This is a genomic window from Vibrio sp. NH-7, assembly GCF_053643215.1.
Genome location: NZ_CM132188.1, coordinates 1,321,443 through 1,550,937, shown reverse-complemented (window position 1 = coordinate 1,550,937; position 229,495 = coordinate 1,321,443). Strand labels below are relative to the sequence as shown.

Below are 229,495 nucleotides of genomic sequence, written 5' to 3'. Positions count from 1 at the left end.
TCTAAGCAGGTATTTGATGGCGCCCTGGAAGGCAACGTTGAGCCCTTTGCATTTGGCGATTATGGCACAGCATGGATGACTCCGATTAATGAAGCATTGAACTCTGTTTTACTTGGCCAGATGACGCAAAAAGAAGCGCTCAAAATGGCACAAGAAAAATACGATGCGTTGATGGCTAAGTAACGGAGCGAGTGATGAACTCTTTACGTTTACGCCAACAAGTCTACGGATGGCTCCTTGCTGGGCCATTTGTACTCACTTTGGTGGTGTTTTTCCTTTATGCATTAGTGCGAACGGTTTACTTCAGTTTTACTGAGTACGACCTGTTCAGTGATGCCATCTGGGTTGGTTTGGCTAACTTTAAAGCGCTATTAACTGACGATCTCTTTCTTCTTTCGTTGGCTAACACCGTCTGGTTTTCTCTGATTGTGACCTGTGTACAAACCGTGTTAGCGCTTGGCTTAGCGATTTTGGTGAACTCTAAAATTCGTGCGAAAAGCTTTTTTAGAACGGCGTTTTACTTGCCAAGTATCTTATCGAGTGCGGCTGTCACTTTGATCTTCATTTGGTTCTACCAAAAGAACGGTTATCTGAACGGCTTTGTCACCGATGTCGTGAACCACTACCCACACTTGAGCTGCTTTGTTCTTGTCGCTGTCGCAACTCAGTTTGTATTGGTAACGAAAGACCGTTTGAAAGGCTTACCGGTTGGCTGGTTGGATCCTGCGTGGGGCATTCTTTCTTTCATCGTTGCGGGTGTGGCGACATTTGTGGCTAGCGCTATGGGCTGGGTTGAAGTCACTAATCAAGTTGTAGAAGTGAACTGGCTAAACACCCGTGATCATGTCGGGCCAATGCCTCTAACGCTTTGGGCAATCGTGATTCAGAACATTTACACCACCATCCCGACTTTCATGTTGCTATTCCTAGCAGGCTTGCAAGGCATTCCTGGAGAGCTTTACGAAGCGGCGCACATTGATGGTGCGAACAAGTGGCAACAGCACTGGAACATTACGATTCCTCAGTTAGCACCAGTGACGTTCGTCGTCGTGACTTTCTCCATCATCGGTACGCTACAAATGTTTGACCAAGTGGCACTGCTTGGCTCAGCAGCACCGCTTGAATCACGCATTACGCTGGCTTACTACGTTTACCACAATGCGTTCCCACCAGGTGGCACGCCACAAATCGGCATGGCAAGCGCAGCAGCACTGGTATTGGCGTTCATTACTTTGGCAGTGGTGTATCTGCAGAAAATCTTTGGTGTAAAGGAGAAAGCAGATGGCTAACCCGATGTCAGCAATGAATCACCAAGATGCTAAACCAATGGCATCAATGGAAGAGATTTCCAAGTTTCAAGCGCGTCGCCGTTGGGCGAAAGTGGCTTGGGTTTACAGTGCTTTGCTACTGGTTGCGACTGTCATGCTAGGTACTTTCGTGGTGGCTTTCTTAGCGAGTTTGAAAGATGACCCATTAGAGCAGCCATTTAAGTTCAATTTTGCTCAGGTTCAACCCAGTAACTGGGGCGCGGCTTACCAACTCGGTAAAGAAGGTAACGATGCGCCAATGTTCGGTGGATTTGCACCGGGTGCAGAAGTGAACTTCACCGTCACTTACGCGGTGGAAGATGGTAAAGAGCTGACAGTCCCTGAGATTGAAGTGCCACGCCGTCGTCCAGGTACAGGCATGGCTGCGGCTATCGTGACCGACTTTGCTGCCGATTACGCGCAAGTCAGCGAGCCAGTGCTGGTAGACACTAACGACAAGGTGACGTTTGTAGAAAAGCGTGGTCGTCGCGAGCTGACCAAACAAGGCCACAGCCAAACGTGGGCATTTTCCATTAAGTATCAAGGGCAAGGTCCTGAGATTGCAACGCTGCCACTAACGGTAGAAGCGCCGCGCGGCCAAGTGCTGATTGATAGCACGCTAGCACCAAGCAAGATGGAGCGTCGTGGTCGTGTCGCGGCATGGGATAACGCCGCGCCGGGTGTGATTGGCTACGTGTTTAAGTCTTACGTTCGCGTGTACACCGAGTCGGTGAGCCTAGATACAGGTAAGAGCTTGTTCATGAGCTGGACCATCAACTCGTTCTTCATCGCGATTGGTAAGGTGCTGCTGACCCTGTTCTTTGCATGTACAGCGGGTTATGCCTTAGCTCGATTGAAGTTCACTGGTGCGCGTGCTGTGTTCGCTTTCATGTTGTTCAGCATGATGATTCCGGGCCAAGTAACGTTCATCTCTAACTACTTAATTTATAAAGATATCGGCTTATTGAATACACCATGGGCGGTCATCACCGCGGTCGTTGCTTCGGGTCAGGTTCTGATTATGAAACAGTTCTTCGAGAACATTCCGAAAGAACTGGAAGAAGCCGCAATTGTAGATGGCGCAAGCCCGGCTGTGATTCTTTGGAAGGTATTTATGCCACTGGCTAAGCCAGCCATCTTGTCGGTCACCATCCTTGGTTTCCAAGGTGCTTGGAACGACTTCTTCTGGCCGCTTGTGGTCATTAACAGCCCAGCTGATGCGTTCACGCTTCCTGTTGGTCTATTGAGTTTACGTAACGCTTATGGCGTAGCAGGTGACTGGAACCTGATCTTGGCGGGGGCTTTCCTGTCAACAATCCCAGTACTGATTGTATTTATGGTTTTCCAACGTTACTTCGTGGGTAACGACATTTCTTCCGCTGTTAAAGGTTAAATTTCGGGGATATTTAAGATGTTTATGAACTACAACGCTGGTCAAGGCGAACTTAAAAACTGGATCGTTGAAGAGACGGCGTTTGACTCAGCTTTCCAAGGTAAATGTGAAGTAGTAATGAGCCAAGGAAATGGCTACATGGGCGCGCGTAGTGCAACGGAAGAAAAATACGTGGGACAGGTTCGCAACCTTTTCGTTGCGGGAACTTACAATAAGTTTGATGCAGACGAAGTCACCGAGCTGCCAAACTCTGCAGACATGAGCGCGATTGAAATCTTCATCGATGGTCGCCGTTTCCACCTAGAAACCGGTGAAGTGAGCAACTACTCTCGTCGCCTAAACGTGAAAAACGGTGAGCTAATCCGTGAATTCACATGGACAAATAACGAAGGTAAGAGCTTTGAGATGCGTTTCCGTCGCTTCTTCTCGCAAGCCAACCTTCACCTAATGGCATTTGACGTTCAAGTAAAAGCGCTGAACAGCGATGCGAAAATCGAAATCCGCTCTGGTGTGGATGCGCAGCTTTCTAACTCAGGTGCCCAGCATTTCCACGAAGGCGAAAAGCGTATCTACGACAAGCGTTTTATCGAGCTTCTACAACACACAACAGAGAGCAAAGTAGACTTTGTATTCCTAACGTCTCACCGCTACCTTGTGGATGGTCAGGAAACTGAAATTGACCCAGGTCTGCAAATGGACCGTCGTAAAGTATGGCTAAACATTAACTACGACTTGAAAGCGGGTGAAACGTTCGGCACAGAAAAAGTCGGTGTGGTGCATACCTCTCGCGACAAGCAATTCGATGTGGAAGGTTACGAGCTTCAGGCGCTGCGTGACCACGCTCTGACGAACCTAAAAACTAATGCTGACCGCAGCTTTGATGAGCTCCTAGAAGAGAGCGCTGCAGAGTGGGACAAGCGTTGGGCTGGCATGAACATCACCATCGGTGGTAGCGACTTCGACCAACTTGCGATTCGTTTTGCTCAATACCAACTGAACATCTTTACGCCAATGCATGACTCTCGTTTCGGTATCGGCGCGAAAGGTCTCTCTGGCGAAGGCTACAAAGGCCACTCGTTCTGGGATACAGAAGTCTTCATGCTTCCGTTCTTCATCTACACGATGCCTGAGGTCGCTCGCAGCCTACTTGAATACCGCTTCAAGACACTAGACGGCGCTCGTAAGAAAGCGAAAGACAACGGCTACATTGGTGCACAGTTCCCATGGGAGTCGGCTTTAACGGGTGAAGAGGTCACGCCTGTATGGGGTGCAGTAGACATCATCACGGGTAAGTCGACCAAGATTTGGTCTGGCTTTATAGAGCAGCACATCACGTGTGACATCACTTACGCATTGTGGCAGTACTACCAAATCACTGGCGATCAGAAGTTCATGGACGACATGGGCTACGAGATCATGTTCGACACAGCAACGTTCTGGACAAGTCGTTTAGAGTGGCTTGAAGACCGCAACATGTGGGGTATCTGCAACGTAATCGGCCCTGATGAGTACAAAGAGCACATCGACAACAACGCCTTCACCAACTACATGGCGGTAGAGAACATCAAACTGGCGATTCGCTACTTTGAAGATCTAGAAACGTCGAACCCAGAGCTACTGGCTAAGCTGTCTGACAAGCTAAATCTAGTGGAAGCGCGCAAGATGTGGCTAGAGCGAGTAGACAACATCTACCTACCTCAGCCACGCGCGGAAGATAAGGTTATCCCACAGGATGACACTTACCTACAGAAAGAAATCATCGACTTGACTAAGTACAAAGAGCAGCCATTCGTTGGTGGTCTGTTCCAAGACTACAACCTAGAACAGGTTAACGAGATGCAGGTGTCTAAGCAGGCCGACATCATGGTGTTGTTCCTTCAGCAAGAAGATAAGTTCGACCTAGAAACCAAGCTAGCAAACTGGAACTACTACGAGCCGAAGACGCTGCACGATTCATCGCTAAGCTTGTCTACGCACTCGGTATTGGCGTCAGATGTGGGTAACCCAGAGCTGTCTTACGACCTGTTCCAACAAGCGGCGTCTATCGACATTGGTCAGAACATGAAGAGTTCGGATCACGGTATTCATGCGGCGTCTATCGGCGGCATGTGGCAGTGTGTGGTTTACGGTTTCGGCGGTGTTCGTATGCTTGGTGGCAACCTGCGTATCAACCCTAACCTTCCTAAAGAGTGGGATAGCCTGAACTTCCCAATCTACTGGAAAGGTGAGCGCCTCGAAGTGACCGTTGACCAAGAGCAAGTTCGCATCGAGCGTCCGGAGTTCAACGGCCAAGCGTTAAACATCGAAGTGGCGGGTGAGCCACGTGTTATCGATTCAACAGAGGTGACGTTCAATGTGTAAGGCATTCATTTTCGACCTAGATGGCGTTATCACGGATACGGCTGAGCTGCACTACCAAGCGTGGCAGCGTATGGCGAACGAAGAAGGTTACTACTTCGACCGTGAAATCAATGAGCAGCTACGTGGCGTGTCTCGTCAAGCGTCTCTGAATATTATCTTGAACGGTAAAGAGATCAGCGAAGAGAAGTTTGCTGAGCTGATGGAGCGCAAGAACGATTACTACGTGGATTTGTTGAATACGATTTCTGCGAAAGACGTTCTACCGGGTATTGAGCAGTTCCTACTTGAGCTAAACGCACGTGGCATCAAAGTAGCACTGGCATCAGCAAGTAAGAATGCTCGTCCTATCTTGCATCGTCTTGGCTTAACGCCGCTGTTTGATGCCATTGGCGACGGTTGGTCAGTCAACCGCTCTAAACCTGCGCCAGACGTGTTCATTCATGCGGCAGGTCAAGTGGGCGTAAACGCTGACGAGTGCATCGTGGTTGAAGATGCCGAAGCAGGTGTGGACGCAGCAAAAGAAGCGGGTATGCGTGTAATCGGTATTGGGCCTAACGACCGTGTTGGTCATGCAACATGGCGTTTCGAAGATACCGCGCATATGAAGTTGGCAGAGATACTGTAATTTGCACTGAGAGTAACCAAAGGGGCAGCTTGCCTGCCCCAATTGCGCCCCAACCGGCGATTGAAATTAAATGTAGGTAGCACAATGGCACGCTTAGAACTGAAGAATATCAATAAAATTTACCCAGACGGTGCGCACATCATCAAAGACGCCAATCTTGTTATCGAAGATGGTGAGTTCACCGTTTTCGTTGGTCCATCTGGTTGTGGTAAGTCGACCATGTTGCGGATGGTTGCGGGATTAGAAGAGATTTCTTCAGGCGAAATGTGCTTAGACGGCGAAGTCGTCAACAACCTGTCACCTACCGATCGTGGGATTGGCATGGTTTTCCAATCCTACGCACTCTACCCACACATGACGGTAGAAGAGAACATCGCATTTGGTCTAAAACTCGCTAAAAAACTGAGTGCCGATGAGATCAAAAAAGCCGTAAAAGATGTCGGCGACATGCTTGAACTGACAAGCCTGATGAAGCAAAAGCCAAGTCAGCTTTCAGGTGGTCAGCGTCAGCGTGTGGCGATCGGGCGGGCGATTGTTCGCAATCCCAAGCTGTTCTTACTGGATGAACCGCTCTCAAACTTAGACGCATCTTTACGTGTTCGTATGCGCTTGCAGTTGGCGGAGTATCATCAAAAACTCAAATCCACCGTGATTTACGTGACGCACGACCAAGTTGAAGCGATGACTTTGGCAGACAAAATTGTCGTGTTACGAGATGGTGCGATTGAGCAGGTTGGCTCTCCGCTTGATCTGTACTACTTCCCGAAAACGCTTTTTGTCGCTGGTTTTATAGGCTCGCCAAAAATGAACTTGTTACCAGCGACCTTAGTTTCTGCCACGGAAGACAAAGCCCAAGTTGAAGTGGGTGATTACACCTTCGAAGCTGAAGTGAATGCGCAAGGCGCTACACAAGGCGCATTGATGACATTGGGTATTCGACCAGAAGACATTCACCTTGATGAAAAAGGGGTCGGTGTCATTGTTGAAGGGTTAGAGCGCCTAGGCACGGAATCGCTACTTTACACAACGCTTGTGCGCGGCGGTCAAGAGGTGTTGGTACGCGTACCAGGTACCGTGCATGTCGAAGTCGGTCAGCGTTTGAACATCCGTATCCCCGCTGAAAAATGTCACCTATTTAACAGCAAAGGTAAAGCCTACGAGCGCGGCCATACCCTTGATGACTTAATTACGCTGCCACCTCAGGTGCAGCAAGCGAGTTAACCGCTCTCACTCTTAATACTAACAATAATAAAAAAGCCCACCATGAGGCGGGCTTAAGGATTACTGCGCTCAAAATTCGGGTTGCAGCCCGTTTGAGCGTGACATTAACGCCTGTTGCAGCAGGCATCAAATTGCTCCCCAGAGGGGCGACAGTAACAATGTGATAATAAGGTAATAATCATGAAAAAAACAGTAGTGGCATCTTCTGTACTTTTAACCCTTGCTTTTTCAGGTGTTTCATTTGCTGAAGACTTAACAGAACCTCAAGCAGAGAAAGATGCAAAACTTGCAGCGGCCGTAGAGCAATTGAAGTCGGAATACTCTAATGCTGAGTTATTAACTGCTCTAAGTGTTCCTCAACAAGAAGAAAGTAAGTTCCATGGTACGCTAGGTTCTAACGTTGAAGTAGAGCGTTTGATCCGCGATGACGGTGTTAACGAAGGTAAAGTTAAATACACCATAGCGCAAGGTAGCTTCCGACACGACGACTTACCAGGTTGGGATTTTGGCTTCTACTCAGGTCGTGAAGAGTTGTTTACTGGTAACCTAAAGCATGCCGACTACAACCGAGGCGTAAACTCAATCCAAGAAATCTATGTTAACCGTAGTTACAACCATGAAAAAGGTAATATTGGTTGGGGTTTGAAGTTAGCCGGTGAGAGTATTGACCAACGCACTACTCCGGGCGGTAAAGTGTTTGGTTCTTACCAACTGACAGATCGTTTAGGTATGCATGGTTACGCGCTTTACCACGTGGAATACAAGCGTGGCACGGGGGAGTTCCCGTACTGGGAAGTTGAGCCAGGCTTTAGCTACAAAATTAATGACAACACGGGCGCATGGTTGAATTTCCGTTACCAAGAAGGTCAGTGGAAGGCAAAAGATGGTTACTCTGAAACAGAGACTGAGTGGATCATTAAACCAGGTATTTGGCATAACTTCGGTAAACTTTCTGCGTCATTGTGGGGGGAGTTTGGTTCATTCGAAAAGAGTGTTGATGCAACAGGCGCTCATGCGTGGACGGAAGACTACTCTAAGCTAGGCGTATCTGCCAACTACCCACTTTCAAAGAGCTGGCGCATGTTTGGTGAGGCAAGCTATAAGAAAATTGACTTCGCTAGCGGCCCGCAACGTGATGAGTTCGATGGTTACATTCCTCTATTTATCTTAGGTGTGAACTACAGCTTCTAACCGCGCAAGAAATCCCTCCTTCGTCGCAAGGAGGGAACCCCACTCTTTTTCAATATTTCTAGTTTTGGATCAGCATTGGCAGCGTAGCGTCCGTTTTGGGAGCCTGTTCCAGCTCCATTTTTCGTCGCGTCCAAACCTAGAAATATTCACTACAACATTGGATTGGCTTATGAGCGAACAGTATCGCCCTTTATTGCATATGACGCCTAACTCAGGTTGGATGAACGATCCAAACGGATTGGTGTTCTTCAATGGTGATTATCACCAGTTCTACCAGTATTACCCAAGTGATACGGTTTGGGGACCAATGCACTGGGGACACAAAATCAGCACCAACTTGATAGATTGGCAAGAGCTTGAGCCTGCACTGTATCCAGATGAATCTGGCATGTGCTTCTCCGGTAGTGCAATTGTCGATTGGCACAACACCTCAGGTTTATTTGAGGTTGGCAAACCAGGCTTATTAGCGTTCTACACCTCGTTCATTCAACCTAAAGCGACGTTGGCTGATGGCACTGAAATTGAAGATCCAATTCAGCAGCAGTCTCTCGCTTATAGCCAAGATGGCATTATGTGGAAGAAGTTCGCCAATGGCGCACCGATCATTACTGCACGGGGTAATCCGGATTTCCGTGACCCTAAGGTGATTTGGCATGAGCAAAGCCAAGCGTGGGTGATGGTGGTGTCTTGTGGTCAACATATCGAGTTCTACCGTTCGACCAACCTATTGGATTGGCGTTTAGTGAGCGAGTTTGGCTACCGTCATGGTGCGCACAGTAAAGGTCCGTGGGAATGCCCAGACTTGTTTGAACTGTCTATCGAAGGCTCGCAAGAAACACGTTGGGTATTGGTGGTTGGCATCGGTGAAGGCGCTCACTGTGGCGGAGCAGGTACACAGTATTTTATCGGCGACTTTGATGGCGAAACCTTCATCAATCACAATCATCCAGAGACCGTATTGTGGCTCGATTTCGGTCGTGATTACTACGCGACTCAGTCATTTTCTGACATCCCTGCTGAAGATGGTCGACGTATCGTCAGTACATGGATGAGTAATCATCAGTACTCGCTTGAATTGCCAACCCAAGAGTTTCGCAGTTCGATGGCTATGCCTCGTGAGCTTTTCCTGTTTGAAGGTAAAGCAGGGTTACGTGTTGGACAACGCTTTGTTAGAGAGCTTAATCAGGCGTTAAGTCTTGATGTGCAAACGCCAGAGCCAAGTGACGAACAAGCAATTAGCCTTTACAGCTTGCAAGAAGTCATGAAGTTTAGCGCTGATGTGACGCTACAAGACACACAAAAGTTGCACCTGAATGTGTACCAAGACAATCCGGCTTACTTTGAGTTTGTTTGTGTCGAACAAGGCATAGAAGTGCGCTCTGTACGTCGTGGTCAGTTCGGCTCGGAACGCATTGATGAACACTTCCCACACGACTATCGCGTGACCTTACCGATTGAGAATGAATTCCAAGTCGAAGTGTTGATCGACAAAGGCTCAGTCGAGTTGCTGATCAATGCTGGCCAATTCAGCTTTACCAACCTTGTTTACGCCAAAGAAACGCAAGCAAGTGTCGCCCTAAACGTGGATAGTGGCTCGCTGGCATTGCGCAACGTTCAAGTATCTAGCTTGGCAGGAGAGAAAATATGTTAAACGAACGACAAACCCAACAAGCACTGCAGCAAGTTCTTGATTCGGTTGAATTGCCAAAGCTAACCAAGAAAGATGAGAAGGTGTTTCTTGAACGTCTGGCGCAGCACTTTCCATCTTTAGTTGGGCAACTGCACACGCTTTATGGTGAGCGTTATGACTTCTTCTTGCACCTACAAAAGCTGGTGGTTGTGCTTGCCAAAGCCTTTGCCGGTCGCAAACGTAAATGGAAGAACTTGGATGAAAAGCGTCTCGGTAATCCAAGTTGGTACCGCAGTGAAAAAATGCTCGGTATGGCGGTGTATGTGGACCTGTTTGCGGGTGATTTGAAAAAGCTACAAATGAAGATCCCATACCTCAAGTCTCTGGGGATCAACTATCTGCATCTGATGCCGATTTATAAAGCACCAGAAGGAGACAGCGATGGCGGCTATGCCGTGTCGGATTACCGCAAGGTCGATCCAAAGCTAGGCACAGAGAAAGATCTAGTGCAACTGGCAGAAGCACTATCAGACGAGGGCATCAGCCTAGTGCTGGACTTCGTGTTCAACCACACCTCAGATGAACACCACTGGGCAGAGCAAGCGCGTAAGGGCAACCCTGAGTTTGAAGACTTTTACTACTTCTTCACCGATAAGCAAGAAGTGAACGAATACAACCAAACCTGTCGCGAGATCTTCCCAACCGTTCGTCGTGGCAGCTTCACTTTCTTAGAAGATGTAGAGAAGTACGTTTGGACGACATTCAACAGCTTCCAATGGGATCTCAATTACTCAAATCCTGCAGTATTTAACGCGATTACTGATGAGATGCTGTTTCTAGCTAACATCGGTTGTGAAGGTCTGCGTTTGGACGCCTTGGCGTTTATTTGGAAAGAGAAATGGACCCAATGTGAAAGCTTGCCGAAGGCGCATACTCTGATTCAGTGTTTCAACACCTGTTTGCAGATTGCAGCGCCTGCTGTGTTATTTAAATCTGAAGCGATTGTGCACCCAGATGAGGTGGCACAGTACATCGACAAAGAAGAGTGTCAATTGTCCTACAACCCACTGATGATGGCGCTGATGTGGGAAAGCTTGGCAACACGTGAAACCAAGCTACTGACAGCATCATTAAAGAAAAGCTTTGAGATTTCAGACCAGTGTTCATGGGTAAACTACATTCGTTGTCACGACGATATTGGCTGGACGTTTGATGATGCAGTCGCTGAGCAGCTTGGCATTAATGGCTATGAGCATCGCCGCTTCCTAAACCAGTTCTACACTGGCAAATTCGACGGTTCATTCTCTCAAGGTGTGCCATTCCAAGAAAACCCAACCACGGGCGATTGCCGAGTATGTGGCTCTTTGGCCTCTCTTGCTGGGCTAGAAAAAGCGATAGAAGCGGATGATTCACAAGCGATTGAGCACGCATTGATGCGTATTCGTCTGCTTAATAGCATCAACTTGAGCATCGGTGGTATTCCGCTGATTTATCAAGGTGATGAGCTAGGTATCTTGAACGATCACAGCTACTTGAATGATGAGTTTAAACGCGAAGATGCGCGCTGGGTGAACCGACCTCAAATTAGCGCAGAAGCGGTCGCATTGGCAGAAACCAAAGGCAGTTATCAGCATCGCATCAACCAAGATCTTAAACAGATGATTGCACTGCGTAGAAATCACCCTGAGTTTGGTAATGCAAAGACTGAGATTTTAGAAACTTATCGTTCGCAACTTTTTGCCTACTGCCGAACTAACGCAAAGGGTGAGCAACTTCTCGCTCTCTGTAATTTCGCCGAATCCTCGCAATCAATTCCGGCGTCGATATGCGATATTTTGGGGGCAAGGCGAACCCGAGACTTACTATCTGGTAAGGAACTGGTCGGTGAAGATATTTTGCTGGCAGCCTATGATGTGCTGTGGTTAAAGGTAACTGAGTGATGAGAAGCGAAAAAGAGAAAATGCTCGCAGGTGAGCCTTATGAAGCGTGGGACGAAGAACTGTTCAACGAACGTATTGAGTGCCGTAAGGTGTTGCAAACACTAAACAATAGCATTCCAAATACCCCAGAGTGGCGAAGCGCTGTTGACCGTTTGATTCCGGATTCCGAGGGGGCGTATCTCGAACCGCCATTTCGTTGTGATTACGGCTCGAACATAAAACTCGGCAAAAACTTCTACGCTAATTTCAACTGCGTGGTGCTCGATGTGGCAGAGGTGCACATTGGTGATAATGTGCTGTTCGCGCCGAATGTACAAATTTACACGGCAGGCCACCCATTAGATGTAAAAGGGCGCGTAGAAGAGGGCGTTGAGTTTGGTACACCGATTACGATTGGTGATAACGTGTGGCTCGGCGGTGGTGTGATCGTTTGTCCGGGCGTTACCATTGGTGCTAACAGTGTCATTGGTGCCGGTAGCGTAGTGACGAAAGATATTCCTTCCAATGTTGTCGCGGCAGGCAACCCGTGCCGTATTATCCGTTCGATCGATCAAGGTGATGCTTAGCATTTAACCCGCTTGACTGGCGTTTTGATATCTGGACTGCCGTATAGGGTCGGCAGTCTTCTTCCCCTTTTTACTCGCCTTTGTGTCTGTCTGGCTAAGTTGACCGTTTAGTTCTACTACACTTTAGTGTAATCCTCCCTGCCCAAGCTACGCCAATTTAAAAATGCCCCATCCTAATTATCCTGCTAACAGGAGTAATAGCACTGAGCATGGCACTGTTTTAATCACTTGGCGCATAGCGATTCATCGAAGTATTACTACCTCCGTTTACATCTTTAAACCTATTGTCACTGGACAACGGATAGAGTAAATGTGTTCTAAATATACACTTAACATTATTTTGTTTGTGGATATAAGGTTGTGATTTTATTGATAAAGTCAAATTTTTATCTTTGTTGTAACGTTTTCGCGGCAAATTTATCGTTAAGTTTCTATAAGTTGGGGTTATTGGTTTTGTTTATGCAATTTAGTGTTTATATTTCTGGCCCCAATTTTTGGGCGAGAAAACTTATCGTTTAATCGGTGCATTCATAGTGCAGGCTTGACGACAGAGCTATGAATGTGGCGAAAAACTTAAACCTAAAATAAAAAATTATAAGGTTAAGCATGAAAAAGCTCTTCTTAGTGACCGCGATTGTATCGGCACTTTCTCTACCAGCGACAGCGGCAAATCTTGGCTCGGATACCGTCAAGACGAGTAAACAATTTGGCAATGATAATGTTGAAGGCTGGTTTTACACAAACCCAGATGCAACTCAAGAATACGAAAAAGGCCATGCCAGTATGACGGTAAAAAATGGCAATCAGAACGTAGAGTTGATGTTTTATCGCAATTCTCTTCAGTTTCGTTCCACACGTCTGGATGAAAATGGCGACCCAGTGAAAGAAAATGGCAGAACGGTTGAAGATGTTATTTACGTTCCTACTTTGTCGTACGACTTTGCTAAGTCTATTGCAGAGTCTGCAGCTGCATCAGCTTCCTCATCTAAAGCTGATAAGTCTACAGTAACATCGTTGCAGAACCAGCTAGTGACCAGTTCCAACGCTGTTTCGAATGAGTCAACCGCTCGCCAAGTCGCTGATTCTCAACTAGATAGCCGTATTACTGCAAACACTTCAACCATTGCTGACGTTAATACGAAAGTAAATACTCACATTGCAACACAAGCGACCAAAGAGTCGGCGCAAGACTCGGCAATTGCTAGCGTTGATACAAAAGTGGATACTCATATCGCAGCGCAAGCAACGAGGAACTCGGCTCAAGACTCTGCAATTGTTAGTGTTGATACAAAAGTAGACAATCACATTGCAGCGCAAGCAACAAGGGATTCGGCTCAAGACTCGGCGATTGCTAGCGTTGATACAAAAGTGGACACTCACATTGCAGCGCAAGCAACAAGGGATTCGGCGCAAGACTCGGCGATTGCAGATGTTGCTACAAAAGTGAACAATCACATTGCAGCGCAAGCAACGAGGGACTCGGCTCAAGACTCTGCAATTGTTAGTGTTGATACAAAAGTAGACAATCACATTGCAGCGCAAGCAACAAGGGATTCGGCTCAAGACTCGGCGATTGCTAGTGTTGATACAAAAGTAGACAACCACATCGCGACTCAAGCGACCAAAGACTCCGCACAAGATTCAGCCATTGCAAATGTCGACACCAAAGTAAGCGATCACATCACAGCTCAACAAACGAAAGATACGACACAAGATGAGGAGATTGTTGCAGCGAAACAAGCCACTTCTCATGTTGGAGCCAAGCTAGATGATCATATTGTCGCTCAAGAACAGATCAACACCTTGCGTAACAACCGTATGACAGCGGCAGAGCAAGAGCTTTACTCTACGACATCTCGCTCTATTTCAAACAGCCAGCGTTTGGACAAAGTGGAGAGCCGAGTAAGTTCGCTAGAGTCAGACTTAGAAGGTGTTAAACGTTCTGTGGCAACAATGGCAGCTATCGCTGGTTTGGTACAGCCTAGGTATGTCGGTGACACTATGGTGTCGGTTGGCGTTGGTCATGCGCAAGGCTATGAGGCAGTTGCAATCGGTGTCACCCATAACATGTCAGATCATGTGAGTACTCGTTTTGCGGCCGCGACAGACACCCAGTTGGAACAGGTCACCGCTTCAGCGAGCGTCGGCTTTAGTTTTTAACTTCTTGTACACTCTTTTTTGCTAAGCCTGTCGAATTGCTCGATAGGCTTTTTTGTGCCTCCTGAATTTTGTCTGCCGTGTAAAATCAAACCAACTTGTGTTAGTTTGTGCCCGTCTTTTAGGAATGGGCCCCATGATGGTAAAACGCAAAAAAAGTCGCTCAATCTTCACCTATCTCTACCTGACGGGAGTGGTCAGTATTCTGGGTACTATTACCTTGTTTACCAAACTTACTGACGGCTACATGCTACAAGGAGACATTGATTCGTTTGTTGAGAGCTCTGCCATTCATGTAAAGCGTTATCTCGAAACTAAGGGCGAACCAGATGGGCTATACGAAAGGCTAAACAGTCAAGACGAGTTAGTGTTCTATAACTACACGCTCTCATTGGTGGATAACAGTGAGGTGGCGGGCGAGCGGTGTAAAGAGTGCGTAATGCTTGTCAGTGATACAGGGCCCAAGGTGTACGTTCGTGACGATGACTATTTCTCTTCCGCGTTACCCATTCCCAACAGCGACAAGTTTTTACTACTGACTGAAATTGAAGAGCCCTCTCACACTCACGAAGAGTGGTATGAGGATGAAGATACACAGTTTTTTACCGCCCTGTTTACTCTGATTGGTTTGGTGATCGGGCTTCTGATATACACGCCGCTTGTGATGATTAATCGACGTGTTAAAAAGCTACTCCACACGCAGCGCGTCTTTGGTCAGGGAGATCTGAGCGTGCGCGCTGAGCCGAGTGCTCTGTCACCGATGAAAGAGATCGCCGAGAGTTTCAATTACATGGCGGACGATATTGAAGCTCGCGTCAAACAGGCGCAAATCTTCTCTTATGCCATTCCTCATGAGATTCGAACGCCGTTGACGCGTATTCAGATGGCCAGTGATCTGCTAAGGCGAGAGGATACCGTCAATAAAAACGACCTATTTGATCAAATAGACCGTTATATTGGCGATATTTCACAGTTAACGTCAGACATCCTCAAGTTGGCAAAGCTGACAAACCAGCATAGAGAAATGCAGCTAGAGCCGACCCGTTTTTCGTTGGTAGAGCTCTGCCAAGATCGCATCCAAAGTATCGCAGAGCCGGGCAGCGCGACACTTGCTATTCAACAAGCGTTGGATGACCCTAAGGTCTATGGCTGCGATTGTTACGCTAAGTTGGTGCTCGATAATTTGATCAAGAACGCGAACAAATATGGTAAGGGTAAAGTTGAAGTGTCGATCGAGCAGGACCAAACCTGTTATCTGATCCATGTTGAAGACAACGGTGAAGGTATACCTGAAGAGAAACAAGAAGAAATCTTCATTGCTTTCTCGCGTTTAGATGCGAGCCGAAACTTAAATCAAGGCGGCTTTGGTTTAGGTTTGGCGATCGCCAATCAAGCAGCGAAGAATCTTGGCTGGCGATTGGCCGTCAGCCAAAGCCCTCTCGGCGGTGCAAAGTTTTCCATCACTATCCCGAAAGTGATAGAAAACCGCGCTGTATCCACTTGCACGCCTTGTTGATGAGGCTTACCACTCTAATTTATTTCTGCATGCCTTTGTGCTTTGGCTTGGGAGCGCAAGCTGTCTACCACTTGGGGTAACAGCGACATCGCGATCATGCCTACCATTAAGCTGTATTGCACGGGGGTAAAAGACTCTCCGAGCAGCAGTAGCCCAGATACGATCCCCGCCACAGGGTTAGCAATACCGCCAAAGGTAAAATCGACCACAGACATGCGTTGCAATAACCACACATACAGACCGTAGCCCAGCGCAGTATTGAGTAGAACAACCCAAAGTAGCCCTAGCACGTTGGTCATCGAGAGTTGCTCAATCGCCGCGGCGTATTGGGCGGGTTGAATCATGCTATGGATGATGGCAGCAAGCGTTAGGATTGCGCCGCCCAGAATCAGTTGCCAGCTCAATACTGTCCACCAGTGAATACGCTCACCCAGTGATTTGGTTAATGAACTGCCGACAATAATGCAGCTGATTGCGCCAAGCATCGCCGCCAAACCAACGGGGTTTAAGCTGATGGAGCGTGGATCAAACAGCATCCAAGCTAGAGCAATCAGTGCCGCCCCACTGACCGCCTGCAGTCGACCCGGGCGTTTTTTGTATCGCAACCAAGTGTAGAGCATCGCGAATACTGGCACTGAAATCATTCCCACCCCAGAAATGGCTGATGGCAGCGTGAGCGCCATAACAAAGATCAGAACAAAGAAGGTGGCAATGTTGATAAAGCCCAAGCGAACAAGAACGCCCCAATCTTGCGCCTTAGGTAAACTGGGTTTGAATGCCAGCAGCAGCAGACCAGCAGGGAGCGCTCTTATCGCCCCTAACAACAAAGGCGGCCAATCCGCGAGTGTGTATTGGGTAACGGCATAAGTGGTTCCCCAAAAGAAGGCGGGGATCATCGCAAGCAATATGTTCATCATTTATCTTCATATTAAGATACTTTAAGTTAAACTTACTCCTCACATTGCTGTTTGTAAAGTACCTTTATGTTAAGATACTTCGAGTTTGCTATGGGAGTAAGAGAGAGATTCATGGATGCGATAGATAAAGTGGTGAGCCAGTGGGCCGATGAGAAGCCAGATTTGGATACTCAGCCTATGGCGATCATGGGTCGCTTAATGCGAATTGCAAAGTACATGGAGTCTGAGGTTGCAGAGCTGCACAAGCGGTATGACTTAAAGCTTGGTGAGTTTGATGTGCTCGCGACTTTGCGTCGAAGTGGCGCGCCGTTTCGTTTAACGCCTTCAGAGTTGATTAATTCCATGATGCTGACGTCGGGCGCCATGACCAATCGTCTCGACAAGTTAGAAGCCAAAAGTTTGATCAGCCGTCAGCACAGCAAAGAAGACCGTCGCAGTGTGACCGTTGAGCTGACTCAAGAGGGATTGAACTTGATTGACCAAATCATTGAGGAGCACGTGGGTGTGCAGACTCACTTAGTCGCCGGACTGAGTCATGAACAGCAGACTGAGCTCAATGTGCTGTTAAAACACTGGCTAGCCCAGTATGAATAACCTGAACTAAATTGTGCCTGAGGGAGAGCCTCGGGCATTTTTTTATTCTCTCTGTGAGCGAGTCGAATTTGCCCTGCGTGATTCGAGGTGCCCTTGTGATATGTTAAGCAAAATACCGAGAGTGGGTGATCACAAGGCACACCTATGCAGTTAAACACGCTAATTGCTCGCCAAATCGTAGAGCGAGCGACAAAAATTATTCAATTTCCCGTTAACGTGATGGATGAAAACGGACAGATCATCGGCTCTAGTGACCCTTCCCGTTTGCACCGTACGCATGAAGGCGCGCTGTTAGCGATCCACGATAATCGTACGGTTGAAATCAACAAGACCGTAGCCAGCACCTTAAATGGCGTCAAAGAGGGGATCAACCTCCCTATTCTTCACCAAGAGTTGGTCATTGGTGTGGTGGGCATATCAGGTCAACCCGATGAAGTCAGGCGCTATGGTGAGCTTGTCAAAATGACCGCTGAATTGATTGTCGAACAAGAAGCCATGATGGCGCAGATTCAGTGGAACAAACGTCATCGTGAAGAGTTACTTCTCCAGCTTATTCAAGGCTCTACATTAAATGAAAACCAACTGTTATCGATCGCTGAGCGTTTGGATCTCAATCTTTCTCAACCCCGAATTGCCGCCGCAGTGAAAGTGATCCCCAAAAAAGGGCAGCCTTTAACACTGGAGCACCTTCAGAAATTGGTCCACTTGCTCGAGTATCCAGAGCGAAACAATATCGTTGGTATCGTCTCGGTATCGATGAATGAAGTGGTGGTACTCAAACCCGTGACATTGGTTGATGGTATCTGGAATCACTTGGAAGAGCGGCGCCGTGTGAAAAAGCTTCTTAAGCGCGTAGAGCAAGAATCGGACTTTTCGATCCAGATTGCGATGGGGCAGTATTTCCCGGGGCTGGCAGGTTTAGCGCGTTCTTACGATACCGCCAAAGCAACGCTAGATGGCGCAAAGCAGAGCAAAGACGCCATTCTTTTCTACCAAGATCATAAGCTATCGGTGTTAGTGGGTGGCTTAAAACAAGACGAGTGGAGGCAAGCACAGCTACTAGAACCACTGGTCAAGCTCCAACAACAAGACAGCAAGGGCGCATTGCTTAAAACACTTCGCGTATTTTTTGACCAAGATTGCGATCTGGCTCAAACTTGTGCAGCGCTACATATTCACCGAAATACACTCCGTTACCGATTGGAAAAGATAGAAGAGGTGACTAATCTAAAAATCAACAAGTTAGATCATAAGGTGCAGTTATATCTAGCCTTAAAATGCTTGTGATTACCATTGGGTTTTTGTGCAAGTTGACAGTTTATGTTGCCTTTTGAATTGATAAATTTGTCACTTTGCATAAAGGAATGTGGCTCGAATCGCTCAATAATAGCCCCGTCCCTACAGACACCCTGAGTGTGTGAAACGACTTCACATACCCTGAGTAAACCAATAATAAACGGAGTTATCATGAGTCTTATCCTAATCTTGCTGGGGGTGATAGCCTTTATCGTCCTCGCAACCACCAAATTTAAGTTACACCCCTTTTTAGCACTCATCGTTGCCGCCTTTTTAGCTGCATTTGCCTATGGATTACCGGCAGATAGCATCGCAAAAACCATCGCTTCCGGCTTTGGCGGTATTTTGGGCTATATCGGCTTAGTCATTGTTTTGGGCACCATCATTGGTGTCATCTTAGAAAAAAGTGGCGCAGCCATTACCATGGCCGATACAGTCATTAAAGTGCTTGGCGAACGCTCACCAACACTCACCATGAGCATTATTGGCTACATCGTTTCGGTGCCTGTATTTTGTGATTCGGGATACGTGATTTTGAACTCGTTGAAAGAGTCGCTCGCGAACCGTTTAAAAACTTCCAGCGTGGCGATGAGTGTGGCATTGGCAACCGGTCTCTATGCGACGCACACCTTCGTTCCGCCAACACCGGGTCCAATTGCGGCAGCGGGCAACCTTGGCCTTGAATCTAATCTGGGTTTGGTGATTGGTGTCGGTATCTTTGTGGCGGCGACCGCAGCGATTGCAGGTATGTTGTGGGCAAATCGATTCAAAGATGTGGAGCCTGATGGCGGTGATCAGTTAGCTGAAGCAAAACAAGATTGGAAAGAGCTCAAGGCTTCGTATGGTGAACTGCCGACAGCGGGCCAAGCATTCGTACCCATTTTCGTCCCTATTCTTCTGATCTGTTTAGGCTCTATCGCTAGGTTCCCAAGCCTGCCGTTAGGCGATGGCACTGTGTTTGATGTGCTTTCTTTCTTAGGCCAACCGCTAACGGCGCTGATTATTGGCCTGTTCTTATCGGTTCGCTTGCTAAAAAGTGACAACAAGGTGGAAGAGTTTGGCGAGCGTATTAGCCAAGGAATTACGTCAGCAGCGCCAATTCTACTCATTACTGGTGCGGGTGGTGCATTTGGCGCCGTGCTGAAAGCGACGCCGCTCGGTGAGTATTTGGGTACGACGTTATCGGCGTTGGGCGTTGGTATCTTCATGCCGTTTATTGTGGCGGCGGCATTGAAGTCAGCGCAGGGCTCATCAACGGTTGCGCTGGTTACGACTTCCGCATTGGTGGCTCCAATGTTGGCACAACTCGGGCTAGACTCTGAAATGGGACGAGTGCTAACGGTGATGGCGATTGGTGCCGGCGCGATGACGGTATCGCATGCCAATGACAGCTTCTTCTGGGTGGTATCGCAGTTTAGCCGTATGTCGGTTGGCTTGGCGTATCGCGCGCAAACCATGGCCACTTTGGTACAAGGCGTGACAGCCATGACGCTAGTTTACATTCTCAGTCTTGTTCTGCTGTAGCAAGCCAATATAGGAAACCAATATGAAAGTAGTTATCGCTCCAGATTCTTACAAAGAAAGTTTAACCGCTATGGAAGTGGCAACTGCGATTGAAAATGGCTTTAAAGAAATCATGCCTGACGCAGAATACATCAAACTGCCGATGGCTGATGGAGGAGAAGGTACCGTACAGTCCCTAGTGGATGCCACGGGCGGCGATATCGTGACGGTGGAAGTCACCGGTCCGTTAGGCCAACCTGTGGAAGGGTTTTATGGTTTGTTGGGTGATGGCTCTACTGCGGTGATTGAAATGGCCGCAGCGTCAGGGCTGCACTTAGTGGATCCAAGTGAGCGAAACCCGCTCCTTACCACAACCTACGGTACTGGCCAGCTTATCAAAGCGGCACTCGATAAAGGTGTGAACCACATTATCATCGGCATTGGCGGTAGCTCGACCAATGATGGTGGGGTGGGAATGGCACAAGCTCTTGGCGCGAAACTGGTCGACGCTGAGGGAGCCGACTTGCCTTTTGGTGGTGGCGCAATAGCGCGTTTAGCTAAGATTGATTTGTCTGGTTTGGATCCTCGTTTAGCAAAGATTCAACTCGAAGTCGCTTGTGATGTTGATAATCCTTTGTGTGGCCCCAAAGGCGCCTCTCATGTGTTTGGCCCGCAAAAGGGCGCAACCCCTGAAATGGTTGAACAGCTTGACCAAAACCTCGCGCACTACGCTGCTATGATCCATCAAACCAATGGTAAGGATGTGATCAGTCAAGCGGGTGCAGGAGCTGCTGGTGGACTGGGCGCGGCGCTTTTGGGCTTATTTGATGCAACACTTCGCCCCGGCATTAACATAGTGATGGATGCGGTTAACCTTGCTCAAGTTGTGAAAGATGCCGACCTAGTGATTACGGGCGAAGGGCGCATTGATAGCCAAACCATTCATGGTAAAACACCAATTGGCGTAGCACGTACCGCGAAGCTCTATCAGTTACCTGTGATTGGTATTGCGGGCAGTATTGCGCAAGATTGTCGCGTGGTCCATGATCACGGCATTGATGCGGTGTTCAGTGTGGTGTTGGGGGCAACAGACCTACCCACCGCGCTGAAAGAGGCGGCATTTAACGTGGAGATGACGGCACGCAATGTGGCCGCTACGCTCGCGATGCGTTTTCGTTAACCGTCTTCAATTAAACAAAGTAAAAAATGACCGCATAGTGCGGTCATTTTTTCATTCATAGTTTTCTATTCGCATTAGTTTAACAGTAAACGCTAATCTCAATCAGATTAGAGTCTGGATCTAGAAAGTAGACTGACTGAATAGGGCCTTGGGCTCCAGATTTCTCAACTGGCCCTTCGATGATGTCTACCTGCTCTTTAGTTAAGTGAGTAATCACTTCCTCGAGTGGCCAACGTGTTATCAAACAAAGATCTCCTGAGCCAACTTGCGCTCGGTTTCTCGGCTCCTGACCTAACAGTTGTAAATTAATCTTCTGGTTTCCAAACTTTAGCGCTTTGCGACCGTTGGCGAAGGTGACCTCTTCCATCAACAGAACCCGTTGGTAAAACGCTATAGAATGGGCAATGTCCGAGACGGTGAGAACAATATGGTCGATATGGCTAATCATGCTCTCTCCTTTTGAAGCGGTTTTTCCATCACGACGCAATCTAAGCTCACTCCTCGTGGAGAGTGATAGGTCGAGATTTCCTCCCCATGAAATCCGCAAGAGCGGTAGAAAGGGGCGGCATTGAGGGTTGCCTCTAAGACCATTTTTTCCAGTTTGTGCTCTTTAGCCATTTGCTCAAGAAAAGCCAGCATCTTTTTTGCTGCGCCCAAACCAAAATAAGGCGGATCGACAAATATGGCATCGACCATGCCTGTCTCGGTGTTAAGTTTGCCACACCCCACTACGTTGCCGTCTACCTCAGAAACGTAGAAGGTCGCGACAATGTCCTCTTTCAGCTTTTCAGACACGCCACCTTGGGTCCAAAGGGCGAGTTGCTCTGGTTGATAGTGGTCAGCACATTTGGCAAGAATGGATCGCTTGCGCAAATCGTAGATAGGCTGAACATCAGACGCATTGGCTTTGCGGATCTTTATCATGCGTTCTTCCTTGAATAGCGATTGAATAGGGCAACGAATTGCTTTGAATGCATAATGACACAGAGGCGCATTTTTCTACAAATCTATTTTATAAATCATTGGTTTACTGCGGGCATCTGCTGTTTGGTGGGGCGCTCAGTAAAGCTCTTGATCAAAAAGGCCGCGAATCGTCGCGGCCTTGGGGAGTTGAGTCGTGAGCTGGTTAACAGCCGTAAGTCTCTTTGATGTAGGCTTCAAATTGATCGCACATCGCCTCATCAGACTCTTGGTTGCTTGCCAACTCTTTGCTGCCATCGACGACTTTAATGGTCGCGTTTAATGACGCAACTTCCGCTTGTTGGCGCGTCGCTAAGCTGGCAATTTTTTCTTGCTGCGCTGCCCAAGCCTCTTCTGAAGAGAGGTTACATGCATCCGCCAAATACTTAGCGTTAAACCCTTCACCCGTTAAGCTCACAATGGTTTCGTTATGAGAAAGCTGGTTGCCTGAATGCCAATAGCGCTGAGCAAGCAGAGGGCCGATTTCAGGGTTGTCGGTTAGGTAGCCAAACTTATCGAGGAAGTAAGCACGCGTCTGGTACACCGCCATATGTGCTAGCAGGTAGCCGTGATAGGCACAAGCAGCTTCATCTGACACTAGGTGAGGGATTGCCATAAGCGGGCGCGGGCTGCACTCTAGACCAAGAATCTGTTTTTCACACTGGCGCGCAAGAGCGGTAATGCGCTCAGGAGTAAGCTCTTCATCGCTCAGTTGATACAGCGCGCGTTCAAAGTAAGGCACAACCAAGATGCTACGTTCTGAGAAAGCAGCAAACGGCTGACGACTGTTGATCATTGCCTTAATCACGTCGTCAGGGACAGGGTTGCCTTGTGCGTCCAGTGCGTACTGTTTTAACCAGTCTGCATCGTTGAGCAAGCTATCACAGAACATTGATTGTGTTTCTGCGTAGGCCATAGAGGTAGGCGCAAATTCTTGAGAGAAACACGGCGCGTTCATTTTGACGTTTGCAAAGTGCGCAGCGTGACCGCCTTCATGGAACAAGGTGTTAATACCAGAATAACCGCTGCCAACTTGGTCTGGCTTGGCGTTGCTGGTGAAGTTAACCTTGGCTGCAACCCACTCGTTTTGGTTATAGAACGAAGGAATAGGACCGTGACAGAAGCCGTTCGGGTATTTGCCTTTTCTGTCGAGCAGATCCAGCGTGAGCTCTGCGCCTGAATAGTCAATGTTCAAACGACCAAACGATTCAACCCAGCGGCGAAGGGACTTGGAGAAGGGCACATACGGGTCCAGATCACGCATTGCGTCACCTGAGTACGAGTACACGAAGTTATGGCCCGTCACCGCGTTGTCACCTTTTTCTTTAGCAAGATTGGCGAGGCTAGCAAGGTTAGTATCACGAGTGCGAGCTTCAAAATCGTCAAGAATGGCAAACAGCTCATCTGAGGTCATCTTCTCCGTTTTAACGACGGAGTAATCGAAGAATGTGTCGTAACCTAAAGAACGCGCAAATTGATTGCGCAGTTTGATCAGCTCAATGAAGCCATTTTGTAGCAACCACTGCTCTAGTCCAAGTAGCGCTTGGTGCGCCGATTGACGGACGTCTTCATGGTTGTTGGTACGAATGGTTGAGGCCAACACAGGCAGTGAGCCTTCAACTTGTTTGCCATGCTCATCGGTAAAAGTGAGTACATGGTTCTGCTTTCGTTCAAACAGTCCTGCTTCGAACTCAATCAACTGATTTTTTAGAGCTTGCGCTTCATTCCCTTCAATCGCGTGTGCTTGGAATGTGTTTAACCAGCCATTTAGTCCGATTTGGGTCGCCTTTTTCTCGGCATCATCGGTAATGGATTCGGCTGCTTCCAACTGGTGTTTGATCTCAGCGATTTGATCGGCATTGCTAAGAAAGTTGGTCCACTCGGTTTGTGCTTTGGTCGACCCGTCATGATCATCACTGATGCCCATGTAAGTCTCCCAGAAAAAGTCTTCTTTAGTACGGTGGATGGTGAGGTAACGTTGATTCAGATCGTTGAGATATTCTGTAGCGGTCATTTGGTTCCTTCAAATGTGTACGATAAAAAACAGGCCATTATCGCACGCTTTAGAGAGCGTTAGGAGTGATAGGCGAGATCCATATTGTCTTGAGTTGTAAATCCCACTCTACGAACATCGTATGTTTTATGTCGAGAATAAGACGTATTATAACCCCATGTTCTGCGGCTCCTCAGACCAAGGTGCACCCACATAGAACACGCTATGTGGGGCAAAATGTTTACACTTTCTGCAGGGCTACTTTTATTAACCCGCCTTTTGGATGACGCCTAAAGTGACGCCTTGCTCAAAGTTGACTTTCCCCTGAACGAGCGCGTTAAGAGCTGCTTCACTGAGGAGAAGGACACGACTTGATGAAGACTCATCACTTGGAGCCGAGTGAACGGTAATGGATTGACCATATTCAACCTTGCTCCATAAATGACTGTCGACAAGATAAATGTAACTAACTGACTGCAACTCACTGGCGTATTTGTCCGCCATAAGTTTCAGCCACCAACTGGCTCTTCGTAAACCAGAAGGCCCGTTGAGAGATGAAATCGTATCAATTGTCTGGCTGTCTAGTGCGTCGTACGTTGACATCGCGACATCTAGAGAACCCGGGTAACTTTCGGTAAATGGATTGCTAAATTGACCATCGTAGGTACATGCCTGAGCAGCGAGGCTGACACTGCTCAGGCAAATCGCAACCAGCATATTGAGTTGCTTCATTATTGCTTCCTATGGCGTGACGATGTTAAACCAGAAGTTGAAGGTATCTAGCATGCCCACAAAGTCTTTGAACACTTGTTTGTCGCCTTTCAGTTTTAAATCACCGCTCGAAATGGCTTGCTCAAGCGTCATCTCGCCAAGCTGTACCTTGTCCAACGCTTCTTTTGTTAGGGTTAAAGAGACGTCCGGATCGTCCGACTGTTTGGTGGTGTGGTTTAACACCGAGTTTTCGATGTAAAGCGTGTACTGCTCATCAAGGTCAGTGAAGTTTATGTTGATGGTGTAGTCTTTGCCCGCTGCTTTTTCTGGAAGCAGACGTACTGCTAAGTAGTCAAACAGCATTTCTGGTGGCATGTTTTTGATGATGTCTGGAGACGCGGTATTTGTCCCACCAGAAGAAGGTGTACCGTTGCGTAGCTCATAGGCTCCTTGGAGGTAGACCGAGCGCCAAGGTCCAGACTCTGCTTGGTAACCTAGCTGTTCATAGGTATCAGCGAGCAGCAGTTTGCCTTTTTTGCTTTGTGGATTGGCAAAGACGACGTGTTTAAGCGCTTCAGCCACCCAGCGGTAGTTGCCTTTGTCGAAATCTTGTTGCGCTTTATCGATGACCGCATTTTCACCTCCCATGTATTCGACGTATTTGACGGCGGCGTTGGTTGGTGGAAGATTGTTCAGATCAGATGGGTTGCCGCTATACCAACCCATGTAACGTTGATAGACCGCGCGACTATTGTGTCGGAGCGTGCCGTAGTAACCACGAGTGTTCCAGTTCTGATCGATCTCTTTCGGGAACTGAATAATCTCGGAAATTTCGGAACCGATGTAGCCTTGGTTCATGAGTCGAACCGTTTGATCGTGAGTGTATTTGTACATATCACGTTGAAGTTTGAAGTAATCGACAATCTCTTCTTGCCCCCACATCGGCCAATGGTGACTTTGGAATTTGACCTCGACTTCGTCGCCCCACATTTCGATAGTTTCATTCAAATACGATGACCACTTCAGCGCATCGCGCACCTGAGCACCGCGTAGAGTCAGGATATTGTGCATGGTATTGGTGCTGTTTTCTGCCATCCAGAGTGCTTTCTTCTCTGGTAGCCAGGTATTGATTTCAGTAGGTGCTTCCGACCCTGGTGTGTATTGGAATACCATTTTGACGCCATCAACAATGTGCTCTTCGCCCGTTTTTTCGATGACGAGTGTGGGTCTAATGAGCGTTGCTAGCCCCGTCGACGTGGTTTGTCCTAAGCCACCATTGACACCTCCCTGCGCATTTCTAGGCAATAAGGCTCCGTACATATAGATGGCGCGTCGACCCATTGCGTTACCTGCAATCACGTTTTCAGATACGGCGTGTTCTGTGAATCCGTGGGAAGCAATGATTTGTACTTTACCGGCGGTCACGTCTGCTTCGTCGACAATGCCACGCACGCCGCCAAAGTGGTCGATATGGCTATGGCTGTAGATCACAGCGGTGACTGGTCTTTCCCCTAACTCCGAGTTGATAAAATCGAGCGCCGCTTTGGCGGTTTCTTGCGAGATCAGTGGGTCAAACACAATCCATCCAGTTTTACCCTCTACGAAAGTGATATTGGTTAAGTCGTAACCGCGAACTTGGTAGATTCCATCCGTGACTTTGAAAAGACCATTGATCACGTTGAGCTGAGCATTTCGCCAAAGACTCGGGTTAACGCTATCAGGTGCTTTTGCGTCAAGAGTTATGAACTTCTTGTACTCTTCGAGATCCCAAACGACATCGCCTTTGTCATTAGTGATGGTCACGACATCTTGCTTGGCAATAAAGCCTTTCTGTGCGCGTTCAAAATCTTTTGTGTCGTTAAACGGCAAGGCTTTATAGAGAGCTTGGTTGGCTTTGATGGTTGCCTGAGTCGCCGGTTTAGAGTCGACAGCGGCATAACTATTGACTGACATTGCAATGGTTAGAAGGGAGAGGGTGAAACGTTTCATACCTAGTCCTTGTTATATGAACAAACTTTTATATCTAAACATAGACTAGGTTTTAACCATTTCAATTTATTGGCAATTTAGTTTTATATTTCTGAGTGAATGCTCTGACTTCTTCCTATTGTTGGGAAATGAATCTCGTTTTTTCAGCCCGCTACTGGAGAAATTACAGTGTAAATCGCGCTAGATGGAAACGCCTTTTTGATGCGATTTTAGCCGCCGATCTTCTGCACTACATTCTTTAACGGCTTTTGGGGCGTGCTCAATGATATACTCCCCAAGTCGACTCACTTCGGCATTTGGTTATGTGGTCAAGTCACCGCGTCCGTTAGCCTGTTAACTCTTATTTGGGAATCCACTCGATGTCTTTTTCTTCCTTATCTCTTATACCAAAACTTGTTCAGGCGCTGCCTCAAAACGTGGTCAAACCGACTGATATACAAGCTTTGGTGATTCCACAAATGTTGGCAGAGAAAGACGTGCTCGCGCAGGCGAATACGGGCAGTGGTAAAACACTTGCTTACCTACTGCCACTGTTACAGCGCCTGTTGCCAAACCCTGATCACCAAGCTTTAGTCTTAGTCCCAACTCGCGAACTGGCGTTTCAAGTCAATGATTCGGTGGGTGAAATCACTCAGCCGCTTGGTTTGAGTTCGGTCGTATTGTGTGGCGGTGTCGATAAAGCGCAGCAGCAAGCTAAGTTAGCGAAGAGACCAAATATACTGATAGCCACGACAGGGCGACTGTTAGATTTGCTAAGCGCTGAAGAGCTGTCGCTAAAGCAGGTGAAGACGTTAATCTTGGATGAGGCGGACCGTCTGTTGGATATGGGCTTTTGGCCAGATGTCCAAGCGATTGCGGAAAAACTACCTGCACAACGACAAACGGCGATGTTCTCTGCCACCTTCTCTGACGCATTAAAACAAAAAGCGATGGCTTTGATGAGTGCGCCTGTTGCGTTGACGGCTCACCAAGAAAACAGCACCAACAAAGACATTGCGGAGACGCTTTATTTGGTCAACAAAGGCAGTAAAGCGAAAGCGCTGATTGAGCTGATTAAACAGAACCATTGGTCTCAAGCGATTGTATTTATTGGCGCAAAAGAGAATGCCGATAGCTTGGCGAAAAAGCTCAATAAAGCCGCCATTACCACCAGTGTTTTGCATGGCAATAAGAGTCAATCTGAGCGTGAAGAGACGCTAGCACAATTCAAATCTGGTCAGACTCAAGTGTTGATTGCTACAGACTTGCTCGCCCGTGGAATTCACATCGAACAGCTTCCGGTTGTCATCAATTTTGAGTTGCCAATGCATGCAGAGACTTACGTTCACCGAGTTGGGCGAACCGCACGCGCCGGGGAGCAAGGGGTGGCAATGTCGCTGGTCTGTCATGGCGAAACAGAGGCATTAAACGCCATTCGTAGCCTGACTCAGCGTGAGTTACCAGTTCAAGAGTTAGATGGTTTTCCTGTTACCGATAAACCCTCCACAGGCGAGAGCAAACGCGCCCCACGTGATAAAAAAGCCAACCGCCGTACTAACAGTAAAAAGAGTATTAAGCAGTTTCAGGGGAAGCGCCCAAATCCCAGTGCAAAGAGATAGACTACTGAGTGACATCCAAAAAATCAGCCTCAATTAAACCACCGTTTTGGTGGTTTAATTTTACCTCCTTATCAGCGATTGGACACGTTCACTTGCACTTACTCACACTTTGGTAATCTAGTTATTTCAACGACCCCCTGTCTACATAGAGAGAATCCAAATAGGTTATATTTTCAATCCAGTACATTGATTTAATGGAATTTAGAATGACTAATATGGACAAAACGGTTGCAGCCCTAGTTGGGTGTTTATTGTTGGTTGGGGGGATCTCGCAGGGTAGTGCGAGAAACATTGAAGATAAAATTGTGCTTTCAGAGCAAGACCGCCAAGCCCTAGAGAGCGCATCAACCACCAAGGCGCAATTAGCGTATCTTCTTCAGCATTTTGAGCCCATCCTTAATCGCGATGACACGTTGAAAGGTGTCGATGCCGATGAAAATGGCATCCGAGATGATGTTGATGAGTTTATTAATGCTTTGATGATCCCAGAAAATGAGCGAGGCTTCTATCGGCAAAGTTCAAGGCATTTACAAACGGTATTTGACTACGACTACTCAGGGGGAACGGAAATAGATACGGAGATTGCATACGCACATGCTGTGAAATATGACGTTGTAATTAACTGTATGATACAACTGAATCTTGATTGGGATGATGGTACTGGCTCTCGGCGAATGGTGGATGCACTGATATTAAATACAAAACGAAGAAGCCAGCATTATACCCACTATAACAGAGCATTGGATGGAACCGCTTTTGAAATAACAGAGCCTACAGGAGATGACTGCAAGTGACGATATCTTATGAATCTTCTTATCATGTGTTGCAGAATATCTCCCTTCAATCTCTTTTCGTCATTAGCTCTTTAGTCAATAGCTAATGGATTTAGTGCCCTTCCTAGACTACTCCAATGGCAATTGAAAAGTGCTTTTGATCTCTTTGACGGATACGTTGGATTGAATTGCGCTAACGCCTTTTACCCGTCTCATCGAGCTTATGCGTTCAAAATATTCGTCGAGATCATGCGCGACGACTTGGACAATGTAGTCAGCCCCTCCCGCGATACAATGACACATGAGAATCCAGTTTGCATCGGCGACAAAGTCTTCAAAAGGCTCGGTGTTTTCTACTTCATGGCTGCCAAGGGTCACGAGCGTAAAACCAGAGACTTGGAAGCCGAGCTTTTTACGGTTCAGCTTTGCGGCGTAACCCTCAATGTAGCCTTCCTCTTCCATCTTTTTCCAGCGTCGCCAGCAGGGCGTTTCACTTAGGTTAACCGTCTCGGCGAGTTTGGAATTACTCATGCGACCATCTTTCTGAATATGGTCGAGAATGGCGAAATCAGTACTATCTAATTCAAAATTGGTGGATTCTTTCCTTTTCATAATTGTTCTGGAAATATTTTGCTCAAATTGGCTTTTATCGTAGCGCAGATAGCAATTTTCTTTCTACCCAAATCGTTAGACTGTTGCCATATTCGTTGATTAGTTTTTGGGAGAGAGTGCATGAGTGCTCAATTGTTGGCGGCATTTTTGTTGTTTGCTGTTTCTATTTCTTTAACGCCGGGAGCAGGTAACGTCGCGCTGTTAGGTATTTCGAGCCGATATGGGTTTTCTGCGACGGTTCCATTTGTGTTGGGTAATGCCGTTGGGGTGATCATCATGTTGGTTGGTGCAAGTGTGGGGCTTGTCAGTTTGTTTACCCTTTACCCAGATTTGTACACGGCGTTGAAGTGGATTGGTGCGGCGTACCTTTTGTATCTCGCATGGTCGATTGCCACAATGGAAGTCGACAATGATTCGAATGCGAAAAAGTCCGGTTTTTTATCTGGCGTTTGGGTGCAAATTCTTAATCCGAAAAGTTGGGTTGCCTCGCTGACGGTGTTTGCTCAATTTATCTCACCAAACAATGATTACCTGACTCAGGTGGTGATCATTATTAGCGTGATGGTGGGAACGGGTGTGCTGGGGATGTTTGCATGGGCGTACTTTGGCACCGTATTGAACCGCTTTATACAGTCACCACAAAAGGTGGTATGGGTGAACCGATGCATGGGCAGCAGCCTCGCGTTAGTGGTGGTGTTTATGCTGAGCCAGCCGGTTTAAGCGTGAGTCTTGTAAAGGGATGGCATCCACCATCCCTTTTTCGTTAGGACTAACGGAACTGTGGCATGTAGTCGAGGTTGGCTTCAATTGTCTCTTCTAGAGCCTTTTCTAGAATCGTCCCGGTGGTAACGAGCGGGTTCAAAATTAAGGCTCGATGCGCGGCATTGCGATCGCCTGTGACTGCCGCTTCTACCGTGAGTGATTCAAAGTCTTTCATCAATTGAATCAAGCGCAGCGTATCGCTTGGGAATGGCGCGACGTTCAACGCCACAGGTCCCGATTTTGTGATCATGCAGCTGACTTCCACCGCGCAATCATCTGGTAAGCCTGCAATGGCACCGTTGTTACGGGTGTTTACGTGCATAATGGTGCGCTTATCGTTGTAGATAGAGCTCATTAGCTCGCAGGCCGCTTCGGAATAGTATTGACCACCACGCTTTTCGAGCTCTTTTGGTTTCTCGCTGAGCTCTGGATTGCGGTAGATATCGAACAGTCGTTTCTCCATAGCTTTGACCACTTCACCGCGTGTGCCTTCGCCGTTCGCTTCTTCAATCTCTTGGCTCATGATGTCTTCGCTGGTGTAGTAATAGCGCAGGTAAGCACACGGGATCATCCCCATATTACGCAGTAGCTCTTGTGGCCAGTCGAATGGAGGAATGTTTTGCGGTACTAAAGGATCGTTGCCAGATAGGATCTCTTCGACCACTTCTTGCAGTTTGTCTCGACCTTCGTGCAAGATCTGGCGTGCCCAGATAAAGTGGTTCAACCCCGCAACTTGCAGTACAAACTCTTGCTCGTTGGCACCTAACATTTGGGCGATGCCTTTTTGCATGATCACGGGCACGTTACATAAACCGACCGCTTTCACTTTGGTGTGTTTGAGAATCGCTTCTGTCACCATGCCTGATGGGTTGGTAAAGTTTAGCAACCAAGCATCTGGACATAACACTTCCATCTCTTTACAGATTTCCAGCGCGATAGGAATGGTGCGACAGGCATTGGCAAAACCGCCTAGCCCATTGGTCTCCTGACCGATCATGCCGTATTTCAGCGAGATGCGTTCATCACGGATTCGACCTTCCAAGCAGCCAGCACGAAATTGAGAACAGACAAAGTCTGCGCCTTTCAAAGCAGGTTTGCGATCCAAGGTGACGTGCACATCAATATGCGACATGTCGTTTTTAGCCAACATACGACGTGTTAAATCGCCAATGATGCTGACTTTCTCTGCACCATCTTCAATATCAACCAACCACAACTCACCAATTGGCAGTTCATGATTGCGTTTGATCAGACCTTCGATTAGCTCTGGTGTGTAGCTAGAGCCTGCGCCAATGATGGTAATTTTAAGATTCTTTTTCATCGTGATGTTCTCGTTATGGATAAGACAGTTTGATTAAAATGCATCCTGATTAGCTTCACAAACCAAACAAATCTTGCTATGGATTAGTACAACTAATTTATGGAAGGTCGAGTGATGGACAGAAAGCAGCAGATGCTCTCCAATATGTACACGTTTGCGATTGCAGGTAAGTTTCTTAGCTTTACCAAAGCTGCGGAAGAGCTCTTCATTACCCAAGGGGCGGTGAGCCAGAGAATCAAATCGTTAGAAGAGCAACTGGGTTTCAGCTTGTTTGTACGCATGACGAGACGGCTAGAACTGACCAAAGAGGGTGAGCGATTACTCCATGCATTAAACCAATCGTTCGAGGTTATTTTCTCTGAGCTTGAAGACATCAAGTTCAATGAACTGCGCGGTGAGTTATATATTGGAGCAGCGCCGACGTTCGCCCAGAGTTGGCTTTTGCCAAGGTTGCCAGATTTCCAACGTTTGTATCCGCATCTCAATATAAAACTGAGGGTGAAAGCGAGCCGTTTGGACTTTCAGCATGAGCCCGTCGATATCGCGATTTACTACAGCGATAGCGAACATCCGGGTTTTTACCATCAGCGTTTATTTGATGAAGTGCTGTTGCCGGTTTGTAGTCCCAAATACTTTAACGACCATTTTACTGAGCCAGCGCCATTGCTTGAGCAGTTGGCCAGTGTGACTTTTATTCATTGCTCTGAATCATTAGAGGCGAGTGAACCCAATCAAGAGTGGGCGATGTGGCTGGACAAACAATCTAACCCGCTACTCAACACACTTAATGTGATGGACAGAACGTACTTGTTTAATCACGCTGATATGGCAATGACAGCGGCTAAGAACGGAATGGGGTTGGGGATCGCTCGTGAATCTTTAGTGAAAAGCAGCCTAGAAAACGGTGAACTCGTCGCCCCTTTTGAGCGTGTAAGTGCAGAGCGAGGTTACGATTTGATCTGTCTAAACGGGCAGCAACACAGACCAAAGAATGCGGCATTTATTGAATGGCTTGAGACGCAATTGCCGACGCCCCAATAGGGGACAATCAAAAATGCCCGCGGCGACACTGTTGAGTGAATCTATTGCTATTTCTTTGGTGGATGGATTGTTGGTCACTGTTTCATACAATTTATCAGAGAGTCGAAGACGTTAAAAAATGGTAAAATCGTCTGCATTGCCACCCAGTGTCGAAGATGTGGACTGTATCATCAATCTCACACCACATTGTTTAAAAAGCGGTGGCTAGGACGCTCAACAAGCAAGGAGATTTCATGCTTAATTCTGTAACAGCGAAAGCGGTGATCGATCATGCCCTCTTTTTAGGGGCTGATTTCGCTGAGCTATTCGTTGAACACCATCAAACCAACACCGTCCAGATCGCCTCTGGCGAGGTGGACAAGGTGAACTCGGGTATCGATTTTGGCATCGGTATTCGTCTCTTCTTCGGTCATAAAGTGCTTTACGGTTACACCAACAGCACCGATGAAACCGAACTAAAACGCGTAACCTCACTGCTTGCAGCAAAAGACAAGCGTGAGCAAATCGTGTCAGCAGGTTCTCTCAATCTGAACCGCTACCCAGTTCAACATGGTTGTCGTATGCCACTTGGCAAAGACGCTAACCTAGATTCTAAAATTGCTTTCTTATTGCAAGTTGACCAAGCCGCACGCGCAGAGAGTGAACATATCAGCCAGTTCATCGGCAGTGTGCTTCAGCGCGAACAACAAGTGTCTATCTTCAACTCAGAAGGTCTACACGTTGACGATACTCGTCACTACATCCGAGTTGCGGGTAATACCGTCGCTCAAAAAGGTAATGAGCAGTCTTCTGGTATGGAAGGTCCTGGCGCTCTTGCTGGCTGGGAGTTCAGTGAACAGCTTGATGCGAAAGAGCTAGGTCAAACTATCGCGCAACAAGCGTTAGTAAAACTTGGCGCGGATGCTTGTCCATCGGGTGAAATGCCAGTAGTGATTGGTAACGGCTTTGGCGGCGTAATCTTCCACGAAGCGTGTGGCCACTTACTAGAAACTACTTCGGTTGCGAAGAAAGCGTCCGTATTCCACGACAAGATGGGCGAAATGATTGCTCACACCGCAGTGAATGCTGTCGATGATGGCACCATGACCAACGAATGGGGTTCGATTCATGTTGATGATGAAGGCATGAAGACTCAGCGCACTCAGTTGATCAAAGACGGTAAGCTAACCAGCTTTATGGTCGATAAAATGGGTGGCATGAAGACAGGTTACGAACCTACGGGTTCTGGTCGTCGTCAAAACTACAAGTTCGCACCAACCTCGCGTATGCGTAACACCTTTATCGAAGAAGGCGAGCATTCACTTGATGACATGCTGGCAGGTATCGAACGAGGCATCTATGCGAAGAAGATGGGCGGCGGCTCGGTTCAACCGGGTACGGGCGAGTTCAACTTTGCCGTTCGTGAAGCTTACCTCATTGAAAATGGCAAAATCACCAAGCCTCTGAAAACAGCAACGCTGATCAGCACGGGTCCAAAAGTGTTGAAAGAAATCAGCATGGTTGGTAAGGACATGGCGCTTGCGCCGGGCATGTGTGGTTCCGTGAGTGGCTCAGTGCCAACAACAGTCGGTCAGCCAACGCTGAAAGTCGATAACATTCTGGTAGGAGGCGGTAACTAATGAGCCAAGAACAACAACTTCTTAATGCGGTTGATTACGTCCTATCAGAAGCAAAACGCCAAGGTGCAGAAGCGGACGTCATTGTAAACCGCAACAGCAGCTTTTCTTTGAAAGCGAACCAAGGAAAGCTGGATGAGTACAAAGTAAGCTCAAGCCAAGTTCTGGGTGTTCGTGTTGTGAAAGATGCGCGCGTTGCAACAAGCTATTCTGAGTCGTTAGAGCAATCAAGCTTAGATTTGATGCTGACCAACGCACTGCAAAGCGCTCGCTTTTCCAAGCAAGATGAACATCAGACTATTAGTTGCGTGAACAGCCAAATCGCGACTGATGTTGCTGAGATTGCGCAAGAAGACACAACTTCTGTTGACGAAAAAATCGAACTGTCTCTCGCACTTGAGCAAGGCGTAGTAGCGCTACCTCACGCTTCTAGCGCACCTTACAATGGTTACAGCGATGGCGAAACACAACTGATCATTGCCAATACTCAAGGCACATTGTGTCAACACTTCGAGCGCTCGTTCACTTGTTACGCGTATACCTTATTTGAAAAAGACGGCAAACAGTCAATGGCGGGTAGAATGTCACTGGGTCGCCGTTTTGATGAGTTGAATCCAGCTTACTGTATCGAAGGTGGCTACAACCTTGCTCGCGATCTTCTTGAAGGCGCACCGGTTGCGACGGGTAACTACCCTGCTATCTTCCACATCAATGCGCTAGCAAGTTTATTCGGTGCTTTCGGCAGTGCTTTCTCTGGCGTAAGCGCGATGAAAGGCATTACGCCACTGGGTGACAAGCTTGGTCAACGTGTTGCGAGTGATTTGATTACCTTTACTGATACGGCTTACATGCCAAATGGTATGGCAATCGCGAGTTTTGATAGTGAAGGCTTCGCTACTCAAAACAATGTGATGATTGCTAATGGTGATTTGAAAACCTTGCTACACAACAGCCAGACCGCAAGTTACTTGGGCGCAGTCTCGACAGCAAGTGCCGCTCGCGGTGCAAAATCGAGCTTAGACGTATCAGCGAATCACAAAGTGATTGCGACGGGTAACAGCAGTGCGTCAGAAGTAAAAGCGGGTGAGTACCTAGAGTTAGTCGAACTTCAAGGTGTCCATTCTGGTGCGGATGCAGTGAGTGGTGATTTCTCGTTTGGTGCGAGTGGCTTCTTGTGTCGTGATGGTGAGCGCGCTCAACCAGTACGTGGTATTACAGTAGCGGGTAACTTCTACAAGATGCTGCAAGAAGTTGAGGCAGTAGGTGATACTCAGCTGATTAACGATAGCCGCACTTTCTTCTCGCCAGACGTTCGCTTTGCTCGTTTGAGCATTGGTGGTAAGTAAGGCTCAATATAATCACAAGCCAGCTTAACGTATGTTTAAGCAGTTCCAAGAGTCAGTATGCCAGTCATACTGGCTTTTTTGTTGCGTACCACAAGTGGGACTTTACATATGTGGTAAGCGAGTCATTGCAAAGTGGCCGGAATTAGCAGCGCTATCTCTGCAAACTATTTATTGATAAAGTGAATAGTGAGCCGAGTGTTTGGCTAAGCAGTGACCCCATTTTGGAAGCAAGAGCAGCGTATGCAAATCCCTCAAGTCGATGTTACATCCCTCTATATTTTGAAATACTTACTCGAAGAAAAACATGTATCTAACACGGCGTTGTTGTTGAATACCAGTCAGTCTTCAGTCAGTCGAGCATTGCAAAAAATGCGGGTCTTTTTCGATGATGAGCTCTTGGTTCGGAGCAGTTTTGGCTATGAGCTGACCTCCAAAGCAGAAGTCATCAAAAAGGATATTTCATCGTTAATCATTAGCTTAGAAAAACTTTCTAACACTAACTCTTTCGAGCCGAGTAAAGTGGAAGGAACCCTACGTTTTTACGGCCTTCAACCACAAATCAATACGATTATGCCTAGGCTTGTGGCGGCCATACGTGAACGGGCGCCGAATCTTGTCGTCAGTATTGATACCACACCAAAGCGTCATTTTGAGGATCTTGTATCGGGTGATGTTCATTTTTCACTTTCTTCTCATCAGCCACCTACGTCGGAAAATACGATTTATCGAAAGGCGATAGCTAAGAGAGACTTTCGCCTATTGATGAGCCGTAATCACCCTTTGGCTGAGCAAGAGCTGACAGCGGAAAAACTGTGCAATTGCCATTTTGGGCAGATCTCATTACAGGGAGAGAAAACCCTCTCTTTCGAACATAAGTTCATTGAGCTTGGGCTTGCAAACAAAAAGCAGCGTTTGTCGGCACCAGTGCAGCTTACCAACTTTACTTCGGCGCCAAGCATTGCTGCGGAAACAGACATTATCTTCCATTTACCCACTCCGTTCGCAGAAGCTGCGTGCCAAGATGAACGTTTGATTACGCGAGAGGTGCCAGAGCCATTGCGTCTGGACTTTTCACAGGTTTATCTATACTGGCACAAGCGTTTTCATGATGATCCTATGTGTGTCTGGGTGCGTGAATTGATCAATGAATTGTTTGACGAAGAAGCGTTGTCTGCCTAATTGGGTACAAGATATCCTGACAACGTTTCAGATCCTGCATAGCGAGATTTTACATTGTGAATACGTTATTGATTGAAACTGTGGGGTAATTAACATCTAATTGATAACAATTATCAATTGCAAGTAAGTTAACTATCACCATGCTCAAGAATCCTCCTTTAAACGTGAATTCAGTCGTCTATGCTGCGCTGAGTTTCACGGCTGTGACCCCTTTTGCTTCTTCTGCACAATCTCCATCAGATAACGATACAACCACTATGGAAACCGTTGTGGTTACCGCCTCTGGCTATGAACAGTCGACACTCGAGGCTCCCGCATCGATCAGTGTCATTGACCGAGCGCAACTTGAAACACGTTCATATAAAGATCTCACCGATGCTATGAAGGACATTCCAGGTGTTGTTGTTACGGGAGGAGGATCGCGTCAAGAGATTTCATTGCGTGGTATGCCGTCTGAATACACAGTTATTTTGGTGGATGGTCGCAAGCAATCTGGCCGAGAGACTCAAGTGAGCAGTGGTGGTGGCTTTGAGCAAGATTGGCTGCCACCATTAAATGCGATTGAGCGTATAGAAGTGGTACGCGGACCAATGTCGACATTGTACGGCTCTGATGCGATAGGCGGCGTCATAAACATCATTACGCGCAAGGATTTCCCAAGCTGGACAGGCAGTGCTCGTGTAGAAGCCACGTTACAAGAAAATGACGAGTCTGGTCATTTTTATCAAGGTGAAGTCTATTTGGCTGGACCTCTGATCGATGGTTTGCTCAGCACGGCCATCTCAGGCATGTACCAAGAGCGAATTGAAGATGAGATTCTTTATGCTAATGGCGGAAAAACGTTAGAAAACTATCGTGCGTCTGTTTATCTAACGCCGACAGAGACTGATACTATTACCCTCGATTACACATACCACGATCAAGAGCGCGTTAATACCGAAGGAAAAACACGTACCAAGAGCTCCGAGACGACCAATAACCGCCGATCTTTGGGCCTATCCCATGACGCAAATTATGAATCCATCACGGGTTCGTCTTACGTGAGTAGCGAGAAGGTGGAGAATGTTGGGCGCGATTTAGCCGTACACAATATCAACGCAAATACAAAATGGTCGAAAGCGTTAGGCATGCATTACGTATCGTTTGGCGCAGCGTATCAGAGTGAAGAGCTCGATAATGGCGATTTCGTTTTCAATAATACTCAGTGGTCTCTTTTCGCGGAAGATGAGTGGTATCTGGCCGACGATTTTGCCCTGACACTCGGCTTACGTTATGACGACAATGAGCAATTCAACTCTCACTTGAGCCCGCGTATTTACGGTGTTTGGAGCTTGAGTTCAGACTGGACAATGAAAGGCGGAGTGTCAACGGGCTACCGCTCACCGAGTCTCACGGAAATGGAAGAGGAGTGGGTGCAAGAGAGTTGCAATGGTCGATGCGAGATCTACGGCAACGCAGACCTCAAACCAGAGTCTTCGGTGAACACCGAGTTGGGCCTCTACTACACGGGTATCAATGAGCTCAACTCTAGTTTGACGGTGTTTTACAATGAGTTTAAAGACAAAATTGACAAGGTGAAGCTGGATCCAAACTGCTCTGGACGCGCATGTGACTCTACGTATGTAAACATTGAAGACGCGAAAACTTATGGTGCGGAAAGCTCGATTCAAAAAGCCATTACAGAGACGGTTAGTCTAGGAGCAACTTACACCTATACCTATAGTGAAAAGCTGTCTGGCGATGACAAAGGGCAACCTTTAACGCAAGCGCCGAAACACCTTGTAGCGATTAATTCAGATTGGGTAGTTCGCGAAGACGTCAATGCTTGGTTACGTGCATCCTATCGCAGTGAAGAGTCGGAGCCTGTTACTGTTGATTCGCGCAATGTTTCTGCACCCTCGATCACCTATGTCGACTTCGGCGGAAACTGGCAGGTCCATCAACAACTTAAGCTAATGGCAGGCGTCTATAACGTCTTTGATGTAGAAACAAGCTACGATGAATACGGCTATGTTGAGGATGGTCGCCGTTACTGGATTGCAGCAGAGGCGTCATTCTAATGTCGAAGTTAAAACGCTGGAATCGAGCAGTCGCGCTCTTCGCCATATCATTGCTGGGTATGAGTAGCACCCATGCAAGTGATGAGTTCGAAGTCACCAAAGACATTGTTTATAAGACTCTTGATGGTCGTACGCTTATGTTCGACCTGTACAAACCGAAGCAAATGGCAGAGCAACCCTATCCACTGCTAGTTTGGGTTCACGGTGGAGCTTGGAAACGAGGCAGTAAAGACGCGATTCCGACAAAGAATCCATTACTTTTACGCTCTATGATGCAAAAAGGTTATGCGTTGGCGTCTATCGACTACCGGTTAAGTGGAGAAGCGACCTTTCCGGCTGCTATTGTGGATATCAACGATGCCCTAAACTACCTTCATGATCACGCCGAGCTGTTTAATGTGGCTGCAGATAATGTGGTGATGATGGGGCGCTCGGCTGGTGGGCATTTGGCGGGCTTGATTGGTGTGACAAACTCACAAGACAACCTCTCGCTTTATCACCAACCGAGATATCAGGTTAGCGCAGTCGTGAGTTTCTTTGGACCAACGGATTTACTGGCGTTGGGTTACAAAGGAGGAAAAGCGGTTAGTGACAAATCCTCGGTATCTCGTTTCCTGGGCAATACGCCTAGCGTGATCCCAGAGATTGCGAAACAGGCATCGACGACGACGTACGTTAATGAAAAAACGCCACCGTTCATTCAGCTTCACGGCACGCTAGATAAGCGCGTGCCTTTAGCACAGAGTGAGCAGCTAAAAGCTAAGTTGGATGCGTTTGGCGTCGAGAATCAGCTGTGGATTGAAGAGGGGGTTGGTCATAGTGCGCCAGTTTTCGATACCGAAAAGTATGTGCTTCATGTCGTGACATTTGTACAGCGATACTTACCTACTCTTCATTAATCATAATGACTCTATGTCCACCATCTGAAAGTCAACTCGCTCAGATTGCGGGCATAGAGTCGAGTGTTTACTGAGCCTCATACACAATTTCACCTTGCAGCATGGTCATTAATACGGTGGCTTTAGCGATGTCATTGGGCATTAATTGTGTGATGTCATCATCGATTAGGACCAAATCGGCGGATTTGCCGATTGCGATGGAGCCAGTGATATCACTGATTCCCAAGCTTTTCGCTGCGTTTATGGTGAAAGCCTTTATCGCCGCATCGACGGATGGCAGCCCGGTCTCTCCCATTTTTACACTATTGGCGATACCAACGAGAGGGTTGATATCGTGCACGTTCCAATCGCTGCTTAATGTCACGTTAGCACCTGCGTTAAACAGGGCTCTTAGGTTCATTAGCGCTCGTGCCCGTGTCGCCCCCAAAAACGCCTGCGCCCATTGGTGATCGTGGTAGGCGACGTAATCCGATCCCACCTGAAAATCCGCGGTTACATCAAGTGTCTTAAAGCGGGATCTGTCTTTGGCGTTGACCAGTTCTACATGAGTCAGTGTGTAAGGGCGATGAGGGGATTGGCGGCGAACGCTGGCGATGGCGTCCAATGATTCGCGGATCGCCCCATCGCCAATGGCATGAATGTGAGCGCCATATCCGATTCGATTTAGCTCATTGAGCCACGTTTTCATCTGTTTTGGTGGAATGTAATTAATACCGTACGGATCATTGGGTAAGTAAGTGTCTAAATAGGGCGCGAGAGTCTTGGCGGTGCCATTAATGAAGATGCCATCGCTGTACATTTTTACCTGATTGACCAGCAGTCGACGCGAGGTATCGTTAGAGTGGACTCGTTTAAGGAAATCAAGTTGCGGTTTCACAGGATCGGCCGGATATATCCATGGACGTAATGAGACTCTGGCGGTTAAATCTTGTTCTTTTTCTGCTTGTTTCCAGACATCAAACCAGCCTCGTTTCCAATATAGGCGCCCGTCCCCTATGGTGGTAATGCCGTGAGACGCCGCTTCTTCCAGACCATTCATTAACCCCTGATAGCTTTGCTCAAACTGATTTTCCAACGCATTCCACGCTATCTCCATCACTTGATCACCTGCGTTATCTAATAAGATGCCGTTAAGTTTTTGGCTGTACTCATCTTTGAATATTCTTCCGCCTTGAGGATCTGGCGTTGACGATGTGATACCCGCTTCGGCAAGCGCCGCTGAATTAACCCACATCGAGTGCGAGGTTTGCTCCATCAGGATGACAGGCTGATTTGGGAAGACAGAATCAATGACGTCTAGCGGGGTGTCGTGGTTGTGCTCACCTAGAATCGCCTCTAATGAGAATCCGTAGCCCATCAGCCAACCCTCTCCAGTGTGCTGAGCTTTACATGCTTCAAGATAAGGGCGTTGCTCTTGCAAAGAGGCACTCATGCTCAACTCGCAATGTCCGCCAGCTTCAGAGGCGGCTTCAAATACATGATTGTGATTGTCGATAAACCCTGGCATCAAAAACGCTTGCTCAGCATCAATCATGTGAGTAGTCGACGTTTTATAGACAGCAGCCGAGTGTTTGGTACCAATATGAACAATGTTCCCTTGCGCAATCACAAGGGTGTCGGCATCCGGATGCTGATAGATCTTTGCATTTGAGATCAGCATATCAGCAGTTTGGGCAAAGGCAGCATTGGCTGAAAGGATCAGGCTCATTGCGAGAGCGGTGCTAGAGAGTCGGGTCATTGGCTTGTCAATACAACGTGGAGGTAGAGTAGCTTAAGTCTATGTATGTTTGGGGCAAACTACAAAGGGTCGCTTATCGAAAATGGCTAGTGCAGAACCTGCGCGTTAGGTCCCTTCTCCAAACTTTCCAGAGAGCCCTTTATCGTCCGGTATGGGAGCCATGTCATTGTCCATTTTCTGATACTTACCCTAATTTTGCTTTGTACTCTAAATAAAAAAGAAATCTATTTCAAATGGATTGGAGAGGTTTTTGATCGAAGAATAGTAAGGTTTGTACACAATCAAACCTCTACCTTGTGAATCTAACCTTGTTTAAATGGTTTATTTTTAATGGTTTAACTTGGGTTTTTCTAAGTGTCTCTTGGTTGTTGGTAAGAGATAAGATTTTATTCGAGTGATCGTATTTCTAGTTCTGTTTAACTTGGTTGGATTTTAAAGGTTATTACTCAAAATATTAGATGTCGAATTAGTGATAATTTGGTTGGTTTGGTCTTTTGTGTGATGCTTGTCACATTAATTGGGCTTTTTTGAGGTCAAATTTGCCTTTTGAGGCATTTTCTGCGTGATAATAAATAGCAAGTTTGTTTAGAGTTCGAAGTAAATGCATATTCCTATGATCGTATCAGCACCTTGGGTTGCTTACCCTGAAATTGATGAGCAAGCCCATTCTCATGGTTCATTTGAAGAGCCAACTGCAGAGGATGGCGACGAAATTTTTAACTTAATCGCCCAGTGTCCACCACTCGACACCAATTCTTCCTACTGCAATTTTTTGCAATCAACGCACTTTAGCCAAACTTGTTTGCTTGCCCGTTGTGATGGTGAGGTGTCAGGTTTTGTTTCTGGATACCTCAAGCCTGACGATCCCACGACGCTATTTATTTGGCAGGTGGCGGTTTCTCCCAATCACCGTGGGAAAGGATTGGCTTATCAGATGCTTAAGTCGCTGTTCGCGAGAAAGGCTTTACGAAATATAGCGGCCATTGAAACCACGATTACGCAAGAAAATGGTGCCTCTTGGGCGCTGTTTAAAAAGATCGATAAAGAAAATGGTCAGCAAGGCAGTGTTTCAACATTTCTCGACCAAACAACACACTTCAAAGGGAAGCACGATACGGAGTATTTGTATCGTATCCCGCTAAAACCCACTCAAACCACAGGATAGATAAACGGTCTAATCATGGATATTTTTGACAAACAAGAATCACAAGTACGTTCTTACTGCAACAGCTTCCCAGTCGTATTCACTAAAGCAAAAGGGTGCTGGCTAGAGACGGAATCAGGTGAAAAGTACCTGGACTTTCTTGCTGGTGCTGGGTCTCTTAACTACGGCCATAACAACCCGATTTTTAAACAGGCGTTGCTCAACTACATTGAGTCTGATGGTATTACGCACGGGTTAGACATGCATTCTGCTGCGAAAGCAGACTTCTTGAAAGCGCTGTACAAGTATGTATTTCAGCCACGAGGTCTAAACTATAAAGTCCAGTTTACAGGCCCTACCGGAACCAATGCGGTAGAAGCCGCGCTTAAACTGGCGAGAAAAGCCAAAGGTCGCAGCTCTATTGTTGCGTTTACTAACGGTTTTCACGGGTGCACCGCGGGAGCTCTTGCCGCAACAGGAAACCAGCACCACCGCCAAGGCGCAGGAACAAGCTTGAACGATGTAACGCGCATTCCGTTTGAGGGTTATGCCGACATTGATGGGCTGAAATTATTTGAAACCATGTTGAATGACAATTCTGCGGGGATCGACAAACCTGCCGCCGTACTGGTTGAAACAGTGCAAGGCGAAGGTGGCTTGAATGTCGCCTCTGACGAGTGGTTAAAGAGACTGAGCAAGCTTTGTTCGAAGCACGATATTTTACTGATTGTGGATGATATTCAAGCAGGTTGCGGGCGCACTGGCACCTTCTTTAGTTTTGAATCTTCAGGCATCAAACCGGATATGGTGACACTATCGAAATCCATTGGCGGTTATGGATTGCCAATGGCAGTTGTTCTGATGAAACCTGAGCTAGATATTTGGAATCCTGGAGAACACAACGGCACATTCCGAGGCAACAACCATGCGTTTGTCACGGCGACTAAAGCGATTGAGGCGTACTGGGCCGACAGCGCACCGTTCGAGGAGCATATTTCGAACTGTTCACTGCTGGTTTCGGAGGTGATTGAGTCTACGTTGCTCCGTTACCCAGAGATGTTCGTCACTCGCAAAGGCCGCGGGATGATGATGGGGATTGAATGTCGCAGTGGTGAGTTGGCTAGCGACATCGTCAAGAACTGTTTTGATAACGGCTTAGTTATTGAAACTGCGGGCCCCAACGATGAAGTGGTGAAGTTCTTTGCGCCGCTAACCATCACAGAATCTGAACTGCAACAAGGGCTAGATATCTTTAAAAACGCGGTTGAATCTGTCGTTGAACAACAATTTAAAAAAGCGTCGTAACTAGGGGAAGCAAGATGATTGTACGTACATTAGATGAGTGTCGAGACAGTGAGCGCAGAGTTGCGTCCGAAACGTGGGAGAGCGTTCGTATGTTGTTGAAAGATGACAACATGGGCTTTTCATTTCATATCACCACCATTTTTGAAAACACCGAGACACACATCCACTATCAAAACCATTTGGAGTCTGTTTACTGCATGAGTGGTGAGGGTGAAATTGAAGTGGTGGGTGGTAAGACTTATCCGATCAATCCCGGAACGCTCTATATTTTAGATAAGCATGACGAGCACTATCTTCGCGCCTATGAGAATAAAGAGATGGTGATGGCATGTGTGTTTAACCCGCCAATCACCGGTAAAGAAACGCACGATGAAAATGGTGTGTACCCACTTATCGATTAGAAAAACGTTCTCTGGCTAGGCGAGTTCGTCTAGCCACCTACACAATTCAAAACCAAACAAAAGGCTTTAACATGATTTATACCGTAGAGAAAATCGGCGGTACTTCCATGACCGCATTCGATGCTGTTCTAGATAATATTTTAATCAAAGATAGCGAAGAGGAAATGTACAACCGAGTGTTTGTCGTATCGGCTTACGCAGGTATTACTGATGCCTTACTCGAATGCAAAAAAACCAGTAAACCCGGCGTTTATCAATTGGTTGCTAAGCGAGATGACAGCTGGCAACAGGCACTAGATTACGTTGAGCAGCGAATGTTACTCGCCAACGAGAATATTTTTGCGGATCCAATGAACCGCATGCGAGCGGATAAGTTTATTCGCTCTCGGATTTCAGAAGCGAAAGTATGTATTTCGAATATATTAGAGACCTGTCAGTATGGGCAGTTTTCACTTCGTCACTATCTTCCTCAGGTTCGAGAATTTCTCTCTTCCATTGGTGAAGCGCACAGTGCCTACAACACGGCACTAAAGCTGAAAAACATGGGCTACAATGCGCGATTTGTCGACTTATCCGGTTGGGATACGCAAGTGCCAGCAAGTTTGGACGATTGCATTCTCAAAGCCTTTGCTGATATCGACACAACCAAAGAACTGCCGATCGTGACCGGATACGCGTCGTGTAAAGAAGGACTGATGTCGACCTATGACCGTGGCTACAGTGAAATGACGTTTAGCCGAATTGCGTCGCTAACGTGTGCCGACTTAGCCATCATTCACAAAGAGTACCACCTCAGTTCGGCGGATCCTCGTGTGGTTGGGTCTGAGAAAGTGCTTCCTCTGGGAGAAACAAACTACGACGTTGCCGATCAACTTGCCAACCTTGGTATGGAAGCCATTCATCCGAACGCAGCAGCGGGTCTGAGAGAGAGCGGCATTGAGTTACAAATCAAAAACACGTTCGAACCTCTTCATCCTGGCACCCTGATCTCGGGGGAGTTTCGTCCAACGATGGATAAAGTGGAGATCATCGCGGGGAAAGAGAAAGTATTCGCACTGCATTTATTTGACCAAGCTATGGTCGGGTGCGTGGACAATGTCAGCTATGACTTGATGGAAATCATCACAGATACTCGCGTGCGATTAGTCGGAAAAGAGATGAATGCCAACTCCATGACTTACTACTTAACGGGCAGTACCGATGCGTTAAATAAAGTGCTCTACAAAACGGAGAAGCGATTCCCGCAGGCCAACATCAAAGGCAGAATGGTTGCCTTGATCTCTGCGATTGGTTCGCAGTTTGATACGAATGAAGCACTGGCAAAAGGCGTACTGGCTTTGATGGACAGGGACATTACTCCGATCGCGGTTCATTCATCAATGCGCAATGTCAATGTCCAGTTTGTTGTTGATGACAACCAGTACCAATCCTCAATTTGTGCCTTGCACGGTGTATTTTTTGATAGCAAGCCAGCGAACGCCACTAAGGTTGCCTAGCGAATACTCCAAAATGACTGAGTCTAGATTACACAGATAGCCCCTCTGCTTCGACTAACGCGGCAGGGGGGCTTGTTCAATCTCCTAACATAAATACCTAGCGCCTCAAATAGCGGGTGGTAAGCCATTTGAATCACTTCCTCAACACCTGAGTTCACCAAAGTCTGTTAAGCGGCACTCTTTGCCTATTTCCGATAACCTTTCTAGCCCAAGTCGATTTAACGAATCTTAGCCTTGTTTCTTCTAATCATTGAATATAAAGACTTTATTTCGATGAGAGTAATAATTGTAGGTCTGATTTAGATCATGGTAAGTGAGTTAATTAAATTCGCTTGCTCACGGGGTTACCCCATAAATGGCGTAGAAGAGGCCTTCTTACTGGTTGAAAATTAAAGATATTTAATCATTTAGAGTAAACATTTCGAAAATACCGAGTAAAAATGCAACTTTAAATTACTTTTTCGGTAAATGCTCTCAAGATAGCTTGGTGAGGACACAACATAATTATCAATATAAATATGAATAAACAGAATGTTCTCGCTGCTGTGGCCACAATTTCAGAGTTGTCTATTTCTTATCGCAGTAGCAAGCGCGGCGCTCAAGCGCATTCATGCTTGGTCTTGGATGGGCGATTGGGCACTAGAATAGATTGGAGGCAATGATGATTTTAACCGGTGAATTGAAAAAAGTCGGCACTATCGTTGGCAGCTTAGTGGATATCGTTAAAAAGCATGGCGTAGAGCTAAATAGCGAATCCATGTACTACATCAGTAAAACCTTTAAAGAAAAAGTGATTCCTTGCAGCCGCAATGTGCATTACTACCTCACTCTTAGCAATGATGTAGGCGAAATCTTGATTACAAAAATTGTTCACGCGAGCAACTCCATCGACATAGGTTTTAAAGATATTTATGGCAACAAGCTCGCTAATGCCACCATTACTGATAAAGGTGAACTCAAAGAGTATCGTTTATAGTTGAATAAATGCCTGCAACTCTGCGGGCATTTTTGTATCCAGTTGCGCGCAACATCCTATTCATTTCATCTCTCGCTTCACTTAAGAGCAAACCCACCCATAACGACTTCCGTTCGGCTTCTGCGCAGGCGACAACAGTAAAAACTATATAGCCATTTAAGTTCACATAGTGGTGAATAAGCTATTGATTATTAATTTAAAAGGCATATAAAGACGGCGTGATGCATATAGGTATCACGCGTTATTGGCTTAGATAGCATTATTATTCTGCTGTGCGGACTTGATATGTGCTTTTCATAAATAAAATATAAGGTAAGAGGCTGTTTATATGTTTAAGAAACTTACTATTGTTGCTATTCCATTTTTACTTGCAGCATGTGCCGCACCCAAATATACGGTAGACCCGATTCCTCAAGACAAGCAAAGTAAAGATATTACAATCGTAAGAGACGACGCTACTCGAGACATATTTTTACAATCGATGCAGAAGTGGTGCCTTGATAATGCCCACAGATGTAAAGTTGTTAATGATGGAACGCCACCTGAAGCTCCGGAGTTGACTCTAACTTATATATCGCGGTGGAGTTGGGATTTTAGTACTTTTATTGCCGATGCAAATATCAAAGCATATAAGAATGATCAGAAAGTTGGTAATGTCGAGTTCAAAGCAGCAAACAACTCAAACCCCGATAAGTGGGGAGACGACCGCAAACGTATAATGGCCATGATGGATCTGCTGTTCTCGCTATCAACACCGGAAGAAGCGCAAGCAAAAATAAAGTCTGGTGAAATGTAATTACAATCTAGCAAGGAACTAAAATCAAATTCCCAACGTTAGAACTTTTGTCCTATCGTTGGGTTTGATGCAGTCGGCGCCATGGTTCAATTAGGTGATGGCGTTGGCTACAACTCTACGTTAGCAGGATAGAAAATGATTATTTGGCCTTGTATTTTCAAGTTAGATGGGGATTCAGAACTACTGTATATGGACTCCGTCCATCAGTTAGTTACTGAATTAGAAGGTTTAATTTGGGATAGCTCAGACCGTCTCATTGACAGTCACGGGCAGTGTTACTCAGTCTGTGTAGAAAGCGATAGTTATGCGTTTGAGCCTGAAGGTGTCATGCTTACTTTGTCGGAAGTAACCAAGTTGGTTCAAGAGCATGAGTTTGCGAAAGCAGAAATGTGCCTTACCAAGATACAGTTCCTATCCATTGCCGAAGCCATTAAGTCGATCTCATCAGGAGATGCTTAAGGGTGATTCGCAGTGTTTCATGCTCTGCGTTTAAAGATGAATGCTTTGCTTGGTTGAGTAACAAGTGCTCACCATGAAGGCCAAAGCCAGCGTTGCGCCGCTAATGAATGCTGTTTTCATCGTGTTTATCCTCAATATCTGTTGATTGAGGTACTACGATAAACTCTCCTGCATAGAGGAGAGTCAACCATTAATGTGTCTGTTTTTAGGTTTTTGCAGATGTCGCTGATTGTGCCTATTAATATGTACTTATGTTTCCGAGAGTTAGGTCGAAAAATAGAGCCTGAACACTAGCTTACTAACTTGTTGAATTTAGACTCGTTTCAAATTCAACAATCCTAGGCCACAGCATGTTAGATCGCGTCGAAGAGACACTAAAGATGAACAGAATTGAACACACCCGAAATGGGCATTCAATCCAGCTCAAATTTGGTGGTTTGAGTTCGAAAATTAGAATTCGATATAATCCCAATGGTGATTATTGTTCGCTCGAAACTGGAGAAACTGCGTTGGCAATTTCAAGTTGCCTTATTACTCTTGGTGCCTCTTTAATCTTGATATCAAACAGCGGATTTCTGGGCATGATTTCAGTATGTTTGTTGGTTTTCGCAGCGCTAAGCAATGCGTTCATTTTACTCGTGACTCAGATTAAATTATTGGATCTTAAGTCACAGCTTAGAAGCTCTGGAATCTATCTTTAACCCTACCTATAAGCGTTATACCACAAGGAGTATGAGGTAAATGAAACGGTTTTTTAGCATTATGTCTATTGTTCTTCTGAGTGCTTGTGCATCTCAGAAGCCGAGTGATGTAAAAATGGATGTTTATACTAAGAGTCTATCATCTGCAGAGGCATACCTTTTGCTCGCCGTTTACTATGCAGAAGAGGTAAAGCCTGACTCAAACAAACTGACTGAGCTATTCGATAAAAAAGCCAGTGAACTGTGTACCAATGGGTTTAGTTTCGGGCGCAGCAAATCCAATCAGGTTGAAAAACTCGATTTAAACGAGCTGATTCCTTGGATTGCTGAGAAACATCGTAAGTTTGCTTCAAGTCATCGTCGTTTCGATAAAACATCGAGCAGTCAAAAGATAGTCACGTGCAATCCAGCATAAAGGTGGCTTAAGCAAGGCGTAAAAAACGCTGATTGTTACCACTTTACGTCCCTGTTGAGGTTAAAGATGAATGCTCCGCTTGGTCGGTGTAGTATGGACGACTTAGTTGGGCGTTAACACTAATAGGGACATTGGATGAAAGTGCACGAATGCGTATCTTTTATGTTGATCGACAATAACCGTGTGTTACTCGAAAAACGCAGCGAGACCAGAAAAACAGATGCAGGCATCGTGAACATTCCTGGCGGTCATATGGAAGGTGGTGAAAGCCAACGCCAAGCCTTGTTCCGTGAAATGGACGAAGAGTTGAATGTGAGCCCTGAATCCTACCAACATCTTTGTTCGCTTTATCATCCCACACGCGAGCTGCAATTAATCCATTACTATGTCGTTGACCGCTGGACAGGAGAAATTTCAGCCCAAGAAGCCCAGAGCGTGCACTGGTATCCATTATCGTCAGCGCCTGTGGGTATTGATGCAGACAGATTGGCGATCGCAGAGTTTTTCAGAGTTGGACAATACCTTTCGTTCTGACAAACCATTTGAGGCAGAGTCTATGGCAATAGCGTTTGAAACTCAGAGATTGAGAGTTGAGGAAATATCAGGCAATCTGAGCCCTGATGAGCAATCAATTCTGATGAAGCAGATACCTACTATTTTGACGCCTCCCGTTGTTGAAAACTTACCTCCCTATTTTCACGGTATTACTTCTCGCCAATTGGCGCAGGTTTGGCTCGATCAAATGTTGTTGGAGAGTCGCTTACTTCAGGTGAAATCCACGGCAAATGAGCTAATCGGTTTCTTGTTCGCTTATGTAGAGAGCGAAAATAACGTTGCGCATATCGGTTACTTGCTCTGCGAGGAGTGTTGGGGCAAAGGGCTCGCGAGTGAGCTGCTGCAAAGCTTTATCAAAGAAGTAGCGTGTACAGAGTCGTGGTCAAAACTTGTTGGTGGCGTTGACACATCGAATGTCGCTTCAGCTAATTTGCTCAAAAAATTGGGCTTTATAGAGCGGCCAGAAAATGAGAGTGGTGTGATTTTTTACGAATATACGATTCCCAGACCACAATCGTAATAAGACCTTTCTGTGTGGATTGGCGTGCTTCAAGCATGATGCGATCCGTAAGCCTTTTATGCCAACGTTCCTACCCCTTCGTTAGCGGGAACCGCTATTTTGGAGTCTAAATACCAGATGTATAAACTAGAAATCTTCTGTACGCCAGAGCAACAAGACCGGGTTTTAAGTACTCTACATGAGTCAGGCGTCGATAAAATTGGAAACTATGACCACTGCTGGGCCATCGGCTCGGTGACGGGATCTCACCGCGCTCTTGATGGCTCACAGCCGGTGTTTGGTGGTCAAGGTACAGTAGAAAACTACCCCCTGCTAAAAGTAGAAATCAACGTGGCAAAGCACCAAGTGAAACCTATTGTTGATCAGCTTCGAGTGTGCCTCGGTTGGGAAGAACCTTTGGTCAATGTCTTTAAAGTGTACAACTCCGAGTTTGATCTTTGACGGCAAAATTGAGCGCCAGGAGCCCAAGCAACAGTCTTAATAAAATGCAGAGTATGAGATGGAAGTCGTAGCAGCAGAAAAATCGGATTTAGATTCGTTCTTTATTTACCTTGGAAATCAGTTGTCTGAAAACGGCAACGGAAAAAATCCGCTTTTCCAGCCAATATCCAGAAATCAAAAAGACGTACCAGATTCAACAAAAGATAAATTTGTCCAAGGGTTTTCCCATCAACTTGGCGAGGTGGGTTGGCGAAAACTTTGGCTAGTGAAAGATAGGTGCGGAAGTATCAAAGGTCATATTGATCTTCGCCACCATGATGATACAAGCTGTTGCCACAGAGTGTTACTCGGTATGGGTGTAGACGCGACGTGTCGTAAACAAGGCTTGGGTCAAAAGCTCATTGGTACCGTTGTCGAGTATTGCCAACAACAATCAGGGATTGATTGGCTCGACCTTTGTGTCTTGTCAGCAAACACGCCCGCAAAGAACCTGTATCTTAAAGCTGGGTTCGATATTGTCGGTGAGTTCAAAGATCAATATAGAATCGATGGTCAGTCGGTCTCAGAGACGGCAATGACAAAGCTCGTCAAAAATTAGCCAGAACACATGGAGGACGTTGTGAGTTTAGAAAAGCGTAATTTAGAGTCGCTACCTTTGCAAAATGAGTTGGTTCAATCAGCGTGCGCGGCATTTATATCTGAAGATGACGTGGTTGCCGCTGTGTTGCTAGGCTCGCTGGCTGCAGGGAAAGGCGATCGAGTCTCGGACGCTGACATTCTAGTCTTTACTCAAAATGACTTTCATAAAGCGGCAAACTCGTGCTTTTCCGTTTTCGAGAGTGATAAAGAAATCTTCTATCTACTGGATGGTTTTCACAATGACAATGCGTACTTTAAGAAATACATTTTCAATGACTTAACCAGTGCTGAAATCCACTGCTTAGATGTGAGTGAACCATTTTGTATCTCAAAGCCTTTTAAAGTGCTATTCGACAAAAATGACATCATCGAGCAGAGGGTAACGGATGCGCTCGCCCCAAAACATGAGGACTTTCCCGCCTATACCAACGGTGATGAAGGGCTGACTTGGGAGCTGTTTGATTGTATTAAGTGGATGAGTCGTGGAAATCATGAACTGGCGAAGCACCATTTAAAGAAACTTGTCGATAAGTTCTAACCAACCTGTCTCAATAGGCATTTCATCTACCAAACACCAAAAAAGCCAGCAGTGAATACCCGCTGGCAATACTTTGGGCTTCCAGTTTTTATTTTAGTTGTTCTCGTCGAATTCTACGGTGACCCGATGGATTTTGTTCAAACCCTCACCGCTTGTTCTGCGACAATTAACCTTGCTGACGGATTAGGTAGTCAAATGCGCCTAAGCTTGCTTTTGCACCTTCACCCATCGCAATGATGATCTGTTTGTAAGGAACGGTGGTTGCGTCACCGGCTGCAAAAACACCTTCTAAGCTGGTTTCACCACGGCTACCGACTTCAATTTCGCCGCGCTCAGATAGGGCGACTTCTGAATCTTTTAGCCACTCTGTGTTTGGTACTAAACCGATTTGAACAAAGATACCTGACAGTTCAATCTCTTTGATTTCATCTGTGTTGCGGTCTTTGTACTTCAAGCTTGTTACGCGCGTACCGTCGCCCACGACTTCTGTTGTTTGCGCCATCGTGATGATGTCTACGTTTGGTAGTGAGTTCGCTTTGTCGATAAGCACTTGGTCTGCGCGAAGTACGTCGGCAAATTCAAGAACCGTTACGTGTTCTACGATACCAGCAAGGTCGATAGCCGCTTCGATGCCTGAGTTACCACCACCGATAACTGCGGTTTTCTTGCCTTTGAACAACGGGCCGTCACAGTGTGGGCAGTACGCGACACCTTTGTTGCGGTACTCTTGCTCACCCGGAACGTTCATTTCACGCCAGCGTGCACCAGGGCTAAGGATGACACTCTTACTCTTCAGCGTTGCGCCGCTTTCAAGCTGGATGTGAATCAAACCATCTTCTGTGTGTGCTGCGCCCATTAGCTTCTCAGCTTGTTGCTCAGTTACTACGTCTACATCGTATTCTTTTAGGTGTTCTGCTAGGTCAGTTGCCAGTTTTGGACCTTCAGTGCGTTTTACCGAAATGAAGTTCTCAATTGCCATGGTGTCCATAACTTGACCACCAAAACGCTTAGCAACAACGCCAGTGCGAATACCTTTACGAGCGGCGTATAGAGCAGCTGCGCTACCACCAGGGCCACCGCCAACAACAAGTACGTCGTATGGGTCTTTTTCGCTTAGTGCTTTCGCCGCTTTCTCGCTCGCGCCGTCATCCACTTTGTTTAGGATTTCAGTCAGAGACATACGACCTTGACCGAATAGCTCACCGTTCACGAATACGCTTGGTACGGCCATGATGTCGCGTTGTTTTACTTCATCTTGAAACAAACCACCGTCGATCATGGTTGCTTTTACTTTCGGGTTGATCGCCGCCATCATGTTGAACGCTTGAACCACGTCCGGACAGTTTTGGCATGACAGTGAAATGAAGATTTCTACGTCTAGATCTTTGTCTAGTGCTGCGATTTGCTCAATCACTTCCGGTTCTAGTTTGATTGGGTGACCGCCCGAGTGAAGCAGTGCCAATACTAGAGAGGTAAATTCGTGACCCATTGGCAAGCCAGCAAAGCGAAGTGCTGTGCCTTTCTCTGGGTTAGTTACCGCCATCACGGGTTTACGTGCGCTTGCGTTGTCGTCACGTTCAACGGTGATGAGGTCGCTCATCTCTGCGATTTGGTTAGCGAGAGAGAGAATGTCGTTTGATGCTTTGCTTTCATCTAGGCTAACCACTAAACGTACTTCTTGTTTTACATTAGCCAGATATTGTTTGAGTTGTTGTTGGATCGCTTGGTCTAACATAGTGAATCATGCCTTACTTAAATGGTTACTCTGGATAAAATTGAGCGAGGGGAGAGCAAACCAGGCCGAAGGTCGTCAAAGTATCTAACCTGGAATGCCCTCTAATTAAGACGCTAAGCTAGCTAGGAACTCAATGCGCGCTTAGCGTGTGCTGTCAGTGGCTTAGATTTTGCCAACTAGGTCTAGAGATGGTGCTAGCGTCTCTTCGCCTTCTTTCCATTTTGCTGGGCAAACTTCGCCTGGGTGTGCTGCTACGTACTGAGCGGCTTTCACTTTGCGTAGTAGGTCTTCTGCGTCACGACCGATACCTTCAGCAGTGATTTCCATTGCTTGGATAGTACCTTCTGGGTCGATTAGGAACGTCGCGCGGTCTGCAAGACCTTGACCTTCACGCATCACACCGAAGTTGTTTGTGATGTTGCCTGTTTGGTCGCCAAGCATGTAGTACTGAATCTTACCGATTGTGTCTGAGCTGTCGTGCCATGCTTTGTGAGTGAAGTGTGTGTCAGTTGATACTGAGTAAACTTCTACGCCACGTTTTTGTAGCTCTTCGTAGTGGTCTGCTAGGTCGCCCAGTTCTGTTGGACATACAAACGTGAAGTCTGCTGGGTAGAAGAAAAATACTGCCCATTTACCTAGAACGTCTTGTTCTGTTACTTCAACGAATTCGCCGTTTTTGTATGCTGTTGCTGCAAATGGTTTGATTTGAGTGTTAATCATTTTTACTTTCCTCTGAATGTATTAGGCTGAGCCGTTTCTTGCTTTCGGAAAGTATATTCTCATCGGAGTGTGTCTAAGGAAAATCGCTTGTATCTATCCTATTGATAGCCATTTCCTATTTCACTTGATAGGCGATTTCGATGTAAAGGGAAGATTGATAGGAAAAGTAATGCCGAAATCGACCAAAACGATAGGTCGCTTTGGTCTATATGTGAAAAGAGGTTATAACCAGCGTTTGCGTCTAAATACGTAGAGAAGCGATGTCGCCATAATTGCCATCACGCCCCAAAGCATAAAATAACCATGCTTAAAGGTGAGTTCAGGGATGTATTCAAAGTTCATTCCGTAGATGCCAGCAACAAAGGTCAGTGGGACAAAAATCGCTGAGACGACCGTAAGCAGCTGCATGGTTTTATTCAGCTGGTGTGAGCTCAACGAGATGTAACCTTCAATCAAGTCACCACATAAGTCGTAATACATCGACGTAAGGCTTTCTAATCGGTCAAACTTATCAAACACATCGCGCAGGCTGTGCTTAATGTCTGCATCCTCTATATTGATGTAAGCAAACTCTTCCGTCATCAGTTGGTCAACCAATTTAACGTGGTAGGACTGAATACGATGTATTTTTCGTAAGTGGGATTTGAGCAAAATGAGGCGGTGCATTAAGTCATCATTGGACTGAGTGAGCATCCCGTCTTCAAGGTCACTGATTTCATCTTCTGCCTCAAGAACCGCGTCGGTATAGCGCTGCGCAGAAGCATTCATGATTTTACTCAGCATTAAGCTCGGCGAGCGCAGATACTTAGGCAACGAACGGTGTTTCGCTAACGCTTCGATACCAAAGGAATGTTCGACGCGCCGAGTAATTAAGATGTTCTCGCCCACAAAGCACCCAAGCGCCATGGTTTTGATGTCTAGATGCGCCTCGACATTGCTAAACCCACGGTAGAGAATGAAGGTATAGTTCTCGAATTCCTCGACCTTTGGCGGTCTGCGATCGCGCTGTGCATCTTGAATTGCAAGTGGGTGGCAGCCAAGATTGAGTAGCAGTGATTCTTCTTCTTTCAATGGTTCTTTGTAGAGATCTATCCATATTTGGCCACCCTGAAGGCGCCATTGTTCAATCAGTTCCTGACCACCTTCGGTCAACTGGTCATCCTTGAGATAAAACGCTTTGAGCATTCTGGAACTCCTTTTTGATCACAACTGTGATCAGTTTCAGTGTTTAGTTACAGTTGATAAAAAAAATCGAACAACTAGTCATATAAAATAAACATTATCTAATGCTGTAGGGGAACAGCATCAGCGAATCTTCAATTAACTCTCTTTTATGGCTATTGGCTAAGTATATGGCATGAATGTCACGCTGAAAGGTTGGCGTATTCGGCACAAGATAAAGTTGCTGTTTACGCAGTTGAGTAAAGCACATTTGGCGCGGCAAGTAAGCGGTCCCCCCGGCTTCTAAAATAAATGACATGGCCGTATTGGGTTGACTCATATGGTGAACTGGCGAAAGGTCTTTGCCGAAATGATGTAAAAACGCCGAGTTGATGGTATCTCCGTAGTCAACCATGACGAAATTTTCGATGTCGGTTACCTGCTTGATTGGGTCTGTGCTGACCAAGACCAAAGGCACCGTGCACAGTTTCTTCGAAATAATTTCGTCGGTGTAGGGGGGCTCGAAAAGAAAGCCGATATCCAAAATCCGATTGAGCACTCGTTTACGAAGTTCGACCGAAGAGTAGGTGTGAGTGTAAAGGTGTACATCGTCAATATTGCGGTGAAGCTTTTGCAGCCAGTCGTGCAGCACCATGTCCCAGATGGACATCATCGCGCCAAGAAAAAGCTGCGAACCATCGCTGTCAGTGACGCCAACTTCTTGTTTTAACTTGTGCCACATGGCCATCATGTCATTGGCATGCTTGACCAGCTTATCCCCTTCTGCGGTCAGTTTTAGGCGCTTGTTCGAGCGGTCAAACAGCAGTACCCCCAGCTCATCTTCAAGCTGTTTAATCCGCGAGCTGACTGCGGCTTGCGTTAAATGAAGGTTTTGCGCGGACATACGAATATGCAGCGTATGACTGACGTCGATGAAGGTTTTGAGCAGCTCAATTTTCATGATTTTGATAAATTTTTTCGAACAAACTGTAAGAAATATATAATTTTATTTATCTCTTAACAACTACTACATTTTCCCTACAAATCCATAGGGAGAGACAAAATGAAAATCGCCATCTTATCGAGAAATCAGAATCTATATTCAACCAAACGTCTAGTTGAAGCGGGCATTGCTCGCGGTCATGAAGTGGATGTTATTGATACACTTCACTGTTACATGGACATCACTAGTAGCCGCCCAACGGTGCGCTACCAAGGTAACGAACTGCCATTGTATGACGCTGTGATCCCACGTATTGGCTCTTCGATTACCTTCTATGGTACGGCGGTGGCGAGACAGTTCGAGATGATGGGCACATTTAACGTCAATGAATCTGTGGCGATCAGCCGCTCACGCGATAAGTTGCGCTCTTTGCAGTTGTTGTCTCGAAAAGGCGTCGGGCTACCTAGAACCGGTTTTGCGAGCAAACCTGACAACATTAAAGACCTTATCAAGAATGTCGGTGGCGCGCCGTTGGTGATTAAGTTACTCGAAGGTACCCAAGGCATCGGTGTGGTACTGGCTGAAACGTCAAAGGCTGCGGAGAGCATCATCGAAGCCTTTATGGGTTTGAAAGCCAACATTTTGATTCAAGAATACATCAAGGAATCAGGCGGTGCGGATATTCGTTGTTTGGTGATTGGCGGACGTGTCGTTGCGGCGATGAAGCGTCAAGCGGCAGAAGGGGAATTTCGTTCTAATTTGCATCGTGGTGGCTCGGCAGAAGTGATCCGTTTAACCAAAGAAGAGCGTGAAACGGCAGTCAGTGCGGCCAAAATCATGGGTCTGAATTTCTGTGGTGTGGATTTGCTGCGTTCCAATAATGGTCCAATGGTGATGGAGGTGAACTCGTCTCCGGGTCTAGAAGGCATCGAGAAAGCAACCAACTTAGACGTGGCGGGAAAGCTGTACGAGTTTATTGAAAAGAACGCCAAGTTCCACGCCAATAAAACCCGTGGTAAGGGGTAACAAGTATGTCAGAGCTCCGTATTGGTACACACACAATATTGCCCGGTCAACGCACCAAAATTGCGTTGCCCGTGGCGAAGTTGTACACCGACGCTGACGTTTCTTTGCCGGTATACATTATTCGCGGCAAACGTGAAGGCCCGACAATTTTTGTCAGTGCCGCCGTCCATGGTGACGAACTGAATGGCATTGAAATTGTTCATCGCATTATCAATATGAAGCGTTTTAAGGTGATTCGAGGAACGGTGATTTTTGTGCCAATGGTGAATGTGCATGGTGTAATCCACCAAAGCCGCTACTTGCCGGACCGTCGCGATCTCAACCGTAGCTTCCCGGGTTCACCGAAAGGCTCCCTTGCGGCGCGGGTGGCAAACATATTTAAAACCGAGATCATCGATAAGTGTCAGTACGGTATAGATCTGCATACCGGTGCGATTCATCGAACCAACTTGCCGCAAATTCGCGCCAATGTGGAAGATGAAGTCACCGCGCAGCTGGCGAATGCGTTTGGCGCACCAGTGGTACTGCATTCGGAAGAGATTGATGGCTCGCTGCGTGATTGTGCCGCGAACTCGAATACTAAAGTGCTGGTGTACGAGGGGGGAGAAGCGTTGCGATTTGATGAAACCTCGATCCGCATGGGAACACGAGGTGTCATTCGAGTCTTGCGTCATCTCAACATGGTGAGCAAAAGTCGTCGACTTCGTGATGTACCAGAGCCGGTGATTGCGCGTGGTAGCCAGTGGGTGAGGGGCAGTGCGAGTGGTATTGTTAAACACCGGTACCAACTGGGAGACTACGTGAAAAAAGGCGATCAGCTCGCAACCATCAGCAGCGCCTATGGCGAAGAGTTAGCGGTAATTCTCGCGCCAAGAACAGGGGTCATCATTGGTAAGCAGAACATTCCCTTAGTTCAAGAAGGGGAAGCGATGTACCACATTGCTTACTTCCATGAAGATGAACAGACCATTGCCCAGCAAATTGACATGCTGTCTGAGGATGTGGCCTCACGAGAAATTAAGGAAGGTATGTAATGGCAACCAGTAGCAAAGAAAAAGTCATTATTGGACGTCTTGAAAGCATTTCATTGCCCGATCTTGGCATTGAAAACTTGACCGTTCGGGTCGACTCCGGTGCTCAGACGTCTTCGTTGCACGTCGATAATATTACGTTGATCACCATACACGGTAAGCCAGGTATTCAGTTCGACATTCACCCCGAGGTTCACAACGTTGATAAAGTGGTGCGCTGTAAAGCCGAGCTGTATGACCTGCGCAAAGTGAAATCTTCAAATGGTGTTTCTGAGCAGCGCTATGTGATTGAAACCAATGTGAAATTGGGAGGTTTAGAGTGGCCAATCCAAATTACCTTGACCGACCGCTCTGACATGACGTACTTGATGCTGCTTGGTCGTCAAGCGATGGGGAAAAAGTTCCTTATTGATCCGTCACAAGTATTCTGCGGTGGGAGTGCTAAACAGATATGAATGCGTTTGATACGGCGATCTCTTGGTTAGAGATGACGCTTTTTACCTTTAATGAACAACCGGTTACCTTGTGGGCTATTTTAGCGGTGCCGACTTGGGTGGTGGTCAGTTTATGGGTTTCAAAGCTCATTATTAAAGGCGTGTGTGCTCGCCTAACCTCATCCGGCAAGGACCCGAATATTGTCCACTTGATTGAGCGAGTGTTGTTTGTTGTCGCCCTTGCGGTCATTTTCCTGACCACTTTGTCGATGCTCAATATCCCGATTACCGCTTTTGCGTTTCTCTCGGGTGCGATTGCAATCGGCTTTGGTTTTGGTGCGCAGAACATCATTAACAACTTCATCAGTGGTTGGATACTGATAGGCGAAAAGCCCATTCGTATTGGTGACTTCCTTGAGGTTGAAGGGGCAAAAGGGACAGTGGAACAAATCAACACGCGTTCTACTCGAATTCGACGTGTCGATGGCGTCCATATGTTGATTCCTAACAGCAAGTTGTTGGAAAACACGGTGATCAACTGGACCTTACGCGATAAATTGGTTCGTGGCTCTGTGGTAGTGGGTGTTGCCTATGGCAGTGATGTACGCTTGGTGGAAACCCTGATGCGGGAGATCACGTCAAGTAACCCTAAGGTGCTGAAAACACCTGAAATGGCGGTGTTCTTTCAAGACTTTGGTGACAACGCGTTAATTTTTGAAACCTTCTTTTGGATAAATTCTCAAGTGGAAGGGGGCGTTCGTGCAGTGACCAGTGAGATTCGTTTCGCTATTGATGAGGCGTTTAAACAGCATGAGATTACTATCGCCTACCCGCAGCGGGATATTCACTTAGATGGTGCGATTAAAATTGTACGCGAGCGGCGTTAATCTGGGTTGTTTGAATGGGGAGCGTGGTGCTCCCCTTTTTTATGCAATGCTATTTACTCACGAGCATTAAATCACACGGCGGGTTGGCCAGTAACACATCCACGGTACTGCCTGACCAATACCGAGAGAGCGCGATGCGTTTGCAAGCGCCCATGGCTAGAATGGATGCGCCAATGGCATCGACGGCATCGGGTAAACCTTCTTCAGGGTTGGCTTTAATCAACCGCAAAGGCAGTTGGTAGAACTTGTTGCTATTGAGAAACTCTTTGATGGCGTGCTTTTGATTGGCGAGAATTTCTTGTGAATAGCGATTTAAATATGGCGCGACATATTGGCAATATACCAGAGTGGTCGAGGCATTGAGCTTTACGCCAGTCTCTAAGCTGCGGTCAATAATCGCTTTATCAATGTCCGCATTTTTGTCTCCGCGGTGGAGCGGATCAATGGCGGCGGCAATCTTTATCTCTTGTCCCCATTTGTTCTCCGTCAGTAACAAGACATCGTGACTTTGACGCGCCAACTCCCTAAGTAGCTGCGGTGCTAATACGCCTCGAGAATAATCGACCAAGAACACATCGGCGCAGTTTTGGTGGTCTTTCGATAGCTTCTTCTCCCAATTGTTTCCAGAGAGTAAGTCGAAATTAACATCCATTTCTGGGAACTCTATTTCCGCGCAAATTTCCTCAACTAACTCTATTACGGAGGTGCACCACTGCATGAAATAGTCATTGTATCGGGCGCTGCTCTCTTCGCCTTTGAGCAAGAAATCGATAAAGGTATGTTCTTCGCTTCGACGGTAATCTTCAGCGTAAATGTGAAGCGCTTTGTTTGCTGCGTGGGCAAAACGAACGGCTTTTCTTAGCACGCGTCTTGAAGGCTTGGAGGTAACTCTGGTTAACAGATAGATTGAATCCATTTCAATGTCCATATCGTATGAGGAGTCCCCATAACTCCATATCAATTGATTTATGCGATCGGTTGAGTTTAGTCAAGCCTTATTGAATCTGATGATAAGAAAGCCCGCTCGAACGCAGGCTTTTTAAGAGGTTGGGTTATTTAATCGCGGTACAGAAACTCACATCCGCATGGTGGGTTTGCGGATCGTAGCTGTGGTAGAGCTCAAAGCATGGTCTGCAGTCGTTTTCCAGTCCAGACTCAATGACTTTGCCCATTAGCTCATCCCACATTTGCGCATATTGATTGACGTCCGTGATGCTCTGGCGCATTACCGCGTATTGGCCGCCTGGGAAGTCTTGCAGTTCAATACCGTTTGCCACTTCTGTATCTTCAGGCACCATCAAGCAGATGTCGGTACGACACTTCTCATCAGGGGTGATTTCTGGGTTGTCATGGTAGATGAAGATGCAGGTATTGCCTGCCAAGCCTTTCATCCCTGCCCATTGATACAAGCGGCCTGATGGCTCTTCATAACCTTGGCCGTAAGGGCCGTTTACGCGAATGTAAGCCAGTTTTGATTTTTCAAAGTTTTGCGTTTCCATTGTGCTGCTCCATGTTGTTGGTGTAGAGCCAGTATATGGATCGCTTGCTGTTACTTCGTTTCCATTCTTGCGCAAGGTGTGTCCAATCTTGCTGTTTCGAGCCAGTAAGGCAAACTCTTGATAGTTATCGCAATCTCGAAATGCAGTAGGGGTCACGCCAAAATGCTGTTTGAACGCTTTCGCTAGGCTTTGGGAGCTAGAAAATCCATATTCTAGTGCGACATTTAAAACCGGTTGCTTGGATTTAAAGAGCTCATCTGCCGCCGCTTCTAAACGCAGTCTGCGAATAAAATCCGCCAGCGTTTCACCTTGAACCGCTTTAAAGGTGCGATGAAAGTGATACGGTGAAAGATTGGCAAGCGCGGCGACCTCTGGCAGATTTAACGGCTCGTTAAAATGCGTTTCTAGATAGCGAATAACAGGCAATAGTCTTTTTTGGTAATCAACGCGCATTGGTTAGCTCATCCTTGCTAGGGTTGCTCAAAGCCTACCGAATTGAATCAATGTTTCAAGAGTGGGTAGTGAGAAATGCGTGATAGAAGTTGGTTGAGCTTAGAGCGCAAAAAGCCGTTAACCCCAATGTCCGGGCGAACGGCTTTTTCTTGATTGAGCGCTAAATGGCTAAGACTTAATTGCGAAGAATTAGTTGCCTTGGTTTTGGCTCTGAAGTTTCTCTTTTGCTTCTTCAACTTTAGAGAAGTCTAAGCCTAGTTCGTCGACGGCTTCTTTGATGAGCGCAGGGTTTTGCATCACTTGTGCCATCAGCATTTGTAGCTTCTCTTGTGGCAGACCTAGTTGGCTGATGGTTGCCATTGCCGCGAGCGGGTTCTGCGTCAGAGTCTGGAAGATTTCGTTGATCTGTTCATCGCTGATGTTGTTCTCTTTCAGCAAGGCGATAATTGGGTTCATCATATTTCCTTTCAATCAGTGTATGACTTGGTTGCCAGTATTTGTTCTAGCAAAATAATTGGGGCTCCCGCTCAACATTTCAATACCCCGTTAGTTCCATATAGCCAGTCCCAGAATGAGAGCCCTCAATACGTGCTGGGCCCTCCCAATAAGGCACAGAAAGCGGCATTTTCGCGTTCAGGTTGAGTGCAGAAACGGTAAGCTCGATTTGCTGGTTAGGAATCGACACTTGCCACTGGGTTGGATACTTTCGCCCTTGGATTTTTGTTTGCTTAGTAGCCTTTAACTGAATGTCTTTTTGTGGGATAGCAATGCCAGAGCCCTCTTGCTGCATCAGCCTTGCGCTGGAGTAACTGGCTTGACCGGTTTTGGAATCCCGCAACTGGAACACCACCAAGCTGGTGTCGTTACTCAATCTTAGGGCAAACCAGTCCCAGCCTTGTTGTGAGTCGAGTAAGAATTGCGAGCTCCACTCTCGATCTATCCAACCTTTACCCGACACTTGATGGATTTCGCCGTCGATGGTGACTTCACCGGAGACATCAATAAACGGTTGGCTGTAGTAATAGGAAGCTACCTGCCCATCGGCACTTTTGGTGCTGTAACCTTGCTCGCCTTGCTTTTGATAAGGTGCGCTGCTGGTAAGCGTCAGCGAATAGCCAAACTGTTCCGAGTTCGCCTTTAATGTTGCAGGGAAGAGATCGGTGGTTGAAGAAGTCCACTGCCAATCATCGAGATAAACTCGAAATGGTGAAGTGTCGACGCCAGCGAGGGATGTTTGATCGCGCGACCATTTTTCATCGGCGTAGTGTTTGTCCGCAGTCGTGACTGCGCTGTGCGCCATGTAGATTTGTTGAGCTTGCCACTCGGTTTTCTTCACGTCATCTTCGCCCTTTGGCGGTGGCGCAGCAGCAAAGCGAAATTGTGTCCACTGGACGCCAAGTGGGTTGCCATCTTCATCAGTTAAGTTAGCGGTTAAATACCACCATTCATGACGAAAATTCGGGTGCGCTTGATGGTCTGCCGGGAAGGTGAGTTCAACCCCTTTTTCTACGGGTGTGAAAAGGTTGCTCTCGCTTTGTGTATCTCCACTGCCCAGCAACCTACCCATATTTTGCGTGCCCATATTTTTTTGTTGGGGATCTTCACATCCAAATAGGAATAAGCTGCTTATGAGTAGAGTAAGTTTGCTTGCTAATCGAACCATCACAACACCTCGCTTTGCAAACTGGACACGACAGGTTTGCTGACCAATCGCCACAGCGGAATCAAGGTTGCGATCACTGCCACTAAGATGGTGATCGCCGCAATGCTCAGCGCGTCACTCCAATTCCACAGATAATTTAAGCTCCAACCAAAAGCTCGTAAGGTGACGATGTCTGTCAGCACGTAACCCACCATGGCTCCGAGGGGCAGGGCGATAACCAGAGTAAAACTGACAAGAGCAACGATCTGTCCGACCACCATGGTCATTAATTTACGACGACTAACGCCAAGTGCATACAGCCTTGCAATGGCGGCTTTGCGTGCGTCGAGCAACATGAAACAAGCACTGAACAAGCCAATCACCGCGACCATCAACGTCACGCCGTTGAGCGCACGCGTAATGGCGAAGGTCTGCGAGAATATATCCAACGCGATGGATTTGATTTGAGCCTGATCGTAGAGCTGACTTGGATGCAGATTCAGTTGCTCGCGCAGTTGCTCGTAGACGATTTGTGGGTCACCCGAGACTTTAATACCAAGGCTTGTTGGCAGGTCGGTAAAGCCACTCTCTTGCCATAACTTTGGTGCTAATAAGACTTCACCGTTGGGTGAGCCGTAATCGTGGAATACCGCACCCACAAGCAGGTTCTTATTTGGAACGGCATCAAGCGTGAGCTCGCTACCCAGTGATAAACCCAGTTTGACCGCGGTTGGCTCACTGATAGCGACTAACTCACCTTGGTAAAAGCGTGGCCAGAAGTTCTCCAAATGCGACTTGAACACCATGGTTTGTTCTAAGGTGTCTTTGTCTTTGGTGCCAAGCAAAATCGGTAAGCCTTGCAGGTTATCATCGACGTAGTATTGCTTGTAGACGGTCTCAACCTTGTCGAACTGCCCTAATGCGCGCTCTACATTAGCGATCTCTCCTTGGGCAGGGCTGACGTAAATATCGGCGTGTAGCCTTTGTTCTAACCACTGTTTTAGGGTGGATTCAAAGCTGCCCACTAGCGTGTTCATCCCCATATTGGCAGTAACGGCGAGTAGCAGTGCCATCATGGCGAGAGAAAGCGGAGAAATCAGCTCGCGAAGCTCAGCAAATAGATACTGCATCAAACCGGAAGTGGTGCGCTTTTCACACCAATTGGCTAAGACGCTGAGTGTTTTGGGTAGATACAAAGGAATCGACACCACAAGCACGCCGAGCCACGCCATGGTGAAGCGGTGATGCTCACTCAACCATAACCCTGCGAGTGCGAGAGCCGTCAACGAAGCACCTATCACGAACAATTGGTTTTCGTTAGAGGCTTCCGGCGCTTGATAAAATCCGCCATGAGAGGAAAGCGGCTGGCGCACTCGCTGTGTAAAGTGCTGCCAACATGCCAATAGGGTTGCGGCTAACGTGAGTAGCAGCGCTTGCGCCCACCATTGCCACTGCCAAGTGCCGGGTAGCAGTGTCGCACCATAAAGTTGCTCTAAAGTCAGTGCCACGGTCGGATGTAACCAGTGGCTAAGCTGCATGCCCAATACAAAACCGAGGGAAGCGCCGATGGTAACCAGGATAATGAGTTCAACTAACAGTGCAGAGAACACAATGCTCGGCGCAACACCCGCCTGTTGAATTTGCACTAATAGCCGATTGCGTTTAAGCAAGCTGTATTTTACGCCGTTGTAGGCAATGAACAACCCGACTAAAAATGCGAGTAAGCTCATTGCGGTGAGATTGAGGTGAAAGCTGTCGGTCAGTGATCCAAGGTCTGCACTTTGATTATTGGAAATCCATTGTCCTTGTTCACCAATCAGCTTCTGCCATTTTGCTTGCGTGTCTTTATTCCCTTTATCACCCGAATGGAAAACCGCAATGTAACTGAGCTGCCCTTGTTTATTGAGCAGTTGCTGGGCAAAACCAATGTCCATCAACATTCGGCTACCTAACTGCCATTCGTCAGGTAGCACCACCACTTTGGTTGGAATGTCGTCCAAAGTTAGGGTTTCTACCTCTCCTAGATTTTGATGTTGAGATTGGCTCATCATCACGATGGGCTTGCCGGCTAAAAGCTCAGGCAAAGGTAACGCACTGTCGAACAAAGAGACGTTTTGCTCACTATCCGATGAATAGCGCGAACGTGAAGAGATGGCAGCAATCAACTCGCTACCTTGTACTGACCAACGACGCCCTTGTTCATCTCTCACTCGCCCTTCGATTACAGGTAGCGCTGCACTGAGCCCGTTTTGTCTGAGGGTGAAGTAGAGCGATTCGGGCAGATAGTTTTGCCCTGCGGGTGGAATAATTAAGTTCTGAGCTTGTGCACTAAGCTGCTCGGTAGACTCCGCATAACTGCGCTTGGCATTGAGGTTGATGGCTTGCACCGCAACAAACAAGGTCACGGCCAACACGATACCGATCAGAATTGCGGCGGCTTGCAGTGGCGCCTGCCGATAGTGCGCTGAAAATAGATTCAGGGCGAGTCGAGTATGAGTGAATCTGGTATTTGATAACTTAGTTTGCTTCATGGTGAAGCTCATGTTTGTCTAAATGGTGACTGTTATGCAGCTGGCTATTTTCCAAGCGCCCATCCTTTAAGCGTAACGGGGTTTTCATAAACTCAGCACATTCAGGGCTGTGTGTCACCAATAGCACTGCCGTATTGCCTTGGGTGGTGATTTCACTCAGTAGTTTCATCACTTCCAAGCCGGCTTTTTGGTCGAGGTTACCTGTGGGTTCATCAGCAAGCAGCAGTTTAGGTTTGTGGGCTAATGCGCGTGCGATAGCGACTCGTTGCTGTTGACCGCCGGAAAGGGCAGAAACATGTCTGTCGAGAAGTTGGCTGATGCCCAGAGTCTCGACCAAATAATCACACCAGTCATTCCATTTCTGTTGATTCAAATGCAGAGGGAAGGCGATGTTTTGCTGTACGTTGAGCGGTGTTAATAGGTTGAATTGCTGGAAGATAACACCGAGTTTTTGGTGTCGAAATCGGCTCCATTGTGGGTCTTTCCAAGCCGCTGTGTTATCGCCATCTAACCACAACTCACCTTCGGAAAGCGGCTCAAAGCCAGCGATGACATTGAGTAAAGTACTTTTGCCGCTGCCACTTGCGCCCGTCAGCGCAACACTCGCTCCTGTGTTCAACGTAAAGTCGACGCCTTCCAACACGCGATGTGTCTCTTTGCCATCAACAAAGCTTTTGCTGGCGTGTTTGAGTGTGACAAGTGGGCTTTCCATTTCCTCTCCTGACTCTTTTAAGTGTGGCGATCAAAAACTCTTATACTGGTTTTAAAGAAAAGTGAGTCACAATCGATGTTAGTTTAAAGATAACGTAGCACACTATTTAGGCATGAGAAGTCATTGATTTGATGGTGATGTTGAGTGCGATTGCCGACGATGACTAAGTTTATTCCCAACTCTTTGCATGCTTTCACATCCCAACTTGCGTCACCAAAATAGGTCACGGGCAGTTCAGCGCTTTGGTCAGCCTTAGATTGCGCCACGCGCATAATTTGAGTGCGAGAGTGATGATCGTTAGAAGAGGCCATCACTAAGCCATTCGGGTTGAACCCCGCAGACTCCAACTTGAGTTTAGCGGTTTCTCCCCAGCCGCCTGTGGCGATTGACACTATGTGTTGGTTGCTTTGCAGTAGATAAGAAACAAAATCTCTTGCACCTGGGATTTCTTTAGCTGGCTCATCTCGTAGCGTATTGGCGATGTTGCGAATGAAGACGGGTTTAACTAAACGTTCTAACGTTTCGAAAGAGTAATGGGGAGCCTGCCTTTCGACAAAGGTTTGCAGAATGCCTTTGTCGGTTGCGTGGGGATAAGCCTCCCAATCGCTCGAAAGGGTTAAGCCTGTGACTTCTTGTACCGCGGACACGAAACATTGCTCATCGAGCTCGTAGGACTGAATCAGCGTACCATCAATATCTAGCATGACATGGTTCATAGCGGGCTCCTCTAATTATCGGGCGACGGAGTAAGTCAAAAGATCGTCAAACTCGCCATAGAGTCCGGTATTGGGATCTGCTGTCATTCCTAGTTTTTTGATGATCGCCAGTGAGGCTAAGTTTTGCTTTAAGGCGACACCATAAATCTTGTCTAGCGGTTGGGTCTTGAAGGTTTCTGAAATCACGGCGCTGGCGGCTTCAAAGACATAACCTTTGCCCTGATAACGGGGAAGGATAGCGTAGCGCACATCACTAAACCTTGGATCGGCGCATTGTTCTACACCGACATACCCAAGCTTAATGTTAGGTTCTGCTTTCTCATAAATGATGTAGGTGCCATAGCCATGCTGCCAATGAGCAAGGCGTTTGTCAGTGTATAACCTAATTTCATCTTCTGTGTACGCGCTGCCTTTGGGAAGGTATTTGGTTAAAGCATCTGAGCCTAGAATCTCAAGGAATATATCAAGATCACCTTCTGTTGCAGGTTTGAGAATTAGGTGCTGAGTGGAGAGCATAGATGTCCTTATCATTACTGCTAGAGCGCTGGGCTATGGATAGAGTTCTAGCTCGTGCTCAAATTTGTTTTCACCTACTTTCTCAAAACCGAGTCGCTGATACAACTTGTAAGCGGGATTGGTTTTGATAACGCTTAAACCAACCACTGCATTGGTTATTTTTGCTTTTTCTATCAATGAGTAGATCAATTGGCTACCAACTTGTAAGTTCTGATAGCCTGGGTGGATTTGAATTTGGATCAAGTACCACAGGTTTTGTTCTTTTTGGTACTCGGTTTTAAACAACCCAATCGGAGTGTCATCAAGGTTGATGATCTGCGCGCAATCAAATTTGTATTGAATTCGGTCTACATAGGCTTCGTAAGTGGTTGGCATACCGGCATCTTCGAGGTAATCGCGCATGGTTGCATGGCGTAGATTGATCAGAAAGTCCAAATCTGAGGGGAGCGCTTTTCTCAATGTAAGCTTCATATCTTCGTCCGTAAAGTTATATTCATTTTGGTGCATATTGCCATCATTGAGTTTGTGAAACAAATTTTGTTTGAAATCTGACCAAAAGAAAAAGCGCATGTAGACGAGAGCCTAACATGCGCTTTGTGCTTTTTGCTGAGACGACCGCTGCTTAGTTTGGAGCGTAGTCGAGCGAGTTTACTGCAAGTGGCGACGCTTGCGGTTTACTTAGCTTAAGCGTCTCTAGCATGGTGAAGGCCGCTTGGCTTATAGGACCTTGATACACTTTATGACCATCAGGGTTGGTCATTGAGGTTTCACCAACGTTCCATGCGTTGAAAAATTCACTCAAATCGTAACCTGATACGTACGAGCTACATACCATCATTAAGTCCCCGCCAGACAAGCCGGTTTCTGAAGAACTGCAGTAGTTTTTGCCTTCATCTCCCTGCGAATCACCACGCGCTTTACGGTGCATTAGCTTGAACATGTTCCAGCCTTCATCACTGCCATACACCGCTGGTTTTTCAGCGTCTGGGTACCATTCGTCGATTTTGAAATGGTGTTTAGCCCAGATTTTCAGTTGACCGAACATCACCAGACGCATACCCGCATCGCCGTGAGACCAAGCGTGTCCATTGTTAGAGCTTAGCCAAATTGGTGCTTTTTTGATGTCGGTGCGAATACGATCCATCTCTGGGCTGTTGTTGCGACCTTCAAGCTCTTGCATGTACAGGGCCAGCACATTGTTGGTCACCTCTGTACTTCCAGCTGCCGTGAAAGGTGCGGCAGCGAGGTTGTGACCGACTTCATGCCACAACAACCAATCGTCCATTGCGTTGGTCGGAACGTTAGTGCTATTGGCATTGAAACCAGAGTTCATGACCGGGTAGCCTGAGTGAGCGGCGCCGATAGAAATCTGCACGTCATTGACGAATCGATGTCGAAACTCTTTGAGCTCTGGATAGGTGAAGCGGCGATGTAGGCCGTCTGCCGTGGTCTCATCCCTGCCATAGAAGTCACTTGCCGCATCTGCGAAGCGGTTCATCGCCTTGGCGAATTTAGCCAAATCTAGGTTTTCTAGATTTTTAACCGCCGTGGTGTAGATGAATGAACCCGTATCCACTTCGGCAATCGGAGCTGTTGCGAACTCAGGAGAGTTCATCCACTCGCCTTCTTTCCACCACGCTGCTTTTTCTACGCCTTCGAAATTGAAGGTGACTTCACCCAGTTCTGTCTCTTTGGGTTGAACGTAGATCAATCCACCGTATGGAGCCTTGAAGGTCAGCGTTGAACCATCATAGTGATAGCTTGTTTGCATTCTCGGCGGGCGTTTCAAGCTTACTTCATGGCGTGGTTTGCCCGTTAAATCATCGGCCATCATTACGGTAATGGTTGCTGCTACGCCGCCGCTTACGGACACGTCTTGCAACTGAGGTGCCCATAGACCTGTGGATTGTCGGTTGCCTGCCGAGTAGGAGACCGCTTGCCCGTCGGTTTGGATATTGATTGATTCATTGCCACCAAAGCCCGGCGTTTTCCCTGGGTATTGAGTGGTGTCTACCGTAATGTCGAAGTCCCAGAATGAACGCCCTAACATTATACGAGTTAGAGGTTTTTCCATGTAGTTAAGGGGATAGCTAGGATTGAGTTGTCCTGCAAGCTCACCTTCACCATGAAGCATGTTGTTTGCAACCAGCGATGCTTTGAGATCAACGGGGCAGTTTGCTTCGCCAGCGTTTGGCTGATGTTTGCCATCGGTATAACAGTTGAGGAACTGAACGGCTTGCTTAAAGCCAAGTTCGTCCTGAATATTACTCTCGTAGCGGTATGGGTTGTCGTTCCACATCCAGATAGAGAGGTTGTCGTAAGTTTGGTTTAACTCTGTACTTGATAAACGCACGCCCCGTTTACCTTTAGTTCGGTAATAGATCTCGTGGTTGTACAGAGCGGTAAAGTTTGCCCCTAGATTCGCGGCTTTAACCATGCTGCTGATAACCGATGGGCTGACTTCATAACGGTCGAAATCGGCACGATAGTAGTTACCACGAACAGTGAAACCATCCCCTTGGCGTGTTTCAATACAGTTAAACTCGTATTGATAGTCGTTACTACAAACGGGTGTCCCCTCGAAAGCGGTTTGTAGCTCTTCAATGGCGGCTAAGCGTTCTGCTTCGCTCTTAACAAAAATACGAGCGTGCTTAGTGATTTTGACTATTTGCCCTTCATCATCCAGAACAGGCTTGCCGTTTTCGTCCAGCTTGACCACTTCATAAGTCGGAATTTCGAACTTGATCTTGGTTTCATCTTTTATCCATTCAACACTGCCATTTTGATGGACGGTGAACGGCGGTTTGCCATCCACATCTTGGAATCGCTCTAACACCACCATATCGTGTTGGCTTTTAACATGTAGATTTGGGTACATGCTTTGGCAATAGTATGACGAGCCGCAGAAAGCTTGGTTGGTTGGCGTCACGTTTTCTCCGCCAACGGATATACCGGCAGCGTCCGCTAGGCGGCCAATTGGCTCAGGGTTTGCGGTTTGCAGCGCTTCCATAAACAGCACGTTGCCGCCATCGTTGATGTACTTAATCAACGCCGTGATGTCACGTTGGCTGAGGTAGGGATTGTCTAAGTCTGCAACGAATTGGTAGGTCATACCGTCGCCGATGATGCGTTTTGGATACGCTTGCAGCAACAGGATAGGTGTTTGCTTTGCATCAAGCCCGCTGAATCCATTTTTCCCCAAGGTGGTCACGGGGTCAAAGCCAAACTCTGGATTAACAAAGAAGTCGTATTCTAAACCCGACTGTGAGTTATGGTGTGCGGCGTACGCTTTGGTTATGTTGGTCGCAATGTTTAATCCGGCTACCGATTCGCCTTTGTTAAACCATTGGAACAGGTTAGAGAAGAACCGCTGCATGGCACCGTTATCGTCATGCAATGTATTCACTGCACTGTTGATAGAACATGTTTGTGTTTTGCTATCGATCTTTAAGGCGCGATCTGCCCAATAACTCTCAGGGCACGACAATATACTCGGGTACAAGCCATTACCCATAAATACTACTTTGCCTTGGCCAATTTCACCTGCTGTGACGAATGGAAATCCGTAAGTTGCATTGTCTTCAGACACGGTTGGGATCGCTGGCATGTCAATGGTTGGATGCTCAGCAATGTATGGTCTGCCCTCGCGTGTCCAAGCTTGTGGCTCGCCAAAATTGAGTTCTCGGTTTTTGTCTGCGCGAGGCATCATGATTGGGAAAGCACGGTTAGACAGGTTGAGAGCACGCATACCGCGTGTGTAACCCGTTGCCCCATAGAAGCTGCCGTTGTCATTGAATACATGGAAGGTATTCACGTTGCGAAAGATAGCATTCAAGGATTCAGTAACGTATTTACCACTGTCCAAGGAAAGCACCGCTGGCTGGTGGAAAGCTCTGCTAAATGGCGTGGTTTGATTGAGCTCCCCATCAATATCTGCGGTTAGCCCGCTACTAAACTGAGCTTCAAATTCGTTAGGTAGCGCAAAATCAGAACCGTCAATAATGCCGCCATTCGGTAGGCTTAGATTAATGAGTTCGTTGATGACATTTGGATAGCGAGCAAAGGTTTGTTGCACCTTCTCGCTAATTTCCAAATTGTTTGCGTTAGACGTGGCGTAACGATCAAGTAGCGATTGAATGTTGGCTTTTACCACCAGATTATCGGTGACATCCGTGAGTTTATAGTCGATTTGGTTGCCTGCTAGCTTGCCAAATTCAAACGTATCGATACCGAATGTGATGGTATCGCCCCACAAGTATTCGAATTCGCCATTTTCGTCCGTGATGCCTGTAGAGTTAGCTGAGAAATAACTGATACCACTGATAGTTTGGCCGTTTTCATCCGTTAGCTTGCTTCGCGTCAGCACTTTACCTTCGGTGCTTGGTTTATAAACGTAACTCTCTTCCGCAGATGCAGAAACAAAGTTAGAGTTCAGGTTGTTACTTGCGTCTGGATCGACTGCTGGCACGACATCTTCATCGACGTGAGAGCTTGGCGCTTTATCCACTTCATCTGTCGACTCTTGTTTCTTTTCGTCTAGGTAGTCATCAACAACTTGATTGTCATTAAGGTGCTGATAAACATTTTCAATATCGAAAGCGTCTATTTCGTTAAGGCAGATTTCACTGTTGCTGTCGCAGGCATCGATCGATTGAAGGACTTTGGTTACGTTTTGGCCATGCAACTGACTTAAATCAAACGACGTTGTGATGTTGTCATTGAATGCGGTGTTGCGCGAATCACTTGGGAAAGGTGCACTAAATTCACCGAGTTGGACATGCCCCAAAGTACAACTGAACGAGGTCCCTTGTTTAACTTCAAACGTACCTTGGCTAAGAACACTGCCATTGCACTCCACTTCTCCCGATACCGTTTGACCTGAAGCAAGCAGTGAGCCGATGTAAGTGACAGGAGGGATGATATCTGTCGGAGGAATGGTTTCTATTGGCGGTTGAGGATCAGGAGAGACAGGAATGTCGTCTATGGTGATTTTGTCGTGACAGCCTGTCATGGTGATGGTGGCTATCGAAAGTGCAAGTAAGGTTCTTTTCATAATCTACTGGTTTTATAACGTGAACCAGTATTCTAAGTGCTTATTTTATCTATATTTATCAAATGTTTTAATCCTCACAAGTAAAGATCTTTATGGTTTGAAAAGATGGCTTTTTGCGACGAATAAAAAAGCCACTCAACTGAGTGGCTTTCGGTTAAATTAGGCTAAGTCTGACTTAGATGTAGTACGCTTCTACTTCGCCTTTCAGTTGGATAAGCATAGGGTTACCGTAGCGGTCTTTTGCTTTTGGAGACGCAATTTTTACCCAGCCTTCGCTCACGCAGTACTCTTCAACGTCTGTGCGCTCTTTGCCTTTAAAGCGAATACCGATCTGGTGATCGAAGCACTCTTTTACAAAGAATGGGCTACGTGGGTTGCCTGATAGGCGATCTGGTAGAGCTGGTTTAGCTGTATCTGTCATTTTGTGTGACCTTGAAGTCCGTAGAAAAAGTGCGCCATTGTAGTCATAGCTTGGTCTTGGTTCAAGCCATCAAATGACGCGAATTAGAAGCGAGCAGAGCTTTTGCTACAACCCCTTTAAATATTGTGCGTTTGCCGTAGGTTGAATTATATCGTTGAGCGTTTGGGCACGGTCTGAGTTTGGTTCTTTTAGCGCAAGCAAAAATGCATCGACTAACTCTGGTTTACTCACCGATACTCTGGTTTCTGTTTGAATATCGCGCAGGTCAATCAGCACGTCAGTCAACAGCTGCGGTAAATCTTGGATCACTTGCAGATTGAGGACGTTGTACTCGCTGTAGATAGCGTTATGACTGCCTTTTTGTTTTTGCACCACATACGGGTTGTCTTTTAGGTTGATGATGGATGTGCGCTTGTCACAACGCTTCAAACAGCCTTTGTTTACCTTAATTTTGCGGCAACCTTCGGTTTGTTGGAACAAACATTGACGACTGGTTAAGAGCGTATTTGGGTGGTAAATGCTGTAGTAGCTGCGCATGTTGTGTGGTCGCTTAATGTGGCGCATCTGCTTCATGTTCAGCTCGTTAGAGATAAACGCACCGCTTGCGGCGAACTCTTCTTGCAAACATTTGAATGAGTAGGAGTTCACCGTGTTCATCTGCGGGCCTGCAACCCAACCTAATCCCAGCTCTTGAGCCAAAATGCCCACACCAGAGTTGTTGGTGATCGACAATTCTGGCTTCACTGCCTCTAAGAATGCTCGTGCGGCTTGGTAATCGTCACCAGTCAAAATTGCAGGGAACCAAGGTTTCAATCTTGGGTTTGTTTGGAACAACTCAATCATCGCATTCAGTTCACCCGCTAATCCCATTGGTAGCTGGAAATACACATCGACATTACTGTCTTCGCATAGTGCGGTATCTTCTACTGATGAAATCAAGACAGATAGCTTCGGAGCGCCTTCACGTACTTGTGGCTCAGGCAGGGTTGGCAAAGTCGGTACATCAATCGCGCCCTTTAGGCTGCTGGCAGAGGCTTGCGTTGAAGTCACATCAAAATGTTGAGTCTTCTCTGCAACCTTATCAATGATGGCGGTTTTGTCGTCGTAGAGCTTTTTCTTCACGCCTTGTACATCATCGGCGGATTCGCATTTGTAGATCTTCGAGAAGTGTTTTACGGCGTGATCGCGAGGGTTGTCGATGTACATCGCTTTACCAAAGTCGCCTTGCAAAAACGCGTTGGAGAAATCGCGGTTAAACACAGTGTAAAGCTCAGTGGTATCGTTAGATAACTCGATGCCATCGCATAGACGATCAATCTGCTTACGCCAGTTATCGACCACAGTGTAAACGTAGTGGGATTTCTTAATGCGACCTTCCACTTTCAACGAATACACGCCCGCATCGGCAAGCGCTTCTAGATCGCCAAATGCCGAGTTGTCTTTCATGTTGAGTGGGTAGCTGTTACCTGTTTTGGTGGTTTCGTACTGCTCACGACAAGGCTGGCTGCAACGACCACGGTTGCCCGAAGCACCGTTGCGCGCCGAGCTTATGTAACAGATGCCAGAGAAGCCAATACAGTATGAGCCGTGGACAAACACTTCCATCATTACATCATGCTCACGACCAAACTGAGCTAAATGCTTAATCTCATTGATGTTCAATTCACGAGAGAGATTCACGCGGCTGGCTGTTAGCTGGTTAAGAAACAGGATCTGACCTTCATTGTGCGTATTGAGTTGGGTAGAAGCGTGTACGTCTAGATCTGGGAAATGATTCTTGAGGATGTAAGCCAAGCCAAGATCTTGCACGATGACGCCATCAATTGCGGTTGTGTTTAATTGGCTTAGCAAACGCACGATGGCTGGAATTTCGCTTTCCAGAATCAACACGTTCAGAGTCAGGAAGATCTTACAATCGTGCTGATGCGCGAGCTGCAACACGCCATTTAAGTTATCTAAAGTGAGGTTGGTCGCTCGGTTGCGGGCATTAAAGCGGTCTAGTCCGCAGTATATGGCATCGGCACCTGCAGCAATAGCGGCTTTGATGGAATCCAGATCGCCACCCGGGGCTAATAACTCAAATTGATCGCGTGTCACTATTTATCTCTTACTCAACATGAACGTGAGCACGTATTCTACGGGGTTCAAAAATGTGATGTTGGTCTAGTTCACCTTTTATTAATCTGGGTCAATAAGATCGTGTATCCGCTTTCGTTTTATCACGTGGAGCGTAGCAATTTGAGTAGTTGTAATCCGTCACTCGCTTGTCCCGAGTAGCCAACCAATCGTTTTGGGTAGCGCCATGGAATGGTGGTCATTAACGCTTGAAGGAATGAAAAAGTTGCGGAGAAGTTGAGGCAGTATGTTGCGAACGGAGGTGTACTGACATTTTGCCCAACGCTGAACAAGAAATAGCATCCCCAAGATGCAAGCGGACCACCGAGTAGTACAAAGGCTCTTTGCTGAAGGGAGAGAGTAGAGGATATCTGGCAAAAACCTCGATGAAATGGTGTAGCTGAGGTGATGATAGTCAGTCTACCCATTGGGATAGTGAAACCTCTTCGTGGTGTACCTAAAGAAATGGTCACGTGCTTTACCCAAAATAGTTGTGGTATTGCGTGGCCGAGTTCGTGTATCAGGGTCAGTAAGGGGGCGATGATAAACAGTGAGAATAATAACGCTTGCAGGGTATCCATCTTAAAGTCCTTGGTCTAACGGTTTAGCTCTATTATCTGTACTGGCTTTTCAAGTGGAGGACTTTGCGACAAACGGTGAAATAGCAGGATGAATGGTGAGAACGTGAATTTTATTATCAAAAAATAATTGATAATAATTCAAAAATTAGACTCTTTATCGCGCCTTTATCCTGCCTTAATATCACTCTCAAGCAAACATAAAGCAGAAGCAATCAAAGTGGTTGCGGACGATAAATATCAAGGCTAAGTCGATGAGCAAGTTAACAATTGTGGCAAATATTATTGCTAAGCAAGACAAAATCGAAGTGGTGAAAAGTGAGCTTATCAAGCTGATAGAGCCAACTCGCTTGGAAGAGGGCTGCATAGATTACAATTTGCACCAAGACAACGAGAATCCAGCGCATTTTGTCTTCCTTGAAAATTGGACATCACGCGAGCTGCTGCAAAAACATCTGCAAAGCGAGCACATTGCCGCGTACAAAGCCGCAACAGAAGGCGCGGTTGAACGGTTTACTCTCGACGAATTGACCCATATTGCGTAACGCAACCCCTATTATATTGAGGCACGAACATGACACATCCAATTATTAAAGACTTAAACACTCGCTACACGGCTAAAAAATACGATGCGACGAAACGCATTTCTGCTGATGATATCCAAGTGATCAAAGAGGCTCTGCGTCTTTCGGCTTCGTCTATCAATTCGCAGCCTTGGAAATTCATCGTATTGGAAAGCGACGATGCGAAACAGCGTTTCCACGATACGTTTGCCAATAAGCATCAATTTAATCAACCGCACGCGAAAGAAGCTTCACACACTATTCTCATGGCTTACGATCCAAAATTCACCAAAGAGAAGTACGCCAAGCGTGTTGATGCCGAAGTGACATCAGGCCACTTACCGGAAGATCGTTACCACATGATGCTTGATGGCGCATACGGGTTTGCAGAAGCGAATACAGACGAAAATGGCTTTAATGGCACTTGGACAAAAGCGCAAGTCTACATTGCACTGGGTAACTTACTGCACACCTTGGCTCGCCTTGGTATTGATTCAACGCCAATGGAAGGGGTAGATCCAGAGCTTATCGGTCAGATCTTTGAGCAAGAGTTAGATGGGCATGTATGTGAAGTGGCATTGGCGATTGGCTACCACCAAGATGGGGAAGATTATAACCACGGCCTACCGAAAGCGCGTATGCACATGGATGACGTGATTGAAGTGCTGTAATCACAACATGCCTGAAAGAGACGACAAAGCCTGACCTTAGCGTCAGGCTTTGTCGTCTTTGCAATACTCAACACTTAAAACGGGTGATGAGTAAAAATATCGTCGATCATTTCTTCAAGCAGCGTGTCATCGTCGTTGGCTTTCGCGTAGGTACGCAAACCCGCAATTTGCACTTGGAGATGCCGAGCAAGTTTGTTGGCATCTTTCTCTGGAGAGAGTTCACCATGCTGCTGCGCTTGAACAATCACTTGGGCAAATGTCTCTTCCATCTTGCGAAAGCAGGCCTGCGCTTGCTCTAGCAGTGCTTGGTGTTCGTCGGTCAGTTCGGCGATGGTTTTGGCCAACATGCACATTCCATTGGGCGCATGATGTTTCGTATTTATAACCACTTGTTTCACAAACGCTTTCAGACCATCCAGTGGAGAAGAGGAAACTTCTAGGCAGGCGTTTAAGTTCTCAATACCCATCTGCGTGTAGTTGTTCAACGCTTCCTTAAACAGCCCATCTTTGCTGCCAAATGCTGCGTAAATACTGCCTGGGCGCATGTCGATCACGTCTTGTAGGTTTCTCATTGAGGTGGCGTGAAAGCCTTTTCGCCAGTAGAGATCGGTGGCTTGATTGATGACCCACTCTCGGTCGAATTTTGCTGTTTTGCCCATGCTGTAGAAACTCAATGTTGAACGACAGTTCAAATTATAGGTGGTTTGTTAGGGGCGGTAAAGCTGTGATCAAGCATCTTTGTCGCCTGTGATACTAGGCACATAAAAATAAATCACTGATTTTTAATGGCTTTAAAATTATTTGAACGATTGTTCAAATTAATTATTGAACGATCGTTCAAATAGATCTATCGTATGTCCATCGCTAGGGCGTATCTAGCACTGAAAAACAAAGACAGGAAGGAAAGAAAATGAACGAGTTCAAACGCCACACTATTGAATCAGCACCAGAAGAGTCGAAAGCCATCTTGCAAGGTGCGCAGCAAAACATGGGCGCGGTTCCGAATTTACTTGCGACATTGGCTGAATCACCAGAAACGCTTAAGGCGTACAATCAGCTTCATGCTCATTTCGCCAATAGCTCATTTACCGCTGAAGAACTCACTGTTGTTTGGCAAACCATCAACGTAGAACACGAATGCCGTTACTGTGTTCCTGCGCATACATTGATCGCTAACTCAATGAAGGTGGATGAGAATATTACACAGGCGCTGCGAGACGGGACTCTGCTACCAACAGACAAACTTCAAGCCTTGCACGACTTTACCTTGAGCATGGTTCGTGCGAGAGGTAACGTTACTCAGGCTGATCTGGAAGCGTTTTATGCAGCGGGTTACGGCCAGCAGCAAGTGCTAGAAGTGATTCTGGGTTTGTCGCAGAAAGTGATCAGTAACTATGTCAATCACGTGGCGAAAACGCCATTGGATCCTATGTTCCAACCCTTTGCGTGGGGCAACTGATTCACACGATTACTGGTCATAGATCAGTAATGCATATTTTTAGTAAGGCCCAAAGAGTTTGGGCCTTTTCTTGTATTTGCTCGATCAAGATTCAATCGGAACCACGAGTATATCCACAGGAGACTTGTTGATGAGGTGCTGCGAGTAAGAAACAATGCGACTCCAAAAGTCTTGGTGGTGGCCGCATATTAAAAGATCCACTCGGCTGTCTTGAATCACACCATGCAGCTTGTCACTCAAATCCCCAGTTCCGATGAAAAACTGGCTGATGGGGAAGTTGGCATTGTCTTCAAATGCCTTGAGCTGCTCCATTTTATGGCTATCGAGTGGTCTTAGATCTGGGGTCGCTTTGATGTCGACAATATCAGGATAGATTTCGCCGTGCGTCCCGTCGATATGAATAAAGGAGATACGTGAATCAAGCTGCTTAGCAAGAAAAACAGCGCGCTCAATAAGGCTGTTACTCTCTTCTGAAATCTCTAATGCGACAAGGATATGTTTGTAATGCATAACCAGCCTCTTCCTAATCAATACACACATATAGAGAATAGACGCTCCAAAGAGCAAAGATTGCTAACTCGATCTCGCTCCGAATAAATACTCAATCTATTTCATTTGATATTGATCTTTGTCAGCTTGAGCTTTTCATCAAAGCCGGTGTAATCTTTCGATAATTATCAAACAGGAATAGATAATATGTTGCTTGAAGATCTGCACGTAGTACTGAAAGTGGCCGAGATGCGCAGTATTACTAAAGCTGCCACAGCGCTAGATATGAGGACTGCAACGGCGAGTGCAGCGGTGAAACGTGTTGAAGCGTCACTTGGCAGCGAGTTGTTTATCCGCACAACACGGCAATTGAGGCTCTCAAGTGCAGGTGAGCGCTATATCCCAGAGTGTGAAAAGGCGCTAGAGCTATTGTCGCAAGCGAAGCAGCTTATGCGGGAAGAACAAGGGGAGATCGATGGTGAGGTGCGAATTTCACTCTCCTCAGACCTTGGGCGCAATGTTGTTGTCCCTTGGTTGGATGAGTTTTTAGACGCGCACCCTAAGTTGTCGTTGCGCACGCACTTGAGTGATAGCAATGTCGATCTCTACCGTGATGGCGTGGATATCGCACTGCGTTATGGTTCGCCGACAGACTCAAACCTGTATGGATTTAAGATATGTGATATCCGAAAAGTATTGTGTGCCAGCCCTGAGTATTTAGCCAAACATGGCGAACCCAAACACCCTGATGACTTAAAGCATCACAATGGGCTGTTTTATCAGTTACGTGATGTGCTGAAAGATGAGTGGGAATTTGTCAAAGATGGGCAAGAGATCAAAGTAAAAATGTCGGGAAACCGCGCATCAAACGATGCGGATTTGGTAAGACGCTGGTGCGTGGCCGGAAAAGGGATCGCGATAAAATCTTATTTGGATATGTCGAACGATTTGCTGGCGGGAAATGTTGTGGAAATCATGTCTGACTACCAGCCCACAAGCAGTGAATTGTGGTTGGTCTGCCCAAGTCGTCGCTCTATCACACCCACTGTGCGCTTGCTGCGCGATATGTTCCGTGAGAAGACACAGCATGTGTGCGACCTGCTTAATCAACGGGGCATTATACGCTCGTAATTGTCTTTTTGCTTAGGTCTTGCTTTGAGTCAGAGAAACGCGAAAGTGCTTGTGTTACATGTGAGGTTTATTTCGCTTAAAACGGCACGACTATGTTTCGTAAAATTATTCAAACCATAAAACGCTTAGGCTCAACGAACAATAACTATGAGCAAGAAGTTACCGAGATCGTCGACGCGATTGGCGGTCTCGACAATATTTTGGAACCTGGCGCGTGCGCGACTCGCCTTCGACTGACACTTAAGCAGACCGCTTTGATTGATAAAAAACGTCTGACGGACAGCGGCGCATTTGGTGTTGTGATCTTAGATGAGCAACATGTGCAAATCATTTACGGGGTTAAGGCGAATAGCTACTCTCAGATCATTGAAGAGCGTCTACAAACTAGGAAAGGGTAATCTAAAAAACCGGCCCTATTTTGCGTCGAATATCGGCGTAGACTAATCCAAACAATCATTCGAAGAGCACAGATTATGTCATTTCCAAAACACTTTCTTTGGGGCGGCGCGATTGCTGCCAACCAAGTCGAAGGCGCCTTCAATCAAGATGGCAAAGGCTTGTCTACCTCAGACATGTTGCCAAACGGTATTTTGAGCCCTCACCAAACACGAGAAGAACGAAACGAAGGGATTAAAGATCTCGCCATCGACTTTTACCATCGTTACCCAAAAGATATTCAGTTGTTTGAAGAGATGGGTTTCAACTGTTTACGTTTGTCCATTGCGTGGACGCGCATTTTCCCAAATGGTGACGAGTTAGAACCCAATGAAGCCGGTCTTGCCTACTACGACAAGTTGTTTGATGAGTTAGCCGCACACGGGATGCAGCCGTTTGTCACCTTATCGCACTATGAGATGCCTTACGCATTGGTGGAAAACTACGGCGGCTGGGGGAGCCGAGAGCTCATCACCTTTTTCGAACGTTACGCACGCACGGTGTTTGAGCGTTATAAAAACAAGGTCAAACTTTGGCTAACCTTCAATGAAATCAACATGTCTTTGCACGCGCCTTTTACCGGGGTTGGTCTTCAAGAAGATGCGAGCGAGCAAGCGATCTACCAAGCGATTCATCACCAACTTCTTGCCAATGCCAAAGCGGTGAACCTGTGTCATCAAATCATCCCAGACGCCAAAATCGGCAATATGCTGTTGGGGGCGCTTTATTATCCGTACACCTGCAACCCAGATGATGTTCTGGCAGCGAGGCATGAGAACAATCAATGGCTGTTTTTCGGGGATGTGCAAACACGTGGTAAGTACCCTGGCTACATGCAACGTTATTTCCGCGAAAAAGGGATTACCATCGATATGCAAGATGGCGATCTCGAACTGCTGGCGAGCGCGAGTGTCGATTTTATTTCGTTTAGCTATTACGCCAGTGGCTGTGCTAGCGCCGATCCCAAAGATAAAGAAGTCGGCAACATCGTTTCAGGTGTGCCGAATCCTTACCTTGAGAAAAGCCAGTGGGGTTGGTTGATTGACCCGAAAGGGCTGCGAGTGTTGCTCAACTTTTTATACGACCGATACCAAAAGCCGTTGTTTATTGTTGAAAACGGGTTGGGCGCGCGCGATGAAGTGACACCAGAAGGCGAGATTATTGATGACTATCGCATCGCGTACTTAAATGATCACCTCGTACAGGCTCAAGAGGCGATACTCGATGGTGTTGATTTGATGGGCTTTACCAGTTGGGGACCGATTGACTTAGTCGCGAACTCGACTGCCGAGATGAGTAAACGATACGGCTACATTTATGTGGATCGCCATGATGATGGAAGCGGTACGCTTGAACGTAAGCGCAAGAAAAGCTTCTATTGGTATCAGGACGTCATCCGCAGTCATGGTCAGACATTGAGCAAATAAACGAATGAGGAGCCAATTGGCTCCTCATTTTGTTTTTTGGCAGGACAGAAAAAAATCAATGGCAGATTCTAAGTTGCGTTGTCGCTCACTCAGATCATTGGGTGCCATTCCCAAGAAAACAGGGAAAAAGGTTCGCCCTTTGATTAACGCCCATAAATTGGTCGCCAGTTCCGAACTGTTTTGTGGCGGCAGAGCACCATGATGAATGGCAGAATCTAACCAAGCTTCCATTGGGCACGCTTTAATGCTCTCAACATTATTCAAGTGACATTGACCTTGGCACATGGCTTCAATCGTAATGGCAACCAGCAAACGGCGTCTTTCGCACTTCATCACTCGCTCAAGCTGAGTGGAAAATATGTCGATCAGCTGTTGGCGTAAACTCTGGTTGGGGTCGAACGGCGGTAATGCGTGATTGAGCTTCTCTTCTTCCATAATGTGCTCAACAACCGCTTGGTAGAGATTCTCCTTTGACCCAAAGTGAGAATAGACCGTTGGTTTGGTTGTCCCTGCTTGCTTGGCGATGACCTCCAAAGAGGCGCCTTGAACGCCAAGCTCTTTATAACATTCAATTGCCGCTAAAATAATACTCAGCTTGGTTCGTTCTCTGCGTTGACTTCGTTTATCCATACCTTTATCCGTACAGGATGGGGAAAGCTGAGAAGCTACCATAGTTTGTCGTTCCTTCTACTATTGGCGCGGTGTTTTGAGAGTTTTTTCATCTTTTAGTCGCTCGTTCGCTGCTTTTAGCATCAAGGTGCGCGATTGAGTATTTCGTTAAGCTGGTTGACGATATTGACCATAGGGTCGATTTTTTTACCAACGAGTTGCGGCGCATCAGGTGTCGATAACACAAAGTCGGTCGCTTCAATCCCCTCGGCGATGGGCACATAACCTGTATAGCGCTCTTTGATTGTTGCAAGGGTCACTTGCTTTGGCCGCACAATCCGTTGTTCGTCAAGGACAAAGAGAGTCGGGATACCGTCTTCAGTATGTAGCGCGATTTCTGGCACAAACAGCTGGGGTTTTGGCTCTGGGCTATTGAGGTAGAGCGTCGTCTTCGAACCAATCAGGTGTTCGCCATTACCATTGTCAAACACCGCATAGGCGGATAACTTTGCATGTTGATCAGATAGGCTTGAGTCGACGTACTTGAGCTTGCCATCAATAAAGCTCCCCTCCGCTGATTGAAGCGACGCTTTTAGCGTGTCGGGTTCGTTATTCAGGACTTGGCGGAAGGTATTGAGCACCTCTGGTGAGGCCATAAAGTGCACTTCAACCGTATCAGTGGCCACCAGTTCAGAAACTAGATCTCCCGCATTGACAAGGTTGCCCGTATTAAAGCGAATTTGGCCCATTTTGCCCGAAAATGGCGCGTAAACTGTGGTCGACTTCAGCGCATTTTGCGCGTTGAGCAAATTGTTTCGTGTTGCGTCGACGGCTTTCACAGCGGTATTGATCCTTGGATCGTTTTCATGAGCGGTACGGGTGAGCTCCATGATGTTTCTTGTCGCCATTTGATACTCATACTCTGCCGCCTTAACTGCGAGGGCGGGCAAAGCATCATCAAAGCTAAATATCGGCTCTCCTTGGTCAACGTATTCGCCATCCTGAACATAAATCGTATCGATTTTCGCGCTATGCTCAGCAATGATTTGGGTGAATTGCGATGGCTTAATTTCGCCATCGAGTGGGGTTAACTGGGTGACTTGGCGCTCGATTGGAAACTGCACTACGTAAGCGGTGGGCTGCGCGTTTGGTCCAGCTTCTGAACGCTGACAAGTAAAAAACAGAATCGGAGCAAGAGTAAAAGTAAGGCCAACAGAAAGGGCGAGTTTGTTCATGTCTGTCCCTGGATTATTATTGTTCTGGCTTATTGGATTGGTAAATGGTGCTGATTTTATTATCGCTCCCAAGAATATTTTAACTTTACCGTTAAGTAAAGTTATTGGCAGGTTCAAGAGTGAGACAAGGTTAAGACCAGAAAACAGCGGTACGGGTTAATTCTCGGATTATGAGAAACTATTGTGACTAATGCTTATTAATTCCTACAGGATAAGAATACAATTTGATCATCAACCAATTCTAGCGATACAACAAGAGCGTGAACTCTATGAAGCAGAGTAGTGGACAAGTAAACGAGAAGGTTCTGCAGTTATTAATGCAAGTGGCGGTGAATGATGAGCCGGTGACAGCCAAACAGCTCAGCGAGCAAGTAGGAACACCAATCAGTAGCTTATATCGTCATCTTAAACTGTTAAAAGAGTGGAACCTGATTGAAGAGAGTCCATCAGACAAAACCTTGATCATCGGTCCGGCTGCATTGATGCTAATGCGCAGTTACGAAACCAGCCAGCACGATTTGGATGCGGTTGATGTGGTGCTAAATCGGCTGCAAAAACAGACCGGTGAAATGGCGGCGTACATGGTGCCTGTAGGCTACAGAGCGCTATGTGTGAGCCGTAAAGAGAGTATGCAGGCGCTTCGTTGCAGCTACGTCCAGGGTCAAAGTCAACCTCTGCTGCGAGGCGCCTCATCAAAGGTGATGCTTGCGTATATGCCTGCGCAGCGATGCGAAAAGATCTTACGTTACTTTGGCGAATACAACCATATTTCGCAGTGGCAAGAAGAGTTGGCGCAAATCCGCAATCAAGGATACGCGCTCAGTACTTCGGAGATCGACTCAGGGGTGTCAGGGATCAGCGCACCAGTGATGAAAGGAACAAAATTGGTCGGAGCGATTTCGGTCATGGCGCCTGCCCATAGGGTAGAACAAAACCGGCAAAAGATAATTTTGCACGTTCTTCAAGCAGCAAGGGCTTTGCCCCCAGAAAGGTAATGCGATGTTTGGGCTATTTCGACGTAACAAAACACACAGTATCACAGGTATTTCTTCACATCGGTTAGCGTTGTTGACCGTATCGGAACGAATTAAGCCGATGAAACAGGTGGACTTTGAGATAGCCGATCAGAGCTTAGAAGAGATGTTTGACTGGCTAGTGTCGTTGGATCAATCGCACTGGTTAAATGGTGGTCACTACAATCTCATGGAGCAGTCTGCTAATCAGTTCCAATTGCACCTCAGCCGCTTTCTAGGCTCTGATACTTTGCCCGTTGTGCTGACAAACAATAGCGAGAGTTTGCTCTATAGCTTGCCTCTTCTTCATTCTTCGCAGCGAGATTTGGGCATTATTCATATTGGTCGGCAGTTTGAGTTAAAAGCGTCACTAGAGCCTGACCAAGGCTCGGCCTTTCACTTCGCATTGTCACGCTACAATGAATGCCGATTGTTCTGTTTGGGGATTGACAGTGCCAACATTGACGAGCGAACCATTGAGTATGCAGAAGATCTTGGCTGTGATTGGTTAACGTTGCCAGAGTGCAATTTTAGTCATCGTTTTCAAGTGAAGCAGCAGATCGCAACGTATCTTACCCATTGTGAAGAGGTGATACTCAACATTGATCTTGCTTGCTTATACCCAGTTTCTCGTTTGGAGCAGGGCAGTGCATTGGATATTCAAATGGTCAGCCGTATGTTGAGACAAATCTTGATTTCAGGAAAGGTGCGCCAAATTCAGTTGGTCGGCTATAAAGATAAACACCTGTTCTCCAAACAAACTCAGGCCATTTTCCATGAGCTTGCCCAAATGTTTCCATCGAACAACTGCGCAGCTTAATGTTACTTTCTAACATCGAAACTTTCTTGTGCGAGGCAAGGCTAAGCGATGTTAGCGCTAAGCGTAAGCGATGAATTGATGAGTAATAATGAGCCTTGCTTGTCGGGGCTCAAGCCATAGCCTGTTACGCATTTTTTGTGTTCTGTTTTGCTCTCTTTCCCATCATTCCCCGTCCTTTTTGAGTGTGACCAAATTCACTTCTTAGCAACAAAGTCCTTACTCTTTGTGCTGTGTTACTTTTCTCCCAATTAATTATACCTTTGTCACTAACCCTTTGATCTGACGTGTCTGGCGCCATGTTACTTTTTAACAATTAAGTTAATCTTCATAAATTGCTCAAAAATTAAAGTTGTTCAAAAACAATGCCTTAGTGTTTGTTTGTGAATCTTGTGTTAGAAACTATCACACAAATTTATTTTTGTGATCATGAACACTTCACCACAATTATCTTATCGGTATGGTTAATTTATCCGCACTTCAGTGAGCAAAACTTATGCGGAAGCGCCTCCAAGGAATGCTGTCAAAAAGGAAGGACAATGGGTTTATGACATTACCGAATAACATCATTACAACAACAAAAAATCGGCTAAATAAAGCCAATCAATTTGCAGTGGGAATTTTGACTGTCTTATTGATTTTAGATGTTTGGCTAGGCGTGTTGGATCGCTACGTACTCAAGCTGCAATTGGTGTGGGTTGAAGAGCTGGCACGTTACATCATGATATGGGCAATCTTAATGGCGGTGCCATGCTGTACCGCCGGCAGAGAACATATGGGGTTAGAATTTGTCACTAAGCGTTTTCCCTATGTCGTCCAACAAGTGGTTAAGATTGGTGTTGGAGCGCTGACTTTTAGCTTCTTTGGCTACATCGCCTACTTAGGTTATACCTTTGCAGAGAAGGGCGCAAATCAACTTTCAACGGTTTTCTCAATGCCAATGGCGTATGCCTATGCGGCAATCCCCGTCACTTTTGCTCTGTCCAGTTTCCAAGCTTTGTTGGTCTGGCTTGAAGATATCTACGCGCTGAAATTGTACTTAGCGTCTGAGAAGTTTGATGTGCAAGGAGAGCAGTTATGATTGTCGGTGTAGTGTTTTTATTGTTAATGCTGATTGGCGCTCCGATTGCTATCGCGTTAGGTGTGGCAGGTATCACCGGGATGTACGATATGGGCGGTGCACACTTTGCGTCGCTGGCACCAAGTAAGATCTTTAATGGCTTAAATATATTTCCTTTCTTAGCGATGCCGTTTTTCATCTTAGCGGGTGAGATCATGAATCACACAGGCATCACTAATCGACTCGTCTACCTGTCGGAAGCGTTGGTTGGTCACTTTCGTGGTGGTCTCGCGCATTCAAACATGGTGGCATCGGTGTTTTTCTCAGGCATTACTGGCTCAGCCACCGCGGATGCCGCGGCATTTGGCCGAACGTTAGTGCCAGCTATGGAGAAACAAGGCTATTCGAAAGATTATGCTTGCGCGGTGACTGCGGCGGGCTCAATCATCGGCCCTACCATTCCCCCATCAGGGCTTATGGTGGTTTATGGCTCGCTTATGGGTGTGTCGATTGGCGGCTTATTTGCAACGGGTATCTTACCGGGCATCTTGGTGTGTCTGGTATGTATGGCAATCATTGGCGCAATGGGTAAACGCAAAAACCTCCCCAAAATGAGCCAGAAAGCGACGCTTGCTGAAGTACTGGATCACTTTAAAAACTCAGCCTTAGCATTGCTGATGCCACTTATTATTCTTGGCGGGATTGTGTTTGGCATTGTGACGCCAACGGAAGCGGCATCAATCGCGGTGGCTTACGCGCTGGTGATTGGTACCTTCATCTACCGGAATCTAACGCTCAGCGCACTCTTTCAAATGGTGATTCGCACGGCACAAATCTCGGCGGTTATCTATCTCATCATTGGTTCCGCTTCGATTCTTGGCTGGTGGCTGAGCTTTAATCAGATCCCACAGATGATTGCGGACATGTTTATTTCATTGTCGGATAACCCACATGTGATTTTGGCGCTGATCATCGCGCTTCTACTCACGGTTGGCATGATCATGGATATCAATGTGATGTTGATTATCCTAGCGCCAATCTTAGTGCCATTGACGATGGAAATCGGTATGGACCCGCTGCATGCAGGTATCGTCTTTATTCTTGCTCTTAATATCTCATTGATGACACCGCCAATAGGGGCTTGCTTGTTCGTCCTTTCATCCGTCACTGGAGCAAAATAGAAGGCATATCGAAAGAGTTAATGCCGTTCCTTATCGGCCAACTGCTGCTGTTATTCGCTATCGCATTTTTCCCAGACATAGTGCTGTTTATCCCACGACTGCTGGGCTACTAGCGCTGCAACACCCTGACCCTACAAATCCTGGCTATTGCATTAGCCTAGCCAGGTAATAACTAAAATTCATACATAATGGAGTTATTATGAAAAAGCTAACCAAATCACTGATCGCAACTGCTCTGGCAACCAGTCTATTTACCGCCCCTTTTGCTATGGCAGAAAAGGTCCTGCGTATCGGCCATGACAACAAAGCTGACATCATGGAGAACCCTGCCCACGCGTTTACTGGGGTGTTTAAAAACATTGTTGAAACGGCAACCAACGGTGAAATTAAGGTTCAAGTATTTCCTAGCAACCAGTTAGGGACGGCGAAAGAGCACATTCAGATGGTACGTGATGGTCAGCTGCAAGGGACACTTTCGCCAGTTGGTCCTCTTGCCGGTTACTACCCACGTATTGGTGTATTGGATGTGCCTTTTGCATTTGATAACAACGCGTCTACCTATGAAGTGCTTGATGGCAAGTTTGGTAAGGCATTAGCGGGCGACATTGAGGCAGAACTGAAAGATGTCAAAATCTTAGGCTTCCCAGATACAGGCGGCTTCTTCTCAGTGACTAACTCTAAGCGCGCCATTGAAGATCTCGATGATTTTAAAGGTCTGCGAATTCGTACCATGACGCTGCCAACACACCAAAAAATCATTCAGTCTCTGGGCGCTGAAGCGTATCCGCTCTCGTGGGGCGAAGTCTATTCATCTCTGCAAACAGGCGTGATTGATGGCCAGATGAACCCTGTACCTACGGTCTCTTTCGCTAAGTTTAACGAAGTGCAGAAATACCTAACTCTGACGAATCATTTGTTTGCCCCATACACTTTCATGGTGAACAAAAGCTTTTACGATGGGTTAACGGAAGAAGAGAAGAAGATTGTTTCCGATGCGGTCGAGATCGCGTTAAGTGCTAACCGCGGTCTATCTCGTTTGATTGAGGCATCAAGTGATCGCGGTCTAGAAGAGCTGAAAAAACGTATGAAGGTTAATTCGTTGACGGCTGAGCAGCGTGAGTCAATGCGAAAAGCAACGCAGCCTGGTGTGATTGCTTACGTGAAAGAAACACACGGTGATAAAGGTGCCGAACTTCTCAATCTATTCCTTGAGGAAGTCGATAAAGCCAACCAATCTACCTATTTGAAATAGGCTCTCTCCAGCCACTTGCCCCGACACGCGTTGGGGCTTTTTTGTTTTTAAGGGATAAGTATCCCGTCGTGCTGTCGATAGCGAAGTTCTACTTTCTCATTTTACAGAGCCTAAAAACGCAAAAGCTGGCGATTAAGCCAGCTTAGTTTTTTGGGTTAGCACATTAAGATTCTTTGTTCGCGTTTTTGTTCGACTCTTTCCAATACTGAATACGAACGCGATGCAATTGTGCTTTTCTCATTTTCTTCATGATATTCCCTCACGTAAATACAAATCCGCTCTTCACTGAGCTAATGTGAATCAAGTTCCTCATGAACAAGACTCAATTTAGCCGCCAATTTTTAAAAAAGCTAGGGTTTGGTTCACATTTTTTTGCATGTATGCCGTACCTTATTTACCAAAATTGAACCATAGCGCACTTTAATGAGTTTGCCATGTAAGTGTCGTTTTTCTGTAAAGGGTTCTTAACCCATAAGAAACAATAAGTTAATTTCTCTGTCATTTACGGCTTCTACCATTCCTTGGCAATTTTAATTAAAACTAAGCAAGGAGTCAGCAATGTGTCCAGTTTCAAGCGATAAGCGTGATAATCAGGATTCTGAGTTCAGCCAAATGATCGATGCTCGTCTGTCGAGACGCCGATTTTTAGCTGGAACAGCGGCAGTAAGTGCAAGTGCATTTCTCTCGCTAAACCCGATCACAAAGGCTTTCGCTGCAAAAGGTGAAAGTGCTCTGCTCAACTTTGAAGCGGTTCCAGCATCGACAGCTGACGCATTCATCGTACCGAAAGGTTATAAAGCGACCCCATTACTTTCTTGGGGAGACCCAATCTTTAATGGCGCGCCTGAGTTTGACCCAAGTGGTAAGCAAAGCTCTGACGCGCAGCTTCGTCAGTTTGGTGATAACACCGACGGTATGAGCTTTTTCCCAATCAATGACAACCGCGCAGTGATCGCGGTAAACAACGAGTACACCAATTACGATTTGCTGTTTGATCACGGCGGAAAGGCGATGACAGCAGACGACGTTCTTAAAGCGCAAGCAGCGCATGGCGTTACCGTGTTTGAAATTATCAAATCCGATACCGGTTGGACGCTCGACAAAAGCGGCGCACGCAATCGACGCATTACCGCAAACACGCCTATGAGGCTAACCGGCCCGGCTGCGGGGCACGATCTGATGAAAACCGAGCTAGACCCTTCAGGTATGAAGCCGCTTGGCACATTCAACAACTGTGCGAATGGCCAGACGCCTTGGGGAACGTACCTCACGTGTGAAGAGAACTTTAACGGCTACTTTGGTACTAGCGCGAGCGCAGAGCTAAGTGATGATCACAAGCGTTATGGTGTGAAAGCGGCGAAGAGCAAGTATCAGTGGCATGACAGCGACGAGCGTTTTGATGTGGCAAAACACCCGAACGAACCACATCGCTTCGGCTGGGTTGTCGAGATTGACCCGAATGACCCAACATCAACGCCGCTAAAGAGAACAGCTTTAGGTCGTTTTAAGCATGAAAATGCAGCGTTACTGATCAACGATGACGGTCATGTGGTTGTGTATCTCGGTGACGATGAGCGCGGAGAGCACTTATACAAGTTTGTGTCGAAGAACAAATATCAGCCAGGCAACGACAAAGCAAACCGCAACCTACTGGAAGAGGGCACTCTGTTTGTCGCCAAATTTGAAATGGATGACAATGAGCTCAAAGGCAAAGGTCAGTGGATTGAGCTGACACATGGCAAGAACGGTTTAACCAAAGAGAACGGTTTTAACGACCAAGCAGAAGTGATGATTTTTGCTCGCCGTGCTGCGACACAAGTTGGAGCCACCACGATGGATAGACCTGAGTGGGTTGCGGTTCATCCAAACAACAACCATGTGTTCTGTACGCTAACCAACAATAAGAACCGAGGTGTGAAAGAAGGTCAACCTGTTGGTGGTCCTAACCCTCGTAAAGAAAACCACTACGGTCAAATTGTGCGTTGGGTACCGCAAGCCGGTGACCATACCAGTGCGGGATTTGAGTGGGACCTTTACTTAATTGCAGGTAACCCTGAGGTCCACAAAGGTAACCTATATGCAGGAAGTGCCAACATTACCGCAGATAACATGTTCAATAGCCCAGACGGGATTGGTTTCGACTCTGCGGGACGTTTGTGGATTCAAACCGATGGTAACTACTCGAACAAAGGGGACTTTGCAGGACAAGGCAACAACCAAATGTTGTGTGGTGACCCAATGACTGGCGAAGTTCGCCGTTTCTTGACAGGGCCAATTGCATGTGAAATCACGGGGCTGACTTTCTCAGCAGACAACAAAACGATGTTTGTGGGTGTCCAGCACCCAGGTGAAAAAGGCGCGCCTTCTCACTTCCCAGGTGGTGGTAACAGCAAGCCGCGTTCAACGATCATGGCGATCACCCGTGAAGATGGCGGCGTGATTGGCGCATAATCACGATTAAAGTGGTGTAATCAAAGCTTCAGAGTGCCTGACTCTGGAGCTTTTTTTATTCTCAGTTCCTTAAAAGTTGATACCAGCGCGACTATCTGTACTGCACAAAGCCTAAAAGCCAAAAATGGATAATATCTCCATTATTGAAACAGCAATGGCTAGGCTGTTTTTTACCAATTACTCTCCGCAAAGACAGGGCAACACTGAAATATCGCGCCTTGTTGGGAGTTAATTACGTGCTAGATTTGGTTTTTTACAAGCTTGTAACGTCAACTCTCAGTCACTTTTTTGTCAATTAATTGCTCTCGCAAGAGGAAAGTTAGCGCAAGTTTAAGTGGTAATTTTGCCGTCTTGAGCGGGATGCAAGCTCAAAAGCAAGAAAAGTGTGACTTTGTATAAATTAGCTACTAAATCTAGTTGCTTCGTTTGTACGGTATGTCTATATTGAAAGAGTACCCAAACTAACCAAAGGTGTTTAGACCAAGTCGATTTCAATAGTTAATACGAATACACTGCACGATACAGAAACACAACTTTGCGCGATTTTGCGCTGTGTGATTCCCAAACGTAAAAGAATAAAGTATTGCATGACGGCCTTCGCGATTTAGCGGCATCTTATGGTTAGCCAGGTATTGGTGATGTTAACCATGGAGGAGATTAGGCTATGATATCAGTGATTCTATTCGCATTAGCAATTGTGGTTTTCTTCTGTTGTTGGACTGCCCAACACGGTCTACCTGTGTTAGGAATGAAGCTCGATGAGACCGACCAACTTCTATTGTCGGAAGTGCTCGGTGAAGAAGTTCTAGAAGCATAAGCTACCCACTCAGTCGCGCAGGGGGCACCTACGGGTCCTCCTAGTGCCTGCCTTACTATATACTCCCCGCTATTCTCTCTTTGCAATACTGTGCTCAATGGTCTCCTTAACGGTCTTAAACCTTGCCGGCCAATCGCGGTTCTTTTTTGAAAGTAAGTAGAGGCTCTCGGTTATTGAGCTTGGTAATGGATAGACCGTGACCTGCTCTCGGTGGGTAAAACTTTCCAACGTGCTTTTGGGCAAAATAGTAAACCCTAGTCCTTTCGATACAGGCAGAAGAATTTGCGCAATCTGATTGACGTAGCCCGTCATCGGGACGTCATTCATGGCTAGGCTAGCGAGCTCGGGATCATCGAACTGTGAAAAATAGAGCGCGAAGTAGTGGGCAGCATCAGGGTGACGAATAAACCCTAGCTGCTTGAGAGTGTCTACGCTCATTGGCTGCTTACTCGCAGGATGCTTGGCGGGTAACATCAGGCACAGAGGCTCATGCCCGAGTTTTTCGCTGTGGAAGCGAGCGTCATTCGGCACTCGTGTCACAATCCCAAGGTCGGCGCGATCGTCAAGTATGTCATTGAGGATTTTATGCTCCGGCGCTGCCTCGACTTGTGGAATGAGTTTTGGGTGATGACTTTGCAACTCCAGCAAGGCGGGGTAAAGCATCAGGGCCATTGAACCGGAGCAAGAGAGCGACACGGTTCCGGCATAAGGATCGTCTTCGCCCAATGAGGCAAGGAGCTGCTGTTCACTCTTCTCAAGACGTTTGGCGTAGTCGTAAACGGCGCTTCCTTGCTCGGTAATCGAGAAACTTTTCTTATCTCGCTTAATCAATAGATAGCCGCATGCTTCCTCAAGCTTTTTTATGTGCTGAGTGACGCCTGGCTGAGTCATGAACAGCTTATCTGCCGTTTTGGTAAAGTGGCCTGTATCGATAAGAGTGGTAAACGTTTTTAACCAAGTAGGGTTGAGCATGATGCTGACTTCATAAAATTCCATTATGAAAATTAGATTAAGCGATAATTACTGGTTTGTGTAGCAACCCTTGTCTGAACGGCAAAATTATTGTGTGCATCACGCTTATGATTGCTGTTATTATTCTCAGCAAATAGTCGGGGGGCCTGACCATCATCGATGGCATGGCTGAGATCGCACTGCGAGACCCGTTGAACCTGATTCAGTTAACACTGACGTAGGGAACTATTCGCGTGACACTGGGTAGAGTGTCCGCACTCGCTGGCAATTTCTCTGCTGGATGAGAGTTCCTGTACGTCTTGTAATAGGAGCACTCATGCCACATTCACAAGACAATATCCCCATCGTATTGACCATTGCTGGTTCAGATAGTGGCGGCGGCGCGGGCATTCAAGCCGACATCAAAGCCATCTCTGCAACCGGAAGCTATGCGTGTTCGGTCATTACTGCCATCACGTCACAAAACACCCTCGGTGTATCCGCCATACATCCTATCCCCGTTGCTCATATTGAAAGTCAGCTCGATGCCGTTTTTTCAGATCTCAACATCGTTGCTGTAAAAGTAGGGATGCTCGCAGACAGCGAAATCATCGACATGGTTGCGCGAAAGATTCGTCAATATCAACCAAAGCATCTTGTGGTAGACCCTGTGATGGTGGCGACCAGTGGCGATTTGTTGCTAAAACACCGCGCGATAGAGGTCTTGAAGCGTGAGTTGCTGCCATTGGCCGATCTCATTACTCCTAATTTGCCAGAAGCCGCCGCCCTTATTGGCGGGCAAGTGCCTAAAACCGAGGATGATATGGGGGCGATGATAGAGCAACTGAGAGGGATCGGAGCGAATGCTGTTTTGCTCAAAGGAGGGCACCTTGAGAGCGATGACAACAGCAATGACCTACTGATTGAGGCCAAAAGTAGTGACTTATTGCGCGCGCGACGCTTTGCGACGAAAAATACCCACGGCACTGGTTGCACCTTGTCATCAGCGATTGCGTCTTATCTCGCTCAAGGGAATCGTCTTCACAAGGCGGTGTATCTTGGCAAGCAGTATATTTCTCAAGCGATCTCTCATGCTGATGAGCTCACAGTGGGTCGTGGCCATGGCCCAGTTCATCACTTTTTCCCCGGTCATATCAATGTGAGATAGCCCTTTATTGACTCGAGTGAAAGAGGAAATTGACGTCGTTTTGCGATCATCTTTGGCTGCTGAAATGAACTTTCATCGAATTGACATAGTGTTGATAAAGCTCGCAACAAACAGGCGTTTAATACGGTTCATGTTGAGTTGTGGAGCGGTGAATTCGAGTGAAAAACTATCTGATGAAAAAGCAGTATGGCTTGGGGTTATTGGCCATCTTGGTGCTATTGGTTTCTCCAATGTCACTGCTAGTTAGTCATATCGATTTACTGGGTGACGTCTCTTTCGAAGAAGGGCTTTTTTATACTCTTCTCACCGATTCCGCTGGCTCACAAGGCTTTCTCATTACCTTGCTAGTGCTGTCATTGTTGGTCTGGAGAAAACGCCCGTCTACTCAAAACTTGCTTGCCAACGGCGTCCAACTGGGGGTGATTTTGTTGATTGGTTTTGCGGCCAAAACTGGGCTGAAAATCATGACAGAAAGCCCTCGACCTTACACGGAACTTTTGTCTCACCAGCTTCTCATTCCGCAGCCGGAGCATTTTTACAAGCTCAACTCGACACAAAAAGCTGAAGTTATTGATGGCATTTCGACTCAAGTAAGCCAATGGAGAACTCGTCATTGGCAAGGCGAAAAAGATTATTCGTTTCCTTCAGGTCATACGATTTTCGTGGCCATCTGTATCGCGTTTTTTGGTGGGCTATTTGTGCAATCAAGAGAGTACGGACTCGCCGCTGCGCTCATGTTGTGGGGGCTCGGTGTTGCGTATAGCCGACTGTGGCTCGGAATGCACCGACCAATAGACCTTGTAGGTTCTATCGTCTTTGTTTCCGCGGTTTATCTATTGGTGCCTCAGTTCCATACTTTGAGCGAAAAGATCCTCCTCAAGCTTCCAATCTTGACTCACAAATAGACCGGCTCAAATAAAGCGTTTGTTTAGAGATCCCGCATTAGCGTCTCTAACTCTTCGTTGGCTGAATCAATCAAGCGGTTGATTTCTTCCGCGTCTTTGTTGGTTAACTCAAGTTGCCAAGGTTTTTGCTCGCCCTGAGCAGACAATCGAGTATATTGGCCAACTTTTCTAAAGCTCAGCTCAGAAAATTCGGCTTGGTGACGAACCTTGTTTTCCTTAATGTCGACATCAAGTAAGCCGACAGGATTGATCTCCACATGAGCATGGTTTTGGTCATGAAGTTGATAGTCTCTATGTACGGAAATCATAAGCGGCTCCTTACTATTGTGAACGGGTGTTTAAACAAGTGTAGGATAGGGAATTTGAACGCTACTCGAAATAAATACCAAGATTGATCTGGCTTAATAAACGCGACGATTTTTGCTGACAACGTCAGCATTGGCATTAAAAAAAGCTGCCAGAGGCAGCTTGTTCGTTAGGCTTGGCTGAGGGGGCTCAGTATTTCTCTGCGGTTGGCTCTGACGATAAAGATCACGCCGATCAAAGGGACCACTACAGCGGCAAATGGAATCATGCCTGCGCCAAAGTGACTGTCTATCACCACACCTCCTAAGAACCCGCCAAATGCGTTGGCCAAATTAAACGCGGAGATGTTTGCAGTTGCCGCGAGCTCTTGTCCTTCGCCACCGTGGTTCATGACTCGTAACTGCATAGCTGGAACATTCGCGAAAGAGGCAATACCGAATACAAAGGCAGCAGCGATAAAGAACCAAGAATGGCTAAGGCTTAGCCCAACCAAAAGCAGTGAAACAATCATTGCCAAAGCCCAATAGATGGATGCGTTATGAAGATTTTTATCTGAGGAACGTCCACCCAGATGGTTGCCGATGATCAAACCAATCCCAACGATAACGAGAATCCATGTTACGTCTTGCGCATCGAATCCGCTAACGTGCATAGCGATGGGCGCTAAGTAACCATACAAGGTCATAAAGCCCGACCAAACCAATACGGTAACCGTTAAACTGATGAGAAGTAGAGGATTCTTAAATGCAATTAACTGAGTTTTGACCGCTTTTGCTTGCTCGTGTCCATTTGATTGAATCACAACCGCAATAAAGAACAAAGCGATGGCACCGAAGGCCGCGACGGTAAGGAAGGTAGTATGCCATCCAAATTGCAGACCAATCCAAGTGCCCCCTGGCACCCCTAACACGTTTGCTAAGGTTAAGCCTGCAAACATCTGTCCAACGGCGCGGCCAGCCATGCTTTTTTTAACCAGTCCTGTCGCAACCACAGCACCAATACCGTAAAACGGACCTTGAACCAAACCTGTGATTACGCGGCTGGTCATCAATATCCAATAGTTTGGGGCGTAAGCAGAAAGTAGGTTACCAAGAATAAATAGCACCATTAGCCCAGCCAGCACCTTCTTCTTATTGAAACGAGCGAGGTATATCGTGAGGAGTGGGCCGCCAAACACAATCGCAAGTGCGTAGCCACTAATTAGGTAGCCCGCTTGACCTTCAGTAATTGAAAGAGTGTGAGCAACTTGAGGCAATATGCCCGCAATAACAAATTCTGCTGTGCCTATTGCGAAGGCAGCTAAGGTTAGAATCCACACCTGCAGTGGCATCTTTTCATTTTTCATAGCAATCTCATTTTGGGTTTCGATGGCAAGTCGAGGGACTTGTCTGAATAGCGTCAGTATATTGGTTCGAAAAAATTTGATAATTGGCTATTATTTGAATTTATTATTCAGCTAATCCAAATAATGAGGTAGGAGCATGGATAAGTTCGCCGATATGGAAATGTTTGTTGCCATTGTTCATCACAGAGGCATGGCATCAGCCGGGAGAGCTTTGGGGCTATCGCCCGCGACGGTGACGGCGAGGCTGCAAAATTTAGAGCAGCGCTATGGTGTGAAGTTGCTGAATCGAAGCACTCGTCATTTGTCTTTGACGGATGCAGGGGCGCTTTATCACCAATCGTGTATTGAAATATTGGAAAGCGTTCGAGCGACTGAGAATGTGCTTCAAACCGGGACCACAGAGGTAAAAGGACCGCTTAAAATCTCGGCTCCGAAAGACATAGGTAAGCAATACATTGCGCCATTGCTCTCTTCTTTTTGTCGTAAGTACCCCGATGTGATTCCCTTTCTCTATTTGAATGATGGGTTAAGCAACATGGCAGAGTCTGGGCTGGATCTGGTGATTCGCTATGGGGAGCTAGCAGATAGCCAACTGATTTCGCGCAAGTTAGCAACTAGCCAGCGAGTGCTGTGCGCATCTCCTCAATACCTTGCAGATTACGGAGAGCCAAAAAGCCCGACAGATTTGATGGCTCATCAATGTCTTGCATTGATAAGAGGGAATGAAGCGCTGCAGCATTGGTATTTTGCCGCTAATGGGGAGCAGCAATCCATTTCTATCATGCCAAAACGGTATTCAGATGATGGGGAGGTGCTTCGTCAGTGGGCGATTGACGGTGAAGGGATCGTCATGAAGTCGATTCTAGATGTCCAACAAGACATTGCTCAAGGCCGTTTGGTCACCTTGCTTGATGGCTATACGAAGAATTTTAGTCAGGTTAGTGTCGGTCAAAGCGCAGATTTACACGTTATCTATCAAAGCCGCGATTATCTACCCAAGCGAATGCGACTGTTTTTAGAACACTTGTATACTGCGTTCGATGCCTAGAAAAATGGTCTGTGATAAGCAGAGTGGTCTGCTTATCACGATTTGTTTAACCAAAGAGCACGCTGTACAGGAAGCCTGCGCCTATCGCCATCCCTAAAATGACAGTCAAGAAAGCCGCGATCATTTGGTTTTTGAAGATCGACTTAAGCAAAATCACTTCCGTCAAACTTGCTCCTGCACTACCAATGATCAATGCCATCACAGATCCTAGCGCCATGCCTTTTTGTACCAGAGCTGCACTTAATGGAATGACGGCTTCAGCACGAATATAGAGTGGAATACCGATAACCGCAGCAACAGGAATCGCATACCATTTACCTGCACCAGCGTATTCAACGATCAACTCCGTCGGAATGAAGCCATAGATAAATGAACCGATCGCAATACCTAGCATCAAGTACGGGAAAACTTGTTTAAAGTCTTTCCAAGTGGATAACCAGATATTCATCCAACGGCTTGGTTGTTTGCTTTCAATGAGCGTTGCAGTGGCGCTGCCATCTGGACCACAGCAACTGACTTTAATTTTAGGTTCGGCGTTGGTGCTACAGCAAGTGCTCTGCGCTGCCACTGGCAAAGTTGGTTCACCACAAGCGGCTTTTGAACTGCATGAACTGGCTTCTGTTTTTATAGGCTTGCGCTCTTCACGGCTTGCTTTACAACTCGAGTTTTCAACAGCTTGATAGGCTTCAGGTTTTACGTATTTTTCAAAGCCAAGTTTTTCTAATACATAACCAGCAACAACCGATACCGTCATTGCGATCAGGAAGTAGAACGCGGCGACTTTCCAACCGAAAGTCACGACAAACAAACCAATGATGACAGGGTTAAGCAGTGGACTACCAAACAAGAAGACCATCATCGGGCCAAACCCGGCTCGAGCTCGCAATAACCCTTTTAGGAAAGGAATGGTTGAGCAAGAGCAAAAGGTGTAATTGCGCCTAAAAGCGCTGCAACAATATAACCTTTGCCATTACGTGAGCTTAAGATCGACTGGATCTTTTCTGGGGTTAGAAACTCTTGTAACACACCAACAATATAGCTGATGGCCAAAAACAGAATGATCAACTCTGCTGCGAGAAAGGCAAACATATCCAGGGCTTCGCTTGCCATGGTCATAAGTTCATTGTTCATTGCTTGACTCCATAACGAGTAGGATGAATATATTTCGATTATTTTGGAATTATAGAAATCAAAGGAAAGGCAGGTCAATATTTATTTCTATAAATGTCGAAATAAAAGCATCGAGTCATGGCGAGCCGTTGTTGGCTAGGTAATTAGTTATCGCAAATATGACTACACTTTAGGCAGTGACTTAAGACCTTATTGGGAAGCCGATGTCGTTGCGTGAAACCAAAATCACCAACCCTTGTGTGCGCAATTGTTGTCTCGATGACGATGATGTTTGCCTTGGCTGTTTTCGTACCCTAAAGGAAATCTTGGGTTGGAATCAGATGACTCAGGCTCAACAAAAGCACACCCTGTCTTTATGTCGACAACGACGTCAAAAATCACGCCCTTTCTCTTAGCCTACTGGGCCGATGTCGCCGCCAACAAAAAAGCAAAATAACGCTTTACCTAAAGTTAACTTGAGGTTTTATCCTGTTGTTAAATCAACAAGGAGTGAGAATTATGCAGAACAATTATGTAAAAGAGTTGGCGATCAAGAGCTATCAAGAAGAAGCGCAAAAAGAGTACTATCGAACATCCTCGGAGTCCTTTCATACCCCAAGTTTTATGATTGGAATTCTAGTTAGCTCGATACTGATGGGTTGGTATTAATCTGATTTGCGCAGTTTTTTCTACATCCTTGACTTTCTTGGGGTGTTGCACTCAATAGACACTTCGATTAATCTGGAAATATACGATTATTTGGAGTGACTATGGAACTCGACGCTGTCGCGAAAGCATTAAAAGAGCTGGGCCACCCAACGCGGCTATCTATCTATAAAACCGTCGTCAAAGCAGGCCATCAAGGTGTTGCGGTTGGTGCAGTGCAAGAAAAAATGGCCATTCCAGGCTCTACCCTTTCCCATCATATCTCGAGTTTGGCGTCAGCGGGTTTAATCAGCCAGCGTCGCGAAGGTCGTACCCTTTACTGCGTTGCAGAGTATCAATGCCTTGAGGGTGTGATTGGCTTTTTGCGCGCCGAGTGCTGCGCCGATGCAAAAGGAAAGTAACCTCTTTTAGATAACGGTGGAAACAGGCAAGTATTTGATACTTTGTGGCACTGAGTGTGATTAGTTTAACAAGCTACCCAGTAACGCCTGCTGTTCAGCGAGGCGTTTTTGTGATTTATTGGACACTCACACAACAGAGGATGTTGACCATGGTTACAGCACTTTACGCTTCAATATTGGCTGGTTTGATGATTTGGCTTTCGATTGAAGTCATCAAACAGCGTCGCAAAGCACAAATAAAATATGCCGATGGAGGTGTGGACGCGTTGCAAGTCGCACGCAGTGCTCATGGCAATGCAGTTGATTATGTTCCCATTACCTTAATACTGATGGCTATGGTCGAATACAATGGGGCGTCTGTTTGGCTCATTCATCTATTTGGTACGCTCTTTGTTATCGGGCGCATCCTTCACGCAAAAAGCATTCTTGCCGACAAATTAAAAGGACGCATCACAGGTATGAAGCTCACCTTTCTTGTCATTGTCGGCTTAATAATACTTAACTTAGTCTACTTGCCGTTTGAGCGAATTATCTAAATAACCAGCGATAAAGTGGTGTTTTTGATAAGCCAACCACCAGAATGAGCGTTGTGATGAGGGTTCCGAACAGTACTAAGCCATCTTTGGCAAGGTCGGTAATCTCATAGTATCGAGCAACGTTCATCATCAAGATTATGATAGGTAAGTGCGCTACATAGATGGGCAGTACGAACGTTGACAGCGACGTGATTCGTCGATTTTTCCCAATCTCTGGCTTCGATAGTAGCCACAAGAAGCAACCTGTGCCCCATAGAGCTGTACCAAAAAGAAAATCGTTAGCGTTGAACGGTTGATCAAACTGATAGAGCCACGCTGCCTCACCAAAATGAATCATCATGCCGACAAATGCCAATAAGGCGGCGTGTCTTGCGCTAACGGATATGCTGTGTTGACGGATGGCAAAACCAATGGCGAACAACAATGAGCTAAAGAATGGACCGTTACGAGTAAAGAACGGGGTCCATAGCTCGGTCAGGTTTTGATAGCTACCGCCGAGCACGCCATATACGTAAAGGATTGCGCCGATCGGCAATAACCACGTCGTTTTGTTTAGCTTGACGAGTACACCTGCGATAAGCGCGGCAAACATAAGAGCAGGAATAAACCACAGGTGAACCAATCCCCCTTCCAAAACAGAGTTAAGTGGCGTTTCCGCTAAAAACTGCCAATATCCTTCACGCTCTGCTAGGTAGCCTTGCTCTGCGACTCGCTGAAGGTTGAACGGCATCAGCAAACAAATGATGCTCCAAACAACAAAAATCCTCAGTAATGGGGTGAGGTACTGTTTCAACGTCGAGATAGGGTCTACGATTAACTTAGGTTGAATCAAGTAGCCAGAAATTAGAAAGAAAAGGGGCACCGCAAATCGAGTGGTTTGGTTGAAGATGAAGCCCAGCCAAGGTGTGCCGTCAAACTGCCAATAAGTGAGAAACATTTGGCAGTGCATTGCGACGATCGCGAGAATAGCGACGACGCGGCCAAACTCGATACTGATGATTTTATCGTTATTCATAAGTGACTTTTTATGGAAACAGAGTGGCGAAAGATAACAACTCTTTTGCCGAGGAATCATGATTTGGATGAGGTTTTATGTGGATGCAAACAGCACTTCTTAGCGGATTTGAGAGGCGTATCCCTTTTTTGTAAACGACCTCGTTATCAATAAAATATTGTTGCTAATCATTGTGATAAGTGGTGTGAATGCTTTTGTTGTAGGTATTCATTCGCTGGTGGAGTTGACATAGGAAAAGGCAACTTGGAGAGCAAGATGGTAAACGGAATTAAGATCAGTACAAAAATCATCATCGCGTTTTTGGCATGTTTTATCTGCTTTGGTATCTCGGCGTATGTCAGCTACCAAGGCATGCAAAATGCCAGTTCAAGTTTTAAAACCTTTAGCAACTTATCGAAAGAGACGACACTCATTGGCCAAGTCCAAGCGAATATGTTGCAAACGCGCCTAGGGGTGAATGAGTTTCTTGCAACCCACGATGAAAAGTACATGCAGGCATTTAACAAACGCTTGGATCGGACCAATACCCTGCTTTTGGACTTGGAAGCGTACCTTCATGATGAAGAGAGTTTGCGTCATTTAGCAAAAATTAAAGTCGAAGTGGCGGATTACGCCCGTAACTTCGATCTGTTGCAGAAGGAAGTCCATGAGTTTGATGCTTCTTTGAATGGCACGATGCGTGAGCAAGAAAAAGTGGCCCTCATTGCCATCGAGTCGTTGCTGGAAGATGCGCACAACAGCGGCGATGCTGATATTGAGTATTACTCCGCGATATTGATGGAGACCTTCTTGTTCGCCAAAATTTCCGTATCAAACTTCCTTCAAGATCCGCAAAAAACACCGTTAGAGACCCCTCGTCGTTATCTTAATCAGCAGCTCCCTGAAGCGGAGGCCGTGCTCAAAAAATACTTAGTGACCGACAAGCAGCAATCGTTATTGTCTACTTATCAGGACGAGCGAGAAAAATACAACCAAGATTTTGAGCATGTCGTGATGCTTAAGGAGCAAGAGCAAGTCTTGAGTCGAGCATTGATTCAACTCGGTGAAGATATTTCGCAAGAGCTTGAAGAAATCAAATACACTGCGATCGCTCAGCAAGATAAGCTCATCCCTCAACTGCAAGAGCGAAAAGAGCAGACGGTGACAGCGATTTTCCTCGCATCTGCCGCTGCCATTGTGATTGGGGTGGTGTTTGCTGTGTGGGTCCGTCACTCCATTTTGCAAGGCATTGCACGGGTGAAGGTGGTGTCTCAGCACTTATCCAATGGCAACTTGGCGATTAAGATAGAAAGCAATAGCAAAGATGAGCTCGGCGAATTGCTCAATGATATGCAAGTGACGATCCTCTCGTTGCGAGACATCATCAGCGAAGTGGCGACGTCTAGCAGTCGCGCGGGTGTTATGTCAGAGGAGTTATCCCAAATCACCAGTACCACGAGTGAGTCTTCTCAGGCATTGAAGCAGGAGATGGATTCAATCGCGACCGCAGTGGAGCAACTGTCTGCAAGTACGCTAGAAATATCAACCAGCGCACAAGGCGCCGCAAACTTTACCCAGCAAGCCACATTTAATGCGGAGGAGAGTTTGAGTGTCGTCGGGCAAACCTTGCAAGATATTCGAGTCATAGAGAACGAAATGACAGCAAGTGTTGAGCAGATTCAAGGGCTCTATCAGGAGTCAATCAATATTGGCTCGATTCTCGAAACGATTCGAGGCGTTGCTGAGCAAACCAACCTGCTTGCATTAAATGCTGCCATTGAAGCCGCGAGAGCGGGGGATCAGGGAAGAGGTTTCGCCGTTGTTGCAGATGAAGTTCGAACGCTGGCGCAGCGCACACAAGAAGCGACCCATCAAATTGAAACTTTGATTACCAACTTGCAAGCGGGGGCAGAATCCGCGACAAATTCGATTACGGGCAGCCACAATCGAGTACTTGAAACGTCTCAGCGTGCGATTTCTGCGACCGACAAGCTCCAAGCGATCAAAGACTCCATTTTTGAGCTTAACGAGCTGAACTTGCAAATTGCGGCAGCGGTTGAGGAGCAGAGCTTGGTGGCGAACAATGTCAGTGGCAGCGTGCAAGAAACCAATGAAATATCCACTCAGAATAGCCAATCAGTGGGTGAAGTGTCGGTGGCCGCCAACGAGCTAACGGAAGTGGCGCAGAATCTCGATCTGCAAGTGAAACGCTTCACGCTAAACTGAGTTGGGCGTATTCAGGCTGGTTGGTTTTCTCTATTGGAAAAAAAGTACGAGTGTGCTAAAAAGAGCAGGTGGTTGTGTAAGAGTGTTCTATGAGTAAAGGCAAAGTTACCCGAGAAAATATTTTGACCAAGGCGTTCGAGCTGGCAAGTGAGAATGGTTTAGAGAGTCTAACGATTGGTGAATTGGCCAAGCAGTGCGGGATGTCGAAAAGCGGTCTGTTTGCTCATTTTAACTCTAAAGACAACTTGCAGATTTCGGTTTTAGAGCATGCAAATCATATCTTTACTCAGAGAGTGATTGCGCCGGCGAGAGAACACAACGCCATATCGATCGAGCAGAAGTTAAAGATGCTGCTTGATAACTGGCTAGGCTGGAATCACTCTTTTCAAGGCAGTTGCATGTTTCTCGATGCATGGAAAGAAACGGGGTGCGAGACACCTCCGACCCAACAAGTCCTGAAAAAAACCATCGCGACGTGGGTTGAGTACTTGCGTATTCAGGTGGCGAAAGGGGTGGAGAATGGTGAATTTGATTCGCAATTGGATCCTAAACAAGCCACCTTTGAACTGTATGGGTTGTATTTAAGCGCTCACCTTTTCTACTCATTGCACGGAGAAGAGGCGAGTTATCAGCATTTCTGGCAAGGCGTTAACCGTCTGATTGAAAGCTGGAAATAGAACAAAGTAAGCTGAGTATTTCTACTTGGCTTATTATTTAACTAAAAATAGCACGGTCGTTCGCTTTTGCGAGAGGTAAGGACTGGCAAAGAAAGGAAAAAAAATGAGTGAGAAGATTTACTTTAACACCTCGCAGAAGTTCAGCGTCAAAAAGAGCCTAGTCAACTTGACCACCCGTCTGCATCATACGTTGGCGCCAAAGCATGCAAAAAATACCGCGCGCAAATTGCTGCTTACTCCTGCTCGCACGCAGCCAAAAAACGCAGAACCAACGGGCTTAGTCAAAGGCGAAGTCAGCTCAAAAGAAGGTGTGCTCAAGACGTATCAGCTTGGCTCTGGGCCTGTGTGGGTGTTGACTCATGGTTGGTCAGGCAGTGCGAGCCAGTTCTACCCATTGATGGAGCATATCGCCAGTCGAGGTTATACCGCGTTGGCTTATGATCACCCGGGCCATGGGCAAAGTGGTGGTGTTTATGGTCATATCCCCGCTTTTGTTCACGGCTTGGAAGCGATACTGGATAGTGTTGACGAAGTTGCTGGGTTAGTCGGCCATAGTATGGGGACCGCTTCGTCGATTGAATGTCATCACAAGAAGCTGGCAGATAAGCCATTTTTGCTGATCGCACCTGTCCTCGACTATCTGGATAACCTATTTGGTAGTGTCGCTCGCTCTGGCTATTCAATGCGTTTGTTCAATGCGGTGGTTTCTGAGGTGGAAGAGGAATATCGCTATCCGATTCAATCAGTCGATCCTTACAACAAGCTCAAACTTCGTTCTGCATCGACTATTATTGTTCATGATGAAGGCGATAAGTTTACCAAGTTCTCGGTCTCTCAACGCGCCGCTGAAGAGATGCCAAATGTCACCTTAGTTGCGACTCAAGGTCAGGGCCACGGCAGAGTGATGAAGTGTGCAGAAGTGATGCAGAGTTTTGATAAATTGAACGGTATTTAATCAACAGAATTGATGGGAACTTATCAAGAGTATTCATTAACTTAACATTGTTAACCATGATTTTGATGTGGTTAACAAATTCGCAATAAAAAATATTTCCGAGCAGGGTTGTGTGGGATCATTTGCTATGCCACAAGGCCCTCATAAGGAAATATAATAATGAATAGAAATGATAGTGTCCCTTTACCTAGCAATACCCGAGAATGGTTTTTTAACCGCAACAGCATGATTATTTTGGCGAATATCGCGCTGTTTGCGGTCATGTATTTTTCCCTCCCGTTTGATCCCCAAGTGGTACTTGGGATCTGCATGCTGACGTTTGTGGCCATTTTGTGGTTGACCGAAGCCTTGCATGTCACCGTCACCGCTATCCTAGTTCCCATCATGGCGGTATTGTTCGGTGTGTTTGATACCCAAACCGCACTGAACAACTTTGCCAACTCGATCATCTTTTTGTTCCTTGGTGGTTTTGCTCTCGCTGCGGCTATGCATCGCCAAGGGCTCGACAAGGTGATTGCAGACAAAGTACTTATTCTTGCTAAGGGTAAGATGAGCGTTGCGGTATTTATGCTGTTTGGTGTCACCGCTGCTCTTTCGATGTGGATCAGCAACACGGCAACCACGGCGATGATGCTGCCATTGGTATTAGGCGTATTAAGCAAAGTGAATTCAGAAAGCGGCCACAAGACCTATGTGTTCGTGCTGCTTGGTATTGCTTACAGTGCTAGTATTGGTGGTATTGCAACTATCGTCGGTAGCCCACCAAACGCCATTGCTGCTGCTGAAGTTGGCCTAACATTTACCGAATGGATGAGCTTTGGTGTGCCGACAACACTAGTGCTCTTGCCTGTTTCGATTGCGGTGTTGTTCTTCGTACTCAAGCCAGATTTAAATGGTCAGTTTGAACTAAACCGAGAAGCGGTCAACTGGGATAAGGGCAAAGTGGTGACCTTAGCGATCTTCGCTGCGACCGTATGTTTATGGATTTTTAGTAAGCCAATTAACGCCATGTTAGGCGGCTACGCCAAGTTTGATACCGTTGTGGCGTTAGGCGCGATCGTAGCGGTGAATTTTGCACGCGTTGTGCACTGGAAAGACATTGAAAAAACCGCTGACTGGGGTGTGTTATTGTTGTTCGGTGGCGGTATCTGTTTGAGCAACGTATTAAAAGCGACAGGAACCAGTGTCTTCTTGGCGAATGGCTTAAGTGAAATGATTGCTCACCTAGGCATCTTCTTTATTATCGCGGTCATCGCTGTATTTGTCGTATTCTTGACCGAGTTTGCTAGTAATACTGCCAGCGCTGCATTGCTGATTCCGGTATTCGCAAGTGTCGCTGAAGCTTTCGGCATGTCGCCTGTGGTCCTATCGGTATTGATCGCTGTTGCGGCGTCGTGTGCCTTTATGTTGCCCGTTGCCACGCCTCCTAACGCGATTGTGTTTGGCTCTGGTCACATTAAGCAAAGTGAGATGATGCGAGTCGGGATCATTTTGAACCTCGCGTGTATTGGCGCACTAACCTTTATCGCGTTGAGTTTGTGGACTTAACAACACGCAATAAAAACCAAAGCGAGGCAAATGGCCTCGCTTTTTTACGATTAGATTCGTACGATTGCTCAATGCAGTTTTCGCAACGACAAAGATAACGGGTTAAGGAAAGCCAATGAAATGGAGTATAGGAATACTGGTCGCGGTTTGGAGCAGCTTGCTGTTTGCTGAAGTGGTAAAAGAGGAGCCGGCTGAGTCGTTCATTAAGGTCAACATGACGCTGGAGCTTGATGGCGTTGAACGGTCGATTGATCAAACGCGTGAATCGCTGGATCAAATTGGAGTGGCGCTCGGCCAAATAGCTCAAAGTGACAACCTTAACGCGGATCAGCAGCGCATGCTGGGCGATACGATTGAAAATCTAAATCAGTTGGTGCACTTATCGAAGTCGTCGGTAGAGTCATTGCCTCAAGCATTTGAGCGATCTAAACAGACTATCTCTGATGAAAGTAAGGTATTTATGGATGACCTGCGCTTTAAGGTATTGCTTGTTGTCGCGGCGATCGGATTGGTGGTTGTGTTAGTGATTGCTGCGATAGGCTGGTTTATTCTGCGGCCGATGCAGTCGTCATTGGTTGCGGTGACTCAGAACATCGCTTCGATGGCGGGCGCAATCAAAACCACTGCGGATGCGCTAGACTCCATCTCCAACCAACAAGGAGAGATTGCAAAGCGGTTAGAGCGTCATGTTGATTCTGCTGACAAGTCTTGATGATGGTTCGAGCGCGCCAAAAACAAAAAAGCTGACGCATTAGCGTCAGCTTTTAGGTTGCAAGGGATTACTCGCTTTCTCGATTAAACGCCCAAGCGTACATCAATTCCAACGCAATGGTGGCGCCTGCAAGCGCTGTAACGTCGCTGTGATCGTACGGTGGTGAGACTTCGACAACGTCCATACCCACAATGTTAATTCCGGCAAGAGCACGCAATATCTTAAGTACCTTGTCCGAGTTAAGGCCGCCGCAAACAGGAGTGCCAGTGCCCGGCGCAAACGCTGGGTCCAGACAATCAATATCGAAGGTGACATAAACAGGTTTGTCACCAATGATGTCTCGGATGCGTGCTACGATATCTTCAGCGCTTAGCTCGTTCGCTTCCATCGCATTGATCACGTTGAATCCGTGTTCGTCGCGTTTGTACTCTGTACGAATACCAATTTGCACTGAATGTTTTGGTGAAATCAGCCCTTCATTTGGGGCGTGGTAAAACATAGTGCCATGATCGTAACTGCTGCCATTGGCATAAGTATCGGTATGAGCGTCAAAGTGAATCAACGCCATTTCTCCATGATGTTTCGCGTAAGCGCGCAAAATAGGCAGAGTGATGAAATGGTCACCGCCCAACGCCAGCATGGTTTTACCGCTTTTCAGGATTTCACTGGTGGCCGCTTCTAAGCGGTAAGTGAAATCTTCGGCATCACCACAATCAAACACCAAATCGCCTGCATCAATGACTTTTGCTCGGTCGAATACGTTGAAGTCCCATGGAAATTTCTTTCCTTCCCACGCCAAGTTAACCGAAGCGCGGCGGATCGCATCTGGCCCCATACGCGCACCAGGGCGACCTGATGTCGCCATGTCGAGTGGCACGCCGAGTACCACGAGATCAGCGTCTGATGAGACAGGGTTGCGCAGATACGGTCTGCGCATAAAACTCATGGAGTTTGAGTAGAGTGAATAATCAGTCTTGGTAAACAAATCATTCATTTAGAAATCCTCTAAGTAGGTGTAACCAGACAGGCCACCCTCTAATTCTTCAAGTATGGTTTGCTGTTCGCTTGCGTCAACACGTTCTGCCACCAGTTCGCGGTAGTTGCTGCGAATATTATCTACATCAATGTGCACGTAGCGCATCATGTCTTCTACCGTGTCGCCTTCATCGATGCGTTCGATGATCGCTTCTCCGCTCTCATTGACGGTCACAACAGCACTATGGGTATCACCAAATAGGTTGTGCATGTCACCAAGAATCTCTTGATAAGCACCGACCAAGAAAAAGCCCATTAAGTACGGCTTGTCTTTCGTCCAAGCAGGTACTGGCAATGTGGTCTCGATACCTTGGCCTTCAACGTATTGCTCAATCGCACCGTCGGAGTCACAGGTAATGTCGAGCATCACAGCGCGGCGATCTTCCACATTTTCCAATCCTGACAGTGGCAGAACAGGGAAGACCTGATCAATGCCCCATGCGTCTGGAAGCGATTGGAACAACGAGAAGTTAACGAAAAACTTGTCGGCTAAACGCTCGCTCAGCTCATCCAATATTGGACGGTGGAAACGGTTTTTTGCGCTGAGCTGTCCACTCAGCTCGTAGTAAATACGCAGCGACAGTTGTTCTGCCCATGCTCGTTGGTACAAGTTCAACAATCCCATCGCGAACTGAGAATGCACCTCAGCCAAGTCGCTTTGCGTATCGTTGTAAATTTCAATCAGTGCGCGTGCATTACTGTCATTTTGTAATGTTTCCCAGTTCGACCACATGTTTTGTAGCAAAATTGGGTCATGGGCGTCAGGTGCACTCACACTTTCTGGATGGTACGCCTCTGTGCCAATAACGTTTGTGATCAGTACAGCATGATGAGCAGTCAAAGAACGGCCAGACTCAGAAATAATGACGGGTTCTGGTTGCTCATACTGCTGACACACATCGCCCACGGTACTGACGATATTGCGAGCGTATTCAATCAAGCCATAGTTCATTGAGTTTGATGACTGACTACGAGTACCGTCATAATCAACCGCAAGACCGCCACCGATATCAAAGAATTGGATGTCGGCGCCCATGCCACGTAGTTCGCAGTAGAATCGTGCAGACTCATTCACACCATTGCGAATATCGCGAATGTTGGCCATTTGAGAGCCTAGGTGGAAATGCACTAACTGCAATGCATCGAGCTGGTCTTCTTCTCTTAAACGGTCAATCACAGTCAGAACTTGAGATGCGGCCAAACCAAATTTGGACTTTTCACCACCGCTGGATTGCCATTTCCCTGCACCTTGTGACGCAAGGCGAATACGAATCCCCATGCGCGGTTTCACGCCTAGGCTTTTCGCTTCTTTAAGCACAAGATCAAGCTCGGACAACTTCTCAAGTACGATAAAGACCTTATGACCAAGCTTTTCACCAATCAGCGCCAAGCGAACATACTCACGGTCTTTGTAACCGTTACACACGATGACGGAGCTCGCTTTTTGTGCGAGAGCCAATACCGCGAGAAGCTCAGGCTTGCTGCCTGCTTCCAGTCCTAGCTGTTTGGTTTCTAATTGTGCTTGGCTTTCCAAAATCTCATCGACGACTTCTTTTTGTTGGTTCACTTTAATTGGGTAAACCAGCAAGTAGTTATTCGTGTATTGATACTCGTCGATCGCTTGGTTAAACGCATCACAAATGCCATGCACGCGTTGGTGCAAGATCTGAGGGAATCGAACCAGTACAGGCAAGTTAAGTTGCTGCTCTTCCAGCTTTGAAACGATATTACTGAGCGGAATCTGGTGCGATTGGTCGCAACGAGGCGATACATACACTTCGCCCTGATTATCAATGCCATAGAAGCCTTGGCTCCAGTAATGTACGTTGTAGTCCGCGCGAACACGATCGAGTTTGGAAATATTTTCCACGTCTAGTCTCTCAAAGAATAAGGAGAGTGAAACATGAATCAGAAGAACCTGAAGTCATACCTAACACGGCGGGAGTCATGGGACGCTTTTGGCCGGGTTGAGCGCATTAACGGACAAAAAGGCGTCAGAGTCTAACAAATTAATTTTGTCGAAAAGATAGCCAAGCTTATATAGATAAAAATTATGATTGAATCGGCATAAATCAGAAGTGGGAATGCGGCTATCAACCTTTATTTGCGTTAGTTGAACCGCTAAAATGGACGCAAATGGATTACCTTTGGAAGAACCATGGCAAAACTGACACTTCAAGAGCAGATGCTAAAAGCAGGCTTAGTGAACGAGAAAAAACTCAAAAAAGCGAAGAAAGGCTCGAAGAAATCTCGTGTCCAAGCGCGCGAAGTTAAAGCAGCTGTTGAAGAAAACAAACGCTTACAGCAAGAGCGTGATAAAGCGCTGAGTGAAGAGCAGAAAGAGCTGCGTCTATCCAAAGAGATCAAAGCGCAAATTAAACAGCTTATCGCGATGAACACCATCGAACAGAAAGAGGGTGAGATTAAATACAACTTTACCGATGGAACACTTGTTAAAGCGCTTTACGTTGAGCCATTGACGCGTGATCAGCTAGCGAAGGGCATTCTATCGATTGCGCGTACAGACGATACCTATGTCGTTATCCCTAGCAGCGTAGCGAAGAAGATTGCTCTGCGCGATGAGAGTGTGATCATCGAGCAAAACGCGCCAGCGGAGGATATGCCTGCGGAAGATGACCCGTACGCAGATTTCGTCGTGCCAGATGACCTGATGTGGTAATAGCAGCAAGATAGGTTTATACAGCGCTCTGCATTGGCAGGGCGTTTTTTTTGCTTACAGATGGATAAAGTGGTGCGAGGGGTATGAACGAGAGGTTCGTAGAATGCAAAGCATAAAAAAACCAGCCACTTGGGCTGGTTTTTGAAATCTTAGAAAATTGACGCTTGAGTCAATCTAAAATTATAGTACTTCAACGTTAGCAGCTTGAGGACCTTTTTGGCCTTGCTCAACTTCGAAAGCAACCTTTTGGCCTTCAGCTAGAGTTTTGAAGCCTTCGCCAGTGATAGCGCGGAAGTGTACGAATACGTCAGCACCGCCGTTTTCTTGAGTGATGAAACCGAAGCCTTTCTCTTCGTTAAACCATTTTACTGTGCCAGTAGTTTTGTTAGACATGATGTGTCCCTTGTATAAGTTTAATTAAATGTTTGGTGCGCTGAAAAATTGAACTATTAAATGTAACTATGAAGCTAAGGGAAAATCTAACTGTACTGCAGCAGAATGCGAACATTCTGAATGATTTACTTTTACTTGAGTTTCACTAATAACCCTGAATAACAGAGCGACGCAATAGTATGTCAGCGCCTCAGAGGAGTAAAGGCTTATTTTCCAGATTGACCATATTCGTGATCGAATTCGGCAATAAGCCCCTTCCTCTATAAGTACGTCATCAATAAGAAAAAGTGAGCTATCACGCTAACTTTTTAAAGATGATAGACGTATTAATACCACCAAAAGCAAAATTATTGCTCATGAGGTATTCGACCTCTAATTCGCGGCCTGCACCTGTAATATAGTCCAAATGACCGCATTGTTCATCCAATGTTTCGAGATTTAATGTTGGGCTAAACCAACCTGTGTGCATCATCTCTAGGCTCAGCCATGCTTCGATTGCGCCGCAAGCTCCCAACGTATGGCCAAAATAACTCTTCAAAGAGCTGATTGGCACTTTACCTAGTGCATTAGCGGTGGCATTGCTTTCTGCAATGTCGCCACGATCGGTTGCCGTGCCGTGGGCAGAGACATAATCAATCTTTTCAGGTTCGATGCCCGCATCTTGTAGCGCCATTTCCATACAGATTTGCATGGTTTCCATTTGAGGCTGTGTCACGTGGGCGGCGTCGCAATTGCTAGCAAAACCGACGATTTCAGCGTAAATCTTTGCCCCGCGCGCCACGGCATGCTCATACTCCTCGAGTACTAAGGTTCCAGCGCCTTCACCAATCACGAGACCATCTCGACCTGCGTCGTACGGGCGAGGGGTCGACTTTGGAGATTCGTTTTTCAGGCTGGTAGCAAATAGCGTATCGAAAACGGCAGATTCTGTTGGGCAGAGTTCTTCGCCACCACCGGCAACCATCACCGTTTGATAACCGTGTTTGATCGCTTCATACGCATATCCAATGGCTTGGCTACCAGAGGTACACGCGCTGCTGGTCGGAATCACTCGGCCTTTTAGACCAAAGAACAAGCCAACATTCACCGCGGTCGTGTGCGGCATCATTTGTACGTAGGTCGTTGCGGTGATTGCTTTGGTGGTTTTCTCATTGAGCATGACACCAAAAGCGCCGATTGCATCGGTACTGCCCGTTGATGAGCCGTAAGCAATGCCCGTTTGGCCGTTGGTTAATACGTCGTGACCGATTAACCCTGCTTGGTTCAGTGCGTTTTCTGTCGCGACGGTTGCGAGTTTAGAAACGCGCCCCATTCCACGGACTTGCTTTCTTTTGTAGTGTTTAGGAAGCTCAAAGTGGTCAACGGGGGCTGCCAATTTGGTGTTTAAACCTTCGTACTGCTCATAAGAGGGCATGTATTGAGTGGCATTTTCGCATGCGCGCAGCTTTGGCTCGATGCTGTTCCAATCATTACCGAAGGCCGTGACGCCCGACATGCCTGTCACTACTACGCGACGACTCATACTAAGCCTCCATTTACAGAGATGACTTGGCGCGTCACATAACCAGCAATGTCAGACATCAAGTAACTTACAAGACCTGCGACTTCTTCCGGTTCCCCCATTCGACGAAGCGGGATTTGCGGCATTGCGTGCTCTTTGACATGCTCATCGACCATTCCCGTGTCAATGAGACCGGGTGCGACGCAGTTGACGGTGATTTTGCGTTTAGCCAACTCTAATGCGAGGGATTTGGTCGCACCGATAACACCGGCTTTCGCGGCGCTGTAGTTGGTTTGACCACGATTGCCCATAAGACCAGACACGGACGCAAGCGTCACGATTCGTCCACCTTTGCGTTTTTGTACCATTGGCATCACGCATGGGTGTAAAACGTTGTAGAAGCTATCCAAGTTGGTGTGGATCACGCCATCCCACTCTTCTTCCGTCATCGCTGGGAAGGCGGTATCACGGGTAATGCCTGCGTTGTTAACCACACCGTAGTATGCGCCATTAGCCGCGATGTCTGCTTCTAGCTTTTCGCGGCACTCTTCACGGTTGCTGATATCAAACTGAATAAGACGACCGCTACCGCCATTGTCAATAATGGTATCTAAGGTCTGCTGAGCACCTTTCTGGTCGCCCATATAATGAACTGCAATAGTAAACCCATCCTTTGCAAGTTGGATGGCAATTGCCTTGCCGATACCTTTACTGGCACCGGTGACTAAGACATTTCGGGTCATAATTGACTCCTAGTTTTCATTTCTTCTAATTTTTCTTGGGATGGAACATAAACGTTAAGCTGACAACTGGCGACAACTTGGCTGTCGATTTCTATACGAGCGGAGAATACCGCCATGCCGTTGTCTTCCATCATTTGCTCAGCGTACATCTCCAAACGTGAACCTGCTTGAAACGTGTCACAGTGAGAGGTGTAGCGACGGCTGCCGAGTAAAAAACCGATCGGCGGTTGCTCGCCTTTCTTCATGGCGTGATATCCAGACCATGCGGCGATAGATTGCGCCATAAACTCGATACCAACATAAGCTGGAACCGTCTTTGACTGAGTATCAAAGAAGGGATTTTTCGGTCCAATGTCAACCTGGCAATGAATGGAGTCTTGCTGAATATCGATAGCCTGATCAATCAAGATCATGGGCTCATCATGTGGGAGTAGTTGCGAGATACAAGGATAGCTAGTCATGGGTGTAACCGAATATGAGGCTAATATTGTTACCGCCAAAAGCAAAAGAGTTACTTAAAATGGCTTTGCCTTCGAGTTTAGCCAAACTTTCGACCAATGAAACGTCGATATCGGTGGCTTTGTCTTGGCAGTGCTGTTTTGGCAGTGGTAGATCGTATTTTAAAAGGTGCCATGCGATGGCGGCTTCCGTTGCACTTGCGGCGCCTAGAGTATGGCCTGTCAGCGGCTTGGTGGAACTCACCGGTACCGATTGGCCAAATAGGCGATAGATGGCTTTGCTTTCCATGCTGTCATTGAGCGGAGTCGCTGTACCGTGAGCATTGATGTAACCAATGTCATTGGGCGTAAGTCCTGCGTCTTTTAGGGCTTTGCTCATGGCTTGTTCTGCGCCATTGCCTTCTGGGTGCGGCGCAGAAATATGGTGAGCATCAGAGCTGTCACCGACGCCAAGTAAGGCGATGTCTGTTGGTTGGCGACTCAGCAACATAAAGGCCGCCGACTCTCCGATATTAATGCCGTTACGCTGCGCATCAAATGGACGACAAAGTTGGTCTGACAGCGCTTCTAGGCCATTAAAACCGTTTAAGGTGAGTTTGCAGGCGGTATCGACACCACCGACGATAACAGCATCGACAATGCCGCTCTCAAGCAGTTGTTTTGCACTGATGAAGACGCGACCACTCGACGAACACGCGGTAGAGATCGAGTAGCATGGGCCTTCTAAACCAAAGTAGCGCGCGACAAAATCACTGCTGTTACCCAGCTCTTGTTGGCTGTAGTGGAAATGGTCTGGGAACTTGCTATGTTGCCCTTTATGTGCGATTGCCATTTCACCGTCTGAGATGCCTGATGTACTTGTACCCACCACCACGGCAACTCTTTGCTTGCCGTATTGCTCAATTGCGCGTTTGACACTTGGCTCAATCTGCATAAGCGCAGAGAGGGCGAGACGGTTATTTCGAGTGTTGTATGTGCACAGCGACTCTGGAAGGGGCGGAAGGGACTCCGCCACTCGTCCTACGTAGGTTGAGCGTTGAGTATTCAGGATGTCGTGATCTCGCACCATATTGGACGCTCTTTCGCCCAATAGACACTGGTGAATGTGCTGGTGCTCACTTCCCATCGCGGAGTGGAAGCCACAGTCTTGAATATAAACAGGTGAGGAAGCGCGTGTTGTCATGCTAACTATCTATGGTGTAAATGGCGTTTTGCGGTATTGCAGCGTTTTAATGATGATGGTGTAGTCGTCAGATAACTGATGGAATCGGATGTCCCCATCAAGCCGTTCGTCACTGCTATATTGAATATCAATGACTTGTTCACCTTGGCTATTGAAGATGCTTCTTGAATTGCCTTTATCAATAAGCTGCCACCTTACCTCATTTAGAGGGCCTTCCCAAGCAGAACCCGGCCAGAGCGTGATCATCAGGTTAAAAAGCACCTGTTCAGGCTGAGGCAGTACGCCTTGCAAACCTGCAAGCACATCGGTGGAGATCATCTCGGATTGATAATTTAACGACAAAATTCGGGTGCCCCAAGATGAAAATCCGGCTAACACTAGCTTATCTTGATCAACTTGTAGTTGAACGGGCAATTGTTCGCTGCGCTCAGAAGTGGATGTGGCCCAAGTGGCGCTGATTAACTGGCTCGCGCTTAAGGTGTAGCCCAGTTGTTCTGGGGTCGGCAAGGTCACCGCAATCTCATCACTGATTTGCACTTTTGGCGCCACTTCTTTTGGTGCTGATGCGCAGGCGGTAAGTACCAAGCCGATGGCGAAACTGCTGACCAACTGTTGAAACGATCGTACGCTCATTGTGTCTCATCCTTTAGGTTGATGGCTAACGGTGAGAGTAGCCAAGCGACAAAAATACCACTCAGCACGGTAATCCCAAAGCTATGAATCGCATGGGTGTCACTCAATGCCAATAATCCAAACGAGAGCAGGGTAGTAATAGCTGATAAAGTAATAGCGAGCAAGGTGCTGTGGCTGCGTGATTTCTCGGCAAAGAACAAGGTGTAATCAATGCCGATACCGATGATTAAAATAAGCGCCAGTAGGTTGAATAAGTTCAGTGTTGAGCCCAGAGCTGACGCTGCCGCGAGCCCTGCAATGCAGGCGATCAACGAAGGCAACACAATTCTGATGGCATGTTGAAGGCCGTAGCGTTTGATAAGCAGTGCGCTAATAATGGTGATTGCGAGGGCAAGTAACTCCATCACATGGGTTCGATACTTGGCAAACAGCAATGAGATCTCTTGCGCCTTATTGAGATAACTGATGTTGTTATTCTCTTGCGCCCAACTCACCACAAGCTCGGGATTACTGAGTTCGGTTAAGACAATTACACTGGCGACACTGTCATCGAATTGGCCAATGTAGAGGAAGCGGATTGGCTCCGAGACAGGATTTGCCAAATACGCCTGGAGCGAGATAGGCGAAAATTCCGCTGCAAAATCAGGCGTCTCGACCAGCCCCAAACTTGCGGCTAAGGTCTTCGCTTGAGTCTTATACAACCGCGCGATCAAGGTGAAATCTTGCTGCTGCATCATCTCGGAGCTGAGAAATTGGTTCAAGCTTTGGTACTGTTTTATAACGCCTTGCTGTTGCCACTTGTCGAGTTGAGGCGTAATCGCTTCGAGTTTTTGCATCAAAGATTCATCATTATGCGCCGTTACCACAAGCATCTGCTGAGAAGACTTTAATCCACTCACTTCGCTTATTCGCTGCTCTTGTTGCTTTAATGAGTCAGGCATGGCTTGAAGTTGGCGAATATCGTCGTCGTAGCGAAGCTGGCTTAACGGATAGGCCGTGGCCACGAGACAAATAATCGGTAGCGCAATGCGATAGGTCGGTTTAGACCACACGTTGAGCCACCACCGCCAAAGGGACTCTCCGGGCAATGGACGTGAAGGGCTGGGTTTTTTCGCCAGAATTGGGTACCAAGCGACGACGGTAATGTAGGCGGCGATCAATCCAATAGATGAGAACAGCGCAAGTTGCTGTAAGCCAGGGAACGGTGCAATCAGCATCCCCAAATAGCCAATCAAGCTGGTTGCTAGGCCCATGGTGATGGCGGCAAAAATGTGGGTGAGCCCTTTGCGACTGTCCCACTGCTCGCCATCCGCTAAGCGCTCAGTGAGGTAGTGAAACGCGTAGTCAATCGACACCCCAATCAAACTTGCACCAAACACAAGACTAAACAAGTGAACGCGTCCGAACAGCCAGGTTGTGACGGCCAGCGCGGCAAGCAGACCAATCGAAATCGACAGTAGTGCCAAGGCTAAGGGTGTGACACTACGAAAGACAACGACAAACAAGCCAATGACGCCTAGCAGTGAGAATAGGCCGATGGTGCTGATCTCTGATTTGGCACTTTCTGTGCCAAACTCGGCGTAAAACAACACCCCCGTATGGTGGATGGTTGCTTGGAAAGTCTCTTCGATTTGCTGTTCAATCTGTTTGATGTCAGCAACGCCCTGCTGCGCCGCCAAACTGTATGGGGAATCCGTCAGCGAAGCGGTGACCAGCACATACTCTTGACCCTGAAAATTGGTCGTTAGGAAGCCATTTTTTAATGTAAAAGCACTATTTTGCGCAGACACTTGGGCTAAATAATCACGAAACAGAAGAAAAGGGTCATTTTTCAGCTCTTGTCCTGTCACGCCAGAGAAAGGGTTGTAGATGGACTGAACCACAAGCTGTACTTGCTCTTGAGGCGTATTGGTCAGTCGTTGTCTTTGTTCAGGGGTTAACTGCTGGTAACGGTGTCCAAAGTAGTACGCTGCCCACTGTTTTTGTTGTTCTGCGCTGATCTTGCCTGTCACTTGATCAAATAGCTGCGTATCTTGTAAAGCCGTTGTGAGTTCGGTGGCTGCGGAGAATAAAGAGTCCTCTTCCGGCGCCGTCAGTAGGAAGACGACTTTGTCGCTCATGCTGTTGGAAACGGTTTCGAACGCTTGTTCAGCCACAGGGTTTTGTTGGTTCTTGGGCAACAGCTTAAGAATATTGGTTTCTACGGGCGCGTGCTCTGAGTAGAGCCATTGCTTGCCAAGCATAGCGACGAAAAGGGCAACCAATACCAACCAAACCAACGCGATAGCACGCTGGTTCAGTGTTAGATTAGAAATTAAATTGCGCTTGTTCAGCATCGGTCAGACCTTGTGGCTCTGAGGTTTGGTTCGAAAAGAAGATGTCCGTTTTGTCGCCGCGCAGCTCTTGCAACTCTAAATGCTCGATGTCGTCGCGCCCTGTCAGTGTGATTTGCTTAAATACGGCGTTCAATGGCGCCTGATTTGGGGTGAGCGTAATCGTCCAGTTGTCAGTATCGACTTTGAAATCGATGGTGAACTGCTCCTCAAGCGCGGCGGTATCGCCATGAAAGACGGCTAAGAACACGTGGCTAAAGTAGAACGCCATTGGGTTATCTTTTGCGGTAATGGTTTGGGGCGCTTGGCCAGCAAAGGTTTGGCGTAACTTATCTTCGGTCAACACTAGGCTGACAGGAAAGGGGCTCGCTTGTTTCCAAAGCAATCCACGAGATTTGCTCAATGTAAACTGACCTTGCGAGCTTAGCGGTTGGTCAAACATCTCTAGGTGACGTGACTGAACAAAATCGCCACGTACCGTTTCATTTTTCGCTAGCTGCTGTTGCAGTGAGTCTAGGTCTGTCACCTGCGCGGTAACGAGCGGCGAGCAGATGAGTAGCGCAGCGGATAAGCACTTCTTAATCAATGTCATGCGAGCTTCCCATGTTGATGCCACTGGTTGACCTTATCGATAAACACTTTAGGAGAAGCAAAGCACATCTCTTGCTCTTTGATAGAGACCGCAACTTGGGTGGTGTGAGCCTTGCACATCCTTTGGTTGGTTTGGGCATCATAGATGACGTAATCGACACGCAGGCGGTTTTCCCATTCGGTCAATTTTGCGTGGACACGTATTTGATGATTGAAAGGGATCGCTTTCACATACTTCACGCGCGTGTCGATAATAGGCCACATGTAGCCTGATTCGTTCATCTTGAGGTAGCCGTAATCAATCTTGTCCATTAATACTCGGCGAGCTTCTTCAAAAAAGCGGAAGAAGTTACCGTGATAAATGACGCCCATAGGATCGGCATCTTGGAAGGAGGTGATCAGTGTCACCTCCGATTCCAACGCAAATTGAATCTCTGGATTCATTAAGCCTCCGCGTAAAGTGGCCAATGACGCTGTTGAATACGACCGATAAAGTGACGTAAATCGTGCTCTAGAGGGCGATCCTCTGCGACAAATTCAAACTCACTCAATACAGCATCACGAATCATCTTGAGGTTGTCGCTCATATGGTGTTCATCCAGCTCGTTATGACGACGACGGATTTCAATTGCCTGAACGCTTGCCAGTAGGGATGCCGCTGCGACTTGCTCCGTCAGCTCTAAAACACGCAAACAATCACGGGCTGCGATGGTGCCCATGCTGACTTTATCTTGGTTATGACACTCAGTTGAACGAGAAAACACGCTTGCAGGCATGGTGTGTTTTAGCGCTTCTGCTGTCCAAGCGGAAATACCAATCTGAACTGCTTTAAAGCCGTGATTGATAGGTTTACGTTCGCCTTCAGCGCCAGTCAAATTGAACGGTAAGCCATTGTTAAATTTGTAGTCCATCAGCTGCGCCATTTGACGATCGAGAAGATCCGCCAAGTTCGCGATACCTGTTTTCAGTGTGTCCATCGCCATCGCGATATGGCCGCCGTAGAAATGCCCCCCGTGCAGTACACGTTCGTTATCGCCATCGATGATTGGGTTGTCGTTCGCACTGTTTAACTCGTTTTCAATCATTGAACGTAACCAAGGCAGTGAGTCTTGTACGATACCAATAACGTGTGGTGCACAGCGCAGTGAGTAGCGATCTTGCAGGCGATCGCTGTTGCGTGGTGGGCGCTCTGCGTTGAGGTCATCGCGCAACCAAGCCGCAACTTGCTGTTGACCAGGGTGAGGTTTCACCGCAAAAAGCGCTTCATCAAAGTGGAAGTCGTTGCCATGCATGCCCACAGAAACCATCGCAGTGATCTTGGTACACAATTGAGCAAGGTATTCCGCGCGTTTGTATGCCAAACAAGCAAGAGCTGTCATCACAGATGTGCCATTCATCAGTGCCAAGCCTTCTTTCGGCTTTAGTTGAATCGGGTTGATGCCAAGTTCGGCATACACTTCCGCCGTTGGGCGTACTTCACCTTTGTACAGCACGTCGCGTTCGCCGATGAGTGCGGCTGCTAAGTAGGAAAGTGGTGTTAAGTCGCCACTTGCCCCCACCGAACCTTCTTGAGGGATACGTGGCGCAATGTCTTGATTGATCAAGGTAACAATTTGATTGAGCAAATCGTGAGTGACTCCAGAGACACCCTGAGATAAAGAGCAAAGGCGAGTCGCGAGTACGGCTCTTGCTTGTTCATGGGTCAGAATGTCACCCAAGCCACAGCCATGAAAGCGGGTTAAATGTAACGGCAACTCATCAACCAGCTCTGGTGGAATCGCAACGGTACAGGAGTCGCCATAGCCCGTCGTCACGCCGTAGATAACGCCTTCTTCTTTAAGCAAGCGCTCAAGAAAAGCGACACCACGATCAATTTTCGCGGTAAATTCAGCGGAGTTATTAAGTTTTGCGTTCGAGCCTTGCGCGATGGCTACAACGTCTTCGATCGTTAATGATTGCGCGCCGAAAGTAATGGCGTTATTGGTTTGCGTTGTCATCTTGCTGATTACTTAGAGTCCAGAAATTGAAAAAATTATACCACTGCAAAGGTGCTTGCAGGGTGTAGTGTTCGAGTCGGTTTGCGTAGTTCTGAACAACCTGTTCTAAAACGTGTTGGCGCTCCTTGCGCGGCAGAACGATCTTGTCGCTGAAATGCTCGAAATAGACGTTAAAATGCGGTGTCTTGCTGGTGTCATCCCTTAGCCCAAAGAGTAAGTACACTGGCGCTTTAAGCACAGAAGCCAGCATAAACGGACCTTGCGGGAAAGGGGCGGGCTTACCAAGAAAATCGGCCCATACCGAACGGCTCTCTTTGCTGGTGGAGGTTCTGTCACCAACGATGACCACCCACTCACCTTGTTCGATTTTTTGCTGAAGCAAAATGGCCGTATCTGGTCCCATAGAACTGACTTGAATTAAGTTGAGTTCTGAATTTGGGTTGACCGCTTTCATGACCGTATTGAAGCGTTCGGCATGCTCTGTAAACACCAGCGCATTGATTTTGACATGCTTATGGCGTCGGCCGAGTGCACGGCATAGCTCGATGTTCCCTAGGTGAGAACCCAAGATGAGTACACCTTGTTTATTATCGACCATGTCTTGAAATTGGTCTTGACCGTGAATGGTTAGGTTATCGACGTTAAAGTCGCCTTTCCATGCCGCCAGTTTATCTAACATGGTATGGCCAAAAGAGAGTAAGTGTTGGTAGCTATCTAGGTTTGATGGCAGTTCAATCTCTTGTTGTTTGGCGTAGCTTTTAAGTTGCTGCAGATAGATCTCGGATGCTTGCTTTGCGTCTTTGCCTGTGTAGTGGTAGTAACGCATGACCAGCTTCAAAATGAGATTGAATGCGCCCCGACCTAACAGGCTATAGACTGCCAACATCAGCTTAATGCCAATGATGGTGCCTTGCTCCTGACGTTTAGACCAGTGAGCGTTTGAATCATTGCGTTTCTTTCTTGCGATGAGCTTCGGAATGCGCGGCAACATGCCAAAGAATAAGCGTGTATGCATCCAACTGATTTTAACGTTGTCCCATAAGGCATCGAAGTGAGAAATGCCGCCCTCAGGGTAGATAACGCGGGTTTCCACAAAATCGATTTCGACACCTTCCCAGTACATCCGCACCAGAATTTCGATGTCAAAGTCCATTCGTGTACCAATGCGGTATTGGTTGAGCACCTTGATGGTGGCGTCGACAGGGTAAGCCCTGAAACCACACATGCTGTCCTTGATGGCAAAAGAGAGAGTTTCAATCCAAACCCAAATATGAGTCGCGTATCGACCATATAAACGAGATTTAGGCACACTGTCATCGTAAACTGGTTGACCTGAAATAAGGTGAGTCGGGTTTGCCTGTGAGGCTTCAATCAGTTTAGGCAGAGCGTCCACATCGTGTTGGCCGTCTGCATCGATTTGGATGACATGGCTGTAGCCAAGCTCGTAGGCTCGGCGGATACCCGCCATGACGGCGCCACCTTTGCCTTGGTTGTCTGCCAAGCTAAGTAGTGTGACACCTTGGCAATCAGAGAGCTCGTTTAGCGCTTGTTTGGTTTGGTGATTGCTGCCGTCATCTACAATGATAAAAGGGAGGTCAAAAGGGGTCAGAGACGACACCACGGCTGCGATGGTACTGCCGTGGTTGTAGCAAGGAATCAGGAAGCAGGGTTGGTAATTACTCACTCTTTTCACCCAATTTCATTTTGCCAGAAGAGTGAATAATGGTTTGTTCATCTCGTGTCGAAACGTACTTAAAAGCAAGTTTTTGTTTCGCACTATCCCATGTTAACTCGAGTGTCACTAACATGTTGGGGCGAATGGGTTCTTGGAATTTGATCACTTCCATGCCTTTAAATACCCTTGGCGCATTGAGTGTTTCAATGGCGTAATGAAGCGCCCAATCAATCTGAGTCACGCCTGGGAGCAGGGGGAAATGAGTGAAATGCCCCTGAAAATCTAACAGATCAGCATCCACCTTAAGCTCGAGAGTCGCTTGGTGCTCTTTGATATCCGTGCGGATGATGGTTGGTTTTCTTTTTTCCATATAACGGTCAAACTTGCTTATTGGAATTGTTTTTCAATCTCGGCAACCTGTCGTTTGCCTTGGCTGTTTAATGGTATCTCTTTTACCAAGCGAAACTTTCTTGGAATTGCAATGGGTTCGAGCCAATCACGCAGTGCTTTACGCAATGCCAGCCAAAACTTACCCTTGCCCAGTCGCTCGATTTCCATTTCGCCAGATGCGGTCAAGACGATGACGGCATACAAAGAGAGGCGATTTCCTTCCGTCATAGTAATGACAGCGCTTTCACTAATCCAGTTCAGCTGATCTAAACGTTTTTCAACTTCGACTAATGAAATTCGTTTTTCTTCGACTTTAACGACTCGATCGGTGCGACCAAGTAATTCGAACGTCATACTAGCATGAAAGCGACATTCATCGGCGGTTTGATACCAGTTGTCCCCGTCGATGTGCGGTGACTTAAGTCGTAGGCAGCGTTCACTGTTTAGCTCAGCTGTAACGCCGGGAAAAAGTTGCCATGGCGTCGAAGCGGACAGCTGCTGACGGTGAGCAATGCCCCCTGTTTCTGTGCTGCCAAACACCTCAATCGGACGTTGGTTGAACAAAGCTAAGCAATGCTCAGCAGCGGTCGTCGGCAACGGGCCACCTGATGAAAACACCGCTCGTATCTCGGCACTTTGATGCTCTTGAGTTAGGCGCTTTAACAGGGCGGGGCTGCTGATTAATGTGGTATTTGGATTGGCGTGATGAACAACTTGTTCCGGAAACTCTAAGTTGCGCGTCGCAAAAGGGCGTCCTGCGCACAGTGGCCATAGTACGCGAAACAGTAATCCATAGATGTGCTGATGAGAAACCGTGCTTTCGATGTTTGACGCCGCCAGCTTTTCACCCCACAAAGAGTCGAGTATCGCTACTTCGGTTTCCAGTTGATGCAGGGTCTTTGAGATCGCTTTTGGTTGTCCGCTAGAGCCAGAGGTAAACAGCACCAAGGCGATTTCTTCGCTAGCTAGGGTTGTTTTTTCTAGCTCGACATCAGTGGACGCAGGCTCGATTTGGCTTGTCTCAATCCCAGACTCAAGGGCAATGACATGATCGTGTAATAAGAGATCAAAATGCTCGCTGAGTTCGCGTACTGCTTCTGGCTGGTAGTTCCCAGGTAACACGAGAGATTTGTTCGCCAGACACGCGGCAAAAAAGCCAACGGCGAATAGATAGCTGTCTTCGAAGCACAGAGCGATGCGTTGAGCACGGTTGGCTTTCATTCTTGCGCTGTTGTGCGCAACATCACTGGTGAACGTCTGCCAAGAGATCGCGCTGTTAGCCGTGAAAGCCACTGTACTACGGCCGCTTCTATCGGCGGTAAAAAGATCGCTAATGGAGGTAAATGATGTGGCGTTTAAGCTCATTAACTATGGATTCCTACGAACAAACTGGCGAACGATCCACTCGACGACAAACAGGCTGCCTGCAAGTAGGTAGCTGATCAATCCGTTGTACAGCGTCCAAATCTCCAGTGGCTGAAAACAGGTGTAAAGTGCGATGAGTGCATTGAGTGCGAAAAAGACGCACCATATCTTTGTCACGCTGCGTGTATAGCGCACCCCACTTTCTGGTAAATCTGGCTCTTGGAGTCGAGCCAAGCGCTCAATCAGCGTTTGGGGCTGTCTCAAACTGCCAGCAAACAAAACAAGCATGCACACGTTGACCACAACCGGGTAAAACGTTAGCCAGCCGTGCTGCCTGAACACAATGCCCAAGCCGACCAAAATGATCCCAGTTACGGCGCTGATCTGTGCGATTTGCTTGAGTTCTTTGACTTTGCTTCGTTGAGCGGTCAGTACCCGCAAAAGTAAGGCGGAGATAAGTATTATCCCCACCAGAGAGAGCCCGAATTTATCGATGCCGAAGTAAACGGCGAATGGATAAGCGAGTAAGACAACTGCGGACAGAGCTGTCAGCAATTGGCGCATTATGCTTCCTTAAGAAGCTCTGCGACTGCGTTTACAACGTCATCAACGGTGCGTACGGTGCTAAATTCTGCAGGCTTAATTTTTTTGCCAGTTACATTTTGCAGGTGTACGACAAGATCAACAGCATCGATGCTATCTAAATCCAGATCTTGGTAAAGGTGCGCTTCTGGAACAATATCAGCAGAATCAATCTCAAATAATTCTTCAAGTGCTTCTTTAACTTGGTTAAATACTTGTTCTTTGTTTAAATCTGTCATGAGAAAGTACCTAAGAATTACTCGCTAACTTGCGAAGAGATGTATTTTGCTAAATTGCTTACGGAAGCAAAATGTTCACGCGTATTCGAGTCATCCGCGTCGATCACAATATTGTATTGCTTTTTGATAGCTAAACCCAGTTCTAGCGCATCAATCGAATCCAGACCTAAGCCATCACCAAACAGCGGCGCGTCAGTCTCTATATCTTCTACGGTGAGATCTTCAAGATTCAATGCATCAATAATAAGTTGTTTAATTTCGTTGTGTAATGTTTCCACTGGGACCTGCTTGTAACTATTGGTTTTCTGGGAAGAGAGTTTCACTTAAATGTTGCTGCAAACGTCGTGCAGCAATATTAGGGGACGTAGTTTGCTCTATAAATGGCTTAACCTCAACTTTATCCTTAACTTCGACAAGGAAAAAAGGTTTAGTTGGGGGAACTTGATACCACTTTTTCTCTTTTGTGAGAAAACTAGGAGTTACCGTAATATGTACTAGACGTAAGTCCGTTTCTGTTCTAACGGCAATTTGGGCAGAACCACGTTGTAATTTGGATGCTTTACCTGGCGTAGTGCGTGTGCCTTCGGGAAACACCAACAAAACGTTGCCTCGATCAAAACGCTCAGAACACATAGTGAGCAAATCATCCGGTGTTTCGTTAGGGATATAGCCCGCCGCTTTGACAATGTGCTTCATAAAAGGATTGGACCAGATGGCCGATTTTACTAGGCAGTCGCAACGTTCGAGTTGAGAAGCGATTAGAACGTAGTCTATTAAACTGGGGTGATTGGCGACGATGAGGCAGTTGCGATCAGCCTTGAGTTTATCAGCGCCCACGATTTTGTAGTCGATAGCACCCGTAAATTTCATCAGACGGCAAAAAAGGTCAAAACTGCGCTGAATAGCCCCTTGAACTCGGTACTCTCGCTCAATTTGGTTTTTACTTGTCAGGCGGATGTAGGGGTTGGCTAAAAAACTGAGCCCTAATCCACCTAAACCAAAGACCGAAAAGCAAAACCCGGTAGCAACGACTCGCCAATATTGATTCAGTTTGTTCATTATCTCTGCCACACCCAAGATTGAGTCCGCGAGTGGGTCTGCCATGATGAATCATCAGAAACATAGTGCCGGATAAAGTCCAGAGCCTGCGGAAATTGTGGGTTAAAGTCTGAACCTGATTGACTTGCCACACGAATCTCATCGCCAGCAGAGAGGATTAAACCTAACGCGTAGCCTCGGTATTCAAACTCTTCATATTGATTGTAAACCTCAGGCAGGGGTTCATCGAAATCAACCAACATCACTTTGTGCTCTGGGTTGCTCTTTAAATACACCCAAGCTTCTAACAGGGCACTTTGAAAGGTATTGTCGCCAGCGGCAATGGAGGTAAGAGGAATCGGCTTTTTGGTTGCAATCGTCGCAAGACCAGCCGCTGTGTTGTGCACTGACTGCGAAAACGCCATGGGTGAGGCTTCTTCTCCTGCCACCACGTCTTGAATGAGTTGAGCGCTTCGAGTGAGTTCTCCATGACGGCTAGCAAAGACAAGGTAGTCCACTTCGTGTTGCTCTAGCAGTTCGATACTGGTTTGCACTGCGAGTTTGCTCAAGCTGCTCATGCGTCGTCGCATCATTGGCGGAATTGCGTTAACTGGCGCTTTACCATCTACGGGCCATGCGAGTGTTTTTGACCACTGCTGCCAATCACTGGGCTGCGAAATGCCATCGGAATGGGCAAGCCATGCATCGATGTTAAATGAAAGAATTATGTTTGAATCGGGCATAAGATATTGAATTGTTGTTGTTGCAGCGAAATACTAGTACTGAACTACACATAAATTAAAGGAAACATTACTATGTCACCATTAAAATGGCTAAGCGCTTCGTTGTTGGCACTATTACTTGTTGGCTGCGGCCGTGTACAACCTGTATTGAACGTCGAGGATACTCCAGTTGGGTATAATCTTCAAAGTAAACAAGTTAAGTTGGCAATTATGCAAGCGGCATCCAATCGAGGTTGGGTCATCGAAGAAATCAGCCCAAGTGAGCTCAATGCCAAATTAACGGTACGTAGCCATTTCGCTGAAGCAAAAATTACATATAACGACAAGTTTTACTCCATTACTTATCTCAACTCAGTAAATTTAAAAGCGAGCGATGGCAAAATTCACCGCAACTACAACCGTTGGGTGAATAACTTAAACGTTGATATTAAACGTCAACTGTCTGTTATCGCTGCGGCGCAGTAATTTTTACTCTTACTATTAATTAGGAATTAGGTTTTTTCCGTGTTACATAAAAATAATGACCCGTTTAACGCTCTAGAAGCGAAAACAGAAGCTCAAAAACTCTCTTTTGCACCTATCGTATTTCATACGGCACGTACATTGCGTGATTTGGGTGTATTAGCTGTGTTAGATAAAGCTGGAAAAGAGGGCTTGAGTGCACCTGAAATTGCAGAGCAAACTGGGGTGTCTGAATATGGCGTCAAAGTCTTGTTAGACATGGCGATTAGCGCGCATATTGTGATGTGGGAAAAACCTAATTATTCACTTGCGAATCTAGGCTTCTTTTTGCTCCACGATGGCATGACCCAAGCGAACATGGATTTCACTGCGGATGTTTGTTATGCCGCGATGATGCACCTCACAGAATCGATCACGGAGGGGAAACCTGCCGGTTTGAAAGAGTTAGGTGACTGGGAAACCATCTACCAAGGGTTATCTACTTTGCCTGAGAAAGCAAAAGAGAGCTGGTTCAAATTTGACCATTTTTACTCGGATCGCTCTTTTCCGATTCTGCTAGCAGAAGTGTTCAAATCAGAGCCAAAAACGATCGTCGATATTGGTGGCAACACCGGCAAATGGGCGATGCAGTGTTGTGGTCATAATTCGGATGTTGAGATCACGATTGTTGATTTGCCACAGCAACTTGAAATGGCCATGCAAAACGCGAAGGAGAAAGGCTACGCGGATCGTGTCCACCCATACCCTGCCAACATGCTGGATAAATCTCAATCGCTTCCGGAACATGCCGATGTCTGGTGGATGAGTCAGTTCCTTGATTGTTTTTCACCGATGGAGATTCTGAGCATTCTGAAACGCGTGAAGCAGCAATTACGCGCGGGTGATGCTGTCTACATCTTGGAGCTGTTCTGGGATGCACAAAAGTATGACGCCGCATCATACAGTTTGAATGCGACATCGCTTTACTTTACCTGTTTGGCGAACGGAAACAGCCGTTTCTATCGCAGCGACGATTTCTTAGAAATTATCGAAGCCGCGGGATTAGTGATTGAGGAGCGAACCGATAACATCGGCCTAGGTCACACCTTACTTAAACTTAAAGCGCAATAGTACGCAGAAAGAACAGTCATCATTATGAAAACAGAATCTACTCAAGTTGTTGTCGTTGGTGCGGGCCCTTCTGGCTCGACGGTCTCTGCGCTATTGCAAGCACAGGGTGTGGATGTGATCGTGATAGAAAAGGCTGAGTTTCCGAGGTTTTCTATCGGAGAGAGCCTGTTGCCGGCGTGTATGGAAGTTGTAGAGCAAGCAGGGATGACGCAGGCCGTGGCGGAACACGGTTTTCAGTTTAAAGATGGGGCAGCGTTTCGTCGTAATGGCGTATACACCCAGTTTAACTTTACCGATAAGTTCACACCAGGCCCAGGGACAACCTATCAAGTACAACGTGGCCATTTTGATAAAGTCTTGGCTGACAGCGCGGCGCAGCAAGGTGTTGAAATTCGTTACCAGCATGAGTTGATCGATTTAGCTTTTGTCGGCGAGCGCTCTTTGCTAACAGTGAAAGATGCACACGAAGAAGTCTACCAAATTGATGCAGCTTACGTGTTAGATGCCAGCGGTTTTGGTCGAGTGTTGCCTAGAATGCTGGATCTGGAAGAGCCGTCTTGCTTGCCTCCGCGAAAAGCGATTTTCACGCATATTGTCGACAACATTGATGGTCAATCGATCAATTACGATCGCGACAAGATTCTGATTTCGGTCCATCCGACTAACCATGATGTGTGGTACTGGTTGATCCCTTTTTCCAATGGCGTGTGCTCACTGGGCGTGGTGGGAGAGCCTGACTTCTTTGCTGATTACTCAGGCGACAAACTGGATGTGCTAAAGCAGATTGTGAATCAAGAGCCGGGCCTTGAGCAACTGCTCGCAAACGCAGAGTACCCGACCCCCGCTGGAGAGCTTGGCGGTTACTCTGCTAACGTAAAACACCTAGCCACAGCTCATTACGCACTGCTTGGCAATGCGGGCGAGTTTTTGGACCCTGTGTTTTCATCTGGAGTCACGATTGCCATGAAATCTGCTCAATTTGCGGCTCAATGCGTGGTTAAGCAGCTTGAAGGAGAGCTTGTGGATTGGCAGAAAGAGTACGCCGAGCCATTAATGGTCGGAGTGAACACCTTCCGAACCTATGTAGAAGGGTGGTACAAAGGTACTCTACAAGAAGTCATCTTCCATCAAGATCCGAATCCTCGTATTAAAGCGATGATCAGCTCGATTTTGGCCGGTTATGCCTGGGATACAACAAACCCGTATGTTAAAAACAGTCAGCAACGATTGAACACTCTGGCTGAGGTAATTCGAGCAGAAAAAACTCACGCCTAGTTTGATGTTTCTCAAAGGGAAAAGTTGGCTAAATCGTCGCTCTCTGTTCATACTTTAAGAAAGTTGACGAGGAGTGTGAGCGATGAAAAACGAACTTGATCCGACCAAAGTGTTGCAGGCTTACGAAACGGTCATGGCAAAAGGAACGCCTACTGAGTACGGGAAAATGTATGAAGGGGTGGAAGCGTTTGCTGACTACGATGGATACAACGTCTATATGCGTGGGAATGGGGTAGAGCTCAAAGTCGGCTTCCACAACACCTATCACTTAGACTATGACCAAGAACATCTGCGTGACAGCTTTTTAAAGAAAGTGGCATCCTTAGCAAAATAATAAAACAGAGCCCCTGGCAAACGCGAGGGGCTCTATTTTTTGATTAATCTTCTTCAGCCATTACCGAATCTTCAGAGAAGTCATCGGTAGCCTCTGGCTTGTTGCGACCATTTAACGTATGGAAGCGTTTACGGCCACGGGCAAGCTGGACGTATTTTAGCCAAACTCTTTCAAGTTTTGTCTTCGCTTTACCTGGGTTTTCCAGTACTTTAACGAAGTGTTTCTCTTCCGAGTTGTCCGGAACAATTTCACCAGATTCTAGACCTAGCATGGTGTCGCCATAAAGCGTTAGAATTTCTTCTTCTGCAAGCGTAAAATCACCAGACTTCGCGAAGCCTCTTGGAAACTTAGTGTTGTCGTAAAAACGTTTTTTGCCGTGACGAAATTGTGTGTCAGACATTATAGTAGCCTCTATAACCTACATTGATGAAATACCCAGAGCGGTACAAAGCGAAAGTTAGGCGTAAATTTAACAAAAGAAAAACAAAACCTTTTTATCGTGACTATTGAACAGTTTTATGAAACTTAGGTAACAATTTGTTTAATGTGAACTACGTAATTTTTCAGTTTTTGCTATTGTGAAAGATTACACCTAGAGGAAATTAGATGGACGTAAAAGTCTTTAGAACGTTTTTGGAATTAGCCAACGTTCGCCACTTCGGCCGTGCCGCTGAGAACCTTTACATCACTCAAGCTGCGGTAAGTGCCCGAATCAAGCAGCTTGAAAGCTACTTTGATACGCAATTGTTTATTCGCGATCGAAACAACATCAAACTGACCTCTGCCGGAGAGCGTTTAATTGGCTACGCCGAGGTCATGGTAAGCACGCTGCAGCAAGCCAAGCTCGAACTCTCGCTTGAAAGTGGAAAAGCCCTACAGTTGACTCTGGGTGGGACGCCAAACGTATGGGATGCTTACTTACAAAACTGTCTAAGCCTTGTCACTGATGAGTTTGAAGGTTATGGCTTTATGGCCGAGATTATGGGCCGTGAAGCGTTAAATCGCAGCTTGCAAGAGCGCACGCTCGACATGGCGTTTGCGTTTGACCAAATCAAAGCCGATGAACTCAACTGCAAAAAAGTGGCGGATGTGGTGTTGGTTCTTGTGTCTACAGAAGAGCAAGACCTAGAGCACGTGTTCGAAGATAAGTACGTTTACGTTGACTGGGGGACGAAATTTGCCTCAGAGCACGCTGAGCGTCACCCAAAAATTCCAGCCCCTTATCTGCGCACATCTACTGCGCGTATTGCCTTGGACTTCATTTTGGAGAAAGGCGGCAGCGCTTACCTTCCTGCGTCGATGGTTGAGCCATTTTTGACCAACGAACAGCTTTATAAAGTGAAAGGCGTCGAAGATTGGTGTCGCCCGATTTATCTTAGCTATCGTAAGGCAAGTACTTCGATTGAAGCGATCGAACAAGTTGAAGAGTTAGTCAAACACATCGATCCTGTCACTGCCTATACATTGCAGCAAATGGCGGATTTTCCAGTGGAAGAATAAAAAGAGCCTCTCAAACGAGAGGCTCTTTTTTATAGGTTCATTAAACTCTCTATCGATTCTTCAATGCTTAAATGGTGGAACGAATGAACATTCTGACCATCGGTCGCATCAATCAGTATTCGGTTGATATTGGATGCGCCATGCTCATCAATAATGCCTAGTGTTTGTTCGACGTTATCACACGTCATTACCACATTGTCACCAAGGACAAGGGTGCAAGAGTGCAGGTTCATAGCCAACTTCCTTATTATTTATCATCTGCATTTTTTAATTTAGAAGAGTTTCAACAGATCGCAAATTCATTGAGTTCCGAAAATGGCTAGTATTGTGCCCAGGGTGATTTAGACTGGAGGCATCATAACGATTCAGGACGAGAGTATGAACGGTTTAGCCACTTTATCGACGTTAGAATGTCAGCGAGCTCGTATGGCTCGAGATGCGCGATTTGATGGTCGATTTTATGTTGCGGTAAAAAGTACCGGGATATTTTGCCGACCGATATGCCCTGCCAATCTCCCCAAGGAAGAAAACGTCGAGTATTTCATCGACAAAGCGCAAGCACTGCAAGCAGGCTATCGACCTTGTTTGCGATGTAAGCCAGATAGCGCTCCGAGTTCTTGGGCATGGAAAGGGGTCGAAACCACTCTCTATCGAGCGTTGCAGCTTATCGAACAAGGAGAGTTGCAGAGTCGCAGCTTGGCGCAACTTGCGACACGCTTGGGTATCAGTGATCGCTATTTGCGTCAGCTATTTCAAACCCATTTGGGGATGGCGCCAAAGCAGTATTCGCAGTACCAACAACTCATGTTTGCTAAACACTTGCTTCACTCAAGCTCAATGAGCGTCACGGATATTGCCTTTGCGAGTGGCTTTAATAGTGTGAGACGTTTTAACGATGCGTTTAAACAAATATTGAAGCTAACCCCGAGCCAAGTACGCAAACAAAAACAGGAAAACATGGACACAAACTATATTGATCTCGCCTACCAAGGGCCATTAGATTGGCCAAGGATGCTTGATTTCTACCGCTTGCGAGCAATCGAAGGGTTAGAGAAGGTTGACGACACAAGCTACCAACGCACATTCTTGCTGGACGGCTGCGCGGGCTGGTTTCGCATTTCCCAACACAAAGTGGGGGTGATGCGAGTCGAGTTTACCCTTGAGGACACCAAGCTGGTGAAAAAACTGGTTAATCAGCTAAGGCGCATGTTTGATTTGGACAGTGATGTGTTGAGTATTGAAAACCAGCTTCATCAACTCGATGCCAATTTCGTTCAGCACTCTGGCATTCGTATTCCGGGGGTATGGAACTGCTGGGAAGCGGGGGTTCGAGCCATTCTTGGTCAACAAGTGTCGATAAAAGCGGCGATCGGGCAGCTTAATTTATTGGCTAAGACATTGCAGCCTGAGGGGGTGACTCACTTCCCTACCGCGCAAGACATTGCTGGTTCTGATTTGAGCTTTTTACGTATGCCACAAAGTCGAAAAGAGACCTTAGCGCGCTTTGCCCAAATCATGAGTCAAACACCGGATATCGCTCTGGAAGAGTGGCTAAAAATCAAAGGTATTGGCCCTTGGACGGTCAACTATGCTCGTCTACGCGGCGCATCTGAGCCAAACTGTTTTTTGGAGGGAGATTTGGTGGTCAAAAAGGCGCTGGTCCATTTTCCCTCGATCACTAAAGAGGCGGTCTCTCCTTGGGGGAGCTACGCCACTTTTCACTGCTGGAGTCACGCATGAGCACTTACTACACTGTTTTTACCACGCCGCTAGGAGAGATGACGCTGCAAGCGGACGCTGACGGTTTACTTGGCGCGTGGTTTGAAACTCAGACAACACAACCAAAAGAACTCGGACAATACACAGAATCTGATTCTATACTTAATAATGCAATCAAACAGTTACAAGAATACTTTTGCGGTGAAAGAACCGAGTTCAATTTGCCTTTGTCTGCCCGAGGTACGCAATTCCAGCAACAGGTTTGGCATGCCTTAACCACCATCCCTTACGGAGAGACGTGGAGCTATCAAGAGTTGGCAAATGCGATAGGCAATCCGAAAGCGGTGAGAGCTGTCGGCTTAGCCAATGGTAAGAACCCGATCTCTGTGATTGTTCCGTGCCACCGAGTGATTGGTAAAAATGGTAAGTTGACCGGGTATGCTGGTGGCGTCGAGCGAAAGGCGCAACTGTTGAAACTAGAACAAAAGGAGTAGTCAATGGCAACCGAGCGTTTTGGAATCATCTTGTCCGTTGTTGGCATCAGTGCGTTGATGCTGCTTGTTGGCTGCTCGGAAGAAAAAGCGGTACGTATGCTCAATAAGCAGACCTATGAGTTTACGGGCACTTTTGAAAACCAATACAACCAAGATTTGCTGAAGTTTTCGGACGCTCAAGTCACGTTTGTTCGTGAAGGTGAACTCAACATGACCAAGCCCTTTGAAGTGAAAGGAAACGATCTGACCATCACGATGCGAAATAGCTCGAAAGAGAAACGAGAAGACATCGTGATGAGGATTCACGGCCAGAACGAGTTGCTTACATGTAGCACATGTGCCAAGTATCAACTGGCTAGTGTCTGGCAAAAGCGCGATTTCACGCCTTTGCCAGTGGAATCTAATTAAGTAAACAGGTGGGTGTTGAGCATCATATGGACGAGGATACTTGCGGTGTACCCAAGAGCGATGACGGGCATCCACTTAAGGTGACCGAAGAAGGTGTATTTGCCATGAGCCGCGCCCATCAATGCCACGCCTGCAGCAGAACCAATCGACAGCAAACTACCTCCCACTCCGGCAGTGAGTGTGACTAACAGCCAGTTCCCCATCGACATTGTCGGTTCCATGGTAAGCACAGCAAACATGACTGGAATGTTATCTACAATCGCGGACAAGATGCCTACCATCACATTCGCCCAGACAGGATCCCATTGGGTGTACATGACTTCTGAAATCAAGCCTAAATAACCCAACAGGCTCAAGCCACCTACACACATAACCACGCCGTAGAAGAACAGCAACGTATCCCACTCGGCATGGGAGACTCGTCTAAATACATCAAACGGGACAACAGACCCAAGGCGTTTTAACGCATGATCATCTCGGTTAGCAATGGCCATGGCCGCCTTTTTATGCAGCGATGCTTTGAGTGTTCTGCGCAGGAAAAAACCAAAGAACTGCAAATAAGCAAGCCCCATCATCATGCCAATGACAGGCGGGAAGTGCAGCACCGCATGGAATGCGACGGCCGTCGAAATCGTAAGGATAAACAAGGCGACAATTCTGCGCGCTCCGCGTTTAAGTTCAACATGCTGGTGAACCACATTCGGCTTAGTGTCCGGAACAAAGAATGACATGATCAAAGCAGGGATCAGGTAATTGACCACTGAGGGCAAAAAGAGCGGCATAAACTCTGCAAAGGAGACATGACCCGCTTGCCAAACCATCAGCGTTGTAATATCCCCAAACGGACTAAACGCGCCTCCGGCATTGGCGGCGATAACAATGTTGATACAGGCAAGATTGATAAATCGAGTGTTGTCTCCAGCAACTTTCATCACCACAGCGCACATCAGCAATGCAGTCGTCAGGTTATCGGCAATCGGCGAGATAAAGAATGAGAGAATACCCGTCAACCAAAACAGGGCGCGAAAGTTGAACCCTTTGCCGACCATCCAAGCCTGAAGTGCATCAAACAGTCGCCGCTCTTCCATCGCGCTTATGTATGTCATGGCAACCAGCAAAAACAGCAGCAGTTCCGCGTATTCGAGCAAGTTGTGTTCTAAGGCGGCTTTAGCAACCTCTATTTGATCATACTGAGAATAGACGTAGCCAATCATTGCCCAGATGATGCCCGCTGCAAGAAGAACGGGCTTTGATTTTCGCAATTGCAAATACTCTTCGAGCATGACCAAGGTGTACGCAATAGCAAAAATGAGCAACGCGGCATAGCCGATGGTAGATTGGGTTAGGGGCAAAATCTCACCTGAAGCGTTGGCAGCAAAGGCGGTGAGGGGGGATAGCGTTAAAGCAATAAAGACTGACCACTGCAGTTTCATACTTCCACTCCTTTGAAAGATGATTGTTGTTATACCCAAGTAACCTCACGTCTGCGCGCATTTAGAAGTCACTTGGGTATAAGCAATGGCCTCATAGTCTAATGGGCTTTTACCTATTGGTTTGTGAGATAGGTTTGATCTGTTTGAATTTGCATCATTTTTTAACGATTGGTGAAGAATTTATGAACTCGAGTGATATGCAATGTTGATTTATGTGGTTGGAAAAATCTGCCATTTACGCTCATTATCACAAAATATAATAGCAAGTTAAAAGATATTAATAGTTCGTTTCACTATTTGATAAGGATCATCCTAACGCCATACGATTTAATTCAAGATTCTATGCGTTCTGTTCCACATAAACTAATGCATAGGTGATTTATGTCTGATTCAAATCAAAAGGAGCGCAAAGTCACGTGGGGTTGCTACGTTGCTTTGGCGTTCGCCGTTGTCTTTTTTTCCGGGCTGATGAAGTCCAATGACTGGTATGGTGTGCTTGACTTTACCACGCTGAATGGCTCTTTCGGTAAGGTCGCTTACGATGTCACAGAAACCGCTGAAGGCGTAGAAGCAGCAACCACATCCCTGCGCGGTAAAGGTGGCAGTGGCGCGCGCGATGGTTTTATTTTCGCATTGACTCTGATCCCAACCGTTATGTTCGCATTGGGTGTGATCAATGTGCTTGAGCATTACGGTGCGCTGGATGCCGCGCGCAAACTTCTGACGCCTCTTCTTCGCCCACTGATGGGTATTCCAGGCAGCTCCGGTCTTGCGTTGATTGCTTCTTTGCAAAGTACCGATGCAGGCGCTGCCATGACCCGTCAACTTAAAGACGAAGGTAGGCTGACTAAGCGCGAAACCGACGTATTCACCATGTTCCAGTTCACTGCTGGCGCGACCATTGTTAACTTTTTCTCGTCGGGTGCGGTGCTGTTTACCCTAACGCTGGCTGATGGCTCTTTGGCCGTGACTTCTTCGATTGGTTTGGCGGTTGCCATCATGTTTGTCTTCAAATTTGTCGGGGCGAACTTATTCCGTATTTACCTCAACATCACGGAAGGCAAAGAAGACAAGCAAGATAAGCGTGATGCGCAAAACCTAAAAGAGGAGACAGCATAATGAGCGAAGTAAAAGCAAGAAAGCCAATGGTGACGGACATTTTCGTTGAAGGCGCAAAGAAGGGTTGGGTAATTGCAACGACCTCTACCGTACCGAATGTCTTGATGGCGTTTGTGATCATCAAAGCGCTACAGATTACGGGCGCGCTCGACATGATGGGCACAGTATTTGCGCCGATTATGGCTGTTTTTGGTTTGCCGGGTGAGGCGGCGGCGGTTTTGATTGGTGCATGGATGTCGATGGGTGGCGCGGTAGGCGTTGTGATCACGCTGTTTGACCAAGGTATCTTAAATGGCGCGCACATTGCTATCTTAGCACCTGCTATCTACCTAATGGGCTCTCAAGTTCAGTACATGGGACGCATCATGGGCCCGATCGGCACTGAAGGTCGCTACATTCCTGTGATGATCGCGATTTCAGTATTGAACGCTTTTGGCGCCATGCTAGTCATGAACTTGTTTGTATAGGGCTGAATGATGACGTTTTCACTGAATGACTACCTTGAAGAGCTCCGTCCGCTGATTGATGTCGACTGTGGTACCTACACGGTCGAGGGGATCGAATGTATCGCCACTCAATTTGAGCGTAAGTTTCAACAACTGCAAGGTTGGCACGTCAAACGCGTCGATTGTGGTAAAGCTGGCGTTGGTTTAGAAATTCGCAACAAGCCAGAGGCATCCGATATTGATGTTATGCTGATTGGCCATATGGATACGGTCTTTCCTGTCGGGACTGCAGAATTGCGCCCAATGACAACCGATTCCGATAAAGCCTACGGTCCCGGCGTATCTGACATGAAGTCTGGTTTGCTCAATATCGTTTATGCGATGCGCAATTTGGATCGCAGTGTTTTAGATTCGCTCTCAATCTGTATCTGTATGAACCCAGATGAAGAGACAGGCTCTCTTGACTCTGTCGATTGGATTCAGGCCACCGCCAAACAGGCAAAACACGTTCTGGTGGCAGAGGCAGCGCGTGCGGATGGTGGCTTGGTCAAGGCTCGCAAAGGTATGGCTCGTTACAAAATCACCTTTGATGGTGTTGCCGCACATGCAGGTAATGAACCGGAGAAGGGGCACAGTGCAATTACCGAAATGGCGAACTGGATCCTAGCCATCAACGCGATGACCAACTTTGACTCTGGCACAACGCTGAACGTGGGGATTGTGTCGGGTGGTGCGGGAGCCAATATTGTCCCTGAACACGCAGAGGCTATTGTTGATGTCCGTTTCTGGAACAATGGCGAATACGATGATGTCGATACCGAGTTAACGGCTCTATCTCAGCAAGCGTTTGATGCTGGTGTGCGCATTACGTTAGAGCGCGAAGCGTACAAACCTTCTATGGTGCCAAGCGAGCAAACCGAAGCGTTAATGGCGCTAGTCGAACAGGCAGCCGATGAGCTTGATATCGACATCAACTGGAAAGAAGTCGGTGGCGGCTCTGACGCGAACAATACCGCGATTCTAGGCGTTCCAACATTGGATGGCTTAGGGCCAATCGGTGCGGGTTTCCACAGTGACCAAGAATACTTGTTGCTTGAATCGATTGAACCGCGTATTCGATTGTTGATGCGAGTTATCGAGAAAATTGCTCAGTAACCAATGCCTTCATTTTAAAACTAAGCCCCAAACTTTTGGGGCTTTTTCTTATTCACTGACAAAGTAAGACTTAAGTTTCTCTCTTAGCCACAAATTCGCTGGGCTGTGCCTCATGCGATTATGCGTTAACAGTCGGTACTTAACTGGGATGCTGGTAAATGGGGCGTCGAGTACTTGTAGATCGAGTCGGTCTGCAAACTGATTCGCGATGCTTCTGACCATAGCAGCAAGGCAATTGGTGTTGGCGATCATCGTCATTTGCGATACCAGAGAATCACACTCTGCCGCGACTTTGCGTTCGCCAATCGATTCTTCGGTAAAATAGTCAGCCAGATAGGCATCTTCGCGTCTGAGTTTGAGTGTGACGTGCTTTTCGTCGTAGAACTGCTCAAGTGTCAGGGAGTCCTTAACTCTTGGGTGATCTTTGCGAGCAATAATGCAGATCTCGTCGGTACAGAAAAATTCTGAGAAGAAGGAGGGCGCGGAGTAGTTAGCAAAGTCGATAGCAAGATCGGCCTTCTGTTGATTGAGGCTATGAATGAGCTTTTCTTCGCTAGACAGTGTCGGATGCAGTTCAATTTCAACATTGCCTAGAGTCTGATCCGCTTCAATTTTTGGCAGTAACATCAGCATCATCGGCTCGCTGGTGTACACCACAAAGCGGCGAGAATTGTCGGTGCTGAAACGCTCGATCCCTTCGATGGCATTGTGAATTTGGTTGAGCGCTGGCTCGATTTGACGCGCCAACTCATGGGCTTGGTGGGTTGGCGCGATCCCTCGGCCGGAGCGAATAAAGAGTTGAACCCCCAACTGTTGCTGAAGCCGCTTTAAAACGCCGCTCACGCCGGGTTGCGTTAGCCCCATTACGTCGGCGGCAACGGTGATTGAACGATGCTGATAGACGTTAAGAAAGACTTTAAACAGATTCAGATCGATGGGGGCGTCATTCATACTTCTTCCTGATACATAACAGTTCGCGATGTTTTGTATAAATTCTCATGTATATATCCTGATGTGTCAAATGCGTACATTAGTCCTGTACCCAATAAAGAGACACTACGAGGTTCCCTATGACACACCGTTTTGCACCTTCAGCCATTTCACTTGCACTTATGGTTTCATTCTCAGCATCGGCAGATTATGCCAGCCTAGAGACTTACCAAGGAAAGCCTGCGACCACGCACACTCAACAAGCGAATGCGACACTCGCTAAATCGTTACCTTGGCAAGATGTCAGTGCATTTGAGCGCACGCAAAAAGGATTGATTGCGGAGTTTGGAACCCATGAAGCAGGCGAGCTAAAAAATCGCTTTGAATACATGGCTGACATGAGCGTCAACGAGCTGCCAGCGTCGGTTAACCCTTCAATTTGGCGTCAAGGGATGCTGAATTACGCAGCAGGCGGTTTATACCAAGTGACTGATGGTGTGTACCAGATTCGTGGCGCAGACCTGTCGAATATGACCATCTACCGTACTGACAATGGCTACGTGATTCACGACCCACTGCTTTCAAAGCAAGCGGCGGCAGCGTCTTGGGAGTTTGCGAAAATGCACTTACCTAAGATCAACGGTGAACATAAGATTACGGGCATGATTTATTCACACATGCACGCCGATCACTTTGGTGGCTCACGCGGGATTTTTGAGTCCGGCGACTTTGTAGAAGGGGCTCCAATCTACGCACCAAACGACTTTATTAAAGAGCTGGCCGATGAAAACGTCATTGCTGGAGCTGCGATGGGACGCCGTGCCAACTACCAGTACGGCACAACACTCGACAACAACACGCAAGGCATTGTTGATAACGCGCTAGGTCTGGGTACCTCTCGTGGTGAAGTTACCTTAGTGGCTCCGACGCAAGAAATTGAAGAGCGAGAGAAAGTCATTACCATTGATGGCTTGGAGTTCCACGCGATTAACATGCCTGGCGCGGAAGCACCGGCTGAGATTGTGCTTTACATTCCAGAGTATCGCTCATTGAATACCGCAGAGCTCACCTACGATGGCATGCACAACATCTACACCTTCCGCGGAGCGAAAGTGCGCGATGCCTTGGTGTGGACGAAATACCTAACTGAACTCAAGCTGCGTTACGTTGATAGTGGTTTGGTTGATAACATCCATGCTGCGCACTCTGCGCCGGTTTGGAATGACGCCAACACCAAGACCAATGAAATTGCGGACTACATGACGCTGCAACGCGACAACTATGGCTTTATTCATAACCAAGCTATGCGCTTAGCCAATCATGGAGTGACCATTCATGATGTGGGTCGTGAGATAGAGAAGATCATTCCGCAATCACAAAAAGAGACATGGCACACCAATGGTTACCATGGTTCATACAGTCATAACGCTCGCGCGGTTGTGAACCTTTACTTGGGCTACCACGACATGAACCCAGTGAACACGAATCCACTGCAAACCAAAGAAAAGTCGTGTGTTTATGTGAAAGCAGCAGGGGCAGAAACACTGTTCAAAGCGGGTAAAACGCACTTTGACAATGGCGAATACCAAGAGGCATCACAACTGTTCAATGATCTCGTGCAGTGTGACCCAAGCAACATCAACTACCGTTTTGCGTTGGCGGATAGTTTTGAACAGCAAGGCTACCAATCGGAAACCATGGCTTGGCGCAACTCTTACTTACAAGGTGCGGTAGAGCTGCGTACGGGTGAAATTCAGCCTTCGATTAAATTGGCGTCGGCAGATGTTATCGCAAACACCCCGACTGGCATGTTCCTCGACTTCTTGGCGGTGAGATTGAATGCAGAAAAAGCAGAGCAAGCGGGTCTCGACTTTAGCTTCGGTATTCATCACCCTGACTTGAACGAGTCTTACTTTGGTGAAGTATCGAACTCAAATATGGCGAACATTGAAGTGGAAAGCCTACCAAAAACAGACGTCACGTTGGAGATCACCAAAACTGATATGACGGCGATGGTGCTAGGTCAAACGACCTTAGAGAGCTTGATCAAATCAGGCAAAGCGAAGCTAACGGGGGAGGCTAAATTAGTTACCCAACTTGCGGCAACGCTAGATGACTTTGATGGTATGTTTGAAATATTGCCAATGCCAACGAAATAATTAAGGCGCTTATTCGATGCCCCTCAGTGTGAGACGCTGAGGGGCATTTTTCTTTTTTTACAAACCATTACGCTCGTCACTTTGACAACAAACTTATCCCTGCTGTATGGTTCGACTCGCCCAAATACGTAGGAATCATCATGAAGTTAAAACAGGTAAGTATTATTGTTGTTGGTCTGGCTCTATCTTGCGCCTCTCATGCCAGCAACAAAGAGAGTTGGGAAACGTTCAGTGATGTGGGTGCCTATGGATTAGTGGGGATTGCCGCCGCTGTGCCACTCTATAAAGGCGATTGGGAAGGCTTTAAGCAAGCAGGTTTTAGTATCGGTACGGCTTCTGGGATCGGTTTGATCGGCAAGAACACCATTGATGCCGAGCGACCTGACGGTAGCGATAATAAGAGTTTCCCGTCTAATCACACGGCGAACGCCTTTGCTTCGGCGACCACCTTGCACTTGCGCTATGGCTGGGAAGTGGGCTTACCTGCTTACGGCGTTGCCACTTTGGTGGGCGTTGGTCGAGTGCAAGCGGATAGACATTATTGGCGAGATGTCGTCGCGGGCGCTGCGCTGGGAATTGTGTCAGGATGGATCTTTACCGAGGCCTACGACAGTTCGGTTCAAATCCTGCCTTGGGTTACCAGTGATGGTGCTGGCGTCAACGTTGCATTTGCTTGGTAATCGTCATCATAAAAGAGGCCAAGGACCTCTTTTATGATGGAAAGCGAGTTAGAAAACGCCATTATCGTTGGCGATATCCCCGCCGCTAAACAGTGTGTACATACGCATTGAAAAGTCCAATGCTTGGATTGCGTCCCAATGCTCTACGATACGTCCATCTTCCAGTCGCCACGTATCGATAATGTTCATTCCTTTTTGATCGTTGCCTCGGTCTTCTTTTTCAAGTGTGGCGTGAGAGTGGAATATAACGTAGTCACCATCCACATATATGTGCTTCACGTCATAGCTGTATTCTGGGTAGTCCTCAACAAACTCTTGCAAAAATCCCACTAGCCCTGTGACTTTGTCTGGAAGGTTTCGATTGTGCTGTACATAGGCACTATCGTTGTAGTGCTCTAATACATATTCAAAGTCATGGTTGTTCATTAGGTGCTGAACAAAATCGGTGATGATGCGAGCATTCTCGCGCTCTTGTTCTGTCCAACTCGATTTACTTAGAGAGGTCAGATCAATGTGCTGTGTCTGTTTTTGTTGAGCGAAGCTTGCGGCACTCACGGTAAGAAGAAGTACGGTAATAATGGATTTTAACATGGTGTTCCCTTAGTATTAATTCATCGGTTAGGTATATATTGATAACCATGGTAATTAATAGTAACCTGCTGCGCAAGAAGGCACCAAAATGTGCGGTAGGCACTTTTTGGTAACCATGAAATACAGTTTTAACGACAACAAAGGGTGGGATATGGCCGCGCGTGACAAAGTCGAAAGACGCAGATTTTACAATAATGAAGATTGCCCTGTGCGCAATGTTGTCGCTCAGATCGGCGATAAATGGTCAATGCTCATACTGTTTGCATTGGTGGATGGTCCAGATAGATTTAATGCGCTCAAATCGCGTATTGAAGGGATTTCACAGCGAATGTTGACTCAAACGCTGCGAGATTTGGAGCGTGAAGGGTACGTGTTAAGAACCGTATATCCTGAAGTACCCGTTAAAGTTGAGTATTGCCTGACGGAAATGGGCAGTGATTTGGTTAAGCCCCTCTATCAGCTAGTGAGTTGGGCTGATGACCATCAAAGTGATATCAGAGCTGCACGTCAGGCGTATGATGAACGAAATGGCTAGGTTGCAACGTGGTTCATTTTGAGCGTTACTTCCATCCTTGTTGCCATTTGCTGCTGTCTTTGAGCTCTCTCCAGTTTATTTCGTACTCGTTTTTCGACATGACCGCTTCTAAGACGCAGCGACTAACGCTGCCGTCTTCGTCGAACTCAACCTCGGAAATTAAAAAGTGTTTCTCTTTTCGTTGTGGCTTTACTGCTGTCCACTTGCTGTGATGGAGCTTAGCGGGATTGATACGATGCATAGTGACCTGACCTAATGAAATTAACGGGTTTTACGAACGAGCCATCATTTAGTTCAGATAGAAAAAAACCAGCGACGTGTGTCGCTGGTTTTTGTTTTCGTGAGAAGTGAGCGGGTTACGCTTCTTGGCGTTTTAGATGCACTTCTTCTTCCTCGACACCGGCCATTGGGTCGTTGAAACGCTCTTCGTTCAACGCACCTTCTGACTTAGCAACAATCACAGTTACTGCGCTGTCACCAGTAATGTTTACCGCGGTACGAATCATATCCAATAGGCGGTCAACACCCATGATAAGCGCGATGCCTTCCAGCGGCAGACCCACTTGGTTCAACACCATTGCCAACATCACTAGACCAACACCAGGAACACCCGCTGTACCGATAGACGCCAATGTTGCTGTTAGGATAACCATCAGGTAGTCACCCATAGTGAGGTCAATGTTGAACGCTTGAGCAATGAAGGCTGTCGCCACACCTTGCATGATAGCCGTACCATCCATATTCACTGTCGCCCCTAGTGGCACGGTGAATGAAGATACGCGGTTGTCTACGCCCATACGGTTCTTCGCTGTTTCCATCGTTACTGGAATTGTAGCGTTAGATGATGCGGTCGAAAACGCGAACATAATCGCATCTTCCATCTTCTTCAAGAAGGTGATTGGGCTAAGACCAGTGAAGCTTTTTAGCATCACGCTGTAGGTCACGAGACCATGAAGAACCAAGGTTCCTGCCAGTACCAAGAAGTACTCTGCTAGGTTGACGATGGCGCTAAGACCAAGGCCGGTAAACAGCTTCGCCATTAGGAAGAACACGCCAAATGGGGCGAGGTTCATCAAAATCGCAACCAACTTCATGATGACTTCGTTTAAGTCAGAGAAGAACGCGGCGATACGCTCACCTGGTTTACCCGCGGCACTGATCGCAATACCAAACAAGACCGCAAACACGATAACTTGAAGGGTTTTGCCTTCAGCCATCGCGCTGATTGGGTTGGTTGGGAACATATCGATGATGACTTGGCCCAGCGATGGTGCTTCCGCCGATTTGAATGAGCTTGCTGCAGTTAGATCAGCCCCTGCGCCTGGTTGGAACAGATTGCCCATGGTCAGTGCTAGCGTGATAGCAACAGCCGTTGTTGTGACGTAAAACGCGAGAGTTTTACCGCCCATTCGACCAAGTGTAGAAAGATCTTTTAGAGAGCTTGTACCGCAGACTAGTGAAACAAACACCAGTGGTACAACAAGCATTTTTAAGCTGGCAACAAATATTTGCCCACCAACTTCAAACAGTCCATTGACGATGTATGTGTCGACAAATCCGTTGTCGGCAAAGAGGGTGCGAATTGCAAATCCTGTCAAGATACCCGCGACCATACCCAGAATTACTCGAGCTGTCAGCGACATCGGTTTCTTGGTATTCATAGTGAACACTCCTTATAGTTATGCACCTTGAGATCACTTCAAGGCGAGCAGGAGGTTATCAGGCGAGTCGATAATTCAGAAATCAAAAAAGCGTTATCGATTTATAGATGTGATCTAGATCACTGCTATTTTGTGGTATTTAACAGTTTGATAACGGTATTGTTTAATTTATTATTCTGCTTTCTATCATATTTAACATGTAAAATGCTGCTCATTAATACTTTGTTACTTCTCAATACTTGAGAAAGTGAGTGCATATAACGATGTCATTCGACCCAAAGTGCATATATAGTCAGGCGTTATGCAATTGGCTTTGGCATTTTTTATTAATAGGTTTCCCCGTATAACAGTGCTCAAGGTTTACGGTTTTATCTTGTGCGCTTGAATCCCCAACTTGATCATGACGTTTTTATCGACTTGCTCTGCATAGTTTGCGAGTGATTGAAAATCCTGACTCGACCATGAAGATTTAGTTCGGATAGCACTTGGCAGTTTATCAAATGCGTCTTCTTCGTCTGCCGCGATGAAGCTGACTGAGAGCCACTGCTCTATGGGCTGGTTATTGTCAAAGCTCTCACTCAACTGCAGGCGGTGAGTGGCCGTTGGATAATGGGGCATCAAGGACAAGGACAAATGGTAGTCACGATAGATAAGTGCCCACTTGTTTGGCAGACGTTTGCTGCTGTCCCACCAAATGCCGTCGAGTTGTTGGATTTTCTCCTTGGTGACCGATTTCGTTGCCGCGTTGAGCTCGGATAACGCCGTTTCTAGTGCGTGGTCCATGGCCGCTGAAAACTGCATGGTGTTTAGCGTTGGGGTCGCGATTAATATCTGTTTCGCGAGATGGGCGCCAAGCATGTTGGAGTACAAATCTTCCGATGAGAAAGCCGAAGCGAGCTCATCAAAACCACCGACAGAAACCATGCCAAACCATTGCGCAATTTCGTGCCATTGCGCTAAGCGAAAGGCGGTTAATGCGGCGGCCTCGGCACTGTAGGTGATTTGCTGCTCTTTACTCAGTGGCTGTGTTTGCGGGTGCCAAGTTACGCGGCGAAGTCTCAATTCTGCAGGTAAGTCGATGTGATGAGACGTACCCAAATAGCCTTGGTTGAGCTGGAAAATGTAGTAAGTGTAGTCAGCTGTATCACGAACATGCGCCGTGTCGATAAAACCGCCCTGCTTGGTAAACACAAGCCCGTTAGTTTCATCCGCTAGCCCGAGCAAACTGCCCGAGATAGAAGCGCTGCCATCATTGTAGTGATGGTCGCCGACACTGCCTTTATCGACGACATTCTCCAAAGAGAAGAATGGCACTGGCACGCTACCAAGTTGAGCTTTGAGATCCACGCCGAATGCGCAGCACGGTCGAACACCGACAGGCGCGTTAAGCTCACTTGCGTGAACGTTAAGCCCCATGACCGCAATCACGGCAAGGAGGATAAATTTTAATCTTCCCACGTCTAAAATGCCTCATTGACTTGAAAATAAAATCCGCTGCTCTCTTTGCCAACACCTAAATCAACACGGACGTTAATTCTGGCTTTGAACGCAAATCGATAGCCGACGCCAATAGACGGCAACCAGCGATCTTCAAACAGGGCTTGATAGCTGGGCGCCACATTTCCTGCCCCCAACCAAGCAACCATACCGTGTCGGCCAGTCAGTGTTCGGCGCAGCTCGATTTGCGTCGATAACTGATGCTTGTCGCGATATTGCCCTTGGTAATAGCCACGCATACGTTTGTCGTCGCCAAGTTGGGCATAGTCAAACCAAGGGGCGTCGCCAAAAATGGATTGTGAATAGACTTCCATCGCCAACACGGTGTTGGCGTCGAATTGAGCGTAGTGCCTTGCATTGATGGTGAGGTGATCGTAGCTCTGCTCACTGCCAACGACGCCACGGTTAGCTATCCATTCAATATCGATAAACTGTCCGCGACTTGGGTTTGGTTCAAAATCTCGGCTGTCAAACTCCATCCCCAGCACAACTCCGCTGCTGGTGGCGTCTGTAAGGCCGTGTACCAGTGGTTTATTGTCCACCTCTTCCATATGACGATAAGAGTGCCATTTGAAACCTGCCTTGACGTAAACATGGTCTGCGACTTCTAAAGCGAACTTTGGGTTAATCAGTAACTTTTGACCTTGATACGGGGTTTTGTTGGCATTGTCCTGCGCTGATTGCTTGCCGATTCCCCAATAATAACCGGGCTCGTGACTGATCCAGGCTTCACCAAGCAGTCGCAGCGAGTCTTGTTGCAAGTATGTTCGATTGTTAATGCCCAGCCCGTATGAACCAGACGTAGAGCCGTATGACGTCACAGTTAACGTTGAATAGGGAACACCGGTTTGCCAATCCATGGGGCGATAAAGTCCGACGGCGGCCACGCCAATTCCCAGCCCTTGCTCAGGGTTAACGAATGGACCGGGCAGTACGCCCCAATCGATGAGCTTAGTGTGATCGACCGTTTCACTAGAGCCTAATTGAGTGAGCAGCGTGTCTATCCAATCGTTGTCTTCCTCGCTCGCTAGGCTGGCTGGTGCACACAGTAGCGCCGCAATTGCAAGGGTAAGTTTTGCTTTCATATGGCCTCCTAGAATCGGCGATCCAGTGAGAGGAACACGCTTTGCCGTTCACCAAAGCCCGCTTCACCCAAAACGTTCCAGTTGGGTGACAGTTGGTATTGAAAGCCTGCCAATGTGTTCCAAGGAGAGGTTAAATGCTGTTTGACTTCGAATTGACCTTGTAGACCACTGAAGTTGCCACCGAGATCCGCGATCGAGCCAGTTAAGTATTGTTCGACATTTTGGTACATGCCGCCCACCCAAACGCGCAGTGGAACGCCCGTGTTGTGGAAGTCGTAACCGATACGAGGAGAGACCACTATGGCGTCGATGGTGCCGTCGACAACCGTCAATGTGGTTTGGGTATAACTTGCATCAACCAGTGAAAACCAGTTGTCCATTCCGCCCGCAAGGACCATCCCAGCGCCAAAGGTATAGCCGTCGAGATCCAATCGGAAGTCATTAATCTTGGTATTGAGCAAAGGCTTCTCGGTGTTTTTTATTCCCACCGAGACGTTCACATCCGTTTCAGAATAGCCGTCTAACTTCCCCGCCAATGCATACAGGTTAAGGAATGGGAATAGCCAGACATCCGCACGGAGAGTGACGACGTTGGTAACCTGTTTTCCCGGCTCGGCTTCCATTTGGATATCTGCGTACTTGTCGATCAGCTTGTCGAGCAGGGGGCGACCCACCTTTAAATTGTTTAAGCCGATGGAGTCAACGTTGATGCCTTGTTGCATCCCCATGTAACTGAGATTAAAACCAATAGGCTTTGGTAGCTCATAGCCTAGAGCCTGTGCTTGCTCTTTCCAAATAGGAAGCGAAATCGAGTCAGCGAAAGCGTAAGAAGAGAATAGGCTGCAAGCAGTAAGAAGAAAGAAGCTGCGTTTCATAGTGTACGTCAATGCGTGTAACGAGGACTCTGCGGGTCAGACCCGTGCTTATGCGTGAGCTGTTACGAAGTAATCAAGCCGCCAAAACCGTGTCTGGGCGATCCTAGGTGAGCCAGCAAGGCGCCGACTCGATAAAAAGTGAGCGCATCATACTCCTCAAATCAAAAAAGTAAACTTTAAAGTATACTTTCAGTTGTTCTCGCTTATAATCCGCGCTCTTTGAGCTGAAGATGGAAGAATCTGCCCATGAAATTGTCTGATAGAAAGCGACTCGCGTTGATTGAAAGTGCGCAGGCGGAATTTATCGAATTTGGCTACGCTGCTGCGAACATGGATCGTGTTTGCGAACGCGCTCAAACGTCGAAACGAACCCTTTATCGGAATTTTTCGAGCAAGGAAGTGCTGTTCTTTGCAGCGGTCAAATCGGCGCTCACGGCCCGTGATGACGCGTTGGCGCTAATCTACAACCCGTCGATTTCTGTGGAGCAACAACTTGCTGACTATCTCTTAAAAAAGCTGGACTTCCTCTACCATGATTTTGGTATGCCATTGGCAAAGATGGTGATAGGCGAATTTATTCGAGCACCAGAATTGTCGGAAAAGTATCTTCATCAACTGCAAAACCACGACGATAAGCTCGAGCAGTGGTTTGCCGATGCCATCGAAGATCGCAAACTCAAAATGCAAGATCCTGCCCAGATGAGCAGTATGCTAATGTGCCTATTGAACGGGAATTTCATGTGGCCTCAGTTGGTCGCGAACCAAGAGATTCCGTCTCGTGAACGTAGAAAACAGATTATTGCGGATATTGTACAGCTGTTTCTCGATGGTTATCGCTGTCATTAACTCCGCCAAGATAAGGAAAAAGTGATGATTAAAACTACAACTTCAGTCGTGGAAGGAAAGCCTGTACAAGATTATTTGGGCGTGGTTGTTGGCGAAGCTATCTTGGGCGCGAACATTTTTAAAGACATGTTTGGTGCCATTCGAGACGTGGTTGGCGGACGTTCAGGCGCGTATGAGCGGGAAATGGGCCGCGCACGTGAAATTGCGTTCCAAGAAATGGAAGAGCAGGCTCGCTCAATGGGCGCGGACGGCATTGTCGGTATTGATATCGATTATGAAGTGATTGGCAGTGGCGGCAGTATGATGATGGTCAGTGTCAGTGGTACTGCGGTGAAATTTAAGGTCTAATACCGCAATCAATGTGAAGCTAGGAATAGAACTATGAAAATTTGGGTTGATGCGGATGCGTGTCCTGTTGTGGTAAGAGATATTCTATTTCGAGCTTCTGAGCGAACCGGTGTGGAGGTGACCTTAGTGGCGAATCAGTTCATCCGCACACCAGCCTCACCAAAAGTAACCATGCTCCAAGTTCAGGCTGGCTTTGACGTGGCAGACAACGAAATTGTCAAGCGGTGTGAGTCGGGTGACTTGGTGATCACCAGCGATATCCCACTGGCGGATGAAGTCATCACCAAAGGTGGCCACGCGTTAAGTTCTCGTGGCGAGATGTTCACCAAAGAGAACATCAAATCACGGCTCAACATCCGAGACTTTATGGAAACCATGCGCAGCAGTGGCATTCAAACTGGTGGCCCAGCGCCGTTAAGCCAAGCGGATCGCCAGCAATTTGCCAATCACTTGGATAAGTGGTTAGTGCAGTGGCAAAGAGCCCAAAAGTAACGAAGATAATAACGAAAGGACGCACAGCGTCCTTTTTCTTTATCACTCTATTTATCGAGTATCGGTAGCGTGCGCAGCCATATTGAACTTGGACCTAACCCTCAGTTTCATTAAATTCAGTTAACAAAAATGTAACGTTTGGCCTTTTGGAACTCAAAGTACTACTTCTTGAGACTGGAAAATTCGCCAGTTTCACTCCTGATTTTTAACGCTTAGATTGAAAATGCTTGCTGAGTTTTTGCTCAGTGATGCGGCCGATACTGGAATCCAGTATTTCAACAAATCAATCAAGAGTTATTAAGATGGAACTTAGAAAAATAACAGTTGCTGTGATTGGTGCACTTTGCACTGCGCCCGTATTTGCTGTCAGTGAACCGACGCCTCAAATTGTCGATAGAGCCGTTCATTTTGATCATGACCACGAAGTTCAGCACGGTATTGAGGATCATAAACCTCAATATTCTCCACAAAAGAGTTTGCCTCAGAAACCAAAACCTGAACCGACCATCGAGGACGTGTCTCCCTTTAATGCGTTGAGTGCGGGAACCTCGGCGTTACAAGGACCAGAGGTTTCATCGGCGTTGCCTTGCGATGTGAACGCTTTTAATACCAGCAACAGCTCAACACTCATTACGCAAATTACGGGACAAGGCGCTCAATGTGTGAATGAGTTGTTTTCAGCGTCTAGCGACATCCAACGCGTCGCATTCAGTTCGAGCAATATGTACCAAGTAGCGAAGCATACTTCTTCATTATCTCGATCATATCGAGGTGGTGGCAGCGATGATCTTGAAGCATTATTTTTATACCTGCGAGCAGGCTACTATGCCGAGTTTTATGACAACAGCATCAACTTCGCCTCTTGGGTTCAGCCTGCGGTAAAAGAAGCGGTTGATGCATTCGTGAACAGCGGCAGCTTTTACGAAAACAGCGATCCACACGGCAAAGTGCTTGGAGAAGTGATTACCACTATGGACAGCGCCGGTCTTCAGCATGAGTACTTGGGCGTTGTCACTGAGTGGTTAAACCGCTGGGACAGAAGCTATGCGCAAAACTGGTATATGCGCAATGCCGTCAACGGAGTCTTTACGGTCTTGTTTGGCGGCCAGTGGAATGATCAGTTTGTCAGTCAGATTGGTTCTCAAACAGGTTTGGTTGAGGCACTGTCGCAATTTGCATTGAATCGAAACTCAATTGGCCAAGCAGATGAATTTATGACGGCGAATGCGGGCCGAGAGTTAGGGCGTTTAACCCAATACAAAAATACCAGCATCGCCCCGTCTGTCGTAGGTAAACTGCGTCAAATATTTGATCAATACCAAATGTATGGTTACGGCGATAGTGTTTGGCTCGCGACCGCGGATTCCTCTTCTTACTATGTCGACTGTTCAGAGTTTGGGATTTGTAACTTTGATCAAGAGCTGAAGTCATTAGTGTTATCGCAAACCTACGTGTGTAGCGATACGATACGGATTCTTTCGCAAAACATGACGCCAGAGCAGCATCGAGCCGCGTGTAGCAAGATGGGGTATGAAGAAAGCTATTTCCATCAACGACTTGAAACGGGTCGCGTTCCTGTACCTGACGATCACAACATTCAATTGCAAGTGAACATTTTTGATAGCGATGACGACTACGGCAAATACGCTGGGCCAATCTTCGACATCGATACCAACAATGGCGGGATGTACTTAGAAGGCGAGCCCGGCACACCCGGCAACATTCCTAACTTTATTGCCTATGAGGCGTCTTACGCCAACGCGGATCATTTTGTCTGGAACTTAGAGCATGAATATGTCCACTACCTCGACGGACGATTTGATTTGTATGGAGGGTTTAATCATCCGACAGAGAAGGTCGTTTGGTGGGCTGAGGGCGTCGCAGAGTATGTTGCGAACGAAGATAACAACCCGAGAGCCCTCGAAACCATCATGGATGGTTCGACCTACACTTTAGCGGAAATATTTGAAACCACGTATGACGGGTTCGATGTTGATCGCATCTATCGTTGGGGCTATCTCGCGGTACGATTTATGTTCGAGCGTCATATGAACGAAGTGAATGCCATGTTGGCGGACACTCGTCAAGGAAACTGGTCGGCATACAAAGCGACCATCACTCAATGGGCGAACCTGTATCAAAGTGAGTTTGAGCAGTGGCAACAGCAGTTGGTCAACGGTGGGGGCGGTGCACTGACGCCTCCTACCGCAGCAATCTCTATGGTTAGCGAGGGGAAAGTGAATGAAACCATTGCATTCGGCAGCTCACGTAGCACGGACTCAGACGGTCAAATTGTCCACTACTTGTGGGAATTTGGTGACGGCGCGACAAGTACCGAGGCCAATCCGACGCACCAATTCAGCCGTGCGGGCACCTACACGGTACGTTTGACCATCACAGATAATGACGGTTTGACGGCGAGTACCTACGCGAGCATCGCTATTACCGAGGATCAGGCTGGCGGTAACAACCAACTGCCACAAGATTGTGCCGTTCGTCCGAAAGTGGGTGGTGGGCAGCTAACGGCTGGGGAACCTGTCTGCTTGGCAAGTCAATCAACTATTTGGTTAGCCATTCCTGCGGTGAACGAGTACCGCTCAATGTCTATTACCTCTGCCAATGGAACGGGTGATCTGAAGTTGGAATATAGCAACTTTAGCTGGCCAAATAGCTACGGCTCGAATTTGCACGGCTGGTCGGCGAACCCGGGCAACAGTGAATGCATTACGATTGTTGGCCAAGCAAACTACTGGGGCTATTTAAAAGTTTCCGGTGAGTTCGACAATGCCGCCCTGGTCGTTGATTTTGATAGCGAAGGCTGTCGTCACTGATTGCTTTACCTCCTTACGGATAGCCCAGCGTCTGCTGGGCTTTTTTTATTAGCCAGAAGGGGGCGTTTAAGCAAGTCACATATTTGAATTTACAATGTAAAGCGGTGGTTGGCGGGCTTTATAAAGCAATCGCTTACGTCCCTTACAAAATTCAACTTTATAAATGTCTCTCGCTTACATGGCCTTACAGTGTAAGGGGGGATTTATTGATACTATTATCCGCGTTGATACTTTGCCTCACCGAGAATTGCTGAGACATGAAAACAGTTGATGTTCCAATAGGAGCGAGATAGCTGGAGAAATGTGGATTTGATTCAGGTAGCGCGATTATTGTTCAAAATGTAATTTACCGTTGGTAACTTCTCTTTGTGGGCAAGGATGCCCCAAGATTTTATGGAACTTGGAATCCGTTTGAGTGTTTAGCTCAATGGCCGATTGACTATTCTGTCAGTCAATCGGCCATGATTTTTCTCTTCTTTGTTTACTCTACTGTTAACGCAACATAGTTGGTCACAAACGGCTGAATGGTTATTTCGTTCGCCACGTAGTAGCTGTCACCCGTTCCTTTTGACTTCATCTTGAAATAGTACGTACCTGAAGCAATAGAGATATCTTTGTTGTAATTGGTATTAAATGTGATCGGTTTTTCGACCAGCCAGCCCTCTTTTGTCACTTCAAAGATATAGCCCTCACAGCCGATAGAGCCGATACGCGGATGAACACAGCTCTCTAAGACAAGCTCTGTTTTTGATTTTGGGTTCTTTTCGGTTCTCGTGAGCTCAATGTTGCCGTAGTTTTTCTTCAAGCGTGTTGCTTGTGTGGTGTACATGCTCTCTTTCTCGACACTGTAGCTCTTACCGTTTTTGACGACGGTACCGTTGCTGCTGCTGACAGAGCCCAAGACTCCGTTGATTGCGCCATTGACGCCATCGCTGACGGCATCATTGATATCGTTACTTGAACAGCCTGCGAGTGTCAGTGTGGTTGCAAATGCCAACGCGAAATGTTTCATGAAATTATCCTTATTTGATAGGCGTTTACCAACAAGCACAAACAGTGAAATCACCATTTAGCTCGGTCGGTTGACTTACTTTTACTGTTATTTTTAGGAATGTTTTGATGGGTATTTATAAAATAGAGCGCGATTAAAATCTCACCGGATAGCAAGAAGTTTGAGATTGATTCTGATTATTAGATTCTGTCTCAGTTATAAGAGTGGTTATCATTAGGATACGAGTTTGCATACGTTTAAACGGACCAAATACACAATGGGCATTTGGTCCGGTACTGTTAGATGGCGAGTGTGGCCTGTTTAAGCCAGCGTTTCTCATCCTCCTTCAGGTCAACGCTAAGCTGTTGCCAGCAGAGTTGATGGTATTGATTGAGCCAAGCGATTTCGCTGCTATCGAGCATGGATTTATCAATCATGTTTGTCGCGATTGGGGCGAGGGTTATGGTCTCGAATCCATAGAAGCTGCCAAATTCGTTCTGTTCAACCTCAATCACCTTCATGATGTTTTCTATGCGAACGCCGTGCTCACCTTGACGATAAACGCCGGGTTCGTTGGTGATGACCATGCCGGGTTTTAAAGGGACCTCTGCGGGATTTTGCGAGAAGTTTTGCGGACCTTCGTGCACGTTTAAGCACATGCCGACACCGTGGCCAGTTCCACATTTGTAATCAATGCCGTGTTGCCAGAGTACGCCGCGAGCCATGATATCGAGGTTCGCGCCTGTTGAGCCTTGTAAAAATCGAGTCTGCGTTAAGCGGATCACTGCTTTAAGAACCAAGGTATAGTCGTGCTTTTCCCGGCGGCTAGGTGAGCCAAAGTGAAATGTTCGGGTGATGTCTGTGGTTCCGCCGAGGTACTGGCCGCCAGAATCGACCAACAAGAAACTCGACTCGTCTATGGAATAGCTGCTCTCACTGTCGGCAGCATAGTGCATTTTGGCGCCGTGCTCGGCAAAGCCAGCAATGGTGCGAAAACTCTCGCCAACATAGTCGTCTATCTGTTTCCTGTACCCCATTAACGCTTGCTCGGCGTTGAGTTCGGTGACTTGGCCGCTTGGCACTTGCTCATCGAGCCATTTCATGAACTTCACCATGGCGACGCCATCTTTGCGTAGCGCCTCTTCCATGCTTTCTAGCTCTGTAGGATTCTTCTGCGCTTTCATGTCGGTCACGGGGCAAGGCGTGTCGATTAGAGTGAGCTCGGGTTTGAGTTGGCGCACGGTCAAGCTATCGCAATACTTGGCACTGTATAGCAGAGTGCTCCCGGCGGAGAGCAAATTCAGCGCTGTACTCAGATGGTCGTAATCATGCAAATGGATTCTATGCTGAGTGAGCGCGGCAACGACCTCAGGGCTTAGCTTGTCGCTATCAATAAATAGACGACTGCTGGTCTGTTCAATGAGCAAATAGCTCTCTGAAATTGGGCAGTATGAGGTGTCTGCGCCGCGAATGTTAAGTGTCCACATGACATCATCAAGGGTTGATACCAGCAGTGCGTTGGCGTCTTGCTCTGTCAAATAGCGACGCAAGTGAGCTATCTTCTCGCTGGTCGTTTGGCCAGCAACGTCAAGCGGATGAGCAAACAAACGTGCCTTGGGGCGACTTGGTCTATCATCCCAGATCGGGCTAATAAGATCGTGCTCAACGACCAACTGGATCGACTTCTTGGCAAAGGCTTGGGTGAGTTGAGTGTAAAACAGCTGGCTGATGCTGCGTCCATCGACACCGACTACGGCATGTTCCGGTAGCGTTTGGGCTAACCACTGGGCAATGGTGGGGGTCTCTGGTAGACGCGCTTTGAATAGGTCGAGTCCTGAACCTTCTAGCTGCTCGGCCGCTTGTATGTAGTAGCGGCCATCGGTCCATAAACCGCCGCCGTTTGCCGTGACAACCACATCACCCGCAGAGCCAGTGAATCCAGAAATCCACTGGCGAGCGAGCCAATAGTCCGCGGAATATTCACTGGAGTGAGGGTCGTTATTGGTGACGATATAAGCGTCCAATTGATGGGCTTTCATGCCATCGCGAAGCGCCGTTAAGCGCTCGGAAACTGAGGTTATGGTCATAGTGGCTGATTTCCTAGCAGGGTATGTGTACAGAAAATATGGTGGTCTGCGTGACCACTTCGGGTGGGATTTTGCTCGCCGCATTGCTCAGTGGCACTTGGGCAGCGAGTTCGAAATACGCAGCCACTGGGCGGGTTGATCGGCGAGGGCAGATCCCCCGGTAGAAGTTGAATATTTCGATTGCGAGCCAATGTTGGATGGGCGATGGGCACCGCCGAGAGGAGCGCTTGCGTATAAGGGTGCTGGGCGTTATCGAATACGTTGTCATAACGACCGATTTCCATGGGTTTGCCTAAGTACATTACCATGACGCGGTCACTGATATGACGCACAACACTTAGGTCATGGGCGATCATTACCAAGGTTAGTCCCATCTCTTGTTTAAGGGCATCTAGCAAATTGATCACTTGCGCCTGAATAGAGACATCCAATGCACTCACGGGTTCATCACACACCACCAAGTCAGGTTTGAGAATCAAGGCACGAGCAATGCCTACGCGTTGGCATTGTCCGCCCGAGAATTCATGGGGATAGCGGTTTCGTTGGCTCGCGAGTAAACCGACTTTGTCCATCATGGCGATGACGCGAGATTCGATCTCCTTGCGACTCAGATGCGGCTCGTGAGTGAGTAACGGCTCAGCAATGCACTCAGAAATGGTCAGCCTCGGGTTGAGGCAAGCTGAGGGATCTTGGAAGACCATTTGGAACTCTCGACGGCGCAGCGCCAGTTCTTGTTTGCCTAAGCCGAGCATATTTTCGCCCTTCCAGTACAGCTCGCCTCCCGTGGGTTCAATCAATCTGAGCAGCGCTCGGGCGAGTGTCGATTTTCCGCAACCAGACTCACCCACAATGCCTAAGGTTTCACCTCGATAGACGTCGAGATCAATGCCATCAACGGCTTTCACAACCTTACGTTTGCTGGGCAAGATATGTTTATTCAATTGAAAGTGGACTTGTAAGTCACGTGCTGAGAGTAATATTTCTTTGTTTTCCATGATTATCTCCTACGCACTACGAACAATAGGCGTGACGACATTGCTAGGATTGACATGACAAGCCAAGCCTTGAGACGCGGTGATGGATTTAAAGGCTGGCATCACTGAGCTGCATTGCGTTTGATACTGGCTACAGCGTTCTTTAAAAGGACAGCCTTTGTTGTGGAGCAGTGCGCTAGGCGGGTTGCCAGGGATGGTCGGCAAGCGATCCATATCTTCAGTGATGGATGGAATCGCTTTGAGTAAGCCTTGGGTATATGGATGAGCGGGCGTGTCAAAGATAGACTCGGTATCGGATTCTTCCATCTTCCTACCGCCATACATCACGAGCACGCGATCGCACATTTCTGCAACCACGCCCATGTCGTGAGTGATGAGCAAAATCGCGGTGTTGAACTCCGTTTGCAGCTCGCGTAGTAAAGCCAAGATTTGCGCTTGTACCGTCACGTCGAGCGCCGTGGTGGGCTCATCGGCGATCAGCAGCTCCGGTTTACACAGTAAAGCCATGGCGATCATGACCCGTTGCCTCATGCCTCCGGACATCTCGTGCGGGTATTGGCCCATGCGCGTCGCGGCAGAGGGAATGCGCACGGCATCTAACATGGCAATGGCTTCTGTTTGTGCATCGTGGCGACTCATGCCTTTATGGATCATCAACACTTCCGCAAGCTGTTTGCCAATTTTCATAAACGGATTGAGCGAGGTCATCGGATCCTGGAAAATCATGCCGATTCGCTCTGCCCGAATATGATTGAGTTGTTTTTTACTCATGCTGAGTAAATTGTCACCGTGGAAATTGGCTTGGCCAGTGACGATGCCGTTGTCCGCGGTTAACCCCATAAGAGCAAACACCGATTGGCTTTTACCAGAACCCGACTCGCCAACAATACCTAGGGTTTCCCCTTTATTGATCGAATAAGACAGATCGCTGACGGCTTGAACCATGCCATCGGGGGTTTTGAATCGAACGTTCATGTTCTCAATAGATAAAATACTCATCATGGCTCCTTAGCGATCTTTTGGATCAAGTGCATCACGCAGACCGTCACCAATAAAGTTAAAGCAGAACAAGGTGGCGACCAGAAACAGCGAAGGGAACAGCAATTGCCACAAAGCGACATCAATGGTTTTTGACCCTTCGGAGATAAGGATTCCCCAACTGGTATCCGGTGGCTGAACCCCTAAGCCAAGAAAACTTAAGAAGGATTCGAACATGATAAATCCGGGCACCATCAACGAGGAGTAGACCATCACGATGCCCAACACGTTAGGCAGCACATGACGACGAACAATGGTAAATCGAGACACGCCAATCGAGTGCGCCGCTTCAATAAACTCGCGTTTTTTAATACTGAAGGTCACACCGCGAACCACTCTGGCGATACCGAGCCACGAGACCATGCCAATCACAACAAAGATCAAATAGATGTTGTTGCCAAACAAGGTCACAAACAGAATGACTAAGAACATAAATGGGACGGAGTCGAGAACTTCAATAATGCGCATCATGGCACTGTCGACCAAGCCGCCCATATAGCCTGAAAGTGCGCCCCATGCAGTACCAATCAGCACGGCGACAAGGGCACCCATAAAGCCAACCATGATGGAAAGGCGCCCGCCTTGCATGGTGCGGGCAAAGAGATCTTGGCCAAGGTCGTCGGTCCCAAAGTAGTGACCAGAACTGATGGAGGGTTTGCCCAGCTCGTACGGGTCGACCACCACATTCCAATCAATTTCATCATGGCCAAATGCGGCCAAATGCGGGCCAAAGGTAATGCACAATACGATAAAAAACAGCACGTAGACGGAGGTCATGGCCGCTCGGTTTTGACGAAATCGAGTCCAAGCGTCTTGCCATAAACTGCGCCCTTCGACGGCTTCGATATTAGAGCTCATTTGATCCGCCAGCTCCTTGGCATTTATGCGTTTGGTTAACATTCGTCACCTCCTATATACGAATGCGCGGGTCAATAACGGTGTAGAGAATATCCACCACGAGATTAAAAAAGATGGTCAAGGCGGCGACAATCAGGGTAATGCCCATCACTAACCCATAATCTCGGTTGAGTGCGCCAGAGACAAAGTGCTGGCCCATACCACCTGTACTGAAGAAAATATCGATGATGACTGAGCCAGTGATCACGGCGACAAAACTCGGGCCAAGCATTGCAATAATGGGGATCAGTGACGGACGTAGCGCATGGTGAAACAAAATATAAGGGGTCGATAACCCTTTTGCCTTTGCCGTGCGAATATAGGGCTGGTTGAGTGTCTCAATCATGGCGCCACGCATAACCCTAGCAATGCTGGCCACAGAGCCAATCGCCAAGCTCAAGACAGGAAGAATGAGAAACGACACTTCGCCGCCCTCCCAACCACCTGCTGGCAACAGCCCTAAGTGAATCGAGAATATTGTCACTAGCACTGGCGCCAGTACAAAGGCTGGAATCACCACGCCAGTCATAGAAAGTGACATAAGTACATAGTCCAACTTTCCGTTGCGATTGAGTGCGGCAATCGTACCGAGCACCATGCCCAGCGGGACAGAAATACAAAACGAAATCACACCGAGTACCGCCGATACGGGCCATGATTGAGCCACCAATTGGGTTACGGTGAAATCTTGATAAACGAAGCTTGGCCCTAAGTCGCCGCGAACAAAGTTACCGATGTAAATGAAAAACTGAACAATAAACGGCTCATTGAGGTGGAACTTGGCTTCAATATTTGCCCGTACCACGTCGGGCATCGGTCTTTCCATATCGAATGGGCCACCGGGCGCGATGTGCATCAACCAAAAAGAGACCAAAGCGATAAAGAGCAGAGTGGGGATGGCAATCAACAAGCGGCGAAGAATATACAGCAACATGACGTATCCTTTCCTTGAAAAAAGCCCGAAACCTACAGGGACAAAGATGAAGATGTAGGCTCGGGCAAACAGTCCCGATTAGTGGGCCTTCACGTAAACATTCTTGCGGTAGTAAGAGGATTCTGGGTTAGTACGCTCGTAGCCACCGACATACTCTTTGATTAAATACTGATCGTTCCCACTGCGGTACATCGGGATGATCGCCATGTCTTCAATCAAGAGCTTTTCAGCGGCAATGTACTCTGCGGATGGATCGCTCAGGCTTTTAGATTCGGCCATTAAGCGGTCATACTCTGGGTTGTTGTAGTTGGAGTCGTTGTACTCACCTGTCGAGACGAAGATGTCGAGCCAAGTGGACGCCTCGTTGTAGTCGGCTGTCCATCCACCACGGCTAATGTGGCCTGGATCTTTCAGAGCGTAGAAGACTTTAGGCTCAAGCTGAATGATCTCGACCTGCACGCCCAGTACGCTTTTCCACATGCCTGCCATCGCGGTGGCCATCTTCACATCTTTAGAGAAGGTCGGGATGGTGAAGGTTAGCTTGAGTGGATTACTGTCACTAAAGCCCGCTTCTTTAATCAGTGCTTTCGCTTTGGCATTACGCTCGGCTTGAGTCCAATTGGCAAACTCGGGGGTATGCGACTTAAAGCCATCGGTTTGTGGTGGAACCAGCGTGAACATAGGAATGCCACCGTTTTTGACGATCGCTTTGGTGATGATGTTGCGATCGATGGCGTACGAAAGTGCCTGACGAACACGAAGATCCTGAGTTGGTCCTTTCTCTGTATTCAGATAGTAGAAGGTCGAACCGAGTGATGCGCTGGTATCGGCCACTTGCTCAGGAAACTTTTTCAGTAGTTTGGATTTTTGAGCAGCAGGAATCGCCAACGCTTGGTCGATTTCTCCGGCCAGATAGCGATTTAAAGCCACATTGGCATCACCAATCGGTAACCACGTGATCTTATCGAGGACAACGTTGTCGGCATCCCAATATTGGTCGTTTTTCACCATGACCATTTTCTCATTCACCTTCCACTGTGAAACGGTAAACGCGCCATTGGTGACAATATTCTCTGGTTGTGTCCATGCACTGCCATGCTTCTCAATCGCTTGTCGAGGAACTGGAGCAAGTACTGGATGGCTAAGAAGTTTGATGAAGAAAGGCACGGGCTTTTCTAGCGTTACTTCAAAGGTGTAATCATCCACGGCTTTAACGCCCAATGTATCGGCGGCGGTTTCACCTTTCATGATTTTGTTGGAATTTTTAATCCCCGGAATGGCGGCAAACCAAGCGTAGGGAGAGGCGGTTTCTGGATCAATTAGGCGTTGCCAACTGTAGACGAAGTCATGAGCAGTGAGTGGATCTCCGTTTGACCATCGAGATTCACGCAGCTTAAAGGTGTATACGGTGTTGTTTTCATTGGCGTACCAACTCTCAGCGATGCCTGGAATGGTTTTGCCTTGCTTATCTTGAACGGTCAGCCCTTCGAACAGGTCACGGCCAAGATTAAATGCAGGCTCCGCCGCCTGTTTCGCCGGATCGATGGAGGTCACTTCTGCGCCATTGTTTAGAGTGATCTCCTGCTTGTCCGCGAGCTGCGTTCCAGCAGGATAAGGTTTGGCTAGGGCACTTCCTGTTATTAGAGCGGTTGCGATCGCACTCAGTGCGAGTAGTTTTTTAGCTTTCATAGCTTCCTCGTTATGTCCTTATCGGAGTGGCCCCTTAGGTGGTATTGAGTGGGGTGATAGTGCGTTCAAACGGCATGAACGACTGGCACAAATAACTAAGGGGATAAGAGGAATGTATATTGTATAAAACCATGCAACAAACATTAGTTAACATCTTTGTAACAAGGTGGCAGAAACAGAGACTGCTGGTCTTAGAAAGTGAATCTGAATAAAAAATGAGCAAAAACTCTTTTTGCTCATTTAAGTGTGATCAGATTATTGGCGGCGAAATCGAGCGGAGACTTCTTTGAGTAATTCTCCGGTAATTTCCGGTAGCGTGTCGGCAAAAAATATCTGTTGACCGGGAATACTGCGCAGCATCACGTTAGTCAACTCGCCCGTCTCATTTGCGCAGTTGGCGGCGTGCATTTCACTGATCTTCTGATCGATCTCTTGCTCAAGTTTTAGCCTCTGTTCGGCGGTGAGGCGAACCCGAGCCTGACACACTTGAGAGACGGTATCGTCTGCCATAGAAATCTGTTCGAATCGTCGTTTAAACAACGTATCGAGCTCTGTGCCTTCTTCCATAATAAAGCGGCGACCCGAACGGTAGAAGATTTTATCTCCGTGGTTCTCCATGTAGCCGAGGATCTCAGCAATGCTGAGGTAAAAGCGTAAGCTGGTATCCGACAGTTGGTACTCTTGCGCGATCTCTTTTGGAGACCGATTGCAGGAGGTCACTAAGTAGATGAAATCCAACAGGTAAGGGTATTCGACAAATAGCGCGTTTTGTTCATCGGACAAAAATTGCTCGTTGTCTCTTTGGATTTGAATGGCGAGAGTCGACAACTCCACCAAGTTGGTGTTGAGGTGCGTGGTGTACATCAGTATTTTGTCGAGACCCAATGCAGGGTTGTGTAAGTGCCGCTTGATTGTTGACAGCGGCACGCCGGTTTTATCGGAAAGTGCGCTGTAGCAAAGCCCTTCATCACGAATCTTTTGCCGAATGGCTGCAAGCAAAAACTCTGGACCAATGTGCATAGTGGGTACTCACTTCTTCATGTTGGAGTTGTCTTATGGCGCTTAGCTTTGACGCTCTAGCAGCAGGTCACGAATGGCCGCGCCTGCTTCGAGGATGTGTTTTTTCAGCATGTATTTTGCCCCTTCAATATCACGATTTTGACACATCTCAAGGAGCGCTTTGTGCTCTTTATCAGCTTTAGCGGTGCCCTCGGTAAACAGCAGTTGCATACGAATATAGCGGTCGCATTTGGTGTTCAAGTTGTAAATGACATCCATGGTTTCAGGCATGTTGGCAGGAGCATAGAGGGCTTTATGTAGCTCGTAGTTGTAATTGCTCCATTCTTCAACTTCATCGCCGCGATTGACCAAATCATCGAACTTAGCGCGAATCTCATTGGCACGCGCCAGATCCTCATCGGTCATGTTTTGAATCGCGCGCTCAAGGATGTGGCATTCGACAACGGCTCTTAGCTCAAACAGCTCGTCGATCTTGTCTGGCGAAAGCTCAGTCACGGTCGCCCCTTTATGGGCTTCGAAGCTGACGAGCCCTTGCGCTTCAAGCTGCATTAAGGCTTCACGAACGGGAATTCGGCTGACATTGAATTCTTTGGCTAAGGCATCTTGGCGCAGAGGCTGGCCAGTTTTTAACTCACCTTTGAGAATTTTGCTGCGAATGGCTTCTTCAACCAACTGCGTTCGAGTTTTAAAAACGGGTTTTTGCGACATCCCAGTCTCCGGTATATCTAAATCACAATAAATTGTATTCAATATACCATTGGTGATTGGGATTGCGACTTTCCGCTTTTAACTCGCCCCGTTTTTGGGGGGTAGGTCAATTGTTCATCTTACTTATGTGAGTTAGTGACTTTCAGCGATGGCAATAATGCGTTTAATCAGCCTCTCATCGGTGAGTGACTTGTTGCGGTAGAAGCGAAATATCTCCGAGTTGATGGCTTGTTGGGCGACAGGGTTGACGGCCATGGAGTCGATCATGCTTGGCACCGCTTTGTTTTGTGCCACTCCCTTTTTAAAGGCTTGATAGGCTTTGATTTGACAGGGGTTAAAGTCGGTGAGTGCAATGTCGGTTCGTACCGGGATGGAGCCTTTGCGTAGGTTAAATTGCGCCTGAAATTCTGGGTCTGCCAAAACATTGGCCACATGGTTGGCTTGGTCTTTAGTGAACGATTTGCTCACCATAAAGATCAAGCTGTCCATGTTATAAAGAAAAACGTCGTCACTTTCGGGGGCGGGGTAGCAGCCTATCTGATTCGGCACCTCTACGCCTTTCGCAACCAGGTCTCCAAGAATCCAATCGCCTCCGAGTTGGAACAAGGCTTGGTTGCTTGCGAGTGCTTTCGTCGCGGTGTCCCATCTTGTGTTGGGCAAGGTGTTATCAATCAGCAAACTTAGGCGACGGAATTGGGCTAATGCGGCGCGTAAGGTGTCACTATTGATGCTGTCAGGATCGAGGTCGACCATTGCTCGGGTATAGAAATCCACCCCGCCCGTGGCAATCACCAGATTTTCAAATAACTGGGCAATTTGCCAAGGCTGCTCGCCGACAGCGAGTGGGTTGATGCCTTGGGCTTTGGCTTGTTCCATCACTGCGAACATCGCTTGCCAAGTGGTCGGCACCGGTTGGTTGAGCTCAGACAATAGTTGGTGGTTCACCCACAACCAATTGAGTCGATGCAGAGTTAACGGCAGGGCAACATAACCATTGGCAGATTGATTGATCTGTTGGGAAAGGGGGTAGAGGGTGGCATCCCATTGATGGGCTTTAGCGACAGCGTTCATGTCATGGAGTATGCCAATTGCATCCCATGCTCGAATGCTTGGGCCCTCAATTTGTGCAAAACTGGGTGGATTTCCTGCCAGCGCTCGTGCTTGTAATACCGTCATCGCATTGTCACCGCCACCGCCCAAGACGGGCTTCGGTGCCAGTTGAATATCGTGTTTTTCTAAATGTTGGGTCAACACGTCCATCGCGTGTTGTTCACCTTTGGATGTCCACCAATGAAGGAATTCAACCTCTGCTGCGCGAGGGGCGGTGAGCCCAACGGCGGTCAGTGACAGGGTCGAAAGATAAATCGCCAATTTGTTCATAGTGAGTCTCTTGGGAAAGATAGCGTGGCGCGCAACCCGCCAAATGAAGAGTGGCTAAGAGCAAGAGAGCCACCGTGCGCTTTCGCAATGCTTTGGGAAATAGTCAGCCCTAACCCAGAGCCTTCTTGTGTTTTATTGGCTCGGTAATAGGGTTGGCACAGTTTATCGAGGATCGCCTCATCGACGCCTTCACCATGATCATCAATGACAATGTTCACGGCATCGGCACTATCGAAAAGCTGAATATTGACTTTATCGCCATATTTCAACGCATTATCGACGAGATTTTGAATACAGCGTTTAATCGCTAGGGGTTTTCCGGCCACCTCAGACCCGATAGAACCTTGAATTTGAATGCGCTCGGTTTCCGGCGTCACTGTGGTGGCGATGTGCTCAATTAACTGATTGAAGTCTATGGGTTCAATCTCTTCGTGGATGTCCGTCTCTTTGATGCATTGCAAAGCCCCTTTGACCATCAAGTCGAGGTCATTCGCGAGTCGGGTAAAGCGTTCTCTGTCAGTGTCATTATCGAGCATTTCTGCGCGCAGTTTTAGGCAAGCAATGGGCGTTTTTAAGTCATGGGAGATCGCGCCAAACAGCATTTCGCGATCCTTAATGTGGCTATCGATACGCCGATTCATTTTGTTGAAGGCTCGGATGGCGGCTTTGAGCTCGTTGCTGCCGCGCTCTTCGACCTGAGGAATATCGAGCCTGCTCGACATTAAGGTAGCGGCTTTGGCGAGTTCGCGAATAGGTTGAATCTCTTTACGAACGACAAACCATGTACAAATCAGCAGCAGTAGCGCAGACAAGAGTAAGGTGATCCACTCACGAATATCAAAGTAATGGGTCTCAAGATTAACGTACGGGGCAGGTAATACCGCAGCAAGGTAGAACCATTCGTTTTCATCGACTTCGACCTGCATCACCAATATTGGAGGATTAAGCGCACCAAACGAGAGTGAGTAGTGCGCCCAAAGTAACGGCAGTTCATCAATCGGCAGTTCGTTATTAAACACTCTTAAATTGTCGCGTTGGGTAAATTCCACCGAGATGTTGGGGATGTCTTGCAGCTCGGATGAAAGTACCTGTTTGACTTCGTTTAGAACCAAGGTTTTGCGTTCGCTGTCGGGCAAAGGCGGGGTTTCGATATGGTGATTATTGAGTGAGACAAAAAAACGCGTGCCGCCCATATTGCGTAGTTGATTGAGCACAAGGTGTCGGTATTCAGAGGGCAAGGTTTGGAAAAAGGAGATGGTGGATGAAGCACTGAGTGCCAAACTTTTCACCGTATTGGTTAAGCCTTGTTTATCCCGTTCGTTGGCGTGTTGATACCAAATCATGCCCGACAGAAGTTGAGCAAGAATGATCACTAATAGCAGGAAAATACTGGTGCGAAATACCAGTGAACGAGTCCAGGTTTTAATTCTCATAATGAACGTCCGTTGTCAGCATGTAGCCTTTGTTGCGCACGGTTAATATCAAGGAACGATCTTTGTCTTCCAAGTGGTGGCGAAGGCGGCTGATCTGGACGTCAATACCGCGCTCAAAGGGGTCGGCATCTCTGCCCCAAATTTCACGGGCGATGTCATCACGGGATAGGATTGATTTAGCGTTGTTGACGAATAAGCCGAGCAAGGAGAGATCGGCGCCACTCAGTTGTTTGACTTGATGGTCTTCAAGATGGGTGAGTTGACGAGTCACGGTATCGAGGGACCAGTCATCAAAGCGGACTTTTCTGGCTAACTGAGTTTGAGGATTAAGTTGGCTACGGCGTAAGATGGTTTTGATTCTTGCCAGCAGTTCTCTTGGGCTAAACGATTTGGTGATGTAATCATCGGCGCCCATTTCTAGTCCAGCGACGCGGTCTGCCTCTTCGGTGACGGCGGTGAGCATAATGATCGGGATTTGGGAATCTCGGCGCAGCTTCTGGCACAAGGTAAATCCGTCGTCACCCGGCATCATAATATCGAGAATGATCAGATCTGGAGTATGCTTTTTGAGTTGTTGCCACATCTCGCGTCCATTGCCCGCACCAATGACTTCGAACCCAGCGCGACCCAGATAATCAGACAATGCTTCTCTAAGATCCAAGTTGTCGTCAACGACGAGTATCTGCTTGTTTTCCATCACCTTACGTCCCTGCTGCGAGTTTTCAATATGATGCTATTTTCGACCGAGATTCTCAATCGAACTGGGTCTAAATTCTGGGTTACAAAGGAACGATTTTGTAAGTCATCACTTACAAACCCGCAGTGTTTTGTAACCTTGAAGGCGCGACAACGGGTTAAGATCTTTCTGACTTCGCAACGCCGAACGTCTTGTATTACCCGAAGCTGGTCACTGTGCAGATGAGCATCTTTGATTGATTTCGGTGACACTCTTTGAACGCTCTCAATGCGGCTTGATTGGGAAAGTTTGATGTGTGGTTATGGGAAGTGATTTAAATGGATATTCATGGTGTGCTCGCACTGTCTTAATCTTACCGACCCCCTAATTTGGTAAGAGTGCCAACCTCGCCCGAGGTTGGCTTTTTCATCCCTGTTGGGTGCAACGAACGCAAAGCGGTTTGGGATGATGACACGTCACGTAATTGATTTGTGTGGAATACAGACAAGCTAAAAAATACCACCATCGCCTGAAGAGTCTGAGCCAAAATCGATCACGCCTGCATTGTCGAGTGAGGTATTGGTTGGGTGACTCGAATTCACCGCGTGGATCTTGGCGTACTCAAGGTAGGCTTCAAAATTGGGTAGGGCATCTTGCTTAAACAGCGCCATGCTGACTTCTCTTAGAAACTCCGCTTGTTCGCCAAATTCGCTCTCGAGATCCAGCCAATCATAAAAACTTTGCTGGGTGATCATGGCGTATGCACAGCGACAATACTTGCTGTCTAGCTCTTTACCTAATTGGGAGAGTACCCAGTCGATTTCACCTGGATCATAAAAGGCTTTATTACCAAACTTGACCGCCAGTCGAGGTGCAACCTCTAGAGCGATGGATTTGATCAAACGCTTTTGGGGTGATGGAAACATCGTTGCTCCTAATTTGTGCTGCGTGAATAAAACAATCTATTCACCTAATCAATGTGATAGTGCAGTGTTACAAATTGAGAAGCAAGATGTCTTAAGTTATTGATAATTATATTTTCAAAGCCAGCCGATCTGTGCTGGCTTTGTACAAAGTTTATTTGCCGTCCACACTGCAACGAACATTGAGTGGGTTGTCTTGCTGTAAGCTGCATGGCAGAAGCGCGTCCGGCACGGATTGATAGGCGACCGGGCGTAACCAGCGTTTAATCGCTTCAGCCCCAACCGAGGTGCTGGCGGGCATGGTTGAGGCTGGATAAGGGCCTCCGTGTACCATCGCGTAGCTGACTTCTACACCTGTTGGCCAACCGTTAAAGACAATGCGCCCCGCGACTTCTTCTAGCTCAGGTAGCAGGCGCTTGGCGAGCGGATAATCGTCAGCGTCTGCGTGAATCGTTGCGGTCAAACTTCCTGCAAGGCTTTGACTCAAACTGATCATCTCTTCGCTCTCTTTGCACACGACGACGATCGATTGAGGGCCAAAGATCTCTTCTTGCCACTGCGGATTCGTGCGCCAAATCTCGCTGGTGGTTTCAAACAAGATCGAGGGTACGCCAGATTCTGGAGAAGACTGAGTCTGCGTTAACCCAGATTGCTGAGCGCGCCGTTGACTTTGGGTCAAATAGTTAGACTTAATCCCGGATGTGAGCATGGTTTGCCCTGTTTGAGCCTTAATGCCCTCGCGCATTGCCTCTAGGAATCGTTCACTGGCGTCGCTTTGGGTAATAAAGACAACTGCGGGTTTGGTACAAAACTGGCCGCAGCCCATATTCATTGACATGAGGTACTCTTCCGCCAATGACTCTGCTTGGTTGTCCATACGTTGAGGCAAAATGAAAACGGGGTTAGACGCGCCGAGTTCACCGAAGAAAGGAATAGGTTCTGGGCGTTGCTGGGCAAGGTCAAACAGCGCACGCCCACCATGGATAGAGCCAGTAAAGCCAACCGCTTTGATACTCGGATGAGTAACCACAGCTTGCCCCAATTCATGGCTGGTCCCCTGAAGCAGCGTAAAGATCGCCTGCGGGAGCTGTTCTTGCTCAAGCGCTTTGGCAATACATTGGGCAACAATTTCGCTGGTTCCCGGGTGAGCCGGATGGCCTTTGACGATCACAGGGCACCCCGCCGCAAGAGCAGAGGCGGTATCTCCCCCAGCTGTCGAAAAAGCGAGAGGAAAGTTTGACGCGCCAAACACGGCCACAGGCCCCAATGCGATGTTGTGGCGACGAATGTCAGGCTTGGGTAATGGTTGACGATCAGGATTGGCGCTATCAAAAATCGCTTCTTGCCATAAGCCACCTACAGCGACGTCGGCAAATAAACGCAACTGCGCGGTTGTGCGGCTTAGCTCACCATTAAGTCTGGCGTCGGGCAGGGCAGATTCTAATTCGGCTCTGGCGACAATGGCGTCACGAGCGCCTTCCAAAGCGTCGGCGATGGCGTGTAAGAGTGAACTTCTCTGTGCTGGGGTGGTTTGGCGAAAGGCTTTTGCCACTTCGCTTGCGGCCATGGCTGCAAGATCCACCTCTTTCGCGCCATGCTCTGGAAATTCGCCAGACAGTGGTCGCTCGGTGGCAGGGTTTAGGGCATGAAAGGTATGCATATCAGATCCTTAGAGCTATTTTAATTCAAAACCAAATGCGTACGGGTCTTCATCATCGACCCAAATTGTGTTGTGTCCGGTGACTTGTGCCCAGCCCTCGATGCTCGGCAGAATCGCGGCTCGACCGTCCACTTCTGTGATTCCTTCGATTCGACCTGTGAAGAGGCTGCCAATAATGCTTTCGTGGACGAAGTCTTCACCTTGCTTGAGTTTTCCTTTCGCGTGCCACTGAGCCATGCGTGCGCTGGTTCCGGTCCCACAAGGCGAGCGATCGAGCGCTTTTTCACCATAAAAGACGGCATTTCTGGCCGTTGATTCTGGTTTGGTTGGCGTGCCCGTCCAAAGTACATGGGAGACACCACACACCGTCGGATCATTGGGGTGGACGCATTCCACCGCTTTGGAGACAGCATCACGTACTTTCGGGCTGAGCATTAAAATTTCATCTGACGAGTAGTGTTCTAATCCGTGATAGTTCTCTTGAGGATCGACAATGACGTAGTAGTTGCCGCCATAGGATACATCGATGGTGATTTTCCCAAGCCCTTCTACATCAACGGTGACATCTTGATGGGCAAGGTAAGCAGGCACATTAAAGATCTTCACTGAGGTGATCTTCTCGCCTCGACGCTGGTAGTGCACTTCAATTTGCCCTGCCGGAACGTCCAAAATCAAGCGGCCTTCTTCTCTCGGGCGAATCAGTTTGTGTTCCAACGCTGATGTGACGGTGCCTATGGTTCCATGGCCACACATCGGCAAACACCCACTGGTTTCAATAAACAGGATCGAAGCATCGGCATTGTCGCTGCAGGGAGGGAGAACCACAGATCCTGACATCATGGCGTGGCCACGGGGCTCAAACATCAACGCCTGACGGATCCAATCGTAGTGCTCAAGAAAGAACTGGCGCTTTTCACTCATGGTTTCACCACGCAATGGCGGTACGCCTCCAGCAACTAATCGAACTGGGTTTCCACAGGTATGCGCATCGATACAGAAGAAGGTCCCTTGTCTCATTTTTCGCTCCTTGAATAGGAAATTGGTTGAACTGTTGGGGTTGGATGTTATCGTGATGTTAAGTATATTTTATACAATTTTGTTTTGGAAACGTGATAAGGAGCAGAAATAAATGGTTAGTGAACAATCAACTTCTGGTCAAAATGTGGCCGTGATTGGTGGCGGTATTATCGGGTTATGCTGCGCTCTAAAACTTCAATTACATGGCGATAAGGTGACGATATTTGATAAATCTGGTGCGGGGGAAGGGTGCTCGAAAGGTAACGCAGGGCACTTTGCTACCGAGCAGATTTTTCCGTTGGCGACTCCCGCTTTGGTTCCTCAATTACCGAAGATGTTGTTGTCACCGTCGAGCCCAGTGTCGATTCGTTTCCAAGACTTACCGCAAACCTTAGGTTGGATGGTGCGCTTCTTACTAAAAGCGAGAAAAGCACCAACACAACATGCCACGCAGGCACTCACCAAGCTCAACGAACACGCCATGTCGAGTTGGTTTTCCTTGCTTGAATCGGTCGGTCTTCGCCATTTGATTGAGATGCAAGGCTCACTACTGACGTTCGAAAGTGATGCTTTGTTCAAAGCCTATGGCGCAACATTGAAAGGGTTTGATGAACAGGGGGTGGAGTACCAACTGTGGGGGACGAAAGCGATTCGACAACAGGTACCCAACTTGTCCCATCGGGTAAAGCATGGTGTGTTTTTTCCAGACACGGGGCATACCCTAAACCCTTATAAAATATGCCTTGAGCTAAAAATGGCGTTCGAAAATCTCGGTGGTCGGTTTGTGCATCATCATGTCGATGATGTGCATGCGGGGGATACGCTGTCAGTGGTCAGTGATAATCAGATGCAGCCATTTGATCGGGTTATCGTTGCCACCGGCGCGGAGTCTGCGAAGCTGGTAAAACGCATGACAGGTAAAAAAATCCCTCTCCAAGCAGAGCGAGGTTATCACCTTATGTTACCGACATTAACTGGCGGTTTGCCGTTTCCGGTTAGCTCTGCCGATCGGAAATTTATTATGACGCCAATGGAAGGTGGGCTTAGGTTAGCTGGCACCGTCGAGTATGCAGCGTTGCAATCGCCGCCGAATATGAAACGCTCAAAGATGTTAAAAAAGCTGGCCAAAGGGTTGCTTTCGGGTGTCTCTGAGAGCACCGAAATGGGTGAGCAATGGATGGGAAACCGCCCCTCGTTACCAGATTCTCTCCCTGTGATTGATAGCCTCTATGACGGCAAAATTCTTTTCGCGTTTGGCCATCAACATTTAGGCCTCACGCAAGCGGCGGTGACAGCAGATCTCATCGCTCAATTAAGGCATCAGAAAAAAACCGCGCTGGATCTCACCCCATTTCGTTTATCGCGTTTTGGCTAAAAATTTTTAAAATTAAATATTGTATAAAATATACCAGTGCATTATGTTAATAAAAAGTTAATCAAATTTGATGCCTAGCAGCAGTATTCAGGCGTCTGAAAATTTCAGGGAATGCCCTGTTGAGACAACAAAAAGGAGCACCAAACATGTCAAGAAAGACATTTACACCATTGGCACTTTTGATTTCTGGAATGCTGCTAGGGACATCAAGCGTTGCGAACGCTGAAGAGAAGTTAACGGTAGTCTCTTGGGGTGGGGCATTTACTCACAGCCAAGTCGAGGCTTACCACAAGCCATTCATTGCCAAAACAGGCGTTGAGCTGATCTCAGAAGACTTCAGCGGTGGTCTTGCCGAGATCAAAGCACAAGTAGAAGCCAACAAGGTTCGCTGGGATCTGGTCTCGTTGGATAAACCCGATATCGTCCGAGGCTGCGCGGAAGGGTTACTTGAACCGGTAGACCCAAGCATTCTGCCCGCAGGGGATGATGGCACGCCAGCGGATAAAGACTTTATTCCTGGCGCTATCCATGAATGTGCGGTGAATACCATTGTGGTTTCAACGGTTCTTACCATCAACGAAGAGGCATTTGCAGGCAAAGCCGCACCGAACAAATTAGTCGACTTGTTCAACATCACTCAATATCCAGGTCGCCGAGCTTTACAAAAGATGCCGCAGGGGAATTTAGAGTGGGCGTTAATTGCTGATGGGGTTGCGCCGGCAGAAGTGTATGACGTGTTAGAGACGCCAGAAGGTCGCGCTCGTGCCTTTGCCAAACTCGATACCATCAAACCTCATGTGGTTTGGTGGACAACTGGCGCGCAGCCACCACAAATGCTCGCAGACAAAGAAGTGGTTATGGCATCCGCGTTTAACGGTCGCATTCATAGTGCGACTCAAGAAGAAGGCCAGCCGTTCAAAATCATTTGGGATCATCAACTGGGCTACATGAATGGTTGGGCGATTCCGAAAGGCAGTCCAAATACCAAGTTAGCCTTAGAGTTCATTAAATTCTCTTCCGGCACACAGCCTCTTGCGGATCAGGCGAAATATGTCGCTTATGGACCAACCCGTAAATCGTCGTCGGCACAAATCAGTCAAGAGATCTTGGCGAGTCTGCCAACTGCACCAAACAATTTTAAGACCGCTTTTCTTATCGATGACGAGTGGTGGTCAGATTACGCCGACGAGTTGAACGAAGAGTTCAATACTTGGCTTTTGAATTAATTTGAGGTCAACGAGGCGGTCTTTTCCGCCTCTTAACAAGGAAACAATAATGCTTAATCTCGATGCAGAGCAAATCGTCCAGTCGCTTTCGATGCAAGGTTTGATTGAATCGATGCGCCAAACGTATCAGCACCACGCGACGATTCCTCAGCGCCGTGTGATGCCCCTGAAAGAGGGAGAGTATGATGCCTTTGCGTTGCTGCCGGCATGGAATGACTCATTGATCACGGTAAAAGCGTTCACCTACTTTCCCAATAACTGCTTGCAAGGGCGAGACAGTTTAGCGTCGAAGATCCTCGCTTTTGATCGCTCGCATGGGGAGCCGCTAGCGCTACTCGATGGCAAGGTACTCACATACTGGCGTACCGCAGCGGCTTCAGCGCTTGCGGCTGACTATCTGGCAAGGAAGGATGCAGAGACGTTACTTATTTGCGGGACTGGCAATCTTGCGCCGTACATGGCGTGGGCATACGCAGCCATTCGGCCGATAAAAAAGGTGCTGGTGTGGGGCAGAGACAGCCAAAAAGCTCAAGCCGCCGTTGATAAGATTTTGTCCGGCAGTGAATATCAGTCGTTAGCTGAATCTAGTCGTTACCATGTTGAAGCGGTGTCAGGAGTCGATGAACACCTTGCTGAGATCGATGCGATCACCTGTGTCACAGGAGCGGCGCAGCCACTGTTCGATGGTACAAAGTTGCTGCCGGGTACGCATATCGATCTGATAGGTAACCATGACAAAGATAAACGTGAGTGCGATAGCGCAAGCATTCAACGTTCCAGTGTGTTTGTTGATAGCCGAGTCAATGTGTTAGCCGAAGCGGGAGAGTTGCTGATTCCGATTGCCAATGGCGAGTTTGCAGAAGAGGCGATAAACGCTGAGCTAACAGACCTGTGCGCTGGCAAGCACATCGGCAGAACCGATGATTCTGAAATCACCTTGTACAAATCGGTCGGTAGCGCACTTGCGGATCTTGCGGCGGTAAGGTTCATTCTCGATCAACAAGATACACAATCGTTTATGGGGTAGTCCCAACGTCGGATAGTCGTATTCGTGCGACTGTTAAAATTGCATACAATATACAAATGGAAGGTAAAAATGAAAGTAGATTGGAAAGGGGTGTACCCAGCGGTCAGCACTCAATTTCGCGCGGATCAAACCATCGACTTAGATGCCACTCAAACCGTCATTGATAATCAAATTAACGATGGCGTGAACGGTATCATCTGTCTAGGTACGGTGGGTGAAAACTGCGCGCTGTACCCAGAAGAGAAGCGTCAGGTCTTAAAGGCGGCGCACGAGGTTGTTGCAGGCCGCGTGCCCTTGATTGCGGGCACCGCTGAATCAATCACGACAGCTTCTGTGCAATATATGCAGGATGCGCAAAAAATCGGTATTGATGGCTGCATGGTGATGCCTGCGATGGTTTATCGCACATCAGACAGTGAGACGGTGGACTACTACCGCACGCTCGCAGAAGCGACCCCAGAAATGCCGATCATGATTTACAACAACCCAGTCTCTTACGGGGTCGATGTCAGCCTAGATATGATGGAGCAATTGGCGAGTTGCGAAAGCATTGTCGCGGTAAAAGAGTCAACGACCGACACGCGCCGCATTACTGAGTTGTACAATCGTTTTGATGATCGTTTCACCGTATTTAGTGGCGTTGACGACATTGCGCTAGAGTCATTAATGCTTGGTGCCACTGGCTGGATTTCCGGTTTGACCAACGCTTTCCCTGCGGAATCGGTGGCAATCTACAAGCTGGCGAGTCAAGGTCGTTACGCGGAAGCGTTAGAGATTTATCGCTGGTTCCTACCTTTGCTCCGTTTGGATACGATTCCGACGCTGGTCCAGTGTATTAAGCTGGCAGAACAAGTGTGTGGCCGCGGCAGTGAGCAAGTGCGTGCCCCTCGCCAAAACCTCAAAGGGGAAGAGCGTGCCCGGGTGATCGCCATGGTGGAGCATGCGATGGCAACTCGCCCAGATCTTTCTAAGTACAACCTATAAACCGTTAATTCAGAGAGAAAGGCAGGGGGAGACTCTGCCTTCAATCCCTTTACGTAAACGGCTTATTAGGGCGTTAAGCTGTTTACCTAGCTGGATTGGGTGATTGATTTGTCGAAAAGGAACAACCATGACAATGCATAAAGAGTACGTCAGCTTTCAGCACGTTCAGAAAACCTACGATGGTGAAAACTTGGTGGTAAAGGATTTTAACTTAGACATCAACCCCGGCGAGTTTGTCACTATGCTTGGGCCGTCTGGCTCTGGAAAAACCACCTGTTTGATGATGTTGGCAGGTTTCGAAACCGCTACGGGCGGCGAAATCTACATTGATGGCACGCCGGTCAATAATCTTGCACCGCATAAACGAGACATTGGGATGGTGTTTCAAAACTATGCGTTGTTCCCACACATGACGATTGCAGAAAACCTCGCCTTTCCGCTTAAGGTCAGAAAACTGCCTTCGGAAGAGGTCTCGCGCAAAGTCGATGCCGCTTTGAAAATGGTAGAGCTTGAGCATGTGGCGAACCGCTACCCAAAGCAGCTTTCAGGTGGTCAGCAGCAGCGTGTTGCGTTGGCCCGAGCATTGGTGTTTGAGCCAAAACTGGTCTTAATGGATGAACCTTTAGGAGCACTCGACAAGCAGCTTCGAGAGCAAATGCAACTTGAGATCAAGCACTTGCATGAGAAGTTGGGCATTACCATTTTGTACGTGACCCATGATCAGGATGAAGCCTTGACCATGTCCGATCGCATTGCGGTGTTTAATCACGGCGCGGTTCAGCAGTTGGCATCGCCGACGGATCTGTACGAATCACCCAGCAATGCCTTTGTGGCGCAGTTTATTGGCGAAAACAACCAACTCTTCGGTACGGTTGAGGCGCTTGATGCTGACCATTGCTTAGTTCAGGTTGGACCGCAGCAACTGTCGGCGAAAGCGGTAAGTGTGAGTGAGGTTGGCGAGCCGACACTGTTGTCGATACGTCCTGAGAAGATCAGTATTACGCCGGAACTGGATAGGTGTGATAACCAAGTAACGGGCACTTTGAAAGAGCTGATTTATCACGGCGATCACCATCGTCTGGTCGTCAGTGTTTCGGGTGTGGGCGATCTGGTGGTCAAGGTCACCAACGGTCATCGCCATTCGCAAGCGTTTAAGCTCGGAGGGGTCTTTGCGATCGGTTGGAACCGCCAAGATTGTCATGCGCTTGATTGTCCGAAAGAGTCCTTTGAGCAGGAGGAAGTGGCATGAGCCGTGAACTGAGTGGGCTTTCTTCGGTCATTTCCTTGCAAAGAAAGCTGGCCAAACCCAAGCCAGATCTTAAATCTCAATTGAAGCGTGCCGAACGACAGAAACAGATTCGATCCCTTTTGCTTATCCTTCCTTTGGTCTGTTTTATTTGCGTCACCTTTGCGTTTCCAATTGTTGAGATGCTGTATCGCAGTGTCGACAATCAAGCGGTACCGAGTGGTTTTCCTCAAACGGCAAAAGTGATCAAACAGTGGGATTATCAAGGTTTGCCAAGCGTGGCGATCCAGCAGCAATTTATGCAAGAGCTGAAGGCGCGCTATCAAGATAAAACACTGCCTAAACTGGCTAATCGATTGAATATCGAAGTGTCGGGAATGCGCAGTTTAATGATGAAAACGGGGCGAAAACTGGCGAAGTTAGAGCGCCTTCCTGTCAGCGCGGAAGAGATACAACAACTCGATAAACGCTGGGCTAAGCGGCACTATTGGTCGGCATTGAAGACCTTAAGCTCTCCTTACACCTTGAGTTATTACCTTGCCGCGCTCGATATGCGTTATGACGATCAAGGTAACATCAGCGCTCAGCCAGAGACGCGCCAAGTCTACGTCGACCTATTTAGCAAAACGTTTGGAATGTCACTCACTATTACTTTGATCTGCTTAGTGATGGCGTATCCGGTGGCTTATCTGCTTGCCAATTTGCCAGACAAACAGGCGAACTTATTGCTGATTGTGGTGCTGCTCCCTTTTTGGACCTCGCTCTTGGTGAGAACGACATCTTGGATTGTGCTACTGCAAAACCAGGGGGTGATCAATGATGTGTTGATTTGGTCTGGGGTGACTTCCGAACGACTGGCGATGGTACACAATACCTTTGGCACCATTGTCGCCATGGTTCATATCCTGCTGCCGTTTATGATATTGCCTCTCTACAGTGTCATGAAAGGCATCAGCCCCAGTTACTTTCGCGCAGCTAGGTCATTAGGTGCGACGCCAGCGACCGCTTTCATTAAGGTTTACATGCCGCTCACTCTGCCAGGCATTGGCGCGGGGGCGCTGCTGACGTTCATTCTTTCTATCGGTTTTTACATTACGCCTGCGCTGGTTGGAGGGCGAAGTGGTCAAATGATTTCAAACATGATCGCGTATCACATGCAGACGTCACTGAACTGGGGGATGGCAGCCGCGCTAGGTGGATTACTTCTGGCTGTGGTGCTGGCGCTGTTTTACCTCTTTAACCGCGTCGTTGGCATTAACAATATTAAGGTAGGAGGTTAATTATGGCACTGCCGAGCTACTGTAGTGGCCGCGAGCGCGTGGCGTATTATGGCTACTTAGGGTTTTGTACTTTGGTGTTTTTGTTTCTGATTGCGCCAATCTTAATCATTATTCCGCTTTCATTTAACGCCACCCCTTACTTTACCTTTACCGAAGGGATGTTGAGTTTGGATCCTGAGGCGTATTCGATTCGCTGGTACGCGGATATGTTTTCTAACCAGCAGTGGATCAATGCCCTGAAAAACAGCACGCTGATTGCGATTTGCGCCACTATTGTAGCCACAGCGTTGGGTACGTTGGCGGCTATGGGGCTCGCGGCGAATAATGTCCCTTTTCGTAACACCATTATGGCGTTTTTGATTTCACCGATGATTGTTCCTGTGATCATTTCTGCCGCTGCAATGTACTTTTTCTACACGCGGTTAGACCTTTCCCAAACCTTTGTTGGCATCGTGCTGGCTCATGCTGCATTGGGGACACCCTTTGTGGTGATTACCGTAACGGCGACCTTGAGTGGCTTTGATCATAGTTTAGTTAGAGCAGCGTACAGCCTAGGTGCCAATCCCATTTACGCGTTTCGCCACGTGACATTTCCTCTTATTCGTCCGGGAATGATCTCAGGTGGCTTGTTTGCGTTCGGGACATCGTTTGATGAAGTGGTGGTGGCGCTGTTTATTACCGGCGTCGAACAAAGAACGGTCCCTAGACAGATGTGGTCCGGAATTCGTGAGCAAATTAGCCCCACTATTTTGGCCGTCGCAAGCTTGTTGATTTTGATGTCGGTACTGTTGCTCGTCACCCTAGAAATGTTGCGTAGACGCAATGCGCGCATAAGGGGGATTAGCGAGTCGTAACTTCTGTGATTGTTGGGCAAAAGCGGTAAGGTCACCATCCAGGTATTGTAGGCTTCAACTCCCGTCCTTACCTTTTCCATCGCGCTTCGACTCTTCTTCGAAGCGCTTTTTTGTTTTTGGCTACCAGGGCAATCGCTCTCCGTCATAGGCGATAAAGCTGCCACTGTCGCTCGCCTTGAGTGAGTGCAAAATAGTTATCAACTGAGTCGCCACATAATTTGGCGTGAAGAGTTTTCCCTCAGGCACGTTGGTTTGGAACGGCTTAGACAATTGGGTATCGGTGGTGCCAGGGTGAAGCGCAACCACCACGCTTTTGGGCATTAAGCGCCCCCATTCAATGGCGATGGATTTGAGTGCCATGTTGAGGGCTGCTTTGGAACTTCGATAACTGTACCAACCGCCGAGTTGATTATCAGTAATGCTGCCGACCTTGGCCGAGACGGTGGCAAGGCAGGGGTGAGCGCTTTTTCTCAATAAAGGCTGGAAATGTTTGGCAATTAGTAGAGTAGGCAAACAGTTGACCGCCATACTTTTGAGGAAGAACTCTGGGACGATTGAGGCAAGGTTCTTTTCTGGTTTTTGGTGCTGTGTATGCAGCATTCCCACGCAGTTGATGATCCAATCCAACTGCTCAAACTGCTGGGCAAGTTGCTTAATGCTGGCTTCGTCCTCGACATTAAGTGGATACCAGCGAACTAGGCTCTGCTGATGCTCAGGTTGGTTACGGTGATAGGTGGCAGCGACATCAGCTTGCGGGTAGTGGCTAACGAGGTGGTTGACGATGGCTTGACCAATACCGCCGCTTCCTCCGATTACGAGTACTTTCATTACAGCTCCTCCAAACGTTGAAGATTACGTTCTGCGGTCTCTAAAATGGCATGTTGTGCTTCATCGCTCATCTTGTCCCAATTGCGGTATATCATGCCGATGCGAGGAAGAGTGCCAATTAGATCTCGATGTCTGACCATAAAATGCCAGTAGAGGCTGTTAAGTGGGCACGACGTTGGGCCACTTTTTTGGTTTACTTTGTAGCGGCACGATTTGCAGTAGTCACTCATTCGATTGATGTAAGCACCACTGGCTGCATAGGGTTTGGTCCCTACGATCCCGCCATCGGCGTACAGTGCCATGCCACGGGTGTTGGGCATCTCAACCCACTCGATGGCATCTATGTAGATACCCAAATACCACTCATCGACTTCGTCAGGGTTGATCCCCGCCAGCAGTGTAAAGTTGCCAGTCACCATAAGGCGCTGGATGTGATGAGCATAGGCATGCTCCAGAGATTGGCCAACCGCTTGGTTGAGGCAGTTCATGCCACTTTTGCCTGTCCAGAAGTAATTCGGCAGTGGGCGTTTTGCATCAAAATGATTTCGCGTTTTGTATTGCGGCATGTTTGCCCAGTAGACCGCGCGAATGTATTCCCGCCAACCGATGATTTGACGGACAAACCCCTCAATCTGTGACAGTGAAATGTCGCCGTTGGCCTTTTCGAAATAGGTGATGGCACTAGTGACAACTTCAAGAGGGGAAATCAGCTTGCTGTTGAGAGCAAAAGAGAGTCGACTGTGATACAAGCTCCAACTTGCTGGGTGACGGTCTGTCATGGCATCTTGGAAAAAACCAAATCGCGGCAAGCAGTGCTGGCAAAAATGCGCCAATAAATTAAGAGCTTGGCTACGATTGATAGGCCAAATCAGTGGGTTGGAGACATCACCTATGTTTTTTACCTTGTGGCGTTCAAGTCTTGCCATAATATCGCTGACATCTGTGGCAAACATCAGTGGGTTAGGAATCGCCTCTAGGTCGTCCTCTTTAAACGCATTGCGGTTGTTGGCATCTAAGTTCCATTTTCCCCCAACCGGTTTGTCGCCTTCCATGAGTTGATTGAAGCGTCGGCGCATTTTGCGGTAAAAGTGCTCCATCAAGATGTGTTTACCAGCCGGAAAAGCCTCGGCAATTTCCTCAAACGGGAACAGGAAGTGCTCGCTCTCCACCATAGTGACTTTCACCTCTTCAATAGTGAGCGCCTCTAGCTGCTTGAGCAAACGGTACTCATCGGGGCGTTGATACTCAAGGTGAGTGGCTTGATATTGCTCGACAAGGCTTGCAAGCAAGTGAGGCAAGTCTTGATATTGTTCACTCTGGTCTAAGTCGAGATAGAGCACCTGATGGCCGAGCTGCTTAAGCTCGTCGGCAAAACTGGTCATGGCAGCAAAGAAGGCGCAGTGCTTTTGAATGTGGTGAGTGGTGTAACTCGCTTCCTGATGGAGTTCAGCGATAACATACAACACGCTGTCGTCTTGGTGCTGAAACCAAGAGTGCTTGATATTGAGTTGGTCACCTAAGATGAGGCGGATGGTGGTCATGTTCATTCATTTGCTTAACAGAGTTTAATACCCTTACGCATTGGCGCTCTATTGGGATCAGGCAATGACGTGCTTTGACGGAAAGTTTGTCCTATTTAATCGCCTGTTGGAACTGGTTGCGGAACTGGGTTGGTGTCATCTCTTTCACCGTTTTGAACTGGCGATTAAAGTTCGAGAGGTTTTGAAACCCTGTGTTCTCGGCCACCAACGCAATAGGTAACGATGTACTTGCTAGCAGCTCACAGGCTTTGCCGATGCGAAACTGTTTGATGTGATCCGAAAAGCTCACCCCATAGTGCTTTTCAAACAGACGATACGCAGAGCTTTCACTCATGTGCAGGCTTTTACTTAAATCGGAGATGCGTATCGCTTTGGCGTAGTTTTCCTCAATATAGTGCGTGGCTAACTGCACTTTTTGCCGCGCTTCGCGGTTGCCGGATAACTGGCTAATTCGATAAGGAGAGGCGGAAAGTTTTTCTGACTGCCCATCATTTGCCAGAAGCAATAACACTTCAATCACCCGAACCGCCTGAAAGGCTCGATTTAGGTTTTCAACCCCAGTCAATAGGTCAGACACCTGCTGCGAAACGGCAGGGCTGAATTTGAGGCCATAGGCAGAGTCTTCGAGTAAGCGTTTGATGTTTCGAGCTTCTGGAATTGTGGCTTGCAGTTTTTCTATCCAGTGATGTTTGAGCCAGACAATGACGGAGTGATGCGGCTTTTCATCGGAGCCGTTAAGTTGGCCTGTGATCATATGAGGCAGACCGGGGCCATAAAGCAAGAGGGTGTTGTGGCCAATGGAGCCGACCGAATCTCCGGCAAAATAGTTGCCGTTAAAGACGTTATCTGGGTCTTGATAAAGCACCAGTTCGTATTCGGTGTGATAGTGCCATGAGCAGGCAAATTCTTCTTTTTTGATTCGGCAATGATACTCGCGCACGATCCAATCGTTGCTCGGTGTGTCCATCACATTTTCAATATACGGCTTCATCGCTCGGCTCCTTATCTGACCAACCAAGATTAGGGTAACTGTTGCTTTTCTGTCAAAGGAGTTTGGTAAATTGAAGGATTAGTATTAGAGGTGGCTCGAATACTATCAATGGGCCTGCATATCTTTGATTAAACTGTAGTCTCACTAACTCACACACTTAACTCAAAGGAGCCCCACATATGTTGAAAGATAAAACAGCATTGTTGTTTATCATCACCGCGTTCGTTACTGGTTTATGCGGGGCCTTTTTTTATCCGCTATCGAGTTTGTTCATTGTCGAAGAATTGGGTGCATCGCCGATGATGCTGAGCCTTTACATGGTGATGGCGGTTGTCAGTGCGGTGGTTGTGTCGCAGCTGATCGCAAGACAATCAGATAAGAACTGGAAGCGCAAAACGATTTTGCTGGTGGCGCTGACTTGCTATCTCATCACTGTATCGAGCTTTATCGTGGTGCGAGATTATTGGCTCGCTATCACCATCGCGACCGTGTTTGGTAGCGTCAGTGGCGCCGCATTTGGGCAGCTGTTTGCTTTGGGGCGCGAGTACGGCGATCGCTATGTCGAAGACAGCACCACCTTCCTGTCAACCATGCGTGCAGGTATTGCCATTGCGTGGGTGTTTGGTCCTCCATTGGCATTTATGCTAAAAGCTAGCTTTGGCTACAATGCGTCGTTTGGTGTTTCGGCGACGATTGTCAGTGTCTCCATTTTGGTTATCGCTAAGTACTTGCCCAATGGCGTTGTTAAACAAGATTCAGAAGAAGAACCACAAGCGGCCACTAAAGCTCCTCAAACGGCCAATCATTTGATTGCTGTCTATTGCTTGGTGGTGGTGTTTGCCTTCGCAGCGAACAACCTTTACATCACCAGTATGCCGCTTTACTTATCACAAGAACTAATGGTGGATCCAAGTTGGCTAGGGATTCTATTTGGCGCGGGAGCATTGTGTGAAATTCCAATTATGCTTGGCGCAGGTAGGCTAGCAGAGCGGGTAGGGACCATCAAACTGTTGATGATGGGCATTGCAAGTGGCATCGCGTTCTATTTTGTGATGCTGATGAGTACCAGCTTCGCCGCCATGCTTGCCGCGCAATTGCTGAATGGTTTCTTTATCGGCGTGTGCGCCACGCTAGGGATGGTGGTGCTTCAAGATATGATGAAAGACCGTTTGGGCACAGCATCAACCTTGTTCTCAAATATGCTTAACGTCAGTATGCTGGTGGCGAGTCTTTCCGTCGGTGTGGTTGGTGAGCTGTTTAACTACTACAGCACCTTGTATGTCTCGTTCGCAGGTTCCATTGCAGCACTGATTTTATTGGCACTATTTGCGGCGATAGAAACGAAGCATCGACAGTCACAAAGCAACGTCGTCGCTGCTTAAACCGAGTTCCTTACGACAGTGAGCTTTGGCCAAAGTGTTAACCAGTTTTTACTCGTGACTCTTTGGTCAAAGCTGCTGATGTCTCGCTTGGGATTATGCGAGATATGTAGAGCGAACAAAGATTCGTAACCAAACGCGCTGATGCATTCGACCATTCCATCCGCGTTAATTTTGGCAGCGACAGCGGTCTCTTTCTCTGGCCAGTAACTCATGGCATCAACCACATCCAAATAGGGCTTATCTCCATTTCGCTCGTGCATGCGGGCTTGATTTCGAACTTGCCAATTAAGCTCTGGCATCTGTTCACTAAGTTGCATTTCAATCGCCAGTTCTCGCGCCGCTTCAAGGTTTTCAGAATCGAAATAGATCACATCGATATCATTCAACGGCGTTGAGTTTGTGTGGTGATGAAGCGTGTCCCAGACAAGATTTCGCACGAATCCAGCGGCGACATAGCCTTGAGGCAAGTTGAAGGTAGATACTAGGCGTAGAATCGCCATGCGTTGCGAGTCTTGTTCAATAAGGCGTTGTAATTGGATGTTCAAGGTCGTCACTGCCGCAGGTCGTTAGCGAGAAAATGCCAAGCACGCAGGAGAGTCCGCGCACTTGGCTATGGTTTACGCCAGTTTGAGGTCGAACTGTTGGCGGTATAGCACCATATCTTCAATCGTCAGCACTGGCATATTGTGCAGCTTACCAAAGGCGACGATTTCTGGTGTTTTCGCCATGCTACCATCTGGGTTGGTCACTTCACAAAGCACACCAGCAGGCTGTAACCCTGCCATCTGCATTAGATCGATAGTACCTTCTGTATGTCCACGACGTGTCAGTACGCCACCTTTGCGTGCTCGAAGCGGAAATACGTGGCCCGGGCGAGCCAGATCAGACGGCTTCGCAGTTGGGTTTGCCGCCGTTTTAATCGTTGTCACGCGATCTTGCGCGGAGACACCAGTGGTTACGCCTACTTTCGCTTCAATTGATACGGTAAATGCGGTTTGGTTGGCGCTGTTGTTGTTCTCAACCATTGGCGTGAGCTCTAGACGATCCGCTTGCTCTTCTGGCAAACATAGGCAAACGATGCCGCTGCATTCGCGAATCATTAACGCCATTTGAGCGGTGGTCAGAGATTCCACCGAATAAATGATATCGCCTTCGTTTTCGCGATCTTCATCATCGAGTAACAACACACCACGACCTTCTTTTAAGGCGATAAGTGCATTTTCAACGCGGGTAATTGGGTCACCGAATTCGGCAAGTAAAGAGGACTGATTCATGGTTAACTCCTAAAATATCACCAGAATCAGGGCATATATGAGCACTAGAGTCCTAAAACTCCAGCCAAAACGAAATGCATCACCAAAGATGACCGTGGTGATGTTTTTTCATTCTCTCTCATCCGGACTGTAACCGTCGGCTCTGGCCTCTCACCAGATCTGCTGACCTCGACGAATCGAGCGCTCGCGGGCTTGTGGTTTCTTCATTAACAGTGAAGAACACTTACCGCCGGTGGGGAATTTCGCCCCGCCCTGAGAATAAATAAAGTTGCGTAAATCGCGTAAGGGATTGTAACGATTAACCGCATCGATGAGAAGCAAACGTTATCATCGATTTAGTGTTGTTGTTAAAAGCTCCCCAGATAAGTCACTCGGCTCTGGGCGTTTGTTGATTTTTTGCTCGTTTGGTTCGATATCTAAACGATGTAATCGATAACAAATCTGATCTGACCACTTTCTATTGATAAGTGTAGATAATACAACGCTTTATATTATTGCTATGACTAATGCGTCATTTTTGATGCGCCAATGTTGGTTATTTTTTGACATTTCGATATACAAAAAATAACATCTAATTAACATTGTGCGTATTCACATCCGATTTCCGCATAGTGTCGCACAACAAAAACTACAACAATGCCATTCGAAAAAGAACGTACCCTAGGAGGGTCAAGGATGAATAAAAAGCACTGCTCTCTGCTGACAATCTCCATATTGTTTGCGTGTAACGCTCATTCCGCAGGTTTCCAAGTCGCAGAACATTCGGCATCGGGCCTCGGTCGCGCGTTTTCTGGTGAAGGCGCGGTCGCCGACAATGCGAGTGTATTAGCACGTAACCCCGCTGCCATGACACTTTTTGAAAACACCACCTTTTCTGGTGCGCTGTCGATCGTTGATCCTGAGGTGAATGTCACCCAAACCAAAATTGGGGACGCAGATTTCAAACAGAAATCGAGCGACGTTGCGCCAATGCAATTTGTCCCTGCTGCCTATTTCATCCATCCTGTTAGCGATAAGTTTGCCGTGGGTTTTGCTTCATTTACAACTTATGGTGTCGCGACCGATTACCCTGATGATATCTATGCTGGTGACTTGGCGGGTAACACTTCGCTCTTGTCTGTTAACCTCAATCCGAATGTGGCGTTCAAACTGAACGAGCAGTTCAGTGTGGGTGCGGGTCTTAACCTAGTGTACGCAGAAGCTAAGTTGGACCGCCACCAAGGTGGTCTTCCACTTGGAGGTAAGCCAAGCGACAAAATCATTAGTATGACAGGCGAAACCATTGGTTTTGGCTGGAATATTGGCGCTCTGTACGAACTGGATCAAGAGAACCGTTTTGGCTTTGGTTATCGCTCTGCGGTCAATTTGAATTTCGATGATGGTGAGTTTACCGATCACTATGGCGGGGTGATTCTTGACCCGAACAAGAATGAAACTAAAGGTCAGCTTCAACTGACGTTGCCAGCAATTTTGGAGTTGTCTGCTTTCCATCAACTTAACGACCAGTGGGCGGTTCATTACGGGTGGCAGTGGACACAATGGAGCAGTTTTAAAGAGCTAAAAGCGACCAGCTCAGAATGTAAAGATGGCGTATGTTTCAAGAAAACAGAACACTATGAAGACAACCAGCGTTGGTCTGTCGGTACAACGTACACCCTAAACAAAGAATGGACACTTCGAGCGGGTTTGGCTTACGACGAGCAAGCAGGCGATGCGACGCTTAGCATTCCTGATAGTGATCGTTTCTGGTACTCCGCGGGCTTGACCTACCTATGGTCAGATAACCTAAGTTTAGATGCGGGCTTTACTCTAGTTCAGAGCAAGAGTGGCAGCTTTAAAGAAACAGATGCAGCAGGCAATGAGCTTACGTTTGATGCAGACGCGCTGGCCTTCTTATCCGCAGTTCAGCTGAACTACACCTTTAAGTAGTATTGGGAGTAAATACAATGAATAACAAATTTTCTCTATCACTTGTTTGCTCTGCTGTACTGCTGGCGGGTTGTGGAAATGATACAAAAAGCAGCGGTGCAAGTACGGACCAGCCATACTCGAATGAAGCGATTAATGAGATGCTTTCGCGTAGCTCGACAATTGATTTCACCTTATTAGGCGATAACGCCGCGGTTCCTTTGCCTTCATTTTTGTTATTGGACACTTCTGACAGCACGTTAAATATCCCTGTGACTGAGGGGCAGTCTACCGGGCTAGACAACCCAGAAGTGGCGCTAGGTGAGGTGGATGGTTGGAGTCCACAAATGCCATTTGTGATGGACTTGAATCTACCAAGTGGCGTTACGATTGCAGATGATAATAGCTCGAGTTCTCCGAGAGATGCTGCACGTTCTGATTTTAAAGCGGGCGTGTGGGTTGCAGAGGTCAAAGTTAATCTAGCAACGAATGAAATGACATTTGTCAAAGCGCTAGAACATGGCGATGATAAGGATTTCACGGTTGAACTAAGTGATGACAAGCGTTCACTTAATATCAAACCAATTAACCTCAAGCCAGGTACAGATTACATCTACGCGCTGACAGACAGTCTTCAAGACAGCAACGGTGAGCCTTTGGGTACGTCTAGCTCTTATGCGATGTTGAAAACGACCGAGTTTACGCAATCAGGTAGCCTAGCGACACCGCAGAAAATTATCCAAAGTGTTGAAAAAACGTTCGCAGATAACACGGCTTTACTTTCTGATGACATCATCTACTCCTCATGGTTTACCACTTCTTCTGCAGGTCAGGTGCTACTGGGAACCAAGAGTGCGATTGCTCAGACCGCTCTACCAACGGTTAACCCTTCAGATATATGGAACGGTTCGATTGCCAACCCAACCGGGATCGATGCAGATACCCTAGATTCAATCTATCAGATGACGGTCACCAGCAAACAAAGTTTTGGTGATGCCGTTGCGAATGATCCTATGTTCGCTAGCGGGTTTGGTGCTGATAGTGCTGCGCTATTGCAGGCGGCTTACAACCAAAACTTTGCCAATGAAGCGATCGCTTCGATCCAAGTGGTTAAGGGCACGGTTAAGTTGCCATACTTCTTGTCTGACTCACTATCAGGCAACGCCTGGCAGAAGACACCATGGCGTAGCGCGATGCCAAGCGTGTTTAAGATTCTATCGGTACTCGGTTCTGGCTCTGACGCAGACAAAAACGCGATTGCTCAGCAATTGGCAATACTTGGCATCACTAACCCAGCTGTCGATCTGCAAGACCCTGAGAAATTGAAAGCATTGGTGGGGCAGAAATTGACGCTAGCTGATGGCTCTCAGCTTGACCCAGAGCGTATCATGACCAAATACAGCGCAGTCCCTCAGATTCGTGCTGTGAAAGAGGTTCCGTTTTTGATGTTCGTGCCTGAAGGGGCGGCGATTGGCTCAGACTTACCTATCTTGCAGTATCAACATGGTATTACCAGCATCAAAGAGAGTGCTTATGCGTTTGCCATGCAGCACATCGGTGCCGCTATGAAGATCGGCTCTGCGCCGTATAAGCCTTACGCGATCATTGCCATTGACCAACCGCTTCACGGTCAGCGCGGATTGAGCCAGCAAGTGGTTACTACTCCATTGTCGCCAACAGTGTACATGAACCTACAGTACCTACCTGTTGCGCGTGACAACATTCGCCAAAGCGCGATCGATGGCCTGGGTGTGCGTTATGCGCTTAACGGTGCAACCGACGCGGCATTCGCTAATCTAGATAAAGGCAATGTCTCTCTGTTTGGCCACTCCATCGGTGCGATCACGGGTATCAGTTCTTATGCGATTGGTAACACGCCTGTATCACCACTTGAAGGTAATATCTTTAAATATACTAGCGCAACCTTAGCGAATCCAGGCGGCGGTATTGCGCCATTCTTGCTAGAGTCAGGTAGCTTCAGAGGAGTGATTAAACATAGTGTTGCTCTGTCGTTGACTAGTTATCAGAGTTACTATGGTAAAACATGTGTACCAGCTTCCACCGCAGGTCCAGATTGTTTCGATAATTACCTTGGTCAAGCGTCGGCTGCAGAGAAAGCTGCAGTTTCTAGTACATTAAGCAAATTCACGTTCGCAGCTCAAACCGTGCTAGATAACGTTGATCCCTACAATATTGCGTCGATGGTGAACCTAACCGGTGCGCCTGTCCTGGGAATTCAAGCAGAAGATGATCAAACGATTCCAAACGCGGTCTCGACATCTCCAACATCTGGCACTGAACCACTGTTCAAGAAACTGGAATTGGTAAATAGCACGAAAGATACGTCAGGCCAAAAACTCGCGTCTTACTTCACTAAAACTGTGAGTCAAGCGCAGCACTCCACAGTAATCTCACCACAGAGTAATGCTGATGGTGTTGCGAACCTGGAAATGACGTCACAAATTGTCCAGTTTACGTTAACAAACGGAAATGCAACTTCGTCAATGAATGTGACAAGCGCATTACTTGATGCCACTAAGTAAGCTGATGTAAATCGAAAAGCCGACCACTAGGTCGGCTTTGTTCGTTTTGGCGCTCTGTATTTGCTCTGGTGTGACTTATCCTTGAATACCCCCTATCGCAACGTTTGGGATATTTTCGAATGACACCAAAGTCCCGGCTCTTCCAATCCAGCTTGATGCAGCCTAGTTTGTAGAACAGCTATCGTGATTGTATTCTCTAGCGAATTGAGATTACGTCGTAACCAATACTTATAATTAGTTGATATCTTTGCAATAAATGCCACGATTCTGTATATGTGAGAACTCATTCATAAAATAAGTTGTATATGGAGATAACCGTGGAGCAATACCAAGCGTTTTTGTTTGATATGGATGGCACTTTAGTTAATTCGGAGCCATTAAAAGGGTTGGCGCTGGCAAAAGCGTGCGCGGACTATGGCGCAGAGGTCGATTTCAATATTTACAAGCAAGTGATGGGTGAAAGTTGGCCTGTGGTCACAGCACATTTCTTTCAACATGCGGGTATTTCGCCTGATTTAGCCGAATTTAATACGCATTTTCGAGCTCATTATGAGGCATTGCTTGCCAGTGAATTGGAGCTCAATCATGGGGCTCTGACTTATCTTCAATATCTCAAAGAGCAAGGAAAAACATGCGCTGTCGTCAGTTCTGCGGCCACTTGGATGGTCGACAACATCTTACGCGCGCTAGATCTTGATGAACTGTTTGATGTTGTGATCACTCAAGAGCATGTTTCCAAGCACAAGCCTGACCCTGAAGCCTATTTATTGGCACTTTCTCAACTGGACTTACCAACAGAGGCGGCGGTGATTTTCGAAGATTCTCACGCAGGAGTCAGCGCGGGTGTTTCGGCAGGCTGTGATGTGGTCGCAATTCATCATAGCTTTAATGGCAACAATGATTTGAGCCAGTCAATTAAACAAATCAGCAGTTATCAGGAGCTGTTAGTTTAATAGATTTGATATGCCTAGGGAGAGCTGCATGCTTGATAATAAAGGACTCACTAGCCAAGGCTATATTGATAACCCATATAGCGTTGAACATGTTCAGCCGGAGTTTGCCCCGGTAGTCGAGCAAATGCTGCGACGCTTGAAAGAGACCTTTCCAGACCAGCTGCATAGCGTTTATCTCTATGGCAGTGTGCCAAGGGGAAATGCTGTGTTTGGCCAGTCAGATTTGGATGCGTCTGTGGTGTTCCATCAACCGCTTTCTTCAAACGACCATAAGCAGCTGCAACGCATTGCCAATGAGCTAACTTCGCAATATTCCGCCATTAGCAAGCTGGACTTTGACCCAGGCCACCTACAAGAAGTGCTGGCGGAAGAGGAAGAGTATCGTTGGCAGTTTTGGCTCAAACATTGCTGTTGCTGCTTATGGGGAGAAGACCTATCGACTGGATTTCGTCTTCATAAACCAAGCTTACGGATCGCTTGGCAGCTCAATGAGGATCTTCCGCAGGTATTGGAATCGTCGCGTGAGTCTATTCAAGCTCAGGATGGACAAGCTAGTGCTAAAGTGTTGGGCAAAAAACTGCTGCGCAGTGCCTATTTACTTGTCGCAGAGCAAGACAATAGCTGGTTGAGTGATTTGGACTCCATCGCCAAGGTTTTACACCAATACTACCCTGATGATGTCACATCCATAGAACTTTGTTTGCGTTTAGCGCAAGGGGAGTGTGGAAATGTGCATCGTATCAATGAGTTAATCTCTGGCTTTGGCTATAAAGTAGTAAAACAAATAGAAAAAGCGAAAGCGTGAAACAATCACATGGAGGTGAGCGTTGAAGAGTGTTGTATTAATTGATTTTGATGGGGTGATTAGGCAGTGGCCCGGTAATGAAGTTTCTCAGGCAGAAGCGGTGCTAGGGATTTCTAAGGGCGCATTGTATTCGTGTGCTTTTTCTACCGAACTATTGAATTTAGCGGTATGCGGTGAGATTTCTCATCAGCAATGGTGTGACAGAGTCACTGAGCAACTGGCGCGCCACTGGGGTGAGGAGGTTGCGGCACAGTTGGTTAAAATATGGAATCAAGCGGAGTGGTTTATTGATACGCCGCTAATAGAAGGGATTCGTCAACATACCCCTGAGAGTAAACTCGTATTGGTGACTAATGGTACGTCTCAGTTAGAAGCAGATCTCGCCTCTGTTGCATTGCAAGACAGCTTCGATCTTGTTGTTAGCTCCTCACATATTGGTGTCGCTAAGCCCGATCGATTGTTTTTTGAGATTGCTCTGCAACTGGCCGGAGGTAATCCCGTCAATGCGGTGTTTATTGATGATAGTGAGGCGAACGTGGCTGCCGCCAAAGCGATGGGGATCGACAGTCACGTCTATAATAACAGCGACGACGCGTTAGCCTTTGTACGCGAGCACTTTTAATGGTTATTAACTATATGAAAAAGCCGACGATAACGTCGGCTTTTGCTTTTAGTGAGTAGCTTGAGGCTCTACTGTCTCTACCTTGACCGCAGCCACTTTAAACTCCGGTATTTTTGCATGGGGATCAGTTGCGGTGGTGGTTAATCGGTTCACAGGCGACTCAACAAAATGGAATGGAATAAACACCACACCTTGTTGAATTCGCTTGGTCACAAAGGCATCAATCTCAATCGAACCGCGCCGAGTGGAGACTCGCAAGCGTTGACCATTGCTAATGCCTAGCGCTTCTGCATCTTGGACGCTGATCATAGCTCTTGGACCGGCTAAGTTATCCAAACCTTTGGTTTTGCGCGTCATGGTTCCGGTATGGAACTGCTCAAGCACACGCCCAGTAGTCAGGACTAAAGGAAAATCCTCGTCCGGAAGCTCGGCCGCATAGCGGAATGGCACCCCAACCATTTGTCCTTTGCCGCGAGTAAATTGGGTTTGGTGCATAATCCTCGTGCCGTTCGGGTTGTTTTTGTTGCTTGGCCACTGCACGCCATCTGGGGTGATCGCCTCCCAACGAAGCCCTGCATATTGTGGCGTCACGCGAGCGATTTCGCTGGTGATGTCTGATACTTCTTTGTAGTGCCAATCCCCACCCATGGCGTTAGCGATTTGTTGAATGATCCACCAATCTTCTTTGGCTTCTCCCGGTGCTTTCACTGCTGGATTGACGCGTTGCACGCGCCGCTCTGTATTGGTGAAGTGGCCTGATTTTTCGGCAAACGAACAAGATGGCAACACAACATCGGCATATTGAGCGGTTTCAGTTAAGAAGATGTCTTGCACCACCAAGAAATCGAGCGTCTCCAATCCTTCAATAACATGAGCTTGATTAGGGTCACTCAGTACAGGGTTTTCACCCATGATATACAGGCCGCGCACATCTCGATTGCAGGCACCATCGATGATTTCGGTTAGCGTCAAACCTGGCTCTGAAGGAAGGTTTGGCGCGTCCCATTCAATAGCAAACTTCTGACGAATCATTGGGTTGTAGACTTTCTGATAGCCAGGGTAATTGTTGGGTAGTGCGCCCATATCACAAGCACCTTGCACGTTGGATTGACCACGCAGCGGGTTGATACCGCCACCCTCAATGCCGATGTTGCCGCAAAGAAGCTGCAAGTTAGCAATCGAGCGAACATTGTCGTGTCCGGTTGTATGCTGGGTGATGCCCATGGAGTAGTAGACCGCAGTGCGCTCGGCGGTGCCGATCATACGTGCCATAGCAAAGATGTCGTCGCCACTGACCCCCGTGACCAACTCAACTTTGTCTAACGCATAGGCAGGAGACATCACTTCTTGGAGTAGGGTGTCAAAGCCGTCCACGCGCTCTTCGATATACTCTTGGTCGTACCAACCATTTTTGATGATTTGCTGCATGATACCGTTAAGCAGCATCACGTCAGTCCCCGGTCGATGAGCAAGGTAAAGCTCGGCGTGATCCGCCATATCAATGCGCTTAGGGTCCGCCACAATCAAGCGTGCACCGTGGTGGCGAATCGCCTGCTTGATGTGAGAAGCGATGATAGGGTGAGCCGAGGTGGTATCTGAGCCGATAATAAAAATCACATCCGAGTGTTTGATGCTCGGGATGTCATTGGTCATGGCACCACTACCCAGAGACGCTTCGAGACCAGTGACGCTAGAGGCATGACACAATCGTGCGCAGTGGTCGATATTGTTGGTGCCAAGCTCACGGCGAATAAACTTCTGGAAAGCGTAGTTGTCTTCGTTAGTGGTTTTAGCGGATGAGAACCCAGCGAGTGCGTTGCCGCCAAAGTCTTGTTTGATGGCGGTGAACTTCTTGGCGATAAGCGCAATGGCTTCATCCCAACTTGCGGGTTGTAGCCAGCCATCTTTACGTATCAGCGGCGTGGTTAAACGAGCATCATCGCTGATGAAATCAAATCCGAAACGCCCTTTCACACAAAGCATGCCTTCATTGACCGGAGACTGCGCCCCAGTAACATGCATGATTTGGTTGTTTGCCTCATCGACATGCACGGTCAATTTACAGCCCACACCACAATAGGTACAAATGGTGTCGACCTTTTTCAATACTTCTTCACGTCCTTGAGCGCGGTCACGGCTGTCTACCATGGCACCGGTTGGACACGCTTGAACGCAGGCACCACATTGAACGCAGTTGGAATCGCCCATCAGCAAGCGCCCATTTTTGCTTGAACCAAAGTGCGGTCTGTCATCAGGGCGCAGTGCAGGGCGGCCATGTTGGTCATGGACAAAGTTGAGAATGCCATGCACCGCTTGTTCGCTACAGGCTTGAATACATTGACCGCAACTAATGCAGCGGTTGGCATCGAACTCAATGAACTCAGAACTGCGGTCGACGCTGAATTTATGGCGTGAATCTTTCGCTCTTACATTGAGCCAATCTTGATGACTTTTCACTTCAAGGCCAAGCTCAAAGTGCTGCTCGGCACCATATTCAGTTGAGTAGTCTCGCAGATCGCAACTGGTGTTGGCTTGGCAACCACACTCTAGGCAGCGCGCCGCTTCTTTGATGGCCTCTTCGTTGTCAAAGCCGAGCTCGACTTCATCAAAGCTCTGTTCGCGCTGAGCTGGGGTGAGCTCTGGCATAATCGAGCGAGCCACTTTTTGGAAGTTCTCGAAGTGGATTGGATCCACTTGCGCCAGTTTTTGTTCTTTACGCGAGTTGAAGGCTGGCGCTGGCATATCGGCCATGTCGCCATTGAGGAACAGGTCGATCGCTTTGGCGGCGATTCGGCCGTCTCCAACCGCTTCAACGGCGGTTGCGGGGCCGCGGCGAAAATCACCAATACTGAAAATATTGCCTGTACCCGTGTGCATGGTTTGTGGATCAGACTCAGACGTGTTCCATCGAGTTAATGGAATCGATAAATCGTCACCTTCTAGAAAGCTCAGATCAGGCTTTTGTGAGACAGCGGCAATCACGGTATCAAATGCTTGAGTGAAAAACTCTCCGGTTGGCTCTGGTCTGCGGCGACCTGACGCATCGGGCTCGCCCAGCGCCATTCGTTCTAAGCGAACTTCTTTCACGTGGCCGTTTTCATCTGCAATGTTTTCAGCCGGGTTGGTTAGAAACAGAAACTTAACGCCTTCGTGCTCAGCCTCTTCAATTTCGTAATCTTCGGCTGGCATCTCTTCGCGCGTCCGGCGATAGATAATTGTGGTGTCTGCCCCTGCGCGGCGAGCGGTTCTCGCGCAGTCAATCGCAGTATTACCGCCACCAATCACCGCCACTTTTTCACCTGTGGTGTAGGTTTGCTCGGTGACAAAGTCTTTTAGGTAATCGACCCCAAGGTAGCAGCCAGTAAGTTCACTGCCAGGGTATTTCATCTCGACCGCTAAGGAAGCGCCAACCGCAAGGCAGACCGCATCATAGTCGTCACTCAACTGGCTCAGTGAGAGGTTTTCGCCAAGCTTTTGCTCGGTTTTTATCTGCATACCATTGCGGCACATCAGCTCGATTTCTTTATCGAGGATCGCTTTTGGTAGTCGATATTCAGGAATGCCATAACGTAGCCAGCCACCTGCTTTTGGCATCGACTCAAATACGGTTACGTCATACCCTTCGTTGGAAAGATAATAGCCCGCCGTTAAGCCACCTGGCCCACTGCCGACAATGGCGATAGAGAGGTTTTTATCGGCTTTCTTTTCAGGCGTGTAGGCTTCTTGCGCTGCTAGGTCGGCATCTGCGGCGTGGCGTTTCAATTGACGAATGGCGATTGACTCATCCACCAAGGAGCGGCGACATTCACTTTCACAAAAGGCAGGGCAAACGCGGCCAATCGATAGTGGCATCGGCAGCGTGCGTTTAATCACTTCAATCGCTTTTTTATGATCGTTTTGTGCGATGAAGTAAAGGTACGATTGGATGTCTACCCCAGCTGGGCAGGCAGTTTTGCACGGCGCTTCGCAGTCTGCATAGTGATCTTGCATGATGCGGTTGAGTGCCTGACGGCGATGCTCGCTGAGTTGGTCTGATTGCGTTTTAACATTCAGACCGCGGTAGACTTCGAGTTCGCAGGCGCGCTGAGTGCCGCCGCTTTCTACCTCTACCACACACAAGTCGCAAGGCACTTTCTGATTAGATTTATTTAGCCCGCATAAAGAAGGGATCTCTACCCCACATACTTTGGCTGCTTCTAGAAGGGTTGAACCCTCTTCCACAATTCGATATTTGCCGTCGATTATGATTTCTATCATAAGACCCCCGCAGCGTAATTTACAAAGCCTTACATTTTATAAGGATAATGCCTAGCAAGGAAAGTTCGTGTGACAAAAAACTCAATTATTGCATTTTTATCATTTAGACCACTGGTGTTGTATTTGTTTTCAGCGCTCTGCTTCCGTGCTAGTTGACCAATATGCGCCCTCAAACAAGCCCATTAGTTGATTCTTATCAAGTCATCTCTCATACACCTCTTTGGAGGTATATGCCCTTATCACGTGCCGTGAAAATATCCTTATCATAATTGTGGTTGCTATGCTTAACGTGCTCGTTGAGCGAAGTGAGTCTGCTGGGGTAAGGAAGTAAGCCATGACGGATGCAAAATCAAAAACATCGCAAAGCCGACGTCGGTTTTTACGAGATGCGGCAAGAACGGCAGCGGGCGTTGGTGCGGCTGCGACGGTACTTGGGCTTCAGTCGATGCAAAGCCAAGCGAGAGATGGTTCTGGCGTGCCAATCAGGCCACCGGGTGCTCTACCAAAAGGCGAGTTTGAAAAAGCGTGCATTCGCTGTGGATTGTGCGTACAAGCCTGTCCTTACGATACCCTAAAGCTTGCCACACTACTCTCATCGGTCGAGTCAGGCACGCCGTATTTTAATGCGCGGGAAATCCCGTGTGAGATGTGTGAAGACATTCCATGTGTCCCCGTTTGTCCGACTGGTGCGCTAGACCCCAACTTAACCAATATTGACGATGCTCGCATGGGCACCGCGGTGCTTATCGACCATGAAAGCTGTTTGAACTGGCAGGGGCTGCGCTGTGATGTGTGTTACCGAGTTTGCCCCTTGATTGATGAAGCAATCACGCTTGAACATATCCGTAATGAACGAACCGGCTATCACGCCAAACTGATTCCCACTGTTCACTCAGATAAATGCACCGGCTGTGGTAAATGTGAAGAAGCGTGTGTCACTGAAGTGGCGGCGATTAAAATTATTCCGACAGAATTGGCCAAAGGCAAAATGGGCGCTCACTATCAGCTTGGTTGGGAAGAGATCAATAAGCCACTAGAGAACAGTGCGCCTGAAGTGCCGAGCGAAGCGCTGGAAACCTTGGGAGGGAAGTTGTAATGGCTAAGAACCTCGCTAAAGATGCCGGAAAAGATGCAATAAAAACCTTAGGCTGGTGGCAAGCGCACCGTTTTTTGCTGCTTAGACGACTCTGTCAGTTAACGATCGTCGCTTTGTTTATGGCAGGACCAACGCTAGGAGTATTAAAAGGCAATCTCTCCTCAAGTAACTTGTTTGATGTGATTCCAATGAGTGATCCTCTGATTGTGTTACAAACCCTAGCCGCAGGGCACTTACCTGAAATAACGGCGCTAATGGGCGTAGCCATTGTGGTGATTTTCTATGCGCTAATCAGCCCAAGGGCATTTTGTGGCTGGGTTTGCCCGATGAATATGGTCACCGATCTGGCGGCGTTTTTGCGTCGTAAACTCAATATCAAAACCAGCTACCGTTGGTCTTCTCAATTGCGCTACTGGTTGATTCCCGTATTGCTGATCGGTAGTGCCGTCTCGGGCAGTGTTTTATGGGCTTGGATTGATCCTGTTGCTGCGCTGCATCGCGGGCTGGTGTTTGGATTTGGGGCGAGCTGGGTGCTGATTGGCTTGGTGTTTGTGCTCGATTTACTCTTGGTTGAACATGGCTGGTGTGGCCATTTATGTCCACTGGGTGCGACATACGGGGTGATAGGGCGCAAGAGCTTGCTGCGAGTGGCTGCTGTTCGCCGTGAAGATTGCACTAAATGTATGGATTGCTATTACGTTTGCCCCGAACCGGATGTGCTGCGCCAACCGCTGAAAGAAGGTGATAAACGCGTCTTAGACCAGAATTGCATCAGTTGCGGGCGGTGTATTGATGTGTGTGCTGAGAAAGTGTTTGAGTTTCAAAACCGAATTACAGTAAAGCAGATTGAATAACCACAATCCCTTTTGGCCGGCCTTGATCAAATAGATTGAAGCCGTGTTGCAACTGGTCGCGTTTTATTTGCTATGTGGCGAAAAACTGCTCTATAATCGCCGCATCATTTCTTAAGGAGTTTACGCCAATATGAACAACTAACACCTGTTATCCACCTTTACATCATATTTTGGATTTCACAGGGTTAGTCGGCGTAGCTTCGTCTTAGCTTATCAATAGCATCAACACGTTATGTACCTTTAGAGGTGCTCTTCCATGTTGGCTCGTAGAGTACCAATTGGATCCAACTCATTGCGGCCGCTACGCCTAATCCTGTTTTACAGGAGGCAAATATGCCAGTTATACAAGCGCACAAAATCAGTTATCAGTTCAACAACGGCGATGTGCTGTTCGAAAATATCTCATGCACTCTGTCAGCAAGGCGAGTGGGTTTAGTCGGAAGAAATGGGATTGGTAAATCCTACTTTGCAGACATGCTCGCTCAAAAACGCACGCCGACCTCGGGAAGTGTCGTTACTTCGGCCAGTGTCGCGTGCTACAGCCAATTGCCGTCTCAGCTACTTGAAAGCTCGATCAGTATTGCCGAGTTTCTTGGTTACCAAGAGAGGCTTCACGCAATTGAACGCATTGAGAAGGGCGATTGCGATCCTAAATGGTTCGAGATTGTCGGTGAAAATTGGCAGCTTAAACAGGCGTTAAATAACGAGTTAGACGCCCTTGGCTTACCACCTAACCCCAATTTTTCTTGCAAGAGTTTGAGTGGTGGTCAACTGGCCAGATTGCAGCTGTGGAAGCTGTTTCAGTCCGACGTCGAACTGCTCATTTTGGATGAGCCGTCTAACCACCTTGATCAATTGGCAAAGCAGTGGTTGATCGAGCAGATGAATCAATTCCAAGGCCACCTTGTGTTGGTAAGTCACGATCGACAGTTGCTACGGAAAATGGACCAGATTTGGGAGCTGAGCCAACTGGGGCTAACCCAATATGGGGGCAATTTCGATGCGTATGAGGAGGAAAAACAGCGCGAGCGTACTGCACTCGAACGCCAACTGGATGCGGTAAGAGGAGAGCAGCATCGACTGGAGGTTCAAGCGCAGAAAAATCGCGAAAAAGCGCAGCAGCGAGAGTCTCAAGGGAACAAAATACGCAAATCAGGTAGCCAATCCAAGTTGATCCTCGATGGCATGAAGAACAGCGCAGAAAATTCGGTGTCGAATCGGCACAAAAACGAGAACAGTCGCCGAACCAAGCTTGAGCAAAAAGAGCGGGCGCTCAGTGAACGCTATGAACAAGTTAAGCAGCAAAGGCTATACCTTGAACAAGGGGCATCTGGGCGCGGTAATGTATTCAACATGGTGGCGGCGGTGCTTCCTTTTGGATTGGGTACCCCTTTTAATCTCGCGCTGGAGGCGGGCAGCAAGTTGCACCTTTCAGGCGGTAATGGTTCGGGGAAATCTACGCTACTCAAAGTGTTGTCGGGGGAGATGGGCTTAAAAAGCGGAGAGCTGCATGTCAATCGTGCGGTTTGTTATCTTGACCAGCATTTTGGCTTGCTGAGTTTGGAGCATTCACTCCTTAGCAACATGAAGCACCACTGTGAAGGGATGCTAGAAAGTGACGCGCGAACATTGCTTGCCGGGATTGGCTTTCGTACGGACAGTGTGTTTCGGTTGGTGAGTGAGCTCAGTGGCGGTGAGAAGATGAAACTGGCGATGCTTATAGTCAGTCATCAACCTCAATCACCTATTTTACTACTCGATGAGCCAGACAATCACTTAGATCTCGACTCGAAGCAGATGCTGGCTGATGCGTTAAAACGCTACCAAGGTGCCTTTATTCTTGTCAGCCATGATGAGGATTTTGTTCGCGAGAGTGGCGTTGAACGCACTTTTACTCTTACAACCTAAGCGTAGGGTTGCTCATCAAGTGTTTGATTTTATGTGATTAAGGTTTATAAAATGCATCACCAAGCGAAGGATAGACCAAAGAAAAGGATGTTATGAAGTTATCGGAGCTGCAAAACCACATAAAAGAGTTCGATTATGCCCCTGAACAATCCGAGCACTACTTCTTAAAACTGATTGAAGAGGTAGGGGAGTTGTCGGAAGCGATTCGTAGTGGCACTGGTGGGCAACCAAGCTTTGAAGAACTTAAAGGCTCGGTAGCAGAAGAGTTATACGATGTTCTGTACTATGTCTGCGCGCTTGCCAATATTCACGGTGTGGATCTGGAGGCTACCCACACCATGAAAGAAGTGCTTAATAAAGAGAAGTACAGTCGTTGAAGCAAGAATTAAGCCCCAGCCCTACTGATGCCCGTTTGTGCGGGCTTTTCTGTCATTCAAACTAATACTAGAGATTCAACGGAGAATGAGTCATGGAAGAAAGATATGAAGACTATTTTCAGTCTTACACCAGCACTTTATCAGCGTCTCAACTGGCGGAGATTGACGGCGTAGAAACCACCTATTTTTGTGATGATGAATACAACACCAATGAGTGTGCCAGACTTGTTTCAATTGGCAAAAAGCGCGCGACGTGCAGCGTGAAAGAGGCCTATAAAATTGAAGGAGAGCCACTGCCTAAAGTTGGTCAACACCAAATTGTATTGGATTGGGAAAAGAACCCAGTCTGTATTGTCAAAATTATCGATGTGGATTTTTGTCCGTTTGGGCAGGTCAGCCGCGAGTTCGCTGAGTCGGAAGGTGAAGGGGATGGCACTTACGAGTGGTGGTACAAAGCACACAATGACTTTTTCACTAAAGATTGCGCGTCTGCGTATGGCATTGAGTTTAACGACTCCACGGAACTTGTCCTTGTGACTTTTGAGCTTGTCTACAAGTGATGCGGTTTTAGAACGCGTATTGGTTGTCATCGCAGCCAGTCGTTCAACGTCGATGGTATCTTGCCCCTTTGTTGCTTTAAAGAGGAATTCAGCTCACACATTTACCCCCAGATGGGAAAACTGCCCAAGTCGTGACTACACTTACGTGACTAATAATAAATAATAAAAGACGTTGGCTTTCTTTGATAGGAAGGTTTTAGGAACGCGCAGTATGAAGAATAATGGTCCAGTTACCCAGCGAGAAGTGCATTTCGCTGGCCGCAGTGATTTGGTGTCAGTGACAGACACGCAGGGAAAAATTAAGTTCATAAACGATGAGTTTGTATCAATCAGTGGGTTTTCTCGCGAGGAGCTAATCGGTCAAGATCACAATATCGTTCGGCACCCGGATATGCCGCCAGCGGCGTTCAAAAGTTTGTGGGCCACGGTTAAAGACGGCAAAGTGTGGCGCGGCATCGTAAAAAACCGATGTAAGAATGGTGATCACTATTGGGTTGATGCGTTCGTTTCGCCCATTATGAAAAAGGGTAAAGTGGTTGGCATACAGTCTGTTCGCTCGGAGCCCTCTAAACAGCAAGTTGCAGAAGCAGAAGCGCTGTACAAGAAAATGAGAAATGATTCTTCTCTGGAGTTGCCTGGCCCTTCATGGGTTGAAAAACTAAGTTTTAGGCACGTGTTTGCGGTATCTCATCTTCTCCTGCTGGCTGGTGGAGCCTTTCTTGCGATACGATCTTTCTTATCTCAAGACATTACGTCAGCCGTCATCGCTTTTGTCTTGGTGGCGATTGCGTTGCTCAATTGGTTCATAATCGGTGCGCGAGTTCTCAAGCCGATTTCGGATGTCGAGCAAATGATAAAAAGCATGTCTGAAGGAAATCTCGCCAGCAATATTGTGCTTGGTCGGCAAGATGAAATCGGTTTATTGGCCCAAGCGGCCAAAATGGTGCAAGCACGCTATAAAGCCATTTTAGGTCAAGTGGTCGGTACCGCACAGGCTGTTGTGCAGGATTCGGATCAAGTCTCATCTGACAGCTACAGTATGCAAACCATGATGGCTTCTCAATCATCGCATACCGCTCAAATTGCCAGCGCTATGACTGAAATGGCAGCGACGGTCCAGCAGGTAACTGAAAGTACGGTGTCATCTTCTCATAAAGCGCTTCAAGCCAAGCAAAACGTCGAAGTGGGAGACCACTTGATTGGTGAAGGGCTGGATAAACTGTCTAACTTTTTAACCGAACTCGACGCGACGATTGCGCAAATTGCCACGGTATCGGAGCAAAGCCAAAGTATTGGCCAAGTTATCAACACAATCAGCGATATTGCGGAGCAAACCAATCTGCTAGCACTCAATGCTGCAATCGAAGCGGCACGTGCGGGTGAGCAAGGTCGAGGTTTTGCGGTTGTGGCTGACGAAGTCCGCAATCTCGCTCAGAGAACACAGACCGCGACAGAAGATATCAAATCTATGTTGGAAAACTTGCAGCAGGGTGTGCAGAACTCATCAACTCGAATTTCTGATAACAATGTGCTAGCGCAAGATGCTTATGAAGGAGTGTGCAAAGCACGAGAGACCTTCTCAGATATCATTGATCTGGTGAGCAGTGTAAATGATATGAGTGCTCAGATCGCGGCGGCTTCAGAAGAGCAGTCTACGGTTGTTCAAGATATGAACAAATCAGTAGAGGAGATCAGTGAAAAAAGCGCTCATACCGAGGAGGGCGCTCTGCACTTGCAAGCAAAAGCGAAAGGGTTAAGTGAGCGAGCGCTGGATTTGAGAGCTCAGTTGGCAGACTTTAAGCTTGGTTCGGAAAAGCGCGTGGACTTTACTGATGTGAAGAATGCGCATCTCGCTTGGAAAACGAAAGTGAGATCCTATTTAAACGGCGATCATGGAGCTCTCGATAAAAAAGTCGCCTGTGATCATCATATGTGCGCGCTGGGCAAATGGTATTACGGCAAAGGAAAGAGCCTCTATGGCTCAGAGCCCACATTCAAAGCGCTGGAAGCGCCGCATGCTAAATTGCATGGAGTGATAAAGGATGTTTTGGACCGGATGGACAGCGGTCAACACGAACAAGCCAACAAACTATTTGAGCAAATAGAGCCTATTTCGCTGGATGTAGTCGGTAAAATTGAGAGTTTAGAAAACGCTATTAATAGCCGAAAATAAAATTCTCAGTAAAAGTCGCCAGGGTTTGCTGGCGACTTTGTTGATCACTACAAGGTGATCTTTTTCACCATACCCGCTTCTGCGTGGCCGGGAATGTTGCAGGCAAACTCAACGTTGTTATCGCCGTGGAAGTGCCATAAAAGCTGTTTTGCTTTGCCCGGTTTCACAGTGACAGTGCTGCCAGAATCGTGCGCGTGGCTGCCCATGTTCTTCATCATTTCACGGTGTTTCAGTTGCTCTTGTGCTGAACCAATGGAAAACTCGTGGTCAATTTTTCCAACGTTCATCACCACAAATTGCACCACGTCATTTGGCTCGATCCTCACGTCTTTTTTGAAGTTGATTTTCATGTCATCAGTCAAAATAACGTGCACGACCTTGTCTGGTTTTGCGCCCTTGGCAGGCATTCCAACCGCAGACATACCTTCCATATTCATCATGTTCGAGTGATCCATTTTACTATGATCCATCTTCATCTCACCGTGGTCCATGTTCGAATGGTCCATTTTTGAGTGATCCATTGCATCGGCAAGTACGCCTGTGCTGAACATGGTAATCGCTAGGGTAATCAGTGTTTTTTTCATGGTGTGTTCCTCTTTTAATCGGGTATTGCGTATGTCGAGCAGCTCATTGGCTCGACATACGATTGCTTGGTGTTAGTTAACTTCGTGTTGTTTCCAGAGTTTGAACAGAGCCGGTAAGACCAACAGCGTGAGTAGAAGCGCGGAAGCCATACCACCTATCATTGGTGCGGCGATTCGCTGCATCACTTCTGAGCCTGTGCCGTCTCCGTACATGATTGGGATAAGACCAATGATGACAGTCAACACCGTCATCATCACAGGGCGAACGCGTAGCCCCGCGCCTTCGCGAATGGCATCGGTAAGGTCTTTCGCAGTGAGCGCTTTTTGCTCTTCTTCTGCGTGGAGTTTTTTGTAGTGCCACGCTTGGTTGAGATAAACCAGCATGATCACGCCAATCTCGACCGCGACACCGGCAAGGGCGATAAAGCCAACGCCAACCGCAATGGAGAAGTTGTAGCCGAGGTAGTGCATCAGCCATAAGCCTCCCACCATCGCGAGCGGCAGTGTAAGCATGATGATCATCACTTCTCCGACGCGGCGGAAGCTGAAGTAAAGCAGCAGCATGATGATGGCAATAGTGATAGGCACCACGACACTCAACCGCTCTTTGGCGCGCTCCATGTATTCGTATTGACCCGACCAAGTGAGCGAGTAACCCGCAGGAAGCTGCAATTGCTCTGCGACAGTTTGCTGCGCTTCAACCACGTAAGAGCCCAAGTCGCGGCCATCAATGTCGACAAATACCCAACCATTCGGGCGTGCATTCTCGGTTTTGATCATCGGTGGGCCATCTTCGTAGCGAATGTCAGCCACATCGGCGAGTGCGATACGTGCACCGTTCGGAGTCACCAGCGGCAAGTTTTGCAGTTTCACTACCGAGTCTCGGTAATCTTGTGGATAGCGGACGTTAATTGGGTAACGCTCCAGTCCTTCAACGGTCTCACCCACGTTCATTCCGCCTACCGCCGTAGAGATGACTTGCTGGACATCTTTGATACTTAAGCCGTAGCGAGCCGCGGAGCGACGTTTAATGTCAATGGTGACATAGCGTCCACCCGCAACGCGTTCCGCATAGACAGATGCCGTACCTGAAATCTGGTTCAAAATGGGCTCTAACTCTGAGCCAATTTGTTCGATTACCTTGAGGTCAGGTCCGGCAATCTTGATACCGATTGGTGTTTTAATACCGGTGGCTAACATGTCAATGCGAGTTTTGATTGGCATGACCCATGCGTTGGTTAATCCCGGAAACTGCACCAACTGATCAAACTCTTTGCGTAGCGACTCCGTGGTCACACCGTCGCGCCACTCTTCTCTCGGTTTGAGCTGAATGACGGTTTCGATCATGGTTAATGGGGCAGGGTCGGTTGCCGTTTCGGCGCGGCCAATTTTGCCCCAAACGGTTTCCACCTCAGGAACGGTTTTGATGAGCTTGTTGGTCTGCTGCAGTAGCTCACGTGCTTTACCAATGGAGATGCCGGGGTAAGTGGTCGGCATGTACATCAAGTCACCTTCGTCCAATGGCGGAATGAACTCGCTACCCAGTTTGCTGGTTGGATAGTAAGCCGATGCGATTAACGCCACCGCGAGCAGGATCATTGTCTTAGGGAAGCGCAGACTCAGGTTCAGCAGCGGTCGGTATAGCGCGACCAACCCTTTGTTCACCGGGTTCTTATGCTCCGGGAGTACGTTGCCACGGATAAAGTAACCCATCAGAACCGGCACCAAGGTAATGGCGAGGCCTGCCGCCGCCGCCATTGCATACGTCTTGGTAAAAGCAAGTGGCGAGAACATCTTGCCTTCTTGACCTTCCAGTGCGAACACTGGCACGAAACTTAACGTGATGATAAGCAGTGAGAAGAATAGGGGAGCCCCCACTTCTTCTGCCGCTTTGCCGATCACTTGCCAGCGGTTTTTGTCCGTTAGCGGGGTACGTTCTATGTGTTTGTGAACGTTTTCAATCATTACGATTGCGCCATCGACCATCGCGCCTATCGCAATCGCAATGCCGCCCAAAGACATGATATTGGCGTTAATACCTTGCCAGTGCATAACGATAAATGCAGACAGGATCCCAACAGGCAAACTGAGGGCGATCACCAGTGATGAACGAATGTGGAACAAGAACAGTGCACAAACAACCGCCACAACGATGAATTCTTCTGCCAGTTTCTTCCATAGATTTTCAACTGCGGCATCAATCAAGGTTGAACGATCGTAGGTGGCGACGATCTCCACGCCGTCTGGCAGGCTGCGTTGAAGTTCTGCCAGTTTGGTTTTGACATTGTGGATTACCTCACTGGCGTTTTCGCCAAATCGCATCACAATCACGCCACCCACCGCTTCGCCTTCACCGTTGAACTCGGAAATGCCACGACGCATCTGTGGGCCAAGATTGATGTCTGCAATGTCCCCAAGCAAGAGTGGTGTGCCTTTGCTGGTCACTTTGAGCGGCAAAGATTCGATGTCTTCGATGCTGCTGAGGTAACCAGTCGTGCGTACCATGTGCTCAGCTTCTGCCACTTCAATGACGGACGCGCCCGTTTCTTGGTTGCCGTTTTGAATCGCCATGTTGACCTGTTGCAGCGTTAAATCGTAAGCACGCAACTTAGCGGGATCGATTTGTACTTGGTACTGTTTGACCATGCCGCCGACAGTCGCTACTTCTGAAACGCCGGCTACGGTCTGCAACTCGTACTTTAAGAACCAGTCTTGCAGGCTGCGCAGCTGGGCAAGGTCATGCTGCCCGGTTTTATCTTGTAGGACGTAGCTGTAGACCCAGCCCACACCTGTTGCATCAGGGCCGAGTGTTGGTTTCGCGCTTGGCGGCAGCTTAGGGGCGACTTGACTCAAGTATTCGAGTACCCGCGAGCGAGCCCAATACATGTCAGTATCATCGTTGAATATGATATAGACGTAGGAGTCGCCAAAGAACGAATAGCCGCGTACCGTCTCTGCTCCCGGAACCGCGAGCATTGCGGTGGTGAGCGGGTAGGTGACTTGGTCTTCAACCACTTGCGGCGCTTGACCCGGATAGCTTGTTTTGATGATAACTTGCACATCCGACAAATCGGGAATCGCGTCCACTGGGGTATTTTTTACACTGTAAAGTCCACCCAATACGATCGCGAATGTCGCAAGTAACACTAAGAATCGATTGTTAATCGACCAACGAATGATTGCACTGATCATGGTTAGCCCTCTGCCGCTTCAAGTTTCTTCAACTGATAGTCAGAGCCTTGTTTTTCAACTAGAAAGCGAACCTTTTGTCCTTCTTCAAATCCAGATAAGTTCACCTCTTCACCGACCGAAAAGTTCATTTCCCCCGTTTCCCAGTTCCATTCGGCGACCGGCAAGTGTTTGAGTGTGATCATGCCAAAATCCGCCATCAACATGGTGATGTCACCCGTCACCCATACTTCTGCGGCAATGATGCTGTTGTCTGCTTTGATATCGACAATCTCATACTGACCGGAATTGGTTTTCTTCATCTCAAACTCAATCGCTTGTCCTTTGTTGAGATCGCTCATGTCTACGTTTTCTGCCAGATTGAAGTTCATCACCATCCCTGGCCAGTTCCACTCTGGGACGGGTTGGTGGTTGAGGGTCAGCATGCGGTGCCCTGCCATGACATCTGTGATTTCGCCTTTGGCCCACACGGTTTCAGCGGGTGGCTCAATGCCGTTGATGCGCGATAAGTCGGCCGACTGGCTCGATTCTGAGTCGAGCATAAAGTGGGCAGAAGTGACGATACGATCGTTTTGAGTCAGCCCTTGCAACACTTCAATTCTGTCGCCCGCTTCACGACCTACTTCGATACGTGCGGAGCGGTATTTGCCTTCTCCTTCAGTAAGCACGACTCGAGTCATGCCCCCTGAGCGAATCACCGCCGACTTTGCGACCGTCAGTACAGATTCGTCGCTAACAGGTTGCAGCGCAATGTTGGCAAACATGTTGGGTTTGAGCTCACCGTTTGGATTGGGGAACTTGAGGCGTACGCGCAATGTGCGAGTGTTTGGATCGAGAATGGGATAAACATAATCGACCACGCCTTGCCACTCATTGCCCGGAATCGCATCGAGTGTCATGGTTGCTTGGCTGCCCGCTTTCATCCAATGGGTTTGACGCTCGAACACCTCTGCGTCGACCCAGACATTATCGAGTGGGCCCGCGCTAATCACAGCTTGAGCAGGGGAAAGGTAGCCACCTTCACGGATGTTTAGGCTGGCAATCACGCCGTCTGCGGGGGCTTTTATCTCAATGGTTTGTGAGGCTTTGCCACTGCGCTTAATGGCTTGGATTTGGCTGCGATCGACGCCAAGCGTGACTAAACGTTCAGTCGCTCCTTTCACTAAGCCACTGCGTCCGGTTCGATAGGCGTTGAGCAGCTCTTCTTGGGCTTTTACCAGCTCTGGCGAGTACAAGCTAAACAGCACATCGCCTTTGGCTACTTTTTCCCCCACTGCGTTAATATTGAGTTTCTCAACCCAGCCAGCAACGCGGACGTTGGTTTGCCATAGATGACTTTCGTCAAAGGCAATGTAACCGACAGTCTCAATGCGTGGGCTCAATGGCTCGCGAAGTACGGATTCCGTTTTTACCCCCAAATTGTTTTCAACTTCAGGAGAGATTTTTACCGTGCCGGGTTGGCTGTTTCCACCGGCAAGGTCTTCTGCATAAACGGGAATCAAATCCATGCCCATGGGAGATTTACCTGGCTTGTCACGCTTGTAATTGGGATCCATAGGCGCAACCCAGTAGAGCGGTTCGTTACTGTCGGCTGCGTTTGCCGATGTCATCGCCGTCATATCATGATTGGCGGAAATGAAATGCTGATTGGCTACAAAGCCGAGTGCGCCGCCAACCAGCAAGGCAAGAGTTGCCACTTGTAATGTTTTCATTGGGTTACCTTCTATTTGCTGAGTTGAGGTTGAGAAACTTGGTATTCGAAACCACCCAGCAAGGCTGCAAGATTGCTGTTGGTGATATTGAGATCGGCGATCAACCGCTCTTGTTCGACTCGAAGAGCGAGTTCGTCGGTGGTGGCTGAAATCACATCATTGAACTGCGCAGTGTTGTTTTGATAACCCCTTTCGACGGCCTTGATGCGCGCGTTCGCTTGAGGGAGAAGCGTGTCGGTATAGCGGTCGAGACGTTGCTGAAGCTTCTCGCGATCAACAAGCAGTGCATTCACTTGTGCATTCATTTGCGAAAGAAGTGAATCTTTTTGAGACTGCGCCGCCCCAACTTGATGCTGAGCCGCCGCGAGATTTCGGTCTTGGCGGTTGTCCGTAAACAGCGGAATGTCCATCGTCAAATAGGCACTGACTAGATCGGAAGCCGGTTCGCCCATCATATTGTTCGCTTGGCGGTACGCGTACATGACTTCAACACCAAACTGGGGCGTATAGGCTTGTTCAGCGATGTCGACTTGGGTTTGGTTTGCGGCAATGTTGATGTCTGCCATTTTGACCATTGGATGCTGGTTTAAGCGGCGGTAGTGGTCGACGGAATTGGGCTCCACAATGCGCTCAAGTTTATGCCAGTTGAGTTTATTATCGGCTTGGATATTATGCGCTGAGCGAATCCACTCAGAGCCCAGCCATTCTGAGAGTTGCGAGACAATGCGACGCTGCATTTGGCCATTGGCTTGGAGTTTTTCATCCAGTTTGGAGATCTGCAGTTGGGCATTGAGTAGATCTTGCGCTTCGCTCTTACCAATGGCGTAGTTGGTCTGAATGAAACGTTCCATCTCACGCATCAATCCTTTGTTTTGTTCAAGGATGCGTTGCGCCGACTGTTGGTAGCCAAGTTCAACCCAAAGCTGAGTGATACGGTTGACGACATCGATCTCCCGATTTTGAACTTGAGCCGCAAGACCGTCGGCTTGTGTATTGGCTTTCTTTTGTTGCAGCTCTAAGGTTGAGCCGCGTTCAAATTGCTGCATCAACCCAACTGACACATTGGTCATTGGGTCTTCATCAAATTTGAAACTGTCGACAGGCAAGCCCCCAAAGCCCATTTTCAGTTTTGGGTCCATGAGCGTTGAGGCAGCCACGCCGGTTTCGCGCATGGCTTGTGACTGAGCATAAAACTGATAACGAGTCGCGTCATTGCTCAGAGCTGAGTGAATTAATTCAGGGAGTGTCGGTGGCACCAAATGCTGTTGCGTTACGGGTTGTGTTGCCGCCAAAGCATTGGACGCCCATAGTGCAGAGCTAACAGAGAGCGCTGCTATCGTCGCAATATTTTTCACAGTGTAATCCGTTGTTATGTGCAAAGCGCACGAGTAAACGACTCCTCAGTCAAGGCTGAGAAGAGGACAAAAAAACGAACGGATTTACGCTATTGGGGGGCGATAGAGCGAAGCTTGGCGATAGATTGCGTGGCCATGGGCTTCTGGGAGGATCAGGGCGAGATAAGAGGTGAGGTGAGTGAGTTGGTCCTGTGGCGAAAACAATGCAAACACAGTCACGCAAACCGATCCACAGCAGTTGTGGGCCTTGTCGCTGCCCGAATCACATGATGGCTGCGCGGGTTGATTGGAATGCGTTTGATTGGTTTGGTGATGGCTCATCTCGGGGGAAGAGGTCATCGCGCAATGCGTGGCCGCTTCGGTTTCAACGTAACTGCTAGACAGCATTTGAAACGTCATCAGTGGTGCGCTGGATGCAAAGCTCGACATCAGCATTGCGAGAATACTGAATAGAGAAATCCAAATTTTGCGAGTCAGAGAAACGCTCATGTCGCACCACTAAATCAAAAAGATTTATTGAGTATAGAGCTTACCCTAGGGTTAAGGTCAAGGGCTTAGTGCTGCTCTTCTAAATCTAATATTGCTTGCTTGACCAAGTCTGGGACGAGCGCTTTGCGGTTGTTTTTAAAGTCGAACATCACACAGGTTGCCTTACCCACGGTGCTGATTTGCCCAAGTTTTTGGCTAACAATCTGATACTCCATGGTAAAACGGTCATCTTGCAGGTCCACAACGCGAGAACCAATCAGCAAGGTATCTGGGTAAGTGATGGGCAACTTATAACGACAACTGGTTTCCCCAAGCACAGGACCAATGTGACTGTCGGCGATATTGACCAAAAGCTTGATTTTATCAAAGTACTCCAAGCGAGCGGTTTCAAAATAGCGGAAATAAACCACGTTATTGACGTGTTGGAGGGCATCCATTTCACCCCAAGCAACTGGTACTTTCGTTATAACAGGAAAGTCTTTGAGTAAATCGTCCATTATTCACCTAATCAGAATCATAACATTGAGTTTTTATTCTAATTGGTTTTAGAAGCAGAGAAGCAAAAATGTTATCAAATTGTGATCTAATGATGCGCGGTGTGTAATCACACGTCCGCTCAATGAAGTGTGGTATGGGCTGCAATTTAATAGAAGGGTGACGGTAAAAGAGACGATTGGTCATTGCGCCAACGTTTTCGCTGGCTTACCATTGTCAGCGGAACGTTATCTAACTGGTTAAATAAATTAGATATTTTACCATCAAGGATGCAAGTTTATTCAATCTTCACTTTTAAGGATGTAAAGTGTCATGAAGAACATTTCGTTCAAGAATAAAATCGTAGTACTCATCATATCTATTATTTTTACTACGATTCTCACATCATTTATCAGCGTAAATTATTTCATTAGTCACTATATACAACGTACTGATACACAAAGCATTACTCACAGTATTGACCTCATTCAGCAAAAGCTCGAAAAGGATCTGCAAAGCAAGCTTAATCTCGCAACTAGCCTAAACTTTAGCATGATGGATATTAGTGAAACGAAAGAGAGTTCAGGCTTTTATCGTATCGTTAAAATTGTCAATGGTTATGCATTTGATGACAGTGGTAACATGAGTGATGAGGCCGCTGAGCAGTTTATCGCACAAGCGGAATCACACGGAGAAGAAATCAAAATCAGCCCCGTTACCATGATGGACGGCTTACCTGTGATTACTTTTTCAATCAAACGCTTGGATGATTCGGTCGACTTTTTTGTGCTTAACTTGACCGATCTTGGCAAGGTGATCGATGTCTACACGTATCAAGGCAGCTATGCGGAATTGACCGCAGGTAACATCAAAATCTTTTCAAACACTCAGGCGGGTAACTTTACGCCAGTAAATCGCTCGATTGAACTGGGTGAGCAAACTTGGCAACTTACCGGTTACATTGACAATGACAGCATCGCAGCCAACACCGCGTCGCTGAGTTGGAACGTGACTATTGCGCTGGCGGTAATCGGCGTCGTGATTGTTGTGTTGAGTGTGTTGCTGCTGCAGTACTCGTTCAAACCGCTAATGCGCCTGAAAGAACTGGTTGCGGACTTGGCGCAAGGAAATGGCGATTTGACTCGCCGCCTTAGCGTAGAAAAGCAAGATGAAATTGGCGAGATTTCCAGTTCGATTAACCAGTTTATCGAGAAGTTACAGACCATGTTTATTGAGGTGTCTGACTCTTCGAAAGGCATTGATTCTGCGGTGCGTGATATCAGCCAGCAGTCATCGTCGAATTTGCATACGTTAAATCAGCACACGCAAGAGACAGAGCAAGTTATCACGGCAGTGGAAGAGATGAGCGCCAGCGCGGTCTCTATCGCCCAAAGTGCAGAAAACGCCGCCCAATTGACTGAGCAAGCCAACCGTTACTCTGAACAATCGAAGCAAACTGTTGCCAACGCCGTTGAGAGCGTGAGCAACTTAGTTGAGCAAGTGACCTCGATGTCGTCGACCATCAGCACCATGGATGAAGACACCAAGCAAATCAGTACGGTATTGCAAGTGATTGGTGAAATTGCCGAGCAAACCAACTTACTCGCACTGAACGCTGCGATTGAAGCGGCACGTGCTGGTGAGCAAGGTCGAGGTTTTGCGGTGGTTGCGGATGAGGTTCGCGCCTTGGCTGGACGCACTCAACAGAGTACGTCTCAAATCAATGAGATGCTGCAAAAGCTCAAAGAGACGACCAACAGTGTTGTTAATGAGATGGACGTGACGCGTCAAAGTTGTGAAGCCACCGCAGAGCATACCGAACAAGTTATGCTATCGCTCAATGAAGTGACAGATTCGGTGACCGAAATTAATGAAGTGAATATTCACGTTTCCACTTCCGCTCAGCAGCAGCGTCAAGTGACCGATGAAGTCAGCCGCAATATGGTGGCGATTCAAGACATTATTCACACGCTCAATGGCAACGCATCACAAGCCGCTGCAGTCAGTGACGAATTGAGCGGCACATCGCGCAATCTCAGCAGCGTCGTCGCCCAGTTTAAAGTGCAATAACAACAAAGCCCGCGGACTGCGGGCTTTTTTATACAACTATTTAGACATTGGGCTTGGGTTAAGGTGTTACCACGCCAAACCACATATCAAACTGGTCAAACACAGACATGAGTTTGTTGAACTCAACTTGATCAGACACTTTAAAGTGACCCGCTTTGATTTCCTCTCCAAGAGTAGATTGCTTCGTCATCATGTTTTCGAATGCTTGGCGTGACAGAGTAATGGTGAAGTCGGCCTCTTCAAATTGCTTGTCAGAGTAGGACTTTAATACCGAGTTACTTAAATCCATGGCGTATTGACCATCGCCTTTGACATCGATATTCACTTTGATATCTAACCCTTTCGCCGCGTCCGGTTTTACTGTTACGCCGAGATAGTTCATGAACTGATCAAACGGCATGTTTTTGGCAATCGCCGCGGTGTTCGGCGTTGCGACAGGTTTAATTCCTTCACGTAGCTCTTTAGCGCCGCCTAGGTAGTAATTGCGCCATGGGCCAGATTCGGCTTGGTACCCGAGCTGCTCCATTGCATCCGCTTCAAGGTAACGAGCGTCCATATTGTCTGGGTTGGCAAAGGTCACGTTGTTGAGTAGCGTCACTGCCCAGCGGTATTCGCCTTTCGCTATCGCGGCTTCTGCCAGTTCGATCACTTTCTCTTCGCCACCAATGGCTTCGACGTATTTGGCGCCTTGCTCTGTTGGTGTCAGCGGATTTAGGTTAGCAGGGTTGCCGTCCCACCATGCGCCAAAGTAGAAGTCATAGGTCGCACGTGCGTTGTGTGACACTGTGCCGTAGTAACCGCGGTTGTACCACTCTTTACCGAGTGAATCTGGCAACTGAATAGAAGCGGAAATCTCGTTCGGAGTGTAGCCTTTATTGGCGAGACGCAGAGTTTGGTCGTGGACAAACTTATACATATCGCGCGTTTTTTCTAGCTGATTTTGAATGTTCTCTTTGCCAAAGGTTGGCCAGTGGTGAGACGCAATCATGGTGTCGGCTTTGTCACCATAGGCATGGAGAACGTCGTCGATGTACTCCGCCCAAGAGGAAGCATCACGGGTTTTAGCACCGCGCAGTGTCGAGATATTGTGCACTGTGTGCGTCATCACTTCCGCAGCCATCATGGTTTTGTATTGAGGGAAGTAGAACATGAACTCTGACGGCGCTTCTGACTCTTGCGCCATGACTACCTCAAGTTTTACGCCGTCAACTTCCATCTCTTGGCCGGTAATGTTGGCAATATGGGTCGGTTTGACAATACCCGGCGCACCAGACGATGTGGTTTTGCCTAAGCCGCCATCGACTTGACCTTTGCGACTGGCCTCTAGCAAATTGCCGTACATGTAGGAAGCGCGGCGTGACATGGTATTGCCTGCCATTAGGTTTTCAGCAATCGAGTGATCGAAGAAGCCTTCAGGAGCAAGAATATCGACTTTACCTGCATCGATGTCTGCTTGGCTGGTGACGCCTAAGATGCCACCAAAATGGTCAACGTGTGAGTGGGTAAAAATAACGCCAGTTACCGGAAGGTCTTCCACGTTGTCGCGTAGCAGTTTCAAGCCCGCTGCCGCGGTTTCGGGAGAGATCAAAGGATCGACTACTACCCAGCCCTTGTCGCCACGAATAAAGGACATGACGGAAAGATCAAAGCCGCGCACTTGGTAAACGCCTTCTTTGACTTTAAACAGACCATCAATGTTGTTCAGTTTGGCTTGGCGCAGCAGTGACGGGTTAATGGTGTCGGTGTTTGTGTCTTGGTCGATAAAGTCATACTTAGAGAAATCCCAAATGACGTTGCCACCGGCGTCTTTGATGGTTTTCTCTGGCCAGGTAGCAATGAAGCCACGAGAGGCATTATCAAAGTCACTTTGGTTGGCGAAGTTTAGGTATTGTTTGAGTTGTTCATTTTTCGCGATAGTGAAGTTTGATGCTTCCTTCGGCGCACTCGTGGTTGGTGCGGCGAAGCTAAGAGTTGGCGCAAGAGTGGCGAGAATTGCCAATGACACGATAGATTTTTGAAGTTTCATAATTTATCTCTCTCTTTTTGGGCGAGCTGACCAGCGCTCGTCGATGGAGAGATAGTAGAACTGGTGGATTAATCAATCGATAGACCAAAGCTAAAAAGTGGATTAAGTTTTATTTAATCTACTACGAGGTTCGAAACTGCGCTGTGACGTTGAGTAATGTCTCTTTGAGCCACTGATGACCGCTGTCTTGTCGCTGTGACTCGTGCCACGTCATATAGACGGGAAGGGTATTGAGCTCAAAGGGAAGAGGAAGAATCTGCATCTGGTTGGCAGGCGCTAATAGATTGGCGTGCCATTGGCTAGTCACACAGAGCCAGTCGGTTTGCGCTGCCATCATAACGGCGTTGCAGATAGAATCCGTTTTATAGACGATATTGCGTTGCGGCTGAGTTTTAATACTCAGTGAGTCGACGATGTCTTGGTTTAATCTCTGCGTACCCCACAACAAGTGCCGCTCGGTAAAAAATTGCTGGTGGCTTATTTCTTGGCGGATTCTCGGGTGATCATGTCGGCAAATCACGACAAGTGGGAGCTCAAACAAAAGCTCGTTATGATACCCATGCTCATCCAGTGGTGTGGTGGCGAGTATGATGTCGACGCGACGCATTCGCAAATCCGCTTGACGATTAGATTCATCGGTATGCTCAATGTCGGCACTCAGCTTTACGTTTGGTGCATGCTGGTCACGATAATCAATCAAAGGCGGCACAATCATCAAGTCGAGATCTTTGTGGCTTGATAGGCGAAATGTTCGGTTGCTCAGTGACGGATTAAATTGCTGCCTCGATTTAGCGCCGTTTAACAGTAGATTGAGTGGCTCTTGAATTTCCTCATGCAACTCTACGGCAAAGTTGGTCGGGGCAATGCCACGCCCTTTGCGGATCAGCAACGGATCTTGATATTGCTCTCTAAGCCGATTCAATGCTTGGCTGACCGCTGGTGCCGTAATCCCAAGGCTGTCTGCTGCTTCATTAACACTGCGTGTTTTCATTACTACATCGAAGGTTTTGAGTAGATTGAGATCCATCTTATTTCCTAACATCGGTCAATTACGACTCATCATAACTGGCTTAAGAGTCCGAAGAAATATTTACTCTTAGAGTATTGACCTGTCTACAGCTTTACAGTTTATCCTCGAGCTATTATCAATAGAGGGTTATATTGTGGAATACAAACTATTTAGACCAGAACAAACGCAGCAGATTATTGAATTGTTTACGCGTACGTTTAGTGACTCGGAGGGTGAGGCAGAAGGTAAGGCGATTGGTCGCCTCGTCGCAGACCTTTTAGCGACGACAAGTTGTGAAGACAGATATGTGGTGGTTGCCGAAAAGGAAAATGCGATCTTTGCGAGCATTCTGCTAACGCGTCTGAGCTATGATTCACCAGAGCAAGCATTTTTAGTCGCGCCAGTGGCGGTGGCAACTCAAGTGCAAGGTAAAGGCGTTGGTCAGGCGATTCTCAATTATGGGTTACAGCTTCTGCGTCAAGAAGGTGTGTCACTGGCTTTTACTTACGGCGACCCAAATTACTACGCTAAGGTAGGGTTTGAAACTGTGTTAGAAAGCGATTATGCGGCTCCGTTACCACTGAGCTATCCGCATGGTTGGTTGGCTCAATCCTTAACAGAGCAACCACTTTCTGCGATTCAGGGTTCAAGCCAGTGCGTGGCAGCATTTAACAAGCCTGAGTTTTGGTAGGCTTTTGGAGAACATCGAATGGGTAATGAACATCCCTCATTGCAACAACTCGGCTGGAAGCCCTATTTCCAGCAGCAGTTAGACCTTACTGAGTTGGAGACGCAATCAATCGGTCGTGTCATTGAACAGCACCGAAGCCAAGTGATTGTGATGACCGATTCTGGACGTGTAACGTTAACATTGACACCTAAGTCGGACAGAGTGTGCGTCGGCGATTGGGTCACGTTCGATGATCAACATCGACTCAGTCGAGTTCTCGAACGTCGCTCGCTGTTTCAGCGTAAAGCGGCGGGTAGCAAACTCGATACCCAGTTGATTGCCGCCAATATTGATAGTGTTTTTATCGTCTGATCGCTCAATGATGACTTTAACTTAAACCGCATCGAGCGTTATTTGGCGTTAGCTAAAGAAGCAGAAGTTGAACCGATCGTCGTGCTGACTAAAGCGGATCAGTGTGAAGAGGTGAGTGAGAAACAGAGTCAAGTACAAAAGCTAGATCCTTTGTTGTTGGTTCACGCGATTAATGCACTGGACGCAGAACATCTTAAAGAGCTTGCGGGTTATTGCAGCACAGGGAAAACCATTGCACTGCTTGGATCTTCTGGCGTGGGTAAGTCGACGCTGGTCAATGGACTGATGGGTAAAGAAACCATGGCGACTGGAGCAATTCGAGAAGATGACAGTAAAGGCCGCCACACCACGACCTATCGTTCACTTCAATGGCTGCCACATGGCGGATTGTTGATGGACACACCGGGGATGCGCGAATTACAACTGAGTGCTTGTGAACAAGGGATCAGCGAAGCGTTTAGTGAGATTACTGAGCTTGCCGAGCAGTGTAAGTTTTCAGATTGTAGCCATACCTCTGAGCCGGGTTGCGCGATCTTACGTGCGCTAGAGGAAGGGAAACTGGAACAACGCCGTTTAGACAGCTATCTAAAGCTGATGCGCGAGCAAGCCTTCAATAGTGCAACACTGGCGGAAAAACGCGCCAAAGATAAAGCGTTTGGCAAAATGGTTAATACGGTCCAGCAACAATCTCGCTCATTCAAACAAGGGCGATAAAGGCTAGTTCAATGTACAAAATCTCTCAGCTAGGCGAGAAACTGGGGCTATCAAGAACCACACTTCTCTATTATGAAAAGCTTGGTTTAATTAAAGGTAAGCGGTTGGACAACGGTTATCGACTTTATAGCGATAAAGATCTGCAGCGACTTCGGTTGATTCAGAAGCTACAAGCGGGTGGCTTGACGTTGAAAGAGTGCCAAGCATGTCTTGAGGAAAAGATTGAGCGCGAGATGTTGCTAAAGCGTTTGCACCAGCTAGATCAAGAAATCGCAGAAAAACAAAAGTCTCGCGAGCTGCTCGCGGCATTGGTAGGCGAGGCTCCGATGACCGAATGGCATGAAAACCTTGATGATGTTGCGCCCGATGCCCATGTGGAGTGGTTAAAGAATCAGGGTTTTGATGACAAGCAAATTCAACGTTTACGCTGGTTATCGAAAGACATGAATCAACACGATCAGTATATGGATGACTTTATGCGTGTTTTTGAGCCCTTGTCTCGCTGGGGGCCGGGAAGTGATGAAGATACCGCTAGAGCGGCCTCTCTGCTGCCCGCTTCTCACTTGGAGTTATTGGAGATTGGTTGCGGTAAAGGACTCTCAACAGAGTGGTTAGCAAAGCATCTCATTTGTCATGTTATCGCGGTTGACAACGAACCTTCGGCACTGGCGGCATTGACGACACGCGCAATCGAAAAAGGGTTTAATGACACTATCACGACGGTGTGTGCCAATATGGCATCACTTCCGTTTCAAGGGCAAAGTTTTGATGCGATTTGGGCTGAGGGATGCGCTTACCTTATGGGGTTCGAGCAAGCACTGGCAGCATGGCGACCACTACTTAAAAGCGAAGGGGTTCTCGTGATAAGTGATGCTGTGTGGTCTACAAAGCAGCCAGACGCCATGGTTAAAGAGTTTTGGCAGCGAGAGTATCCTCAAATGGTGAGTGCCGAGCAGAGAATGACAGCAGCAAAACTCGCGGGGTACGACGTCGTGGCCACGTTTGCGCTCAGCGAGCAAGCATGGGATAACTATTACCACCCACTCGCCAAACGCGTGGCCGAGTTAAGGGAGTCATTGGCAGATTCCTCGGTGTTGAACGACTTAGAGCATGAAATCCTAGTATCTAAAGCGCGCAAAGGGCAGGTTGACTATCAAATGTTTATTCTAAAACCGCGCTCTGTTTAGGCGATTCCTCCACATTTGGATGCTGAAAGGCTTGGTAACGTGGTAACTGAGCCTTTAGGTTTTCAAAGGTTTTACGAGCGCTCTCTTTCGCTAGCTTATTAATCAGCCAATTGGGCAGTGCGCCCCCAGGATCGGCAAAGGCTGTGTATTCAATTAGGGTGGTGCCAGAGGTGAGCTTCTGCAATTGCCACTGAGCGTTTATCGATTCAATACGAATGTAACCTTCTTGGAGAGGGAAAGTTGCCGGTGGCGCGTCAGTTATGGTTAAAGTAAATCCGAGCTCATCTTGCGTGTATCGGGAGTACGTGACCATGTCACGGTCTTTGGCTGGCCAAGGCGCAGAGAATTGGGTGTAGACAATGTTTTCTGTTGGCGACAGTTGATTCAACACGCGGCTTGAGCTGACGTTATCGACCCAGTTCGGGACGTTTTCCGAGTCTTCCAACAGCGTTAAAAACGCCCCATAGCTGGTCGGCGTGAACATCTGAGTTTTAATCTCGACTAAGCCATCGGTATGTTCACGTGAATAAACGCTAATACCTTCACTATCGCCCTCAAATTGCCAATAAAGGTTGCTACTTGCCAGCGAGTGAGCGCTTACAATAAGTGCACTAAGGGCGAGAGAGCATAATGGTTTATTCATAAGACTGGACCTGAAACCCGAATTAAATCTGATGCTTATATGAATTTAGAACAGTATAGGTGGATTTGCACGAGAGGTTAATGCTTAACGCGGCCGCGCAATGACTTTGTTTGCGATTTGATGCTTTTGCCTTTAAGGCGGCGTTCTTTGGATGCTCGGGTCGGCTTGGTCTCACGGCGTTTTTTCTGAACCACCATCGCTGAGCGGATAAGCTCTGCGAGTCGCTCTAAGGCGTCTTCGCGGTTTTGCTCTTGCGTGCGATATTGCTGCGCTTTGATCGTAATGACGCCTTCTTTCGAAATTCTGGAATCTCGCAGCGCCAGGATCTTTTCTTTGTAGATATCTGGAAGCGTTGAATGAGGCACACTAAATTGTAAATGGATCGCGGAAGAAACCTTATTGACGTTCTGCCCGCCCGCTCCTTGAGCTCGAATCGCCGTCAGTTGGATCTCCCAAGCTTGCAGGGTAACGGTGTTTGAGATTTTTAGCATAAGTCAGGGCGTCAACAAATAAGTAGAGGGGGCTATTGTACCTTAAAGGTTAGTTCGATTGGGAGCATGGTGTTCTGGCATATTGATTTTCAATGGGCTCAAAGTCATTAACTAGGTTCCCGAAATACCGAAACTGAGACACGAATTAATCTTTGTTCAATTGCTCGGAAAACTGGCTTTGCTTCGACTAACTTAAAGGGGGAGTCGATAATAGCAAGGAGACGGTTATGCAAATGAATCCAGTTGGTTGGTTTGAAATTTATGTGGATGACATGGAACGAGCGAAAGCCTTTTACGGTGAAATGCTTGGTGTATCATTTGAACAGCTCACTGATGAAGCGAAAGTGGGCGTCGAGATGTGGGGCTTTCCATCAAATATGGAGCAGTATGGGGCATCTGGCGCGTTGGCTAAGATGAAGGGCGTATCTGCTGGTGGCAACAGTACCATGGTGTACTTTTCCTGTCAGGATTGCGCGGTAGAAGAATCGCGTGTTGAGGGCGCTGGCGGTAAGGTGGTCGCGCAAAAATTTTCGATTGGTGAGCACGGGTTTATCTCGGTTGTCTCAGACTCTGAAGGAAACACAATCGGTCTCCACTCCATGAGCTAGATTTTACGCCCCAGTTGACGCTGGGGCGTTTTCATTATTTCAATGTCGCGGCGGTTTGTTCGCCCATTGCGATTAGCGTGTCTAAGATGCGTTCGCCATCCGCACGTAATCCGTTGTGTTCATACTCATTGGTGATCCATGCTTTCGCATTGGGTATTGTCGCAAGCGTCTCACGGCTAATATCCATTTCGACAAACATGTCATCGGCATACACTGCGCAGCTGACAGGGACCTTGTTGTTCGCCAGTACATCAGCGTTGTAAAGTGGCGTCCAGTCTTGTTTTTCTGCCAATAGTTCTGCTGCTTGCTTGAGCGGTTTTAGGTTCTCATATTGTTCGAACATCCAAGGAAAGACCATTTCACCAGTAAACAGGAAGGGCTTGCCAGATTGGTAGTTAAACTCGTCGCGAGTCTGTCTAACGCGGTGCGCACTCCAGTTAGACGCAAAGCCTTGGCAGTAGATCGACTCATGCAAAATGGCGTAAATCGGATTGGTGTGGAAGCTTTGTTCCATCAACATGCTGTTTAGAAACTCATAACGCAGTTGGGGCTTGCCTTTGATTTCCACAAAGGCGTTTTCCAATAGGTAGTAAGTGGGTAAGAAGGTGTCACTCATACCGAAGTTGATGCCAAGCTGCTGGAACTGCTCAACAGTAAAGCGTTGGCCATTGGGCAAGAACTCATCGTTTTCAAGCAAATGTTCCGCGATGCGTTGGCACATCTGTTGTGCCTGCGGAAATTGCTGGAAGAAAGCTTGGTTTTTGTCCATTGTCCGTTTGAACGTTGCTTGGTAGACATCGTCAGGATGGTGAGAGATAGAAGGCACTCCACCTGTAATGTAGCTGCGCGACAAACTCTCAGGAAACAGCGATAAATAGGTCAGTGAGCAAAACCCGCCGAAGCTTTGACCGAGAATAGCCCATTTCTCTACGCCTAGTTTCTCTCGAATAAATTCTGCGTCACGCACAATATTGTCCGCACGGAAATGTGCCAAGTAGTCAGCTTGCTCTTGTGGCGATAGAGGGGCTAACGTCTGATGGCTGATGACGGTGCTATTTCCGGTGCCACGTTGATCAAGCAACAAAACACGGTATTGTTGTAATGCGCGTTTGACCCAGCCATTGCATCCGTTTTGACGCGGAGACGGAAAACCAGGGCCGCCTTGGAAATAGACTAGGAAGGGCTTTGCGCTGTCACCATCGGAAACCAATGAGAGCTCGCGGGCAAACACTTCGATCGACCCTTGGTCTGGGTTGGCATAGTTGAGTGGCACTTGAAAATAGTGAGGAGTGTATTTAACTCCAGCATCGATAAACGGTTGAGCATTCATATTGTATTTGTACATCCGTGACGTGAGTGATGCGGTATCTTAGCGCTTTGTTGGAGTGATACCAACGTCTGTGTGAGTTTGTGTGTGCTTGGTTAGCGACAGTCGAATTGTCAGTGATCGATATCCTATTTTGCCTTATCCTCAGAGGCTAAGCCTAGGCTTGAATACGACTCATAGACAACGAAAAGAATGAAATTATGAACTATTTTGAATCCCCATTTTCCGGCAAGCCTTTGTCTGAGCAAGTGACCAATCCCAATATCCTAGTAGGGCGACATAGCTACTATTCTGGTTATTATCATGGTCATGGCTTTGATGATTGCGCACGTTACCTCAACCCTGAGCGAGACGATGTTGATAAGCTGATTATTGGGAATTTCTGCTCCATTGGCTCAGGTGTGGTCTTTATGATGGCGGGCAACCAAGGCCACAGAAGCGACTGGATAAGTACCTTTCCCTTCTTTTATCAAGACGATGAGAATTTTGCCGATGCAAGTGATGGTTTTGTTCGCGCAGGTGATACGGTGATTGGCAATGATGTCTGGATTGGCTCAGAGGCGATGATTATGGCTGGGGTGACAATTGGCGATGGTGCCATCATTGCCAGTCGAGCGGTCGTAACCAAAGATGTCGCTCCCTACGAAGTAGTCGGATCTAATACTGCTAAGCATATCAAGTTTCGATTTTCGCCAGAGCAGATCGAGATGCTACTTGAAATGCAGTGGTGGTATTGGTCAGACGAACAACTCAAAGGGGCGATGCGTCACTTATGCTCCGCAGATATTTGTGCGCTGCACGATTATTGGCGACATACCCTTGTACAAGGTTGACTCTTAAGTGAGATAGCCAAGATATTGAATCATCATTAGTATTCAATACCTTGAATGTTCGCTATGGTGAGAAATACGTGCAACAGAATGGATAATCCACGATATGTCTAAGCCGTCTTTAATTGAACCCTATTTCGAAAACGCCCATTTTTCTGACTGTTTCTCGGTGACTTTACCGAATCAGCAGCAATCTGCGTTTGAGGTTTATAAAGTGCTGATGAAAAGCTCCCCTCGTTGGGTAAATCGCCTGATGGAACTGCGAAACTTTATTGTCTCGAAGTTGGGTTTAAAGAACCTTGGCAGCATGAATGAGCTAAGTACTGATTTAGATGAAACGGCATGTAAGCCCGGCGACCGCATAGGAATTTTTACCTTAGTGTCGCTCACGCCCAATGAGGTGCTGGCGGAAGACTGCGATAAGCATTTAAACGTTCGATTATCTTTTTTGCTGGTTCCAAACGGAGAGTGGGTCACCTTGCATGTAACAACGGTCGTTCATATAAAAAACTGGCTAGGTCGAGTCTATATGCTGCCAGTGGCTCCGATGCATAAGCTTATTGTGCCTTCAAGTCTCAAGGCGTTAGAGCGTCAATACCAGTAGCGGCCCCAGTCTTGTTCGATTTTTTCGAATAAGAGCCTCCAATCCCTTAGCTCATCATTTTTTCTCAGCCCGATACACTCATTCCTATAGTGAGAAGGAGAAGAATGATGAGCAAGTTAAGAGAAGTCACCCAAATAATTCGTTCGCACGCTACTTCAGACGGCGATGGGGTAAAAATCTCCCGTGTGGCGGGTTTCAATAACAAACACTTTTCTCCATTTCTGATGGTGGACGAGCTCAAGTCTGATCAGCGTTCAGACTATGTGGGTGGTTTTCCTCCTCATCCTCATCGAGGTATCGAGACTCTGACGTATATGATGAAGGGTCATTTTCAGCATCGCGATCACATGGGCAATGTCGGTGAGCTGAGATCAGGCGGCGCCCAATGGATGGCTGCGGGTCGGGGCGTGATTCACAGCGAAATGCCGATTATGGAAGAGGGCGATCTGCACGGATTCCAGATTTGGATAAACCAACCGGCTCGAGACAAGATGAAGCCTGCTCAGTATTTCGATTTCCAACCTGAAATGATTACCGAGAGAGAATCTTCTGAGACGGGATTACACCGTGTGCTCGCAGGGGCTCTCCATGCCGATGGTGAAATATTAAAAGGGCCGCTAGACAAAACGGGTGTTTCGTTGAGTGTGGCCGATTGGCGAGCAAGTGACAATCAAGCGTCACAGATTCAAACGCCAGAGCACTTCAATATGATGATTTATGTTTACCAAGGCGCGCTTGAGGTGTCAGGAACCTCAGTCTCGAGCGGGCAATTAGCCATCCTTTCTCAAGGCGATTTAGTTGAGCTTAAATCGACGCAAAGTAGCGGGGCACTGCTGTTTTGTGGTGAGCCCATCGATGAGCCCGTGGTCCATTATGGCCCGTTCGTGATGAACAGCATGGCTGAGATTGAACAGACCATTCGCGACTACAACAACGGGCTATTTGAAACCTATTAATGCCATTTTTATGCAATTGTTGCTTCAATCCACTGCTGCAGCTTTTTCGCACCGCCGCCCACATGGGCGGCTTTTTTGTGGCTGCAATATCGTTCAATAAAGGTGTTGGCATTCAGGGTAATTTGAGTTGAACAGATTGAGGAGGAACTATGGACAATTTTATATTCGCGATGATGGTGTTTGCCTTTGTCGGTGCAGTTACGCCAGGGCCGGTAAACCTATTGGCGACATCTACCGCCGTTCAGCAGGGCAGCATACAGGCATTCAAACACGTATTGGGCGCTTCTTTCGCTTATGCGGGGGTTGTCTATCTGTCTGGATCGATGTTGTCGACCGTGTCGGATAAACTGCCCATGCTTGAATCGTCCATGCAGCTAGTGGGTTCTGGCTTTCTGATCTGGCTAGCCTACAAGATCGCCAGTGCACCTGTGGGTAACATTGAGGTGGAGCAGAAAACGACTTCTGGGTGGGTAACAGGGGCGTTGGCTCAGTTACTTAACCCTAAAGCTTGGCTAGTGGCAATGTCTGGAGTAAGTGTATACGTTGTTGGGCAAATGAATCCTCTTCGATGGTTGTGGATTTTTACCTTTATTTCTCTTGGCGCGTGCTTGATTGGCGTTGGAGTCTGGGCATTACTCGGTAAGCTATTGGCTGCTCATTTGTCACAATCAAATAAACAGCGTATCTTTAATCGAGCTATGGCGATTATTCTCGTTATGTCGGTCAGCATGATGTGGCTTTAGTGAGCCCGCTGGATTCAGAAATTGCAAGGAGTGCAAATGAAAAAAGACAGCAGTGCGAGCTTTAAACAAAGCACAGTTTTGCCTTGGGTCGAGCTGCGTATCGCTAATCGCACTAGCGCATGTTATGACGCGCACTCTCATGATGAATTTTCATTTGGCATCATCGAGCAAGGTCGAGCCGAGTACCGAAATCGTCACCAATCGCACCGCATAGGTAAAGGCGATATTGTCACTATCAACCCTGCTGATGTTCACTCATGTAATCCAGAAGCGGGCACTTGGTCTTATAGTATGTTGTTTATTGATGCCATCGAGATGGGAGCCTTGCAAAGGGATGTGCTACAACATGAGACAAGCAGGATGAGCGAAGATTACCAGCCGTTTAAGGCGGACTTCGAAAGAGACCAGACATTAAGACATGGCTACTTACGTTTGTTCCACGCTTTGCAATCTGAGGCGGATGCATTGCAGGTAGAGTCGCGCTTGTATGATTTTATTCAAACCAGTTTGCGACTTGGAACAAGACAAAACATCGCAGCTAAACCTAGCGGTTCCTTGCGCCGAGTAAAGGAGAAACTGTTGGATGAAATCACTGGTTCGCATCAACTTGAACAGCTTGCTCAGGAAGCCGAGATGAGCCGCTACCAGTTACTTCGCGCATTCAAGCATCATTTTGGTTTGCCGCCCCACTCCTATTTATTAGATGAAAAGATTAAGCGTGCGAAAGTGATGTTGAAATCTGGGCAAGAGATTTCGCAAGTAGCGTATGAATTAGGTTTTTCTGACCAAGCCCATTTTCAGCGCCAGTTTAAGAAGCGGTTGGCGGTGACGCCTAAGTATTATCAATCACATTTCGTCGATTAAAAAAGGAAGCCGAAGCTTCCTTTTGCGTGTGATAGGCATTGATGTAAGGATTATGCAGAGAGCTCTTGAGCTGGCTCTTCATCACCAATAAACCCGCCTGTTTGATGGTTCCACAGCTGGGCGTAAATGCCACCGCTTTGGACCAACTCTTGGTGAGTGCCTTGCTCGACGACTTCGCCCTTATCAAGCACGATCAGGCGATCCATCGCTGCGATGGTAGACAAACGGTGCGCAATCGCAATAACGGTTTTTCCTTCCATCAGTTCATTCAAGCTCTCTTGGATGGCCGCTTCGACTTCCGAATCGAGCGCTGAAGTCGCTTCGTCAAGAATCAGCAATGGCGCATCTTTGAGTAACACGCGAGAGATTGCGATACGTTGACGTTGCCCGCCAGACAATTTCACGCCTCGCTCACCCACTTGAGCATCGTAACCGGTATTGCCAAACGGGTCGCTCAGGGTTTCGATAAACTCATGAGCGTGCGCTTGTTTGGTTGCTCGCAGTAGATCGTCTTCAGTGGCATCTGGGTTGCCGTAGAGAATATTATCGCGAATCGAGCGGTGCAGCAGTGAGGTATCTTGAGTCACCATGCCAATTTTCGCGCGCAGCGAATCTTGAGTAACGTCAGAAATCACTTGGCCATCGATCTTGATCTTGCCGCTTTCTACATCATGGAAACGCAGCAGTAAGTTCACTAAGGTCGATTTACCTGCACCAGAGCGCCCCACTAAGCCGACTTTCTCTCCGGGCATAATGTTCAAGTTTAGGTTGCTAATAACCCCCTTGGTTTTATCCCCGTAGTGGAAACTGACGTTATCGAACTCGATGCCGCCTTGTTCGACAGTCAGAGGTTTAGCGTTGTCTTTGTCTTGAATATCAATGGGTTTTGAAAGCGTCTTCATGCCATCAACCACGGTACCCATGTTTTCAAACAGCGCGCCGACTTCCCACATGATCCACATCGACATACCATTAATACGTAGTGCCAATGCAATCGCGATGGCAATTGAACCCACGCTGATCGAGCCATCCATCCATAGATAAATTGACAGTGCGCCAACGGAAAAGACCAATAAATAGTTGGTGATTTCTACCGCAACGTCAAAACCGGTGACCAAGCGCATTTGCTTGTACACCGTATCAAGGAAGCCACGCATGCCTTTTTCGGCGTACTCGGTTTCGCGTTTGCTGTGGGAAAACAGCTTAACCGTCGCGATGTTGGTGTAACTATCCACAATTCGACCTGTCATGGTCGAACGCGCATCTGCTTGTTCCGAAGCGACCTTTTTCAACTTCGGCACAAAATAGATTTGGATCGCGACATAACAGCCAAGCCAAATCATCATCGGGATCATCAGACGAATATCAGCTTGCGCCAGCAATACGATCATTGCGGTGAAGTAAACCGAGACATAGACAAAAACGTCCATGGTTTTCATCACGGTTTCTCTTACTGCCAGCGAGGTTTGCATCACTTTGGTTGCGACACGTCCGGCAAAATCATCTTGGTAGAAATTGATGCTCTGCTTTAACAAGTATCGGTGTGCTAACCAACGAATCGACATTGGGTAGTTACCAAGCAGGGTTTGGTGCGCCAAGAGTGAGTAACTGGTGACCAAAACTGGCATCACAACCAAAAGTAGGATGGCGTAAAAAATGAGCTCACTTTTGTTGTCTTGCCAAAATGTCTCCGGGTTGCTGGTTGATAGCCAATCTACAAGGTTACCCATGGCACCGAACAGTGACACTTCCACAATAGCAACGATCATAGCCATGAAAGACATGATGATCAGTGGAATTTCATATCCACGTGTGTAGTAACGGCAAAAGGCAAAAATACCCGTAGGGGGTTGCCCGGGTTCTTCATCGGGAAAAGGTTTGGTAAACCCTTCAAATTTCTTAAACATACATGTTTCCTAAACGCACAAATGACACTGAATGTGTCGATACGACGAGTGAGTTCGTCCATTAATGAGGAAGGCTTATCAATGGTATACGTTTCGTAATTAAAATGTAACTAGTGGAATATTCTTAATTTTGCATAATATCCAGCCCGACAGAGCAAACCGTCTTTGTGGCAATAAATTTTCCTTCAATAATTTACGTTAACAGTAAATATTTCTGAATCGAGCGTATTTGCCCCCTTAAGTTCAGTGATTTTTGATTTAACAATATGTCTACAATTGGCTTCATTGAGTGAGGAAAAATGAGTTTGTCACGATGTTGAAACAGCAAGCCCGACTAAAAAAACAATCAGAAGTGGTTCAAAACGCTAATTGCGTAGTGATGGTGCCACCAAAAGAATTTGCGTTTAACGCGGAAACGGCGAAGGACAACGAATTCCAGCATCAGGTGAATGATACCAATGAACATATTCGTCATATGGCGATGCAAGAGTTCAACCACATGGTTGACCAGCTTCGTCATGCTGGTGTTCAGGTGGTGGTGTTTGATTACCCAACTGGTGATGTTGAAACGCCAGACGCTGTTTTCCCGAACAACTGGTTCAGCACGACGCCAAGTGGAGAGCTGTTTACGTTCCCCATGGCCTGTCACAATCGCCAACAAGAAGTCAAACCGGATGCGCTTCGAGAAACACTAGAATTGGCGGGACGCCAAGTAAGCAGTGTTGACTCTTTGACCTCTTATCTGGAGATTGACGCGCACTTGGAAAGCACCGGTGTGATGGTGATGGACCACCCAAACAAGACGATTTACGCAGCCCTTTCCCAGCGCTGCGATCGCGAAGTACTAGAAGATTACGCAGAGCGAATTGGATATAGCCGTGTG

At 47.5% G+C, this 229,495-nt stretch carries 213 protein-coding genes, 1 pseudogene and 2 riboswitches (2 of these 216 only partly in view); of the genes and pseudogenes, 116 read left to right on the top strand and 98 right to left on the bottom strand.

Features of this window, described 5'->3' with window-relative positions:
* From ACUALS_RS21355 to ACUALS_RS21300, 12 genes are all read left to right on the top strand, one after another.
* Positions 1-183, top strand: partial view of a type 2 periplasmic-binding domain-containing protein gene (locus tag ACUALS_RS21355; RefSeq protein ID WP_008074150.1) — the final stretch only. It extends 1,056 nt beyond the left edge of the window; only the last 183 of its 1,239 coding nucleotides appear in the window; the start codon falls outside the window, past its left edge; it ends in the stop codon at positions 181-183.
* 11 nt (positions 184-194) lie between these two features.
* Positions 195-1,289, top strand: a complete 1,095-nt coding sequence (locus ACUALS_RS21350; RefSeq protein ID WP_008074151.1) for a carbohydrate ABC transporter permease — start codon at positions 195-197, stop codon at positions 1,287-1,289.
* Positions 1,282-2,700, top strand: a complete 1,419-nt coding sequence (locus ACUALS_RS21345) for a carbohydrate ABC transporter permease (RefSeq protein ID WP_390219012.1) — start codon at positions 1,282-1,284, stop codon at positions 2,698-2,700. Before ACUALS_RS21350 ends, ACUALS_RS21345 begins: the two co-directional genes overlap by 8 nt.
* A gap of 18 nt (positions 2,701-2,718) precedes the next feature.
* Positions 2,719-5,061, top strand: coding sequence for a glycoside hydrolase family 65 protein (locus tag ACUALS_RS21340; RefSeq protein ID WP_454449653.1), 2,343 nt, complete (start codon positions 2,719-2,721; stop codon positions 5,059-5,061).
* A complete protein-coding gene (gene pgmB / locus ACUALS_RS21335) occupies positions 5,054-5,686 on the top strand; it encodes a beta-phosphoglucomutase (protein WP_454449652.1) in 633 nt (210 codons plus the stop codon). Before ACUALS_RS21340 ends, pgmB begins: the two co-directional genes overlap by 8 nt.
* 84 nt (positions 5,687-5,770) lie before the next feature.
* Entirely contained in the window at positions 5,771-6,907 is a 1,137-nt protein-coding gene (locus ACUALS_RS21330; RefSeq protein WP_454449651.1) for an ABC transporter ATP-binding protein, read from the top strand.
* A gap of 180 nt (positions 6,908-7,087) precedes the next feature.
* Entirely contained in the window at positions 7,088-8,098 is a 1,011-nt protein-coding gene (locus ACUALS_RS21325; protein ID WP_038135648.1) for an OmpG porin family protein, read from the top strand.
* A 169-nt stretch (positions 8,099-8,267) separates the two neighbouring features.
* Positions 8,268-9,749, top strand: coding sequence for a glycoside hydrolase family 32 protein (locus tag ACUALS_RS21320; RefSeq protein ID WP_454449650.1), 1,482 nt, complete (start codon positions 8,268-8,270; stop codon positions 9,747-9,749).
* A complete protein-coding gene (locus ACUALS_RS21315; protein ID WP_454449649.1) occupies positions 9,743-11,668 on the top strand; it encodes an alpha-amylase family protein in 1,926 nt (641 codons plus the stop codon). Before ACUALS_RS21320 ends, ACUALS_RS21315 begins: the two co-directional genes overlap by 7 nt.
* On the top strand, positions 11,668-12,234 hold the full coding sequence (locus ACUALS_RS21310) for a sugar O-acetyltransferase (RefSeq protein ID WP_331399172.1): 567 nt from the start codon (positions 11,668-11,670) through the stop codon (positions 12,232-12,234). Before ACUALS_RS21315 ends, ACUALS_RS21310 begins: the two co-directional genes overlap by 1 nt.
* 606 nt (positions 12,235-12,840) lie before the next feature.
* Positions 12,841-14,394 carry a YadA C-terminal domain-containing protein gene (locus ACUALS_RS21305; RefSeq protein WP_454449648.1) on the top strand — a complete coding sequence of 518 codons (1,554 nt, stop codon included), beginning with the start codon at positions 12,841-12,843 and terminating at the stop codon, positions 14,392-14,394.
* Between the two features lie 133 nt (positions 14,395-14,527).
* On the top strand, positions 14,528-15,907 hold the full coding sequence (locus ACUALS_RS21300) for a sensor histidine kinase (protein ID WP_454449647.1): 1,380 nt from the start codon (positions 14,528-14,530) through the stop codon (positions 15,905-15,907).
* A gap of 14 nt (positions 15,908-15,921) precedes the next feature.
* Here the strand turns inward: ACUALS_RS21300 and ACUALS_RS21295 are convergent, their stop codons facing one another.
* Positions 15,922-16,821: a DMT family transporter gene (locus ACUALS_RS21295; protein ID WP_454450022.1), complete on the bottom strand. Its 900-nt coding sequence runs from the start codon at positions 16,819-16,821 to the stop codon at positions 15,922-15,924.
* A 114-nt stretch (positions 16,822-16,935) separates the two neighbouring features.
* Here ACUALS_RS21295 and ACUALS_RS21290 point away from each other — a divergent pair, with 114 nt between their 5' ends.
* From ACUALS_RS21290 to ACUALS_RS21275, 4 genes are all read left to right on the top strand, one after another.
* Positions 16,936-17,418 carry a MarR family winged helix-turn-helix transcriptional regulator gene (locus ACUALS_RS21290; protein ID WP_454449646.1) on the top strand — a complete coding sequence of 161 codons (483 nt, stop codon included), beginning with the start codon at positions 16,936-16,938 and terminating at the stop codon, positions 17,416-17,418.
* Between the two features lie 144 nt (positions 17,419-17,562).
* Positions 17,563-18,705: a sugar diacid recognition domain-containing protein gene (locus ACUALS_RS21285; protein WP_454449645.1), complete on the top strand. Its 1,143-nt coding sequence runs from the start codon at positions 17,563-17,565 to the stop codon at positions 18,703-18,705.
* 180 nt (positions 18,706-18,885) lie between these two features.
* Complete coding sequence (locus ACUALS_RS21280) at positions 18,886-20,238, top strand: GntP family permease (protein WP_454449644.1); 1,353 nt, start codon at positions 18,886-18,888, stop codon at positions 20,236-20,238.
* Positions 20,239-20,260: 22 nt separating this feature from the next.
* Entirely contained in the window at positions 20,261-21,397 is a 1,137-nt protein-coding gene (locus ACUALS_RS21275) for a glycerate kinase (RefSeq protein WP_454449643.1), read from the top strand.
* Between the two features lie 79 nt (positions 21,398-21,476).
* Here the strand turns inward: ACUALS_RS21275 and ACUALS_RS21270 are convergent, their stop codons facing one another.
* The 5 genes from ACUALS_RS21270 to ACUALS_RS21250 form a co-directional block, all read right to left on the bottom strand.
* Positions 21,477-21,845: a VOC family protein gene (locus ACUALS_RS21270; protein ID WP_454449642.1), complete on the bottom strand. Its 369-nt coding sequence runs from the start codon at positions 21,843-21,845 to the stop codon at positions 21,477-21,479.
* Positions 21,842-22,321 carry a GNAT family N-acetyltransferase gene (locus tag ACUALS_RS21265; RefSeq protein WP_454449641.1) on the bottom strand — a complete coding sequence of 160 codons (480 nt, stop codon included), beginning with the start codon at positions 22,319-22,321 and terminating at the stop codon, positions 21,842-21,844. The genes ACUALS_RS21270 and ACUALS_RS21265 overlap by 4 nt, the downstream gene beginning before the upstream one ends.
* Before the next feature lie 202 nt (positions 22,322-22,523).
* Positions 22,524-24,371 (bottom strand): M3 family metallopeptidase, encoded by a 1,848-nt coding sequence (locus ACUALS_RS21260; RefSeq protein WP_454449640.1) that lies wholly within the window; start codon positions 24,369-24,371, stop codon positions 22,524-22,526.
* A gap of 246 nt (positions 24,372-24,617) precedes the next feature.
* Positions 24,618-25,082, bottom strand: coding sequence for a hypothetical protein (locus tag ACUALS_RS21255; protein ID WP_454449639.1), 465 nt, complete (start codon positions 25,080-25,082; stop codon positions 24,618-24,620).
* A gap of 9 nt (positions 25,083-25,091) precedes the next feature.
* Positions 25,092-27,050, bottom strand: a complete 1,959-nt coding sequence (locus ACUALS_RS21250; protein ID WP_454449638.1) for an alkyl/aryl-sulfatase — start codon at positions 27,048-27,050, stop codon at positions 25,092-25,094.
* 359 nt (positions 27,051-27,409) lie between these two features.
* Here ACUALS_RS21250 and ACUALS_RS21245 point away from each other — a divergent pair, with 359 nt between their 5' ends.
* Positions 27,410-28,648, top strand: a complete 1,239-nt coding sequence (locus ACUALS_RS21245; protein ID WP_454449637.1) for a DEAD/DEAH box helicase — start codon at positions 27,410-27,412, stop codon at positions 28,646-28,648.
* 206 nt (positions 28,649-28,854) lie between these two features.
* Positions 28,855-29,442 (top strand): hypothetical protein, encoded by a 588-nt coding sequence (locus ACUALS_RS21240; RefSeq protein ID WP_454449636.1) that lies wholly within the window; start codon positions 28,855-28,857, stop codon positions 29,440-29,442.
* Between the two features lie 108 nt (positions 29,443-29,550).
* Here the strand turns inward: ACUALS_RS21240 and ACUALS_RS21235 are convergent, their stop codons facing one another.
* Positions 29,551-30,033, bottom strand: a complete 483-nt coding sequence (locus ACUALS_RS21235; RefSeq protein WP_454449635.1) for an Lrp/AsnC family transcriptional regulator — start codon at positions 30,031-30,033, stop codon at positions 29,551-29,553.
* A 120-nt stretch (positions 30,034-30,153) separates the two neighbouring features.
* Between ACUALS_RS21235 and ACUALS_RS21230 the strand changes: the two genes are divergently transcribed.
* The gene (locus tag ACUALS_RS21230) at positions 30,154-30,753 is read left to right on the top strand and encodes a LysE family translocator (protein ID WP_005469274.1); all 600 of its coding nucleotides are present in this window, start codon (positions 30,154-30,156) and stop codon (positions 30,751-30,753) included.
* A 49-nt stretch (positions 30,754-30,802) separates the two neighbouring features.
* Here ACUALS_RS21230 and ACUALS_RS21225 read toward each other — a convergent pair whose 3' ends face one another.
* Positions 30,803-32,116, bottom strand: a complete 1,314-nt coding sequence (locus ACUALS_RS21225; protein WP_454449634.1) for a 6-phospho-beta-glucosidase — start codon at positions 32,114-32,116, stop codon at positions 30,803-30,805.
* 114 nt (positions 32,117-32,230) lie between these two features.
* Between ACUALS_RS21225 and ACUALS_RS21220 the strand changes: the two genes are divergently transcribed.
* From ACUALS_RS21220 to ACUALS_RS21195, 6 genes are all read left to right on the top strand, one after another.
* A complete protein-coding gene (locus ACUALS_RS21220; protein ID WP_454450021.1) occupies positions 32,231-33,157 on the top strand; it encodes a LysR substrate-binding domain-containing protein in 927 nt (308 codons plus the stop codon).
* Between the two features lie 233 nt (positions 33,158-33,390).
* Complete coding sequence (locus tag ACUALS_RS21215) at positions 33,391-34,776, top strand: TldD/PmbA family protein (RefSeq protein ID WP_454449633.1); 1,386 nt, start codon at positions 33,391-33,393, stop codon at positions 34,774-34,776.
* Positions 34,776-36,119, top strand: a complete 1,344-nt coding sequence (locus tag ACUALS_RS21210) for a TldD/PmbA family protein (protein ID WP_454449632.1) — start codon at positions 34,776-34,778, stop codon at positions 36,117-36,119. Before ACUALS_RS21215 ends, ACUALS_RS21210 begins: the two co-directional genes overlap by 1 nt.
* A gap of 240 nt (positions 36,120-36,359) precedes the next feature.
* Positions 36,360-37,298, top strand: a complete 939-nt coding sequence (locus ACUALS_RS21205; RefSeq protein WP_043886397.1) for a LysR family transcriptional regulator — start codon at positions 36,360-36,362, stop codon at positions 37,296-37,298.
* Positions 37,299-37,438: 140 nt separating this feature from the next.
* Complete coding sequence (locus ACUALS_RS21200) at positions 37,439-39,358, top strand: TonB-dependent receptor domain-containing protein (RefSeq protein WP_454449631.1); 1,920 nt, start codon at positions 37,439-37,441, stop codon at positions 39,356-39,358.
* Positions 39,358-40,257 carry an alpha/beta hydrolase fold domain-containing protein gene (locus ACUALS_RS21195; protein WP_454449630.1) on the top strand — a complete coding sequence of 300 codons (900 nt, stop codon included), beginning with the start codon at positions 39,358-39,360 and terminating at the stop codon, positions 40,255-40,257. Before ACUALS_RS21200 ends, ACUALS_RS21195 begins: the two co-directional genes overlap by 1 nt.
* 67 nt (positions 40,258-40,324) lie before the next feature.
* Here the strand turns inward: ACUALS_RS21195 and ACUALS_RS21190 are convergent, their stop codons facing one another.
* Entirely contained in the window at positions 40,325-41,995 is a 1,671-nt protein-coding gene (locus ACUALS_RS21190; RefSeq protein WP_454449629.1) for an amidohydrolase, read from the bottom strand.
* A gap of 601 nt (positions 41,996-42,596) precedes the next feature.
* Between ACUALS_RS21190 and ectA the strand changes: the two genes are divergently transcribed.
* The 13 genes from ectA to ACUALS_RS21125 all read left to right on the top strand — a co-directional run bounded on the left by ectA (position 42,597) and on the right by ACUALS_RS21125 (position 52,381).
* Positions 42,597-43,160, top strand: coding sequence for a diaminobutyrate acetyltransferase (gene ectA / locus ACUALS_RS21185; protein WP_005469244.1), 564 nt, complete (start codon positions 42,597-42,599; stop codon positions 43,158-43,160).
* A gap of 15 nt (positions 43,161-43,175) precedes the next feature.
* On the top strand, positions 43,176-44,444 hold the full coding sequence (gene ectB, locus ACUALS_RS21180; protein ID WP_454449628.1) for a diaminobutyrate--2-oxoglutarate transaminase: 1,269 nt from the start codon (positions 43,176-43,178) through the stop codon (positions 44,442-44,444).
* A gap of 14 nt (positions 44,445-44,458) precedes the next feature.
* A complete protein-coding gene (locus ACUALS_RS21175) occupies positions 44,459-44,845 on the top strand; it encodes an ectoine synthase (protein ID WP_454449627.1) in 387 nt (128 codons plus the stop codon).
* 71 nt (positions 44,846-44,916) lie between these two features.
* The gene (locus ACUALS_RS21170) at positions 44,917-46,341 is read left to right on the top strand and encodes an aspartate kinase (protein WP_269978066.1); all 1,425 of its coding nucleotides are present in this window, start codon (positions 44,917-44,919) and stop codon (positions 46,339-46,341) included.
* Positions 46,342-46,999: 658 nt separating this feature from the next.
* Positions 47,000-47,317 carry a hypothetical protein gene (locus ACUALS_RS21165; RefSeq protein ID WP_005469335.1) on the top strand — a complete coding sequence of 106 codons (318 nt, stop codon included), beginning with the start codon at positions 47,000-47,002 and terminating at the stop codon, positions 47,315-47,317.
* Between the two features lie 328 nt (positions 47,318-47,645).
* Positions 47,646-48,113 carry an Sbal_3080 family lipoprotein gene (locus tag ACUALS_RS21160; protein WP_454449626.1) on the top strand — a complete coding sequence of 156 codons (468 nt, stop codon included), beginning with the start codon at positions 47,646-47,648 and terminating at the stop codon, positions 48,111-48,113.
* Between the two features lie 135 nt (positions 48,114-48,248).
* On the top strand, positions 48,249-48,572 hold the full coding sequence (locus ACUALS_RS21155) for a DUF4144 family protein (protein WP_043886382.1): 324 nt from the start codon (positions 48,249-48,251) through the stop codon (positions 48,570-48,572).
* A 741-nt stretch (positions 48,573-49,313) separates the two neighbouring features.
* Complete coding sequence (locus ACUALS_RS21150) at positions 49,314-49,688, top strand: hypothetical protein (protein WP_454449625.1); 375 nt, start codon at positions 49,314-49,316, stop codon at positions 49,686-49,688.
* A 135-nt stretch (positions 49,689-49,823) separates the two neighbouring features.
* On the top strand, positions 49,824-50,222 hold the full coding sequence (locus ACUALS_RS21145) for an NUDIX hydrolase (protein WP_454449624.1): 399 nt from the start codon (positions 49,824-49,826) through the stop codon (positions 50,220-50,222).
* Between the two features lie 22 nt (positions 50,223-50,244).
* Positions 50,245-50,763, top strand: a complete 519-nt coding sequence (locus ACUALS_RS21140) for a GNAT family N-acetyltransferase (RefSeq protein ID WP_334474374.1) — start codon at positions 50,245-50,247, stop codon at positions 50,761-50,763.
* A 117-nt stretch (positions 50,764-50,880) separates the two neighbouring features.
* Positions 50,881-51,204: an ion tolerance protein CutA gene (locus tag ACUALS_RS21135; protein WP_005469341.1), complete on the top strand. Its 324-nt coding sequence runs from the start codon at positions 50,881-50,883 to the stop codon at positions 51,202-51,204.
* Between the two features lie 58 nt (positions 51,205-51,262).
* A complete protein-coding gene (locus ACUALS_RS21130; RefSeq protein WP_005469159.1) occupies positions 51,263-51,802 on the top strand; it encodes a GNAT family N-acetyltransferase in 540 nt (179 codons plus the stop codon).
* Positions 51,803-51,811: 9 nt separating this feature from the next.
* The gene (locus tag ACUALS_RS21125; RefSeq protein ID WP_454449623.1) at positions 51,812-52,381 is read left to right on the top strand and encodes a nucleotidyltransferase domain-containing protein; all 570 of its coding nucleotides are present in this window, start codon (positions 51,812-51,814) and stop codon (positions 52,379-52,381) included.
* Between the two features lie 166 nt (positions 52,382-52,547).
* On the opposite strand, the gene ahpF is transcribed toward ACUALS_RS21125, so the two are convergent.
* The 4 genes from ahpF to ACUALS_RS21105 form a co-directional block, all read right to left on the bottom strand.
* Entirely contained in the window at positions 52,548-54,116 is a 1,569-nt protein-coding gene (ahpF, locus tag ACUALS_RS21120; protein ID WP_454449622.1) for an alkyl hydroperoxide reductase subunit F, read from the bottom strand.
* Positions 54,117-54,278: 162 nt separating this feature from the next.
* Positions 54,279-54,836 carry an alkyl hydroperoxide reductase subunit C gene (gene ahpC / locus ACUALS_RS21115; protein WP_005374632.1) on the bottom strand — a complete coding sequence of 186 codons (558 nt, stop codon included), beginning with the start codon at positions 54,834-54,836 and terminating at the stop codon, positions 54,279-54,281.
* A gap of 222 nt (positions 54,837-55,058) precedes the next feature.
* Positions 55,059-56,021 (bottom strand): magnesium transporter CorA family protein, encoded by a 963-nt coding sequence (locus ACUALS_RS21110; RefSeq protein WP_454449621.1) that lies wholly within the window; start codon positions 56,019-56,021, stop codon positions 55,059-55,061.
* A 94-nt stretch (positions 56,022-56,115) separates the two neighbouring features.
* Complete coding sequence (locus tag ACUALS_RS21105) at positions 56,116-56,958, bottom strand: LysR substrate-binding domain-containing protein (protein ID WP_322414268.1); 843 nt, start codon at positions 56,956-56,958, stop codon at positions 56,116-56,118.
* 102 nt (positions 56,959-57,060) lie between these two features.
* Between ACUALS_RS21105 and rimK the strand changes: the two genes are divergently transcribed.
* The 4 genes from rimK to ACUALS_RS21085 are packed head-to-tail and all read left to right on the top strand — an operon-like array spanning position 57,061 to position 60,318.
* Positions 57,061-57,966 carry a 30S ribosomal protein S6--L-glutamate ligase gene (rimK, locus tag ACUALS_RS21100; protein WP_038187775.1) on the top strand — a complete coding sequence of 302 codons (906 nt, stop codon included), beginning with the start codon at positions 57,061-57,063 and terminating at the stop codon, positions 57,964-57,966.
* Between the two features lie 5 nt (positions 57,967-57,971).
* On the top strand, positions 57,972-59,000 hold the full coding sequence (locus tag ACUALS_RS21095; RefSeq protein ID WP_038212306.1) for a succinylglutamate desuccinylase/aspartoacylase family protein: 1,029 nt from the start codon (positions 57,972-57,974) through the stop codon (positions 58,998-59,000).
* Positions 59,000-59,452 (top strand): ATP-dependent zinc protease family protein, encoded by a 453-nt coding sequence (locus tag ACUALS_RS21090; RefSeq protein ID WP_005473897.1) that lies wholly within the window; start codon positions 59,000-59,002, stop codon positions 59,450-59,452. Before ACUALS_RS21095 ends, ACUALS_RS21090 begins: the two co-directional genes overlap by 1 nt.
* Positions 59,449-60,318 carry a mechanosensitive ion channel family protein gene (locus ACUALS_RS21085; protein WP_005473928.1) on the top strand — a complete coding sequence of 290 codons (870 nt, stop codon included), beginning with the start codon at positions 59,449-59,451 and terminating at the stop codon, positions 60,316-60,318. Before ACUALS_RS21090 ends, ACUALS_RS21085 begins: the two co-directional genes overlap by 4 nt.
* Positions 60,319-60,367: 49 nt before the next feature.
* Here ACUALS_RS21085 and ACUALS_RS21080 read toward each other — a convergent pair whose 3' ends face one another.
* From ACUALS_RS21080 to ACUALS_RS21025, 12 genes are all read right to left on the bottom strand, one after another.
* Positions 60,368-61,234 carry a universal stress protein gene (locus ACUALS_RS21080; protein WP_454449620.1) on the bottom strand — a complete coding sequence of 289 codons (867 nt, stop codon included), beginning with the start codon at positions 61,232-61,234 and terminating at the stop codon, positions 60,368-60,370.
* Between the two features lie 136 nt (positions 61,235-61,370).
* Positions 61,371-62,270 (bottom strand): AraC family transcriptional regulator, encoded by a 900-nt coding sequence (locus tag ACUALS_RS21075; protein ID WP_454449619.1) that lies wholly within the window; start codon positions 62,268-62,270, stop codon positions 61,371-61,373.
* Positions 62,271-62,459: 189 nt separating this feature from the next.
* On the bottom strand, positions 62,460-62,726 hold the full coding sequence (locus ACUALS_RS21070) for a DUF2999 family protein (protein WP_038135740.1): 267 nt from the start codon (positions 62,724-62,726) through the stop codon (positions 62,460-62,462).
* A gap of 79 nt (positions 62,727-62,805) precedes the next feature.
* Positions 62,806-63,933, bottom strand: a complete 1,128-nt coding sequence (locus ACUALS_RS21065) for a lipocalin-like domain-containing protein (protein WP_454449618.1) — start codon at positions 63,931-63,933, stop codon at positions 62,806-62,808.
* Entirely contained in the window at positions 63,933-66,443 is a 2,511-nt protein-coding gene (locus ACUALS_RS21060; RefSeq protein ID WP_454449617.1) for an FtsX-like permease family protein, read from the bottom strand. Before ACUALS_RS21060 ends, ACUALS_RS21065 begins: the two co-directional genes overlap by 1 nt.
* Positions 66,430-67,155 carry an ABC transporter ATP-binding protein gene (locus tag ACUALS_RS21055; protein ID WP_454449616.1) on the bottom strand — a complete coding sequence of 242 codons (726 nt, stop codon included), beginning with the start codon at positions 67,153-67,155 and terminating at the stop codon, positions 66,430-66,432. The genes ACUALS_RS21060 and ACUALS_RS21055 overlap by 14 nt, the downstream gene beginning before the upstream one ends.
* An 83-nt stretch (positions 67,156-67,238) precedes the next feature.
* Positions 67,239-67,871, bottom strand: a complete 633-nt coding sequence (locus ACUALS_RS21050; RefSeq protein WP_454449615.1) for an HAD family hydrolase — start codon at positions 67,869-67,871, stop codon at positions 67,239-67,241.
* 15 nt (positions 67,872-67,886) lie between these two features.
* Complete coding sequence (locus ACUALS_RS21045) at positions 67,887-68,387, bottom strand: GNAT family N-acetyltransferase (RefSeq protein WP_454449614.1); 501 nt, start codon at positions 68,385-68,387, stop codon at positions 67,887-67,889.
* A gap of 33 nt (positions 68,388-68,420) precedes the next feature.
* Complete coding sequence (locus tag ACUALS_RS21040; RefSeq protein ID WP_038136152.1) at positions 68,421-68,858, bottom strand: GNAT family N-acetyltransferase; 438 nt, start codon at positions 68,856-68,858, stop codon at positions 68,421-68,423.
* 151 nt (positions 68,859-69,009) lie between these two features.
* Positions 69,010-73,440 carry an SslE/AcfD family lipoprotein zinc metalloprotease gene (locus ACUALS_RS21035; RefSeq protein ID WP_454449613.1) on the bottom strand — a complete coding sequence of 1,477 codons (4,431 nt, stop codon included), beginning with the start codon at positions 73,438-73,440 and terminating at the stop codon, positions 69,010-69,012.
* Between the two features lie 175 nt (positions 73,441-73,615).
* The gene (locus ACUALS_RS21030) at positions 73,616-73,861 is read right to left on the bottom strand and encodes a DUF3297 family protein (protein WP_038135750.1); all 246 of its coding nucleotides are present in this window, start codon (positions 73,859-73,861) and stop codon (positions 73,616-73,618) included.
* 105 nt (positions 73,862-73,966) lie between these two features.
* Positions 73,967-75,958 carry a U32 family peptidase gene (locus ACUALS_RS21025; RefSeq protein WP_454449612.1) on the bottom strand — a complete coding sequence of 664 codons (1,992 nt, stop codon included), beginning with the start codon at positions 75,956-75,958 and terminating at the stop codon, positions 73,967-73,969.
* Positions 75,959-76,808: 850 nt separating this feature from the next.
* Here ACUALS_RS21025 and ACUALS_RS21020 point away from each other — a divergent pair.
* Positions 76,809-77,099, top strand: a complete 291-nt coding sequence (locus tag ACUALS_RS21020; protein WP_038187717.1) for a putative quinol monooxygenase — start codon at positions 76,809-76,811, stop codon at positions 77,097-77,099.
* Between the two features lie 29 nt (positions 77,100-77,128).
* Positions 77,129-77,788, top strand: a complete 660-nt coding sequence (locus ACUALS_RS21015; RefSeq protein WP_454449611.1) for an NAD(P)H-dependent oxidoreductase — start codon at positions 77,129-77,131, stop codon at positions 77,786-77,788.
* 74 nt (positions 77,789-77,862) lie between these two features.
* Here the strand turns inward: ACUALS_RS21015 and ACUALS_RS21010 are convergent, their stop codons facing one another.
* On the bottom strand, positions 77,863-78,447 hold the full coding sequence (locus ACUALS_RS21010; RefSeq protein WP_454449610.1) for a TetR/AcrR family transcriptional regulator: 585 nt from the start codon (positions 78,445-78,447) through the stop codon (positions 77,863-77,865).
* Between the two features lie 251 nt (positions 78,448-78,698).
* Between ACUALS_RS21010 and ACUALS_RS21005 the strand changes: the two genes are divergently transcribed.
* Entirely contained in the window at positions 78,699-79,247 is a 549-nt protein-coding gene (locus tag ACUALS_RS21005) for a carboxymuconolactone decarboxylase family protein (RefSeq protein ID WP_038135768.1), read from the top strand.
* 84 nt (positions 79,248-79,331) lie between these two features.
* Here the strand turns inward: ACUALS_RS21005 and ACUALS_RS21000 are convergent, their stop codons facing one another.
* Positions 79,332-79,757, bottom strand: coding sequence for a universal stress protein (locus ACUALS_RS21000; RefSeq protein WP_454449609.1), 426 nt, complete (start codon positions 79,755-79,757; stop codon positions 79,332-79,334).
* Between the two features lie 186 nt (positions 79,758-79,943).
* Here ACUALS_RS21000 and ACUALS_RS20995 point away from each other — a divergent pair, with 186 nt between their 5' ends.
* The 3 genes from ACUALS_RS20995 (at position 79,944) to ACUALS_RS20985 (ending at position 82,729) form a co-directional block, all read left to right on the top strand.
* Positions 79,944-80,867, top strand: a complete 924-nt coding sequence (locus tag ACUALS_RS20995) for a LysR family transcriptional regulator (protein WP_038135770.1) — start codon at positions 79,944-79,946, stop codon at positions 80,865-80,867.
* Between the two features lie 92 nt (positions 80,868-80,959).
* On the top strand, positions 80,960-81,265 hold the full coding sequence (locus ACUALS_RS20990) for a PTS transporter subunit EIIB (RefSeq protein WP_005473891.1): 306 nt from the start codon (positions 80,960-80,962) through the stop codon (positions 81,263-81,265).
* Positions 81,266-81,337: 72 nt separating this feature from the next.
* Positions 81,338-82,729 carry a glycoside hydrolase family 1 protein gene (locus ACUALS_RS20985; protein WP_454450020.1) on the top strand — a complete coding sequence of 464 codons (1,392 nt, stop codon included), beginning with the start codon at positions 81,338-81,340 and terminating at the stop codon, positions 82,727-82,729.
* 24 nt (positions 82,730-82,753) lie between these two features.
* Here the strand turns inward: ACUALS_RS20985 and ACUALS_RS20980 are convergent, their stop codons facing one another.
* Both ACUALS_RS20980 and ACUALS_RS20975 read right to left on the bottom strand, forming a co-directional pair.
* Entirely contained in the window at positions 82,754-83,359 is a 606-nt protein-coding gene (locus ACUALS_RS20980) for a TetR/AcrR family transcriptional regulator (RefSeq protein ID WP_454449608.1), read from the bottom strand.
* Between the two features lie 122 nt (positions 83,360-83,481).
* Positions 83,482-84,573 carry an efflux RND transporter periplasmic adaptor subunit gene (locus ACUALS_RS20975; RefSeq protein ID WP_454449607.1) on the bottom strand — a complete coding sequence of 364 codons (1,092 nt, stop codon included), beginning with the start codon at positions 84,571-84,573 and terminating at the stop codon, positions 83,482-83,484.
* A 269-nt stretch (positions 84,574-84,842) separates the two neighbouring features.
* Here ACUALS_RS20975 and ACUALS_RS20970 point away from each other — a divergent pair, with 269 nt between their 5' ends.
* From ACUALS_RS20970 to ACUALS_RS20940, 7 genes are all read left to right on the top strand, one after another.
* Positions 84,843-85,568 (top strand): IclR family transcriptional regulator, encoded by a 726-nt coding sequence (locus ACUALS_RS20970; RefSeq protein ID WP_005473990.1) that lies wholly within the window; start codon positions 84,843-84,845, stop codon positions 85,566-85,568.
* A gap of 4 nt (positions 85,569-85,572) precedes the next feature.
* Complete coding sequence (locus ACUALS_RS20965) at positions 85,573-86,406, top strand: arginase family protein (RefSeq protein ID WP_039475142.1); 834 nt, start codon at positions 85,573-85,575, stop codon at positions 86,404-86,406.
* A 544-nt stretch (positions 86,407-86,950) separates the two neighbouring features.
* The gene (locus tag ACUALS_RS20960; protein ID WP_454449606.1) at positions 86,951-87,484 is read left to right on the top strand and encodes a TRAP transporter small permease; all 534 of its coding nucleotides are present in this window, start codon (positions 86,951-86,953) and stop codon (positions 87,482-87,484) included.
* The gene (locus tag ACUALS_RS20955; RefSeq protein WP_454449605.1) at positions 87,481-88,644 is read left to right on the top strand and encodes a TRAP transporter large permease; all 1,164 of its coding nucleotides are present in this window, start codon (positions 87,481-87,483) and stop codon (positions 88,642-88,644) included. The genes ACUALS_RS20960 and ACUALS_RS20955 overlap by 4 nt, the downstream gene beginning before the upstream one ends.
* Before the next feature lie 199 nt (positions 88,645-88,843).
* Positions 88,844-89,896 (top strand): TRAP transporter substrate-binding protein, encoded by a 1,053-nt coding sequence (locus ACUALS_RS20950; RefSeq protein WP_454449604.1) that lies wholly within the window; start codon positions 88,844-88,846, stop codon positions 89,894-89,896.
* A 558-nt stretch (positions 89,897-90,454) separates the two neighbouring features.
* The gene (locus tag ACUALS_RS20945; RefSeq protein WP_454449603.1) at positions 90,455-92,347 is read left to right on the top strand and encodes a PhoX family protein; all 1,893 of its coding nucleotides are present in this window, start codon (positions 90,455-90,457) and stop codon (positions 92,345-92,347) included.
* A gap of 664 nt (positions 92,348-93,011) precedes the next feature.
* The gene (locus ACUALS_RS20940; RefSeq protein ID WP_005473982.1) at positions 93,012-93,164 is read left to right on the top strand and encodes a hypothetical protein; all 153 of its coding nucleotides are present in this window, start codon (positions 93,012-93,014) and stop codon (positions 93,162-93,164) included.
* Positions 93,165-93,233: 69 nt separating this feature from the next.
* Here ACUALS_RS20940 and ACUALS_RS20935 read toward each other — a convergent pair whose 3' ends face one another.
* A complete protein-coding gene (locus tag ACUALS_RS20935) occupies positions 93,234-94,136 on the bottom strand; it encodes a LysR family transcriptional regulator (RefSeq protein WP_454449602.1) in 903 nt (300 codons plus the stop codon).
* Positions 94,137-94,264: 128 nt separating this feature from the next.
* Positions 94,265-94,377: riboswitch (TPP riboswitch) on the top strand.
* A 75-nt stretch (positions 94,378-94,452) separates the two neighbouring features.
* On the opposite strand from ACUALS_RS20935, the gene thiD reads away from it, so the two are divergent.
* Positions 94,453-95,283, top strand: a complete 831-nt coding sequence (thiD, locus tag ACUALS_RS20930; protein ID WP_038187686.1) for a bifunctional hydroxymethylpyrimidine kinase/phosphomethylpyrimidine kinase — start codon at positions 94,453-94,455, stop codon at positions 95,281-95,283.
* 158 nt (positions 95,284-95,441) lie between these two features.
* Positions 95,442-96,188: a phosphatase PAP2 family protein gene (locus ACUALS_RS20925; RefSeq protein ID WP_038212335.1), complete on the top strand. Its 747-nt coding sequence runs from the start codon at positions 95,442-95,444 to the stop codon at positions 96,186-96,188.
* 23 nt (positions 96,189-96,211) lie between these two features.
* Here the strand turns inward: ACUALS_RS20925 and ACUALS_RS20920 are convergent, their stop codons facing one another.
* Both ACUALS_RS20920 and ACUALS_RS20915 read right to left on the bottom strand, forming a co-directional pair.
* A complete protein-coding gene (locus ACUALS_RS20920) occupies positions 96,212-96,496 on the bottom strand; it encodes a hypothetical protein (RefSeq protein ID WP_454449601.1) in 285 nt (94 codons plus the stop codon).
* 167 nt (positions 96,497-96,663) lie between these two features.
* Positions 96,664-97,839 (bottom strand): MFS transporter, encoded by a 1,176-nt coding sequence (locus ACUALS_RS20915; RefSeq protein WP_454449600.1) that lies wholly within the window; start codon positions 97,837-97,839, stop codon positions 96,664-96,666.
* 136 nt (positions 97,840-97,975) lie between these two features.
* Here ACUALS_RS20915 and ACUALS_RS20910 point away from each other — a divergent pair, with 136 nt between their 5' ends.
* Positions 97,976-98,887, top strand: a complete 912-nt coding sequence (locus ACUALS_RS20910; RefSeq protein WP_454449599.1) for a LysR family transcriptional regulator — start codon at positions 97,976-97,978, stop codon at positions 98,885-98,887.
* Positions 98,888-98,933: 46 nt separating this feature from the next.
* Here the strand turns inward: ACUALS_RS20910 and ACUALS_RS20905 are convergent, their stop codons facing one another.
* Positions 98,934-99,773 carry a permease gene (locus ACUALS_RS20905; RefSeq protein WP_454449598.1) on the bottom strand — a complete coding sequence of 280 codons (840 nt, stop codon included), beginning with the start codon at positions 99,771-99,773 and terminating at the stop codon, positions 98,934-98,936.
* A gap of 8 nt (positions 99,774-99,781) precedes the next feature.
* The gene (locus ACUALS_RS20900) at positions 99,782-100,018 is read right to left on the bottom strand and encodes a hypothetical protein (RefSeq protein WP_454449597.1); all 237 of its coding nucleotides are present in this window, start codon (positions 100,016-100,018) and stop codon (positions 99,782-99,784) included.
* A 203-nt stretch (positions 100,019-100,221) separates the two neighbouring features.
* Here ACUALS_RS20900 and ACUALS_RS20895 point away from each other — a divergent pair, with 203 nt between their 5' ends.
* The 4 genes from ACUALS_RS20895 to ACUALS_RS20880 all read left to right on the top strand — a co-directional run bounded on the left by ACUALS_RS20895 (position 100,222) and on the right by ACUALS_RS20880 (position 101,600).
* Complete coding sequence (locus tag ACUALS_RS20895; protein ID WP_072036325.1) at positions 100,222-100,413, top strand: DUF1289 domain-containing protein; 192 nt, start codon at positions 100,222-100,224, stop codon at positions 100,411-100,413.
* A 103-nt stretch (positions 100,414-100,516) separates the two neighbouring features.
* Positions 100,517-100,666: a hypothetical protein gene (locus ACUALS_RS20890; RefSeq protein WP_005473930.1), complete on the top strand. Its 150-nt coding sequence runs from the start codon at positions 100,517-100,519 to the stop codon at positions 100,664-100,666.
* Between the two features lie 101 nt (positions 100,667-100,767).
* The gene (locus ACUALS_RS20885) at positions 100,768-101,064 is read left to right on the top strand and encodes an ArsR/SmtB family transcription factor (protein ID WP_005473959.1); all 297 of its coding nucleotides are present in this window, start codon (positions 100,768-100,770) and stop codon (positions 101,062-101,064) included.
* Positions 101,065-101,213: 149 nt separating this feature from the next.
* Positions 101,214-101,600 carry an MAPEG family protein gene (locus ACUALS_RS20880; RefSeq protein ID WP_038135813.1) on the top strand — a complete coding sequence of 129 codons (387 nt, stop codon included), beginning with the start codon at positions 101,214-101,216 and terminating at the stop codon, positions 101,598-101,600.
* Here the strand turns inward: ACUALS_RS20880 and ACUALS_RS20875 are convergent.
* Positions 101,593-102,615: an acyltransferase gene (locus ACUALS_RS20875; protein ID WP_454449596.1), complete on the bottom strand. Its 1,023-nt coding sequence runs from the start codon at positions 102,613-102,615 to the stop codon at positions 101,593-101,595. The genes ACUALS_RS20880 and ACUALS_RS20875 overlap by 8 nt on opposite strands.
* A gap of 255 nt (positions 102,616-102,870) precedes the next feature.
* Here ACUALS_RS20875 and ACUALS_RS20870 point away from each other — a divergent pair, with 255 nt between their 5' ends.
* From ACUALS_RS20870 to ACUALS_RS20850, 5 genes are all read left to right on the top strand, one after another.
* Positions 102,871-104,820 carry a HAMP domain-containing methyl-accepting chemotaxis protein gene (locus ACUALS_RS20870; protein WP_454449595.1) on the top strand — a complete coding sequence of 650 codons (1,950 nt, stop codon included), beginning with the start codon at positions 102,871-102,873 and terminating at the stop codon, positions 104,818-104,820.
* An 89-nt stretch (positions 104,821-104,909) separates the two neighbouring features.
* Complete coding sequence (locus ACUALS_RS20865) at positions 104,910-105,497, top strand: TetR/AcrR family transcriptional regulator (protein WP_005473968.1); 588 nt, start codon at positions 104,910-104,912, stop codon at positions 105,495-105,497.
* Positions 105,498-105,600: 103 nt separating this feature from the next.
* Positions 105,601-106,452: an alpha/beta fold hydrolase gene (locus tag ACUALS_RS20860; RefSeq protein WP_038135820.1), complete on the top strand. Its 852-nt coding sequence runs from the start codon at positions 105,601-105,603 to the stop codon at positions 106,450-106,452.
* A gap of 159 nt (positions 106,453-106,611) precedes the next feature.
* Positions 106,612-108,000, top strand: coding sequence for an SLC13 family permease (locus ACUALS_RS20855; RefSeq protein ID WP_038135823.1), 1,389 nt, complete (start codon positions 106,612-106,614; stop codon positions 107,998-108,000).
* Between the two features lie 115 nt (positions 108,001-108,115).
* Positions 108,116-108,712, top strand: coding sequence for a hypothetical protein (locus ACUALS_RS20850; protein WP_454449594.1), 597 nt, complete (start codon positions 108,116-108,118; stop codon positions 108,710-108,712).
* A gap of 67 nt (positions 108,713-108,779) precedes the next feature.
* On the opposite strand, the gene speB is transcribed toward ACUALS_RS20850, so the two are convergent.
* Both speB and speA read right to left on the bottom strand, forming a co-directional pair.
* The gene (gene speB / locus ACUALS_RS20845) at positions 108,780-109,706 is read right to left on the bottom strand and encodes an agmatinase (RefSeq protein ID WP_038135828.1); all 927 of its coding nucleotides are present in this window, start codon (positions 109,704-109,706) and stop codon (positions 108,780-108,782) included.
* Positions 109,707-111,617: an arginine decarboxylase gene (speA, locus tag ACUALS_RS20840; protein WP_005474003.1), complete on the bottom strand. Its 1,911-nt coding sequence runs from the start codon at positions 111,615-111,617 to the stop codon at positions 109,707-109,709.
* 288 nt (positions 111,618-111,905) lie between these two features.
* Between speA and ACUALS_RS20835 the strand changes: the two genes are divergently transcribed.
* Entirely contained in the window at positions 111,906-112,427 is a 522-nt protein-coding gene (locus tag ACUALS_RS20835; protein WP_331399950.1) for a DUF2058 domain-containing protein, read from the top strand.
* 180 nt (positions 112,428-112,607) lie between these two features.
* Here the strand turns inward: ACUALS_RS20835 and cspE are convergent, their stop codons facing one another.
* From cspE to ACUALS_RS20745, 18 genes are all read right to left on the bottom strand, one after another.
* Positions 112,608-112,820, bottom strand: a complete 213-nt coding sequence (cspE, locus tag ACUALS_RS20830; RefSeq protein WP_005473978.1) for a transcription antiterminator/RNA stability regulator CspE — start codon at positions 112,818-112,820, stop codon at positions 112,608-112,610.
* A gap of 295 nt (positions 112,821-113,115) precedes the next feature.
* Complete coding sequence (locus ACUALS_RS20825; RefSeq protein WP_005474009.1) at positions 113,116-114,342, bottom strand: beta-ketoacyl-ACP synthase; 1,227 nt, start codon at positions 114,340-114,342, stop codon at positions 113,116-113,118.
* Positions 114,339-115,064: a 3-ketoacyl-ACP reductase FabG2 gene (locus ACUALS_RS20820; RefSeq protein ID WP_038212356.1), complete on the bottom strand. Its 726-nt coding sequence runs from the start codon at positions 115,062-115,064 to the stop codon at positions 114,339-114,341. The genes ACUALS_RS20825 and ACUALS_RS20820 overlap by 4 nt, the downstream gene beginning before the upstream one ends.
* Positions 115,061-115,525 carry a hotdog family protein gene (locus ACUALS_RS20815; RefSeq protein ID WP_454449593.1) on the bottom strand — a complete coding sequence of 155 codons (465 nt, stop codon included), beginning with the start codon at positions 115,523-115,525 and terminating at the stop codon, positions 115,061-115,063. Before ACUALS_RS20815 ends, ACUALS_RS20820 begins: the two co-directional genes overlap by 4 nt.
* On the bottom strand, positions 115,518-116,705 hold the full coding sequence (locus tag ACUALS_RS20810) for a beta-ketoacyl-[acyl-carrier-protein] synthase family protein (RefSeq protein WP_454449592.1): 1,188 nt from the start codon (positions 116,703-116,705) through the stop codon (positions 115,518-115,520). Before ACUALS_RS20810 ends, ACUALS_RS20815 begins: the two co-directional genes overlap by 8 nt.
* Before the next feature lie 9 nt (positions 116,706-116,714).
* The gene (locus ACUALS_RS20805) at positions 116,715-117,338 is read right to left on the bottom strand and encodes a DUF3261 domain-containing protein (protein ID WP_454449591.1); all 624 of its coding nucleotides are present in this window, start codon (positions 117,336-117,338) and stop codon (positions 116,715-116,717) included.
* Positions 117,335-119,674: an MMPL family transporter gene (locus ACUALS_RS20800; RefSeq protein ID WP_454449590.1), complete on the bottom strand. Its 2,340-nt coding sequence runs from the start codon at positions 119,672-119,674 to the stop codon at positions 117,335-117,337. The genes ACUALS_RS20805 and ACUALS_RS20800 overlap by 4 nt, the downstream gene beginning before the upstream one ends.
* Positions 119,646-120,254, bottom strand: coding sequence for an outer membrane lipoprotein carrier protein LolA (locus ACUALS_RS20795; protein WP_454450019.1), 609 nt, complete (start codon positions 120,252-120,254; stop codon positions 119,646-119,648). Before ACUALS_RS20795 ends, ACUALS_RS20800 begins: the two co-directional genes overlap by 29 nt.
* 5 nt (positions 120,255-120,259) lie before the next feature.
* The gene (locus ACUALS_RS20790; protein WP_005473963.1) at positions 120,260-120,706 is read right to left on the bottom strand and encodes an acyl-CoA thioesterase; all 447 of its coding nucleotides are present in this window, start codon (positions 120,704-120,706) and stop codon (positions 120,260-120,262) included.
* A complete protein-coding gene (locus ACUALS_RS20785) occupies positions 120,706-122,259 on the bottom strand; it encodes an HAL/PAL/TAL family ammonia-lyase (protein WP_334474333.1) in 1,554 nt (517 codons plus the stop codon). The genes ACUALS_RS20790 and ACUALS_RS20785 overlap by 1 nt, the downstream gene beginning before the upstream one ends.
* Positions 122,240-123,943 carry a glycosyltransferase family 2 protein gene (locus tag ACUALS_RS20780; protein ID WP_454449589.1) on the bottom strand — a complete coding sequence of 568 codons (1,704 nt, stop codon included), beginning with the start codon at positions 123,941-123,943 and terminating at the stop codon, positions 122,240-122,242. Before ACUALS_RS20780 ends, ACUALS_RS20785 begins: the two co-directional genes overlap by 20 nt.
* Positions 123,936-124,304, bottom strand: coding sequence for an ApeI family dehydratase (locus tag ACUALS_RS20775; RefSeq protein WP_331399009.1), 369 nt, complete (start codon positions 124,302-124,304; stop codon positions 123,936-123,938). Before ACUALS_RS20775 ends, ACUALS_RS20780 begins: the two co-directional genes overlap by 8 nt.
* 17 nt (positions 124,305-124,321) lie before the next feature.
* Positions 124,322-125,689 carry an AMP-binding protein gene (locus ACUALS_RS20770; protein WP_454449588.1) on the bottom strand — a complete coding sequence of 456 codons (1,368 nt, stop codon included), beginning with the start codon at positions 125,687-125,689 and terminating at the stop codon, positions 124,322-124,324.
* 3 nt (positions 125,690-125,692) lie between these two features.
* Positions 125,693-126,253 (bottom strand): COG4648 family protein, encoded by a 561-nt coding sequence (locus tag ACUALS_RS20765; RefSeq protein WP_005473877.1) that lies wholly within the window; start codon positions 126,251-126,253, stop codon positions 125,693-125,695.
* A complete protein-coding gene (locus ACUALS_RS20760; protein WP_005473975.1) occupies positions 126,253-126,510 on the bottom strand; it encodes an acyl carrier protein in 258 nt (85 codons plus the stop codon). Before ACUALS_RS20760 ends, ACUALS_RS20765 begins: the two co-directional genes overlap by 1 nt.
* A 17-nt stretch (positions 126,511-126,527) precedes the next feature.
* On the bottom strand, positions 126,528-126,788 hold the full coding sequence (locus tag ACUALS_RS20755; protein ID WP_454449587.1) for a phosphopantetheine-binding protein: 261 nt from the start codon (positions 126,786-126,788) through the stop codon (positions 126,528-126,530).
* A 16-nt stretch (positions 126,789-126,804) separates the two neighbouring features.
* Positions 126,805-127,569: a lysophospholipid acyltransferase family protein gene (locus ACUALS_RS20750; protein ID WP_454450018.1), complete on the bottom strand. Its 765-nt coding sequence runs from the start codon at positions 127,567-127,569 to the stop codon at positions 126,805-126,807.
* Positions 127,569-128,291, bottom strand: coding sequence for a beta-ketoacyl synthase chain length factor (locus tag ACUALS_RS20745; protein ID WP_039475075.1), 723 nt, complete (start codon positions 128,289-128,291; stop codon positions 127,569-127,571). Before ACUALS_RS20745 ends, ACUALS_RS20750 begins: the two co-directional genes overlap by 1 nt.
* 72 nt (positions 128,292-128,363) lie before the next feature.
* Between ACUALS_RS20745 and ACUALS_RS20740 the strand changes: the two genes are divergently transcribed.
* The 4 genes from ACUALS_RS20740 (at position 128,364) to ACUALS_RS20725 (ending at position 131,472) form a co-directional block, all read left to right on the top strand.
* The gene (locus tag ACUALS_RS20740; RefSeq protein WP_005473881.1) at positions 128,364-128,756 is read left to right on the top strand and encodes a hypothetical protein; all 393 of its coding nucleotides are present in this window, start codon (positions 128,364-128,366) and stop codon (positions 128,754-128,756) included.
* 39 nt (positions 128,757-128,795) lie between these two features.
* A complete protein-coding gene (locus ACUALS_RS20735; RefSeq protein WP_334474328.1) occupies positions 128,796-129,863 on the top strand; it encodes a methyltransferase in 1,068 nt (355 codons plus the stop codon).
* A 24-nt stretch (positions 129,864-129,887) separates the two neighbouring features.
* Positions 129,888-131,138, top strand: coding sequence for an NAD(P)/FAD-dependent oxidoreductase (locus ACUALS_RS20730; RefSeq protein WP_454449586.1), 1,251 nt, complete (start codon positions 129,888-129,890; stop codon positions 131,136-131,138).
* 82 nt (positions 131,139-131,220) lie between these two features.
* Positions 131,221-131,472, top strand: coding sequence for a DUF3081 domain-containing protein (locus tag ACUALS_RS20725; RefSeq protein ID WP_005473996.1), 252 nt, complete (start codon positions 131,221-131,223; stop codon positions 131,470-131,472).
* A gap of 43 nt (positions 131,473-131,515) precedes the next feature.
* Here ACUALS_RS20725 and ACUALS_RS20720 read toward each other — a convergent pair whose 3' ends face one another.
* Positions 131,516-131,872: a DUF413 domain-containing protein gene (locus ACUALS_RS20720; protein ID WP_038135878.1), complete on the bottom strand. Its 357-nt coding sequence runs from the start codon at positions 131,870-131,872 to the stop codon at positions 131,516-131,518.
* A 206-nt stretch (positions 131,873-132,078) separates the two neighbouring features.
* On the opposite strand from ACUALS_RS20720, the gene ACUALS_RS20715 reads away from it, so the two are divergent.
* Entirely contained in the window at positions 132,079-132,972 is an 894-nt protein-coding gene (locus tag ACUALS_RS20715; RefSeq protein WP_038212383.1) for a LysR family transcriptional regulator, read from the top strand.
* Positions 132,973-133,001: 29 nt separating this feature from the next.
* Here the strand turns inward: ACUALS_RS20715 and ACUALS_RS20710 are convergent, their stop codons facing one another.
* Entirely contained in the window at positions 133,002-133,205 is a 204-nt protein-coding gene (locus tag ACUALS_RS20710; RefSeq protein WP_005469862.1) for a hypothetical protein, read from the bottom strand.
* A gap of 145 nt (positions 133,206-133,350) precedes the next feature.
* Between ACUALS_RS20710 and ACUALS_RS20705 the strand changes: the two genes are divergently transcribed.
* The 3 genes from ACUALS_RS20705 to ACUALS_RS20695 are packed head-to-tail and all read left to right on the top strand — an operon-like array spanning position 133,351 to position 135,593.
* On the top strand, positions 133,351-134,712 hold the full coding sequence (locus ACUALS_RS20705) for a DNA-3-methyladenine glycosylase 2 family protein (protein WP_454449585.1): 1,362 nt from the start codon (positions 133,351-133,353) through the stop codon (positions 134,710-134,712).
* Complete coding sequence (locus ACUALS_RS20700) at positions 134,709-135,185, top strand: methylated-DNA--[protein]-cysteine S-methyltransferase (RefSeq protein ID WP_039483916.1); 477 nt, start codon at positions 134,709-134,711, stop codon at positions 135,183-135,185. Before ACUALS_RS20705 ends, ACUALS_RS20700 begins: the two co-directional genes overlap by 4 nt.
* 3 nt (positions 135,186-135,188) lie before the next feature.
* Positions 135,189-135,593 carry a hypothetical protein gene (locus ACUALS_RS20695; protein ID WP_038212389.1) on the top strand — a complete coding sequence of 135 codons (405 nt, stop codon included), beginning with the start codon at positions 135,189-135,191 and terminating at the stop codon, positions 135,591-135,593.
* Here the strand turns inward: ACUALS_RS20695 and nhaD are convergent.
* Positions 135,590-137,026: a sodium:proton antiporter NhaD gene (nhaD, locus tag ACUALS_RS20690; protein WP_005469864.1), complete on the bottom strand. Its 1,437-nt coding sequence runs from the start codon at positions 137,024-137,026 to the stop codon at positions 135,590-135,592. The two genes, ACUALS_RS20695 and nhaD, sit on opposite strands and share 4 nt — an antisense overlap.
* A 381-nt stretch (positions 137,027-137,407) precedes the next feature.
* Between nhaD and ACUALS_RS20685 the strand changes: the two genes are divergently transcribed.
* Genes ACUALS_RS20685 through ACUALS_RS20675 form a run of 3 tightly spaced genes read left to right on the top strand, consistent with a single transcriptional unit; the run spans position 137,408 to position 139,746 of the window.
* Complete coding sequence (locus ACUALS_RS20685; RefSeq protein WP_038135894.1) at positions 137,408-138,145, top strand: nucleoside recognition domain-containing protein; 738 nt, start codon at positions 137,408-137,410, stop codon at positions 138,143-138,145.
* A complete protein-coding gene (locus ACUALS_RS20680; protein ID WP_005469822.1) occupies positions 138,145-138,612 on the top strand; it encodes a YjiG family protein in 468 nt (155 codons plus the stop codon). The genes ACUALS_RS20685 and ACUALS_RS20680 overlap by 1 nt, the downstream gene beginning before the upstream one ends.
* Before the next feature lie 9 nt (positions 138,613-138,621).
* Positions 138,622-139,746: a M20 family metallopeptidase gene (locus tag ACUALS_RS20675; protein ID WP_039483923.1), complete on the top strand. Its 1,125-nt coding sequence runs from the start codon at positions 138,622-138,624 to the stop codon at positions 139,744-139,746.
* Positions 139,747-139,794: 48 nt separating this feature from the next.
* On the opposite strand, the gene ACUALS_RS20670 is transcribed toward ACUALS_RS20675, so the two are convergent.
* Positions 139,795-140,697, bottom strand: a complete 903-nt coding sequence (locus tag ACUALS_RS20670) for a LysR family transcriptional regulator (RefSeq protein ID WP_454449584.1) — start codon at positions 140,695-140,697, stop codon at positions 139,795-139,797.
* 119 nt (positions 140,698-140,816) lie between these two features.
* Between ACUALS_RS20670 and ACUALS_RS20665 the strand changes: the two genes are divergently transcribed.
* Both ACUALS_RS20665 and ACUALS_RS20660 read left to right on the top strand, forming a co-directional pair.
* A complete protein-coding gene (locus ACUALS_RS20665; RefSeq protein WP_454449583.1) occupies positions 140,817-142,835 on the top strand; it encodes an alkyl/aryl-sulfatase in 2,019 nt (672 codons plus the stop codon).
* A 140-nt stretch (positions 142,836-142,975) separates the two neighbouring features.
* Positions 142,976-143,515: a phosphatase PAP2 family protein gene (locus ACUALS_RS20660; protein WP_331399775.1), complete on the top strand. Its 540-nt coding sequence runs from the start codon at positions 142,976-142,978 to the stop codon at positions 143,513-143,515.
* Between the two features lie 48 nt (positions 143,516-143,563).
* Here the strand turns inward: ACUALS_RS20660 and ACUALS_RS20655 are convergent, their stop codons facing one another.
* Complete coding sequence (locus ACUALS_RS20655) at positions 143,564-144,106, bottom strand: nuclear transport factor 2 family protein (RefSeq protein ID WP_331399776.1); 543 nt, start codon at positions 144,104-144,106, stop codon at positions 143,564-143,566.
* A gap of 115 nt (positions 144,107-144,221) precedes the next feature.
* Here ACUALS_RS20655 and ACUALS_RS20650 point away from each other — a divergent pair, with 115 nt between their 5' ends.
* Entirely contained in the window at positions 144,222-144,641 is a 420-nt protein-coding gene (locus tag ACUALS_RS20650; RefSeq protein ID WP_005469835.1) for a winged helix-turn-helix transcriptional regulator, read from the top strand.
* Positions 144,642-144,666: 25 nt separating this feature from the next.
* On the opposite strand, the gene ACUALS_RS20645 is transcribed toward ACUALS_RS20650, so the two are convergent.
* The 5 genes from ACUALS_RS20645 to ACUALS_RS20625 all read right to left on the bottom strand — a co-directional run bounded on the left by ACUALS_RS20645 (position 144,667) and on the right by ACUALS_RS20625 (position 149,759).
* Entirely contained in the window at positions 144,667-144,882 is a 216-nt protein-coding gene (locus ACUALS_RS20645) for a TIGR02450 family Trp-rich protein (protein WP_005469558.1), read from the bottom strand.
* A gap of 115 nt (positions 144,883-144,997) precedes the next feature.
* Positions 144,998-146,302, bottom strand: coding sequence for a dicarboxylate/amino acid:cation symporter (locus ACUALS_RS20640; protein ID WP_005469875.1), 1,305 nt, complete (start codon positions 146,300-146,302; stop codon positions 144,998-145,000).
* A gap of 360 nt (positions 146,303-146,662) precedes the next feature.
* A complete protein-coding gene (locus ACUALS_RS20635; RefSeq protein ID WP_454450017.1) occupies positions 146,663-147,718 on the bottom strand; it encodes a DUF4056 domain-containing protein in 1,056 nt (351 codons plus the stop codon).
* 44 nt (positions 147,719-147,762) lie between these two features.
* Positions 147,763-148,884, bottom strand: a complete 1,122-nt coding sequence (locus ACUALS_RS20630; protein WP_454449582.1) for a BamA/TamA family outer membrane protein — start codon at positions 148,882-148,884, stop codon at positions 147,763-147,765.
* A gap of 8 nt (positions 148,885-148,892) precedes the next feature.
* Positions 148,893-149,759, bottom strand: a complete 867-nt coding sequence (locus ACUALS_RS20625; RefSeq protein ID WP_454449581.1) for a TonB-dependent receptor — start codon at positions 149,757-149,759, stop codon at positions 148,893-148,895.
* A 246-nt stretch (positions 149,760-150,005) separates the two neighbouring features.
* On the opposite strand from ACUALS_RS20625, the gene ACUALS_RS20620 reads away from it, so the two are divergent.
* The 4 genes from ACUALS_RS20620 (at position 150,006) to ACUALS_RS20605 (ending at position 154,276) form a co-directional block, all read left to right on the top strand.
* Complete coding sequence (locus ACUALS_RS20620; RefSeq protein WP_454449580.1) at positions 150,006-150,605, top strand: TetR/AcrR family transcriptional regulator; 600 nt, start codon at positions 150,006-150,008, stop codon at positions 150,603-150,605.
* 24 nt (positions 150,606-150,629) lie between these two features.
* Positions 150,630-150,953, top strand: a complete 324-nt coding sequence (locus ACUALS_RS20615; protein WP_038135923.1) for a heavy metal-binding domain-containing protein — start codon at positions 150,630-150,632, stop codon at positions 150,951-150,953.
* A 33-nt stretch (positions 150,954-150,986) separates the two neighbouring features.
* Positions 150,987-151,445 (top strand): YaiI/YqxD family protein, encoded by a 459-nt coding sequence (locus tag ACUALS_RS20610; RefSeq protein ID WP_038135926.1) that lies wholly within the window; start codon positions 150,987-150,989, stop codon positions 151,443-151,445.
* A 302-nt stretch (positions 151,446-151,747) separates the two neighbouring features.
* Entirely contained in the window at positions 151,748-154,276 is a 2,529-nt protein-coding gene (locus ACUALS_RS20605) for a collagenase (RefSeq protein ID WP_454449579.1), read from the top strand.
* Between the two features lie 481 nt (positions 154,277-154,757).
* Here the strand turns inward: ACUALS_RS20605 and ACUALS_RS20600 are convergent, their stop codons facing one another.
* The 15 genes from ACUALS_RS20600 to ACUALS_RS20530 all read right to left on the bottom strand — a co-directional run bounded on the left by ACUALS_RS20600 (position 154,758) and on the right by ACUALS_RS20530 (position 171,724).
* Entirely contained in the window at positions 154,758-155,288 is a 531-nt protein-coding gene (locus ACUALS_RS20600; protein WP_454449578.1) for a hypothetical protein, read from the bottom strand.
* A 278-nt stretch (positions 155,289-155,566) separates the two neighbouring features.
* Positions 155,567-157,354 carry an aminopeptidase P family protein gene (locus ACUALS_RS20595; RefSeq protein WP_454449577.1) on the bottom strand — a complete coding sequence of 596 codons (1,788 nt, stop codon included), beginning with the start codon at positions 157,352-157,354 and terminating at the stop codon, positions 155,567-155,569.
* Entirely contained in the window at positions 157,351-158,349 is a 999-nt protein-coding gene (locus tag ACUALS_RS20590) for an ABC transporter ATP-binding protein (protein WP_454449576.1), read from the bottom strand. The genes ACUALS_RS20595 and ACUALS_RS20590 overlap by 4 nt, the downstream gene beginning before the upstream one ends.
* A gap of 9 nt (positions 158,350-158,358) precedes the next feature.
* Complete coding sequence (locus ACUALS_RS20585) at positions 158,359-159,348, bottom strand: ABC transporter ATP-binding protein (protein WP_454450016.1); 990 nt, start codon at positions 159,346-159,348, stop codon at positions 158,359-158,361.
* A gap of 9 nt (positions 159,349-159,357) precedes the next feature.
* Positions 159,358-160,287 (bottom strand): ABC transporter permease subunit, encoded by a 930-nt coding sequence (locus tag ACUALS_RS20580; protein WP_039623751.1) that lies wholly within the window; start codon positions 160,285-160,287, stop codon positions 159,358-159,360.
* 10 nt (positions 160,288-160,297) lie between these two features.
* Positions 160,298-161,218 (bottom strand): oligopeptide ABC transporter permease OppB, encoded by a 921-nt coding sequence (oppB, locus tag ACUALS_RS20575; protein ID WP_038212425.1) that lies wholly within the window; start codon positions 161,216-161,218, stop codon positions 160,298-160,300.
* A gap of 78 nt (positions 161,219-161,296) precedes the next feature.
* Complete coding sequence (locus ACUALS_RS20570) at positions 161,297-162,907, bottom strand: peptide ABC transporter substrate-binding protein (RefSeq protein ID WP_334474311.1); 1,611 nt, start codon at positions 162,905-162,907, stop codon at positions 161,297-161,299.
* 255 nt (positions 162,908-163,162) lie between these two features.
* Positions 163,163-163,927: a hypothetical protein gene (locus ACUALS_RS20565; RefSeq protein ID WP_005469695.1), complete on the bottom strand. Its 765-nt coding sequence runs from the start codon at positions 163,925-163,927 to the stop codon at positions 163,163-163,165.
* A gap of 42 nt (positions 163,928-163,969) precedes the next feature.
* Positions 163,970-164,635: a GntR family transcriptional regulator gene (locus ACUALS_RS20560; protein ID WP_005469739.1), complete on the bottom strand. Its 666-nt coding sequence runs from the start codon at positions 164,633-164,635 to the stop codon at positions 163,970-163,972.
* 132 nt (positions 164,636-164,767) lie between these two features.
* Entirely contained in the window at positions 164,768-166,015 is a 1,248-nt protein-coding gene (locus ACUALS_RS20555) for an ABC transporter substrate-binding protein (RefSeq protein ID WP_454449575.1), read from the bottom strand.
* Positions 166,012-167,448: an ATP-binding protein gene (locus ACUALS_RS20550; RefSeq protein WP_038135951.1), complete on the bottom strand. Its 1,437-nt coding sequence runs from the start codon at positions 167,446-167,448 to the stop codon at positions 166,012-166,014. Before ACUALS_RS20550 ends, ACUALS_RS20555 begins: the two co-directional genes overlap by 4 nt.
* Positions 167,438-168,145 (bottom strand): response regulator transcription factor, encoded by a 708-nt coding sequence (locus ACUALS_RS20545; RefSeq protein ID WP_038212432.1) that lies wholly within the window; start codon positions 168,143-168,145, stop codon positions 167,438-167,440. Before ACUALS_RS20545 ends, ACUALS_RS20550 begins: the two co-directional genes overlap by 11 nt.
* A gap of 488 nt (positions 168,146-168,633) precedes the next feature.
* Positions 168,634-169,050: a hypothetical protein gene (locus tag ACUALS_RS20540; protein WP_454449574.1), complete on the bottom strand. Its 417-nt coding sequence runs from the start codon at positions 169,048-169,050 to the stop codon at positions 168,634-168,636.
* A 151-nt stretch (positions 169,051-169,201) separates the two neighbouring features.
* Entirely contained in the window at positions 169,202-170,707 is a 1,506-nt protein-coding gene (locus tag ACUALS_RS20535; protein WP_038135958.1) for an aldehyde dehydrogenase (NADP(+)), read from the bottom strand.
* A 15-nt stretch (positions 170,708-170,722) separates the two neighbouring features.
* Positions 170,723-171,724, bottom strand: a complete 1,002-nt coding sequence (locus tag ACUALS_RS20530; protein WP_454449573.1) for a 4-hydroxyproline epimerase — start codon at positions 171,722-171,724, stop codon at positions 170,723-170,725.
* A 112-nt stretch (positions 171,725-171,836) separates the two neighbouring features.
* Here ACUALS_RS20530 and ACUALS_RS20525 point away from each other — a divergent pair, with 112 nt between their 5' ends.
* From ACUALS_RS20525 to ACUALS_RS20495, 7 genes are all read left to right on the top strand, one after another.
* The gene (locus ACUALS_RS20525) at positions 171,837-173,099 is read left to right on the top strand and encodes an NAD(P)/FAD-dependent oxidoreductase (protein WP_454449572.1); all 1,263 of its coding nucleotides are present in this window, start codon (positions 171,837-171,839) and stop codon (positions 173,097-173,099) included.
* 146 nt (positions 173,100-173,245) lie between these two features.
* Positions 173,246-174,325 carry a polyamine ABC transporter substrate-binding protein gene (locus ACUALS_RS20520; RefSeq protein ID WP_038187537.1) on the top strand — a complete coding sequence of 360 codons (1,080 nt, stop codon included), beginning with the start codon at positions 173,246-173,248 and terminating at the stop codon, positions 174,323-174,325.
* A gap of 49 nt (positions 174,326-174,374) precedes the next feature.
* A complete protein-coding gene (locus tag ACUALS_RS20515) occupies positions 174,375-175,352 on the top strand; it encodes an ornithine cyclodeaminase family protein (RefSeq protein WP_454449571.1) in 978 nt (325 codons plus the stop codon).
* Between the two features lie 69 nt (positions 175,353-175,421).
* Positions 175,422-176,336 (top strand): dihydrodipicolinate synthase family protein, encoded by a 915-nt coding sequence (locus ACUALS_RS20510; RefSeq protein ID WP_038212442.1) that lies wholly within the window; start codon positions 175,422-175,424, stop codon positions 176,334-176,336.
* Positions 176,337-176,463: 127 nt separating this feature from the next.
* Positions 176,464-177,585, top strand: coding sequence for an ABC transporter ATP-binding protein (locus ACUALS_RS20505; RefSeq protein WP_454449570.1), 1,122 nt, complete (start codon positions 176,464-176,466; stop codon positions 177,583-177,585).
* Entirely contained in the window at positions 177,582-178,862 is a 1,281-nt protein-coding gene (locus ACUALS_RS20500; protein WP_454449569.1) for an ABC transporter permease, read from the top strand. The genes ACUALS_RS20505 and ACUALS_RS20500 overlap by 4 nt, the downstream gene beginning before the upstream one ends.
* A 2-nt stretch (positions 178,863-178,864) precedes the next feature.
* Positions 178,865-179,716 carry an ABC transporter permease gene (locus ACUALS_RS20495; protein WP_454449568.1) on the top strand — a complete coding sequence of 284 codons (852 nt, stop codon included), beginning with the start codon at positions 178,865-178,867 and terminating at the stop codon, positions 179,714-179,716.
* A gap of 120 nt (positions 179,717-179,836) precedes the next feature.
* On the opposite strand, the gene ACUALS_RS20490 is transcribed toward ACUALS_RS20495, so the two are convergent.
* From ACUALS_RS20490 to ACUALS_RS20480, 3 genes are all read right to left on the bottom strand, one after another.
* Positions 179,837-180,544: an SDR family oxidoreductase gene (locus ACUALS_RS20490; RefSeq protein ID WP_454449567.1), complete on the bottom strand. Its 708-nt coding sequence runs from the start codon at positions 180,542-180,544 to the stop codon at positions 179,837-179,839.
* A complete protein-coding gene (locus tag ACUALS_RS20485) occupies positions 180,544-182,091 on the bottom strand; it encodes a cryptochrome/photolyase family protein (RefSeq protein WP_454449566.1) in 1,548 nt (515 codons plus the stop codon). Before ACUALS_RS20485 ends, ACUALS_RS20490 begins: the two co-directional genes overlap by 1 nt.
* Before the next feature lie 85 nt (positions 182,092-182,176).
* Positions 182,177-183,076: a helix-turn-helix domain-containing protein gene (locus ACUALS_RS20480; protein ID WP_454449565.1), complete on the bottom strand. Its 900-nt coding sequence runs from the start codon at positions 183,074-183,076 to the stop codon at positions 182,177-182,179.
* 179 nt (positions 183,077-183,255) lie between these two features.
* Between ACUALS_RS20480 and ACUALS_RS20475 the strand changes: the two genes are divergently transcribed.
* Positions 183,256-184,458 carry a sugar efflux transporter gene (locus ACUALS_RS20475; RefSeq protein WP_454449564.1) on the top strand — a complete coding sequence of 401 codons (1,203 nt, stop codon included), beginning with the start codon at positions 183,256-183,258 and terminating at the stop codon, positions 184,456-184,458.
* Here ACUALS_RS20475 and ACUALS_RS20470 read toward each other — a convergent pair.
* Together ACUALS_RS20470 and ribB are read right to left on the bottom strand one after the other, a co-directional pair.
* Positions 184,455-184,958 (bottom strand): nucleotidyltransferase family protein, encoded by a 504-nt coding sequence (locus ACUALS_RS20470; protein WP_454450015.1) that lies wholly within the window; start codon positions 184,956-184,958, stop codon positions 184,455-184,457. The two genes, ACUALS_RS20475 and ACUALS_RS20470, sit on opposite strands and share 4 nt — an antisense overlap.
* Positions 184,959-185,075: 117 nt before the next feature.
* Entirely contained in the window at positions 185,076-185,732 is a 657-nt protein-coding gene (gene ribB / locus ACUALS_RS20465) for a 3,4-dihydroxy-2-butanone-4-phosphate synthase (RefSeq protein WP_039474971.1), read from the bottom strand.
* 106 nt (positions 185,733-185,838) lie between these two features.
* Positions 185,839-185,996, bottom strand: a riboswitch (FMN riboswitch).
* 411 nt (positions 185,997-186,407) lie between these two features.
* Here ribB and ACUALS_RS20460 point away from each other — a divergent pair.
* The 5 genes from ACUALS_RS20460 (at position 186,408) to ACUALS_RS20440 (ending at position 192,563) form a co-directional block, all read left to right on the top strand.
* On the top strand, positions 186,408-187,661 hold the full coding sequence (locus ACUALS_RS20460) for an outer membrane protein transport protein (protein WP_454449563.1): 1,254 nt from the start codon (positions 186,408-186,410) through the stop codon (positions 187,659-187,661).
* A gap of 17 nt (positions 187,662-187,678) precedes the next feature.
* Positions 187,679-190,183, top strand: a complete 2,505-nt coding sequence (locus tag ACUALS_RS20455) for a VolA/Pla-1 family phospholipase (RefSeq protein WP_454449562.1) — start codon at positions 187,679-187,681, stop codon at positions 190,181-190,183.
* Between the two features lie 305 nt (positions 190,184-190,488).
* A complete protein-coding gene (locus tag ACUALS_RS20450) occupies positions 190,489-191,136 on the top strand; it encodes an HAD family hydrolase (protein WP_454449561.1) in 648 nt (215 codons plus the stop codon).
* A gap of 28 nt (positions 191,137-191,164) precedes the next feature.
* Positions 191,165-191,941, top strand: a complete 777-nt coding sequence (locus tag ACUALS_RS20445; protein WP_454449560.1) for a nucleotidyltransferase domain-containing protein — start codon at positions 191,165-191,167, stop codon at positions 191,939-191,941.
* 22 nt (positions 191,942-191,963) lie between these two features.
* The gene (locus ACUALS_RS20440) at positions 191,964-192,563 is read left to right on the top strand and encodes an HAD family hydrolase (protein ID WP_454449559.1); all 600 of its coding nucleotides are present in this window, start codon (positions 191,964-191,966) and stop codon (positions 192,561-192,563) included.
* 48 nt (positions 192,564-192,611) lie between these two features.
* Here ACUALS_RS20440 and fdhF read toward each other — a convergent pair whose 3' ends face one another.
* The gene (gene fdhF, locus ACUALS_RS20435; RefSeq protein ID WP_454449558.1) at positions 192,612-196,820 is read right to left on the bottom strand and encodes a formate dehydrogenase subunit alpha; all 4,209 of its coding nucleotides are present in this window, start codon (positions 196,818-196,820) and stop codon (positions 192,612-192,614) included.
* 334 nt (positions 196,821-197,154) lie between these two features.
* Between fdhF and napG the strand changes: the two genes are divergently transcribed.
* The 6 genes from napG to ACUALS_RS20405 all read left to right on the top strand — a co-directional run bounded on the left by napG (position 197,155) and on the right by ACUALS_RS20405 (position 203,788).
* Positions 197,155-197,916 carry a ferredoxin-type protein NapG gene (napG, locus tag ACUALS_RS20430; RefSeq protein ID WP_454449557.1) on the top strand — a complete coding sequence of 254 codons (762 nt, stop codon included), beginning with the start codon at positions 197,155-197,157 and terminating at the stop codon, positions 197,914-197,916.
* Entirely contained in the window at positions 197,916-198,770 is an 855-nt protein-coding gene (gene napH / locus ACUALS_RS20425) for a quinol dehydrogenase ferredoxin subunit NapH (protein WP_454449556.1), read from the top strand. The genes napG and napH overlap by 1 nt, the downstream gene beginning before the upstream one ends.
* Positions 198,771-199,103: 333 nt before the next feature.
* A complete protein-coding gene (locus tag ACUALS_RS20420; protein ID WP_454449555.1) occupies positions 199,104-200,678 on the top strand; it encodes an ATP-binding cassette domain-containing protein in 1,575 nt (524 codons plus the stop codon).
* Positions 200,679-200,770: 92 nt separating this feature from the next.
* Positions 200,771-201,055, top strand: coding sequence for a MazG nucleotide pyrophosphohydrolase domain-containing protein (locus tag ACUALS_RS20415; RefSeq protein WP_454449554.1), 285 nt, complete (start codon positions 200,771-200,773; stop codon positions 201,053-201,055).
* 92 nt (positions 201,056-201,147) lie between these two features.
* Positions 201,148-201,615 carry an ASCH domain-containing protein gene (locus ACUALS_RS20410; protein ID WP_454449553.1) on the top strand — a complete coding sequence of 156 codons (468 nt, stop codon included), beginning with the start codon at positions 201,148-201,150 and terminating at the stop codon, positions 201,613-201,615.
* A 211-nt stretch (positions 201,616-201,826) separates the two neighbouring features.
* Complete coding sequence (locus tag ACUALS_RS20405; protein WP_454449552.1) at positions 201,827-203,788, top strand: methyl-accepting chemotaxis protein; 1,962 nt, start codon at positions 201,827-201,829, stop codon at positions 203,786-203,788.
* A gap of 47 nt (positions 203,789-203,835) precedes the next feature.
* Here ACUALS_RS20405 and copI read toward each other — a convergent pair whose 3' ends face one another.
* From copI to ACUALS_RS20375, 6 genes are all read right to left on the bottom strand, one after another.
* On the bottom strand, positions 203,836-204,372 hold the full coding sequence (copI, locus tag ACUALS_RS20400) for a copper-resistant cuproprotein CopI (RefSeq protein WP_454449551.1): 537 nt from the start codon (positions 204,370-204,372) through the stop codon (positions 203,836-203,838).
* A 72-nt stretch (positions 204,373-204,444) separates the two neighbouring features.
* Positions 204,445-207,564, bottom strand: a complete 3,120-nt coding sequence (locus ACUALS_RS20395; protein ID WP_454449550.1) for an efflux RND transporter permease subunit — start codon at positions 207,562-207,564, stop codon at positions 204,445-204,447.
* 2 nt (positions 207,565-207,566) lie between these two features.
* Positions 207,567-209,273, bottom strand: coding sequence for an efflux RND transporter periplasmic adaptor subunit (locus ACUALS_RS20390; RefSeq protein ID WP_454449549.1), 1,707 nt, complete (start codon positions 209,271-209,273; stop codon positions 207,567-207,569).
* Between the two features lie 11 nt (positions 209,274-209,284).
* Positions 209,285-210,628, bottom strand: coding sequence for a TolC family protein (locus tag ACUALS_RS20385; protein WP_454449548.1), 1,344 nt, complete (start codon positions 210,626-210,628; stop codon positions 209,285-209,287).
* A gap of 84 nt (positions 210,629-210,712) precedes the next feature.
* A complete protein-coding gene (locus ACUALS_RS20380; protein WP_334474285.1) occupies positions 210,713-211,117 on the bottom strand; it encodes a hypothetical protein in 405 nt (134 codons plus the stop codon).
* 65 nt (positions 211,118-211,182) lie between these two features.
* Positions 211,183-211,614, bottom strand: coding sequence for an acyl-CoA thioesterase (locus ACUALS_RS20375; RefSeq protein WP_454449547.1), 432 nt, complete (start codon positions 211,612-211,614; stop codon positions 211,183-211,185).
* Between the two features lie 310 nt (positions 211,615-211,924).
* On the opposite strand from ACUALS_RS20375, the gene ACUALS_RS20370 reads away from it, so the two are divergent.
* Complete coding sequence (locus ACUALS_RS20370) at positions 211,925-213,661, top strand: methyl-accepting chemotaxis protein (RefSeq protein WP_039484030.1); 1,737 nt, start codon at positions 211,925-211,927, stop codon at positions 213,659-213,661.
* Positions 213,662-213,719: 58 nt separating this feature from the next.
* Here the strand turns inward: ACUALS_RS20370 and ACUALS_RS20365 are convergent, their stop codons facing one another.
* Together ACUALS_RS20365 and ACUALS_RS20360 are read right to left on the bottom strand one after the other, a co-directional pair.
* Positions 213,720-215,687, bottom strand: a complete 1,968-nt coding sequence (locus tag ACUALS_RS20365) for an alkyl/aryl-sulfatase (RefSeq protein WP_454449546.1) — start codon at positions 215,685-215,687, stop codon at positions 213,720-213,722.
* Positions 215,688-215,808: 121 nt separating this feature from the next.
* Positions 215,809-216,714 carry a LysR family transcriptional regulator gene (locus ACUALS_RS20360; protein WP_454449545.1) on the bottom strand — a complete coding sequence of 302 codons (906 nt, stop codon included), beginning with the start codon at positions 216,712-216,714 and terminating at the stop codon, positions 215,809-215,811.
* A 136-nt stretch (positions 216,715-216,850) separates the two neighbouring features.
* On the opposite strand from ACUALS_RS20360, the gene ACUALS_RS20355 reads away from it, so the two are divergent.
* From ACUALS_RS20355 to ACUALS_RS20345, 3 genes and pseudogenes are all read left to right on the top strand, one after another.
* Positions 216,851-217,387 carry a GNAT family N-acetyltransferase gene (locus ACUALS_RS20355; RefSeq protein ID WP_454449544.1) on the top strand — a complete coding sequence of 179 codons (537 nt, stop codon included), beginning with the start codon at positions 216,851-216,853 and terminating at the stop codon, positions 217,385-217,387.
* 18 nt (positions 217,388-217,405) lie between these two features.
* A pseudogene (gene rsgA / locus ACUALS_RS20350) lies at positions 217,406-218,452 on the top strand (ribosome small subunit-dependent GTPase A).
* 11 nt (positions 218,453-218,463) lie between these two features.
* Complete coding sequence (locus tag ACUALS_RS20345) at positions 218,464-219,639, top strand: MerR family transcriptional regulator (RefSeq protein WP_454449543.1); 1,176 nt, start codon at positions 218,464-218,466, stop codon at positions 219,637-219,639.
* Here ACUALS_RS20345 and ACUALS_RS20340 read toward each other — a convergent pair.
* Positions 219,614-220,282: an START domain-containing protein gene (locus ACUALS_RS20340; protein ID WP_454449542.1), complete on the bottom strand. Its 669-nt coding sequence runs from the start codon at positions 220,280-220,282 to the stop codon at positions 219,614-219,616. The two genes, ACUALS_RS20345 and ACUALS_RS20340, sit on opposite strands and share 26 nt — an antisense overlap.
* Positions 220,283-220,359: 77 nt before the next feature.
* Positions 220,360-220,773, bottom strand: coding sequence for an alternative ribosome rescue aminoacyl-tRNA hydrolase ArfB (arfB, locus tag ACUALS_RS20335; protein ID WP_005469583.1), 414 nt, complete (start codon positions 220,771-220,773; stop codon positions 220,360-220,362).
* 227 nt (positions 220,774-221,000) lie between these two features.
* Here arfB and ACUALS_RS20330 point away from each other — a divergent pair, with 227 nt between their 5' ends.
* Positions 221,001-221,381: a VOC family protein gene (locus ACUALS_RS20330; protein ID WP_038187440.1), complete on the top strand. Its 381-nt coding sequence runs from the start codon at positions 221,001-221,003 to the stop codon at positions 221,379-221,381.
* 34 nt (positions 221,382-221,415) lie between these two features.
* Here the strand turns inward: ACUALS_RS20330 and ACUALS_RS20325 are convergent, their stop codons facing one another.
* Positions 221,416-222,711, bottom strand: coding sequence for an alpha/beta fold hydrolase (locus tag ACUALS_RS20325; RefSeq protein WP_454449541.1), 1,296 nt, complete (start codon positions 222,709-222,711; stop codon positions 221,416-221,418).
* A gap of 197 nt (positions 222,712-222,908) precedes the next feature.
* Here ACUALS_RS20325 and catB point away from each other — a divergent pair, with 197 nt between their 5' ends.
* The 5 genes from catB to ACUALS_RS20300 all read left to right on the top strand — a co-directional run bounded on the left by catB (position 222,909) and on the right by ACUALS_RS20300 (position 226,705).
* Positions 222,909-223,541 (top strand): type B chloramphenicol O-acetyltransferase, encoded by a 633-nt coding sequence (gene catB / locus ACUALS_RS20320; protein ID WP_454449540.1) that lies wholly within the window; start codon positions 222,909-222,911, stop codon positions 223,539-223,541.
* 103 nt (positions 223,542-223,644) lie between these two features.
* The gene (locus tag ACUALS_RS20315) at positions 223,645-224,142 is read left to right on the top strand and encodes a DUF2867 domain-containing protein (RefSeq protein ID WP_454449539.1); all 498 of its coding nucleotides are present in this window, start codon (positions 223,645-223,647) and stop codon (positions 224,140-224,142) included.
* A 107-nt stretch (positions 224,143-224,249) separates the two neighbouring features.
* The gene (locus tag ACUALS_RS20310) at positions 224,250-225,098 is read left to right on the top strand and encodes a pirin family protein (RefSeq protein ID WP_454450058.1); all 849 of its coding nucleotides are present in this window, start codon (positions 224,250-224,252) and stop codon (positions 225,096-225,098) included.
* 149 nt (positions 225,099-225,247) lie between these two features.
* Positions 225,248-225,841 (top strand): LysE family translocator, encoded by a 594-nt coding sequence (locus ACUALS_RS20305; protein ID WP_331403181.1) that lies wholly within the window; start codon positions 225,248-225,250, stop codon positions 225,839-225,841.
* A gap of 36 nt (positions 225,842-225,877) precedes the next feature.
* Positions 225,878-226,705 carry a helix-turn-helix transcriptional regulator gene (locus ACUALS_RS20300; protein ID WP_331399551.1) on the top strand — a complete coding sequence of 276 codons (828 nt, stop codon included), beginning with the start codon at positions 225,878-225,880 and terminating at the stop codon, positions 226,703-226,705.
* A 50-nt stretch (positions 226,706-226,755) separates the two neighbouring features.
* On the opposite strand, the gene ACUALS_RS20295 is transcribed toward ACUALS_RS20300, so the two are convergent.
* A complete protein-coding gene (locus tag ACUALS_RS20295; protein ID WP_454449538.1) occupies positions 226,756-228,612 on the bottom strand; it encodes an ABC transporter ATP-binding protein in 1,857 nt (618 codons plus the stop codon).
* A 313-nt stretch (positions 228,613-228,925) separates the two neighbouring features.
* Between ACUALS_RS20295 and ACUALS_RS20290 the strand changes: the two genes are divergently transcribed.
* Positions 228,926-229,495, top strand: partial view of an arginine deiminase-related protein gene (locus ACUALS_RS20290; RefSeq protein ID WP_454449537.1) — the 5' portion only. It continues 408 nt past the right edge of the window; 570 of the gene's 978 nt are visible here — the first part of the coding sequence; it begins with the start codon at positions 228,926-228,928; its stop codon lies beyond the right edge, outside the window.

What these genes read in the sequence shown, in the direction of transcription:
- ACUALS_RS20300 (WP_331399551.1), top strand. Translation starts at nt 225,878, where the DNA reads ATGAAAAAAGACAGCAGTGCGAGCTTTAAACAAAGCACAGTTTTGCCT.
- ACUALS_RS21280 (WP_454449644.1), top strand. Translation starts at nt 18,886, where the DNA reads ATGAGTCTTATCCTAATCTTGCTGGGGGTGATAGCCTTTATCGTCCTC.
- ACUALS_RS21260 (WP_454449640.1), bottom strand. Translation starts at nt 24,371, where the DNA reads ATGACCGCTACAGAATATCTCAACGATCTGAATCAACGTTACCTCACC.
- ACUALS_RS21015 (WP_454449611.1), top strand. Translation starts at nt 77,129, where the DNA reads ATGACACATCCAATTATTAAAGACTTAAACACTCGCTACACGGCTAAA.
- ACUALS_RS20955 (WP_454449605.1), top strand. Translation starts at nt 87,481, where the DNA reads ATGATTGTCGGTGTAGTGTTTTTATTGTTAATGCTGATTGGCGCTCCG.
- ACUALS_RS21230 (WP_005469274.1), top strand. Translation starts at nt 30,154, where the DNA reads ATGAGTGCTCAATTGTTGGCGGCATTTTTGTTGTTTGCTGTTTCTATT.
- ACUALS_RS21310 (WP_331399172.1), top strand. Translation starts at nt 11,668, where the DNA reads ATGAGAAGCGAAAAAGAGAAAATGCTCGCAGGTGAGCCTTATGAAGCG.
- ACUALS_RS21320 (WP_454449650.1), top strand. Translation starts at nt 8,268, where the DNA reads ATGAGCGAACAGTATCGCCCTTTATTGCATATGACGCCTAACTCAGGT.
- ACUALS_RS20470 (WP_454450015.1), bottom strand. Translation starts at nt 184,958, where the DNA reads ATGGCGATTCTACGCCTAGTATCTACCTTCAACTTGCCTCAAGGCTAT.
- ACUALS_RS20555 (WP_454449575.1), bottom strand. Translation starts at nt 166,015, where the DNA reads ATGAACAAATTGGCGATTTATCTTTCGACCCTGTCACTGACCGCCGTT.
- ACUALS_RS20625 (WP_454449581.1), bottom strand. Translation starts at nt 149,759, where the DNA reads ATGAAACGCAGCTTCTTTCTTCTTACTGCTTGCAGCCTATTCTCTTCT.
- ACUALS_RS20455 (WP_454449562.1), top strand. Translation starts at nt 187,679, where the DNA reads ATGAATAACAAATTTTCTCTATCACTTGTTTGCTCTGCTGTACTGCTG.
- ACUALS_RS20520 (WP_038187537.1), top strand. Translation starts at nt 173,246, where the DNA reads ATGTCAAGAAAGACATTTACACCATTGGCACTTTTGATTTCTGGAATG.
- ACUALS_RS21160 (WP_454449626.1), top strand. Translation starts at nt 47,646, where the DNA reads ATGTTTAAGAAACTTACTATTGTTGCTATTCCATTTTTACTTGCAGCA.
- ahpF (WP_454449622.1), bottom strand. Translation starts at nt 54,116, where the DNA reads ATGTTAGACCAAGCGATCCAACAACAACTCAAACAATATCTGGCTAAT.
- ACUALS_RS21245 (WP_454449637.1), top strand. Translation starts at nt 27,410, where the DNA reads ATGTCTTTTTCTTCCTTATCTCTTATACCAAAACTTGTTCAGGCGCTG.
- ACUALS_RS20695 (WP_038212389.1), top strand. Translation starts at nt 135,189, where the DNA reads ATGGCAACCGAGCGTTTTGGAATCATCTTGTCCGTTGTTGGCATCAGT.
- ACUALS_RS21255 (WP_454449639.1), bottom strand. Translation starts at nt 25,082, where the DNA reads ATGAAGCAACTCAATATGCTGGTTGCGATTTGCCTGAGCAGTGTCAGC.
- ACUALS_RS21265 (WP_454449641.1), bottom strand. Translation starts at nt 22,321, where the DNA reads ATGATAAAGATCCGCAAAGCCAATGCGTCTGATGTTCAGCCTATCTAC.
- ACUALS_RS20570 (WP_334474311.1), bottom strand. Translation starts at nt 162,907, where the DNA reads ATGAAAGCTAAAAAACTACTCGCACTGAGTGCGATCGCAACCGCTCTA.
- ACUALS_RS20495 (WP_454449568.1), top strand. Translation starts at nt 178,865, where the DNA reads ATGGCACTGCCGAGCTACTGTAGTGGCCGCGAGCGCGTGGCGTATTAT.
- ACUALS_RS20815 (WP_454449593.1), bottom strand. Translation starts at nt 115,525, where the DNA reads ATGACTAGCTATCCTTGTATCTCGCAACTACTCCCACATGATGAGCCC.
- ACUALS_RS20375 (WP_454449547.1), bottom strand. Translation starts at nt 211,614, where the DNA reads ATGGACGATTTACTCAAAGACTTTCCTGTTATAACGAAAGTACCAGTT.
- ACUALS_RS20365 (WP_454449546.1), bottom strand. Translation starts at nt 215,687, where the DNA reads ATGAAACTTCAAAAATCTATCGTGTCATTGGCAATTCTCGCCACTCTT.
- ACUALS_RS21045 (WP_454449614.1), bottom strand. Translation starts at nt 68,387, where the DNA reads ATGCTCTCCACTCAGCACCTAATTCTCAAACCTGCAACAGAAGGTGAT.
- ACUALS_RS20900 (WP_454449597.1), bottom strand. Translation starts at nt 100,018, where the DNA reads ATGAACAATGAACTTATGACCATGGCAAGCGAAGCCCTGGATATGTTT.
- ACUALS_RS21290 (WP_454449646.1), top strand. Translation starts at nt 16,936, where the DNA reads ATGGATGCGATAGATAAAGTGGTGAGCCAGTGGGCCGATGAGAAGCCA.
- ACUALS_RS20870 (WP_454449595.1), top strand. Translation starts at nt 102,871, where the DNA reads ATGGTAAACGGAATTAAGATCAGTACAAAAATCATCATCGCGTTTTTG.
- ACUALS_RS20975 (WP_454449607.1), bottom strand. Translation starts at nt 84,573, where the DNA reads ATGAACAAACTCGCCCTTTCTGTTGGCCTTACTTTTACTCTTGCTCCG.
- ACUALS_RS20770 (WP_454449588.1), bottom strand. Translation starts at nt 125,689, where the DNA reads ATGAGCTTAAACGCCACATCATTTACCTCCATTAGCGATCTTTTTACC.
- ACUALS_RS20515 (WP_454449571.1), top strand. Translation starts at nt 174,375, where the DNA reads ATGCTTAATCTCGATGCAGAGCAAATCGTCCAGTCGCTTTCGATGCAA.
- ACUALS_RS21050 (WP_454449615.1), bottom strand. Translation starts at nt 67,871, where the DNA reads ATGAACCATGTCATGCTAGATATTGATGGTACGCTGATTCAGTCCTAC.
- ACUALS_RS20310 (WP_454450058.1), top strand. Translation starts at nt 224,250, where the DNA reads ATGAGCAAGTTAAGAGAAGTCACCCAAATAATTCGTTCGCACGCTACT.
- ACUALS_RS21300 (WP_454449647.1), top strand. Translation starts at nt 14,528, where the DNA reads ATGATGGTAAAACGCAAAAAAAGTCGCTCAATCTTCACCTATCTCTAC.
- ACUALS_RS21295 (WP_454450022.1), bottom strand. Translation starts at nt 16,821, where the DNA reads ATGAACATATTGCTTGCGATGATCCCCGCCTTCTTTTGGGGAACCACT.
- ACUALS_RS20825 (WP_005474009.1), bottom strand. Translation starts at nt 114,342, where the DNA reads ATGAGTCGTCGCGTAGTAGTGACAGGCATGTCGGGCGTCACGGCCTTC.
- ACUALS_RS21090 (WP_005473897.1), top strand. Translation starts at nt 59,000, where the DNA reads ATGGCAACCAGTAGCAAAGAAAAAGTCATTATTGGACGTCTTGAAAGC.
- ACUALS_RS20675 (WP_039483923.1), top strand. Translation starts at nt 138,622, where the DNA reads ATGACGTTTTCACTGAATGACTACCTTGAAGAGCTCCGTCCGCTGATT.
- ACUALS_RS20645 (WP_005469558.1), bottom strand. Translation starts at nt 144,882, where the DNA reads ATGCATCGTATCAATCCCGCTAAGCTCCATCACAGCAAGTGGACAGCA.
- ACUALS_RS21350 (WP_008074151.1), top strand. Translation starts at nt 195, where the DNA reads ATGAACTCTTTACGTTTACGCCAACAAGTCTACGGATGGCTCCTTGCT.
- ACUALS_RS20860 (WP_038135820.1), top strand. Translation starts at nt 105,601, where the DNA reads ATGAGTGAGAAGATTTACTTTAACACCTCGCAGAAGTTCAGCGTCAAA.
- ACUALS_RS20725 (WP_005473996.1), top strand. Translation starts at nt 131,221, where the DNA reads ATGAAAAACGAACTTGATCCGACCAAAGTGTTGCAGGCTTACGAAACG.
- ACUALS_RS20620 (WP_454449580.1), top strand. Translation starts at nt 150,006, where the DNA reads ATGAAATTGTCTGATAGAAAGCGACTCGCGTTGATTGAAAGTGCGCAG.
- ACUALS_RS20530 (WP_454449573.1), bottom strand. Translation starts at nt 171,724, where the DNA reads ATGAGACAAGGGACCTTCTTCTGTATCGATGCGCATACCTGTGGAAAC.
- ACUALS_RS20790 (WP_005473963.1), bottom strand. Translation starts at nt 120,706, where the DNA reads ATGAATCCAGAGATTCAATTTGCGTTGGAATCGGAGGTGACACTGATC.
- ACUALS_RS21330 (WP_454449651.1), top strand. Translation starts at nt 5,771, where the DNA reads ATGGCACGCTTAGAACTGAAGAATATCAATAAAATTTACCCAGACGGT.
- ACUALS_RS20915 (WP_454449600.1), bottom strand. Translation starts at nt 97,839, where the DNA reads ATGAAAAATGAAAAGATGCCACTGCAGGTGTGGATTCTAACCTTAGCT.
- ACUALS_RS20880 (WP_038135813.1), top strand. Translation starts at nt 101,214, where the DNA reads ATGGTTACAGCACTTTACGCTTCAATATTGGCTGGTTTGATGATTTGG.
- ACUALS_RS20370 (WP_039484030.1), top strand. Translation starts at nt 211,925, where the DNA reads ATGAAGAACATTTCGTTCAAGAATAAAATCGTAGTACTCATCATATCT.
- ACUALS_RS20605 (WP_454449579.1), top strand. Translation starts at nt 151,748, where the DNA reads ATGGAACTTAGAAAAATAACAGTTGCTGTGATTGGTGCACTTTGCACT.
- ACUALS_RS21055 (WP_454449616.1), bottom strand. Translation starts at nt 67,155, where the DNA reads ATGGAAAGCCCACTTGTCACACTCAAACACGCCAGCAAAAGCTTTGTT.
- ACUALS_RS20680 (WP_005469822.1), top strand. Translation starts at nt 138,145, where the DNA reads ATGAGCGAAGTAAAAGCAAGAAAGCCAATGGTGACGGACATTTTCGTT.
- ACUALS_RS20490 (WP_454449567.1), bottom strand. Translation starts at nt 180,544, where the DNA reads ATGAAAGTACTCGTAATCGGAGGAAGCGGCGGTATTGGTCAAGCCATC.
- ACUALS_RS20480 (WP_454449565.1), bottom strand. Translation starts at nt 183,076, where the DNA reads ATGAAGCCGTATATTGAAAATGTGATGGACACACCGAGCAACGATTGG.
- ACUALS_RS20920 (WP_454449601.1), bottom strand. Translation starts at nt 96,496, where the DNA reads ATGATTTCCGTACATAGAGACTATCAACTTCATGACCAAAACCATGCT.
- ACUALS_RS20395 (WP_454449550.1), bottom strand. Translation starts at nt 207,564, where the DNA reads ATGATCAGTGCAATCATTCGTTGGTCGATTAACAATCGATTCTTAGTG.
- ACUALS_RS20305 (WP_331403181.1), top strand. Translation starts at nt 225,248, where the DNA reads ATGGACAATTTTATATTCGCGATGATGGTGTTTGCCTTTGTCGGTGCA.
- ACUALS_RS20710 (WP_005469862.1), bottom strand. Translation starts at nt 133,205, where the DNA reads ATGAACCTGCACTCTTGCACCCTTGTCCTTGGTGACAATGTGGTAATG.
- ACUALS_RS21010 (WP_454449610.1), bottom strand. Translation starts at nt 78,447, where the DNA reads ATGGGCAAAACAGCAAAATTCGACCGAGAGTGGGTCATCAATCAAGCC.
- ACUALS_RS20340 (WP_454449542.1), bottom strand. Translation starts at nt 220,282, where the DNA reads ATGAATAAACCATTATGCTCTCTCGCCCTTAGTGCACTTATTGTAAGC.
- ACUALS_RS20475 (WP_454449564.1), top strand. Translation starts at nt 183,256, where the DNA reads ATGTTGAAAGATAAAACAGCATTGTTGTTTATCATCACCGCGTTCGTT.
- ACUALS_RS20705 (WP_454449585.1), top strand. Translation starts at nt 133,351, where the DNA reads ATGAACGGTTTAGCCACTTTATCGACGTTAGAATGTCAGCGAGCTCGT.
- ACUALS_RS21225 (WP_454449634.1), bottom strand. Translation starts at nt 32,116, where the DNA reads ATGAAAAAGAATCTTAAAATTACCATCATTGGCGCAGGCTCTAGCTAC.
- ACUALS_RS20420 (WP_454449555.1), top strand. Translation starts at nt 199,104, where the DNA reads ATGCCAGTTATACAAGCGCACAAAATCAGTTATCAGTTCAACAACGGC.
- ACUALS_RS21235 (WP_454449635.1), bottom strand. Translation starts at nt 30,033, where the DNA reads ATGAAAAGGAAAGAATCCACCAATTTTGAATTAGATAGTACTGATTTC.
- ACUALS_RS21305 (WP_454449648.1), top strand. Translation starts at nt 12,841, where the DNA reads ATGAAAAAGCTCTTCTTAGTGACCGCGATTGTATCGGCACTTTCTCTA.
- ACUALS_RS21200 (WP_454449631.1), top strand. Translation starts at nt 37,439, where the DNA reads ATGCTCAAGAATCCTCCTTTAAACGTGAATTCAGTCGTCTATGCTGCG.
- ACUALS_RS20730 (WP_454449586.1), top strand. Translation starts at nt 129,888, where the DNA reads ATGAAAACAGAATCTACTCAAGTTGTTGTCGTTGGTGCGGGCCCTTCT.
- ahpC (WP_005374632.1), bottom strand. Translation starts at nt 54,836, where the DNA reads ATGATTAACACTCAAATCAAACCATTTGCAGCAACAGCATACAAAAAC.
- ACUALS_RS21215 (WP_454449633.1), top strand. Translation starts at nt 33,391, where the DNA reads ATGCTTAATTCTGTAACAGCGAAAGCGGTGATCGATCATGCCCTCTTT.
- ACUALS_RS20460 (WP_454449563.1), top strand. Translation starts at nt 186,408, where the DNA reads ATGAATAAAAAGCACTGCTCTCTGCTGACAATCTCCATATTGTTTGCG.
- ACUALS_RS20785 (WP_334474333.1), bottom strand. Translation starts at nt 122,259, where the DNA reads ATGACAACGCAAACCAATAACGCCATTACTTTCGGCGCGCAATCATTA.
- ACUALS_RS20965 (WP_039475142.1), top strand. Translation starts at nt 85,573, where the DNA reads ATGTTTGGGCTATTTCGACGTAACAAAACACACAGTATCACAGGTATT.
- ectA (WP_005469244.1), top strand. Translation starts at nt 42,597, where the DNA reads ATGCATATTCCTATGATCGTATCAGCACCTTGGGTTGCTTACCCTGAA.
- ACUALS_RS20565 (WP_005469695.1), bottom strand. Translation starts at nt 163,927, where the DNA reads ATGCACATTGGTCCAGAGTTTTTGCTTGCAGCCATTCGGCAAAAGATT.
- ACUALS_RS21040 (WP_038136152.1), bottom strand. Translation starts at nt 68,858, where the DNA reads ATGAAGCTTACATTGAGAAAAGCGCTCCCCTCAGATTTGGACTTTCTG.
- ACUALS_RS20545 (WP_038212432.1), bottom strand. Translation starts at nt 168,145, where the DNA reads ATGGAAAACAAGCAGATACTCGTCGTTGACGACAACTTGGATCTTAGA.
- ACUALS_RS21060 (WP_454449617.1), bottom strand. Translation starts at nt 66,443, where the DNA reads ATGAAGCAAACTAAGTTATCAAATACCAGATTCACTCATACTCGACTC.
- ACUALS_RS20640 (WP_005469875.1), bottom strand. Translation starts at nt 146,302, where the DNA reads ATGAATACCAAGAAACCGATGTCGCTGACAGCTCGAGTAATTCTGGGT.
- ACUALS_RS20330 (WP_038187440.1), top strand. Translation starts at nt 221,001, where the DNA reads ATGCAAATGAATCCAGTTGGTTGGTTTGAAATTTATGTGGATGACATG.
- ACUALS_RS20600 (WP_454449578.1), bottom strand. Translation starts at nt 155,288, where the DNA reads ATGAAACATTTCGCGTTGGCATTTGCAACCACACTGACACTCGCAGGC.
- ACUALS_RS20980 (WP_454449608.1), bottom strand. Translation starts at nt 83,359, where the DNA reads ATGGATAAACGAAGTCAACGCAGAGAACGAACCAAGCTGAGTATTATT.
- ACUALS_RS20360 (WP_454449545.1), bottom strand. Translation starts at nt 216,714, where the DNA reads ATGGATCTCAATCTACTCAAAACCTTCGATGTAGTAATGAAAACACGC.
- cspE (WP_005473978.1), bottom strand. Translation starts at nt 112,820, where the DNA reads ATGTCTAACAAAACTACTGGCACAGTAAAATGGTTTAACGAAGAGAAA.
- ACUALS_RS20750 (WP_454450018.1), bottom strand. Translation starts at nt 127,569, where the DNA reads ATGAACAAACTGAATCAATATTGGCGAGTCGTTGCTACCGGGTTTTGC.
- ACUALS_RS20745 (WP_039475075.1), bottom strand. Translation starts at nt 128,291, where the DNA reads ATGCCCGATTCAAACATAATTCTTTCATTTAACATCGATGCATGGCTT.
- ACUALS_RS20390 (WP_454449549.1), bottom strand. Translation starts at nt 209,273, where the DNA reads ATGAAAACATTACAAGTGGCAACTCTTGCCTTGCTGGTTGGCGGCGCA.
- copI (WP_454449551.1), bottom strand. Translation starts at nt 204,372, where the DNA reads ATGAAAAAAACACTGATTACCCTAGCGATTACCATGTTCAGCACAGGC.
- ACUALS_RS20890 (WP_005473930.1), top strand. Translation starts at nt 100,517, where the DNA reads ATGCAGAACAATTATGTAAAAGAGTTGGCGATCAAGAGCTATCAAGAA.
- ACUALS_RS20945 (WP_454449603.1), top strand. Translation starts at nt 90,455, where the DNA reads ATGTGTCCAGTTTCAAGCGATAAGCGTGATAATCAGGATTCTGAGTTC.
- ACUALS_RS20610 (WP_038135926.1), top strand. Translation starts at nt 150,987, where the DNA reads ATGAAAATTTGGGTTGATGCGGATGCGTGTCCTGTTGTGGTAAGAGAT.
- ACUALS_RS21140 (WP_334474374.1), top strand. Translation starts at nt 50,245, where the DNA reads ATGGCAATAGCGTTTGAAACTCAGAGATTGAGAGTTGAGGAAATATCA.
- ACUALS_RS20935 (WP_454449602.1), bottom strand. Translation starts at nt 94,136, where the DNA reads ATGCTCAACCCTACTTGGTTAAAAACGTTTACCACTCTTATCGATACA.
- ACUALS_RS20820 (WP_038212356.1), bottom strand. Translation starts at nt 115,064, where the DNA reads ATGACCCGAAATGTCTTAGTCACCGGTGCCAGTAAAGGTATCGGCAAG.
- napG (WP_454449557.1), top strand. Translation starts at nt 197,155, where the DNA reads ATGACGGATGCAAAATCAAAAACATCGCAAAGCCGACGTCGGTTTTTA.
- ACUALS_RS20875 (WP_454449596.1), bottom strand. Translation starts at nt 102,615, where the DNA reads ATGAATAACGATAAAATCATCAGTATCGAGTTTGGCCGCGTCGTCGCT.
- ACUALS_RS21220 (WP_454450021.1), top strand. Translation starts at nt 32,231, where the DNA reads ATGGACAGAAAGCAGCAGATGCTCTCCAATATGTACACGTTTGCGATT.
- ACUALS_RS20940 (WP_005473982.1), top strand. Translation starts at nt 93,012, where the DNA reads ATGATATCAGTGATTCTATTCGCATTAGCAATTGTGGTTTTCTTCTGT.
- ACUALS_RS21285 (WP_454449645.1), top strand. Translation starts at nt 17,563, where the DNA reads ATGCAGTTAAACACGCTAATTGCTCGCCAAATCGTAGAGCGAGCGACA.
- catB (WP_454449540.1), top strand. Translation starts at nt 222,909, where the DNA reads ATGAACTATTTTGAATCCCCATTTTCCGGCAAGCCTTTGTCTGAGCAA.
- ACUALS_RS20635 (WP_454450017.1), bottom strand. Translation starts at nt 147,718, where the DNA reads ATGGGGCTTAACGTTCACGCAAGTGAGCTTAACGCGCCTGTCGGTGTT.
- ribB (WP_039474971.1), bottom strand. Translation starts at nt 185,732, where the DNA reads ATGAATCAGTCCTCTTTACTTGCCGAATTCGGTGACCCAATTACCCGC.
- ACUALS_RS21205 (WP_043886397.1), top strand. Translation starts at nt 36,360, where the DNA reads ATGCAAATCCCTCAAGTCGATGTTACATCCCTCTATATTTTGAAATAC.
- ACUALS_RS20910 (WP_454449599.1), top strand. Translation starts at nt 97,976, where the DNA reads ATGGATAAGTTCGCCGATATGGAAATGTTTGTTGCCATTGTTCATCAC.
- ACUALS_RS21145 (WP_454449624.1), top strand. Translation starts at nt 49,824, where the DNA reads ATGAAAGTGCACGAATGCGTATCTTTTATGTTGATCGACAATAACCGT.
- ACUALS_RS20970 (WP_005473990.1), top strand. Translation starts at nt 84,843, where the DNA reads ATGAAGCAGAGTAGTGGACAAGTAAACGAGAAGGTTCTGCAGTTATTA.
- ACUALS_RS21270 (WP_454449642.1), bottom strand. Translation starts at nt 21,845, where the DNA reads ATGATTAGCCATATCGACCATATTGTTCTCACCGTCTCGGACATTGCC.
- ACUALS_RS20595 (WP_454449577.1), bottom strand. Translation starts at nt 157,354, where the DNA reads ATGACCATAACCTCAGTTTCCGAGCGCTTAACGGCGCTTCGCGATGGC.
- ACUALS_RS21130 (WP_005469159.1), top strand. Translation starts at nt 51,263, where the DNA reads ATGGAAGTCGTAGCAGCAGAAAAATCGGATTTAGATTCGTTCTTTATT.
- speB (WP_038135828.1), bottom strand. Translation starts at nt 109,706, where the DNA reads ATGAATGATTTGTTTACCAAGACTGATTATTCACTCTACTCAAACTCC.
- ACUALS_RS20655 (WP_331399776.1), bottom strand. Translation starts at nt 144,106, where the DNA reads ATGTTAAAATCCATTATTACCGTACTTCTTCTTACCGTGAGTGCCGCA.
- ACUALS_RS21070 (WP_038135740.1), bottom strand. Translation starts at nt 62,726, where the DNA reads ATGAACCCAATTATCGCCTTGCTGAAAGAGAACAACATCAGCGATGAA.
- ACUALS_RS21030 (WP_038135750.1), bottom strand. Translation starts at nt 73,861, where the DNA reads ATGACAGATACAGCTAAACCAGCTCTACCAGATCGCCTATCAGGCAAC.
- ACUALS_RS21190 (WP_454449629.1), bottom strand. Translation starts at nt 41,995, where the DNA reads ATGACCCGACTCTCTAGCACCGCTCTCGCAATGAGCCTGATCCTTTCA.
- ACUALS_RS20405 (WP_454449552.1), top strand. Translation starts at nt 201,827, where the DNA reads ATGAAGAATAATGGTCCAGTTACCCAGCGAGAAGTGCATTTCGCTGGC.
- ACUALS_RS20810 (WP_454449592.1), bottom strand. Translation starts at nt 116,705, where the DNA reads ATGACAACACGCGCTTCCTCACCTGTTTATATTCAAGACTGTGGCTTC.
- ACUALS_RS20325 (WP_454449541.1), bottom strand. Translation starts at nt 222,711, where the DNA reads ATGAATGCTCAACCGTTTATCGATGCTGGAGTTAAATACACTCCTCAC.
- ACUALS_RS20410 (WP_454449553.1), top strand. Translation starts at nt 201,148, where the DNA reads ATGGAAGAAAGATATGAAGACTATTTTCAGTCTTACACCAGCACTTTA.
- ACUALS_RS20295 (WP_454449538.1), bottom strand. Translation starts at nt 228,612, where the DNA reads ATGTTTAAGAAATTTGAAGGGTTTACCAAACCTTTTCCCGATGAAGAA.
- ACUALS_RS20615 (WP_038135923.1), top strand. Translation starts at nt 150,630, where the DNA reads ATGATTAAAACTACAACTTCAGTCGTGGAAGGAAAGCCTGTACAAGAT.
- ACUALS_RS20720 (WP_038135878.1), bottom strand. Translation starts at nt 131,872, where the DNA reads ATGTCTGACACACAATTTCGTCACGGCAAAAAACGTTTTTACGACAAC.
- ACUALS_RS21075 (WP_454449619.1), bottom strand. Translation starts at nt 62,270, where the DNA reads ATGCGCGTTGATTACCAAAAAAGACTATTGCCTGTTATTCGCTATCTA.
- ACUALS_RS20445 (WP_454449560.1), top strand. Translation starts at nt 191,165, where the DNA reads ATGCTTGATAATAAAGGACTCACTAGCCAAGGCTATATTGATAACCCA.
- ACUALS_RS20760 (WP_005473975.1), bottom strand. Translation starts at nt 126,510, where the DNA reads ATGACAGATTTAAACAAAGAACAAGTATTTAACCAAGTTAAAGAAGCA.
- ACUALS_RS21000 (WP_454449609.1), bottom strand. Translation starts at nt 79,757, where the DNA reads ATGCATTACAAACATATCCTTGTCGCATTAGAGATTTCAGAAGAGAGT.
- ACUALS_RS20510 (WP_038212442.1), top strand. Translation starts at nt 175,422, where the DNA reads ATGAAAGTAGATTGGAAAGGGGTGTACCCAGCGGTCAGCACTCAATTT.
- ACUALS_RS21325 (WP_038135648.1), top strand. Translation starts at nt 7,088, where the DNA reads ATGAAAAAAACAGTAGTGGCATCTTCTGTACTTTTAACCCTTGCTTTT.
- ACUALS_RS20450 (WP_454449561.1), top strand. Translation starts at nt 190,489, where the DNA reads ATGGAGATAACCGTGGAGCAATACCAAGCGTTTTTGTTTGATATGGAT.
- ACUALS_RS20650 (WP_005469835.1), top strand. Translation starts at nt 144,222, where the DNA reads ATGAAATACAGTTTTAACGACAACAAAGGGTGGGATATGGCCGCGCGT.
- ACUALS_RS20895 (WP_072036325.1), top strand. Translation starts at nt 100,222, where the DNA reads ATGTCGTTGCGTGAAACCAAAATCACCAACCCTTGTGTGCGCAATTGT.
- ACUALS_RS21340 (WP_454449653.1), top strand. Translation starts at nt 2,719, where the DNA reads ATGTTTATGAACTACAACGCTGGTCAAGGCGAACTTAAAAACTGGATC.
- ACUALS_RS21150 (WP_454449625.1), top strand. Translation starts at nt 49,314, where the DNA reads ATGAAACGGTTTTTTAGCATTATGTCTATTGTTCTTCTGAGTGCTTGT.
- ACUALS_RS21345 (WP_390219012.1), top strand. Translation starts at nt 1,282, where the DNA reads ATGGCTAACCCGATGTCAGCAATGAATCACCAAGATGCTAAACCAATG.
- ACUALS_RS21195 (WP_454449630.1), top strand. Translation starts at nt 39,358, where the DNA reads ATGTCGAAGTTAAAACGCTGGAATCGAGCAGTCGCGCTCTTCGCCATA.
- ACUALS_RS20700 (WP_039483916.1), top strand. Translation starts at nt 134,709, where the DNA reads ATGAGCACTTACTACACTGTTTTTACCACGCCGCTAGGAGAGATGACG.
- ACUALS_RS21250 (WP_454449638.1), bottom strand. Translation starts at nt 27,050, where the DNA reads ATGAAACGTTTCACCCTCTCCCTTCTAACCATTGCAATGTCAGTCAAT.
- thiD (WP_038187686.1), top strand. Translation starts at nt 94,453, where the DNA reads ATGCCACATTCACAAGACAATATCCCCATCGTATTGACCATTGCTGGT.
- napH (WP_454449556.1), top strand. Translation starts at nt 197,916, where the DNA reads ATGGCTAAGAACCTCGCTAAAGATGCCGGAAAAGATGCAATAAAAACC.
- ACUALS_RS20485 (WP_454449566.1), bottom strand. Translation starts at nt 182,091, where the DNA reads ATGAACATGACCACCATCCGCCTCATCTTAGGTGACCAACTCAATATC.
- ACUALS_RS20775 (WP_331399009.1), bottom strand. Translation starts at nt 124,304, where the DNA reads ATGGAAAAAAGAAAACCAACCATCATCCGCACGGATATCAAAGAGCAC.
- ACUALS_RS20415 (WP_454449554.1), top strand. Translation starts at nt 200,771, where the DNA reads ATGAAGTTATCGGAGCTGCAAAACCACATAAAAGAGTTCGATTATGCC.
- ACUALS_RS21065 (WP_454449618.1), bottom strand. Translation starts at nt 63,933, where the DNA reads ATGGTTCGATTAGCAAGCAAACTTACTCTACTCATAAGCAGCTTATTC.
- ACUALS_RS20950 (WP_454449604.1), top strand. Translation starts at nt 88,844, where the DNA reads ATGAAAAAGCTAACCAAATCACTGATCGCAACTGCTCTGGCAACCAGT.
- ACUALS_RS20525 (WP_454449572.1), top strand. Translation starts at nt 171,837, where the DNA reads ATGGTTAGTGAACAATCAACTTCTGGTCAAAATGTGGCCGTGATTGGT.
- ACUALS_RS20550 (WP_038135951.1), bottom strand. Translation starts at nt 167,448, where the DNA reads ATGAGAATTAAAACCTGGACTCGTTCACTGGTATTTCGCACCAGTATT.
- ACUALS_RS21210 (WP_454449632.1), top strand. Translation starts at nt 34,776, where the DNA reads ATGAGCCAAGAACAACAACTTCTTAATGCGGTTGATTACGTCCTATCA.
- ACUALS_RS21155 (WP_043886382.1), top strand. Translation starts at nt 48,249, where the DNA reads ATGATTATTTGGCCTTGTATTTTCAAGTTAGATGGGGATTCAGAACTA.
- ACUALS_RS20850 (WP_454449594.1), top strand. Translation starts at nt 108,116, where the DNA reads ATGAAATGGAGTATAGGAATACTGGTCGCGGTTTGGAGCAGCTTGCTG.
- ACUALS_RS20590 (WP_454449576.1), bottom strand. Translation starts at nt 158,349, where the DNA reads ATGGAAAACAAAGAAATATTACTCTCAGCACGTGACTTACAAGTCCAC.
- ACUALS_RS21135 (WP_005469341.1), top strand. Translation starts at nt 50,881, where the DNA reads ATGTATAAACTAGAAATCTTCTGTACGCCAGAGCAACAAGACCGGGTT.
- ACUALS_RS21175 (WP_454449627.1), top strand. Translation starts at nt 44,459, where the DNA reads ATGATTGTACGTACATTAGATGAGTGTCGAGACAGTGAGCGCAGAGTT.
- ACUALS_RS21085 (WP_005473928.1), top strand. Translation starts at nt 59,449, where the DNA reads ATGAATGCGTTTGATACGGCGATCTCTTGGTTAGAGATGACGCTTTTT.
- ACUALS_RS20500 (WP_454449569.1), top strand. Translation starts at nt 177,582, where the DNA reads ATGAGCCGTGAACTGAGTGGGCTTTCTTCGGTCATTTCCTTGCAAAGA.
- ACUALS_RS21020 (WP_038187717.1), top strand. Translation starts at nt 76,809, where the DNA reads ATGAGCAAGTTAACAATTGTGGCAAATATTATTGCTAAGCAAGACAAA.
- ACUALS_RS20885 (WP_005473959.1), top strand. Translation starts at nt 100,768, where the DNA reads ATGGAACTCGACGCTGTCGCGAAAGCATTAAAAGAGCTGGGCCACCCA.
- arfB (WP_005469583.1), bottom strand. Translation starts at nt 220,773, where the DNA reads ATGCTAAAAATCTCAAACACCGTTACCCTGCAAGCTTGGGAGATCCAA.
- ACUALS_RS20345 (WP_454449543.1), top strand. Translation starts at nt 218,464, where the DNA reads ATGTACAAAATCTCTCAGCTAGGCGAGAAACTGGGGCTATCAAGAACC.
- ACUALS_RS20685 (WP_038135894.1), top strand. Translation starts at nt 137,408, where the DNA reads ATGTCTGATTCAAATCAAAAGGAGCGCAAAGTCACGTGGGGTTGCTAC.
- ACUALS_RS20535 (WP_038135958.1), bottom strand. Translation starts at nt 170,707, where the DNA reads ATGCATACCTTTCATGCCCTAAACCCTGCCACCGAGCGACCACTGTCT.
- ACUALS_RS20800 (WP_454449590.1), bottom strand. Translation starts at nt 119,674, where the DNA reads ATGCTGAACAAGCGCAATTTAATTTCTAATCTAACACTGAACCAGCGT.
- ACUALS_RS21315 (WP_454449649.1), top strand. Translation starts at nt 9,743, where the DNA reads ATGTTAAACGAACGACAAACCCAACAAGCACTGCAGCAAGTTCTTGAT.
- ACUALS_RS21240 (WP_454449636.1), top strand. Translation starts at nt 28,855, where the DNA reads ATGACTAATATGGACAAAACGGTTGCAGCCCTAGTTGGGTGTTTATTG.
- ACUALS_RS21095 (WP_038212306.1), top strand. Translation starts at nt 57,972, where the DNA reads ATGTCAGAGCTCCGTATTGGTACACACACAATATTGCCCGGTCAACGC.
- ACUALS_RS20665 (WP_454449583.1), top strand. Translation starts at nt 140,817, where the DNA reads ATGACACACCGTTTTGCACCTTCAGCCATTTCACTTGCACTTATGGTT.
- ACUALS_RS21080 (WP_454449620.1), bottom strand. Translation starts at nt 61,234, where the DNA reads ATGGATTCAATCTATCTGTTAACCAGAGTTACCTCCAAGCCTTCAAGA.
- ACUALS_RS20865 (WP_005473968.1), top strand. Translation starts at nt 104,910, where the DNA reads ATGAGTAAAGGCAAAGTTACCCGAGAAAATATTTTGACCAAGGCGTTC.
- ACUALS_RS20630 (WP_454449582.1), bottom strand. Translation starts at nt 148,884, where the DNA reads ATGAAAGCAAAACTTACCCTTGCAATTGCGGCGCTACTGTGTGCACCA.
- nhaD (WP_005469864.1), bottom strand. Translation starts at nt 137,026, where the DNA reads ATGAAACTGCAGTGGTCAGTCTTTATTGCTTTAACGCTATCCCCCCTC.
- ACUALS_RS20560 (WP_005469739.1), bottom strand. Translation starts at nt 164,635, where the DNA reads ATGTCGCAAAAACCCGTTTTTAAAACTCGAACGCAGTTGGTTGAAGAA.
- ACUALS_RS20715 (WP_038212383.1), top strand. Translation starts at nt 132,079, where the DNA reads ATGGACGTAAAAGTCTTTAGAACGTTTTTGGAATTAGCCAACGTTCGC.
- ACUALS_RS20740 (WP_005473881.1), top strand. Translation starts at nt 128,364, where the DNA reads ATGTCACCATTAAAATGGCTAAGCGCTTCGTTGTTGGCACTATTACTT.
- ACUALS_RS21125 (WP_454449623.1), top strand. Translation starts at nt 51,812, where the DNA reads ATGGAGGACGTTGTGAGTTTAGAAAAGCGTAATTTAGAGTCGCTACCT.
- ACUALS_RS21105 (WP_322414268.1), bottom strand. Translation starts at nt 56,958, where the DNA reads ATGAAAATTGAGCTGCTCAAAACCTTCATCGACGTCAGTCATACGCTG.
- rimK (WP_038187775.1), top strand. Translation starts at nt 57,061, where the DNA reads ATGAAAATCGCCATCTTATCGAGAAATCAGAATCTATATTCAACCAAA.
- ACUALS_RS21170 (WP_269978066.1), top strand. Translation starts at nt 44,917, where the DNA reads ATGATTTATACCGTAGAGAAAATCGGCGGTACTTCCATGACCGCATTC.
- ACUALS_RS21275 (WP_454449643.1), top strand. Translation starts at nt 20,261, where the DNA reads ATGAAAGTAGTTATCGCTCCAGATTCTTACAAAGAAAGTTTAACCGCT.
- ACUALS_RS20540 (WP_454449574.1), bottom strand. Translation starts at nt 169,050, where the DNA reads ATGTTTCCATCACCCCAAAAGCGTTTGATCAAATCCATCGCTCTAGAG.
- ACUALS_RS20805 (WP_454449591.1), bottom strand. Translation starts at nt 117,338, where the DNA reads ATGAGCGTACGATCGTTTCAACAGTTGGTCAGCAGTTTCGCCATCGGC.
- ACUALS_RS20580 (WP_039623751.1), bottom strand. Translation starts at nt 160,287, where the DNA reads ATGTTAACCAAACGCATAAATGCCAAGGAGCTGGCGGATCAAATGAGC.
- ACUALS_RS21005 (WP_038135768.1), top strand. Translation starts at nt 78,699, where the DNA reads ATGAACGAGTTCAAACGCCACACTATTGAATCAGCACCAGAAGAGTCG.
- ACUALS_RS21110 (WP_454449621.1), bottom strand. Translation starts at nt 56,021, where the DNA reads ATGCTCAAAGCGTTTTATCTCAAGGATGACCAGTTGACCGAAGGTGGT.
- ACUALS_RS20380 (WP_334474285.1), bottom strand. Translation starts at nt 211,117, where the DNA reads ATGAGCGTTTCTCTGACTCGCAAAATTTGGATTTCTCTATTCAGTATT.
- ACUALS_RS20660 (WP_331399775.1), top strand. Translation starts at nt 142,976, where the DNA reads ATGAAGTTAAAACAGGTAAGTATTATTGTTGTTGGTCTGGCTCTATCT.
- pgmB (WP_454449652.1), top strand. Translation starts at nt 5,054, where the DNA reads ATGTGTAAGGCATTCATTTTCGACCTAGATGGCGTTATCACGGATACG.
- ACUALS_RS20505 (WP_454449570.1), top strand. Translation starts at nt 176,464, where the DNA reads ATGACAATGCATAAAGAGTACGTCAGCTTTCAGCACGTTCAGAAAACC.
- ACUALS_RS20765 (WP_005473877.1), bottom strand. Translation starts at nt 126,253, where the DNA reads ATGCGCCAATTGCTGACAGCTCTGTCCGCAGTTGTCTTACTCGCTTAT.
- ACUALS_RS20995 (WP_038135770.1), top strand. Translation starts at nt 79,944, where the DNA reads ATGTTGCTTGAAGATCTGCACGTAGTACTGAAAGTGGCCGAGATGCGC.
- fdhF (WP_454449558.1), bottom strand. Translation starts at nt 196,820, where the DNA reads ATGATAGAAATCATAATCGACGGCAAATATCGAATTGTGGAAGAGGGT.
- ACUALS_RS21035 (WP_454449613.1), bottom strand. Translation starts at nt 73,440, where the DNA reads ATGAAAAGAACCTTACTTGCACTTTCGATAGCCACCATCACCATGACA.
- ACUALS_RS20315 (WP_454449539.1), top strand. Translation starts at nt 223,645, where the DNA reads ATGTCTAAGCCGTCTTTAATTGAACCCTATTTCGAAAACGCCCATTTT.
- ACUALS_RS20585 (WP_454450016.1), bottom strand. Translation starts at nt 159,348, where the DNA reads ATGAGTATTTTATCTATTGAGAACATGAACGTTCGATTCAAAACCCCC.
- oppB (WP_038212425.1), bottom strand. Translation starts at nt 161,218, where the DNA reads ATGTTGCTGTATATTCTTCGCCGCTTGTTGATTGCCATCCCCACTCTG.
- ACUALS_RS20670 (WP_454449584.1), bottom strand. Translation starts at nt 140,697, where the DNA reads ATGAATGACGCCCCCATCGATCTGAATCTGTTTAAAGTCTTTCTTAAC.
- ACUALS_RS21165 (WP_005469335.1), top strand. Translation starts at nt 47,000, where the DNA reads ATGATGATTTTAACCGGTGAATTGAAAAAAGTCGGCACTATCGTTGGC.
- ACUALS_RS20855 (WP_038135823.1), top strand. Translation starts at nt 106,612, where the DNA reads ATGAATAGAAATGATAGTGTCCCTTTACCTAGCAATACCCGAGAATGG.
- ACUALS_RS20960 (WP_454449606.1), top strand. Translation starts at nt 86,951, where the DNA reads ATGACATTACCGAATAACATCATTACAACAACAAAAAATCGGCTAAAT.
- ectB (WP_454449628.1), top strand. Translation starts at nt 43,176, where the DNA reads ATGGATATTTTTGACAAACAAGAATCACAAGTACGTTCTTACTGCAAC.
- ACUALS_RS20990 (WP_005473891.1), top strand. Translation starts at nt 80,960, where the DNA reads ATGTTTCGTAAAATTATTCAAACCATAAAACGCTTAGGCTCAACGAAC.
- ACUALS_RS20835 (WP_331399950.1), top strand. Translation starts at nt 111,906, where the DNA reads ATGGCAAAACTGACACTTCAAGAGCAGATGCTAAAAGCAGGCTTAGTG.